This is a genomic window from Paraburkholderia edwinii, assembly GCF_019428685.1.
Classification (GTDB): Bacteria; Pseudomonadota; Gammaproteobacteria; order Burkholderiales; family Burkholderiaceae; genus Paraburkholderia; species Paraburkholderia edwinii.
Window position 1 is genome coordinate 692057 of the sequence record NZ_CP080095.1, and the last position, 228953, is coordinate 921009.

General features: G+C 62.5%; 208 protein-coding genes, 4 tRNA genes, 3 rRNA genes, 2 pseudogenes and 1 riboswitch (2 of these 218 running past the window's edge). Of the genes and pseudogenes, 150 read left to right on the forward strand and 67 right to left on the reverse strand.

Translation table 11 applies throughout. The annotated features are described in order from the left end of the window. From rplB to dsbD, 27 genes are all read left to right on the forward strand, one after another. Window positions 1-242: the end of a 50S ribosomal protein L2 gene (rplB, locus tag KZJ38_RS02975; protein WP_219798714.1), read on the forward strand. 586 nt of this gene lie to the left of the window's left edge; 242 of the gene's 828 nt are visible here — the last part of the coding sequence; the start codon falls outside the window, past its left edge; it ends in the stop codon at window positions 240-242. Between the two features lie 10 nt (window positions 243-252). Next, window positions 253-528, forward strand: a complete 276-nt coding sequence (gene rpsS / locus KZJ38_RS02980) for a 30S ribosomal protein S19 (RefSeq protein WP_006998484.1) — start codon at window positions 253-255, stop codon at window positions 526-528. 12 nt (window positions 529-540) lie between these two features. Then, window positions 541-870: a 50S ribosomal protein L22 gene (rplV, locus tag KZJ38_RS02985; protein WP_004199272.1), complete on the forward strand. Its 330-nt coding sequence runs from the start codon at window positions 541-543 to the stop codon at window positions 868-870. Between the two features lie 11 nt (window positions 871-881). Continuing rightward, window positions 882-1709, forward strand: a complete 828-nt coding sequence (gene rpsC / locus KZJ38_RS02990) for a 30S ribosomal protein S3 (RefSeq protein WP_219798715.1) — start codon at window positions 882-884, stop codon at window positions 1707-1709. A gap of 2 nt (window positions 1710-1711) precedes the next feature. After that, on the forward strand, window positions 1712-2128 hold the full coding sequence (gene rplP / locus KZJ38_RS02995; protein WP_219798716.1) for a 50S ribosomal protein L16: 417 nt from the start codon (window positions 1712-1714) through the stop codon (window positions 2126-2128). 9 nt (window positions 2129-2137) lie between these two features. After that, complete coding sequence (gene rpmC / locus KZJ38_RS03000) at window positions 2138-2332, forward strand: 50S ribosomal protein L29 (RefSeq protein ID WP_007180130.1); 195 nt, start codon at window positions 2138-2140, stop codon at window positions 2330-2332. Next, entirely contained in the window at window positions 2329-2601 is a 273-nt protein-coding gene (gene rpsQ / locus KZJ38_RS03005) for a 30S ribosomal protein S17 (protein WP_075158346.1), read from the forward strand. The genes rpmC and rpsQ overlap by 4 nt, the downstream gene beginning before the upstream one ends. 351 nt (window positions 2602-2952) lie before the next feature. Then, the gene (gene rplN, locus KZJ38_RS03010; protein ID WP_012402188.1) at window positions 2953-3321 is read left to right on the forward strand and encodes a 50S ribosomal protein L14; all 369 of its coding nucleotides are present in this window, start codon (window positions 2953-2955) and stop codon (window positions 3319-3321) included. A 9-nt stretch (window positions 3322-3330) separates the two neighbouring features. Beyond that, the gene (gene rplX, locus KZJ38_RS03015; RefSeq protein ID WP_219798717.1) at window positions 3331-3639 is read left to right on the forward strand and encodes a 50S ribosomal protein L24; all 309 of its coding nucleotides are present in this window, start codon (window positions 3331-3333) and stop codon (window positions 3637-3639) included. A gap of 16 nt (window positions 3640-3655) precedes the next feature. Next, a complete protein-coding gene (rplE, locus tag KZJ38_RS03020; RefSeq protein ID WP_006052214.1) occupies window positions 3656-4195 on the forward strand; it encodes a 50S ribosomal protein L5 in 540 nt (179 codons plus the stop codon). A gap of 7 nt (window positions 4196-4202) precedes the next feature. Then, window positions 4203-4508: a 30S ribosomal protein S14 gene (gene rpsN, locus KZJ38_RS03025; RefSeq protein ID WP_075158344.1), complete on the forward strand. Its 306-nt coding sequence runs from the start codon at window positions 4203-4205 to the stop codon at window positions 4506-4508. Window positions 4509-4523: 15 nt separating this feature from the next. Next, window positions 4524-4919 (forward strand): 30S ribosomal protein S8, encoded by a 396-nt coding sequence (gene rpsH, locus KZJ38_RS03030; protein ID WP_219798718.1) that lies wholly within the window; start codon window positions 4524-4526, stop codon window positions 4917-4919. Between the two features lie 20 nt (window positions 4920-4939). Continuing rightward, window positions 4940-5470 carry a 50S ribosomal protein L6 gene (rplF, locus tag KZJ38_RS03035; protein WP_219798719.1) on the forward strand — a complete coding sequence of 177 codons (531 nt, stop codon included), beginning with the start codon at window positions 4940-4942 and terminating at the stop codon, window positions 5468-5470. Between the two features lie 12 nt (window positions 5471-5482). Then, window positions 5483-5848, forward strand: a complete 366-nt coding sequence (gene rplR, locus KZJ38_RS03040) for a 50S ribosomal protein L18 (RefSeq protein ID WP_007730600.1) — start codon at window positions 5483-5485, stop codon at window positions 5846-5848. Window positions 5849-5862: 14 nt separating this feature from the next. Beyond that, window positions 5863-6381 (forward strand): 30S ribosomal protein S5, encoded by a 519-nt coding sequence (gene rpsE, locus KZJ38_RS03045; protein WP_134197254.1) that lies wholly within the window; start codon window positions 5863-5865, stop codon window positions 6379-6381. 11 nt (window positions 6382-6392) lie between these two features. Then, on the forward strand, window positions 6393-6575 hold the full coding sequence (gene rpmD, locus KZJ38_RS03050) for a 50S ribosomal protein L30 (protein WP_004202755.1): 183 nt from the start codon (window positions 6393-6395) through the stop codon (window positions 6573-6575). Between the two features lie 30 nt (window positions 6576-6605). Then, window positions 6606-7040 (forward strand): 50S ribosomal protein L15, encoded by a 435-nt coding sequence (gene rplO, locus KZJ38_RS03055; protein WP_075158341.1) that lies wholly within the window; start codon window positions 6606-6608, stop codon window positions 7038-7040. A gap of 46 nt (window positions 7041-7086) precedes the next feature. Beyond that, a complete protein-coding gene (gene secY / locus KZJ38_RS03060; protein WP_219798720.1) occupies window positions 7087-8436 on the forward strand; it encodes a preprotein translocase subunit SecY in 1350 nt (449 codons plus the stop codon). A 7-nt stretch (window positions 8437-8443) separates the two neighbouring features. Continuing rightward, window positions 8444-8662, forward strand: a complete 219-nt coding sequence (infA, locus tag KZJ38_RS03065) for a translation initiation factor IF-1 (RefSeq protein WP_004521905.1) — start codon at window positions 8444-8446, stop codon at window positions 8660-8662. Between the two features lie 20 nt (window positions 8663-8682). Beyond that, on the forward strand, window positions 8683-8799 hold the full coding sequence (rpmJ, locus tag KZJ38_RS03070) for a 50S ribosomal protein L36 (RefSeq protein ID WP_004199844.1): 117 nt from the start codon (window positions 8683-8685) through the stop codon (window positions 8797-8799). A 41-nt stretch (window positions 8800-8840) separates the two neighbouring features. Next, a complete protein-coding gene (rpsM, locus tag KZJ38_RS03075) occupies window positions 8841-9206 on the forward strand; it encodes a 30S ribosomal protein S13 (protein WP_219798721.1) in 366 nt (121 codons plus the stop codon). A gap of 27 nt (window positions 9207-9233) precedes the next feature. Beyond that, a complete protein-coding gene (gene rpsK / locus KZJ38_RS03080) occupies window positions 9234-9638 on the forward strand; it encodes a 30S ribosomal protein S11 (protein ID WP_017777173.1) in 405 nt (134 codons plus the stop codon). A gap of 155 nt (window positions 9639-9793) precedes the next feature. Continuing rightward, the gene (rpsD, locus tag KZJ38_RS03085) at window positions 9794-10417 is read left to right on the forward strand and encodes a 30S ribosomal protein S4 (protein ID WP_219798722.1); all 624 of its coding nucleotides are present in this window, start codon (window positions 9794-9796) and stop codon (window positions 10415-10417) included. A gap of 124 nt (window positions 10418-10541) precedes the next feature. Continuing rightward, the gene (locus tag KZJ38_RS03090; protein WP_027199071.1) at window positions 10542-11519 is read left to right on the forward strand and encodes a DNA-directed RNA polymerase subunit alpha; all 978 of its coding nucleotides are present in this window, start codon (window positions 10542-10544) and stop codon (window positions 11517-11519) included. A 209-nt stretch (window positions 11520-11728) separates the two neighbouring features. Beyond that, window positions 11729-12124, forward strand: a complete 396-nt coding sequence (gene rplQ / locus KZJ38_RS03095; protein WP_219798723.1) for a 50S ribosomal protein L17 — start codon at window positions 11729-11731, stop codon at window positions 12122-12124. A gap of 254 nt (window positions 12125-12378) precedes the next feature. After that, window positions 12379-12705 (forward strand): divalent-cation tolerance protein CutA, encoded by a 327-nt coding sequence (gene cutA / locus KZJ38_RS03100; RefSeq protein WP_219798724.1) that lies wholly within the window; start codon window positions 12379-12381, stop codon window positions 12703-12705. Then, complete coding sequence (gene dsbD / locus KZJ38_RS03105; protein ID WP_219798725.1) at window positions 12698-14611, forward strand: protein-disulfide reductase DsbD; 1914 nt, start codon at window positions 12698-12700, stop codon at window positions 14609-14611. Before cutA ends, dsbD begins: the two co-directional genes overlap by 8 nt. Window positions 14612-14851: 240 nt before the next feature. On the opposite strand, the gene hemB is transcribed toward dsbD, so the two are convergent. Together hemB and yihA are read right to left on the reverse strand one after the other, a co-directional pair. Next, a complete protein-coding gene (gene hemB, locus KZJ38_RS03110; RefSeq protein WP_219798726.1) occupies window positions 14852-15850 on the reverse strand; it encodes a porphobilinogen synthase in 999 nt (332 codons plus the stop codon). Between the two features lie 280 nt (window positions 15851-16130). Continuing rightward, complete coding sequence (gene yihA / locus KZJ38_RS03115) at window positions 16131-16796, reverse strand: ribosome biogenesis GTP-binding protein YihA/YsxC (RefSeq protein WP_219798727.1); 666 nt, start codon at window positions 16794-16796, stop codon at window positions 16131-16133. A 280-nt stretch (window positions 16797-17076) separates the two neighbouring features. Between yihA and KZJ38_RS03120 the strand changes: the two genes are divergently transcribed. The 5 genes from KZJ38_RS03120 to msrQ all read left to right on the forward strand — a co-directional run bounded on the left by KZJ38_RS03120 (window position 17077) and on the right by msrQ (window position 23490). Then, window positions 17077-17730, forward strand: coding sequence for a c-type cytochrome (locus tag KZJ38_RS03120; RefSeq protein ID WP_219798728.1), 654 nt, complete (start codon window positions 17077-17079; stop codon window positions 17728-17730). A 241-nt stretch (window positions 17731-17971) separates the two neighbouring features. Further along, window positions 17972-20236: a cytochrome c biogenesis protein ResB gene (locus KZJ38_RS03125; protein WP_219798729.1), complete on the forward strand. Its 2265-nt coding sequence runs from the start codon at window positions 17972-17974 to the stop codon at window positions 20234-20236. 31 nt (window positions 20237-20267) lie between these two features. Next, window positions 20268-21470 (forward strand): c-type cytochrome biogenesis protein CcsB, encoded by a 1203-nt coding sequence (gene ccsB / locus KZJ38_RS03130; RefSeq protein ID WP_219798730.1) that lies wholly within the window; start codon window positions 20268-20270, stop codon window positions 21468-21470. Between the two features lie 220 nt (window positions 21471-21690). Next, window positions 21691-22692 (forward strand): protein-methionine-sulfoxide reductase catalytic subunit MsrP, encoded by a 1002-nt coding sequence (msrP, locus tag KZJ38_RS03135; RefSeq protein WP_219798731.1) that lies wholly within the window; start codon window positions 21691-21693, stop codon window positions 22690-22692. A gap of 18 nt (window positions 22693-22710) precedes the next feature. After that, window positions 22711-23490, forward strand: coding sequence for a protein-methionine-sulfoxide reductase heme-binding subunit MsrQ (gene msrQ, locus KZJ38_RS03140; RefSeq protein WP_219798732.1), 780 nt, complete (start codon window positions 22711-22713; stop codon window positions 23488-23490). Between the two features lie 44 nt (window positions 23491-23534). On the opposite strand, the gene lysA is transcribed toward msrQ, so the two are convergent. Then, window positions 23535-24809 (reverse strand): diaminopimelate decarboxylase, encoded by a 1275-nt coding sequence (gene lysA, locus KZJ38_RS03145; RefSeq protein ID WP_219798733.1) that lies wholly within the window; start codon window positions 24807-24809, stop codon window positions 23535-23537. Between the two features lie 42 nt (window positions 24810-24851). Continuing rightward, window positions 24852-25169, reverse strand: a complete 318-nt coding sequence (lptM, locus tag KZJ38_RS03150; protein ID WP_219798734.1) for an LPS translocon maturation chaperone LptM — start codon at window positions 25167-25169, stop codon at window positions 24852-24854. 36 nt (window positions 25170-25205) lie between these two features. On the opposite strand from lptM, the gene cyaY reads away from it, so the two are divergent. Next, window positions 25206-25523, forward strand: coding sequence for an iron donor protein CyaY (gene cyaY / locus KZJ38_RS03155; RefSeq protein WP_219798735.1), 318 nt, complete (start codon window positions 25206-25208; stop codon window positions 25521-25523). Between the two features lie 111 nt (window positions 25524-25634). Here cyaY and KZJ38_RS03160 read toward each other — a convergent pair whose 3' ends face one another. After that, on the reverse strand, window positions 25635-28037 hold the full coding sequence (locus KZJ38_RS03160; RefSeq protein ID WP_219798736.1) for a penicillin-binding protein 1A: 2403 nt from the start codon (window positions 28035-28037) through the stop codon (window positions 25635-25637). A 303-nt stretch (window positions 28038-28340) separates the two neighbouring features. Between KZJ38_RS03160 and KZJ38_RS03165 the strand changes: the two genes are divergently transcribed. From KZJ38_RS03165 to KZJ38_RS03195, 7 genes and pseudogenes are all read left to right on the forward strand, one after another. Further along, window positions 28341-29354, forward strand: a complete 1014-nt coding sequence (locus tag KZJ38_RS03165) for a type IV pilus biogenesis protein PilM (protein ID WP_219798737.1) — start codon at window positions 28341-28343, stop codon at window positions 29352-29354. Next, complete coding sequence (locus KZJ38_RS03170) at window positions 29351-30052, forward strand: fimbrial assembly protein (RefSeq protein ID WP_246641629.1); 702 nt, start codon at window positions 29351-29353, stop codon at window positions 30050-30052. The genes KZJ38_RS03165 and KZJ38_RS03170 overlap by 4 nt, the downstream gene beginning before the upstream one ends. Next, window positions 30049-31008, forward strand: coding sequence for a hypothetical protein (locus KZJ38_RS03175; RefSeq protein WP_219798738.1), 960 nt, complete (start codon window positions 30049-30051; stop codon window positions 31006-31008). Before KZJ38_RS03170 ends, KZJ38_RS03175 begins: the two co-directional genes overlap by 4 nt. Beyond that, window positions 31005-32645: a type IV pilus secretin PilQ gene (locus KZJ38_RS03180; protein ID WP_219798739.1), complete on the forward strand. Its 1641-nt coding sequence runs from the start codon at window positions 31005-31007 to the stop codon at window positions 32643-32645. Before KZJ38_RS03175 ends, KZJ38_RS03180 begins: the two co-directional genes overlap by 4 nt. A gap of 97 nt (window positions 32646-32742) precedes the next feature. Further along, window positions 32743-33294: a shikimate kinase gene (locus KZJ38_RS03185; RefSeq protein ID WP_219800094.1), complete on the forward strand. Its 552-nt coding sequence runs from the start codon at window positions 32743-32745 to the stop codon at window positions 33292-33294. 20 nt (window positions 33295-33314) lie between these two features. After that, complete coding sequence (gene aroB / locus KZJ38_RS03190) at window positions 33315-34391, forward strand: 3-dehydroquinate synthase (protein WP_219800093.1); 1077 nt, start codon at window positions 33315-33317, stop codon at window positions 34389-34391. A 395-nt stretch (window positions 34392-34786) separates the two neighbouring features. Then, window positions 34787-35926 (forward strand): annotated as a pseudogene (locus KZJ38_RS03195) (deoxyguanosinetriphosphate triphosphohydrolase); the annotation flags it as partial. Between the two features lie 150 nt (window positions 35927-36076). On the opposite strand, the gene KZJ38_RS03200 reads toward KZJ38_RS03195, so the two are convergent. Both KZJ38_RS03200 and KZJ38_RS03205 read right to left on the reverse strand, forming a co-directional pair. Beyond that, window positions 36077-36454, reverse strand: coding sequence for an ElaB/YgaM/YqjD family protein (locus KZJ38_RS03200; protein WP_219798740.1), 378 nt, complete (start codon window positions 36452-36454; stop codon window positions 36077-36079). A gap of 397 nt (window positions 36455-36851) precedes the next feature. Then, window positions 36852-37586 carry an OmpW/AlkL family protein gene (locus KZJ38_RS03205; protein WP_219798741.1) on the reverse strand — a complete coding sequence of 245 codons (735 nt, stop codon included), beginning with the start codon at window positions 37584-37586 and terminating at the stop codon, window positions 36852-36854. 185 nt (window positions 37587-37771) lie between these two features. On the opposite strand from KZJ38_RS03205, the gene KZJ38_RS03210 reads away from it, so the two are divergent. The 4 genes from KZJ38_RS03210 to thpR all read left to right on the forward strand — a co-directional run bounded on the left by KZJ38_RS03210 (window position 37772) and on the right by thpR (window position 46113). Continuing rightward, entirely contained in the window at window positions 37772-38491 is a 720-nt protein-coding gene (locus tag KZJ38_RS03210; RefSeq protein WP_219798742.1) for a transposase, read from the forward strand. A gap of 391 nt (window positions 38492-38882) precedes the next feature. After that, entirely contained in the window at window positions 38883-43601 is a 4719-nt protein-coding gene (locus KZJ38_RS03215) for a glutamate synthase-related protein (protein ID WP_219798743.1), read from the forward strand. 139 nt (window positions 43602-43740) lie between these two features. Then, window positions 43741-45207, forward strand: a complete 1467-nt coding sequence (locus KZJ38_RS03220; protein WP_219798744.1) for a glutamate synthase subunit beta — start codon at window positions 43741-43743, stop codon at window positions 45205-45207. A 285-nt stretch (window positions 45208-45492) separates the two neighbouring features. Next, window positions 45493-46113: an RNA 2',3'-cyclic phosphodiesterase gene (gene thpR / locus KZJ38_RS03225; RefSeq protein WP_219798745.1), complete on the forward strand. Its 621-nt coding sequence runs from the start codon at window positions 45493-45495 to the stop codon at window positions 46111-46113. Window positions 46114-46141: 28 nt separating this feature from the next. Here thpR and KZJ38_RS03230 read toward each other — a convergent pair whose 3' ends face one another. Together KZJ38_RS03230 and KZJ38_RS03235 are read right to left on the reverse strand one after the other, a co-directional pair. Further along, a complete protein-coding gene (locus KZJ38_RS03230) occupies window positions 46142-47407 on the reverse strand; it encodes a D-amino acid dehydrogenase (protein WP_219798746.1) in 1266 nt (421 codons plus the stop codon). Between the two features lie 218 nt (window positions 47408-47625). After that, entirely contained in the window at window positions 47626-49359 is a 1734-nt protein-coding gene (locus KZJ38_RS03235; protein ID WP_219798747.1) for an ABC transporter ATP-binding protein/permease, read from the reverse strand. A gap of 476 nt (window positions 49360-49835) precedes the next feature. After that, a riboswitch (TPP riboswitch) is annotated at window positions 49836-49945 on the forward strand. Window positions 49946-50168: 223 nt separating this feature from the next. Here KZJ38_RS03235 and KZJ38_RS03240 point away from each other — a divergent pair. From KZJ38_RS03240 to tatC, 29 genes are all read left to right on the forward strand, one after another. Beyond that, window positions 50169-51377, forward strand: a complete 1209-nt coding sequence (locus KZJ38_RS03240) for an FAD-dependent oxidoreductase (RefSeq protein ID WP_219798748.1) — start codon at window positions 50169-50171, stop codon at window positions 51375-51377. Window positions 51378-51424: 47 nt separating this feature from the next. Continuing rightward, window positions 51425-51622 carry a sulfur carrier protein ThiS gene (gene thiS / locus KZJ38_RS03245; protein ID WP_219798749.1) on the forward strand — a complete coding sequence of 66 codons (198 nt, stop codon included), beginning with the start codon at window positions 51425-51427 and terminating at the stop codon, window positions 51620-51622. A 155-nt stretch (window positions 51623-51777) separates the two neighbouring features. Beyond that, complete coding sequence (locus KZJ38_RS03250; protein WP_219798750.1) at window positions 51778-52602, forward strand: thiazole synthase; 825 nt, start codon at window positions 51778-51780, stop codon at window positions 52600-52602. Further along, window positions 52599-53714 carry a thiamine phosphate synthase gene (gene thiE / locus KZJ38_RS03255; protein ID WP_219798751.1) on the forward strand — a complete coding sequence of 372 codons (1116 nt, stop codon included), beginning with the start codon at window positions 52599-52601 and terminating at the stop codon, window positions 53712-53714. The genes KZJ38_RS03250 and thiE overlap by 4 nt, the downstream gene beginning before the upstream one ends. 91 nt (window positions 53715-53805) lie before the next feature. Then, window positions 53806-54633 carry an ABC transporter ATP-binding protein gene (locus tag KZJ38_RS03260; RefSeq protein ID WP_219798752.1) on the forward strand — a complete coding sequence of 276 codons (828 nt, stop codon included), beginning with the start codon at window positions 53806-53808 and terminating at the stop codon, window positions 54631-54633. Then, the gene (gene mlaE / locus KZJ38_RS03265; protein WP_219798753.1) at window positions 54630-55397 is read left to right on the forward strand and encodes a lipid asymmetry maintenance ABC transporter permease subunit MlaE; all 768 of its coding nucleotides are present in this window, start codon (window positions 54630-54632) and stop codon (window positions 55395-55397) included. Before KZJ38_RS03260 ends, mlaE begins: the two co-directional genes overlap by 4 nt. An 80-nt stretch (window positions 55398-55477) precedes the next feature. Then, window positions 55478-56017: an outer membrane lipid asymmetry maintenance protein MlaD gene (gene mlaD, locus KZJ38_RS03270; RefSeq protein WP_219798754.1), complete on the forward strand. Its 540-nt coding sequence runs from the start codon at window positions 55478-55480 to the stop codon at window positions 56015-56017. 11 nt (window positions 56018-56028) lie between these two features. After that, the gene (locus tag KZJ38_RS03275; RefSeq protein WP_219798755.1) at window positions 56029-57000 is read left to right on the forward strand and encodes an MlaA family lipoprotein; all 972 of its coding nucleotides are present in this window, start codon (window positions 56029-56031) and stop codon (window positions 56998-57000) included. 124 nt (window positions 57001-57124) lie between these two features. Next, window positions 57125-57754, forward strand: coding sequence for an MlaC/ttg2D family ABC transporter substrate-binding protein (locus KZJ38_RS03280; RefSeq protein WP_219798756.1), 630 nt, complete (start codon window positions 57125-57127; stop codon window positions 57752-57754). Window positions 57755-57789: 35 nt separating this feature from the next. Next, window positions 57790-58128 (forward strand): STAS domain-containing protein, encoded by a 339-nt coding sequence (locus KZJ38_RS03285; protein ID WP_219800096.1) that lies wholly within the window; start codon window positions 57790-57792, stop codon window positions 58126-58128. Window positions 58129-58372: 244 nt separating this feature from the next. Then, on the forward strand, window positions 58373-59299 hold the full coding sequence (locus KZJ38_RS03290; protein ID WP_219798757.1) for an ABC transporter ATP-binding protein: 927 nt from the start codon (window positions 58373-58375) through the stop codon (window positions 59297-59299). Beyond that, window positions 59296-60051 carry an ABC transporter permease gene (locus KZJ38_RS03295; RefSeq protein WP_219798758.1) on the forward strand — a complete coding sequence of 252 codons (756 nt, stop codon included), beginning with the start codon at window positions 59296-59298 and terminating at the stop codon, window positions 60049-60051. The genes KZJ38_RS03290 and KZJ38_RS03295 overlap by 4 nt, the downstream gene beginning before the upstream one ends. A gap of 46 nt (window positions 60052-60097) precedes the next feature. After that, window positions 60098-60337 carry a BolA family protein gene (locus KZJ38_RS03300; RefSeq protein ID WP_219798759.1) on the forward strand — a complete coding sequence of 80 codons (240 nt, stop codon included), beginning with the start codon at window positions 60098-60100 and terminating at the stop codon, window positions 60335-60337. Window positions 60338-60448: 111 nt separating this feature from the next. Next, entirely contained in the window at window positions 60449-61717 is a 1269-nt protein-coding gene (murA, locus tag KZJ38_RS03305) for a UDP-N-acetylglucosamine 1-carboxyvinyltransferase (protein ID WP_219798760.1), read from the forward strand. Beyond that, a complete protein-coding gene (gene hisG, locus KZJ38_RS03310) occupies window positions 61714-62430 on the forward strand; it encodes an ATP phosphoribosyltransferase (protein ID WP_219798761.1) in 717 nt (238 codons plus the stop codon). Before murA ends, hisG begins: the two co-directional genes overlap by 4 nt. A 101-nt stretch (window positions 62431-62531) precedes the next feature. Beyond that, the gene (gene hisD, locus KZJ38_RS03315; RefSeq protein WP_219798762.1) at window positions 62532-63854 is read left to right on the forward strand and encodes a histidinol dehydrogenase; all 1323 of its coding nucleotides are present in this window, start codon (window positions 62532-62534) and stop codon (window positions 63852-63854) included. 48 nt (window positions 63855-63902) lie between these two features. After that, window positions 63903-64973 (forward strand): histidinol-phosphate transaminase, encoded by a 1071-nt coding sequence (gene hisC / locus KZJ38_RS03320; RefSeq protein ID WP_219798763.1) that lies wholly within the window; start codon window positions 63903-63905, stop codon window positions 64971-64973. Window positions 64974-65036: 63 nt separating this feature from the next. After that, on the forward strand, window positions 65037-65624 hold the full coding sequence (gene hisB, locus KZJ38_RS03325) for an imidazoleglycerol-phosphate dehydratase HisB (protein ID WP_219798764.1): 588 nt from the start codon (window positions 65037-65039) through the stop codon (window positions 65622-65624). A gap of 156 nt (window positions 65625-65780) precedes the next feature. After that, window positions 65781-66401 carry a YchE family NAAT transporter gene (locus KZJ38_RS03330; protein WP_219798765.1) on the forward strand — a complete coding sequence of 207 codons (621 nt, stop codon included), beginning with the start codon at window positions 65781-65783 and terminating at the stop codon, window positions 66399-66401. A 42-nt stretch (window positions 66402-66443) separates the two neighbouring features. Then, window positions 66444-67085, forward strand: a complete 642-nt coding sequence (gene hisH / locus KZJ38_RS03335) for an imidazole glycerol phosphate synthase subunit HisH (RefSeq protein WP_219798766.1) — start codon at window positions 66444-66446, stop codon at window positions 67083-67085. Between the two features lie 204 nt (window positions 67086-67289). After that, window positions 67290-68042 carry a 1-(5-phosphoribosyl)-5-[(5-phosphoribosylamino)methylideneamino]imidazole-4-carboxamide isomerase gene (hisA, locus tag KZJ38_RS03340; RefSeq protein WP_219798767.1) on the forward strand — a complete coding sequence of 251 codons (753 nt, stop codon included), beginning with the start codon at window positions 67290-67292 and terminating at the stop codon, window positions 68040-68042. A gap of 117 nt (window positions 68043-68159) precedes the next feature. Beyond that, complete coding sequence (hisF, locus tag KZJ38_RS03345; RefSeq protein WP_219798768.1) at window positions 68160-68933, forward strand: imidazole glycerol phosphate synthase subunit HisF; 774 nt, start codon at window positions 68160-68162, stop codon at window positions 68931-68933. Between the two features lies 1 nt (window position 68934). Then, window positions 68935-69345 carry a phosphoribosyl-AMP cyclohydrolase gene (gene hisI, locus KZJ38_RS03350; RefSeq protein WP_219798769.1) on the forward strand — a complete coding sequence of 137 codons (411 nt, stop codon included), beginning with the start codon at window positions 68935-68937 and terminating at the stop codon, window positions 69343-69345. Beyond that, complete coding sequence (locus KZJ38_RS03355) at window positions 69342-69710, forward strand: phosphoribosyl-ATP diphosphatase (RefSeq protein ID WP_219798770.1); 369 nt, start codon at window positions 69342-69344, stop codon at window positions 69708-69710. The genes hisI and KZJ38_RS03355 overlap by 4 nt, the downstream gene beginning before the upstream one ends. A gap of 136 nt (window positions 69711-69846) precedes the next feature. Then, window positions 69847-70242, forward strand: a complete 396-nt coding sequence (locus KZJ38_RS03360; RefSeq protein ID WP_075158294.1) for a DUF4870 family protein — start codon at window positions 69847-69849, stop codon at window positions 70240-70242. 81 nt (window positions 70243-70323) lie between these two features. After that, window positions 70324-70689 (forward strand): histidine triad nucleotide-binding protein, encoded by a 366-nt coding sequence (locus tag KZJ38_RS03365; RefSeq protein ID WP_219798771.1) that lies wholly within the window; start codon window positions 70324-70326, stop codon window positions 70687-70689. A 208-nt stretch (window positions 70690-70897) separates the two neighbouring features. Then, window positions 70898-71140, forward strand: a complete 243-nt coding sequence (tatA, locus tag KZJ38_RS03370; protein WP_219798772.1) for a Sec-independent protein translocase subunit TatA — start codon at window positions 70898-70900, stop codon at window positions 71138-71140. A 40-nt stretch (window positions 71141-71180) separates the two neighbouring features. Continuing rightward, entirely contained in the window at window positions 71181-71732 is a 552-nt protein-coding gene (tatB, locus tag KZJ38_RS03375) for a Sec-independent protein translocase protein TatB (protein ID WP_219798773.1), read from the forward strand. 31 nt (window positions 71733-71763) lie between these two features. Then, the gene (gene tatC / locus KZJ38_RS03380) at window positions 71764-72552 is read left to right on the forward strand and encodes a twin-arginine translocase subunit TatC (protein ID WP_219798774.1); all 789 of its coding nucleotides are present in this window, start codon (window positions 71764-71766) and stop codon (window positions 72550-72552) included. Between the two features lie 168 nt (window positions 72553-72720). On the opposite strand, the gene KZJ38_RS03385 is transcribed toward tatC, so the two are convergent. Next, window positions 72721-73929, reverse strand: coding sequence for a Do family serine endopeptidase (locus KZJ38_RS03385; RefSeq protein ID WP_219798775.1), 1209 nt, complete (start codon window positions 73927-73929; stop codon window positions 72721-72723). Window positions 73930-73949: 20 nt separating this feature from the next. Between KZJ38_RS03385 and KZJ38_RS03390 the strand changes: the two genes are divergently transcribed. The 7 genes from KZJ38_RS03390 (at window position 73950) to KZJ38_RS03420 (ending at window position 79165) form a co-directional block, all read left to right on the forward strand. Further along, a complete protein-coding gene (locus KZJ38_RS03390) occupies window positions 73950-74696 on the forward strand; it encodes a Nif3-like dinuclear metal center hexameric protein (RefSeq protein WP_219798776.1) in 747 nt (248 codons plus the stop codon). Window positions 74697-74950: 254 nt separating this feature from the next. Next, complete coding sequence (gene petA, locus KZJ38_RS03395; RefSeq protein ID WP_219800097.1) at window positions 74951-75568, forward strand: ubiquinol-cytochrome c reductase iron-sulfur subunit; 618 nt, start codon at window positions 74951-74953, stop codon at window positions 75566-75568. After that, on the forward strand, window positions 75568-76953 hold the full coding sequence (locus KZJ38_RS03400; RefSeq protein ID WP_219798777.1) for a cytochrome b: 1386 nt from the start codon (window positions 75568-75570) through the stop codon (window positions 76951-76953). The genes petA and KZJ38_RS03400 overlap by 1 nt, the downstream gene beginning before the upstream one ends. 24 nt (window positions 76954-76977) lie before the next feature. Beyond that, a complete protein-coding gene (locus tag KZJ38_RS03405; RefSeq protein WP_219798778.1) occupies window positions 76978-77733 on the forward strand; it encodes a cytochrome c1 in 756 nt (251 codons plus the stop codon). Window positions 77734-77841: 108 nt separating this feature from the next. Then, a complete protein-coding gene (locus tag KZJ38_RS03410; protein ID WP_006052302.1) occupies window positions 77842-78453 on the forward strand; it encodes a glutathione S-transferase N-terminal domain-containing protein in 612 nt (203 codons plus the stop codon). Window positions 78454-78554: 101 nt separating this feature from the next. Continuing rightward, on the forward strand, window positions 78555-79070 hold the full coding sequence (locus tag KZJ38_RS03415; protein ID WP_219798779.1) for a ClpXP protease specificity-enhancing factor: 516 nt from the start codon (window positions 78555-78557) through the stop codon (window positions 79068-79070). A gap of 19 nt (window positions 79071-79089) precedes the next feature. Next, window positions 79090-79165, forward strand: a tRNA-Thr gene (locus KZJ38_RS03420). Window positions 79166-79279: 114 nt separating this feature from the next. On the opposite strand, the gene tssM is transcribed toward KZJ38_RS03420, so the two are convergent. The 8 genes from tssM to tssH form a co-directional block, all read right to left on the reverse strand. Next, on the reverse strand, window positions 79280-83227 hold the full coding sequence (gene tssM / locus KZJ38_RS03425; protein WP_219798780.1) for a type VI secretion system membrane subunit TssM: 3948 nt from the start codon (window positions 83225-83227) through the stop codon (window positions 79280-79282). A gap of 24 nt (window positions 83228-83251) precedes the next feature. Continuing rightward, window positions 83252-84520 carry a type VI secretion system protein TssL, long form gene (tssL, locus tag KZJ38_RS03430; protein WP_425518312.1) on the reverse strand — a complete coding sequence of 423 codons (1269 nt, stop codon included), beginning with the start codon at window positions 84518-84520 and terminating at the stop codon, window positions 83252-83254. Window positions 84521-84633: 113 nt separating this feature from the next. Further along, entirely contained in the window at window positions 84634-85980 is a 1347-nt protein-coding gene (tssK, locus tag KZJ38_RS03435) for a type VI secretion system baseplate subunit TssK (protein ID WP_219798782.1), read from the reverse strand. After that, window positions 85949-86506 (reverse strand): type VI secretion system lipoprotein TssJ, encoded by a 558-nt coding sequence (gene tssJ, locus KZJ38_RS03440; protein ID WP_219798783.1) that lies wholly within the window; start codon window positions 86504-86506, stop codon window positions 85949-85951. Before tssJ ends, tssK begins: the two co-directional genes overlap by 32 nt. 78 nt (window positions 86507-86584) lie before the next feature. Then, window positions 86585-87067, reverse strand: a complete 483-nt coding sequence (locus KZJ38_RS03445; RefSeq protein WP_219798784.1) for an Hcp family type VI secretion system effector — start codon at window positions 87065-87067, stop codon at window positions 86585-86587. 125 nt (window positions 87068-87192) lie between these two features. After that, on the reverse strand, window positions 87193-88686 hold the full coding sequence (gene tssC / locus KZJ38_RS03450) for a type VI secretion system contractile sheath large subunit (RefSeq protein WP_219798785.1): 1494 nt from the start codon (window positions 88684-88686) through the stop codon (window positions 87193-87195). A 56-nt stretch (window positions 88687-88742) separates the two neighbouring features. Continuing rightward, entirely contained in the window at window positions 88743-89288 is a 546-nt protein-coding gene (gene tssB, locus KZJ38_RS03455; RefSeq protein WP_219798786.1) for a type VI secretion system contractile sheath small subunit, read from the reverse strand. A gap of 62 nt (window positions 89289-89350) precedes the next feature. Continuing rightward, window positions 89351-92053 carry a type VI secretion system ATPase TssH gene (tssH, locus tag KZJ38_RS03460; RefSeq protein WP_219798787.1) on the reverse strand — a complete coding sequence of 901 codons (2703 nt, stop codon included), beginning with the start codon at window positions 92051-92053 and terminating at the stop codon, window positions 89351-89353. A 699-nt stretch (window positions 92054-92752) separates the two neighbouring features. On the opposite strand from tssH, the gene KZJ38_RS03465 reads away from it, so the two are divergent. The 13 genes from KZJ38_RS03465 to KZJ38_RS03525 all read left to right on the forward strand — a co-directional run bounded on the left by KZJ38_RS03465 (window position 92753) and on the right by KZJ38_RS03525 (window position 110213). Beyond that, window positions 92753-93166 carry a TagK domain-containing protein gene (locus KZJ38_RS03465; RefSeq protein ID WP_219798788.1) on the forward strand — a complete coding sequence of 138 codons (414 nt, stop codon included), beginning with the start codon at window positions 92753-92755 and terminating at the stop codon, window positions 93164-93166. Window positions 93167-93180: 14 nt separating this feature from the next. Next, window positions 93181-94047: a type VI secretion system accessory protein TagJ gene (locus KZJ38_RS03470; protein WP_219798789.1), complete on the forward strand. Its 867-nt coding sequence runs from the start codon at window positions 93181-93183 to the stop codon at window positions 94045-94047. After that, the gene (gene tssE, locus KZJ38_RS03475) at window positions 94044-94595 is read left to right on the forward strand and encodes a type VI secretion system baseplate subunit TssE (protein WP_219798790.1); all 552 of its coding nucleotides are present in this window, start codon (window positions 94044-94046) and stop codon (window positions 94593-94595) included. The genes KZJ38_RS03470 and tssE overlap by 4 nt, the downstream gene beginning before the upstream one ends. A gap of 28 nt (window positions 94596-94623) precedes the next feature. After that, window positions 94624-96513, forward strand: coding sequence for a type VI secretion system baseplate subunit TssF (gene tssF / locus KZJ38_RS03480; protein WP_219798791.1), 1890 nt, complete (start codon window positions 94624-94626; stop codon window positions 96511-96513). 50 nt (window positions 96514-96563) lie between these two features. Then, window positions 96564-97604: a type VI secretion system baseplate subunit TssG gene (gene tssG, locus KZJ38_RS03485; protein ID WP_219800098.1), complete on the forward strand. Its 1041-nt coding sequence runs from the start codon at window positions 96564-96566 to the stop codon at window positions 97602-97604. After that, window positions 97601-98677: a type VI secretion system protein TssA gene (locus KZJ38_RS03490; RefSeq protein WP_246641631.1), complete on the forward strand. Its 1077-nt coding sequence runs from the start codon at window positions 97601-97603 to the stop codon at window positions 98675-98677. The genes tssG and KZJ38_RS03490 overlap by 4 nt, the downstream gene beginning before the upstream one ends. Beyond that, entirely contained in the window at window positions 98677-100569 is a 1893-nt protein-coding gene (gene tssF / locus KZJ38_RS03495) for a type VI secretion system baseplate subunit TssF (protein ID WP_219798792.1), read from the forward strand. Before KZJ38_RS03490 ends, tssF (KZJ38_RS03495) begins: the two co-directional genes overlap by 1 nt. Before the next feature lie 144 nt (window positions 100570-100713). After that, window positions 100714-102834, forward strand: coding sequence for a type VI secretion system Vgr family protein (locus KZJ38_RS03500; RefSeq protein WP_219798793.1), 2121 nt, complete (start codon window positions 100714-100716; stop codon window positions 102832-102834). 46 nt (window positions 102835-102880) lie between these two features. Then, window positions 102881-104215 (forward strand): DUF2169 family type VI secretion system accessory protein, encoded by a 1335-nt coding sequence (locus KZJ38_RS03505; protein WP_219798794.1) that lies wholly within the window; start codon window positions 102881-102883, stop codon window positions 104213-104215. Between the two features lie 33 nt (window positions 104216-104248). Next, entirely contained in the window at window positions 104249-104629 is a 381-nt protein-coding gene (locus KZJ38_RS03510) for a DUF4150 domain-containing protein (protein ID WP_219798795.1), read from the forward strand. 131 nt (window positions 104630-104760) lie between these two features. Then, the gene (locus KZJ38_RS03515) at window positions 104761-108516 is read left to right on the forward strand and encodes a DUF6531 domain-containing protein (RefSeq protein WP_219798796.1); all 3756 of its coding nucleotides are present in this window, start codon (window positions 104761-104763) and stop codon (window positions 108514-108516) included. Between the two features lie 60 nt (window positions 108517-108576). Beyond that, window positions 108577-108936, forward strand: a complete 360-nt coding sequence (locus KZJ38_RS03520) for a hypothetical protein (RefSeq protein WP_219798797.1) — start codon at window positions 108577-108579, stop codon at window positions 108934-108936. A gap of 122 nt (window positions 108937-109058) precedes the next feature. After that, window positions 109059-110213 (forward strand): methyltransferase, encoded by a 1155-nt coding sequence (locus tag KZJ38_RS03525; RefSeq protein ID WP_219798798.1) that lies wholly within the window; start codon window positions 109059-109061, stop codon window positions 110211-110213. A gap of 169 nt (window positions 110214-110382) precedes the next feature. Here KZJ38_RS03525 and KZJ38_RS03530 read toward each other — a convergent pair whose 3' ends face one another. Next, window positions 110383-111651: a TIGR03862 family flavoprotein gene (locus tag KZJ38_RS03530; RefSeq protein ID WP_219798799.1), complete on the reverse strand. Its 1269-nt coding sequence runs from the start codon at window positions 111649-111651 to the stop codon at window positions 110383-110385. A gap of 388 nt (window positions 111652-112039) precedes the next feature. On the opposite strand from KZJ38_RS03530, the gene KZJ38_RS03535 reads away from it, so the two are divergent. Then, the gene (locus KZJ38_RS03535) at window positions 112040-112252 is read left to right on the forward strand and encodes a DUF1059 domain-containing protein (protein ID WP_219798800.1); all 213 of its coding nucleotides are present in this window, start codon (window positions 112040-112042) and stop codon (window positions 112250-112252) included. A 114-nt stretch (window positions 112253-112366) separates the two neighbouring features. On the opposite strand, the gene KZJ38_RS03540 is transcribed toward KZJ38_RS03535, so the two are convergent. Together KZJ38_RS03540 and KZJ38_RS03545 are read right to left on the reverse strand one after the other, a co-directional pair. Further along, window positions 112367-113923, reverse strand: a complete 1557-nt coding sequence (locus KZJ38_RS03540; protein ID WP_219798801.1) for a UxaA family hydrolase — start codon at window positions 113921-113923, stop codon at window positions 112367-112369. Window positions 113924-114198: 275 nt separating this feature from the next. Continuing rightward, entirely contained in the window at window positions 114199-114519 is a 321-nt protein-coding gene (locus KZJ38_RS03545) for a type II toxin-antitoxin system HicA family toxin (RefSeq protein WP_219798802.1), read from the reverse strand. A 444-nt stretch (window positions 114520-114963) separates the two neighbouring features. On the opposite strand from KZJ38_RS03545, the gene KZJ38_RS03550 reads away from it, so the two are divergent. Beyond that, window positions 114964-115794 carry a class I SAM-dependent methyltransferase gene (locus tag KZJ38_RS03550; RefSeq protein WP_219798803.1) on the forward strand — a complete coding sequence of 277 codons (831 nt, stop codon included), beginning with the start codon at window positions 114964-114966 and terminating at the stop codon, window positions 115792-115794. 27 nt (window positions 115795-115821) lie between these two features. On the opposite strand, the gene KZJ38_RS03555 is transcribed toward KZJ38_RS03550, so the two are convergent. Both KZJ38_RS03555 and KZJ38_RS03560 read right to left on the reverse strand, forming a co-directional pair. Beyond that, entirely contained in the window at window positions 115822-116412 is a 591-nt protein-coding gene (locus KZJ38_RS03555) for a DUF1415 domain-containing protein (RefSeq protein WP_219798804.1), read from the reverse strand. A gap of 32 nt (window positions 116413-116444) precedes the next feature. After that, window positions 116445-117143, reverse strand: coding sequence for a TetR/AcrR family transcriptional regulator (locus KZJ38_RS03560; RefSeq protein ID WP_219798805.1), 699 nt, complete (start codon window positions 117141-117143; stop codon window positions 116445-116447). 212 nt (window positions 117144-117355) lie between these two features. On the opposite strand from KZJ38_RS03560, the gene KZJ38_RS03565 reads away from it, so the two are divergent. Together KZJ38_RS03565 and KZJ38_RS03570 are read left to right on the forward strand one after the other, a co-directional pair. Beyond that, window positions 117356-118639 carry an MFS transporter gene (locus KZJ38_RS03565; RefSeq protein WP_219798806.1) on the forward strand — a complete coding sequence of 428 codons (1284 nt, stop codon included), beginning with the start codon at window positions 117356-117358 and terminating at the stop codon, window positions 118637-118639. Window positions 118640-118794: 155 nt separating this feature from the next. Next, a complete protein-coding gene (locus KZJ38_RS03570) occupies window positions 118795-119388 on the forward strand; it encodes a nitroreductase family protein (protein WP_219798807.1) in 594 nt (197 codons plus the stop codon). 295 nt (window positions 119389-119683) lie between these two features. On the opposite strand, the gene KZJ38_RS03575 is transcribed toward KZJ38_RS03570, so the two are convergent. Continuing rightward, a complete protein-coding gene (locus KZJ38_RS03575; RefSeq protein WP_219798808.1) occupies window positions 119684-121162 on the reverse strand; it encodes an MFS transporter in 1479 nt (492 codons plus the stop codon). Between the two features lie 287 nt (window positions 121163-121449). Between KZJ38_RS03575 and KZJ38_RS03580 the strand changes: the two genes are divergently transcribed. Beyond that, window positions 121450-122700, forward strand: coding sequence for an Hsp70 family protein (locus KZJ38_RS03580; protein WP_219798809.1), 1251 nt, complete (start codon window positions 121450-121452; stop codon window positions 122698-122700). Between the two features lie 166 nt (window positions 122701-122866). Here the strand turns inward: KZJ38_RS03580 and KZJ38_RS03585 are convergent, their stop codons facing one another. Then, window positions 122867-123070 carry a cold-shock protein gene (locus tag KZJ38_RS03585; protein ID WP_075158275.1) on the reverse strand — a complete coding sequence of 68 codons (204 nt, stop codon included), beginning with the start codon at window positions 123068-123070 and terminating at the stop codon, window positions 122867-122869. Between the two features lie 513 nt (window positions 123071-123583). Between KZJ38_RS03585 and KZJ38_RS03590 the strand changes: the two genes are divergently transcribed. Next, window positions 123584-125176, forward strand: coding sequence for an APC family permease (locus KZJ38_RS03590; RefSeq protein WP_219798810.1), 1593 nt, complete (start codon window positions 123584-123586; stop codon window positions 125174-125176). Window positions 125177-125322: 146 nt separating this feature from the next. On the opposite strand, the gene KZJ38_RS03595 is transcribed toward KZJ38_RS03590, so the two are convergent. The 7 genes from KZJ38_RS03595 to KZJ38_RS03625 form a co-directional block, all read right to left on the reverse strand. Further along, window positions 125323-126108 (reverse strand): DODA-type extradiol aromatic ring-opening family dioxygenase, encoded by a 786-nt coding sequence (locus tag KZJ38_RS03595; protein ID WP_219798811.1) that lies wholly within the window; start codon window positions 126106-126108, stop codon window positions 125323-125325. A gap of 142 nt (window positions 126109-126250) precedes the next feature. After that, window positions 126251-126847 carry a UbiX family flavin prenyltransferase gene (locus tag KZJ38_RS03600; RefSeq protein WP_219798812.1) on the reverse strand — a complete coding sequence of 199 codons (597 nt, stop codon included), beginning with the start codon at window positions 126845-126847 and terminating at the stop codon, window positions 126251-126253. Window positions 126848-127048: 201 nt separating this feature from the next. Continuing rightward, window positions 127049-127360 carry a Grx4 family monothiol glutaredoxin gene (grxD, locus tag KZJ38_RS03605; RefSeq protein WP_219798813.1) on the reverse strand — a complete coding sequence of 104 codons (312 nt, stop codon included), beginning with the start codon at window positions 127358-127360 and terminating at the stop codon, window positions 127049-127051. 36 nt (window positions 127361-127396) lie between these two features. Beyond that, complete coding sequence (gene prmC / locus KZJ38_RS03610) at window positions 127397-128335, reverse strand: peptide chain release factor N(5)-glutamine methyltransferase (protein WP_246641632.1); 939 nt, start codon at window positions 128333-128335, stop codon at window positions 127397-127399. A gap of 8 nt (window positions 128336-128343) precedes the next feature. Continuing rightward, window positions 128344-129426 carry a peptide chain release factor 1 gene (gene prfA / locus KZJ38_RS03615; RefSeq protein WP_219798814.1) on the reverse strand — a complete coding sequence of 361 codons (1083 nt, stop codon included), beginning with the start codon at window positions 129424-129426 and terminating at the stop codon, window positions 128344-128346. Between the two features lie 200 nt (window positions 129427-129626). Further along, a complete protein-coding gene (gene hemA, locus KZJ38_RS03620) occupies window positions 129627-130913 on the reverse strand; it encodes a glutamyl-tRNA reductase (RefSeq protein WP_219798815.1) in 1287 nt (428 codons plus the stop codon). A gap of 44 nt (window positions 130914-130957) precedes the next feature. Then, complete coding sequence (locus KZJ38_RS03625; RefSeq protein ID WP_219798816.1) at window positions 130958-131704, reverse strand: response regulator transcription factor; 747 nt, start codon at window positions 131702-131704, stop codon at window positions 130958-130960. 279 nt (window positions 131705-131983) lie between these two features. Here KZJ38_RS03625 and KZJ38_RS03630 point away from each other — a divergent pair, with 279 nt between their 5' ends. Genes KZJ38_RS03630 through KZJ38_RS03640 form a run of 3 tightly spaced genes read left to right on the forward strand, consistent with a single transcriptional unit; the run spans window position 131984 to window position 134765 of the window. After that, the gene (locus tag KZJ38_RS03630; RefSeq protein WP_219798817.1) at window positions 131984-132238 is read left to right on the forward strand and encodes a hypothetical protein; all 255 of its coding nucleotides are present in this window, start codon (window positions 131984-131986) and stop codon (window positions 132236-132238) included. A gap of 30 nt (window positions 132239-132268) precedes the next feature. Then, complete coding sequence (locus KZJ38_RS03635; protein WP_219798818.1) at window positions 132269-134083, forward strand: aminopeptidase P family protein; 1815 nt, start codon at window positions 132269-132271, stop codon at window positions 134081-134083. A gap of 58 nt (window positions 134084-134141) precedes the next feature. Continuing rightward, a complete protein-coding gene (locus KZJ38_RS03640; RefSeq protein WP_219798819.1) occupies window positions 134142-134765 on the forward strand; it encodes an HAD family hydrolase in 624 nt (207 codons plus the stop codon). A gap of 99 nt (window positions 134766-134864) precedes the next feature. On the opposite strand, the gene KZJ38_RS03645 is transcribed toward KZJ38_RS03640, so the two are convergent. From KZJ38_RS03645 to KZJ38_RS03655, 3 genes are all read right to left on the reverse strand, one after another. Continuing rightward, window positions 134865-135995 carry a DUF748 domain-containing protein gene (locus KZJ38_RS03645; protein WP_219798820.1) on the reverse strand — a complete coding sequence of 377 codons (1131 nt, stop codon included), beginning with the start codon at window positions 135993-135995 and terminating at the stop codon, window positions 134865-134867. Window positions 135996-136225: 230 nt separating this feature from the next. Then, window positions 136226-137893: an energy-dependent translational throttle protein EttA gene (gene ettA / locus KZJ38_RS03650; protein WP_219798821.1), complete on the reverse strand. Its 1668-nt coding sequence runs from the start codon at window positions 137891-137893 to the stop codon at window positions 136226-136228. Window positions 137894-138275: 382 nt separating this feature from the next. Further along, entirely contained in the window at window positions 138276-138581 is a 306-nt protein-coding gene (locus tag KZJ38_RS03655; protein WP_219798822.1) for a DUF3761 domain-containing protein, read from the reverse strand. 120 nt (window positions 138582-138701) lie between these two features. On the opposite strand from KZJ38_RS03655, the gene KZJ38_RS03660 reads away from it, so the two are divergent. Beyond that, a complete protein-coding gene (locus tag KZJ38_RS03660; RefSeq protein WP_219798823.1) occupies window positions 138702-139688 on the forward strand; it encodes a glycerophosphodiester phosphodiesterase family protein in 987 nt (328 codons plus the stop codon). A gap of 91 nt (window positions 139689-139779) precedes the next feature. On the opposite strand, the gene KZJ38_RS03665 is transcribed toward KZJ38_RS03660, so the two are convergent. Together KZJ38_RS03665 and ychF are read right to left on the reverse strand one after the other, a co-directional pair. Beyond that, window positions 139780-140130, reverse strand: coding sequence for a nucleotide pyrophosphohydrolase (locus tag KZJ38_RS03665; protein WP_219798824.1), 351 nt, complete (start codon window positions 140128-140130; stop codon window positions 139780-139782). An 84-nt stretch (window positions 140131-140214) separates the two neighbouring features. Further along, entirely contained in the window at window positions 140215-141309 is a 1095-nt protein-coding gene (gene ychF / locus KZJ38_RS03670; RefSeq protein WP_219798825.1) for a redox-regulated ATPase YchF, read from the reverse strand. Between the two features lie 361 nt (window positions 141310-141670). Here ychF and KZJ38_RS03675 point away from each other — a divergent pair, with 361 nt between their 5' ends. The 4 genes and pseudogenes from KZJ38_RS03675 (at window position 141671) to KZJ38_RS03690 (ending at window position 146741) form a co-directional block, all read left to right on the forward strand. Then, window positions 141671-142843 (forward strand): UbiH/UbiF family hydroxylase, encoded by a 1173-nt coding sequence (locus tag KZJ38_RS03675; RefSeq protein ID WP_219798826.1) that lies wholly within the window; start codon window positions 141671-141673, stop codon window positions 142841-142843. A 193-nt stretch (window positions 142844-143036) separates the two neighbouring features. Continuing rightward, window positions 143037-143765, forward strand: coding sequence for a DsbC family protein (locus KZJ38_RS03680; protein ID WP_219800101.1), 729 nt, complete (start codon window positions 143037-143039; stop codon window positions 143763-143765). Window positions 143766-143938: 173 nt separating this feature from the next. Continuing rightward, window positions 143939-145705, forward strand: a pseudogene (locus KZJ38_RS03685) (M61 family metallopeptidase); the annotation flags it as partial. A 436-nt stretch (window positions 145706-146141) separates the two neighbouring features. Beyond that, window positions 146142-146741 carry an FMN-dependent NADH-azoreductase gene (locus KZJ38_RS03690; protein WP_219798828.1) on the forward strand — a complete coding sequence of 200 codons (600 nt, stop codon included), beginning with the start codon at window positions 146142-146144 and terminating at the stop codon, window positions 146739-146741. Window positions 146742-146920: 179 nt separating this feature from the next. Here the strand turns inward: KZJ38_RS03690 and KZJ38_RS03695 are convergent, their stop codons facing one another. The 8 genes from KZJ38_RS03695 to rpe all read right to left on the reverse strand — a co-directional run bounded on the left by KZJ38_RS03695 (window position 146921) and on the right by rpe (window position 154498). Then, on the reverse strand, window positions 146921-147781 hold the full coding sequence (locus tag KZJ38_RS03695; protein WP_219798829.1) for a uracil-DNA glycosylase: 861 nt from the start codon (window positions 147779-147781) through the stop codon (window positions 146921-146923). A gap of 107 nt (window positions 147782-147888) precedes the next feature. Next, window positions 147889-148530, reverse strand: coding sequence for a CYTH domain-containing protein (locus KZJ38_RS03700; RefSeq protein WP_219798830.1), 642 nt, complete (start codon window positions 148528-148530; stop codon window positions 147889-147891). 93 nt (window positions 148531-148623) lie between these two features. Next, on the reverse strand, window positions 148624-149409 hold the full coding sequence (trpC, locus tag KZJ38_RS03705; protein ID WP_219798831.1) for an indole-3-glycerol phosphate synthase TrpC: 786 nt from the start codon (window positions 149407-149409) through the stop codon (window positions 148624-148626). A gap of 44 nt (window positions 149410-149453) precedes the next feature. Next, window positions 149454-150494 carry an anthranilate phosphoribosyltransferase gene (gene trpD / locus KZJ38_RS03710; protein WP_219798832.1) on the reverse strand — a complete coding sequence of 347 codons (1041 nt, stop codon included), beginning with the start codon at window positions 150492-150494 and terminating at the stop codon, window positions 149454-149456. A 25-nt stretch (window positions 150495-150519) separates the two neighbouring features. Continuing rightward, entirely contained in the window at window positions 150520-151116 is a 597-nt protein-coding gene (locus KZJ38_RS03715; protein ID WP_219798833.1) for an aminodeoxychorismate/anthranilate synthase component II, read from the reverse strand. Between the two features lie 13 nt (window positions 151117-151129). Continuing rightward, window positions 151130-152623: an anthranilate synthase component I gene (trpE, locus tag KZJ38_RS03720; protein WP_219798834.1), complete on the reverse strand. Its 1494-nt coding sequence runs from the start codon at window positions 152621-152623 to the stop codon at window positions 151130-151132. 407 nt (window positions 152624-153030) lie between these two features. Further along, window positions 153031-153789: a phosphoglycolate phosphatase gene (locus KZJ38_RS03725; protein WP_219798835.1), complete on the reverse strand. Its 759-nt coding sequence runs from the start codon at window positions 153787-153789 to the stop codon at window positions 153031-153033. A gap of 25 nt (window positions 153790-153814) precedes the next feature. After that, a complete protein-coding gene (gene rpe / locus KZJ38_RS03730; protein ID WP_219798836.1) occupies window positions 153815-154498 on the reverse strand; it encodes a ribulose-phosphate 3-epimerase in 684 nt (227 codons plus the stop codon). A 190-nt stretch (window positions 154499-154688) separates the two neighbouring features. Between rpe and apaG the strand changes: the two genes are divergently transcribed. Further along, window positions 154689-155063, forward strand: coding sequence for a Co2+/Mg2+ efflux protein ApaG (apaG, locus tag KZJ38_RS03735; RefSeq protein WP_075158250.1), 375 nt, complete (start codon window positions 154689-154691; stop codon window positions 155061-155063). 144 nt (window positions 155064-155207) lie between these two features. On the opposite strand, the gene KZJ38_RS03740 is transcribed toward apaG, so the two are convergent. Then, window positions 155208-155426 carry a hypothetical protein gene (locus KZJ38_RS03740; protein ID WP_219798837.1) on the reverse strand — a complete coding sequence of 73 codons (219 nt, stop codon included), beginning with the start codon at window positions 155424-155426 and terminating at the stop codon, window positions 155208-155210. Here KZJ38_RS03740 and mltA point away from each other — a divergent pair. After that, on the forward strand, window positions 155347-156579 hold the full coding sequence (mltA, locus tag KZJ38_RS03745) for a murein transglycosylase A (protein ID WP_219798838.1): 1233 nt from the start codon (window positions 155347-155349) through the stop codon (window positions 156577-156579). The two genes, KZJ38_RS03740 and mltA, sit on opposite strands and share 80 nt — an antisense overlap. 134 nt (window positions 156580-156713) lie before the next feature. On the opposite strand, the gene paaK is transcribed toward mltA, so the two are convergent. From paaK to paaN, 4 genes are all read right to left on the reverse strand, one after another. Beyond that, a complete protein-coding gene (paaK, locus tag KZJ38_RS03750; RefSeq protein ID WP_219798839.1) occupies window positions 156714-158018 on the reverse strand; it encodes a phenylacetate--CoA ligase PaaK in 1305 nt (434 codons plus the stop codon). A 424-nt stretch (window positions 158019-158442) separates the two neighbouring features. Further along, entirely contained in the window at window positions 158443-158922 is a 480-nt protein-coding gene (paaI, locus tag KZJ38_RS03755; protein WP_219798840.1) for a hydroxyphenylacetyl-CoA thioesterase PaaI, read from the reverse strand. Window position 158923: 1 nt separating this feature from the next. Then, window positions 158924-159715 carry a 2-(1,2-epoxy-1,2-dihydrophenyl)acetyl-CoA isomerase PaaG gene (gene paaG, locus KZJ38_RS03760; RefSeq protein ID WP_219798841.1) on the reverse strand — a complete coding sequence of 264 codons (792 nt, stop codon included), beginning with the start codon at window positions 159713-159715 and terminating at the stop codon, window positions 158924-158926. Between the two features lie 263 nt (window positions 159716-159978). Next, on the reverse strand, window positions 159979-161670 hold the full coding sequence (paaN, locus tag KZJ38_RS03765; protein WP_219798842.1) for a phenylacetic acid degradation protein PaaN: 1692 nt from the start codon (window positions 161668-161670) through the stop codon (window positions 159979-159981). 134 nt (window positions 161671-161804) lie between these two features. Between paaN and KZJ38_RS03770 the strand changes: the two genes are divergently transcribed. From KZJ38_RS03770 to rrf, 6 genes are all read left to right on the forward strand, one after another. Further along, window positions 161805-162581 (forward strand): enoyl-CoA hydratase, encoded by a 777-nt coding sequence (locus KZJ38_RS03770; RefSeq protein ID WP_219798843.1) that lies wholly within the window; start codon window positions 161805-161807, stop codon window positions 162579-162581. 507 nt (window positions 162582-163088) lie between these two features. Beyond that, window positions 163089-164619 (forward strand): 16S ribosomal RNA (locus KZJ38_RS03775). 66 nt (window positions 164620-164685) lie between these two features. Further along, a tRNA-Ile gene (locus KZJ38_RS03780) sits at window positions 164686-164762 on the forward strand. Between the two features lie 92 nt (window positions 164763-164854). Then, a tRNA-Ala gene (locus KZJ38_RS03785) sits at window positions 164855-164930 on the forward strand. Window positions 164931-165272: 342 nt separating this feature from the next. After that, window positions 165273-168156 (forward strand): 23S ribosomal RNA (locus tag KZJ38_RS03790). 237 nt (window positions 168157-168393) lie between these two features. After that, window positions 168394-168507: ribosomal RNA gene (gene rrf / locus KZJ38_RS03795) — 5S ribosomal RNA — on the forward strand. Together the 16S, 23S and 5S rRNA genes with 2 tRNA genes alongside form the textbook arrangement of a ribosomal RNA operon. A 127-nt stretch (window positions 168508-168634) precedes the next feature. Here the strand turns inward: rrf and KZJ38_RS03800 are convergent. Both KZJ38_RS03800 and KZJ38_RS03805 read right to left on the reverse strand, forming a co-directional pair. Beyond that, complete coding sequence (locus KZJ38_RS03800) at window positions 168635-169825, reverse strand: M20 aminoacylase family protein (protein WP_219798844.1); 1191 nt, start codon at window positions 169823-169825, stop codon at window positions 168635-168637. A gap of 80 nt (window positions 169826-169905) precedes the next feature. Further along, on the reverse strand, window positions 169906-170307 hold the full coding sequence (locus tag KZJ38_RS03805; RefSeq protein WP_219798845.1) for a hypothetical protein: 402 nt from the start codon (window positions 170305-170307) through the stop codon (window positions 169906-169908). Window positions 170308-170440: 133 nt separating this feature from the next. Here KZJ38_RS03805 and KZJ38_RS03810 point away from each other — a divergent pair, with 133 nt between their 5' ends. From KZJ38_RS03810 to lpxC, 20 genes are all read left to right on the forward strand, one after another. After that, window positions 170441-172558, forward strand: coding sequence for a molybdopterin-containing oxidoreductase family protein (locus KZJ38_RS03810; protein WP_219798846.1), 2118 nt, complete (start codon window positions 170441-170443; stop codon window positions 172556-172558). 440 nt (window positions 172559-172998) lie between these two features. Beyond that, a complete protein-coding gene (locus KZJ38_RS03815) occupies window positions 172999-174672 on the forward strand; it encodes a long-chain fatty acid--CoA ligase (RefSeq protein ID WP_219798847.1) in 1674 nt (557 codons plus the stop codon). A gap of 308 nt (window positions 174673-174980) precedes the next feature. Beyond that, on the forward strand, window positions 174981-175664 hold the full coding sequence (gene coq7, locus KZJ38_RS03820; RefSeq protein ID WP_219798848.1) for a 2-polyprenyl-3-methyl-6-methoxy-1,4-benzoquinone monooxygenase: 684 nt from the start codon (window positions 174981-174983) through the stop codon (window positions 175662-175664). Window positions 175665-176105: 441 nt separating this feature from the next. Continuing rightward, window positions 176106-176534: a division/cell wall cluster transcriptional repressor MraZ gene (mraZ, locus tag KZJ38_RS03825; protein WP_075158241.1), complete on the forward strand. Its 429-nt coding sequence runs from the start codon at window positions 176106-176108 to the stop codon at window positions 176532-176534. Window positions 176535-176549: 15 nt separating this feature from the next. Continuing rightward, on the forward strand, window positions 176550-177503 hold the full coding sequence (gene rsmH, locus KZJ38_RS03830; protein ID WP_219798849.1) for a 16S rRNA (cytosine(1402)-N(4))-methyltransferase RsmH: 954 nt from the start codon (window positions 176550-176552) through the stop codon (window positions 177501-177503). After that, window positions 177500-177886: a cell division protein FtsL gene (gene ftsL, locus KZJ38_RS03835; RefSeq protein ID WP_219798850.1), complete on the forward strand. Its 387-nt coding sequence runs from the start codon at window positions 177500-177502 to the stop codon at window positions 177884-177886. Before rsmH ends, ftsL begins: the two co-directional genes overlap by 4 nt. Next, a complete protein-coding gene (locus KZJ38_RS03840) occupies window positions 177886-179850 on the forward strand; it encodes a peptidoglycan D,D-transpeptidase FtsI family protein (protein WP_219800102.1) in 1965 nt (654 codons plus the stop codon). The genes ftsL and KZJ38_RS03840 overlap by 1 nt, the downstream gene beginning before the upstream one ends. Then, the gene (locus KZJ38_RS03845) at window positions 179847-181406 is read left to right on the forward strand and encodes a UDP-N-acetylmuramoyl-L-alanyl-D-glutamate--2,6-diaminopimelate ligase (protein ID WP_219798851.1); all 1560 of its coding nucleotides are present in this window, start codon (window positions 179847-179849) and stop codon (window positions 181404-181406) included. Before KZJ38_RS03840 ends, KZJ38_RS03845 begins: the two co-directional genes overlap by 4 nt. Beyond that, complete coding sequence (locus tag KZJ38_RS03850; RefSeq protein WP_219798852.1) at window positions 181403-182830, forward strand: UDP-N-acetylmuramoyl-tripeptide--D-alanyl-D-alanine ligase; 1428 nt, start codon at window positions 181403-181405, stop codon at window positions 182828-182830. Before KZJ38_RS03845 ends, KZJ38_RS03850 begins: the two co-directional genes overlap by 4 nt. A gap of 19 nt (window positions 182831-182849) precedes the next feature. Continuing rightward, window positions 182850-184019 (forward strand): phospho-N-acetylmuramoyl-pentapeptide-transferase, encoded by a 1170-nt coding sequence (gene mraY, locus KZJ38_RS03855; RefSeq protein ID WP_219798853.1) that lies wholly within the window; start codon window positions 182850-182852, stop codon window positions 184017-184019. 22 nt (window positions 184020-184041) lie between these two features. Next, window positions 184042-185559: a UDP-N-acetylmuramoyl-L-alanine--D-glutamate ligase gene (gene murD / locus KZJ38_RS03860; RefSeq protein WP_219798854.1), complete on the forward strand. Its 1518-nt coding sequence runs from the start codon at window positions 184042-184044 to the stop codon at window positions 185557-185559. Further along, window positions 185556-186848 carry a putative lipid II flippase FtsW gene (gene ftsW, locus KZJ38_RS03865; protein WP_219798855.1) on the forward strand — a complete coding sequence of 431 codons (1293 nt, stop codon included), beginning with the start codon at window positions 185556-185558 and terminating at the stop codon, window positions 186846-186848. Before murD ends, ftsW begins: the two co-directional genes overlap by 4 nt. Then, a complete protein-coding gene (gene murG / locus KZJ38_RS03870; protein WP_219798856.1) occupies window positions 186845-187996 on the forward strand; it encodes an undecaprenyldiphospho-muramoylpentapeptide beta-N-acetylglucosaminyltransferase in 1152 nt (383 codons plus the stop codon). The genes ftsW and murG overlap by 4 nt, the downstream gene beginning before the upstream one ends. Then, window positions 187993-189390 (forward strand): UDP-N-acetylmuramate--L-alanine ligase, encoded by a 1398-nt coding sequence (gene murC / locus KZJ38_RS03875; RefSeq protein WP_219798857.1) that lies wholly within the window; start codon window positions 187993-187995, stop codon window positions 189388-189390. The genes murG and murC overlap by 4 nt, the downstream gene beginning before the upstream one ends. Next, window positions 189387-190331, forward strand: a complete 945-nt coding sequence (locus KZJ38_RS03880) for a D-alanine--D-alanine ligase (RefSeq protein WP_219798858.1) — start codon at window positions 189387-189389, stop codon at window positions 190329-190331. The genes murC and KZJ38_RS03880 overlap by 4 nt, the downstream gene beginning before the upstream one ends. A gap of 9 nt (window positions 190332-190340) precedes the next feature. Then, entirely contained in the window at window positions 190341-191093 is a 753-nt protein-coding gene (locus tag KZJ38_RS03885) for a cell division protein FtsQ/DivIB (RefSeq protein ID WP_219798859.1), read from the forward strand. Between the two features lie 27 nt (window positions 191094-191120). Further along, window positions 191121-192353: a cell division protein FtsA gene (ftsA, locus tag KZJ38_RS03890; protein ID WP_075158229.1), complete on the forward strand. Its 1233-nt coding sequence runs from the start codon at window positions 191121-191123 to the stop codon at window positions 192351-192353. A gap of 104 nt (window positions 192354-192457) precedes the next feature. Next, window positions 192458-193657, forward strand: coding sequence for a cell division protein FtsZ (gene ftsZ, locus KZJ38_RS03895; RefSeq protein WP_219798860.1), 1200 nt, complete (start codon window positions 192458-192460; stop codon window positions 193655-193657). A gap of 307 nt (window positions 193658-193964) precedes the next feature. Beyond that, window positions 193965-194465 carry a peroxiredoxin gene (locus KZJ38_RS03900; protein WP_219798861.1) on the forward strand — a complete coding sequence of 167 codons (501 nt, stop codon included), beginning with the start codon at window positions 193965-193967 and terminating at the stop codon, window positions 194463-194465. 360 nt (window positions 194466-194825) lie between these two features. Next, window positions 194826-195743 (forward strand): UDP-3-O-acyl-N-acetylglucosamine deacetylase, encoded by a 918-nt coding sequence (gene lpxC / locus KZJ38_RS03905; protein ID WP_219800103.1) that lies wholly within the window; start codon window positions 194826-194828, stop codon window positions 195741-195743. Window positions 195744-195842: 99 nt separating this feature from the next. Here the strand turns inward: lpxC and KZJ38_RS03910 are convergent, their stop codons facing one another. Then, window positions 195843-196361: a DciA family protein gene (locus KZJ38_RS03910; protein ID WP_219798862.1), complete on the reverse strand. Its 519-nt coding sequence runs from the start codon at window positions 196359-196361 to the stop codon at window positions 195843-195845. A 396-nt stretch (window positions 196362-196757) separates the two neighbouring features. Between KZJ38_RS03910 and secA the strand changes: the two genes are divergently transcribed. The 4 genes from secA (at window position 196758) to KZJ38_RS03930 (ending at window position 202451) form a co-directional block, all read left to right on the forward strand. Next, the gene (gene secA / locus KZJ38_RS03915) at window positions 196758-199601 is read left to right on the forward strand and encodes a preprotein translocase subunit SecA (protein WP_219798863.1); all 2844 of its coding nucleotides are present in this window, start codon (window positions 196758-196760) and stop codon (window positions 199599-199601) included. A 212-nt stretch (window positions 199602-199813) separates the two neighbouring features. Then, window positions 199814-201073 (forward strand): bifunctional glutamate N-acetyltransferase/amino-acid acetyltransferase ArgJ, encoded by a 1260-nt coding sequence (gene argJ, locus KZJ38_RS03920; protein ID WP_219798864.1) that lies wholly within the window; start codon window positions 199814-199816, stop codon window positions 201071-201073. A gap of 65 nt (window positions 201074-201138) precedes the next feature. After that, on the forward strand, window positions 201139-202008 hold the full coding sequence (locus KZJ38_RS03925) for an ATP-binding protein (protein WP_219798865.1): 870 nt from the start codon (window positions 201139-201141) through the stop codon (window positions 202006-202008). Next, complete coding sequence (locus KZJ38_RS03930) at window positions 202005-202451, forward strand: NUDIX domain-containing protein (protein ID WP_219800104.1); 447 nt, start codon at window positions 202005-202007, stop codon at window positions 202449-202451. The genes KZJ38_RS03925 and KZJ38_RS03930 overlap by 4 nt, the downstream gene beginning before the upstream one ends. 172 nt (window positions 202452-202623) lie before the next feature. On the opposite strand, the gene yacG is transcribed toward KZJ38_RS03930, so the two are convergent. From yacG to KZJ38_RS03975, 9 genes are all read right to left on the reverse strand, one after another. After that, window positions 202624-202818 carry a DNA gyrase inhibitor YacG gene (gene yacG / locus KZJ38_RS03935; protein WP_219798866.1) on the reverse strand — a complete coding sequence of 65 codons (195 nt, stop codon included), beginning with the start codon at window positions 202816-202818 and terminating at the stop codon, window positions 202624-202626. 251 nt (window positions 202819-203069) lie between these two features. After that, window positions 203070-203825, reverse strand: coding sequence for a cell division protein ZapD (gene zapD, locus KZJ38_RS03940; RefSeq protein WP_219798867.1), 756 nt, complete (start codon window positions 203823-203825; stop codon window positions 203070-203072). Between the two features lie 310 nt (window positions 203826-204135). Beyond that, window positions 204136-204750, reverse strand: coding sequence for a dephospho-CoA kinase (coaE, locus tag KZJ38_RS03945; protein WP_219798868.1), 615 nt, complete (start codon window positions 204748-204750; stop codon window positions 204136-204138). Window positions 204751-204753: 3 nt separating this feature from the next. Next, window positions 204754-205596 carry a prepilin peptidase gene (locus KZJ38_RS03950; RefSeq protein ID WP_246641723.1) on the reverse strand — a complete coding sequence of 281 codons (843 nt, stop codon included), beginning with the start codon at window positions 205594-205596 and terminating at the stop codon, window positions 204754-204756. Between the two features lie 206 nt (window positions 205597-205802). Further along, a complete protein-coding gene (locus tag KZJ38_RS03955) occupies window positions 205803-207032 on the reverse strand; it encodes a type II secretion system F family protein (protein ID WP_219800106.1) in 1230 nt (409 codons plus the stop codon). Window positions 207033-207049: 17 nt separating this feature from the next. Continuing rightward, on the reverse strand, window positions 207050-208417 hold the full coding sequence (locus KZJ38_RS03960) for a GspE/PulE family protein (RefSeq protein WP_219798869.1): 1368 nt from the start codon (window positions 208415-208417) through the stop codon (window positions 207050-207052). Window positions 208418-208629: 212 nt separating this feature from the next. Next, a complete protein-coding gene (locus KZJ38_RS03965) occupies window positions 208630-209934 on the reverse strand; it encodes an HlyC/CorC family transporter (protein ID WP_219798870.1) in 1305 nt (434 codons plus the stop codon). 230 nt (window positions 209935-210164) lie between these two features. After that, window positions 210165-210241 (reverse strand) — tRNA-Pro (locus tag KZJ38_RS03970). Between the two features lie 57 nt (window positions 210242-210298). Continuing rightward, window positions 210299-211291, reverse strand: a complete 993-nt coding sequence (locus KZJ38_RS03975) for a polyprenyl synthetase family protein (RefSeq protein WP_219798871.1) — start codon at window positions 211289-211291, stop codon at window positions 210299-210301. Between the two features lie 277 nt (window positions 211292-211568). Here KZJ38_RS03975 and rplU point away from each other — a divergent pair, with 277 nt between their 5' ends. The 4 genes from rplU (at window position 211569) to proB (ending at window position 214832) form a co-directional block, all read left to right on the forward strand. After that, window positions 211569-211880, forward strand: coding sequence for a 50S ribosomal protein L21 (gene rplU / locus KZJ38_RS03980; protein ID WP_007180329.1), 312 nt, complete (start codon window positions 211569-211571; stop codon window positions 211878-211880). Between the two features lie 24 nt (window positions 211881-211904). After that, entirely contained in the window at window positions 211905-212168 is a 264-nt protein-coding gene (gene rpmA / locus KZJ38_RS03985) for a 50S ribosomal protein L27 (RefSeq protein ID WP_219798872.1), read from the forward strand. A gap of 268 nt (window positions 212169-212436) precedes the next feature. After that, on the forward strand, window positions 212437-213555 hold the full coding sequence (gene cgtA, locus KZJ38_RS03990; RefSeq protein WP_219798873.1) for an Obg family GTPase CgtA: 1119 nt from the start codon (window positions 212437-212439) through the stop codon (window positions 213553-213555). A 158-nt stretch (window positions 213556-213713) separates the two neighbouring features. Beyond that, window positions 213714-214832 (forward strand): glutamate 5-kinase, encoded by a 1119-nt coding sequence (proB, locus tag KZJ38_RS03995; RefSeq protein ID WP_219798874.1) that lies wholly within the window; start codon window positions 213714-213716, stop codon window positions 214830-214832. A gap of 227 nt (window positions 214833-215059) precedes the next feature. Here the strand turns inward: proB and KZJ38_RS04000 are convergent, their stop codons facing one another. Further along, a complete protein-coding gene (locus KZJ38_RS04000; protein ID WP_219798875.1) occupies window positions 215060-215626 on the reverse strand; it encodes a CNP1-like family protein in 567 nt (188 codons plus the stop codon). 85 nt (window positions 215627-215711) lie between these two features. Continuing rightward, window positions 215712-216449: an RNA pyrophosphohydrolase gene (locus KZJ38_RS04005; RefSeq protein WP_219798876.1), complete on the reverse strand. Its 738-nt coding sequence runs from the start codon at window positions 216447-216449 to the stop codon at window positions 215712-215714. A gap of 614 nt (window positions 216450-217063) precedes the next feature. On the opposite strand from KZJ38_RS04005, the gene KZJ38_RS04010 reads away from it, so the two are divergent. Both KZJ38_RS04010 and KZJ38_RS04015 read left to right on the forward strand, forming a co-directional pair. Continuing rightward, the gene (locus KZJ38_RS04010) at window positions 217064-218800 is read left to right on the forward strand and encodes a proline--tRNA ligase (RefSeq protein WP_219798877.1); all 1737 of its coding nucleotides are present in this window, start codon (window positions 217064-217066) and stop codon (window positions 218798-218800) included. Window positions 218801-218811: 11 nt separating this feature from the next. Beyond that, complete coding sequence (locus KZJ38_RS04015) at window positions 218812-219408, forward strand: MarC family protein (protein WP_219798878.1); 597 nt, start codon at window positions 218812-218814, stop codon at window positions 219406-219408. A gap of 89 nt (window positions 219409-219497) precedes the next feature. Here the strand turns inward: KZJ38_RS04015 and KZJ38_RS04020 are convergent, their stop codons facing one another. Together KZJ38_RS04020 and ffh are read right to left on the reverse strand one after the other, a co-directional pair. After that, on the reverse strand, window positions 219498-220049 hold the full coding sequence (locus tag KZJ38_RS04020) for a hypoxanthine-guanine phosphoribosyltransferase (RefSeq protein WP_219798879.1): 552 nt from the start codon (window positions 220047-220049) through the stop codon (window positions 219498-219500). 173 nt (window positions 220050-220222) lie between these two features. After that, a complete protein-coding gene (gene ffh, locus KZJ38_RS04025; protein WP_219798880.1) occupies window positions 220223-221590 on the reverse strand; it encodes a signal recognition particle protein in 1368 nt (455 codons plus the stop codon). A gap of 259 nt (window positions 221591-221849) precedes the next feature. Here ffh and KZJ38_RS04030 point away from each other — a divergent pair, with 259 nt between their 5' ends. The 3 genes from KZJ38_RS04030 to ampD are packed head-to-tail and all read left to right on the forward strand — an operon-like array spanning window position 221850 to window position 223818. Beyond that, window positions 221850-222839, forward strand: a complete 990-nt coding sequence (locus tag KZJ38_RS04030) for a cytochrome C assembly family protein (protein ID WP_219798881.1) — start codon at window positions 221850-221852, stop codon at window positions 222837-222839. An 8-nt stretch (window positions 222840-222847) separates the two neighbouring features. Then, window positions 222848-223225, forward strand: a complete 378-nt coding sequence (locus KZJ38_RS04035) for a PP0621 family protein (protein WP_219798882.1) — start codon at window positions 222848-222850, stop codon at window positions 223223-223225. Further along, window positions 223222-223818, forward strand: coding sequence for a 1,6-anhydro-N-acetylmuramyl-L-alanine amidase AmpD (gene ampD, locus KZJ38_RS04040; protein WP_219798883.1), 597 nt, complete (start codon window positions 223222-223224; stop codon window positions 223816-223818). The genes KZJ38_RS04035 and ampD overlap by 4 nt, the downstream gene beginning before the upstream one ends. Before the next feature lie 365 nt (window positions 223819-224183). Here ampD and KZJ38_RS04045 read toward each other — a convergent pair whose 3' ends face one another. Beyond that, a complete protein-coding gene (locus tag KZJ38_RS04045; protein WP_219798884.1) occupies window positions 224184-224408 on the reverse strand; it encodes a hypothetical protein in 225 nt (74 codons plus the stop codon). Window positions 224409-224541: 133 nt separating this feature from the next. Between KZJ38_RS04045 and KZJ38_RS04050 the strand changes: the two genes are divergently transcribed. Next, the gene (locus KZJ38_RS04050) at window positions 224542-227580 is read left to right on the forward strand and encodes a ribonucleoside-diphosphate reductase subunit alpha (RefSeq protein ID WP_219798885.1); all 3039 of its coding nucleotides are present in this window, start codon (window positions 224542-224544) and stop codon (window positions 227578-227580) included. A 579-nt stretch (window positions 227581-228159) separates the two neighbouring features. After that, window positions 228160-228953, forward strand: the 5' portion of a protein-coding gene (locus KZJ38_RS04055) for a ribonucleotide-diphosphate reductase subunit beta (RefSeq protein WP_219798886.1). 478 nt of this gene lie beyond the right edge of the window; 794 of the gene's 1272 nt are visible here — the first part of the coding sequence; the start codon lies at window positions 228160-228162; its stop codon lies beyond the right edge, outside the window.

Consider the following 228953-nt stretch of genomic DNA (forward strand, 5'->3'; position numbering starts at 1 on the left):
GCAACGAAGAGCATAGCCTCCGTCAAATCGGCAAGGCTGGCGCGAACCGCTGGCGCGGTATCCGTCCGACGGTGCGCGGCGTCGCCATGAACCCGGTCGATCACCCGCACGGTGGTGGTGAGGGCAAGACGGCAGCAGGTCGCCATCCGGTGAGCCCGTGGGGCACGCCGACGAAGGGCTATCGCACCCGCAGCAACAAGCGCACGACGAGCATGATCGTCCAGCGCCGTCACAAGCGTTAAGGAGTAGGCAATGGCACGTTCAATCAAAAAAGGTCCGTTCTGCGACGCCCATTTGCTGAAGAAAGTTGAGGCGGCTGCAGCTTCGCGTGACAAGAAGCCGATCAAAACCTGGTCGCGTCGCTCGACGATTCTGCCGGACTTCATCGGTCTGACGATCGCTGTTCACAACGGCCGTCAACACGTTCCGGTGTATGTCACGGAAAACATGGTCGGCCACAAACTTGGCGAGTTCGCATTGACCCGTACGTTCAAGGGTCACGCGGCCGACAAGAAGGCCAAGAAATAAGGGGCAATCAAGATGGAAGTGAAAGCAATTCATCGCGGTGCCCGCATCTCGGCGCAGAAGACGCGCCTTGTGGCTGACCAGATCCGCGGTTTGCCGGTCGACAAGGCGCTGAACGTTCTGACGTTCTCGCCGAAGAAGGCGGCTGGCATCGTGAAGAAGGTCGTGCTGTCGGCGATCGCGAATGCGGAGCACAACGAAGGCGCCGATATCGACGAGCTCAAGATCAAGAGCATCTACGTCGACAAGGCTGCGTCGCTCAAGCGTTTCACCGCGCGCGCCAAAGGCCGCGGCAACCGCATTGAGAAGCAATCCTGTCACATCACTGTGACGGTCGGGAATTAAGGGGTCATACGATGGGACAGAAAATTCATCCGACTGGCTTCCGTTTGGCCGTCAGCCGCAATTGGGCGTCGCGTTGGTACGCGAACAACAACAATTTCGCGGCGATGTTGCAGGAAGACATCGGTGTTCGTGAGTACCTGAAGAAAAAGCTGAAGAACGCGTCCGTGGGCCGCGTCGTGATCGAGCGTCCTGCAAAGAACGCGCGCATCACGATTTACAGCTCGCGTCCGGGTGTCGTGATCGGCAAGAAGGGCGAAGACATCGAACTGTTGAAGTCGGAACTGCAGCGGCGTATGGGCGTTCCGGTTCACGTCAACATCGAAGAAATTCGCAAGCCGGAAACCGACGCGCAGCTGATCGCCGATTCGATCACGCAACAGCTCGAACGCCGGATCATGTTCCGCCGCGCGATGAAGCGTGCGATGCAAAACGCCATGCGTCTCGGTGCCCAGGGCATCAAGATCATGAGCGCGGGTCGTCTGAACGGCATCGAAATCGCTCGTACCGAGTGGTATCGCGAAGGCCGCGTGCCGCTGCATACCCTGCGTGCGGACATCGACTACGCAACGTCGGAAGCGAAGACGACGTACGGCATCATCGGCGTGAAGGTGTGGGTCTACAAGGGCGATACGCTCGGCCGCAACGACGCGCCGGTGGTGGAAGAAGTCGCCGAAGAAAAGCGTCCGCGCCGCAACGCACGTCCGGGTGGCGATCGCCGTCCGCGTCGTGACGGTGAAGGTGGCGGTCCGGCAGGTGCTCGCCGTGGCGGCCCGCGTCGTGGTGGCGCCGGCGGCGCTGGTGGCGGTGCTGCCGGCGGCGATGGCAAGACTGGAGAATAACCATGCTGCAACCGAAACGCAGGAAGTATCGCAAAGAGCAGAAAGGCCGTAACACCGGTGTGGCGACGCGCGGCAACGCAGTGTCGTTCGGTGAGTACGGTCTGAAGGCTGTCGGTCGCGGCCGCCTGACCGCGCGTCAAATTGAAGCGGCGCGTCGTGCAATGACGCGTCACATCAAGCGCGGCGGCCGCATCTGGATCCGCATTTTCCCGGACAAGCCGATCTCGCAAAAGCCGGCTGAAGTACGTATGGGTAACGGTAAGGGCAACCCGGAGTACTACGTCGCCGAGATTCAACCGGGCAAGATGCTGTATGAAATGGACGGCGTAACCGAAGAACTGGCACGTGAAGCGTTCCGTCTGGCTGCAGCGAAGCTGCCGCTGAAGACGGTCGTCATCGCTCGTCAGCTTGGCGCCTAAGGAGTGATGATGAAGGCTTCCGAACTTCACCAGAAAGATCAGGCCGCGCTCAACAAGGAGCTGTCGGACCTGTTGAAGGCGCAATTCGGCCTGCGCATGCAACTCGCGACCCAGCAGCTCACGAACACGAGCCAGCTGAAGAAGGTCCGTCGCGACATCGCACGTGTGCGGACCGTCCTGACTGAGAAGGCGAACCAGAAATGAACGATAGCGTAAAAACCTCGCTTAAGCGGACGCTGGTCGGCAAGGTCGTCAGCAACAAGATGGACAAGACGGTCACCGTGCTGGTCGAGCACCGCGTCAAGCACCCGATCTACGGCAAGTACGTCGTACGGTCGAAGAAGTATCACGCTCACGACGAAGCGAACAACTATAACGAGGGTGACCTCGTTGAGATCCAGGAAACCCGTCCGATTTCGAAGACGAAGGCCTGGACGGTGTCGCGTCTGGTTGAGGCTGCTCGCATCATCTAAAGCAGCTGGCGATTCGTCACAGAGTCGCTGAAGTAGCGAAATCGCAGTAGATTGCACTTGCGAGACCGGGATTATTTGATATAATCTCGGTCTTCCCTCTTCTGGGAGCCCAGCTGTTGCCTGCAGTTGGCAATTGCGATTGACAGATTGGCGGGCGAATCGTAGGTGGAAACCCTGGTGGGAAGATGGCTCGGGCAGCAGCCTGCGCTAAATGATTCACCGGATTTGCGATGGCGGGTTTCGTTTGCCGTCGCTGCCTGTTCTAACCCAAGCAGCCGCATGGCTGACGGGACCAAGACTGACCGGCTGTGCCATGGTGGTGCAATCGGATTAAGTTGGGAAAAGTAAATCATGATCCAGACCGAAACTCGGCTTGAAGTGGCCGACAACACGGGTGCGCGTGAAGTCATGTGCATCAAGGTGCTCGGCGGCTCGAAGCGTCGTTATGCCAACATCGGCGACATCATCAAGGTGAGCGTCAAAGAGGCAACGCCGCGCGGGCGCGTAAAGAAAGGCGAAATTTACAACGCCGTGGTGGTTCGCACCGCCAAGGGCGTTCGCCGTCAAGACGGCTCGCTGATCAAGTTCGACGGCAATGCCGCCGTGCTTTTGAATACCAAGCTCGAGCCTATCGGCACCCGCATTTTTGGGCCGGTCACGCGTGAGTTGCGTAGCGAACGTTTCATGAAGATCGTTTCGCTCGCGCCGGAAGTGCTGTAAGGAGCCGAGATGAACAAGATTCGCAAAGGCGACGAAGTCATCGTCACGACCGGTAAGGACAAGGGCAAGCGCGGTGTTGTGCTGGCTATTGGCGACGAGCGTGTGACGGTTGAAGGCATCAATATCGCCAAGAAGCATGTGAAGCCGAACCCGATGAAGGGTACGACGGGTGGTGTGGAAGCGAAGGCAATGCCGCTGCACATCTCGAACGTTGCTCTGGTCGACGCGAATGGTAAGCCGTCGCGTGTCGGCATCAAGGTCGAAGGGGACAAGAAAGTCCGTTTCCTGAAGACGACTGGTGCTGTGCTGGGCGCCTGACGCTGCGGAGTAAAAAATGGCACGTTTGCAAGAATTCTATAAAGAGAAGGTTGTCCCTGGCCTGATCGAGAAGTTCGGCTACAAGTCCGTCATGGAAGTGCCGCGCATCACGAAGATCACGCTGAACATGGGTCTTGGTGAAGCCGTCGCTGACAAGAAGATCATCGAGAACGCCGTCGGCGATCTGACGAAGATCGCGGGTCAGAAGCCGGTGATCACGAAAGCACGCAAGGCAATCGCGGGCTTCAAGATTCGCCAGGGTTATCCGATCGGCGCGATGGTCACGTTGCGTGGCCAGGCGATGTACGAGTTTCTCGACCGCTTCGTGACGGTTGCGCTCCCGCGTGTGCGCGACTTCCGTGGGGTGTCGGGCCGTGCATTTGACGGTCGTGGCAACTACAACATCGGTGTGAAAGAGCAGATCATTTTCCCCGAAATCGACTACGACAAGATCGACGCGCTGCGTGGGCTGAACATCAGCATCACCACCACTGCGAAGACTGACGACGAAGCGAAGGCACTGCTCGCCAGCTTCAAGTTCCCGTTCAGAAACTGAGGTTACCGTGGCTAAACTGGCACTGATCGAACGTGAAAAGAAGCGTGCTCGCCTCGTCGCAAAGTACGCGGCGAAGCGTGCAGAACTGAAGGCGATCATCGACGACGCGAGCAAGTCGGACGAAGAGCGTTATGCCGCTCGTCTGGATCTGCAACAACTGCCGCGCAACGCAAACCCGACGCGTCAACGCAACCGTTGCGCGATCACGGGTCGCCCGCGTGGCACGTTCCGTAAATTCGGGCTGGCTCGTAACAAGATTCGCGAAATCGCGTTCCGTGGCGAGATTCCTGGCCTGACCAAGGCGAGCTGGTAATAGGAGAAACATAAGATGAGCATGAGTGATCCTATCGCCGATATGCTGACTCGCATCCGCAATGCGCAGATGGTCGAGAAAGTTTCGGTGACGATGCCCTCGTCGAAGGTCAAGATTGCGATCGCGCAGGTCCTGAAGGACGAAGGCTATATCGAGGACTACGCAGTGAAGTCCGAAGGCGCGAAAACTGAGTTGAATATCGCGCTGAAGTACTACGCGGGTCGTCCGGTTATCGAACGCCTCGAGCGCGTGTCGAAGCCTGGTCTGCGCGTGTATCGCGGCCGCAATGAAATTCCGCAGGTCATGAACGGCCTCGGCGTTGCCATCGTGTCGACGCCGAAGGGTGTGATGACTGATCGCAAGGCGCGCGCTACGGGCGTGGGCGGCGAAGTCATCTGCTACGTCGCTTAAGGCCGAAAGGAGAGAGAAACATGTCTCGAGTAGGTAAAAGCCCGATCGTGCTGAAAGGCGCCGAAGTGGCTGTCAGCGACGAGCGGATCACCGTCAAGGGCCCGTTGGGCACGATCTCGCAAAATGCGAATCGCCTTGTGAAAGTGGTGAACGACAACGGCACGGTGAAGTTCGAGCCGGTTGACGAGAGCCGCGAAGCAAACGCGATGTCGGGCACGATGCGCGCACTGGTTGCGAACATGGTGAACGGCGTGACCAAGGGTTTCGAGCGCAAGCTGACGCTGGTTGGCGTTGGTTATCGTGCGCAAGCGCAAGGCGACAAGCTGAATCTGTCGCTGGGTTTCTCGCACCCGGTGGTGCACCAGATGCCGGAAGGCATCAAGGCTGAGACCCCGTCGCAAACGGAAATCGTGATCAAGGGGATCGACAAGCAGAAGGTCGGCCAGGTCGCCGCGGAAGTACGCGGTTACCGTCCGCCCGAGCCCTACAAGGGCAAGGGCGTGCGCTATGCCGACGAGGTCGTGATCCTCAAAGAAACGAAGAAGAAGTAAGGGTGCGCAATCATGGATAAGACTCAATCTCGCCTGCGCCGCGCTCGTCAGACGCGCGTCAAGATCGCTGAGCTGCAGGTCGCACGTCTGGCCGTGCATCGCACGAATACGCACATCTACGCGCAAGTGTTCTCGCCTTGTGGCACCAAAGTGCTCGCGAGCGCGTCGACGCTTGAAGCCGAAGTGCGTGCGCAACTGGCCGATCAGTCCGGCAAGGGCGGCAACGTCGCTGCTGCAACGCTGATCGGCAAGCGTATCGCTGAAAAGGCTAAGGCTGCCGGCATCGAATCCGTCGCCTTCGACCGCTCGGGTTTCCGCTACCACGGCCGCGTGAAAGCGCTGGCTGATGCGGCGCGCGAAGCCGGGCTCAAGTTCTAAGGGAAGAATTCGTCATGGCAAAGATGCAAGCGAAAGTTCAGGCTGACGAACGCGACGACGGCCTTCGCGAAAAGATGATCTCGGTCAATCGCGTGACCAAGGTGGTGAAAGGTGGCCGGATTCTCGGTTTCGCCGCACTGACCGTGGTTGGCGACGGCGATGGTCGCGTCGGTATGGGCAAGGGCAAGGCGAAGGAAGTGCCGGTCGCTGTCCAGAAGGCGATGGAACAGGCTCGCCGCAACATGTTCAAGGTGCCGCTGAAGAACGGTACGCTGCAACATGAAGTGCACGGTAAGCACGGCGCATCGATGGTCCTTCTCGCTCCGGCGAAGGACGGTACCGGCGTGATCGCCGGCGGCCCGATGCGCGCAGTGTTCGACGTGATGGGTGTGCAGAACGTGGTGGCGAAGAGCCACGGTTCGACGAACCCGTACAACCTCGTTCGTGCGACTCTCGACGGTCTGCGCAAGCAGTCCACGCCGGCTGATATCGCCGCGAAGCGTGGCAAGTCCGTCGAAGACATTCTGGGCTAAGGGTGGGCACCATGTCTGAAAAAACTGTGAAGGTTCAGCTCGTCAAGAGCCTGATCGGCACCCGCGAATCGCACCGTGCAACGGTGCGCGGCTTGGGCCTGCGCCGACTCAACTCGGTCAGCGAACTGCAAGACACGCCGGCTGTGCGCGGCATGATCAACAAGGTTTCGTACCTCGTTAAGGTCATCGGTTAAGCGGCTGATCGGGTACTCAAGGAGTTGATAATGGAATTGAATAACCTGAAGCCGGCAGAAGGCGCGAAGCACGCAAAGCGTCGCGTCGGCCGTGGCATCGGCTCCGGCCTCGGCAAGACCGCGGGTCGTGGTCACAAGGGTCAGAAATCGCGTTCGGGCGGCTTCCATAAGGTCGGTTTCGAAGGCGGTCAGATGCCTCTGCAGCGTCGTCTGCCGAAGCGCGGCTTCAAGTCGCTGACGAAGGAATTCGTCGGTGAAGTGCGGCTGGGCGATCTGGAAAAGCTGCCGGTTGACGAAATCGATCTGCTCGCATTGAAGCAAGCCGGTCTGGTTGGCGAGCTCATGAAGAGCGCGAAGATCATTGCGACGGGCGAACTGAAGCGCAAGATCGTCGTGAAAGGTCTGGGTGCGACAAAGGGTGCGCGTGCTGCGATTGAAGCAGCGGGCGGCTCTTTTGCCGAGTAACGAGCAAGCGGATTGCCGTCACTAGCATTTGCATCGGAGAAGGTACTTGGCTAACAGTCCGAGTCTCGCAAAACCCGGTCGCGGCGCGGCGAAGTTCGGCGACCTGCGTCGGCGTGCAGTGTTCCTGCTGCTTGCGCTGGTCGTCTATCGCATCGGCGCGCATATTCCGGTGCCGGGTATCGACCCGGATCAACTGGCGAAGCTGTTCCAGAGCCAGGCGGGCGGCATCCTGGGCATGTTCAACATGTTCTCGGGTGGCGCGTTGTCGCGATTCACAGTGTTTGCGCTGGGGATCATGCCGTACATCTCGGCGTCGATCATCATGCAGTTGCTGGCAATCGTGTCACCGCAACTGGAAGCGCTGAAGAAGGAAGGGCAGGCTGGGCAGCGGAAGATCACGCAGTACACGCGTGTCTTCACCGTTCTGCTCGCAACGTTCCAGGCCTTCGGCATTGCAGTTGCGCTCGAGAACCAGCCGGGCCTTGTGCTCGATCCGGGCATGGTGTTCCGTCTGACGACCGTTGTGACGCTGGTAACGGGCACGATGTTCCTGATGTGGCTCGGTGAGCAGATCACGGAGCGCGGTCTGGGTAACGGTATCTCGATCATCATTTTTGGTGGTATCGCGGCGGGTTTCCCGAATGCGATTGGTGGTCTCTTCGAGCTCGTGCGCACCGGCTCGATGTCGATCATCTCGGCGATCATCGTAGTCGCGCTGATTGCGGCAGTGACGTATCTGGTGGTGTTCATCGAACGCGGCCAGCGCAAGATTCTTGTGAATTACGCGAAGCGTCAAGTTGGCAACAAGATCTACGGTGGCCAGTCGTCGCATCTGCCGCTGAAGCTGAACATGTCGGGCGTGATTCCGCCGATCTTTGCATCGTCGATCATCCTGTTCCCGGCGACGATTCTGAGCTGGTTCAGCTCTGGCGCAAGCAACGGCGGCTGGTTTGCGGACACGCTCCACAACATCGCCGAAGCGTTGAAGCCTGGCCAGCCGGTGTATGTGTTGCTGTATGCGTTGGCGATCGTGTTCTTCTGCTTCTTCTACACCGCACTGGTGTTCAACAGCAGGGAGACGGCCGACAACCTGAAGAAGAGTGGCGCATTCGTCCCGGGTATCCGTCCGGGCGACCAGACGGCGCGTTACATCGACCGGATTCTCACGCGTCTGACGCTGGCCGGTGCGATCTATATCGTGTTTGTCTGCCTGCTGCCCGAATTTTTGGTGCTGCGCTGGAACGTGCCGTTTTATTTTGGTGGAACGTCGCTGCTGATTATCGTCGTCGTCACCATGGACTTCATGGCGCAGGTGCAGTCGTACGTAATGTCGCAACAGTATGAATCGCTGCTGAAGAAAGCCAATTTCAAAGGCGGCGGCGTCCCAATGCGCTAAAGGACTTATGGCCAAAGACGATGTCATCCAGATGCAGGGCGAAGTAATTGAGAACCTGCCCAATGCTACCTTCAGGGTAAAGCTGGAGAACGGCCATGTCGTATTGGGACATATCTCCGGAAAGATGCGGATGCACTACATCCGTATCCTGCCGGGCGACAAGGTGACGGTTGAGTTGACGCCTTACGATCTGTCGCGTGCGCGGATCGTGTTCCGGGCGAAGTGATTTGAAAAAAGGGTAATATCATGAAAGTGATGGCATCGGTTAAGCGCATCTGCCGCAATTGCAAGATCATCAAGCGCAAAGGCGTTGTGCGCGTGATTTGCAGCTCTGATCCGCGCCACAAACAGCGTCAAGGCTGAACGCCGCGCTTTTGCTTGCGCTTTTTGTTTGAGGAAAAACAATGGCTCGTATCGCAGGGGTGAATATCCCGAACCACCAGCATACCGAAATCGGCCTGACGGCCATTTACGGTGTCGGCCGCACGCGCTCGCGCATCATCTGCGAAGCCGCTGGTGTGGCATTTTCGAAGAAGGTCAAAGACCTGAACGACGCAGACCTCGAAAAGCTGCGTGAAGAAGTCGGCAAGTACATCGTCGAAGGCGATCTGCGTCGCGAAACGACGATGAACATCAAGCGCCTGATGGACCTCGGCTGCTACCGCGGCGTGCGCCATCGCAAGGGTCTTCCCCTGCGCGGTCAGCGTACGCGTACCAATGCGCGCACGCGTAAGGGTCCGCGTCGCGCAGCGCAATCGCTGAAGAAGTAAGCGAGACTGACAGTTACAGGAAAACGTATGGCTAAGGCTTCGAACAACACCGCGGCGCAACGCGTTCGCAAGAAGGTCAAGAAGAACGTCGCCGAGGGCGTGGTTCACGTTCACGCGTCGTTCAACAACACCATCATCACGATCACCGATCGTCAGGGCAATGCGCTTGCCTGGGCGACGTCGGGTGGCCAGGGCTTCAAGGGTTCGCGTAAGTCGACCCCGTTTGCAGCCCAGGTTGCTGCCGAATCGGCCGGCCGTGTGGCGATGGAATACGGCGTGAAGAACCTCGAAGTGCGAATCAAGGGCCCGGGCCCTGGCCGCGAGTCAGCTGTCCGCGCGCTGCATGGTCTTGGCATCAAGATCACGGCGATCTCGGACGTGACGCCGGTGCCGCACAACGGTTGCCGTCCGCCGAAGCGTCGTCGTATCTAAGACGTGCTTTTTGCTCGCGCCTGTTTCCGCCGGGTGTTGAATCGGCGGCGACGGGCGACTTGCATTATTGAATCGACTAAGCCCACCGTTCGACCCAAAGGGTTCGGACTAGCGTGAACACAAGTTCACGTGATTAAACATAGAAGGAACGCAAAGTGGCACGCTATATCGGCCCTAAGGCCAAGCTGTCTCGCCGTGAAGGCACCGACCTCTTCCTGAAAAGCGCCCGCCGGTCGCTCGCCGATAAGTGCAAGCTCGACAGCAAGCCGGGTCAGCATGGCCGCACGTCGGGTGCACGTACGTCCGACTACGGCACGCAGTTGCGCGAAAAGCAAAAAGTGAAGCGCATCTACGGTGTTCTCGAGCGCCAGTTCCGCCGCTACTTCGCGGAAGCCTCGCGTCGCAAGGGCAACACGGGCGAAAAGCTGCTGCAACTGCTCGAGTCGCGTCTGGATAACGTCGTGTACCGCATGGGCTACGCCTCGACGCGCGCTGAAGCGCGTCAACTGGTGAGCCACAAGGCGATCACGGTGAATGGTGTGGTCTCGAACATTCCGTCGCTGCAAGTGAAGGCAGGCGACGTCGTCGCGGTGCGCGAACAGGCGAAGAAGCAGGCGCGCATTCTCGAAGCGCTGTCGCTGGCTGAGCAGGGCGGCATGCCGAGCTGGGTCGCGGTCGACGCGAAGAAGTTCGAGGGCACCTTCAAGCAGATGCCGGAACGCAGCGACATCGCTGGCGATATCAACGAAAGCCTGATCGTCGAATTGTATTCGCGCTAATCGGATTAACGGCCGGGGTACCCTGATTGCGTTGTGCAAGGGGGTGTCTCGGCTGTTTATTTTCAGGTTGTTACCGGTCAGCCTTATCGGTGTAACGAGCCGAGGGTATTGAAAAGGAAAACCTATGCAAACCAGTTTGTTGAAACCCAAGATTATCGCTGTGGAATCGCTGGGCGAGAGCCATGCGAAGGTGGTCATGGAGCCGTTCGAACGCGGCTATGGTCACACCTTGGGTAACGCGCTTCGGCGCGTATTGCTGTCGTCGATGATCGGCTATGCGCCGACCGAAGTGACGATCGCAGGCGTCGTGCATGAGTATTCGACGCTCGACGGTGTGCAAGAGGATGTGGTCAACCTGTTGCTGAACCTGAAGGGCGTGGTGTTCAAGCTGCATAACCGTGACGAAGTGACGGTTACGCTGCGCAAGGAAGGCGAAGGCGTCGTTACCGCGGGCGATATCGAGCTTGCGCACGACTGTGAAGTGATCAACCCCGATCACGTGATCGCTCATCTGTCGAAGGGCGGCAAGCTCGACGTGCAGATCAAGGTCGAGAAGGGCCGCGGTTATGTGCCGGGCAACGTGCGCCGCTACGGCGAAGAGTCGGCGAAGATCATCGGCCGCATCGTGCTCGACGCGTCGTTCTCGCCGGTTCGCCGCGTGAGCTACGCAGTCGAAAGCGCGCGTGTCGAACAGCGTACCGACCTCGACAAGCTCGTGATGAACATCGAAACCAACGGTGTGATTTCGCCGGAAGAAGCGATCCGCCAGTCGGCGCGCATTCTGGTCGATCAACTGTCGGTGTTCGCTGCACTGGAAGGCACGGAAGCCGCGGCAGAAGCGCCGTCGCGTGCACCGCAGATCGATCCGATCCTGCTGCGTCCGGTCGACGACCTCGAGCTCACGGTTCGTTCGGCAAACTGCCTGAAGGCCGAGAACATCTACTACATCGGCGATCTGATCCAGCGCACCGAGAACGAACTGCTGAAGACGCCGAATCTGGGCCGCAAGTCGCTGAACGAGATCAAGGAAGTGCTCGCTTCGCGCGGTTTGACGCTCGGCATGAAGCTCGAAAACTGGCCGCCGGCGGGTCTCGACAAGTAAGTCGGCAAGCAAGTCGTCGCGCGCGGTGAAGCTGCACTAAAGCAGTACGGGCGACAGCAGTACCGCAACTGGCAAAGACGCGGATTTTCCTTTAAAATCCGCGTCTTGCCGTTTTTCTCTACCGGCCCGTGCAATCGTCATTCACATGAACATGAGAATGCGATGCGATAGAAGAGCTGGATTAAAACTTTGAATCAAGGAAACTGAAAATGCGTCACCGTCATGGTCTGCGGAAACTGAACCGCACGAGCAGCCACCGTCTGGCAATGCTCCGTAACATGTCCAACTCGCTGATCGAGCACGAAGTCATCAAGACCACGCTGCCGAAGGCGAAGGAACTCCGTAAAGTCGTCGAGCCGCTGATTACGCTCGGCAAGAAGCCGTCGCTGGCTAACCGCCGTCTGGCGTTCAACCGTCTGCGCGATCGTGACTCGGTCACGAAACTGTTCGACGTGCTCGGTCCGCGTTTCGCGAACCGTCCGGGCGGCTATCTGCGCATCCTGAAGTTCGGTTTCCGCGTCGGCGATAACGCACCGATGGCGCTCGTCGAGCTGCTCGATCGTCCGGAACCGGTTGAAGCGGAAAATGCGGTCGAAGCTGAATAAGCTCGCTGCCGTCGGCTGATACGAAGAACAAAAAACCAGGCCTTGTGCCTGGTTTTTTGCTTTCAGCGCGCTCAGGTCGTCGTTCCAGGCTATCCGCGCCAGGCTCGGGGCGTTAGTAGCCGACGGGTGATGCGCGAAATCGACAAGGTCCACCCGCAAAACCCGCTGCCGAAGCGCGATCGATCATGGTGATACGATATCGACAGCGAATTTTGTATCGCTGCTTTTGTCCGGTGAAGGAGGCGTCGGAAACCATGAACGTGATCCTGATGATGACCACGGTACCCGACACGACGATCGCCGAAAAGCTGTCGACCGAGATTCTCGCCGCGCGGCTCGCCGCTTGTGCAACGCAGCTAGGCGCTGTGCGCTCGAGCTTTCACTGGCAGGGCAAGATCGAATCGGCCGATGAAGTCCAGGTGCTGTTCAAGACGAGCGTCGCCCGGGCTCAGGAGCTCGAGCAGTTCATCCTGTCGCATCATCCTTACGACACCCCGGAAATCCTCTCGTGGCAAGCGATCGCGTCAGCCGCGTACGGGCAGTGGGTCAATGCAGAAACTCAACGTCCCATCCATGTTTAACGGTCTGAATTCGTCCCCGCTCGGTGTCATGCGCGTTGCCAAGCTGCTTTTCGCGTGTCTGCTGATCACGTTGCTCTCCGTTGGCGCGGCGCGTGCCGCCGACGATTTCCTCGACCCTGCCGTCGCGTTCAAATTCAGCGCGACCGAACAGCCCGGTGAGGTCGACGTCCATTACAAGATCGCGGACGGTTACTACATGTACCGCGAGCGCTTTTCGTTTGCGGTGCGCAACGGCGCCTCGACGATCGATCTTCCGCAGTTGCCGGCCGGGCACGTCAAGTTCGACGAGACTTTCCAGAAGAACGTCGAGACCTATCGCGGCGAGCTGACAATCCGTATCCCGATCAAGCAGTCGAACGGTCCATTCGATCTCGCGGTGACGTCGCAGGGTTGCGCCGACGCCGGCATCTGCTATCCGCCGATGGAGCGCGTGTACCACGTGAGTGGCACGGCGCTGCAACCCGCAAGCACAGGCACGACCTCGAACGCCACGCAGCAGGCCACATCGAAAACCGACGCATCCGCGTCGACCAGCTGGTACGAACGCGCGACCAGCGCGGACTACGCACAGTCGTTGCTGCAAGGCGGCGGTTTTTTCGCGATTGTCGGCTTGTACTTCGTCGCCGGCATGGTGCTGAGCCTGCTTCCCTGTTCGTACCCGATGATCCCGATTCTCTCCGCGATCATCATCGGTGAGGGTGCGCGCGTGACGCGCGCACGTGGCTTCGGACTATCGCTGTCGTACGTGATTGGCATGGCGCTCGTCTACACGGCGCTTGGCATCGCGGCGGCGCTTGTCGGGCAGAGCCTCGGCGCCTGGCTGCAAAACCCGTGGGTACTCGGTGCGTTCGCCATTCTCCTGACCGCGTTCTCGCTGACCTTGATCGCCGGCGTCGATATCGTGCTGCCGCAGCGTTGGCAAAGCGGCGTGTCGAAGGCGTCGGAGGGCCGTTCGGGCGGTAAATTTGCGGCGGTCGCTGCAATGGGCGCGCTGTCGGCGCTCGTCGTCGGCGCGTGCATGACAGCGCCGCTTTTTGCTGTGCTCGCGTTTATTGCGCACACGGGCAATGCGGCGCTTGGCGGCGCTGCGCTGTTCGCGATGGGAATTGGGCTCGGCGTGCCGCTGCTTATCATCGGCCTCGGCGCGGGTACGATCTTGCCGCGTGCGGGCGCGTGGATGGACAGCGTAAAGGTGTTCTTCGGCGTCATCCTGTTGGCGGCAGCGTTGTGGATCGTCTGGCCGGTGCTCGGCGGCACTGCGCAGATGCTGCTGAGCGTGTTGTGGCTGCTGGTTGCGGCCGCCGCATTGGGGCTTTTCTCGCCGCAGCCGCAGCAGCAGACCGGCAACAGCAAAGCGCTCTGGCGCGGACTCGGGCGCGGTATCGGCGCGGCGTGCGCAATCTGGGCGGCGGTGCTACTGGTCGGTGTCGCGGCCGGTTCGACCGATCCGTTGCGGCCGCTCGCGGTACTGGCCGATCGTGCGCCGGGAGGCGCGGGTGCGCAAGGCGCGGGCGCCGTCGCCAATGCCCAAAGCGATCTCGCGTTTGCGCCTGTCAGCTCGTCGGGCCAGCTCGATGAAGTGGTGAAAACGGCTGCGCAACCCGCGATGCTCGACTTCTACGCGGACTGGTGTGTCAGTTGCAAGGAAATGGAGAAGTTCACCTTCAGCGATCCGCGCGTCAATGCACGACTGAAGCAACTGAAGCTGCTGCGCGCGGATGTCACTGCGAACAACACCGACGATCAGGCGTTGCTGAAGCGTTTCAATCTCTTCGGACCGCCTGGAATCATCTTTTTCAATCAGGACGGGAAGGAAGTATTGCGCGTGGTCGGTTACGAATCGGCTGATACGTTCCTGCGGAGCCTGGACCGGATCGCAGCGGCAAAACAACCACCGCAGTCCTGACTACCGATGCACGCGGCTTACGGATGGTCTAACGGTCTGCGACTGCGTAAAACGGCGGTACAACAGCGGTACATCACAAAGCATCACAAAGAAAAAGGCGGAACATTCTCACGAATGCTCCGCCTTTCTTTATCGTCGATCTGAGGCAGCTCTGCCTGTCACGTTACGCGCATCACATCCACAGCACTGCATCGACAACAACCGCGCACGATTCGCGACACAACTGTCAACAATCCCCGTTTATTTCTGTGAACGAAGCAGCCGCGCAGCATCAAGCGCAAAGTATGTCAGCACACCGTTCGCACCCGCACGCTTGAACGCGAGCAGCGATTCCATCATCACCTTGTCGTGATCGAGCCAGCCGTTCTGCGCGGCTGCTTTCAACATCGCGTACTCGCCGCTCACCTGATACACGTAGGTCGGGAAGTGAAACTCGTCGCGTACGCGGCGCACGATATCGAGGTAAGGCATGCCAGGCTTGACCATCACCATGTCGGCGCCTTCGTCGATGTCGGCGCGGATCTCGCGCATCGCTTCGTCGGAGTTCGACGGATCGAGCTGATACGTCATCTTGTTGCTCTTGCCGAGATTCGCCGCGGAGCCGACTGCATCGCGAAACGGTCCATAAAACGCCGACGCGAATTTCGCCGAGTACGCCATGATCCGCGTATGAATATGCTCCTCGCTTTCGAGCATTTCGCGGATCGCGCCGATGCGGCCGTCCATCATGTCCGACGGCGCGACGATGTCGACGCCGGCTTCGGCCTGCGCCTTCGCCTGTTCGATAAGAATTTCGACCGTCGCGTCGTTGATCACATAACCCGATTCGTCGAGCACGCCGTCCTGGCCGTGGCTCGTATAAGGATCGAGTGCAACGTCCGTCAGCACGCCGAGCTCGGGGAAGCGCTTCTTCAGCTCGCGCACCGCACGCGGAACCAGACCGGCCGGATTGGTGGCCTCGTGGCCATCCGGCGTCTTCAGCGACGGTTCGATGACCGGGAACAGCGACAGCACCGGCACACCGAGCTCGACACACTGTTCGGCCACGCCCATCAGCAGATCGACGGATACGCGCTCGACGCCGGGCATCGACGGCACCGCTTGCCGCACATTCGTGCCCTCGACGACGAACACGGGATAAATCAGGTCATTAGTGGTGAGAACGTTTTCGCGCATCATGCGGCGCGAGAACTCGTCACGGCGCATGCGGCGCGGACGATGATGCGGGTAAAAACTCATATCGAAACTCGTGCGAATGTGAAACAGACGGCGTCTGTGGGCCAGAAACTTTTTGAGACAATGGTATATGATACCGATCGAGTAAGGCGCGCTGCGCCGAGCTCCCCGCTTCTCCTCCCTGAGCGGGTGCCTGTCGTTATTCGATTAGGCTGTTTAGCCCGCCGTCTACTTGCGGCGGGTTTTTTTATGGTCGACGGGGAAGTTGCGTGCGAGACCCAGGCACGCCGGCGGCATCCCAAAGTGTGTGAAGCGGTACGTGTGAAGCGATGCGCCGCAGCGACTACGCTTCGCTCGTCGAATCACCGGCCGAATCGTCGGCGACATCCTGCGCAATCCAGCTTTCAATCAACTCATGCGCCTCTTCGAGGCCCGTTCGCTTGAGCGCCGAAAAAAGCTGCGCGGTGAGTTCACCCTGATAGCCGGCTGCGCGATAGTCGGCGAATCCCTTCTTCGTCGTGCGCAACGCGTTGGTGCTTTCCTGACGCGTCAATTTGTCGCATTTCGTCAGCAACGTATGGATTGGCTTGCCCGTCGGCGCAAACCACTCGATCATCCGGCGGTCCAGTTCGGTCAGCGGGCGCCGCGAATCCATCATCAGGATCATCCCGCGCAATTGCGCGCGCGACTGCAAGTAACTGGACAGCAGCGCTTCCCAATGGGCCTTCGCCGCACCGGGCACTTCCGCGTAGCCATAGCCCGGCAGATCGACCAGATGCGCGACCGGCTCGTCGGCGGGCCCGACCGAGAAGTAATTGATGTGCTGCGTGCGTCCCGGTGTTTTACTCGCGAACGCCAGGCGCTTCTGATTGCACAGCACATTGATCGCCGTGGATTTACCCGCATTCGATCGACCGGCAAACGCGATTTCAGGCTGCGCGGTAGGCGGCAGATCGTGCAGATGATTGACAGTGGTGAAAAAGCGGGCCTGGTGGAGCAGAAAGGGCATGGGGGAGACCGGGAAGGAACACAGAAGCGGATCCAGAAGCGGACTCGCACGCATACGCGATAGCCGCCGGGGCAAGCCCGACTGGCGTCTTGGCGATTAGCGAGTTATTGTACAATATGATGGTTTACTGAAAACCTGTGGAATGTCGCGTGGACCAAGGCATCATCAACGCGCGCGCTCAATACGTAACTGGGGTTGCGAGGTAATTCAATCAGGTAATTCGGTCGCCGTCGTATTTTGCAGAACCTCTAATTCCCACAAGACGAAACAGGGTGTGCGAATGAATCGACTGGGCAGGATTCTGGTGGTGCTTCACACAGCAGTAGGTCTTTCAGGTTTGGCAGTACAGGCAAAAGCGGCGGATCAGTCAAAGCCGGATTTGAATCGGGGGCAGGCAATCGCGGCGCAAGTTTGCGCTTCGTGTCACGGTGCGGATGGCAATAGCGCAGGCGGCGCGTATCCGAAGCTCGCCGGCCAGCATCCCGAATACCTCGTCAAAGAGCTCAAGGATTTCAAAACGCAACCGGGCGCGAAGCAGCCCGCGCGTAACAATCCGATCATGGCCGGCATCTCAGGTGCGTTATCGGATCAGGACATGGTGAACGTCGCGGCATACTTCGCAACGCAAGCTCCGAAGCCCGGCTACGCGCACGACAAGAACACGGTGCCGCTCGGGCAGAAGATTTATCGTGCGGGCATTGCAGAGAAGGGCGTGCCGGCTTGCGCAAGCTGCCACGGGCCGACCGGCCAGGGCATTCCGTCGCAGTATCCGCGCGTGTCGTGGCAGTGGTCTGAGTACCTTGCTGCGCAGCTGGTTGCGTTCCAGCAAGGGCCGGGCGCTCGCAACAACAACGAGGCGATGCATCAGATCGCGCAGCGTTTGTCGGATAGCGAGATCAAGGCCGTCGCTGATTACATGGCCGGTTTGCATTAAGCTAGCGTCCGCGCGCAAGTCGAGCAGGCTTCGCGGCTACGGCGGTTGCGTGGCGCAGCATGATGTGCAACCGCTGTTGCATGAAGCTGCTGTGACCTGCCGCTATGGCATGCCGCTGTGACGTGGCGCTGTGACGTGGCGCTGTGACGTGGATTAACCGGCAAAAAAACAAGAAAAGGGTGAGGGCGTCGCCACGGTGCGATGGCCCTGCACCCTTTTTTGCTGTTCAGTTGGAGTTTGAATGAGCGTTACCACATCGGGTCTGCAGTCGAAATCGCGCCAGCGAGTCGCGCGTGAGGCCATCGAGTTGCTCAGCTCGATGCGCTTCGCGATCGCGATGCTGGTGATCCTCGCGATCGCGAGCATCATCGGCACGGTCCTCACGCAAGACGACCCGTATCCGAACTACGTCAATCAGTTCGGCCCGTTCTGGGCCGACATCTTCCGGTCACTGAGCCTCTACACCGTGTACAGCGCGTGGTGGTTCATGCTGATCCTCGGCTTTCTGATCGCGTCGGTATCGCTGTGCGTGATCCGCAACGCCCCGAAGATGCTGGCCGACACGAAGAGCTGGAAGGACAAGGTCCGCGAAGCGAGCCTGCGCGCGTTCCATCACAAGGGCGAGTTCGCCGTGCCGCAGACGCGCGCGCAAGCCACGACCACGCTCACGCAACTGTCCGCCAAGCTTGGCTACCGGTTCGTCACGCGCGAGTCCGAAGGCGCGACGCTGATTGCCGCCAAGCGCGGTGCGATGACGAAGCTCGGCTATATTTCCGCGCACCTGGCGATCGTGATCATCTGTATTGGCGGTTTGCTCGACAGCAATCTGCCGATCAGGCTGCAGATGTGGCTCTTCGACAAGTCGCCGATCAGCAGCAACACGGTGATCAACGAGATCCCGCCCGAGCACCGGCTGTCCCAATCGAACCCGACGTTCCGCGGCTATGCGTGGGTGCCCGAAGGGCAGCACGTATCGACCGCGATCCTGAACCAGCCCAATGGCTCGCTTATTCAGGACCTGCCGTTCTCGATCCAGCTGAACAAGTTCATCGTCGACTACTACTCGACGGGCATGCCGAAGCTCTTCGCGAGCGACATCGTCGTGATCGATCACAAGACCGGCAAGCAGGTTCCGGCGCGTGTCGAGGTGAACAAGCCGTTCGAGTACGACGGCGTGTCGATCTATCAGTCGAGCTTCCAGGACGGCGGCTCCGAGATGAAGATGAGCGCGTACCCGATGACGGGCACAAGCGCGAAGCCGGTCCCGTTCGACGGCACGATCGGCAATTCGACACCGCTGACGAACGCGATTCCGGGCTCGGACGGTCAGACGGTCGAATTCGCCGATTTCCGCGCGATCAACGTCGAAAACATCACGAACGGCAATGGCCAGACCGACGCGCGCGGTGTCGCGCAACACGAAACGCTGAAGCAGGCGTTCGACGAGCGCCTCGGTTCCGGCGCGAAGACGTCGAAGCCGCTCGATCTTCACAACGTCGGCCCGTCGGTGCAGTACAAGGTGCGCAACAAGGACGGCCAGGCGCGCGAGTACAACAACTACATGCTGCCCGTCGACGTCGGCGGCGAGCGTGTGTTCCTCGCCGGCATGCGCACCAATCCGGACGATCCGTTCCGCTATCTGCGTATCCCGGCCGACGAAGGGGGCACGGTCAAGGAGTGGATGGGCTTGCGCGCGGCGCTCGAAAATCCCGCGACGCGCGCCGAAGCCGCACACCGTTTCGCGCAGCGCTCGGTGCCGAATGCGGAACCGGAACTGCAGCAGCATCTCGAGGAAAGCGCGACGCGCGTTCTGACCCTCTTTGCAGGCGCCGACAGCAGTCTCGCCGCGCCGGCGAACGCCCAGCCGAACGCACAGCCGCATGGTCAAACGAACGCGCCCGGCGGCTTCCAGGCCATCGCGATGTTCATCGACCATTCGGTACCGAAAGCCGAGCAGGAAAAGGCGGCAGGATTGTTGCTGCGCATGCTGGAAGGCGCGATGTGGGACGTCTGGCAAATCTCGCGCACGCAGGCGGGCGAAGCGCCGGCGCAGCCCGGCGATGCGGCGACCCGTTTCGTGCAGAACTCGATCAACGCAATATCCGACAGCTTTTTGTATGGATCACCGGTTTTCCTGCAACTCGACTCCTTCAAGCAGGTGCAAGCTTCGGTATTTCAGTTGACGCGCGCGCCGGGCAAAAAAGTCGTGTATCTTGGCAGCCTGCTTCTCGTGCTAGGCATCTTCTCGATGTTCTACGTGCGTGAACGGCGCCTGTGGTTCTGGCTCAAAGACTCGGATCGCGGCGTCAATGTCGTGATGGCGATGTCGAGCGCTCGCAAGACGTTCGACTTCGACAAGGAGTTCAAAGAGACGCGTGACGCGATCGGTACGGCGCTTGGCGCCAGACTGATCGACGAATCGGTAGCGTCCGCTGCGTCCGGTGGTGGCAGCCAACCGGCTGACCCGGGGCCAGGTTCACAACCCGGCTCACCATCCGGCTCATAACACAGCCCACAAGATTCGACCCGGTAAGATCATGGACTTGACCCAAGTTTCTTCTTCCACACCCGAGCAACGGCGTGCTGGTGCGTCTTTACCGCGCCATTCCGGTTTGCTCGACGACCGCCCCTTCCTGAAGCGCCTGACGGCATTCGACTGGCTGTTCGCACTGGTGCTCGCCGGCGGCGCGGGGTTTGCGCTGTCGCGCTACCACGCGTTCATGAACTACTACGACAAACTCGTGCTCGTGTGCGCGGTGCCGGTGTTCGTCGTGCTCGGCTGGCGGTGGAAGCCCGTACGGCCGCTGATGATCGGCATCGCGGCGCTGTCGCTGTCGGCCATCGGGATCTATCACGGCGACCTGTCGCGCGCCGATAACGCGTTCTTCCTCAAGTATTTCCTGTCGAGCCAGTCCGCCATCCTGTGGATGAGCGCGCTCTTCGTGTTCGCCACGCTGTTCTACTGGATCGGCCTGTTGTCGCGTTCCGCAACGGGCGCCGCGATCGGCTCGAAAATGACGTGGGCCGCGGTGCTGATGGGCTTCACCGGCCTGATGGTGCGCTGGTACGAGTCGTATCTGATCGGCGCGGACGTCGGCCATATTCCGATCTCGAACCTCTATGAAGTGTTCGTGTTGTTCAGCCTGATTACGGCGCTCTTCTACCTGTATTACGAAACGCACTACAACACGCGCGCGCTCGGCGCGTTCGTGCTGCTCGTGATCAGCGCGGCGGTCGGCTTTCTCATGTGGTATTCGATCGCGCGCGATGCGCAGCAGATCCAGCCGCTCGTGCCCGCGCTGCAGAGCTGGTGGATGAAGATCCACGTGCCGGCGAACTTTATCGGTTACGGCAGCTTTGCGCTGTCGGCGATGGTCGGCGTCGCGTATCTGATGAAGGAGCGTGGCGTGCTGTCCGACCGCCTGCCCACGCTCGATGTGCTCGACGACGTGATGTACAAGTCGATCGCAGTCGGCTTCGCGTTCTTCACAGTCGCGACGATTCTCGGCGCGCTGTGGGCCGCGGAAGCGTGGGGCGGCTACTGGAGCTGGGATCCGAAGGAGACGTGGGCGCTGATCGTGTGGCTCAATTACGCCGCATGGCTGCATATGCGCCTGATGAAAGGCCTGCGCGGCGCGGTGGCGGCATGGTGGGCGCTCACTGGCCTGCTGGTCACCACGTTCGCGTTCCTCGGCGTGAATATGTTCCTTTCCGGGCTGCATAGCTACGGAAAGCTGTAATATCCGCCCTCGAAAACCGACAAATAACCGCCGCGTGCGATGCACCGGCGGTTTTTTTATGGTGGCGCGGGATGATTTCCGAATCCCTTTCGTTTGCTACAACAGGAGTAGTAGATAAGGAATTCCGGACGAATCTTCGGACGAAGGCGAAACTAGACCTTCCGACACACGCCGTACGATGAAATGAGCGGGCCCGACGAGGCGCGCGAGGAGCAGCAAAATGTGGATCAAGCGACCCGACGCGTCGCGCCTGGCTGGCGACGACATTCCGCGCAGCGAAATCACGCCGCAGCGGATCTTTGAAAACAGGCGGCGCGTGCTGCAGGCTGCGGGCGCCGCGGCTCTGGGCGGGCTGATCGGCGTGGGCGCCCCCGAAGAGGCGCATGCTGAGTTCTCGTCGCCGGACGCGAAAGCGCAGAAGCTGGTGGCGAAGACGAACCCGAAATTCGTCGTGGTCGACAAGCCGACGCCGTTCCAGGACGTCACGACCTACAACAACTTCTACGAGTTCGGCACCGACAAGTCGGACCCGGCACATCACGCCGGCACGCTGCGGCCGCGGCCGTGGAAGGTCAGCGTCGAAGGCGAGATCAAGAACCCGAAGGTCTACGATATCGACGAGCTGCTGAAGCTTGCGCCGCTCGAAGAGCGCGTATATCGCATGCGCTGCGTCGAAGGCTGGTCGATGGTGATTCCGTGGATCGGCGTGCCGCTGGCGGAGCTGATCAAGCGCGTGCAGCCGACCGGCAACGCGAAGTATGTGCAGTTCATCACGCTCGCCGATCCGTCGCAGATGCCGGGCCTGTCCGACCCGATTCTCGAGTGGCCCTACTCGGAAGGCCTGCGGATGGACGAAGCGATGAATCCGCTGACGCTGCTCACAATGGGCTTGTATGGCCAGGTGCTGCCGAACCAGAACGGCGCGCCGGTGCGCATCGTCGTGCCGTGGAAATACGGCTTCAAGAGCGCGAAATCGCTGGTGAAGATCCGCTTCGTCGACAAGCAACCGCCGACCAGCTGGAACACGTATGCGCCGAACGAGTACGGCTTCTATTCGAACGTGAACCCGAACGTCGACCATCCGCGCTGGAGTCAGGCGACCGAGCGGCGCATCGGCGAAGACGGCTTTTTCACGCCGAAGCGCAAGACGCTGATGTTCAACGGTTATGGCGATCTGGTCGCGTCGATGTACCAGGGCATGGACCTGAAAAAGAACTTCTGAGCGCGGAGGATGACGCAGATGGCCACCGAGACGCAAACGGTATCGTCCGGACGCAACGTGCCGCGTGCAGCGACGCCCACCGTGGGCGGTGTTGCCGCGACGCGCGATGTGAGCGCTGCCGGCGCGAAGAAGAAATCCGCGACGGCGGCAAACGCGCGCTGGATCGTGCCGGCGAAGATCGCGGTATTTATCGCGTGTCTTTATCCGCTCGGGCGGCTCGTGCTGTTCGGCTTCACCGGTCAGCTGGGCGCGAATCCGATTGAGTTCATCACGCGCTCGACCGGACTCTGGACGCTCGTCTTTCTCTGCATCACGCTCGCCGTCACGCCGTTGCGCAAGCTGACCGGCTTCAACGCGGTACTGCGGTTTCGGCGCATGCTCGGGCTCTACGCGTTCTTCTACGGTGCGCTGCACTTCACGACGTACTTCTGGTTCGACAAGTGGTTTGACGTCGCCGAGATTCTGAAGGACATCGGCAAGCGTCCGTTCATCACGGTCGGATTTGCCGCGTTCGTGCTGCTGATTCCGCTTGCGGTCACGTCGCCGAAAGCGATGGTGCGCAAGCTCGGGCGCCGCTGGCAGGTGCTGCATCGCGCGATCTATGTGATCGCGGCGCTCGCGATCCTGCACTTCTGGTGGATGAAGGCGGGCAAGCACGATCTGATCTTGCCGAAGATCTACGGCGCGATTGTGATTGCGCTGCTTGGATGGAGGTTGATCGTGTGGGCGCGCGACCGTGCGGTGCGGCGAAATGCGGCGCGGCGGGATGCGGCGGGGCAGGATACGGCGGAGCGCTGACCTTTTTTCCGGCTGCGGTCAGCGCCTTATCGAAGTGTGCCTACCTAGTCCGGCAGCAGCGATTCGCCCGCAAACAGCTGCCTGACTTCCTCGCGCGCGCGAACGACATAGACCTGATCGCCGTCCACCATGACTTCCGCGGCGCGCGGGCGCGTGTTGTAGTTCGAGCTCATCACGAAGCCGTACGCACCCGCTGAGCGGATCGCGAGCAGATCGCCGGGTTCCACAGCCAGTTCACGCTCGCGACCGAGCCAGTCGCCGCTTTCGCAGACAGGGCCCACGACGTCATAAACTTGCTTGGGCGCATTATTGGGCACATTACGCACGACCACCGGCTCGATCGCGTGGTACGCCTCATACATCGCCGGACGCGCGAGGTCGTTCATCGCGGCGTCGACGATCACGAAGTTCTTTTCGACGCCTGGCTTCAGAAACTCGACCTGCGTCAACAGGATGCCGGCGTTGCCGACCAGCGAACGCCCCGGCTCGAAGTACACCTCGCGATGCCCCTGTCCACGCGCTTCGATCCGATCGAGCACCGTGCGCACGAACACGCCGATATCAGGCGGCGTTTCATCGTCGTAGGTGATGCCGAGGCCGCCGCCGATATCGATATGGCGAATCTTCGAGCCATCGGCTTCGATCTGTCCGACGAGGTCGAGCAGCCGGTCGATCGCGTCGAGATACGGCGCGACCTCGGTGATCTGCGAACCGATATGGCAATCGATGCCGACCACCTCGAGGTGCGGCATCGCGGCGGCCGCGCGGTAGGTGGCGCGCGCGTCGTCGAATGCGACGCCGAACTTGTTCGCCTTCAGACCGGTCGAGATATACGGATGCGTTTTCGCATCGACATCGGGATTCACCCGCAGCGACACCGGCGCCCGCTTGCCCATCGCGCCCGCCGCTTCGTTCAGGCGATCGAGTTCGGGAATCGACTCGACGTTGAAGCACTTCACGCCCGCCGCCAGTGCCTCGCGCATTTCAGAAGCCGTCTTGCCGACACCCGAAAACACCGTGTTTTCCGCCTTGCCGCCGGCGGCAAGCACGCGTGCGAGTTCGCCGCCCGACACGATGTCGAAGCCCGCGTTCATACGCGCGAACACGTTGAGCACGGCGAGATTGCTGTTCGCTTTCACGGCGACATGCACGCTCGCCCGACGGCCCGCGCATGCGCCGGCATACGCTTGCCACGCGTCGGTCAACGCCGCGCGCGAGTAGACATAGAGCGGTGTGCCGAACCGCTCGGCAAGCGACACGGCCGACACGCCCTCGGCGTGCAGCACGCCGTCGACGTGGGCGAAGGCTGATCGAGTCATGCGAAGCTCTTGGTGAGGTCTTGAAGTCCCGGCAAGGGATGTCTATTGTGCCTGCGGCGCGCTCGAGGCAGGCCGCTGCGGCATCGGTGCCGTGGTGCCGCTAGCAGGCATCTGCATTGCATCGTCGGGTGATAGCGACAACGGTTCGCCGGTGGTGTCCGGAATGCTCGACGATGCCGTTTCCGGCGTCGGTTTCACTTCTTCGGGCGAAGGCGGTTGCGTCTGTTCCTGCGGTTTTGGCGGCAACGGCGGTACGGTAGGCAGATAGAGCGCGCCGCGTTGCCCGCAGCCTGTGAGTACGACGGCTGCGAGAATGGACAAAGCCGCTACAATCGCGCTCATCCGGAAAACGGCTCGCATGACTGTCCCTGTATAACGAATCCGCTGGAGTTTAGCATGTCCGATAGTGATTACCTGGCTCGTGCAGAAGCAGTGCTGGCGGCGGTCGAGCGCGCGCTCGACTACACCGACGCCGATATCGAATTCGAGCGCAGCGGCAATGTGCTGACGCTCGAGTTCGAGAACGGCACGAAGATCATCGTGAACCTGCAGCCGCCGATGCAGGAGATCTGGATCGCGGCGAAGTCGGGCGGTTACCACTTCCGCTTTGTCGACGGCAAATGGCGCGACACGCGCAACGGCACGGAATTCTTTACCGCGCTGTCTGACTATGCGACGCAGCAGGCCGGCGAGCCGGTGCAAATCACGCCCTGATCCCGGGTATTGCGCAGGGCCTGAAACGCGGTACACGAGGTCGCGCTCGCGGTACATGCGCCTGCTTTCGCCGGTACGCGTGCGCGCTCGAGCCTGCTGCTCGCCCGTGCCCTAGTGCCCGCGGAACAGGTTCATGATGTCCTGCTTCTCCTGCTCCCCGACCTGCTGCGGCGCGGCGCCCTCGGCCCCGCTTGCCATTTCATCGGCCGGTGCTTGCGGGACGCCGACCGACGCGATAAAGCCGTTGCCCGGTGTAAAGCCGTCGAGATACAACTCGTCGCCGATCGTTGTGACGCCGTCGGGCATCGGCATCTTGTACTCGGGCACGCCTTTGAGCGCGCGGGCCATGTATTCGATCCACACCGGCAGCGCGAGTCCGCCGCCGGTTTCCTTGTCGCCGAGGCTGCGCGGGTTGTCGTAGCCGATCCATGCGATGGCGGTCAGCGTGTGCTGGTAGCCCGCGAACCACGCGTCGCGTGAATCGTTGGTGGTGCCGGTCTTGCCGCCGAGGTCGGTGCGCTTCAACACGTTTGATTTCGCACCCGTGCCGCGTTGCGCAACGCTTTGCAGCAGGCTGTTCATGACATATGCGTTGCGCGGCTCGATCGCATGCGGTGCGCTCTGCCCGGCGACGAGCGGCTGCGCATGCGCAACCACGACGCCGCGCTGGTCGGTCACTTCCGCAATCAGATACGGATTGACGCGATAGCCGCCGTTGGCGAACACCGAGTACGCGGCCGCCATCTGCAGCGGCGTGACGAGGCCCGCCCCGAGCGCCATCGGCAGATACGCCGGGTGACGATCGGCGTCGAAGCCGAATTGCGTGATGTAGCGCTGCGCGTACTTCGTGCCGATCTGGTTCAGGATGCGGATCGACACGAGGTTTTTCGACTTCTGCAGCGCGGTGCGCATCGTCATCGGCCCGTCGAAGCCGCCGCCGTAGTTTTTCGGCTCCCACGCCTGGCCGCCCGTTTCGGCGGCGCTGAAAAAGAGCGGCGCGTCGTTAATGACCGTCGCGGGTCCAAGGCCTTTTTCGAGCGACGCCGAATAAATGAACGGCTTGAAGCTCGAGCCCGGCTGCCGCCACGCCTGTGTGACGTGGTTGAACTTGTTCTTGTTGAAGTCGAAGCCGCCGATCAGCGCGCGGATCGCGCCGTCCTGCGGCACGATCGAGATAAACGCGCCTTCCACCTGCGGCAACTGTGTGATTGACCAGTCGCCGTCGTCGTTCTTCACCACCCGCACGATCGCGCCGGGCCGGATCCGCTGGTTCGGCTGCGCGCGCGAGTTCAACGCGGAAGCCGCGTAACGAAGCCCGCCGTCGGTAATCGTCACCGCGTTGCCGCCGATCAGCGTGGCTTGCACCTGCTTCGGACTCGCCGAGGTGACGACCGCGGCATAAATTTCTCCGTTGTCCGGATGTTCGAGCAGCGCATCGTCGATGGCCTGTTCGCGATCGTCGGCGTCGGCCGGCAGATCGATAAACGCTTCGGGGCCGCGATAGCCATGCCGGCGTTCGTAGTCCATCAGCCCCTTGCGCAGCGCACGATAGGCGACGTCCTGATCGGCCGAGTCGATCGTCGTGACCACATTCAGCCCACGCGTGTACGCCTCTTCGCGATACTGCGCGTACATCATCTGCCGGACCATTTCGGCCACGTACTCCGCGTGCACGCTGAATTCCTTGCCCGCGCCCTTCACCACCAGCGGCTGACGCGCGGCATCGTCGAACTGCTGCTGGGTGATGTAGTGCAGTTCGAGCATGCGCTGCAGGATGTACTCCTGACGCACCTTCGCCCGTTTCGGGTTGACCACCGGGTTATAGGCGGAAGGCGCCTTCGGCAGTCCCGCAAGCATCGCGCATTCGGCGAGCGTGAGGTCTTTCAGATCCTTGCCGAAATACACGCGCGCGGCGCTCGCAAAGCCATACGCGCGCTGGCCGAGATAGATCTGATTCATATAGACCTCGAGAATCTGATCTTTCGACAGCTTCGATTCGATCTTGTACGCAAGCAGCATCTCGTACACCTTGCGCGTGTACGTTTTCTCGCTCGACAGAAAGAAGTTGCGCGCGACCTGCATCGTGATCGTGCTCGCGCCTTGCGTGGCATGGCCGTTCGTCAGCGCGACGATGCCCGCCCGCGCGATGCCGGTCAGATCGACGCCGCCGTGATCGTAGAAGCGTGCATCTTCAATGGCGAGCACCGCCTTCTTGAGGTTGTCCGGCACATCGCGGATATGCACGATGTCGCGCCGCTCCTCGCCGAACTCGCCGATCAGCACGTGATCGGCCGTATAGATGCGCAGCGGCACCTTCGGCTGATAGTCGGTGAGCGCCTCGAGCGAGGGCAGATTCGGCGTGGCGACGACGAGCGCATAGCCGAGCACGAGCGCGACACACAGAATGCCGGCAAAGATAAGGCCTACGAAACCGAAAATAAGCGTGAGCCACAACGGACGCTTGCGTTTGCGTGGCGCCGGCGGCGGAGAAGACGGATTCGAAGTTTGTTGCATATGACCACCAGAAACCAGTCCCGCGATTATAGCCGCGCGCACCATCAGCTTTCGATGCGCTTACATTGCGACACAGATCGGGGAGCACCACGAAGCAGCCGACGATGACAGCGCCACCGAAAAACGTCAGTGCGAACGGCATCACGGAATGACACCACTGTAGTCCCTCCGCGCACGCGCGGGCAGTCGTTGTGCACGCGTTAGCCATTCGGCCGAATTTCGCAGACGAAACAGTCTCGACACAATCCTTTCCGTTGTCCGCGTTCGAATGGGTTGTTCGCGGGTTGGTGAAAGGGAGGCAAGATGGCGTTGAAAACTTCGTTGGAAATGGCGGTGCGCCGGTTCGCGGCTGGCATCGACCTGGGTCCGCAAGCGGTGCGGCTCGTCGTGCTGAGCCGGGCCATGTGCAGCAATGGGCCGCTGCGCATCGATTGTGTCGCGTCGATGCCGGTGCGATCCGGCGCGATGGCAGGCGCGGACATCATCGACCGGCCCGCGGTCGCGCAGGCGCTCTACGACGTGTTCGAGTGCGTGCCGCCCGAACACATCCTGCTTTCGCTGCGCTGTGCGATGGCGATTCCGGGCTCGGCCACGCTAACGGCAAGCGTGCCGCTCAAGCAGCTTCAGCAGCTCATGCCGACCATGCGGCGCTCGCGCTCGCGCATACCGGCGGCCGAATACGCGGAGGGCGACATGCTCACCTCACTCGAGCCCGCCGTGCTGGTCGAGATCGAGCGCATCGCGGGAATCGAGCGTCACGCGCTCGCGGTCGATTGGTATATCGACAGGTCGGCATTCAATGGCGGCGAAGTGACGATTGCCGCCACCGCGCGGCAGCATCTCGAGGCGCGCATCGAATGCGCGGCGATTGCGGGCATCTCGCTGACGGCGATCGACGGAGAACCGCATGCGGCGCTACGCGCGATGCGCTATTCGGCGGCGCAGGAGCTGGAACCGGGCGACGAATACGCGGCGCTCTGGGTCGGCGGCGATGGCGTCTATGGCTGGCGCCTTGCCGATGAGACGGTCGTCGCATCGATGCACTATCCGGCGCCCGAGCACGGCAGCCTCGCCGATGCGTTGCGCGACCTTGGCGAAGGCGCTCCGCTTTCCGCGGTGTTCGTAGCGGGCGATGTCGATCTGCTCGATGGCGTCTCGATGTCGCTCGCCGACATCGGCGACGTGCTCGGCTGCATGGTGTTCCCGTTCGAATGCACGCTGCTTGGCAAGGTGGAGGTGCCGTACGAAACCGATCTGCTGCACGATCCGGCGTCTGCGGTTGCGTTCGGGCTCGCTGTGCGCGGCGTGTACGAATGAAGCGGCTCACGTTGCGTTTCGGCATGGCGCCGTCGCAGCGTGTGCGGCCGGTGCGGACAGGCGGATTCAATCTGCTGCCGTACCGGCAGTTCACGGCGCGCCGCGAACGGCGGCGCCGCATCGTCGAGGTGTTTGCGGCGCTTGTCGCGGGATGCATCGCCGTGCTGATGCTGGCCGCCTGGCAAGCCGTCGAACGCGTGCGACTTGATGCGCAGCGCACTTCGATCGAACGCTCGCTTGCGCAACTGTCGGCACCGCTAGCCGAGCACAAGCGGCTAGCGCGCGCCGCCGAGGAAGCACGCACGCGTGCGGCGCATGCCTCGACGCGCGCGGAACCGCTTGTGCATCTGTTAGCGCTGCTCGACGCGTTAAGCGGCGAGTCAGACGACAAAATCGTTTTGCAGCAGCTGCGCCAGCGTGAACACGAGACGGAGCTGCTCGCGAGCGCACGCGATCATGCGGCACCCGCGTCGTGGGTCAAGCGGCTTGCCGCGATACGCGGTGTGAAGGATGCCGAAGTCAAAGACCAGCGCCGCGCGACGGCTCCTGCGCGCGATGCCGTGCAAAACGCGAGTGGCGCAATTGAATTTTCGGCGCGCCTCGATTGGGACGGTGCGCGTGAACCGGCGGCGGCGCGCGGCGCTGCGCCTGCCGCAGCGCGTCCGGTACGAGGCGCCAACATGCGAGGTTTGAAATGAGTACGACGCTTACGGGCCGCCTCGGCCCGATCAATCGAGGCAACACACAGCGGCATGAAGCAGCGGACTCTCTCGCGCTGTTCGCATCGCTGCGTGCCTGGCACATGCGAAGTCCGTTGATGTTCCGGCTTCTCGTCGCGAGTCTGATCGCAATCGCGACGTTTGCGATCGCGGGGAACGCGTGGATCGCCGCGGACTTCATGGGCGCGCGCGCAACGAGGGCGCTGGTCGACGAGACGCAACGGCGCCTCGATAGCGCACAGCGTGCTGTCGGCGAACTGCCGGCGTTGCGTGCATTGGCCGGCGCAGAAAGTTTGACGGGCCCGGCCCGGGCGTCTGGCAGCGGTGCATCGACCGATGACGTGCGCATCGTGTCGCAACTGGCCGCGCGCGGCGGCATGACGTTGCTTGCGCTCGAACCGGGCGCGGTAACGGGCGCGGGCATCGATGCGATGCGCCCGTTGCGCATGACGGCGCTCGCGAGCTTCTCGCAATTGCTGGCCTTCATGCGCGCGTTGCCCAGCCTGCCGGTGTTGATCGTGCCGGGAGAGTTGCTTGTCAAGCAGACTGGCGAATCGGGAAGCCGCTTGTTGTCGGTCAGCGCGACGCTCAACGTATTCGATGCGCTTCGTCCGGCCGACCCGTTCGAAGGGTTGAACGACGGCCTGACGGCCGATGACGACGAAGATATCGTTTTTTACGACCCGTTCTCGCGTCCCTTGCAGCCTGATGCGCGCATACCCGAGTCGGACACGGTCGGGTTCCGCCTGGTCGGCCTTCTTTACGATCTTGCGCGTGGGCTAGGGCTCGTCGAAACGCCCGATGGCGAAGCAACGCTCGAGGCCGGGCAGCGTGTCGGTGCAGACAGCGTCGCGCGAGTCGATGGGTTCGGCATTACACTCGCTGCGCGCGATGGACGTGAGCACCGGTTGATGTTCGAGGAAGCGGTGCAATGAAGGCCGGTTATCGCGTGAAGTCGCTTTTGGTGTTGGCCGCGATGGCGAGTTCGGCCTCATATGCGTCGCTGCCGCCGCTGCCCGAGCCGATGCCGCTTGATGATGCGACTGCGGACGCAACCGCGCGGTATGGTGTGCCGCCGCTGCCGGGCCTTGCCTCCGAGCAGATGCACAATCCGTTCAATGACGCGGAATCTGCAGGTAGCGGTGAACTGGCGGAAGCCAATTCGTCCGGCACTGCATCGGCCGTGGCATATGACGACGAGCCTGCCCCGCGAAAAACCGCGTCAAACACCGAATCGTCGTCGCGCGCCGAGCTGCCGCGTACCGAAGACCAGCAGACCGCGCTCGAAGGGCCGCCCGTACCGCTCGCGCCGTTAACGAGGCTTACCCCCGCATCGACGCGTTCAACGGCCGACGGTCTGCCGCCCGACCGGCCCATCTCGCTGAACTTCCGGCAAGCGGAACTGGGTGCCGTATTGAATGCGTTCGCACAGTTCACCGGCCTCAATATCATTGCGAGCGGCAAGGCCCGCGCTACTGTTACGCTACATCTCGACAAAGTGCCGTGGCGCACCGCGTTCGATACGCTGCTCGACGTCAACGGGTTGGCGATGGAGCGGCGCGGCAACGTGATCTGGGTTGCGCCGCTTGCCGAACTCGCCGCGCGCGAGCGGCAGCGCTTCGAAGCACACGCGCGCGGCGCGGATCTCGAACCGCTCGCAAGCCGCACATTCGAACTGCACTATGCGCACGCGGAAGAAGTTCGCAAGATGCTGACCGGGTCGGGCAACCAGCGCGTGCTGTCGAAACGCGGCGCCGTGATCGCCGATCCGCGCACGAATCTGCTTTTCATCACCGATCTGCAGGCGCGTCTCGACGAGATCGCGCAGCTGGTCGAAGCGATCGATCAGCCGACGCGACAGGTGATGATCGAAGCGCGTATCGTCGAAGGCGAGCTTGGTTTTTCGCGCAATCTCGGCGTCAAGCTGTCAATGGCGGCCACAAGCGAGGACGGCTCGGCAATCGGCGTGACAGGCGGTAAGGAAGGGGCGATTCACGATCTGTCGGCGCGGCCGATTTCCGGCTTCGATGCGGCCACCGCGGGTTTGACGCTGTTCGCCGCGCGTGCCACGCGTCTGCTCAACGTCGAACTCAGTGCGCTCGAAGCGGAAGGGCGCGGGCAGATCGTGTCGAGTCCGCGAGTCGTCACCGCGGACCGAATGAAGGCGATCGTCGAACAGGGCACGGAACTGCCGTATCAGGCCAAGGTCGGCCAAGGCGTGTCGGGCGTGCAGTTTCGCCGTGCGAGCCTGAAACTCGAAGTCGAACCGCAAATCACGCCGGACGGCCGGGTCGTGCTCGACCTTGATGTCGCGAAAGACAGCGTCGGCGAGCAGACCGCATCGGGCCCGGCGATCAACACGAAACACGTGCAAACGCGGGTGCAGGTCGAGGATGGCGGAACGGTGTCGATCGGTGGCATCTACGAGACCGATGATCGCGACGATGTGACTCGCGTGCCGGTCCTGGGCAAAATACCGCTTTTAGGCGCGCTTTTTCGCCATCGCGCGCATCGGGACGCGCGTAGCGAACTGGTCGTTTTCATCACGCCGACCGTTGTGCAGATGAATTGACGCGCGAAAGGGCGCGTCGGGCCGCAGGCTCGACAAGCCAGCCGCTTTGCCAGTAAGCTGCGGCACGAACCCAACCGGATTGAATAAGAGGACACCGTTGCAAGCGCGGGACGCACACGCCAATGTATTTTTCGTAGGGCTCATGGGAGCGGGCAAGACGACCGTCGGCCGCGCCGTGGCGAGGCGGCTCGATCGTCCGTTTTTCGATTCCGATCACGAGATCGAGGAGCGCACGGGTGCCCGTATTCCGGTAATTTTCGAGCTCGAAGGCGAAGCCGGTTTTCGCGAACGCGAAGCACAGGCGATCGAAGAACTGACGAGCCGCGAGGGAATTGTCCTCGCGACCGGCGGCGGCGCGATTCTTCGGCCCGAAAATCGCGAGGCGCTGCGCAATCGCGGGCTGGTCGTGTATCTGCGCGCGAATCCGCACGATTTATGGCTGCGCACGCGGCGCGACAAGAACCGCCCGCTGTTGCAGACTGAAGACCCGAAAGCGAAGCTCGAAGCGCTTTTCGAGGTGCGCGACCCGCTTTACCGCGAATGCGCGCACTTCGTCATCGAGACCGGGCGGCCGTCGGTTAACGGCCTCGTCAATATGGTGCTGATGCAGCTCGAGATGGCGGGCGTCGGCAAACCACCTGCAGCATAATCGTGACCATGAGCACCTCGATGATTTCCGTCAATGTCGATCTGGGCGAACGCGCCTATCCGATTCATATCGGCGCCGATCTGATCGGCAAGACCGAACTGTTCGCGCCGCATATCGCGGGCTCGTCGGTCACGATCGTCACCAACACGACGGTCGAGCCGCTGTACGGCGAGGCGCTGCGCCGTGCGCTGGCGCCGCTTGGCAAGAATGTGTCGACCGTCGTGCTGCCGGACGGCGAGGCGCACAAGAACTGGGAAACGCTAAATCAGATTTTCGACGCACTGCTGGGCGCGCGCGCCGATCGCAAGACGACGTTGATCGCACTCGGCGGCGGCGTGATCGGCGATATGACCGGTTTTGCCGCGGCGTGCTACATGCGCGGCGTGCCGTTTATCCAGGTGCCGACAACGCTGCTGTCGCAGGTCGATTCGTCGGTGGGCGGCAAGACCGGCATCAATCATCCGCTCGGCAAGAACATGATCGGCGCGTTCTATCAGCCGCAGGCGGTGATCGCCGATATCGGCGCGCTGCGCACGCTGCCGGCCCGCGAGCTTGCCGCCGGCATCGCCGAAGTGATCAAGACCGGCGCCATCGCCGATGCCGCGTTCTTCGACTGGATCGAAGCGAATGTCGACGCGCTCAATCGCTGCGAGCCGCAGGCGCTGGCGGAAGCGGTGAAGCGGTCGTGCGAGATCAAGGCGTCGGTGGTGGCGGCTGATGAACGCGAAGGCGGCTTGCGCGCGATTCTCAATTTTGGCCATACGTTCGGCCATGCGATCGAAGCGGGCCTCGGCTACGGTGAGTGGCTGCACGGAGAGGCAGTCGGCTGCGGCATGGTGATGGCGGCGGATCTGTCGGTGAGGCTCGGCCATCTCGACGCCGCGGCGCGTGAGCGCCTCGTTGCGCTCGTGAAGGCGGCGCACCTGCCAACGCGCGCGCCGGCGCTCGGCGCCGCGCGCTATGTGGACCTGATGCGCGTCGACAAGAAGGCGGAAGCGGGCGAGATCAAGTTCATCCTGCTCAAGCGGTTCGGCGAGACGCTGATCACGCGCGCACCCGACGATGCGGTGAACGCGACGCTCGCGGCAACCGTCTAAGCGCCGAACGCGCCGAACGCGCCGAACGCGCCGAACGCGCCGAACGCGCCGAACGCGCCGAACGCGCCGAACGCGCCGAACGCGCCGAACGCGGCTCAGCGGCTCAGCGCGGCGAGTGCGTGCAATGTGGCAAATGCATCGCATGCGCCGCGGCCACGAGTGCGGCAAATGTGCCGAACACGCGCGACGCCCTTGGTTCGCGCTTGTGGTTCGCGTTTTTGTTCCGCGCTTTTGCTCCGGAGAAGCAGGTGATCGAAAGACTCAGCGACAATCCGCTCGAAGCGTCCGGCGCGCCGCGTGCGACAGACGCGTCTCAGCTGTCCAACGCGCCTGGAGGGGCCAACACGTTTGGAACGTCCAACGCGCCCGCCACGCCGCCGCTTTCATCATCGCTGCCATCCGTCGCCGCACTCGAGGCCCATCTCGCGCCATACGCCGCGCATTCCGCGCAGTCTCTGGGCCGCCGCCATCCGGAAGCGCCGCCGAGCGCGCGCACCGAATTCCAGCGCGACCGCGACCGCATCGTCCACTCGACTGCATTCCGGCGTCTCGAATACAAGACACAGGTCTTCGTCAATCACGAAGGCGATCTGTTTCGCACGCGGCTCACGCACAGCCTCGAAGTCGCGCAGATCGCGCGCTCGGTCGCGCGTAACCTGCGCGTCAACGAAGATCTCGTCGAAGCGATTTCGCTCGCGCACGACCTCGGTCATACGCCATTCGGCCACGCGGGACAGGATGCGCTGAACGACTGCATGCGCGAGCATGGCGGCTTCGAGCACAATCTGCAGAGCCTCGCGGTTGTCGACGAACTCGAGGAACACTACGGCGCGTTCAACGGGCTCAATCTGTGTTTCGAAACTCGCGAAGGCATTCTCAAGCATTGTTCGCGCGAAAACGCACGCCGCCTCGGCGCGCTCGGTGAGCGTTTCCTGCACGGGCGTCAGCCGTCGATCGAGGCGCAGATCGCCAATCTCGCCGATGAAATCGCGTACAACAATCATGACGTCGACGATGGCCTGCGCTCCGGCCTCATCACGATTGACCAGCTGGCGGAAGTCGAACTATGGCGCATGCACTACGATGCAGCGCGCCGCGACTATCCGGAGATCGAAGGACGCCGCCTCATTCACGAGATCGTGCGGCGCATCATCAACACGCTGATCGTCGACCTGATTGATACGACGACACGCAATCTGCAGCGTCATGCGCCGCAATCGCTCGATGACGTGCGTGCCGCGCCGCCGCTTGTCGCGCATAGCGAAACGGTGTCTGCGCAGGCGACGGTGCTCAAGCGCTTCCTGTACAAGAACCTCTATCGGCACTATCGCGTGATGCGCATGGCGAACAAGGCGAGACGCGTCGTCACCGGCCTGTTCGAGGCATTTAGCGACGACGCGCGCCTTCTGCCGCCGAACTACCAGTCGGCGGACGCGGGCGTGCAGGCGCGGCTGATCGCGCATTACATCGCGGGCATGACGGACCGCTATGCGCTCAAGGAGTATCGACGGCTTTTCGTCGTCGAAGACAATTGACGAAACTAGCGCACCCGAATGACGCGCGCGGCGCGCCGCTACGTTGCGCGTGCATCCGCAGCGCGCCTCATCGCACGCGAGCCGAACCGCTAAAGCACGAGCGAGCGCGCTAAAACTTCGACGCACGCGCCCACGCACCCAAACCCCGCCTCAACGTCCGCGCGACATCAACGCGCCCGCCACGAGCGCGATCGCGCCGACCATCGCGATGGTTCGCCACGGGTTCTCATGCACGTATTCGTCCGCACCGTTTAACGCAACCTGCGCGCGCTCGCGCATCGCCGAGCGCGTATCGTTCAGGCGCTCGCGTGCATCGTCGAGGCGCTTGCGCACCTGGCTACGCAACGCGGCAGCGTCGGCATGCGTGCCGTCGCCGAGCGTGCCTTCGAGTTCCGAGATCAATGTGCGCAGTTCGCTCGCGATGTCTTCCGCAGCGTGACGGCTGTGGCGCGCGATGCGGCGCGCACGGCGCCCCGTCGTTGCCCAGGATTCGCCAATCGCATCTCGCGTATTCGGTAGTGCAGTCATGGTCGCTCCGTCGATGATGGTTTGATGAAAAGTCCCCTCTGCCTGACCGTCAGGAAGCGCAGTAAAAAGCGCAGGAGAAAGCGCAGGAAAGCGCGGGTACAAGCGGTAAAACCCTCAGGACGCAACTTCGGTGCCTGCCCTCCGAAACGATGACGAGCGCGGCGAAGCGTCGCGCGCCGCATGCGCCTCTACGTGTGCGAACGCATCGGAAACGCCCGCCGCACGGTCCATGCAGCAGAATTTTCAGCAGCCATTCCGTGCAAGCGTCAAATTTACAATGCTTGCAGTATTGCCATTGCACGAACCTGATCGCGACGTGCGATTGCGTAAAAACGAAAGCGCCGCTGCGCATCGCGCAACGGCGTTATCCAAGCCGGGAAAACTCGTCTAACCTAGGTTAAAACCGGTAGCCGACGCTTAGCAGCGTGACGATCGGATTCAGTCGAATCTTGGTTTGCGACTGCACGTTTAGCGTTCCGACCGGCGTTTGCGCAGCGGTATTCAGCTTCGCCGTGGTGCTGATCGGCAGATACGAAATCGAGAAGGCCGCGAACCAGTGTTGGGTGAACGCGTACGTGAAGCCCGCATTAAACACCGGCACCCAAGAACTATCCGTGGTCACCGTGGTCGGACCATGCAGTACACCCTGTAGGAATGCACCGTTCGTAATGGTCTCGTCGGTGAACCAGACACGGCTCACGCCGATGCCGAGAAACGGACGAAAATTCGACTGGGGTGCAAGGAAGTAGTACTTGAGCAGCAGCGCAGGGCTCCACTGTTTCGCTTCACCGAGTTTGCCGAATTGCCCGAACTGTCCCGTGCCATCGATATCGAAGGTCGGTGGCACGCCGATGTCGAACTGGGCAGCGATATGGTCGGTGATGAAGTACCCCGCGGTGAAGCCAACGGTATCGGCACTGCTGATTTTGGCGCCCGTGTTGGGTATCGTGATGTCGACGGGTGTGCCCCCTACGTTTGTCTCCTTCAACGGATCACTACTCGACTGAGGCGCAAGATGGAACCAGCCTGTCGTGACGTAAAAGCTTCCGGCCGTTTGAGCGTGAGCTGCGGTCGACATGCATGCGAATGCGCATGCAGCAGCGGCCCCCGAGATGGCCTGTTTTAGTTTCATATGTGCTCCTCCTGAAAGGCCCGCACATTATGAACATTACGTTTGAAACAAACCATACGCACCGGCTAGAGCGTTCACTCTGGGCTGCGCACGGTTTCTGGCTCAGGCCCGCCACGCGGAACGCCGCACCGGTGGCGCCTGTCGGACCTTCGGGTATGTACCAACGCGAATTTGGATAATCCAGCATGGCACGGCTTGCACGTCTTTATGTTCCTGACCAGCCGCAACACGTGATCCTGCGCGGACTCGACCAGCAGCCCGCGTTTGTCGACGACCAGGACTACGAACTCTTTATCGATTGCCTGAGGGCGGCCTCACGCGATCATCACCTCGCGGTTCATGCGTACGCGCTGATGCCCGGCGCGGTGCAACTGCTCGTCACACCCACCGACGAATCGAGTTTGCCGAAGGCGATGCAGGCGGTCGGCCGGCGCTACGTCGCGCACTTCAACCGGCGTTACTCGCGACGCGGCACACTGTGGGAAGGCCGCTATCGCGCGACGGTGATCGAGGGCGAGCGTTACTTTCTGCTCGCGAGCCGCGTCGTCGAAATGTCGCCGGTGCGCAGCCAGCTCGTCGCGGTAGCCGAAGACTACCGGTGGTCGAGCTACCGGCATCACATCGGCCTCACGCTCGATAGCCTGATCACCGACCATCCGTTGTACTGGTCGCTCGGCAATACGCCGTTCGAGCGACAGCGCGCGTATCGCGATCTATGCGAGCAGCCGCTCGATGAACGCGAGGCAAGCCAGTTGCAGCAGGCGACGCTCAAGGGCTGGGTGCTCGGCAGCGATTCCTATCGCGAATGGGCGGCGCGGGCCGCGAACCGGCGCGTGTCACCGCTGCCGCGCGGCCGGCCGCGCAAAGTGCGCGAGGCTGCAGATCCGCCAGTGAAATCGCAATAAGTGCAACGGCGGCTGAAACGGTCAGCCGTCGGCAAGGCCGCAAACACCAAAAGAAAAGGCGTTCACCGTCAAGGGTTTGCAGCGAAAACGGCATCGTCGCATGCCGTTTTCTTTTGTTTGAATTTGATATGGCACTAATAAAAAATATACGCGATGCACCATTGTGATAAATGGGGTTCAATCACACGGTTTTGTTTGCTATTTCATTGATTCGTCGCGTATATTCCGAATTCCGGCGAGCCGGGGCGCGTAGCGCATACGAATGTCCCGAGAGCTCGTGCGGCAGCAGCGGCGCTCCCCACACCCGCTGCGGCAACGACGCAACACGCAACAACACAAACGGCAACACACGATTTAACGGCCGCCCGGCCCCTGACAGACGGTGTCCCCCATGAACGACCAACAGCAACCGATCCGCGCAGGCGCGCACGCCTCGGTTCCCGCGGCGCAAGGTCTGTACGACCCGCAAAACGAACACGACGCATGCGGCGTCGGTTTCGTCGCGCATATCAAGGGCAAGAAAAGCCACGAGATCATCGAGCAGGGCTTGAAGATTCTCGAAAATCTCGATCACCGGGGCGCGGTCGGCGCCGATCCGCTGATGGGCGATGGCGCGGGCATCCTGATCCAGATTCCGGACGGCTACTACCGCGAAGAGATGGCGAAGCAGGGCGTGACGCTGCCGCCCGCCGGCGAATACGGCGTCGGCATGATCTTCCTGCCGAAGGAACACGCGTCGCGCCTCGCCTGCGAACAGGAGCTCGAGCGAACGGTGAAGGCCGAAGGCCAGGTCGTGCTCGGCTGGCGCGACGTGCCGGTCGACCATTCGATGCCGATTTCGCCGACCGTGAAGGCGAGCGAGCCGCTGATCCGCCAGATCTTTATCGGTCGCGGCAAGGACATCATGGTGACCGACGCGCTCGAGCGGAAGCTGTACGTGATCCGCAAGACCGCGAGCCACCGCATCCAGGCGCTCAAGCTCAAGCACGGCAAGGAATACTTCGTGCCGTCGTGCTCGGCGCGCACGATCGTCTACAAGGGTCTGCTGCTCGCGGGCCAGGTGGGCGTTTACTATCGCGACCTGCAGGACGAGCGCGTCGTCTCCGCACTTGCGCTCGTACACCAACGCTTCTCGACGAACACGTTCCCGGCATGGGAACTCGCTCACCCGTATCGCCTCATCGCGCACAACGGCGAAATCAACACGGTGAAGGGCAACGTCAACTGGCTGAACGCCCGCACCGGCGCGATCGCGTCGCACGTGCTCGGCGACGATCTGCCGAAGCTGTGGCCGCTGATCTACCCGGGCCAGTCCGACACCGCATCGTTCGACAACTGCCTCGAACTGCTGCTGATGGCCGGCTACCCGCTCGTCCACGCGATGATGATGATGATCCCGGAAGCGTGGGAACAGCACACGCTGATGGACGACAACCGCCGCGCGTTCTACGAGTACCACGCCGCGATGATGGAGCCGTGGGACGGCCCCGCTGCGATCGCGTTCACCGACGGCCGGCAGATCGGTGCGACGCTCGACCGTAACGGCCTGCGTCCGGCGCGCTATCTGGTCACCGACGACGACCTCGTCATCATGGCGTCGGAAGCGGGCGTGCTGCCGATTCCCGAATCGAAGATCGTCAAGAAGTGGCGTCTGCAGCCGGGCAAGATGTTCCTGATCGACATGGAACACGGCCGCATCATCGACGACAAGGAACTGAAGGACAACCTCGCCAACGCAAAGCCGTACAAGAGCTGGATCGACGCCGTGCGCATCAAGCTCGACGAGATCGAAGCGAAGGCGGAAGACGTCGTCACGGAGCGCCGTGAGGCGGCGGCGCTGCTCGACCGCCAGCAGGCGTTCGGCTATACGCAGGAAGATCTCAAGTTCCTGATGGCGCCGATGGCGCAAGCAGGCGAGGAAGCGGTCGGCTCGATGGGCAACGACTCGCCGCTCGCCGTGATGTCGAACAAGAACAAGACGCTGTACCACTACTTCAAGCAGCTGTTCGCGCAAGTCACGAATCCGCCGATCGACCCGATCCGCGAAAACATGGTGATGTCGCTCGTGTCGTTCGTCGGCCCGAAGCCGAACCTGCTCGACACGAACAACATCAACCCGCCGATGCGTCTCGAAGTGTCGCAGCCGGTGCTCGACTTCAAGGACATCGCGAAGATCCGCGCGATCGATCAGTACACGGGCGGCAAGTTCAGCTCGTACGAACTGAATATCTGCTACCCGGTTGCGTGGGGCAAGGAAGGCATCGAAGCGCGTCTCGCGTCGCTGTGCGCGGAAGCCGTCGATGCGGTGAAGTCCGGCTACAACATGCTGATCGTGTCGGACCGCAAGACCGATCGCGACAACGTCGCGATTCCGGCGCTGCTTGCTACGTCCGCGATTCACACGCACCTCGTCACGCAAGGTTTGCGCACGAGCACGGGTCTCGTCGTCGAAACGGGCTCGGCGCGTGAAACGCACCACTTCGCGCTGCTCGCCGGTTACGGCGCGGAAGCGGTGCATCCGTACCTCGCGATGGAAACGCTCGCGCAGCTCGCGGCCGGCCTGAAGGGCGACCTGTCGCCGGAAAAGGCGATCTACAACTTCACGAAGGCAGTCGGCAAGGGCCTGCAGAAGGTCATGTCGAAGATGGGCATTTCGACGTACATGTCGTACACGGGCGCGCAGATTTTCGAAGCGGTCGGCCTCGCGGAAGACCTCGTGCTCAAGTACTTCAAGGGCACGTCGTCGAAGGTCGGCGGCATCGGCCTCTTTGAAGTGGCGGAAGAGGCGATTCGTCTGCATCGCGAAGCATTCGGCGACAACCCGGTGCTCGCAACGATGCTCGACGCCGGCGGCGAATACGCGTACCGCGTGCGCGGCGAAGAACATATGTGGACGCCTGACGCGATCGCGAAGCTGCAGCACTCGGCGCGCAGCAACTCGTACCAGACGTACAAGGAATACGCGCATCTGATCAACGACCAGACGAAGCGCCACATGACGTTCCGCGGCCTCTTCGAGTTCAAGGTCGACCCGATGCGCGCGATTCCGCTCGACGAAGTGGAGTCGGCGAAGGATATCGTCAAGCGTTTTGCAACCGGTGCGATGTCGCTCGGCTCGATCTCGACCGAAGCGCACGCTACGCTCGCGGTCGCGATGAACCGCATCGGCGGCAAGTCGAATACCGGTGAAGGCGGCGAGGACGAAAAGCGCTATCGCAACGAACTGCGCGGCATTCCGATCAAGAACGGCGACACGATGAAGTCGGTGATCGGCGATGAAGTGATCGTCGACATTCCGCTCAAGGACGGCGATTCGCTGCGCTCGAAGATCAAGCAGGTCGCGTCGGGCCGTTTCGGCGTGACGGCCGAGTATCTCGCGTCGGCCGACCAGATCCAGATCAAGATGGCGCAAGGCGCGAAGCCGGGCGAAGGCGGCCAGTTGCCGGGTCACAAGGTGTCGGAGTACATCGGCAAGCTGCGTTACTCGGTGCCGGGCGTCGGCCTGATTTCGCCGCCGCCGCACCACGACATCTATTCGATCGAAGACCTCGCGCAGCTGATTCACGATCTGAAGAACGTGAACCCGTCGTCGAGCGTGTCGGTGAAGCTCGTCTCGGAAAGCGGTGTCGGCACCGTTGCGGCGGGCGTGGCGAAGGCGAAGGCCGATCACGTCGTGATCGCGGGCCACGACGGCGGCACCGGCGCATCGCCGCTGTCGTCGATCAAGCACGCGGGCACGCCGTGGGAATTGGGCCTCGCCGAAACGCAGCAGACGCTGGTGCTGAACCGCCTGCGCGGCCGTATTCGCGTGCAGGCCGACGGCCAGATGAAGACGGGCCGCGACGTCGTGATCGGCGCGCTGCTTGGCGCCGACGAATTCGGCTTCGCGACGGCGCCGCTCGTCGTCGAAGGCTGCATCATGATGCGCAAGTGCCATCTGAACACGTGCCCGGTCGGCGTTGCGACGCAGGACCCGGTGCTGCGTGCGAAGTTCAAGGGTCAGCCCGAGCACGTCGTGAACTTCTTCTTCTTCGTCGCGGAAGAAGTGCGCGAAATCATGGCGCAACTCGGCTTGCGCCGGTTCGACGACCTGGTCGGCCGCGCGGATCTGCTCGACATGAAGAAGGGCGTCGAGCACTGGAAGGCGAAGGGTCTCGATTTTTCGCGCGTGTTCTATCAGCCGGAAGTGCCGGCCGACGTCGCGCGTCTGCATGTCGAATCGCAGGACCACGGCCTCGACCGCGCGCTCGATCACACGCTGATCGAGAAGGCGAAGGCCGCGATCGAGAAGGGCGAGCATGTGTCGTTTATCCAGCCGGTGCGCAACGTGAACCGCACGGTCGGCGCGATGCTGTCCGGCACGATCGCGAAGAAGTACGGCCACGACGGCTTGCCCGACGACACGGTGCATATCCAGCTGAAGGGCACCGCGGGCCAGAGCTTCGGCGCGTTCCTCGCGAAGGGCGTCACGCTCGACCTCGTCGGCGACGGTAACGACTACGTCGGCAAGGGCCTGTCGGGCGGCCGCATCATCATCCGTCCGACCAACGACTTCCGCGGCAAGTCCGAGGAAAACATTATCTGCGGCAACACGGTGATGTACGGCGCGCTCGAAGGCGAATCGTTCTTCCGCGGCGTCGCGGGCGAGCGCTTCTGCGTGCGTAACTCGGGCGCGACCGCGGTTGTCGAAGGCACGGGTGACCACGGCTGCGAATACATGACGGGCGGCACGGTTGTCGTGCTCGGCGAGACGGGCCGCAACTTCGCGGCCGGCATGTCGGGCGGCCTCGCCTACGTGTACGACCCGGACGGCACGTTTGCGGGCAAGTGCAACCGCTCGATGGTCGCGCTCGATCCGGTGCTGCAGCAGGCCGAGCAGGAACGCACGGTCGACAAGGCGCTGTGGCATGCGGGCCAGACCGATGAAGCGCTGCTGAAGGGCCTCGTCGAGCGTCACTTCCAGTTCACCGGCTCGCCGCGTGCGAAGGCGCTGCTCGAGAACTGGGACGCGGCGCGCCGTCAGTTCGTCAAGGTCTTCCCGACCGAGTACAAGCGTGCGCTTGGCGAACTGGGCGCGAAGAAGGCCGCGAAGGAAGTGCTTGCAGCCTGATTTGCAGCCTGACTTGCAAAAGCGCCGTGGGCCTCAAGGCCTGTAGCAAAAGCAAATAATCCGCGCACCCGCCGCTCGCATCATCGGAATGCGACGACGGGTGCCGATCCCCACCGAATTGGATAGACAAGAGAACCACATGGGCAAGGCAACCGGTTTTCTCGAGTTCGAACGCCGCCACGAGGCGTACGAAGCTCCGCTCACGCGTGTGAAGCACTACAAGGAATTCGTCGCGGCACTGACCGACGAAGACGCGAAGATTCAAGGCGCGCGCTGCATGGACTGCGGCATTCCGTTCTGCAACAACGGCTGCCCGGTCAACAACATCATTCCGGACTTCAACGATCTGGTGTTCCGCCAGGACTGGAAGAACGCGATCGAAGTGCTGCACTCGACCAACAACTTCCCCGAGTTCACGGGCCGCATCTGCCCGGCGCCGTGCGAAGCGGCGTGCACGCTCGGCATCAACGACGACCCGGTCGGCATCAAGTCGATCGAGCACGCGATCATCGACAAGGCGTGGGCCGAAGGTTGGGTCGCGCCGCAGCCGCCGACGCACAAGACCGGCAAGAAGGTCGCTGTGGTCGGTTCGGGCCCGGCGGGCCTCGCGGTTGCACAGCAACTCGCGCGTGCGGGTCACGATGTGACGGTGTTCGAGAAGAACGATCGCATCGGCGGCCTGCTGCGTTATGGCATTCCCGATTTCAAGCTCGAGAAGTGGCTGATCGATCGCCGCATGCGCCAGATGGAAGCAGAAGGCGTGACGTTCCGCGCCAATGTGTTCGTCGGCAAGGACGCGCTGCCTGCGTATATCGGCAATACGGCGAAGGAAACGGTCACGCCCGAAGAACTGAAAGACCAGTTCGACGCGATCGTGATCACGGGTGGTTCGGAAACGCCGCGCGACCTGCCGGTGCCGGGGCGCGAGCTCGCGGGCATTCACTACGCGATGGAGTTTCTGCCGCAGCAGAACAAGGTCAACGCGGGCGATAAGGTCGCGGACCAGCTCCTCGCGAAGGGCAAGCATGTGGTCGTGATCGGCGGCGGCGATACGGGCTCGGACTGTGTCGGCACGTCGAACCGTCACGGCGCGAAGGACGTCACGCAGTTCGAACTGCTGCCGCAGCCGCCGGAAGAAGAGAACAAGCCGCTCGTGTGGCCGTACTGGCCGGTCAAGCTGCGCACGTCGTCGTCGCATGAGGAAGGCTGCGAGCGCGATTGGGCGGTGGCGACAAAGCGCTTCGAAGGCAAGAACGGCAAGGTCGAGAAGCTGATCGCGGCGCGCGTCGAATGGAAGGACGGCAAGATGCAGGAAGTGCCGGGCTCGGAATTCGAAATGAAGGCCGACCTCGTGCTGCTCGCGATGGGCTTTACGCAGCCGGTGTCGCCGGTGCTCGAAGCGTTCGGCGTCGACAAGGATGCGCGCGGCAACGTGCGCGCCTCGACCGAAGGCGACAAGGCGTATTACACGTCGGTCGACAAGGTGTTCACGGCCGGCGATATGCGTCGCGGACAGTCGCTCGTGGTGTGGGCGATTCGCGAAGGACGTCAGTGCGCGCGGTCGGTCGACGCGTATCTGATGGGAAGCTCGGAGTTGCCGCGCTAATCGTGCACGACAGGTGAGCGTCTCCTCGAGTCGGGGCTGGCCGGTTTCATCCCGCCCCGGCTACAATGCGAACAATTTTGCAGGAAGAGGTGGAGACGACAAGTGCAGTACAGGGCTGTGATTCAAAGGCAATGACCTTTGAGCCATGCTCCGGAGGCCGGGCACCCGTAAGGGTGGCCCGGCTTTCTGTTTTCTGGATGGCATGGGGGCCGATTGGCCGATTCACTCGCCCACCGCCATAATGCGACGATGACTTCGCCGCGCCGCAAGCGCAAAGCCCCAGCGATGCATCATCAGCCCAATCGACGGACCGCAAACGGTAGCGATGCCGCGACGGAAGACCCGACCGACGACGCCCAGCGAAAATCTTTGCAAGGCTGGCAGCGCTGCTTTATCGCGCTAGAGCCCGACGCCGCGACGCGCGATGCGCTCGCGGCGGTGCCGGTTCCGGCTGCCGCGCGTCGCGTGCCGCACGAGCAATTGCATCTGACCGTCACATTTATCGGTGCCTTGACGCACGACCTCGGCGCCGCGCTGATCGACGCCCTCGCGCCACAGACAATTCCACTGAAGCCCGCGCCTGTTACGCGCATCGAGCACTGGCCGCGCGCATCGCATCCGCGGCTGACGGTCGCGCTACTCGCGATGTCCGACGAATTCGTTGCGCTCGACTGGCGCGTCCGCACGCTGATGATCGATCTCGGCTTGCCGGTCGACGCACGCGCGTTCCGTCCGCATGTGACGCTTGGGCGCTTCCGCCGCGATGCGCCGGCCGCGGGCCACGCGCCCGAGCTGAAAGACGATCTGCGCGCGCGTTTCGAATCGTTGACGCTTTATTCGAGCACGCTTGCGCGGACGGGCGCGCGTTATCGCGCGCTGGCAAGCGTGCCGGTTATCGATGCGTGAAATAGATGCGTGAAGGCGCAGGTCACCCTCACCCGCGATACCGCGCAATCGTCAGCCCTTCGAGATCGATCTCAGGCTGCTTCTGCGTAACGAGATCGGCCACCACGCGCCCAGACCCGAGCGACATCGCCCAGCCCGTCGACCCGTGTCCGATGTTGAGCCACAGATTGTCGATGCCCGCGGCCCCGAGCAGCGGCGCGCCATCGGGTGTCATCGGCCGGCGCCCGACCCAGAATTGCGCCGACGACGGCACGGTGGCATGAGGAAACCAGTCGTCGAGCACTTTCATCAGCGTGCGCAGCGACTGTTCGCGCAGCATCGCGCGACGGTCGCCGAGTTCCGCTGTGCCGGCGATACGAAGATTGGGCCCGAGCCGCGTGATCGCGGTCTTCAGCGCTTCATCCATCAGCGCGGCGCGCGGCGCTTTCTGGTCGTCGATAATCTGCAGCGTTGCTGAATAGCCCTTCACCGGATAAAGCGGCACCGGCACGCCAAGTGGCTCGAGCAGCGCGGCGCTGTCGACGCCCGCCGCCACGACGATCGCGTGTGCCGCCAGCGTCTCGCTGCCGTGCTCGCTTTCGACATGCACGCCGCGCGCCGCGCCGCCTCGCACGTCGAGCGCGGTCGCGCGTGTATCGAAACGAAAGCGCACGCCTTGGCGCTCGCAGATCGCGCGCAGTTCGCGCGTGAAGATGGCGCAGTCGCCGGCTTCGTCGTCCGGCAGGTAGAGGCCCGCGTGCGGCGGTTTACGCGCCCAGCGCAGCCCCGGCTCGACAGACGCGCACTGCGCGCCGCTCAGTTCGCGATGCGCGACACCCGAGTCGCGCAGCATCGCCAGCGCCGGCTGCGCGAGTTCGAGGTCGTATTCGCTGCGAAAGAGTTGCAGATAGCCGTGGCTGCGCCTGTATTCGAACGGATGCGCGGCGCGGAATTCATGCAGGCACGCCCGGCTGTAGTACGCGATGCGCTGCATGCGCTGCTTGTTCATACGGAACCGCTCGAGCTGGCATTCGCGCAGCCAGCGGCCAATCCAGCGCCATTGCGCGACGTCGAAGGCCGGACGGAAGATGAGCGGCGACGCGGGCCTGAACAGGTATTTGAGAATTTTCGCGGGCATGCCGGGCGCGGCCCACGGCATCACGTAGCCGGGTGCGATCACGCCCGCGTTGCCGAAACTCGTTTCGAGTGCGACGTCCGTTTCGCGTTCGACGACGGTCACATCGCATCCGCGCTCACGCAGATAAAAGGCTGTGGCAACGCCGATCACGCCGGCGCCGAGAACGATCGTCTTCATGCACGCGAAAGTACCATCAGACGGGCAAGGCCGCTTACGCGAGCGATTTAGCCTTGGTTTTCAGCAGAGTCCGCGCGGCGATTATCTTCGGATGACCTGTCCGTCGATAGGCCGCGCGTCGCCGGCAAGTAGAAATGTGATGCGCGCTCCGGCCTATGAGGCCTTACTGCGAGGCCTCACTGCGAGGCCTCAATACGCGGCTTCACTGCGTGGCCCCACTAAGCGGCCTCGCGTTCCACCGCGCGCTCGACGTAGAGCGTCTGGTCGTGGAACGCCTCGAGCGTCTTGCGATGCGCCACGCTGACGATCGCCGCATCAACCAGCCGCTCGTTCAGCGCCGTGTAGATCGCGGCTTCGTTGTCCGGATCGAGCGCGCTCGTCGCTTCGTCGAGGAACAGGAAGTCGGGCTTTTGCAACAACGCGCGCGCCGCGGCGACGCGCTGCTGTTCGCCCGGCGAAAGCGTGCGTTCCCAATGCGCGGACTCGGTAAGACGTGTCGCGAGTTCGGGCAGCCGGCAGGCGGTCAGCACTTCGCGGCACGCTTCGTCGCTGAACGCGTCGTCGAGCGACGGGTAGCAGAGCGCGCCCTTCAACGTGCCGATCGGCAGATAACTGCGCTGCGGAATAAACAGCAGCTTCGCCCCCGCCGGCGCTTCGATCGTGCCTTCGCCGAACGGCCACAGTCCGGCGAGTGCGCGCAGCAGCGTGCTCTTGCCGGCGCCCGACGGACCGCGCACGAGCCAGCGCGATTTCGGTGCGATCCGGAACGAGCCAATCGACGCGATCGGTTGCCCGTCCGGACGCTTCAGCATGAGGTCCTTCACGTCGAGCAACTGCGTGTCGGTCAGATGCGTGTTGATGCCGCCGTGTGCGGTGCCGCCCACCACCGACTCATGCAGATGCTGGTCTTTCATCACGCGATGGAATTCCCGCAGACGGTTGACGGTAGCGCGCCATTCGGCGAGCGAATCGTAATTGTTGATAAACCACGAGAACGAATCGCTGACTGTGCCGAACGCGCTCGTCACCTGCTGATAGACGCCGAACGTAATCGACTTCGTAAAATACTTCGGCGCGGCCGCGATATACGGAAACACGATCGCGAGCTGCGAATAGCTGATCACGACAATCGAGAGCCGCCGCGTGAAGCGCATGACGAGCCGCCAGTTGTCGCGAATGTGACCGAACACGCCCTGCAGCGATTTCTCTTCGGCCGCTTCACCCTGATAGAGCGCGATCTGATCGGCGTTTTCGCGAATGCGGATCAACGAAAAACGGAAGTCCGCTTCGACGCGCTGCTGCTGGTAGTTGATCGACACGAGCGGGTGGTTCACCTTGTGCGTGATCCACGAACCGATCGCCGCGTAGATCAGCGCGACCCACACCATGTATCCGGGAATCGAGATTTCAGTGCCGAACATGTGAAACGCGAGCGAACCGGACAGATTCCACAGGATCACGATGAACGAGAACAGCGTGACGGTGGTCGACAGCAGCCCGAGCGACAGGTTCAGCGTCGTGCTCGCGAGGCCTTGCAGGTCGGCGGAAACCCGCTGGTCGGGGTTGTCGGCGAGACGGTCGCGCTCGATGCGGTAGTACGCATCGTCGCCGAGCCATTCGTTCAGATACTTTGTGGTGAGCCACTGCCGCCAGCGGAATTCGAGCATCTGGCGAAAGTACGTGCGATAGGAACCGAGCAGAATCAGCGCGAGCGCGATGACCGTGAACTGCAGCAGCGAATGCTTGAAAACGGGGTAATTGTATTGCTGGATCGCATCGAAGAAGATGCCTTGCCAGCGGTTGAACCAGACGTTGGCGGCCACCATCGTCATATTCATCGCGATGACGATCACGAGCAGGCCCCATGCGCGCCATCGGTCCTCGGACACCCAGTAGGGCTTGATGAGACCCCACGCGGTGATGTCCGCGGAGCTGTTCGGGTTTTCGGCCATATCTGTCCTTTGAAACGGCGTTGGGTGAAGCAACTCGTCGCGATGCGCGGGGGCCGCACGGGTGGCGTAGAGCGACGCGTTCGCCGGTAGTCCATCGAGGCGCGATTGTCGCGGCCGCGGCTTAACCGGAGCTTAATGGGAATGCCCGGGGTGTGCCCGATAACGTGCATCGGTCCTCGGGCGGAGTAGTGGCCAGAACGGCCGGGCCCGGGTTTCGGTCCCGCTGTCCGCTCTCAATACCGACTGCGTGTCGCGCATTATGTCAGAGGCGCCAGGATGGCTCATATTGAATTTGCCGGGCCGCACTCAGCCTTGTCCATCGGCTCGCGCATGGTCTCGCGCGTCGAATCGCGGATGGGTTTTTTGCGCGCTGGCAGCGCGCCGGCGTGGTGCCGCATCGCATACGTCCGCTGCCCACGTAGACAGGCCCGTAATCCCTCGGGTTTTCGCGACGAGCCTTTTATGGTCTAATGACCTCGACGAAACAGGGGTGCTTTGGCGCGGATACACGTCGCGGCGAGGCTGAGAGAGACCCTTCGCACCCGATCCGGGTAATACCGGCGCGGGAAGTTTCGAAGTCTTTCGTTTCCTGCCGCGCTGCCTTTCATTCTGAAGGTTGCTGCCCGGCGGGTTCTCCTGCCTCTGCATCCGCAGCCGCCTCCGCGTGTTTCGTCCTTGGGTACGTGCGTTTTGTTGCCGTACGGAAAGGATCCGATGACCGCTCAATCTTCAGTTCTCTGTCCCGCTTGTCCGCATGGCGCTCGACGCGTCGCGTGGTGGTTTGCTGCGCCGCGCAAGGAGCAGGCGACATGACGGCGCGTGAGCAATCCGCTGCGCGGGTCGGTGCGCCCGTTCGGGCACAGGCTGGCGTCCAGCGTGGCGAGGTGCCCGATTTCGCTGTGATCGGCGGCGGTCTCTGCGGACGGCTCGTCGCCTGGCGACTTGCCGGCGCAGGGCGCCGCGTCGCGCTATACGAGCGCGGCGACGCGGCCGGCACGCAATCGGCCGCCTGGGTTGCGGCCGCGATGCTCGCGCCGCTTGCCGAAGCCGCAAGCGCGGAGTTGCTGATCACGCGCCTTGGCGCCGCGTCGCTCGACAGCTGGCCGCGCATCATCGCCGAACTGCCGGAGCCGGTGTTTTTTCAGCGTAACGGCACGCTCGTCGTGTGGCATCACGGCGATCGCAGCGAGGCGCCGCTGTTCGAGCGGCGGCTACGCGCGAATGCGCCGGCGGAACTGCTCGAAGGCGGTTTGTTCTCGCTGTCGGGTGCGCAGATCAATGCGGCCGAGCCGGCGCTTGCGGGCCGCTTTACGCAAGGCTGGCTGCTGCCGCACGAAGGACAGCTCGATAACCGGCAGGTGCTGGCCGCGCTGGCCGCGGGGCTCGCGGAGCGCGGCGTCGAGACGCACTGGAACACGGCGATCGACGACCGCGAACTGCCCGCCGCGCGCATCACGATCGATTGCCGCGGGCTCGGCGCGAAACCGGTGTTGCCGACGCTGCGCGGCATCCGCGGCGAAGTCGCGCGCGTGCACGCGCCGGGCATCGGACTTGCGCGTCCGGTACGGCTGCTGCATCCGCGCTACCCGCTGTATATCGCGCCGAAGCAGAACGATCTGTACGTGATCGGCGCGACCGAAGTGGAAGGCGAGGATATGTCGCCGGTCAGCGTGCGTTCGGCGCTCGAACTGCTCAGCGCTGCGTTTTCCGTGCATCCGGGCTTCGGCGAGGCGCGCATTCTGGAGCTGAACTCGCAGTGCCGGCCGACGCTGCCGGACCATCGTCCGGCCATCGTCTGGGACGGTGCGCAGACGCTGCGCGTGAACGGCCTCTACCGTCATGGTTACATGATCGCGCCGGAAGTCGCGGATGAGGCAGTCCGCTTCGCGCTCGCGCTTGCCGATGGCGCTATCGCCGACCTCGACGCATTCGCCGGCTGGCGTTTGCAGGCGCACTGGAACGAGCTGTTCCACGTCGATCATCCGAAGTCGCGCGACGCCGTGCGCGAGTCCGCGTGAACAGGCTCGAGAGACCGGCGCTTAAACAAACATTGAGACACACGATTATGGACATTCAAATCAACCAGAAGCCGCTGTCGTTGCCGGAAGGCGCGACCGTCGCCGATGCGCTCGCCGCGTTCGGCGCGCAGCCGCCGTTCGCGGTCGCGCTGAACGGCGACTTCGTCGCGCGCAAGCAGCATGCGGCGCGCGCTTTGCACACCGGCGACCGGCTCGACGTCGTGCACCCGGTGGCAGGCGGTTGAGTTTCGTCGTGCAACCCGAGGCAACCGCGCATTCGCTGCTGCTTCGCTAGCATCAACGGCATCGCATGCTGCGCAAGCTCAAGCTTCGCAAGCACAAGCACCACAAGAGACACAGGGCAACGACCCAGGCAACTGCCACAGGCAAGGACTGACCGATGACTTCTACTCAATCCGCGCCCGCCGACGCGCTGACGCTTTACGGCGAGACTTTCGCGAGCCGCGTGCTGCTCGGCACGTCGCGCTATCCGTCGCTGCAATCGCTATCCGATTCGATCGAAGCGGCGCGGCCCGGCATGGTCACCGTCGCATTGCGCCGGCAGATGAGCGAGGGCGGCGCGCAGGCGGGTTTCTTCGACCTGCTCAAGCGCCACGCCGTGCCGCTGCTGCCGAATACGGCCGGCTGCCAGACGGTCGGCGAAGTGATCACGACCGCGCAGATGGCGCGCGAAGTCTTCGAAACCGACTGGATCAAGCTCGAGCTGATCGGCGACGACTACACGCTGCAGCCCGATCCGGTCGGTCTCATTGAGGCGGCCGCGAAGCTCGTCAAGGACGGCTTCAAGGTGCTGCCGTACTGCACTGAAGACCTCGTGATCGGCCGGCGCCTGCTCGACGCGGGCTGCGAAGCGCTGATGCCGTGGGGCGCGCCGATCGGCACGGGCAAAGGCCTCATCAATCCGTATGGCTTACGCGTGCTGCGTGAGCGGCTCCCCGATGTGCCGCTGATCGTCGATGCGGGGCTCGGCGTGCCGTCGCATGCGAGCCAGGTGATGGAGTGGGGCTTCGATGGCGTGCTGCTGAACACGGCCGTGTCGCAGGCCACGCATCCTGAGACGATGGCGCGCGCGTTCGCGCTCGGCGTTGAAGCGGGGCGCACTGCGTATCTCGCGGGCCCGATGGCCGAACGTGAAGCCGCGCATGCGAGCACGCCGGTCGTCGGCATGCCCTTCTGGCACCAGGACGGGAGCGCCGCGGCATGACCGATACGCTGAAGCTGACCGGCCGCGACCTCTTCTGGCCGCCCGCCGATGAATTGACGGAAGCCGCTGAACGGATTCGCGCGCGTCTCGGCGACTGGCCGCCGACGCACGCGCCGTGGCGCATCTGCCTGACCGCGCCCGATGCGCCGAACGGCGGCGATCTGATCGTGGTCGCCGACGAGCAGCACCAGCATGAGCAACATGGCGAGCAGATCGCGCGCTGGCTCGTGCAAGGCGCGGGCGTGATCGAAGCGGGCAAAAACGGCGCGACGCTGCAACTCGGCGGCGAACGCTACCGGCTCGAAGGACAACTGGCCGAAGACTGGATCGCCGCACTCGCCGCGTTTCTCGACTGCGGCTTCGATCCGCACGACGCGCTCGTGCTCGCGCTCGCGTGGCGCGATGGCGATGAAAAGCGCGCCGACGACGCGTGGCCGTCCGATATCGCGCATTTCCCGCGCGTCGTGGGCTTGCCCGCCGCGCCGTCGCAGCCGTTCGCACCGTGTCCGCACGAGCTTGGCCTGTACCCGGTGTTGCCGACCGCGGAGTGGGTCGAGCGCGTCGCTGGCTTCGGCGTGAAGACAATCCAGCTGCGCCGCAAATCGGCCGAGCCCGCCGCCGAACTCAAGAGCGAGATCGCGCGCTCGGTTGCGGCCGGGCGCAAGCACGACGCGCGCGTGTTTATCAACGACCACTGGCAGGCCGCGCTCGAAGCCGGCGCCTACGGCGTCCACCTTGGCCAGGAAGACGTGCATACCGCCGATCTGCACGCGATCGCGGCAGCCGGCCTGCGCCTCGGCCTGTCGACGCACGGCTACTACGAGATGCTGACCGCGCTGCATTTCAGGCCGAGCTACATTGCGCTGGGTGCGGTATTTGCCACCACGACCAAGGTGATGCCGACCGCGCCGCAAGGCCTCTCCCGCCTCGCGCGCTACGTGCGTCTGCTCGACGGCGTGGTGCCGATCCTCGCGATCGGCGGCATCAGCGCCGACGTGTTGCCGGATGTGCTCTCGACGGGCGTGAAGAGCGCCGCCGTCGTGCGCGCGGTGACCGAAGCCGCCGACCCCGCAGCCGCTGTCGCATCATTGCAGCGAGATTTCGATAGGTAATCGTTAGATTAAGTAAAGGGACAGAATGCGACAAGGCAGCGATTCCACGATGGCCCTATAATTCGGCTTCCGTGTAAAAGGACTGTCAGAGTTGCCTTCTTCTCCCGAGACCCTCCTCGAGCTACGCGACGTCGATTTCGGTTACAACGACCGGCTCGTACTGTCGAACCTGAATTTGCGCTTCGGGCGCGGTCAGGTTGTGGCGGTGATGGGCGGCTCCGGGTGCGGCAAGACCACGGTGCTGCGCCTGATCGGCGGCCTCGAGCGCGCCCGGCGCGGCCAGGTGCTGTTCCATGGCGAAGACATCGGCGCGCAGACGCGTGACGGCCTCTACGCGCTGCGCCGTCGCATGGGCATGCTGTTCCAGTTCGGCGCGCTCTTCACCGATATGTCGGTGTTCGAGAATGTCGCGTTTGCGCTACGCGAGCACACCGATCTCCCCGAAGAATTGATCCGCGACCTCGTGCTGATGAAGCTCAACGCGGTCGGCCTGCGCGGCGCGCGCGATCTGGCGCCGTCGGAAATTTCGGGCGGCATGGCGCGGCGCGTGGCGCTCGCGCGCGCCATCGCGCTCGACCCCGAACTGATCATGTACGACGAGCCGTTCGCCGGCCTCGACCCGATCTCGCTCGGCATCACCGCGAATCTGATCCGCACGCTGAACCGCGCGCTCGGTGCGACGTCTATCCTCGTCACGCACGACGTGCCCGAATCGTTCGCGATTGCCGATTACGTGTACTTTCTCGCGAACGGCGGCGTGCACGCGCAAGGCACGCCGGACGAACTTCGCGCATCGGCGGACCCGGTCGTGCGGCAGTTTATCGACGGCGCGCCGGACGGTCCGTTCAAGTTCCACTACGCGGGCAGCACGTCGCTGGCGGCCGATTTCGGCCTTAACGGCAGCGGAGGCCGCTCATGATTTCCGCGATCGGACGTTCGGTGCTTGGCGGTCTCGGCACCGCGGGCTATGGGGCGCGTATGTTCGTGCGTCTCGTGCTCGAATTTTTTCCGCTGCTGCGCAGACCGCGGCTTGTCACAAAGCAGATTCATTTTGTCGGTAACTATTCGCTTGTCATCATCGCGGTGTCGGGGCTGTTCGTCGGCTTCGTGCTGGGGCTGCAGGGCTACTACACGCTGAACCGCTACGGCTCGGAACAGGCATTGGGTCTGCTCGTCGCGCTGTCGCTCGTGCGCGAACTCGGGCCGGTCGTGACCGCACTGCTGTTCGCCGGGCGCGCGGGCACGTCGCTGACGGCTGAAATCGGTCTGATGAAGGCTGGCGAGCAGCTCACCGCAATGGAAATGATGGCCGTCGATCCGTTGAAGGTGGTCGTCGCGCCGCGCATGTGGGCGGGCATTATCTCGATGCCGATCCTCGCCGCGATCTTCAGCGCGGTGGGCATCATCGGCGGTTATGTGGTGGGCGTGCTGCTGATCGGCGTCGATTCCGGCGCGTTCTGGTCGCAGATGCAGGGCGGCGTCGATGTCTGGCGCGACGTCGGCAACGGCGTGATCAAGAGCATAGTGTTTGGTTTTGCGGTGACGTTCATCGCGCTTTTCCAGGGCTACGAAGCGAAGCCGACACCCGAAGGCGTGTCGCGCGCAACGACGAAAACCGTCGTCTACGCATCGCTTGCGGTACTCGGCCTCGATTTCCTGCTGACCGCACTGATGTTCAGCTAGGTCCCGCGCGGGTGCGCCGGGAAGCGGCGTGTCGCGCGCGCCCTTCGGCTGCGCGCCGGCGCGTCAAGATTCACTTTGGGATGACGATGAAAAAGACTGCTCTCGACTTCTGGGTCGGCCTGTTCGTGGTGCTGGGCTTTATTGCGCTGCTGTTTCTCGCGCTGAAAGCCGGCAACATGAGCTCGCTGTCGTTCCAGGCAACCTACCCGGTCAAGCTCAAATTCGACAACATCGGCGGCCTGAAGCCGCGCGCGCCGGTAAAGAGCGCGGGCGTGACGGTCGGCCGCGTGGCGTCGATCGCTTTCGACAGCAATACGTACCAGGCGCTCGTCACGATCGATATCGACAAGCAATACGAGTTTCCGAAAGACAGCTCCGCGAAAATTCTGACGTCGGGGCTTCTCGGTGAGCAATACATCGGGCTCGAGCCGGGCGGCGACACGGACATGCTGAAGGCCGGCGACACGATTGCGATGACGCAATCGGCCATCGTGCTTGAAAACCTGATTGGACAATTCCTGTACAGCAAGGCCGCCGATGCGGGCGGAGCCAAGCCGGCGACGCCCGCCGCACCGGCGCCTGCCGCGCCGGCTCAACCCGCTTCGGGCGCGGCCCAATAAGGAGAACAAGATTGCAATTGCAGATCAAACCCCAGCGCGCTGCGGCGATCGCCGTTGCCGTAGCGGCTCTCGCCGGCTGCTCGACCGTTCAGACGCCGAGCAAGCAGGATCCCTGGGAAGGCTTGAACCGCACCGTATTCACGTTCAACGATAAGGTCGACCAGTACGCGCTGAAGCCGGTTGCGCAGGGCTACGTGAAGATCACGCCGCAACCGGTGCGCGACAGCGTGACGAACTTCTTCTCGAACATCGGCGATGTCTATATCGCGGCGAACAACCTGCTGCAGCTGAAGATTGCCGATGGCGTCGGCGACATCATGCGGATCGTGATCAACACGGTGTTCGGTGTCGGCGGTCTGTTCGACGTGGCGACCCTCGCAAAGCTGCCGAAGCACGACAACGACCTCGGCCTCACGCTCGGCTACTACGGCATTCCGTCGGGCCCCTATCTCGTGCTGCCGCTGTTCGGACCGAGCACGGTGCGCGACGCGGCCGGCTACGTCGGCAACTACTTCGCGAATCCGATCTCGTATATCGACTCGGACGCGATCAGCTGGAGCCTGTGGGGCGTGCAGCTCGTCAACACGCGGGCGAACCTGCTGAATGCGAGCGACGTGCTCGAAGGCGCCGCGCTCGACAAGTACTCGTTCGTGCGCAATGCCTATCTGCAGCGGCGCCAGTATCTGCTGACGGGCGGCGCGAATGGCGCGTTGCCGAACTACGGCGACGGCGCGGCGCTGCCGAATTACGATCAGGATGGCGCCGGGGCCGCTGGTGCCGCGGGCGCGATGCCGGGTGGCGGGGCGGTTCCTGCCGCGCCGGCGTCGTCGGCGGCGCCGGGCGCGCAGCCTGCGCCGCAAGGCACATCGGGCACGTCACCTGCTGAAGGTGCTTCTCCTGCCTCCGGCACGCCGTCGATCGATACGGTGCCGGGCGGTCAGGTCGTTCCGCCGGGGCGCTATCCGTCACTGCGGTTACGCTAAGCCGAAACCTTGCGAGCGCTCGTAACACCGGGATACAACTCTCGCAAGTTTCGGATGGTTTACGATAGAACTCGCGTGATATCGTGAGTTCGAAGTTAGCGTTCTTCTTTTTGCAGGGCTTGAAATGAAAAAATTCTTCTTGATCCCGTTTTTCGTAGCATTGTTTGCGTTCGGTAGTGCGGTGTCGGCGCAGACCGTCGACACGAACTCGCCGGACAGCATGGTGAAGACCGTCACGCAGCAGGTTATCGACACGATCCGTTCGGACAAGTCGATCCAGCAAGGCGATATCAACCGGATCACGCAGCTCGTCAACGACAAGATCCTGCCGTACATCGATTTCCGCCGCACCACGCAACTGGCGATGGGCCGCAGCTGGCGTACGGCTACGCCGCAGCAGCAGGAGCAGGTCGTCGAGCAGTTCAAGATGCTGCTGATCCGCACGTACGCGGGCGCACTCGCGCAGGTGCGCAACCAGGAAATCCAGTACAAGCCGTTCCGCGCGAACCCGGATGACACCGACGTTGTCGTGCGCTCGACGGTGATGAACAACGGCCAGCCGATCGAGCTCGACTATCGCCTGTACAAGACGCCGCAAGGCTGGCGCGTGTATGACATCAACGTGCTCGGCGCGTGGCTGATCCAGGCGTACCAGCAGCAGTTCCAGGAGCAGATCCAGCAGCACGGCGTCGACGGGCTGATCCAGTTCCTTACGCAGCGCAACCAGCAACTCGCGGCGGGCAAGCAGTCGTGAACGACACGCCACAACAAGCCGATGTCGCGGGTGGCATAGCCCGCGGCGTCAGCGGTGTCGCCGGCAACCCGGCTGATCAATTCGCGACCGGCCCGGCGCTGACCCACGCGAGCGCAACAGAAGCGCTCGCGGCCGGTCTTGCCCGCATCGCGGGCGGCGCGCGCGGCGTCGATTGCGCGCCGCTCAAGCAGTTCGATTCATCCGCGCTTGCGGTGCTGCTTGCGTGGCAGCGCGCCGCGAACGCGCGCGGCGCGGCACTCGAAATCGTCAATCTCCCCGCCGGGCTTGCGAGTCTTGCGCAGGCCTATGGCGTCGACACGCTGCTGTCGGCGCGACATTTACGCTCAGTCGATACCGAGCGCTCGCCTTCGTGACGCGCGGCTGAAACCGGCAGGCCGGACTTCAACGCAGCGCGATTCACCCAGCCTGGTGCAGGCTCTGCGCTACCAGGTTTTGCCCCCGCATTTCACCTGCGGATTGCTCGCGCGGTTTGCCCTATAATCAAACGTTTTTTGGGGCAAGCAACCGGCCCCAATTCCGCTCGTTGCATATTCAGTTGCATCCTTTCTCGTGCGCACTGCGCACTTTTCAGTCGCCGCGATCCGTCGGCGCATAGTCATGCCAGCCATAGAATTCCGTAACGTCAAGAAGCGCTACAAAAGTCTGCAAGCGCTCAAAGGCGTAAGTCTGACGGTTGAAGAAGGCGAGTTCTTCGGGCTGCTCGGCCCGAACGGCGCGGGCAAGACGACGCTCATCAGCATCCTCGCGGGTCTCGCGCGCGCCGACGAAGGCAGTGTCGCGGTGCGCGGCCATGACGTCGTCGCCGATTTCCGTGAGGCGCGCCGCGCGCTCGGCGTCGTGCCGCAAGAACTGGTGTTCGATCCGTTTTTCACCGTGCGCGAAACTTTGCGCATCCAGTCCGGCTACTTCGGTCTGCGTCACAACGACGACTGGATCGACGAAGTGATGGCCAATCTCGACCTCACCGAAAAAGCCGATGCGAATATGCGCGCGCTGTCGGGCGGCATGAAGCGCCGCGTGCTCGTCGCGCAGGCGCTCGTGCACCGGCCGCCCGTCATCGTGCTCGACGAGCCGACCGCGGGCGTCGACGTCGAATTGCGCCAGACGCTGTGGAAATTCATCTCGCGCCTGAACCGCGAAGGCCACACGATCGTGCTGACCACGCACTACCTCGAGGAAGCCGAATCGCTGTGCGACCGCATTGCGATGCTGCGGCGTGGCGAAGTCGTCGCGCTCGAGCGCACGAGCGAACTGCTGCAACGCTTCGCGGGCCTGCAGCTGTTCGTGCGCTTCGCGCAGGGCGTGCTGCCGGCCGAACTGCGCGCGCTCGAAATCGACTCGGGCGCGGTCGACGCGCGCGAACATTCGCTGCGCCTGTCGACCTACGACGACGTCGAGCGGATTCTTTCGCAGTGCCGCGCGGCGGGCTGTACATTCGATGAAATCGAGGTGCGCAAGGCGGACCTCGAAGACGTGTTCGTCCAGGTGATGAACGCACCCGAAGTGGTCGAGGGGCTTGCATGAGCGGGTTTCGTACGCTGTTCTACAAGGAGCTTTTGCGGTTCTGGAAGGTGTCGTTCCAGACGGTGCTCGCGCCGATCGTCACCGCGCTGCTTTATCTGATGATCTTCGGCCATGCGCTGCGCGATCATGTGCAGGTGTATAGCGGAGTCGGCTACACGAGCTTCCTGATCCCCGGTCTCGTGATGATGAGCGTGTTGCAGAATGCATTCGCGAACAGTTCGTCGTCGCTGATTCAATCGAAGATCACCGGCAATCTCGTGTTCGTGCTGTTGCCGCCGCTGTCGCACTGGGAAATGTACGGCGCTTATGTGCTTGCTTCGGTCACGCGCGGTCTCGCGGTCGGCTTCGGCGTATTTATCGTGACGATCTGGTTCATTCCGGTCAGCTTCACCGCGCCGCTCTTCATCATTCTGTTTGCCGTGCTCGGGTCCGCGATTCTCGGCACGCTCGGCGTGGTGGCCGGCATCTGGGCCGAGAAGTTCGACCAGCTCGCCGCGTTCCAGAACTTCATTATCGTGCCGCTCACGTTCCTGTCGGGCGTGTTCTATTCGACGCATACGCTGCCGCCGGGCTGGCGCGAGGTGTCGCGGCTCAATCCGTTCTTCTACATGATCGACGGCTTTCGCTACGGTTTTTTCGGCCAGTCGGATATCAATCCGCTCGTGAGCCTTGCGATCGTCGCCGCCTTTTTCGTGGTGCTGGCTGTGCTCGCGATGCGTCTGCTTGCAAGCGGCTACAAACTGCGTCACTAGCCGGCTCAGTTGCCAGCTCAGTTGCCAAGTTACCCAGGAGCGTCCCATGTTACCGACTCCCGAACAGATCAAAACCTACATCTCGGCAGGCCTGCCGTGCGAGCATCTCGAAGTCGAGGGCGACGGCCAGCATTTTTTCGCGACCATTGTTTCGCCGAGCTTCGAAGGCAAGCGGCTGATCCAGCGGCATCAGCTCGTCTATGCGGCGCTCGGCGATCGCATGCGCGAAGAAATCCACGCTCTCAGCATGAAAACATTGACGCCTGCCGAGTGGCAGAGCGCGTAATCTGGAACACTAGTGCGTATTACACAAGATAGTCAGGGCGCCGTAAGCGGCGCGTCCCACCTTTCCGCTCATGCGCAAAACGGCGCACGCAACGAACAGGAACCGACAGGCATGGACAAGCTCGTCATCGAAGGCGGTCGGCAGTTGGCAGGGGAGATCACGGTTTCCGGGGCGAAGAACGCGGCGCTGCCGATTCTGTGCGCCAGTTTGCTGAGCGCGGATCCGGTCCAGCTCGCGAACGTGCCGAATCTGCAGGACGTGCGCACGACGCTCAAGCTGTTGCGACAGATGGGCGTGCAGGCCGAAGCGGCGGACAACACCGGCAAGGTGATGCTCGATGCGTCGAAGGTCAACAACCTTGTCGCGCCGTACGAGCTCGTGAAAACGATGCGCGCGTCGATTCTCGTGCTCGGTCCGCTCGTGGCACGTTTCGGCGAGGCGAAAGTGTCGCTGCCAGGCGGTTGCGCAATCGGCGCGCGGCCGGTCGACCAGCACATCAAGGGCCTGCAGGCGATGGGCGCCGAGATCAACATCGAGCATGGCTTTATCGAAGCGCGTGCGAAGCGGCTCAAGGGCACGCGCATCATCACCGACATGATCACCGTGACGGGCACCGAGAACCTGCTGATGGCGGCCGTGCTCGCCGAAGGCGAGACGGTGCTCGAGAACGCGGCGCGCGAGCCGGAAGTCGCGGACCTTGCGCATCTGCTCGTGGCGATGGGCGCGAAGATCGAAGGAATCGGCACGGACCGGCTCGTGATCCAGGGCGTCGACCGGCTGCATGGCGCCGAGCACACGGTCGTGCCGGATCGCATCGAAGCGGGCACTTTCCTGTGCGCGGTCGCGGCTGCCGGCGGCGACGTCACCTTGCGCCACACGCGTCCGCAGACGCTCGAAGCCGTGATCGACAAGCTGCGCGAAGCGGGCGTCACGATCGACGAAGGCGACGACTGGCTGCGCGTGCGCATGAATCAGCGCGCGAAGGCCGTATCGTTCCGCACCTCCGAATACCCGGCGTTCCCGACCGACATGCAGGCGCAATTCATGGCGCTCAACTCGATTGCGGATGGCCCGTCGCGCGTCGTCGAGACGATCTTCGAGAACCGCTTCATGCACGTGCAGGAGCTCAATCGTCTCGGCGCGAACGTCACGATCGACGGCAATACGGCGCTCGTGACCGGCGTCGACAAACTCTCGGGCGCGAAGGTGATGGCAACCGATCTTCGCGCATCGGCCAGTCTTGTGATCGCGGGCTTGTGCGCCGAAGGCGAGACGCTGATCGACCGTATCTATCACCTCGACCGCGGCTACGACCGGATGGAAGTGAAACTCACCGCGGTCGGCGCCAATGTGCGGCGCATTTCGGGTAAGCAGGCATGAGCGCAGGGCAGTCAAAGGAAAATGCGTTGTCGTCCCGGCAAACGTCTTCTGCGCAGGCGGTTGCCGCGCCGTTAACGCTTGCGTTGTCGAAAGGGCGTATTTTCGAGGAAACGGTGCCGCTGCTCGCAGCAGCCGGCGTGCAGGTAGCTGAAGATCCGGAGTCGTCGCGCAAGCTGATTCTGCCGACCACCGATCCGAACCTGCGGGTCATCATTGTGCGCGCGACCGATGTGCCGACCTATGTCGAATACGGCGCGGCCGATTTCGGCGTGGCCGGAAAGGATGTGCTGATCGAGCACGGCGGCAGCGGCCTGTACCAGCCGACCGATCTCGATATCGCACGCTGCCGGATGTCGGTCGCGGTGAAGGCCGGTTTCGATTACGCGAACGCGGTGCGCCAGGGGGCGCGCTTGCGCGTCGCGACGAAGTACGTGGAAACCGCGCGCGAGCATTTCGCGGCGAAGGGCGTGCACGTCGATCTGATCAAGCTGTACGGCTCGATGGAACTCGCGCCGCTCGTCGGTCTGGCCGATGCGATCGTCGACCTCGTCAGTTCGGGCGGGACGTTGCGCGCGAATAATCTGGTCGAGGTCGAGGAGATCATGCAGATCTCGTCGCGCCTCGTCGTGAATCAGGCCGCGCTGAAGTTGAAGCGCGCCGCGCTGCGGCCTTTCCTCGACGCGTTCGAACGCGCATCGAGGCGCGCGGCGTGATATGAGGACGCTCGGGCGGCGCAGCGATGCCTCGCGAAGCGCATAGCCAGTTGCGAGGCAAAGCAAACCCGCCCGCGCGTATTACCGAAACGGATACCAGCATGTCTATCAAGATTCGCAAACTCGATTCCAGCGCTGACGGCTTCCAGAAGGCGCTGCACGCGGTGCTCGCGTTCGAAGCGAGCGAAGACGAGGCGATCGAGCGCGCGGTCGCGCAGATTCTCGCCGACGTGAAATCGCGCGGCGACGCGGCGGTGCTCGAGTACACGAACCGCTTCGACCGGCTCGACGCGAAGAAGGTCGCTGCGCTCGAACTGCCGATGTCCGAACTCGAGGCCGCGCTCGAAGGCCTCGAGCCGAAACGCCGCGCGGCGCTCGAAGCCGCGGCCGCGCGCGTGCGCGGGTACCACGAGAAGCAGAAGATCGAATGCGGCAGCCATAGCTGGCAATACGAGGAAACGGACGGCACGGTGCTGGGCCAGAAAGTGACGCCGCTCGATCGCGCCGGCATCTATGTGCCGGGCGGCAAGGCGGCGTATCCGTCGTCAGTGCTGATGAACGCGATTCCGGCTCGTGTGGCCGGCGTGCGCGAGATCGTGATGGTCGTGCCGACGCCCGATGGCGTGAAAAACCCGCTCGTGCTCGCGGCGGCGCTGATCGGCGGCGTCGATCGCGTGTTCACGATCGGCGGCGCGCAGGCGGTCGGCGCGCTCGCGTACGGCACGGAAACGGTGCCTGCCGTCGACAAGATTTGCGGCCCGGGCAATGCGTATGTCGCGTCCGCGAAGCGTCGCGTGTTCGGTACGGTCGGCATCGATATGATTGCCGGGCCTTCGGAAATTCTCGTGCTGTGCGACGGCACGACCGATCCGCGCTGGGTCGCGATGGACCTGTTCTCGCAGGCCGAACACGACGAACTCGCGCAGTCCATCCTGCTGTGTCCGGACGATGCGTTTATCGCGCGCGTCGAAGACGCCATCAACGAACTGTTGCCGGCGATGCCGCGCCGCGATGTGATCGCGGCGTCGCTGACGAGCCGCGGCGCGCTCGTGAAGGTGCGCGACATGACCGAAGCGTGCGCGATCGCGAACGATATCGCGCCCGAGCACCTCGAGATCTCGGCGCTCGAGCCGCAGCAATGGGCGCAGCAGATCCGTCACGCGGGCGCGATTTTCCTCGGCCGCTACACGAGCGAAAGTCTCGGCGACTATTGCGCGGGCCCGAACCACGTGTTGCCGACCTCGCGTACCGCGCGGTTCTCGTCGCCGCTCGGCGTCTACGATTTCTTCAAGCGCTCGAGCGTGATCGAAGTCAGCGCGGAAGGCGCGCAGACGCTCGGCGAGATCGCGGCGGAACTGGCGTACGGCGAAGGGCTGCCCGCGCATGCGCGCAGTGCCGAATACCGGATGAAGCAGAACGGCTGAACGAAACCGGCCTTACGAGAACGGCTGAAACGGCTGAAGCCGCGCGCCATGACCACACCACAAGACATCATCCGCCGCGACGTGCTTGCGATGACGAGCTATCCGGTGCCGGAGGCGACCGGCTACGTGAAGCTCGACGCGATGGAAAACCCGTTCGAGCTGCCGCCGACGCTTGCCGACCAACTTGCGGAGCGCCTGTCGGGCGTTGCGCTGAACCGCTATCCGGCGCCGCGTCCCGGTGCGCTGATCGACAAGCTCAAGCGCGTGATGCACATACCGGCTCATTGCGACGTGCTGCTCGGCAACGGTTCCGACGAGATCATCAGCATGATTTCGGTTGCGTGCGCGCAGCCCGGCGCGCAAGTGCTCGCGCCGGTGCCGGGTTTCGTGATGTACGAGGTGTCGGCGCGGCTCGCGAATCTCGAATTCGTCGGCGTGCCGCTGAACGCGGACTTCACGCTCGATACCGGCGCAATGCTCGCGGCCATCGAACGGCATCGGCCGGCCGTCGTCTATCTGGCCTACCCGAACAATCCGACCGGCAATCTGTTCGATGAAAACGACATCGAGCGGATCATCGCGGCCGCGAACCGCAGTCTTGTGGTGATCGACGAGGCGTACCAGCCGTTCGCCGGGCATAGCTGGATGCCGCGCGCGGGCGATTTCGACAATGTCGTCGTGATGCGCACCGTGTCGAAGCTCGGTCTGGCCGGCGTCCGCCTCGGTTATCTCGCGGGCCGGCCGGCGTGGCTCGCCGAATTCGACAAGGTGCGCCCGCCGTACAACGTCAACGTGCTCACGCAGGCAACCGTCGATTTCCTGCTCGATCACGTCGATGTGCTCGACGCGCAAGCCTCGCAACTGCGTGCCGAGCGCTTGAAATTGTCGCAGGCGGTCGCCGCTCTGCCCGGCGCCGAGGTTTTTCCGAGCGCCGGCAATTTTCTGCTCGTGCGCGTGCCCGATGCGTCCGCGACGTTCGAAACCCTGCTAAATGCGCGGGTTTTGATCAAAAACGTGAGTAAAATGCACCCATTGCTGGCGAATTGCGTACGTCTGACGGTCGGGTTGCCGGAAGAGAACACGCAATTGCTTGCCGCGCTGAAACTCGCGCTGCATTAGTGCGAGTGCCAGCACGGCGGCTCATCTCCCACCCTATCTTTCAAGAAGCTTCGAGGAATTGTCATGCGCCTTGCGGAAGTCGTTCGCAACACCAGCGAAACGCAGATCCGTGTGAAGATCAATCTGGACGGCACCGGTCAGCAGAAGCTGGCCACCGGCGTGCCGTTCCTCGATCACATGCTCGACCAGATCGCGCGGCACGGACTTGTCGATCTGGACATCGAGGCGCATGGCGACACGCATATCGACGACCACCATACGGTCGAAGACGTCGGCATCACGCTCGGCCAAGCCGTCGCGAAGGCGATCGGCGACAGGAAGGGCATCCGCCGTTATGGCCACGCGTACGTACCGCTCGATGAAGCACTCTCGCGCGTCGTGATCGATTTCTCCGGCCGCCCCGGGCTCGAATTCCACGTGCCGTTCACGCGCGCACGCATCGGCACCTTCGACGTCGACCTGTCCATCGAATTTTTCCGCGGGTTCGTGAACCACGCAGGCGTCACCCTGCATATCGACAATCTGCGCGGCCTCAACGCCCATCATCAGATGGAAACGGTCTTCAAGGCGTTCGGCCGTGCGTTGCGCATGGCGGTCGAACTGGACGAACGCGCGGCGGGGCAGATTCCGTCGACCAAGGGCAGCCTCTGACACGAATTCCGGGGCACATTCTCAGGATGGTCCTCAGGTGACTTCGGGTGGCTCTTTAGTTGGCTCCTCAGTTGGCTCTTCAGGCATCTGCCTGCCAACGCGGGCGCCTGAAGCGTCGCTCAACCGGACCGGTGCCGCGGACGCGCCTGGCTTGCGATGGATATCCTCAAGTCGTTTATTTCGCTGCTCGCGCTGATCAATCCGGTCGGCGTGGTGCCGTTTTTTCTGAGCCTGACCGCGCAGCAGTCGGAAGCGGAGCAGCGGCGCACGATCCGCATCGCATCGATTTCAGTGTTCTGCGTGATCGCGGTAACGTCGCTGTGCGGGCAGCAGATCATCAGCTTTTTCGGTATCTCGATCGGCTCGCTCGAAGTCGGCGGCGGCATCATCATGCTATTGATGGCGATCAGCATGCTCAACGCGCAGATCGGCAACGCGCGCGCGACGCCCGAGGAACGCTATGAAGCGGAATCGAAGGACAACATCGCCGTCGTGCCGCTCGCGATTCCGCTGCTGACGGGACCGGGATCGATCAGTACGGTCATCGTCTATTCGGCCAGCTTTCGCCATTGGTACGACCGCGTTAGTCTGATCGCTATCGGCGCCGTGCTCGCCGCGATCTGTTTCGTGGCGCTGCGTCTGGCCGAACCGATTGCGCGTTGGGTCGGTCGGACCGGTATCAATATCGGCACGCGGCTGATGGGACTGATGCTGTCGGCGCTCGCGGTGGAATTTATCGTCGACGGCTTGAAGGCGCTGTTGCCTGCCCTGAAGTGAAACGCATTGACATGCAAACTGAAGTGAAAACCCTGGTTTGAAATGAAGACTTCGATAGCGATTGTGGATTACGGAATGGGCAACCTGCGCTCAGTGGCGCAGGCGCTGAAAAAGGCGGCGCCCGAGGCGGACGTGGCGATTGTCGATCGCCCCGAGGCGATCCGCGCCGCCGACCGTGTCGTGCTGCCCGGCCAGGGCGCGATGCCCGACTGCATGCGTTCGCTCGGTGAATCGGGCCTGCAGGATGCGGTGCTCGAAGCGTCGCGCAGCAAGCCGCTGATGGGCGTGTGCGTCGGCGAGCAAATGCTGTTCGACTGGAGCGCAGAGGGCGATACGCGCGGGCTCGGGCTGATGGCGGGCAAGGTCGTGCGCTTCGAGCTCGAGGGCCAGCTGCAGGACGACGGCTCGCGCTTCAAGGTGCCGCAGATGGGCTGGAACCGCGTCCGTCAGGCGCAGCCGCACCCGCTGTGGGACGGCGTGCCCGACGAAAGTTTTTTCTATTTTGTGCACAGCTACTACGTGGTGCCTGACAATGCCGGGCACACGTCGGGCGAAACGATTTACGGCGTGCCGTTCACATCGGCGGTCGCCCGCGACAATATTTTCGCAACCCAATTCCACCCGGAAAAAAGTGCGGATGCGGGCTTGCGCATGTACCGTAATTTCGTGCACTGGAAACCATGAATCGCGCCGTCTTGCGCGACCGGGTTCGGGCGCTTGTACAGCGGTTAACATGGCTGTCCGGATGGACGCCCGGATCGACGTTCAGGCGGCCACTGCCGCGGCGCCCCGACATTAGCAAGGCGGCCGAAAGAGTTGTACTAAACTAGCGGAACGGCTTTGCGCCGGCCGGACATCAACCTTCTTCCCAGACATCACCCGATTGCTATGCTGCTGATCCCCGCCATCGACCTGAAAGACGGTCAATGTGTTCGCCTCAAACAGGGCGATATGGACCAGGCGACGATATTCTCCGAAGAGCCGGCGGCAATGGCCCGCCATTGGCTCGAACGCGGCGCGCGGCGCCTGCATCTCGTCGATCTGAATGGCGCATTCGCCGGCAAACCGCGTAACGAAGAGGCGATTCGCGCAATCATCGACGAAGTCGGTAGCGAGATTCCCGTGCAGCTGGGCGGCGGCATTCGCGATCTGAACACGATCGAGCGCTATCTCGACGACGGTCTCGAGTACGTGATCATCGGCACCGCGGCGGTGAAGAACCCCGGATTTCTGCTCGAAGCCTGCACGGCCTTCGGCGGCCACATCATCGTCGGCCTCGATGCGAAGGACGGCAAGGTCGCCACCGACGGCTGGAGCAAGCTGACCGGCCACGAAGTGGCCGATCTCGCGCGCAAATTCGAAGACTACGGGTGTGAGTCGATCATCTACACGGACATCGGCCGCGATGGCATGATGCAGGGCATCAATATCGAGGCGACCGTGCGTCTGGCGCGCGCGGTGAAGATTCCGGTCATCGCAAGCGGCGGCCTGTCGAACCTCGGGGATATCGAGGCGCTGTGCGAAGTCGAAGACGAGGGCGTCGAAGGCGTGATCTGCGGCCGGGCGATCTACTCGGGCGATCTCGACTTTGCAGCTGCGCAGACGCACGCGGACCGGTTGCGCGAATCGGATGACGCGTAAGCGTCGGCGCCGTGGAGCCGCGCGATTTGTCGATCGCCGTTGCCGTCATGCCGCGTCGCCGCGCGCGTCCCACATCATGCTGTACTGCACACCGCTCACGTAAGTATCCGCACCATCATGGCCTTAGCTAAACGCATCATCCCGTGTCTCGACGTGACTGCCGGGCGTGTCGTCAAGGGTGTCAACTTTGTCGAGCTGCGCGACGCGGGCGACCCCGTCGAAATCGCGCGCCGCTATGACGACCAGGGCGCCGACGAGCTCACCTTCCTCGACATCACCGCGACGTCCGATCAGCGCGATCTGATTCTGCCGATCATCGAAGCCGTGGCATCGCAGGTGTTCATTCCGTTGACCGTCGGCGGCGGCGTGCGCGCGGTCGAAGACGTGCGGCGGCTGCTCAATGCCGGCGCGGACAAGATCAGTATCAATTCGTCGGCGATCGCGAATCCGCAACTCGTGCGCGATGCGACGAGCAAATACGGCTCGCAGTGCATCGTCGTCGCGATCGACGCGAAGCGCGTGTCGGCCGACGGCGAAGCGTCGCGCTGGGAAGTGTTCACGCACGGCGGGCGCAAGGCGACCGGTCTCGATGCGATCGAATGGGCGCGCCAGATGGCCGAATTCGGCGCCGGCGAAATTCTGCTCACCAGCATGGATCGCGACGGCACCAAAAGCGGCTTCGATCTCACGTTGACGCGCGCGGTATCCGATGCGGTGCCGGTGCCGGTCATCGCATCGGGCGGCGTCGGCTCGCTGCAACATCTCGCGGACGGCATCCGGGACGGCCATGCGGACGCCGTGCTGGCCGCGAGCATCTTCCACTATGGCGAACATACGGTCGGCGAGGCCAAGCGCTTCATGGCCGATCAGGGCATTTCGGTGAGGTTGTGACGTGGTGAACGCTTCGGGTGTCGACTGGCTCGACAAGGTCAAATGGGACGCGAACGGCCTCGTGCCGGTCATCGCGCAGGAAGCCGCGACGAACGACGTGCTGATGTTCGCGTGGATGAACCGCGAGGCGCTCGCGAAGACGGTCGAGACCGGCCGTGCCGTGTATTTCTCGCGCTCGCGTCAGCGGCTGTGGTTCAAGGGCGAAGAGTCCGGCCACGTGCAGCACGTGCACGAAGTGCGGCTCGATTGCGACGAAGATGTCGTCCTGCTCAAGGTCGAGCAGGTCTCGGGCATCGCATGCCACACAGGCCGCCACTCGTGCTTCTTCCAGAAATTCGAAGGATCGGTCGACGATGGCGAGTGGGTTGCCGTCGATCCGGTACTGAAAGATCCCGAACACATCTACAAATGACGCAAGCACACACGCACGACACGCTGCTGCGCCTCGCGGCGATTATCGAAAGCCGCAAGGGCGGCGACCCCGAGACTTCGTATGTGTCGCGCCTTTTCCATAAGGGCGACGACGCGGTGCTAAAAAAGATCGGCGAGGAGGCGACCGAAGTCGCGCTCGCCGCGAAGGATGTGCGCCACGGCCGCGAGGCCAAAGCGCTCGTCTATGAGATGGCTGATCTGTGGTTTCATTGTCTGGTGGCGCTGTCGCACTTCGACCTGAGCCCGGCCGATGTGCTCGCCGAACTCGAGCGGCGCGAGGGGCTCTCTGGCATTGAGGAAAAGGCCTTGCGCAAGAGCCGCGACCGCGAGCAAAACGGCGACTGAAGCCGCACGGCGAGCCTTTGGTGGACCGCAATGCAAGCCGCGCGGCGAGCCGTACCGCAGACAACGTCGCACGTAGTGGCACACGCGGCATGATCGAATAAGCACGCTTTTGATCGCACCTGAAGGAGGACGCAACATGGAGCAGTCGCATGGCGGATATCCGCCGCCGACGTACCAGAGCGCGGTCGAAATCGACCGGCAACGCGGCCTGCGCACGCTGACGCACGTGCTGTACGCGCTCTACGCGGTGTACTGGCTGACGGGCGGGATATCGGTGCTGGTTGCCATCATCATCAACTATCTGAAGCGCGCGGAGACGGTCGGCACGCCGTACGAAGCGCACTTCGAGTGGCAGATCCGCACGTTCTGGATGGGCCTCATCGGCCATCTGATCGGCGTGGCGCTTTTCATCGTGCTGATCGGCGTGCCGATTCTATGGGCTGTCGCGATCTGGACGTTGTACCGTATTATCAAAGGCTGGCTGTATCTATACGACAACAAGCCGCTGCAGAATCCGCGCGCGTGGTTCTGAGCGGTATGCGATCGGCGGCGACGCATGTGTCGGCGCTGGGCCAGGCGAAATCGGGAACCACGCACAAGCATCGGGAAGACCATGAGCCACGATCCAAACTGCCTTTTCTGCAAGATCGCAGCGGGCGAAATCCCGTCGACTAAAGTTCATGAAGACGACGAGTTCGTCGCATTCCGCGATATCCGTCCGGCCGCCGATACGCACGTACTCGTGATTCCACGCAAACATATCGCCACGTTGACCGATTGCCACGAAGGCGACGCCCCGCTGCTTGGTAGAATGCTTGTACTGGTGGCGCGTCTGGCGGATAAGCTCGGTGTTGCCTATACGGGCGGTGAAACCGGCTTCCGGACGGTAATCAATACCGGTCCGGGCGGCGGTCAGGAGGTATATCACCTGCACGCGCATCTGCTGGCCGGTCCGCGGCCGTGGTTGCGCATGGGGTGACATATGTTCATCACCGAACGGCGGCGATACTGTCGATCCGCGATAGTTCAGCCGGTCGGTGATGAATCGGTGGTAAAGCGAGTACCGGTTTTATTCTAAAAAGCAGAGAGTGGACGGAGCGCCCTCGCTTCGTTTTGCTTCGGTAAGGGCCGTAGGGCTCAAGGGTTTTCTTCACGTCGGTGGGCGACGGGAGACAAGGAGAGTTTTCATGGGTTCGTTGAGTATCTGGCATTGGCTGATCGTTCTGCTGATCGTTGCTCTGGTGTTCGGCACGAAGAAGCTGCGCAATATCGGTGGCGACCTGGGTGGCGCCGTGAAGGGGTTTAAGGAAGGCATGAAGGACGCTGAAGCGCCCGCCGATACGCAGACGCAGCAACGCGATCTGCCGCGCGCGGGCACGATCGACGTCGACGCGAAAGAAAAGGCCACGCATTCGGGCGACTCGCGCTAAGCCGGCGGTTCGCTCGGCGCACTGACGGGAAGCTCATTCGATGCTGGACCTCGGTCTCACCAAAATGGCGTTGATCGGCGTGGTCGCGCTGGTCGTGCTCGGCCCTGAGCGGCTGCCGCGCGTCGCCCGCACCGCGGGCGCGCTATTCGGACGCGCGCAGCGCTATATCAACGACGTGAAGGCTGAAGTCACGCGTGAAATCGAGCTCGACGAGCTGCGGCGGATGAAAACCGAATTCGAATCGGCCGCGCAAAACGTCGAAACGACGATTCACGACAATCTGCGCAAGCACGAAACCGAGCTGAACGACGCGTGGAAAGCGGGAACGTCGGTGTCGCCAAGCGTCGCGGGCAGCGGTGCTGACGAGAGCACGTCTTCTGCTTCGAATAGCGCATCCACGTCTGCGTGGAACGGCTTTGGCACGACCACGCCGATGAGCGCGCCGAAGCGCAAGAACTGGCGCATCAAACAGGCAGCCACGCCTTCGTGGTACAAACGTGCGACCGCGCGCCGTACGCACGTGCAGTCGGGCGCGGCCCGCGTGGCGCGCCACAAGCCGGCCAGCATGCGGCGCACGACGCGCTTCTTCTGATTCGTGAATCCATCTCCTACCGAGGGCCGGCGTGAGCGACCCCCAGCACAAGCAGAACGAAGGTCCTGAAGAGACCTTCATCTCCCATCTCGTCGAACTGCGCAACCGCATCATGCGCGCCGGCATTGCGGTGATTGTCGTATTCGTGGGGCTCGTCTACTGGGCGCCGGACATCTTCAGGCTGCTCGCGCGGCCACTGATGATGAACCTGCCGAAGGACGGCAAGATGATCGTCACCGATGTGACCGGCTCGTTCTTCGTGCCGATGAAGGTGACGATGCTCGTCGCTTTCGTCATTGCCTTGCCGATCGTGCTGTATCAGATCTGGGCGTTCGTCGCGCCGGGGTTGTATCAGCACGAGAAAAAGCTCGTGATGCCGCTCGTCAGCAGCAGCTATCTGCTGTTTCTGTGCGGGATGGCGTTCGCGTACTTCGTCGTGTTTCCGACCATCTTCCGCGTGATGGCGCACTATAACGCGCCGCTTGGTGCGGAAATGACGACCGATATCGACAATTACCTGAGCTTCGTGCTGACGATGTTTCTTGCGTTCGGTGTGACGTTCGAGGTGCCGATCGTTGTCGTGCTGCTCGTGCGCATGGGCATTCTGACGGTGCCAAAGCTCAAGCAGATCCGTCCGTACGTGGTGGTGGGTGCGTTTGTCGTGTCGGCAGTGGTGACGCCGCCGGATGTGTTCTCGCAGCTGATTCTCGCGATTCCGTTGATCGTTCTATACGAGGCCGGCATTATCGCGGCGCGGCTTTTTGTCAGCAAGCCGGCGATTGCAGCGGAGGAAGAGAGCGAGGGTAACGCGGCGCCATGACGCGGAGTGGGAGTGGGCGGCTGCCCGCTTTCAGAGACCGCTTTGCGTCGCGCGCACTGCTTCGCTTAATGCTTCGATAGAGCAATAACCGCCCCGATTGGCGCGGATCGGCGCGGCAACAGCCAAAGTTGCGCGCCGCGCGCCCCGCCAGGTCACGAGTCAGGCGACTCAGCCGCCATCATCACCCTGATCATCGTCGTCCGATGAAGACTGCTTCGGCGGCGGCGGGCGCTTGCCGATCATCACCGTCAGATCCAGTTCCTTGTTCTTGCGCACCAGATGCACCTTTGCGTCGGTGCCCGGCTTGATCTGCGCGATCACGTTCAGAAGACGCGTGGTGTCCGTAATGTCCTGGCCGTTCACGCCGACCAGGATATCGCCCGGCTTGATGCCGGCCTTGTCGGCCGGCCCGCCCTTCAGCACGCCGGCGACGATCGCGCCGGTCTTCTGCTCGAGTCCGAACGATTCCGCGATTTCAGGCGTCACATCCTGCGGCTCGACGCCGATCCAGCCGCGCGTCACCGTGCCGGTGGTAATGATGCTCTCGAGCACGCTGCGCGCGGTCGACACGGGAATCGCAAAGCCGATGCCGAGCGAGCCGCCCGAACGCGAATAGATGGCCGTATTGATGCCGAGCAGATTGCCGTGGATATCGACGAGCGCGCCGCCCGAATTGCCGGGATTGATCGGCGCGTCGGTCTGGATGAAATTCTCGAAAGTATTGATGCCGAGGTGGTTGCGCCCGAGCGCGCTGACAATGCCCATCGTCACCGTCTGGCCGACGCCGAACGGGTTGCCGATCGCAAGCACGACGTCGCCGACGCGCGTCTGATCCATGCGGCCGAGCGTAATGGTCGGCAGATTGGTCATATTGACCTTCAGCACGGCGAGATCGGTCTCCGGGTCGACGCCGATGACCTTCGCTTCGCTGGTGCGGCCGTCGGCGAGGGCGATTTCGATCTGATCCGCGCCGTCCACGACGTGCTGGTTCGTTAGAATGTAGCCTTCCGAACTCACAATCACACCCGAGCCCAGATTCGCGGCCGGCTCCTGCTGGCGGCGGTTACGGTCGCCGAAGAAGTAGCGGAACAGCGGGTCTTTCGCGCGCGGGTCCGGTGGCAGCGATCCGTCCTTGCTGGAGAACACGTTGACGACTGCCGGCATCGCCTTTTGTGCCGCGTCGGCATAGGAGCTTTCCAGGGGGCCGTTGCCGATCCCCGGCGCCACTTCCCGCAGTGCGACGATCGGTTCGGCCAGTTGCTTGCCGAATTGCCCTTGTCGCTGCAGCCATTGGGGCTTGAGCGTCGCGATGATGAACATCAGCGCGAGCAGCACCGTCACCGCCTGGGCGAACAACAGCCAAAAGCGTCTGAGCATCTGAAAAATTAGAGGTTTATATGGATCGGATCGAACTGGAATTGTACTTGAACAACGTCCTCGAAGCCTCACGGTTCAAGGACTATTGCCCGAACGGACTGCAGGTCGAAGGGCGTCGCAAGGTCGAGAAAATCGCCACCGGCGTAACCGCTTCGCTGGCGTTTCTCGAGGCCGCGCTCGAGTGGGGCGCGGACGCGCTGCTCGTGCATCACGGCTACTTCTGGCGCAACGAGGCGCCGCAGATCACCGGGCGCAAGTACCAGCGCCTGAAGCTGCTGCTGGCGAACGACATTAACCTGTTCGCGTACCACCTGCCGCTCGACGACCATCCGGTCTACGGCAACAACGCGCAGCTCGGCGCAAAGCTCGGCCTGATCGGCGACGCGCGTTTCGGCGACAACGACATCGGCTGGATGACCACACTGCCGATGCCGATCACGCTCGCGCACTTCTCGGCGCAGATCGAGCATACGCTCTCCCGCACACCGCTCGTGCTCGGCGACCCGGATCAGGAGCTGCGGCGTGTCGCATGGTGCACGGGCGGCGCGCAAGGCTATTTCGACGCGGCGATCGACGCGGGTGCCGATGTCTACCTGACCGGCGAAATCTCGGAGCAGAACACGCATATGGCGGCCGAAAGCGGCGTCGCGTTCGTAGCGGCCGGGCATCATGCGACCGAGCGATTCGGCGTCCAGGCGCTCGGTTCGCACCTTTCGGAGGCATTCGATCTCGAGCACCTGTTTATCGATATTCATAATCCGGTCTAGTCGTGACAAAACTGGTCCAAAGCGGTCAAAAGGATGGGACTGAGACATGCGGACTGAGTGAATTAGAAAATGCAGGAAATACTTAAATCCGCATAAGCAAAATGCTTGCAAATCGTGCGGGAATACCCTGATTTATCAACAACTTCGCATTGTTTTTGGTTGTCGGCCCTTGTAAATGGCGACTCCATTCGAGCAAACTAGCGGCGGTAGAAAGCGACGGAAGGAAAAAATCCAACTTAGAAGTGGGGCGTGTGATGCGAGACAAGGAAGACGAACGCGTCGACGGCGGCCGCCGTACCTGGCTGATCGCGACGACCGTAACAGGTGGCATCGGAGGAGTCGCCACCGTAATACCCTTTGTTGGTTCATTTGCACCATCGGAAAAGGCCAAGGCCGCGGGCGCGCCCGTCCAGGTCGATATCAGCGGCTTGAAGCCGGGCGACATGATGACGGTCGCGTGGCGCGGCAAGCCGGTGTGGATTCTGAACCGCACCGACAAGATGCTCGCCGATGTTCAGAAAGCCGATAACGAAGTCGCAGACCCGCAATCCAAGAATCCGTTTTCGATGCCGATGCCGGAGTACTGCAAGAACGAATTCCGTTCGCGGCCCGATCACAAGAATGTTCTCGTTACCGTTGCGGTATGCACCCATCTGGGCTGCACGCCGACACCGCGCTTCCAGGAGGGCGCGCAGCCCAATCTTCCGGACGACTGGCCAGGCGGTTTCCTGTGCCCGTGCCATGGCTCGACCTATGATCTGGCCGGCCGCGTCTTCAAGAACAAACCTGCGCCGCAGAACCTCGACATCCCGCCTTATATGTTCGTGGGCGAAACGCTCGTGATCGGCAAGGACGAGAAAGGAGAAGCGTAATGGCGACGACCGAAAAAGATGTGGAGACAACATCGGGGCTCGTGGGGTGGATCGATCGGCGCTTTCCGATGACGTCCACGTGGAAGGCCCACCTTTCCGAGTACTACGCGCCGAAGAATTTCAACTTCTGGTACTTCTTCGGCTCGCTCGCGCTGCTCGTGCTGGTCAATCAGATCGTCACCGGCATCTTCCTCACGATGAACTACAAGCCCGATTCGATGCTCGCGTTCGCATCGGTCGAGTACATCATGCGCGAGGTGCCGTGGGGCTGGCTGATCCGGTATATGCACTCGACCGGCGCGTCGATGTTCTTCGTCGTCGTGTACCTGCATATGTTTCGCGGGCTCCTGTACGGCTCGTATCGCAAGCCGCGCGAGCTGGTGTGGATTTTCGGCTGTGCGATTTTCCTCTGCCTGATGGCTGAAGCGTTTTTCGGCTACCTGCTGCCGTGGGGGCAGATGTCGTACTGGGGCGCGCAGGTCATCGTGAACCTGTTTTCGGCGATTCCGTTTATCGGCCCGGACCTGTCGCTGTGGATTCGCGGCGATTACGTGGTGTCGGACGTCACGCTGAACCGCTTCTTCGCGTTCCACGTGATTGCGATTCCGCTTGTGCTGATCGGCCTCGTGATCGCGCACATCGTCGCGTTGCACGAAGTCGGGTCGAACAACCCCGACGGCATCGAGATCAAGGCGAAAAAGGACGCAAACGGCATCCCGCTCGACGGCATTCCGTTTCACCCGTACTACTCGGTGCACGACTTCATGGGCGTGTGCGTGTTCCTGATCGTGTTCGCGGCGATTATCTTCTTCGCGCCGGAAATGGGCGGCTACTTCCTCGAAGCGAACAACTTCGTGCCGGCCAATCCGCTGCAGACGCCGCCGGAAATTGCGCCGGTCTGGTACTTCACCGCGTTTTACGCGATGCTGCGCGCCACGACCGACCCGTTCAAGATCGTGCTGATGATCATCGTCCTGCTGCTCGGTCTGTTCGCGCTCGTGCGCGCGCGCGGCAAGTGGCGCATCGGCTTGCCGGTGCTCGCGGTGCTCGTCGTGCTGGCGATGTATTTCACCGAGTCGAAGTTCTGGGGCGTGGTGGTGATGGGCAGCGCGGTCGTCTCGCTGTTCTTCCTGCCGTGGCTCGACCGCTCGCCGGTCAAGTCGATCCGCTACCGGCCGTTCTTCCACAAGGTGTTCTACGCGATCTTCGTGCTTGCGTTCCTGACGCTCGCGTTTCTCGGCACGAAGCCGCCTTCGCCGGCGGGGACGGTCATCGCGCAGATCTGCGCACTGGTGTACTTCGCGTTCTTCCTCGGCATGCCGTTCTGGACGCCGCTTGGCAATTTCAAGCAGCCGCCCGAACGAGTGCGGTTCAAACCCCACTGAATGCCACGCGAGGAGAACCCGAACATGAAAAAACTGTTTTCGATGCTCGCGCTGTTAGGCGCGATGCTGTGCACGCTGACGGCTGCCCCGGTTTTTGCGGAGGAGAATGTACCGCTGGACCGGGCGCCCGATAACACGGACAATTTTGCTTCGCTGCAACATGGCGCCCAATTGTTTGTAAACTATTGCCTGAATTGCCACAGTGCGAACCTGATGCGGTACAGCCGGCTGCAGGATCTCGGCATCTCGCAGAAGGAAATCGAGCAAAACCTGATGTTCACGTCGGACAAGATCGGCAGCACGATGTCGATCGCGATGCATCCGGACGACGCGAAATCGTGGTTCGGCGCGACGCCGCCCGATCTGACGGTCGAGGCGCGTGCGCGCAGTGCGGCCTGGCTCTACACGTATCTGCGCAGCTTCTACCGCGACGATACGCGGCCCACGGGCTGGAACAATCTCGTCTACGAGAACGTGAGCATGCCGAATGTGCTGTGGCAGTTGCAGGGGCAGCGCACCGCGAAGTTCGAAGAGGAAACCGACGAACGGACGGGCGAAAAGATGCGCAAGTTCACGGGCTTCCAGCAGGCGAGCCCGGGGACGTTGTCGCCGGTAGATTATGATTCGGCTGTGGCCGATCTGGTCGCGTACCTGTCGTGGATGGCCGAGCCGACGCAGAAGATCCGCCAGCAGCTTGGCGTGTGGGTTCTGCTGTTCCTCGGTCTGTTGAGCTTTTTCGCCTGGCGACTGAACGCCGCGTACTGGAAAGATATCAAATAAACACACCGTAGCGGGTGTGGGGCCGGTGCAAGGAAAGACCGCACAGGAGAACCTGTGAGGCCGGTTTTTCCGCGTGCTGGCCCTTCAGCTTTTTGAGGAAACGCAAAAATGATGGTTCTGTATTCCGGCACTACGTGCCCGTTCTCCCAGCGTTGCCGGCTGGTGTTGTTCGAGAAGGGCATGGATTTCGAAATTCGCGACGTCGATCTGTTCAACAAGCCCGAAGACATCGCGGTGATGAATCCGTACGGTCAGGTACCGATTCTCGTCGAGCGTGACCTGATCCTGTACGAATCGAACATCATCAACGAGTACATCGACGAGCGCTTCCCGCACCCGCAACTGATGCCGGCCGACCCGGTGCAGCGCGCCCGGGCGCGCCTGTTCCTGCTGAACTTTGAGAAGGAACTGTTCGTGCACGTCGGCACGCTCGAGAACGAGAAGGGCAAGGCGGCCGAGAAGAATCACGAAAAGGCACGCCTCGCGATCCGCGACCGCCTCACGCAGCTCGCGCCGATTTTCCTGAAGAACAAGTACATGCTCGGCGAAGAATTTTCGATGCTCGACGTCGCGATCGCGCCGTTGCTGTGGCGCCTCGACCACTACGGCATTGAGCTGTCGAAGAACGCGGCGCCGCTGATGAAGTACGCCGAGCGTATCTTCAGCCGTCCGGCGTATATCGAAGCGCTGACGCCGTCGGAAAAGGTAATGCGTCGTTGAGTTTTTGCGTGTGTTGAGTTTGGCGCGCGGCGGCTGCCGCCGCCGTGGCCCCTTTGGCCGCCGAGGCCGCCGTGGCTGTCCGCCCGGCACGAGGACTGTTGATGCAAGAAATTTCCACGAAGCCGTACCTGCTGCGCGCGCTGTACGAATGGTGTACCGACAACGGCTACACGCCGCATATCGCGGTGCGGGTCGATAACCAGACACGCGTGCCGCGCCAGTTCGTGCGCGACAACGAGATCGTGCTGAACATCAGTTTCGAAGCAACGAGCCAGTTGCAGATGGGCAATGAGTGGATCGAGTTCAGCGCGCGGTTCTCCGGCAAGTCGCACAAGATCGAGGTGCCGGTGGCGAACGTGCTCGCGATCTACGCGCGGGAAAACGGACAGGGCATGGCGTTCCCGGTTGATTCGACCGGTGGCGAGGCGACCGATTCGGAAGCGGAAGGCGACGAGGTGCCTGCCGAAGAGGCCGGCGAGCCCGCGCCGGCCGCGGCCGCGCCCGATGCTGCGAGCAGCGAGCAGGGCGCGCCAAGCAGCGTTCAGAGCGATGACGGTCCACGTCCGGACGACGACGGCGGCAAAGGTGGAAGAGGTCACCTCAAGGTCGTGAAATGAAGTAGAATCGCGGTCTTACGCCGGCTTAGCTCATCTGGTAGAGCAGTTGATTTGTAATCATCAGGTGGCGGGTTCGAGTCCTGCAGCCGGCACCAAACGGGATGAGAGGGGTTGCGCGAAACTGGCGTAACCCCTTTTTATTTTTCCCGCTGTTCCTTCACTTTCCGGTGACGATAAACGCGATGCTCGCCGTAGCTGGCGCGTGCATGCTAAGGCGCCGGGGGTAATCCGGGCGGCGGTCCGCTATCCGGCAGGCTAATCACCGGGGCCGAACGCGGACAACGAAACGTCGTCAGCAGATTGCTCGTCAGCGGGTTGGCCAAACTTCCCGCGTTGGCGATGTCCAGCACCGCCTTGCGCCCGTCGAAGTCGTACACAACTCGCGTGCGTCCGGGTGTCGCCGTTTGAACGATTTCGCCGCGCCGCAGGAGCCGCATGAACGCCCATCCGCCGTCCGCGGCGACGGTCGACGTATCCGCGCGAATGCGCGGGCTGGCCGTCAGCTCGGCATGCACGCCGCCGCGCGGACCCGGCCACGTTACGTGAAGCGGCATCACCGGCCCGTGCTGGTACAGGGCGCCCTGTCCATCGATATCAATAGCAAGTCCGGTGATTGACGGGTCGAGCTCTGCCACGCGAATGTCGGTTTTCCAGACCACCTGCTTTTGCCCCTGGTCGCTGAAAAATACCTCCCGGATGGCCTTTGCATGCTGGAACGGTTCGAGGTCTGGTCCGCTCACCGGTTCGGTCGAGCCAGGCAGCGTCTTGTAACGCCATGGGCGCGCGGACGTATCGACGAACGGAGCCAGATTCTTCGTGAAGAAATTGTCGAGCACGCCGTCCTGCGCGAATAGTCGCGTAAAGTCTTCGATACTCACATCGCGCGCACTGCCAGGGGCGAACGGATAGTTCCCTTCAATGGTGAGCCGGCAAGTGTCGCCGATCACCGCCTGCATCTGACGTGACAGCAGTCGACCGACGCCTTGATTCACTTCAAGCGAGCCCTGCGACGACAGGCCTAGCAGCACTTCACGCAGCGGCGCGGGCATCGTGTTGGCTGCCATCCGGAGCTTTGATGCGGCGTCGCTCGCAGGCGGCAGACTGTTGTTCGCGATCGCGCTGTCGGCAACCATCAACGATGTGTAGTAGTCGTTGAGCAAAGTCGACATGCCATCTATTCCGGTCACGCCTCCCTTCGCCTTCGATGCGGCGTCGGCAGTGGGCCCGACCTCGGGACTGCCCGTCACCATTTCGCGCAGTGCCGCGAAGTGGCTGTCGACGATTTCCCGCTCCGCGCGTTCCTGAGCGCGAATTCCCGGTGTCTTATCCGCTTTGTCCGCAAGCCTCTCGGCGGTCTTTTGCAGCAGCGATGGTTCGTCGTTTGTGATTGAACGCGTCAGCGTCGTCTCATGGACGACCGCTGTAACAAGGCGAACGAGCGGAGAATCCGGTGCTGCGAAGCGGCGCAGCACTTGCAGATCGAACGCGAGGCTTGTGCCGCTGACGACGCGCAGGTCGGTCAAAAACATGTCCCAGTTTCGTGCGTATTCGATCAGGTACAGGCGCCGGACCGCTTCGACGAGCGGATCGTCCATGTCCGCAGGACCGCCTGCGATTTCAACCGTTTTTTTTTGAGCACCGCCGGGCTGCAAGCGTCCCATGACCCACGCGTCACCGTCGCGCGCAGCCTCGAGGAATTCGTGCAGGCGCTTGTCGAACAGTTTGCGGTAGCCATCGAACGTGAAAAGTCCCGGCACACCGCGTGCAAGCGGTGCGCCGCTTGCACGCGTGAATACCGTGCCCGTGTGCGGGCCGATTACGCGCAGCAATGAAAACTCATCCGGCGCATCTTTCTCCATGTCGGCCTTCGCTCGCTCGTATAGACGCTCGGTTGCCTCGATCGAGTCGAGGAACGCGCGTGCGCGTTGAATCAGCGCGTCGTTGCGCATCAGCGGCGATTGCACGTATCGCTCCCCTGAGAACAGGTGTTCGACGTGACCAATCATTGCCGCGCGGCCACCGAATGCCGCGGCACTGTCCGTTTTCGCCCAGTCGTCGAGAACCCATGCCTTGATATCGCCTGCGCTGAAATTTGCGCGGTCATAAAGCATCAGGTAGACACGCAGCGCGTCGTAAGTCGACTTCGCATCGCGATTGAAGATTGACTGCGAGATGGCATCTTCCATGCGTCGCACGATCTGAGGCAAAAGCAGGTTGTCTTCCAGCGCCTGATAGGTAAGGCGGCTTGCGTCGATGACGCCGGGGGCCGAGTAGAGACCATAGCGGAAGCGACTGTCGGGAGCGGAGAGATCAAGATGTGCGTAGGCGGGCAAAGTGCGCGCGTTGGTCAGCGCCTCGGGCACGGCTTCCTGCTTCGGTGCTTCGTACAATCGGCTCACGCGAGCCGCGAGCGCGCTTGTTTTGCGATGGATCGTGTCGAGGTAATCGCTGTTGTTATGGAAGCTCGTATAAAGCGAAACGGCAAGCCATGCGAAAAGCAGTAAGGCAAGCGCGTGTCCGGCGAGTTGCAGTGCGCGGGAGCGATATTCCCAATGCAGATTCGGGCGAACAAGGTGCGCTTCGGGCAAGATGACCTTGTCGAACAGGTCCTGAAGAAAGTAGCCGTGAGCGCTGTTGACCCGTGTGCGCTTGCGTTCGATACGCTGACCGAGCGCCGTTTCCAGACGTTGGACGACCGTGAGCGGCTCTGGCGTGATCGACTCGCCGCTTTGCACCGCGCTCGTGAAATACACGCCACGCAAGTTTGCGTTTGACTGCGTGACGTCGTAGCGAGAGTCGCCGAACAATCGCGACACGAGTTCCACAAGCGGCACACTTAATGCGCCAAAGGCTTCGGGCAGTGCGGCCAGATGCTGGCGGCGCGCCATATCGTATTCGTCATCGAGTCGCGAATTCAATCCGTTGGATATGCGTTCGGCAAGTTGCGTAAGCTCGGTCTGGCAATGCATGTCGACGCTTTCTGCATCGACAGGTAAAGTGAAGCCCCACATCTGTGCGCGGTGTTCTTTGGTGAGCGCGCCGAAATAGTCAGCGAATCCCGGTAGCCGATCCGCCTGCGTGATCAGCAGGTACACGGGAAAACGAACACCGAGGCCGCTTCGCAATTCCTCGAGCCGGCTGCGCAACGCGGTCGCTTCGGCGGCGAGCATTGAAGGGTCGGGCGAAGTTAGTACATCGAGCTTGACGACGAGCAGCGCACCGTTCACGGGCGCACGAGGCCGCCGACGGCGCAACAATGCGATAAAGCCGCGCCACTCGTCGGCGTCAACGAGCTGTTGCCGATGATTGGCGTCGTCAGCCGCGGGAATGCCATTGACGGGTGCGCGCGATATGTTCTGGTCGGCACCGACGGCTGATGCTTGAGCGGGAGCATGCGCATGCGCGCCCGAATTGCCGTGAGACGTGTAGCGCCCGGGCGTGTCGATGAGCACGACGTTGTTCGCGAGCCACCAGTCGATATCGCCGGTGCTCATCGGCGCACTCGCGAGCTGGTCGGCGTTCCCGACCGGGAACTGCAGGCCGGCATGCAAAAGCGCGCTGGTCTTGCCGGAGCCGTTTGATCCGAGCACGACATACCACGGCAACTCATACAGATACCGTGCGCCTTGAAACAGTTTTGTAAAGCCTGTTGCGCCTGTACGCATGCCTTTGAGACGGGCGAGCGCGCCGTTCATCCGGGCTTCGACTGTTCGCAACCGGTCCGCGGCGGGAGAGGGTTCCGTGCGGGTGCCGAAGCGCAGCGCCTTATCGAGAAAATCCTTGTCGGTTTGCATCCGCCGGAGAGCCCAGATCAGCCAGTAGAGTGCGAGACAAGCGAGGACGAGCCCGATCGCAACGATGCGCGACGACGTCGACGCGAACGGCTGATGCTGTCCAAAAGCAATGAGCGGTGCCGCATACCAGATCAGCAGGCACAGAAGCGCGACGAACACGGGGCTCGTCGACATGCCTCTGAGCCTCAATAGCGCGATCGTAAGCACCAGCGCGATGATGAGCATACGCACGCCAACGTCGGTAAATGGCTTAAGCGTGCCGAACGCGACGTATGGTCCGAGAAACCATATCGCGGCCGATAGACCGGCGAGCGCAACGAGTGCGAGGGACCAGCGGGATCCCAGAAATGACAACAGTTTCATGCTTTGTTACCGGATGCGGGGGAGCTAGGGCGTAACGGCGATTGCGACGCGACGGTTCTGCGCACGGCCTTGCACAGTGGAATTGTCACCGATGGGGTCGGCGTCGCCTTTGCCGACTACCTCGAGGCGCGACGCCTGCACGCCCGCGGCCTGCAGCATTCGTGCGACCTCCGACGCGCGCTCGTGCGAGAGTTCGAGGTTCGACGCAAATGGGCCGGTGTGGATTGGCCGGTTGTCGGTGTAACCAGTGATGACAACCTTTCCAGGAACCTTGTTGATCTCGTTGGAGAGCTTCGCCATCAACGAACCCATCGATGGGTTGACATTGACGCCGCCGGGCGTAAACATCGAATCGCCGCGGAATGTCACCGCGCTATGGCGCGTGTCCTCATCGACGCTTACCGTGCCTGCGGCAATCTCGTCGCGCAGCAGCTCCTTCAGGCGCGGCAGACGGGCGGGGCGCGGCAACATCTTGCCGATCTCGATAATCTGGTCTTCAACGATACCGACGCGCTGCAACAGCTGATACTTGAACCAGCAAAAGAGCGCGGCTAGCACGATGCATGCGACGGCGAACGAGCGCCAGACCGGGAAGTCGTGTATCGATATGCGCTTTCCTTGCGCGTCGGACTGCACGTGCGGCGATAGCGCAATCGCCACGGCTCCGCGGTGCATCTGGATCTCGTTGTAGATTCTCTTGCGCACAGCGTCGTGCTTGCGCGCACCGTCCACTTCATGCCGATAGCGCCCGATGAAGCCGAGGCTCAAGACGCGATAGATCAGCTCGAGCAGATCGATATGTTCGCGCGGGTCCGTCATGAGTCTGCCGATCAGCAGATAGATCTTGTCGCCGCCTTGACGGTCTTCGTGGAACTCGGTGGCGAGGCCCGTCGCGATCCAGCGTACGCCGGTCTCCCGCTTGCCCCACTGCGTCTGCGTCGCGGCATCGTCGAGCGCGGTACACAGGCAATAGCGCGCGCCGATCATATGATCCCGGCGAACGTTGGCCTCCTCGCACAGGCGTTGAAAGATGCGCACTTCATGCTTGAGCAGCAAATGCAGCTGGTCGATTCCTTGCAGCGCGAGATCTTCGGGCATATCGGCGAGCGCGCGCAACAGTGGACGCGCCGCTTCGAGCAGCGGATTGTGCGCTGTCTCAACGGCGTGAAGACGCGCGGCGTATGGCTCCCCGGGCGGTATGACGCCGGGCGGTGCGATGTTCGGATCGCGCGAGGCGGCGTGATGAACGGGTTCGTTCGGGCTGCCCAACGCGAAGCCGTCGCGAGAAGGCAATCCCGTTCCAAAAATAGGAAATCCCGCTTGCGAGTTCACTGTGATCCCCATGAAGTCATGATGTCCGGGCGCGACACCTTATGGTTGCGCGCCCTTTGATAGGTGCGAGGCGGCTAGCCGCGCACGCCCCACAACTCGAGCTTGAGTTGCGGAAAATCTCCGGCGACGTGCAACGCGATTCCGCCATGCTGCGCGACCGCTTCCCACAGTGGGCCGGAGCGGGACAGTTCGAAGTACACATATCCGGAGTTGAATGGAATCTGGCGTGGGGGCACCGGCAAGGCTTGTAGCGTGATGCCGGGCAAATGCGCGCGCACGAGATCGGGCAGATGCGCGGATGGCCCCATTTTGGCCTGCGTGGCGAACTGTGCGACGAGGACGTCGGGCGGCATCGCCGCGGAGACGGCCAGCACCACGGAAGTGAAGCTTCGCAGCTCGGCGGGATTGACGACCGCGTTGCGCATCCCGTATTTCGAGTCTTCGAGTGCAATGGCTTGTGCGCTGCGCACGAGTACGGCGTTCAGCAGCCAATGCGTGTCTTCGACGACAGGCCGCAGGCACGAATGCGGTTCGATGTGCTGATACGGCGGATGGCTCGCGAGCGGGCGACGCGTGCTGGAGCGCACATAAGTCGACAGTTCGCCGGCCATTGCCGTGAGTAGTGAGTAAAGTTCTACCGGGGACGTTGTCGGCACTCTGCGTAGATGTTGCAGAAGCGGTTCGTAACGGTTCAGCGTCTGCAAAAGCAGGTAGTCGGACACTTCGGCGACGGAGCCGGCCTTGCCGTCGTTGCCGGTCAGGCGCTTCGCGAGCGCGTCCGCGCGCAGGCGCGTGAGCTCATGAATCTGACCAAGCCACGATTCGAGTAGTGCGCTTGCTCCGTAGCCGCAAACGGGGGGCACGAGCGTTTCGTCGAGCTCAATGCTGCCGTCCGCCCTGATGATCTTTACCTTGGCAAGCGGTAGCCCGAGCCAGCCGTCCGTCAGTTCTTTCTCAGGCACGAGCCGTAGACGAAGCCTCGACAACTGTACGGATTTGGCGCCCTGGCCAATGGAGTTCGTATCGCGCAGTTCGGTGTCGAATACCGCGTAGCGGGCGAGGGAATCGGCGCCGGCATCGAAGGTGGTCTCCTCGCCGTTGGGCATGCGAATCGGCGCCGCCAGATGAATCACCTGTTCGAGATGCTCGGCGCGAATGGTGAGCGGCTCGGGAGGCGGGGCATCGCCGGGCGCGCTGAACGGCGTACCGTCGGCGAACACGCCGTCCACCGCTTTGACGATCACCTTGCCCAGCGCGAGCGCTTCCCTGTCGATCGCGAAATGATTGAAACCGAAGAAGAACGGTGAAAGCGGCGCGACGCGCTTGTGCGCGTACTGTTCGAGGTAGCGTTCCTGCTGCTGAAAGAGCTGGGGGCGAAGAAAGAGCCCTTCATTCCAGACGACCTTGTTGTACCAACTCATTCGTTAAATCCATTAACTGTCTGTTCTGTTGTTCATCGAAAATCACGATCGCGTTTGCGTCCAGATTGATCTTCAATTTGAGCGTCGGCGGTACGCGATACCAGGCGCTCGCAGGGGCCGGCGGCAGCGGCCACGACGCGCGCCACACGGAATGAGGCAGATCCCTGTAAGCCGCCACGATGCCGAGCACGGTCGTCGCCTGATTGGCGTCGCGCTGGATGGTCCTGCTTTCGCCGGGGCGAAGCTGGAACTGCTCGCGCGAGATGAGGTCGTCCGCGAGCACGGTCCTGTCCTTGTCCTGAAGCGAGAAGAAGTCGGTATCCTCGAAGGTCGCGGCGTACTTCAATTCGTACAGGCGCACAACGATCGGTGCCGCGCGGTTTTGTCCATCACGATTGACTTCCGGCGACGCGGTTACCGTCAGGTTCAATCTGACCGGTTCACGGGGCGGCGCGAGACGGCTGCTGACGCAGGCGGCGAGCCCGGTCGCACAGACCATTGCAAGTACGAAGATAAGCGGGCGCATCAAAGAAAGCGGGCAAGGTGTCGGGCATCAATGGGCCCTGTCTCGCGAGGCGCGGACAGAGCCCGGTAAGTCAGCGCGTTACGCTTCCTTGTTCAGCTTGATGTCGTAGCCGGCCGTCACCGCGCCGCCGCTGCCGCCTTGCGCGTTCTGGACCACGTACTCCTGCTTGACGCGTGAGAAGGACAGGCGCACGAGTTCGCGGATGCCGTTTTCGCTGTTGCTGCCCGACGGATGCACCCGGGTCACGAGCACATCGCTCATCGTGATCTTCAGATACTCGAGCGGATTGCCACCGGCCTTGCGCACGGTAAGCACGGCCTGGTCGATGTGTTTGCCGGTCAAGCAATACTTCATCAGGTTCGGACTCGCGCGGTCGACCAGATGTTCGAAGCTCAGGTCCTCGATGGTTGCCTTACCCGCGCCGCCGCCCGATCCCATGTGCATCATCGACTGCTGCGAGATCTCCCATGTCCAGTTTCTGACTTCGATTTCGTTCTTATGGCTGGCATCCTGGGATTCGCCATCGATGCCATTGATCTTGATGAAAATGTCTTGTGCCATCTAATACTCCCTTTTTTAAAAAGCGACTAACGTGTTCCACGGCTCGCGCCGCATTCGAGGAACTCTGACGGAGCCGTCCGCTTGCGCCGGATCAGGCTGGATTGGTCTGCTGGTCTCCCGATACTTCAGGCAGCCGCCTTGACCGACGGCAAACGTGCGACGAGCCGCAAGGACACAGTCAGCCCTTCGAGCTGGAAGTGCGGCCGCAAGAAGAACTTGGCCTGGTAGTAGCCGGGGTTGTCCTCGATCTCCTCGACGACCACTTCGGCCGCCGCGAGCGGGCGCCGGGCTTTCGTTTCCTGCGATGAATTCGCGGGGTCCGCGTCGACGTAATTCATGATCCATTCGTTCAACCAACGCTGCATGTCTTCGCGCTCGCGGAACGTGCCGATCTTGTCGCGTACGATGCACTTCAGGTAGTGCGCAAAGCGCGAGCATGCAAAGAGATAAGGCAAGCGCGCAGAGAGGTTGGCATTCGCGGACGCATCGGGGTCATGGTATTCAGTTGGCTTTTGCAGCGACTGCGCACCGATGAACGTGGCGTGATTCGTGTTCTTGCGATAGACGAGCGGGATAAAGCCATTTCTCGAAAGCTCCGCTTCGCGGCGATCGGAGATGGCGATCTCGGTCGGGCACTTCACATCGATCCCGCCGTCGTCAGTCGGGAATGCGTGGCACGGCAACCCCTCGACGGTGCCGCCGGATTCGACGCCCCGGATGAGCGAGCACCAGCCATACAGTTTGAACGACCGGTTGATGTTGACGCCCATCGCATAAGCGGCGTTCGACCACGTGTAGTTGCGATGATCGGGGCCGTTCGTGTCTTCCTCGAAATCGAACTCATCGACCGGATTGGTGCGCGCGCCATAAGGCAGCCGCGACAGAAAGCGCGGCATGGCAAGTCCGATGTATCGAGCGTCTTCAGTATTGCGCAACGAGTTCCATGGCGCGTATTCGAGGTTTTGGGCAAATATCCGCGTGAGGTCGCGCGGATTCGCGAGTTCTTGCCACGACTCCATTTGCAGGACCGACGGTGCGGCACCGGAGATGAACGGCGTATGCGAGGCCGCTGCGATTTTCGCGATGGAGCCGAGCAGATCGACATCCTGAGGCGTGTGATCGAAGTAGTAGTCGGCGACGAGGCAGCCATATGGCTCGCCGCCGAGCTGGCCGTACTCTTCTTCGTAGATCTGTTTGAAGAGCGGGCTTTGATCCCATGCAAGGCCCTTGTAGCGCTTCATCGAGCGGCGCAGCTCTTCCTTGGAGACGTCCATGAAGCGAATCTTCATGCGTTCGTCTGTTTCCGTGTTCGATACGAGGTGATGCAGGCCACGCCACGCGGACTCCAGCTTCTGGAAGTCTTCATGGTGAAGGATCAGATTGATCTGCTCGGAGAGCTTGTGATCGATTTGCGCGATGATTGCTTCGATGCTTTTGTAAGCATCGTCGCTGAGCGTGAGCGACTGCCGTAACGCCTGCTCGGCAAGCGTCTGCACCGCGAACTCCACCGACTTGCGTGCCTGCTCCGTTTTCGGACGGAATTCCTGTGCGAGCAGATGGTGGAATTCGTTCTGCGCGTGAGTCGTCGAAGCGGTGGCTTGTGTGGTTTGTTTTGCCATGGTCGATTACTTCTGGTTGGTCATGATCGGTGCTGACGTAGTTGGCGTGCGTGCGTCTAGATCTGAACCGGTTCCGCTGCCGGGGAGTCGGGCTCACGCCTGACCGGCGGCGTGGTGGCGAGGGTCTTGAGCAGTGCCGGGTCGGCGAGCAACTTATTGACAAGCGCCTCGGCTCCTGACTTGCCGTCCATATAGGTCTGCAAATTGGCCAATTGCGTGCGGGCATCGAGCAATTGACTCAGCGGTTCGACCTTGCGAGCGACCGCCGCGGGTGAGAAGTCCTCCATGCTCTCGAAGGTTACGTCCACCAGCACGTGTCCCTGTCCGGTGAGCGTGTTGGGTACCGTGAACTCGACGCGCGGCCTGATCGCCTTCATGCGCTCATCGAAATTATCGATATCGATATCAAGAAAGCGACGATCCGAAACGGCCGGAAGCGAGCCCACCGGCTTGCCGGAAAGGTCGGCGAGTACGCCCATGACGAATGGAAGTTCGACCTTCTTTTCCGAGCCATAGATCTCGACGTCATATTCGATCTGCACACGCGGCGCGCGGTTTTGTGCGATCAACTTCTGAGCGCTGTTCGAATGAACAAGGGTCATGCAGTACTCCGTAAAATTGTGAATGGCCTGATTACTCAGGCAGAAAAAACGGTGCTTCGGGGTCAGGCCGGCGGCGGCGCGCACTGCATGTCGGCGATTTCAAATACGATGGCGTCCCTGGGCGGGGCGTCCGGGTCGAGGATGCCGACGCGAACGGCTGCCGGCACGCGCTTTGCCGGAAACGCGTCGAGCCACAGTGCTGCGAGACCTGGCAATACATGTTGCTCGATGAAGCTGATCAGAACGCGCGCACCTGTTTCCTGAACAAGGCAATGCTTGACGATGTAATCGACGACTTCATCGTCGAAGCTCAGTGCGATACCGTGGCTGTCGGCCATTCTTCGGACGACGCGCTCCAGATTCAAAGCGACGATGCGCGCGAGGGAATCAGACGTGAGAGGACGGTAGGGCACTAGCGTCACCCGGCCAAGGAACGCGGCAGGAAACACCTTGAGCAATTCGGCTGTGAGCGCATGGCGCAATCCGTCCTGGTCGGGCGCAAGCGCGGAGTCGGCGCAAAGCGCCGAAATCAGTTCGGCGCCTGCGTTGCTTGTGAGCAGGATTGTCGTGTGGCGAAAGTCGATGTAACGACCGTCACCGTCCTCCATGTAGCCTTTGTCGAACACCTGAAAGAAGACTTCGTGCACGTCGCGATGCGCTTTCTCGATCTCGTCGAGCAGCACGACGGAATAAGGGCGTCGGCGCACGGCTTCGGTCAGCACGCCACCCTCGCCGTAACCCACATAGCCGGGAGGCGCACCCTTGAGGCCAGACACCGTGTGGGCTTCCTGATACTCGCTCATGTTGATCGTGATCAGGTTCTGTTCACCGCCATAGAGCGCCTCGGCAAGTGCAAGTGCTGTTTCGGTCTTGCCCGCCCCGGAGGGGCCGGCCAGCAGAAATACGCCGCGCGGTCTGGTCGGATCCATCAATCCGGCGCGTGCCGTCTGCACGCGTGCGCAGATCTGATGCAATGCGCTTTCCTGCCCGATCACACGTGAAGCGATCGTTTGCGGCAGCGTTTTCAACGCGGCTACCTCGTCCTTCACCATTTGGCCCACTGGAATACCAGTCCAGTCCGAGACGATCTCGGCAACGACGGCCTCGTCGACCTCGGCTCTGACGAAAGGCGTCTCGCCCTGGCATTCCTTGAGCGCGGCTTCGAGATTCTGTAGCTCGTCGACCGAGGTCAGTGCTTGCGGCACGGGTTCCATGCCGGCATCGCCCGCGGCGCATAGCGACGCACGTGCGTCGATCAATGTCTGGGCGGCGTGACGCTGCGTATCCCACCGGAGCGAGATCGCCGCATCCTCAGTAATGAGTCCGGCAATGCGGCCACGCGCGGTGACGATGGCCCGGGTCACGTCGAGCCCGACGCGCGCTTCCTGTTCCAGTAGCTGCAGTTCCACGTGCGCTGCCTGCAAGCGTTGCCGGACGTCCTGCAATTCGCGAGGCGCAGCATGCTGCGACAGCGCAACACGCGCGCAGGCGGTGTCGAGCAGGCTGATCGCCTTGTCCGGCAACTGGCGGGATGGAATGTATCGATGCGACAGGAAAACGGCTGCGCGCACGGCCTCGTCGCGCACAATGACACGATGATGGTCTGAAAAAGCGGCGACGAGGCCCCGAACCATGTCGACGGCCATCGGCTCTTCGGGCTCGGACACCTGCAGCATCTGGAAGCGTCGCGTAAGCGCGGGGTCTTTTTCGATGTGCCGTTTGTATTCGGACCACGTTGTCGCGCCGATCACACGTACTGCGCCTCGCGCGAGCGCCGGCTTCAGAAGATTGGCCGCGTCGCCGGTGCCGGTTTGCCCGCCAGCGCCCACAAGTGTGTGAATTTCATCGACAAATAGAATGACGGGCTTTTGGGACTTCGTCGCGGCCTCGAGGACGTGCTTGAGCCGCGCCTCGAACTCTCCCTTCATGCTTGCGCCGGCGAGCAGCGCTGCAACGTCGAGCGACAGCACACGTGCTTCGACCAGAGCGGGGGGGACATCGCGCTTGGCGATCGCAAGCGCGAGGCCCTCGATCACAGCTGTCTTGCCGACGCCGGCTTCACCCGTGAGCAGGGGGTTGTTCTGACGGCGCCGCAACAGCACGTCAATCATTGTCCGGATCTCACGCTGCCGTCCGACGATTGGGTCGATTGTGCCTGCACGCGCGTGGTCGGTGAGGTCGACACAGTATTGTTCGAGAGCAGCAAGCTTGCCCGTCGCTGCCGTCGCACCGGATGATTCGCCTGGCAAGGTGGGCAGAAGGTCGGTGTCGTCATAGGGCGCATCGTCGGCCTCCGGTGACCCGCTGACCCATGCCAGCCACGTGTCGCGTGGCACATCCGACGCTATCCGGCCGAACCCGGCAGAGATGGAAAGCAACAGGCGCCTCAATTCGGGCGTGCTGGTCAGCGCTGCCATCAGCGATGCGCCGCGCACGCGATGCTCGGAAAACTCGAGCGTGGCAAGCACCCATGCCCGCTCGATGGCGAGTTCGAGATGGTGCGAGAAGTCGCTGATCGAGCTCGCCCCAGCCGGCAATGCGGTTAGCGCGCGCGAAACATCGCGCTCCAGGGCATCACGCTCGATGCCGGCATGTCGAACGATCCGTTGTACGTCGCCATCGGGAAGCTGGAGTAACTGATGTAGCCAGTGCGTCAGCTCGACATAGGGATTGCCGCGCAGTTTGCATAGCGTCGTTGCCGACTCGATGCTGCGAAACAGTGTGACGCCGAGCTTGCCGAAAAGTGTTTGCCGGGAAATGGTCATTGTGTCATTGCGGATGTATCGATAATGCGCGCTTTATAAGCGCACTGGCGGTCGATCGAATTTTTCGCGGCGATTGTAGGTGAGTTCGAATAACTGGATGCTGATTGAATTTGTGAAATTACCCAATATTACAGATCAGCGAAATTAAATTGCCGAATCTGATGTGAAGGATGTCTCTCATAAATATAAATATTTATTAAGATCAATCGAGTGCGATTCGGTGTGAGCAAGTGTCTCGTATAGATGGAGCGCGCTGCGCGCGAGGATATCGAGCATCGGACATCGAATAAGAAAACGGTGCATTTACAAAAATCTACATTGCAATGTGGACTTTGCATTTGAACGCGTGGTTAAATCCGCCGCTTGAAGTGGCGAGGCGCAAAAGTGAGCGGAAGTGCATACGGAAGAAATGTTTCGCTGGTTATGCGGGTGCGAAGCCGCTCGCTTGCCGTATTGAACAATTTACTTGTGGCGCAGCCGGAAACCTTGGCAATGGGGCCGGGCAATCATGCCGAATGCCTTCATCCGTTCGAGAGCCTGTGTGGCTCGCTCGATCTGTTGAACGGGAGCGGGCAACAGACGTTGCGGGAGAGCGGAAGTCCGGTGTTCGATCTGCTCGGCAGGTCGGGGAAGTTCGCCGGGCAAAATCCTGTTGAGACCTTCGAGTCGGGGAACGCAGACGTTGACGGCGCTTCCTTCATGAACACGTTGCACGAGCGGTATTGCGATGCACTGCTATCTCCGCTCGAGGCGCCGCGCGACGGCTGGGTGGGTTCGACCACCGTGCAAAGCGAGACCGGCAGCGGCGCCGATGTGTGGGAAGGCGGTCCGGACACACCAATCGCCGCGTTTCTCGGCGACATCAACACGATGGAACAGGCATTCGGTGCGTTTCGCGACGTCGAGTCGCCGCATCTGAGAGAAGACATCCCCGAGGTCCTGTCGCTATTCGCGCCGCCTGAACAGCAGGCATTGGCGTCGTTACGCGACACCCATGCCCTGCCTCCCGAACTGGCGAGGCGTGAACATCACATGCTGTCGCTCGACAGCCCGATGCAGTCGATGGAGCACCTGCGCGGCGACGTGCTGTCTCAGGCGTTCGAACCATTTTGAAGAAGGCAGAAACGATGGGCCAGTCTGAGCATGGCGTACGCGCATTAGCCGGCGTTACGCCGCATGAATGGATGCTGGCGTGTGAGGCACGCGTGCGCGCGGAACCGGCAGAACGGACGCACCGCTGGACGCTAGCGCAGGCGCTTTGCGTGGCAGGCGAGTGGCAGCGCGCGCTGCAACAACTGCAGACGCTCGGCCTGCTCGATCGCACGAACGAACGCCTCGTGCAACTGTATCGGGATCTCATCCGGGCTGAGCGATGGAGAGAAAAGGCGATGGCCGGCATAGAGACGCCCGCATTCATCCGTGACGACGTGCCCGCGTGGATGCGTGGGCTGCTCGACGCCTTGGACCATCACGCGCGCGGCAATCTCGAAGGCGCCGATCGCGCGCGGGAGCATGCCCTGGATCTCGCGCCGCTCGAACCGGTTGTTGCCGATGCGACGCGCTTTGACTGGATTAGCGACAGCGACACGCGCTTCGGCCCGGTTTGCGAAATCATCGCGGCGGGCAGCTATCGATGGGTGGCGTTTGCGGACCTCCGCAGTTGGCGCATCGAACGTCCATCGGCGCCGATCGATTTCGTGTGGGCGCCTTGCGTGCTGACCCTGAAGGATGGCGCCGTGCTGCATGGATTCATGCCGGCGCGGTATCCGTTGGGCCTGGAGGTACCGCACGACGAGCGGGATGCGTTGCTGACCGGAAGCAGGACGATATGGCAGGACGTGGGGCGCACCGGTGTGATTGGCGCCGGTCTTAAGACATGGACGACGCCGGCCGGAGACTTCGGAGTTTTCGAACTGAACGAGTGCTCGTTTGAGGCCGATGCATGCGGCGAACCGATGCATGCAGGTGACGCCGGCGCGGAGATACAGGCATGAGCAATACGCCACAGCAAATTCGGGAGCGCGGCGGCCGCGCCGCAGTGCCGCGCCGTGCGGACACACATCTGTTGCCGACGCTGATCGATCGTCTGCGCGACGACGCGCCGCGGCGCACACACGAAGCGCCCGGCGAATATACGGTCTCGCGGACACAAATGCGCGAGATTATTCAGCGCGATCTCGCGTATTTGCTGAATTGCACGAATATCGAAGATCAGATCGATCGTCGCCGCTATCCCGCCGCTGCGGCATCGACTGTGAATTTCGGCGTGCCACCGCTTGCTGGCGGCTATGTGGCGTCTTGTCGTTGGGAAGATGTCGAGAAGGCGGTCAAACGCGCGATCCGGGATTTCGAGCCGCGCCTTATTGCCGACTCGCTGTCGGTTCTGCCGCTCGACAACAATGTCGGAACCAGCCTTTACAACAATCTCGCCTTTGAGATTCGCGGCATGATTCGCATGAATCCTTATCCGCTCGAGTTCATGGTGCAAAGCACGCTCGATCTCGAAACGAGCCGCATGCGCGCGGTTGCAGGCCGCGCATAGTACGGTCCGCGCGTCAGGAGACTTCAGCTTGGACTCGAGGCTGCTCGATTACTACAACGACGAACTCGCGACATTGCGGGAATCGGGTGCTGAATTTGCCAAAGCGCACCCGAAAATCGCGGGGCATCTAAGCATCACGCCCGGCGACCCGGTTGACCCCTATGTAGAGCGGATTGTCGAGTCGTTTTGCTATCTGACGGCGCGCACGCGCGTGAAACTCGACACCGAGTTTCCGCGCTTCGCGGCCCGGCTGCTTGAGGTCGTCCATCCGGGCCTGACCGAACCAATGCCCTCGATTGCCGTTGCGCGCTTTTTCCCGGACGTCCGGGACAGAAGACTCATTGAAGGTTTTCAGATTGCGCGCGGCTCACCGCTCACCGGGCGCGTCGCGCACGGCGAGCAAACGGCCTGCGAATTCCGCACGAGCCAGGATGTGGTGCTTTACCCCATCGAGATCGCGGGTGCGAGTCTCACTGACGTTCCACGCGATGTTGCATCTCTCGCGCGTTTTGTGCCCGCGAACACACAGGTGCGCGGCGCCCTCAGGTTCCGATTGCGTATCACGGGAGACGCGACTTTCGCGCAATTGCACACATTGGACCGGCTGCCCGTCTGCCTGACCGGAGAAGAACGCCCTGCATCGCATCTTTTCGAACTCGTGCATACGGGCAGTGCGGCTGTGCTTGTTGTGGAACCAGGCTCGGGCGATGTGGGCAATGTAGTTGCCGCACTCGGCCCGCATGCAGTCGCGCACGAAGGACTCGACGCGGATGAGGGACTTTTGCCGCTCACGCCGGTGAAGTTTCATGGGCATAACCTGATTCGGGAATACCTCGCTTGTCCTCGCCGATTTCATTTCTTCGCGCTCACGGGGCTTGCGGCCGCGTTCTCGCGCGTGCAGGGGCGGGAGGTCGAGATCATCGTCTTGCTCAATCGTCCGCCGGACCGGCTTGCTGGCCTCGTCGATGCGTCGCACTTTGCGCTCTTTTGCACGCCCGTCGTCAATCTGTTCCGGCAAAGTACGGACCGTGTCGAACTGTCATCGGCGGCGACCGAATTCCACCTTGTGCCGAGGCGGCGGACACCGCTCGACTATGAGGTATTCGCGGTCGAAGCGTTGCATGCCTACCCGGCTGACGCTACCTCGTCGCAGGTGTTCCGGCCGCTGTATCAGACATTGAACGGCGATGAAGGTAACTATGGCCGCTATTTTTCGGTGAGACGCGAGTCGCGCGTTGCGTCCGACTGGACGCGACGCCACGGTTCGCGCACGCCGTACACGGGCACCGAGGTCTATGTGTCGCTCGTCGACCAGCGTGCGGCGCCATACAGTGCGAATCTTCGCTTTCTGTCGGCGGACGCGTGGCTCACCAATCGCGACTTGCCGATGCTCGTTCCGCGTGACGGAGTGAACGATCTATTCGGAGACGACGCTGCGCCGGTGGCGAGCGTCGGACTTGCCTGCGCGCCCAGCGCTCCCGGATTGCCGTTTTCCGGGAGGGACATGGCGTGGCGCCTGATTCGTCAGCTCAACGTCAACTCGCTGTCGTTCGAAGAGATCGGCCATCGTCACGGTGGCCTCGGTCTGCGCGACCTTCTGCGACTCTTCGCGGCGAGCAGCGACGCGGTACAGCAGCGCCAGATCGAAAGTCTTGTTGGAATGAAGACACAGCGCGTATCCCGCAAGCTGGCGAACAAGGGACCGCTGGTGTTCGCCAATGGTATCGAGTGCCTGCTGACCGTCGACGAAGACGGTTTCTCGGGTATCAGCCCTTATCTGTTCGGACTGGTTCTCGAGCAATATCTGATGCGCCATGCCGCGATTAACACCTTCACGCAGACGGAGTTGCATTCGATGCAGCGCGGATGTCTGATGCGTTGGCCCGCGCGCGTCGCGACTCGCGGAGCTCACCGTTGACGCACGCCACGCCAGGTTCTGCCGGTCGTGAAGCGGGGCTTTCGCAAGACATGATCGAACGACTGCACGCACAGCCTTGGCGTCACGGGTTTTTCTCCCTGATGCGCCGCGTCGGGGCGGACCCGGACATCGATCCGATTGGGACTGCCCGACGTCCAAACGCCGAGCCTTTCCGCCTCGGACAGAAGCCGAGCCTGACATTCGCGCCGAGCGAAGTCGCCGGTGTGGGGCAAGCCGGCGCGCGTCTGCGCCTCCGGTTATATGGGCTCGGCATGCTGGGACCCAACGGCCCTCTGCCGATCCATGTGACGGAAATCGCGCGCGAACGGGAGGAAAACCGCGGCGATAGCACACTGGTCGATTTCCTCGACGTGTTCCACCACCGCTATCTGACACAGCTGTACCGCACCTGGGCCAGTGCGCAGTCTGCGGCGGCGGGACTTGATCGTGCGGGTTCGGAAGGCGAGCGGTTTTCGTTCTACGTCGGATGTCTGTCGGGACAGGACGCCGTGGAGATCGACAAACGGACGCTTCCTGCTCATGCCCGGCTTGCCGCGTCGACGCATCTGGCGCGCGAGGCGCGCGATCCCGACAGTCTGCGCATGACGATTGCGCGCTATTTCGGCGTGCCCGTGTCGATCGACGAGTACGTGTTTCATTGGATTAGTCTCGCCGACGAGGACCGTAGCCGCCTTGGCATGCCTGGCGCGACGTGCACGATGGGCGAGGGGGCGATTCTCGGCGATCAGGTGCCGGACTGCCAGTATCGCTTCCGGATCGTGATTGGCCCGGTGGGTATTGGCGAATATCTGCGATTTACGCCGCAAGGTGCGGATCTGTCGGCCCTTGTCGACTGGGTGCGTAGCTTCGTCGACCGCGAGTTCGATTGGGAACTCGAATTACGGATCCATCCGGACAATGCTCCTCCCGCCGTGATCGGCGGACCGCAGCAATTGGGCTGGTCAGGATGGCTCGGAACATCTCCAGGCGGCAAACCTATCACCGGCATGCGTTTCGATCCCGAAGCGTATATGAAGGACCGGAGATGGGCGGATGAAACACCTTTCGCCGATACAGGAAAGCAACGATGAGCAGAGGAAATCAAGCCGTCTTCGCGTCGTCCCATGACTGGATGATGCCGATCGAGCCGGACGCACCGTGCGGCGCCGACCTCGAATACGATCCGGAATTTGTCGTGTTGTCGGCGCATGTTGCCGCGCGCATGGACGCGCAGTATGGCGACTTCGTCGGCGTGCCGGAACCCGTCAACTGGGGCGACGTCGAGCGCGATTGCCGGCGCTTGATGATGCGCAGCAAGGATGTGCGCCTCGCTGTGATATTCACACGGTGTCGTACGAGGCTCGCGGGGCAGGTAGGGACGGCGGAAGGATTGAGTCTTCTCGCTGCGTGGCTCACCACTTTTGCTAGCGCCATTCACCCGCGACCCGACGTCGACGAAGACCCGGAAGCAGCGGGGCAAATCCGCGTAAACGCGTTGCTGGCGCTGACTGACGTGGATGGCTTGCTCGCGGATGTGCGCGATATCGCGCTTACGCGTTCCAGTGTCGCGCACCTGCGGGTGCGCGACGTGGAGCGCGCCTTCGCGCAGCCACGACCGAGCGATGCGCTTGCGCCGGAATCCGTGATTCGCCAGATCGAGGATTTGCGTGCGCAGAATCCCGACGCGCTCATGGGTTTCGACAGTGCGCTTGCCAACCTGCAGGTAATCGATGCGTGGGGCCGGGAATATCTCGGAGCACATTTTCCCGACCTTGCTCCGCTTGCGCGTCTGCTCGGGCACATCGCGAACGCGGGAACGAGGCTGGGCGGAGCCGATATCGAAGCGGCGGACATGCCTGCAAGCACGGCTGCGGAAACGTTTCTGTCGCCGGTTGCTCAGGATGTCGAAGAAGTCGTCGAATCGGTGATGATCGCCCGGACTCGTGTTGTCGATGGCGAAATGGGTGCTGTGCGTACAGCGCTCTGCGATCGCAGCGCGGCACTCGACCGGATCCGCGAGGCACGCGTCTGGTTCGAGCAGCATGAGCCGAGCAGTCCCATTCCGCTTCTACTGCGCCGTGCCGAGCGGCTTGCGGGCAAGCGCTATATCGAGGTTATCAGGGCGATTCCTGTTGAGCTCATCGAGCAGTGGGAACGAGAGTAATGGATTCTCTTCTGACGGAGTTCTATAACCAGGAGGCGCTCTACCTGCACGAGCTGATGGACGAGTTTTCGAGCGCGCACGCGAAGATTGGCCGTCGACTCGGCATGCAGGCCTCGGCAATCAATGATCCCTACGTGCAGCGATTGATACAGGCGTTCAGCTTCGTTTCGGCGCGCATGCAGATGAGGCTGGCAGCGGAGTTTCCGCAATTCACCGAGGATCTGCTGCAGACGATTTACCCGAACTATACGGCGCCGACGCCGGCCATCTCCGTTGCGCGGTTATTTCCTGACCACAGCGAAGGCGATCTGACTGCCGGCTTTCTGGTCAAGCGCGGCACGACCTTCAGAAGCAAAGTGCCGGAGGGCGAGAAGTCGGCGTGCCAGTATCAAAGCAGTCAGGACGTCGTACTGTATCCGCTCGAAGTCGTTAGCGCACACCTCACCGGCGTTCCACCGGATATACCTTCGCTTAACCGCCGGATTTCCTCGGCGGCGGGCGCAGTGAAGGGTGCTTTGCGCATCCGGTTGCGGACGACAAACGGTTGCAGGGTCGCGGATCTACAAGGTCTCGAACGGTTGCCCTTCTATCTCACGGGTGCCGAGTCAAGCTCGTCTCGCCTGTTCGAACTGCTGCATGTCGCGGCAATCGCAACCGTCACCGCGGAACCTGGACAATTTGGCGCCGCCGGCGCGCAACTTCATGTCGTCGATTGCGATGCGCTTGTGCACGAAGGCATGGATCCCGGTCATAGCGTGTTGCCTTTGCAGCGAGCCAGGTTTCATGGGCAAAACCTGTTGCATGAGTACTTTGCCTGTCCGTCGAGGTTTTACTTCTTCACGCTCGCCGGATTGCACGGCGCATTTGCCAATCTTGGTGGCTCCGAAGCTGAGATCGTCGTGCTCCTGAGCCAGTCGGCCATAGAACTCGCGGGGCATGTCGACGCGGGAAACTTCGCGCTTTTTTGTACGCCCGTCGTGAATCTCTTCCAACTCAGGATCGACTCCGCGGAACTGGTGGAAGGCAGCCTCGAGGTACCGTTGCGCCCCATGCCGTTGCATCCGTTGGATTACGAGGTATTTGCCGTGGAGCGCGTATTCGGGCACGTTGAGGCGAATTCGGAAAAGCTCGAATTTGTGCCGCGCCACCACGTGCTACACGACGACGAAGGAGACCACGGACGCTACTATGCGGTGCGGCGTGGCCCGAGGGTGCGCGGCAATATCGCTCGCCGTTACGGCACGCGCACGTCGCATAGAGCGAGCGAAATTTATGTTTCGCTTGTCGATCGCGATGGTCTTCCCTATCCCGAGCGCCTTGACTACCTTTCAGCAGACGTCCTGGCGACAAACGGAGACTTGCCTCAACTGCTTGACTACGACGGCTGTGACGATCTCGAGGCGATGCACTCGATGCCTGTCGCCCAGATCGGATTGGTCTGTCGCCCGAGCGCGCCCCGCTCATATCTCGCTCAGCGTGAGACCGCATGGAAGCTGATTTGCCAATTGAGCCTCGGACACGCGCTATTGAGGCCATCGCGCGCGGTTGCTTCGAGCGATTCGTTACAGGAAACACTGCGTCTTTTCGTGATGCCGGACGACACGGCGCGCCGAGCGCAGATCGATAGCATCGTATCGATGCACGTGGAGACCGTAACCAGAAAATTGCCTTGCAGTACGAACTTCGTGCTGGCACGCGGTGCGCGGGTGTGCCTCGGTGTCGACGAATCCGGTTTTCAGGGGACCAGCCCCTATCTGCTTGGACTCGTGCTCGAACATTATCTTTCGAGGCAGGTTTCGATTCACTCGTTCGTACAGATAGAAATGCATTCCGTTCAGCGTGGCTTGATCGCGCGTTGGCCGGTACGAAGGGGAATGCGCAGTGTCGCATAAATGCTGATATTCAATTCCATGAGTAATTTTCAATTCTTCACATATCCGGTCCGGAAATCGATTGAATGCTTTATATAATTCGTTTGCATGACGAATTAGCGTTGAATATTTAAAAAACACCGACGAAATTGAAAAATCGATTCCATGCCGAAATTCACAGCAACCCGAACGATTTCCGCACGCGGTGCCTCGCTTCCCACGTCGGTTTCAGGCGAGCCGCTGCTTAAGTTACGTTCTGTCAGAGGCACCGAGCGCTTATCCGAAATCTATGAGTATTCGCTCCACCTGTACACGCCGGCTGACCCGTCGCTGAGCGACGAGCTGACATCGAACCTCGACCTGAAGGCCATGATCGGCAAATCGCTGACCGTCACCATTGATCTCGATGGGGCCGGAGCCTCGTCGCGGAGCCCTGCGCCGCAAGCAAACACGGGCGCCGGCAAACGCGAGATCAGCGGACTCGTCTTCGCGGCGAAGTACCTCGGTCGAAATGCCCGTCAAAGCCACTATCAGATCACGATAAAGCCGTGGATAGAGCTGGCCCGGCAGCGCACCGACTACCGCATTTTCCAGCGGCAGTCGGTCGTCGAAATTATCGACAGCGTGCTGAAGGACCAATACATGTATTCCTATGTCAAACGCTTGAGCAATGACTATGCGAAGCTCGAGTATCAGGTTCAGTACGGGGAATCTGACTTCGCGTTCATACAGCGTCTGATGCAGGAACACGGCATCTACTGGTTTTTCGAGCATTCGAACGGTTTTCACCGCATGGTACTGGTCGATCAGATCAGCGCGCACAAATTCGCGGACAGTGAGGCCTATCGAACGCTTCTCTACAAGACATCGGACGGCCGCATCGACGAGGAGCACATTAGCGAGTTCGATATTACTCAGAGTCTTCGTCCGGGTGTATGGACCACCGACGACTACGACTTCACCAAACCGAAGGCCGTTATCACGGCGAGCAATGAGTTGCCGCAGCATACCGCGCACAATCAGCTCGAGCGCTATGAATGGCCAGGCGATTACGTCGACCCGGCGCAAGGCGATGCGTTTGCTCGAGTGCGTATGCAGCAGTTGCGCGCGGAGGGTGAAACCGGTCATGGCAAGGGCAACGTGCGCAATATCGCGTGCGGCACGGTGTTTGAGCTCGACCGCTATCCCGTCGGGAGCGCGAACCAGAAATACCTGGTGCTGGGCGCGACCTTTGACGGTCGGGAAATCGTCGATGCAACGCAGACCGGCGACTATGCGATCACGACCGAATTCGACGTACAGCCTGCCAATACGATGTATCGGCCGCGACGAACCATATCGAGGCCCCGCACGACCGGACCGCAAACCGCGATCGTCACGGGAGCGCCAGGTAGCGAGATATGGACCAACGAGTACGGGCAGGTCAAACTGAAATTTCACTGGGACCGTTCACCGGTGAAGGACCAGAACTCTTCCTGCTGGGTTCGGGTGTCCTATCCGTGGACAGGCACGAACTATGGGTCGATCAATATTCCCCGGGTCGGGACTGAAGTGATTGTCGATTTCGAGAACGGCGATCCGGATCGACCGATTGTGACGGGCCGGGTTTACAACGCGGCATCGATGCCGCCGTGGACGTTGCCCGATAACGCGACGCAAAGCGGAACATTGACACGTTCGTCAAAAAACGGCGCGTACGGGAACGCGAATGCGATCCGCTTCGAGGACAGGACAGGCGCGGAAGAACTCTGGATTCACGCAGAGAAAGATCAGCGCATCGAAGTGGAGCACGACGAGAGCCACTGGGTCGGGAATGACCGGAAGAAGAAAATCGACGGCAACGAGACAGTGCACGTCCAGAAGAATCGCACGGAAACGGTTGCGATGAACGAGACCATCGCGGTCGGAATGAACCGGACCGAGGCCGTTGGTATGAACGAGACCGTCGTCGTTGGACTCAACCGGATGATTTCGACCCTCGTCAGTCAGGAGGTATCGGTTGGCATGAACGGGATGTATTCGGTCGGAGTCATGCGGACGGATTCGGTTGGCGTCAATTATCAGTTGAGCGTCGGGCAGAACCTGCAGGCCAGCGCGGGGAAGGTGCTCAACGTCAGTTCCGGAGGGACGGCCGCTTACACCGCAAAAGACAAGCTCACGCTGCAATGCGGGCAGGCGGCTATATCGCTCGAGAGCAATGGAAACATTGTGATTAGCGGCAAGATCGTTGGCATCCAGGGCGCGCAACAGGTGGGAATCAATGGCGGTGTCGTGGACATCAACTGATCGGATCGCGCCTTGCTATTCCCAAAAACCAATGGAGGGTTTGTTCGTGGAGTTCGTTAACAGAACGCCGTTTTCTGCGCTTTGCTTTAGCGGGCTGGATCTGGAAGACGAAAAATTTCACGTGGCCGTGGTGAAAGTCGGTTACAGGCTGGAGCCGGCGGGCAAGGCGGGTCACTTCATCGCGAAGACTCTGGAAGAAGCGCCCGCTTTATGCATGAAGGACGAATACTATGGCGATGCGAATCACAGCAGTGTCCGGGAAGAAAGCGACCTTGCGCACTATAAGCCGCGCTGTGACGTGATTTTCCGTGGCAGCGCATACGCGCCGCAAGGCAAGCCGGCAGCCGGGTGGGACGTGCGAGTCAGGATCAGCGCGCCAGCCTCGTCATTCGACGTCGTCACGTCGCACCGGAACGTGACGTCTATGCTCCATCTCAATCCTGAGTTGGACGCGCGTTATGAGGAGCGCTGGCCTGTGCCGGCCGCGCAGTCCGTTGAGCCGGAACGGACGGCTTCGCAGACGGTCTTGCTCGAAAAGTCCTTACGTATAAGCGGTCAGCGTGAGTTTCAGCGTCATGGGGACGGGTGGCGGCTGAGCAACCCTCAAGCTGCGACGCACGTCCCCATGCGCTGGGAACATGCGTTCGGCGGCAGCAGCGTGGTGCGCAATCCTGCGCATGCGCATGATCCGAAGCAACCGGAATTCCTTCTGAACGAAGTCTGCTACAGCAATCCGCTGGGTTGCGGATGGATTGAGCAGCGCCATTTCGACGCGTTGCGTGACGCGCAGCAGGAACCGCTTGTGCGACTGCCGGCGCCTCAAATCGAGGCGCCGCAGCAGGGGGTTCAGCAGCCGGTTCAGACGCGCCATCCGGATCGGTTCGATGCAGCGAATCCGGATGAATTTATCCGTATCGTACAAGGCTACGGCCACCACCCCGCCGGCTTGGGTATCGTCGGGCGGTGCTGGGTTCCTAGACTGCAATTGGCGGGGACATTCAACGAGAAATGGAAAAGCGTGCGTTGGCCCTACCTGCCTCACGACTACGACTTCGGATACTGGAACTGCGCGCCGAGAGACCAGCAAATCGAGGCGCTTCCGCCGGATGCCCGTATCGAGTTGTGGAACCTTGCTGATCCGGCACACACGTCGGATGGGTATCTCCGGGTCGACTTGCCCGAAGACTGGCCTTTCGTGCACATCTATTTGCACGACGGTTTAGGGCTGCCTGTACCGATGATGACCGACACGCTCGTCATCGATACCGACGCGATGTCGTTGACGCTCACGCATCGCGTCCAGTTCGCCGAGAAGCCTGACATTGAACGCGTGGAAGCGTGGGTCCATCGGCAGCCGGAGCCGTTCCGCAAGCCCGTGTGAAAGCGCCTCTTTATTCGGTGGCAATCCGCCGCCGTGACCTTTGAAATATCTCTCGCGATGGCCACTGCACTTACTGCGCGCCGGGATGGCGCATGGTTGATTATCAGTCTCGTCCCGGACGTTTGCCTGACGCCGATGGGCAGCGTTCCGGTTCCAGTTCCTTATCAGGTCACCGCGACGCTTGGCTCGGCACAAGCGACGACAACCACCGTGAATGTGAGGGGTGACCCCGCGTTCGTCTATGCCGATAGCTTCGTACCGACCACACAAGGAGGGGAAGCCGGCACGCTAGGTGGCGTCAAGAGCGGGACGACGGCACAAAAGACGAGACCGCTATTGCACAGCAATACGGTGAAGTTTCAGGGCAAAGCCATCGTTCGCAGTAACGATCTCTTCTGGATGAATGGGCCCTGACAGCATGTGCGATTGACCGATGACGAGGGAGGCGGCGAGCTTCGCCATGTCGCGCGCCTATGATCGACGGCATTCTTGGGTCCAGTAACAGGTCGATAAAGTCGAATCGGGATGGTGAAGGTGTTAAAGCTATGGTAAGCGAACATTACGTCAAAGTTCAGTTGGGCATCGTTCCTGTGTCCCAATCGGGAAACACGGTTGGCAATCCGGCGCAGGGGGACGTCATTACGTCTGGCCCTTTCGGCCTGATCGGGAAACATAAGGGTAAAAACCTGAAAGAGACCGACCCGGACTGGCAGGCGCACCTCCATGACGTCCTGGATATGTTTGGGAATCTTCCGGTCATCGGCGTTCTGTTTAATGCGATCAACGCAGGCGTGTATATCGCTGAAGGCAACATCGCGGGTGCAACGGAAGCGCTCACCATGACGGTCATGGATCTTCTTCCCGGAGGGGGCCAGGTTGCTTCGGTGGGGAAGGCTGCTGAAGATATCGGGAAGCTAGCGGAAAAAGCCGGTGTCAAGCTTGCGGAGGGGGAGGCGGAAAAGGCAGCTAAGGCTGTCGTCGAGAAGCAGCTTGAGAAGCAGGCCGAAATAAAAGCTGAAAAGGAGGCCGCGGAAAAGGCCGAAAAGGATGCACAAAAAAAGGCCGAGGAAGAGGCTAAAAAGGAGGCGGATAAAAAGGCCAAAGAAGGTGGTCAGGTCGAGCAAGGCGAAAACAAAAAGTGCGAAGGCAGCGGTGGGGTGGGGCATCCGGTCAATCCGATAACGGGTGTCAAATACCTCACGGGCGACGAAGATCTGGATTTCGAACTACCCGCTGTGTTGCCATTACGCTGGCAGCGCACCTATTTTTCTGACATGACCGGCAACGGCTGGTTGGGACAAGGTTGGTCGCTTCCGTTTTCATCGTTCCTGAAGCGCACGAACGATACGCTACTGATGGTCGATTCTCAGGGCAATGAGATGCGTTTGCCCACTCTGCAGCCAGGCGATTGCAAGCCTCTGCGCAGCGTCAATTTCCATGTCAGCAGCGAGGCGAACGGGCGTTACCGGTTCACGTCTGCGGATGGCGGGACGCATTACCTTTTCGCGCCTCTGACCGTCAATGCCGACCCAGGTGACGCCGATCGTTCCCGCTGTATTCCGCTGGTAGGCATCGAAGACCGCCATGGAAACCACATCCGTGTGTTGTACGACGATGCCGGGTTTCCCGAACTCATTCACGATGCGGCCGGTCGTACGCTCAGGCTCGAGTACATCACATTGCGTCTTCACGACGCGCTGACGGTCCGGCGACTCAGCCGCGTCATGCTGGGCGCGGAGGTACTCGTCTCTTATGCGTATTCGGATGCGGGAGATCTGGCGCGGGTATGCAACGCGGAGCGGCACATCACGCGCGAATACCTGTATAGAAACCACGTCCTGATCGAACATAGCCTTCCCGGCGCACTGATCGCGCGGTACACCTATGACGAGTACACGTCGAACGGAAAAGTGCAGCGCATCGAAAACAATCTCGGACAATGCTGGCAATTTCGCTATCTGTCCGACAGGACGGAACTGACGAACCCGCTCGGCCAGACCGAATGGTTCTTCTTCGATGAGCGGAACATGCTGGTGGGCCGTACCGACGCAGCCGGAAACACCACGCGCTTCGATGTCGATGGCAGCGGCAATACGGTTCTGGTCACCGACCCTGCTCAGCGCGTGACGCTTGCGACCTACGACATGTGGGGAAATAGAACGTCGGTCATGGACCCGGCAGGCCAGCGCACGGAGATCCTGTATCACCCGCAGTGGCAGCGACCGACGCTCATGGTGGACGAAGCCGGCGCTGCCACACGCTACGAGTACGACGCAGCGGGCAACCTGCTGCAACGGACGAATGCGCTCGGACATAGTGTTGAGTTGGCTTACGACGAACGCGGACGCGTTGTTCAGGTTACTGACGAGCGCGGCGGAAGCCGGCAACTGCGATACGGCGAAACCGGACAGCTCATCAGCCAGACCGACTGCTCGCGACAGACGACGCATTTTGTCTGGGATGATTGGGGGCATATGCAGTCGGTGACCAATGCCGCCGGTGAAACAACACGATACTCGTGCGACCGACGGGGACGGGTGCTGAGGATCGAGCATGCCGACGGTAGCAGTGAGGCATTCGACTACGACGTACACGGCCGCCTGACTGCACATATCGACGCGCAAGGCGCACGTACGCAATGGGAGTTGAACCCGGACGGCCTGCCTTCAGCGCGGATCGATGCGCTGGGACACCGTTTGCAGTACGAATACGATGCGTTAAGGCGCCTGTGCGTGCTGACCAATGAGAACGGCGCGCAATATCGCTTTGCCTACGATGCTGCCGGCCATGTGAGCGAAGAACGCGGCTTCGATGGGCGCGTGATCCGTCACCGCTACGACGGGTCCGGACTGCTGATCGAACGGCTCGAACTGGGCACTCAGGCGGATACTGGAGTCGGTGCGCCGGACGACGGTCAGGCCGACATGCTATGTACTGCGTTCGAGCGCGATGAGGCCGGACGCGTGATCGCCACGACGACGACACGCACACGCGACCAGCGCGTCGAGCGCATCACCTGGAAGCACGACGCAGCCGGCAGGCTGATCGAGGCAGACAACCAGTGTTGTCGTCTGCAACGCAGTTACGACGCGCTCGGGCGGCTCGTCGCGGAGACGAGTCATGTCCTCGGCGAAGAACTGACGCTCACTTATGAATACGACGCGCTCGGTAATCGGACTGCAACGACGCTGCCGGATGCCCGGCAGATCAACTACCTGTTTTATGGTTCAGGCCATTTGCATCAGATCAATGTTGACGGCGACGTAATCTGCGACATTGAGCGGGATGTACTGCATCGGGAAGTGCGCCGCACGCAAGGCCGGCTCACCAGCCACTATCAGTATGATCGGATCGGGCGATTCATCGCGCAACAGGCGCTCGAAGAAGTGGCGTCCACGCGGCAGGTCACGCCGGTTATTTCGCGAACCTACGACTATGACCGCGTCGGTAACGTGCGGCACGTGGTCGACCAGAACGGGCGCGCGCGCCACTATCAACACGATGCTTTGGGGCAGTTGATTCAGGCTGACCAGGAAATTTTCTCGTTCGATCCCGCCCATAACATGTTCAACCGGTCCGGTTCTCCAGTGGTCGCGAATAACCGCGTAACAGAATTCGCGGACAGAACGTATATCTACGACCCATACGGGAATGTCGTCGAAAAGGCGACCGGTTTCGGCACACGAATACAGTTCGATTACTCACCAACGCACCTCGTCGAGCGCGTGCGTATCACGGGTGATGCCGGGGATACGAATGTCGAATATGGCTACGACGCGTTGGGCCGGCGCGTGTTCAAGAAAGACGCCTCAGGAACGACGCTATTCCTGTGGGAGTTCGGCCGTCTGCTCGGCGAGATGCGGCAGGGCCGCATGTTCGTTTATGTGTACGAGCACGAGAGCCAGGTTCCGCTCGCGCAGATCGAGGTGAGCAATGGCTTGGCCCACACCCAGGGACGTCAGTCGACAGTTCGTTATTACCACACGGATCAGTTCGGCGTTCCTCACGAATTGACTGACCGCGATGGAAAAGTGCAGTGGCGCGCCCGTTACCATGCGTGGGGCAATACGCGAAGTGTGATGTCCGATGATGTCGATCACTTGCGTGCGGGCGGTTCGCTTGTCCATCAGCCGTTGCGGTTAATGGGACATTACTTCGACCACGAGACCGGGCTCCATAACGATCAGTATCGATACTACGATCCCGATGCCGGGCGTTTCATGACACAGGCCTCGTCAGGTCTGGCTGACGGCGGCAATCCGTATCAATACCGTCCGCGCGAAGCGGGCGTTCCGATTTAACCACTCCGGGCTTTGGCCCTGTTGTGGGTCGATTACCGGAAAAAATGGAAGGACAGATTCATGCCTTATACCCAAACAATCTATTGCCACGGCGCACCGCTATTTAGCGAAGTCGGAGGCCAAGGCTCGGGGAATTATATGAGCGGTCAGCAGGCTGCCAAGCAAGTGTCGAATCAGGTCAATCCCGACACCAAGGTCATCGACTATCGTTCATGCTATGGCGCCAATGGCGGTCCAATCTCGAATGCCCAGATGCTCTCCAACGAGACAGGAAAGACGGTCATTGGGTATCAGGGCACCTATAGTGGCGTAAGCTCGCATCCTGTTACGTTTCATCCGCAATCTTCCGCGACTGCGTGCGTGACGGGTGCGTTGAACAACGCGTTTGGTTCGATAGGTGCAGTTGCCAAGAAGCTCTGACGAGTCCTGTGCGTGGCGTGTGCTTATGACGAAGACCGGGGGCGATGAGACCGTAGACAAGCGATGGCGGGCCTTGCCCGGTTGTGTTGCTGCATAATGTCCTGCGTCGCTCTCGTCCAATCATGACCACCACCGCCGATTCTTCCTCCGCTCCCCACGCTTTTGCTACGATCACGTGGCCCGAAGCCGATGGCCCGCAATCCGCCCGCTGGCGCTCCGAAGCAGGCGTGCCGCCACCCAAACGCGTCGTCCTCGCCGACGACCGCACGACAGCCGATGCCGCCTACCGTCTTGCATGCGAAGGCACGGCATTGCTTTGGCGCGGCGACTTCCAGAACGCGCGGCAACTGCTGCAGGCGATGACACGCAGGCTCGAGCGCAAGCCGCCCAAACGCGCATCCTCGCCGCTGGATGCGTTCAACCTGCACCGGCAAGCGCAATCGCAGCGGGCGCGCACGCTCGGCATGCTGCTGATTCCGCTCGACGCGGACTACACGATTCCGCTGCGTCGCGCACCCAATGTGCAGGACGCGTGCACGGAAGCGTACGGCGCGCCGGGCGGCGATGCGTCGGTGGTGTCGCTGCGTGAGCTGCTCGGGCTGATCGGCGCGCATGAATGGCGCAAGAAGGGCGTCGAGATTCCGGCGCTCGGTGAACGCATCCATCCGCATTACGGCGTGTTTTCGCCGGTGCGCGGGGAATACATCGATCTGGTCGCGCGCACGCCGCTGCCTTCGCTGGAGCTAGCGTTCGATATCGGCACCGGGACCGGCGTGCTGTCCGCCGTGCTCGCGAAGCGCGGCGTCAGCAAGGTTGTCGCCACTGATCAGGATGCGCGTGCGCTCGCCTGTGCCCGCGAAAACCTCGAGCGCCTCGGCTATGCGAGCCGTGTGGAAGTGGTCGAAGCGGATCTGTTTGCGCCGGGCCGCGCGCCGCTTATCGTGTGCAATCCGCCGTGGCTGCCCGCGCGGCCGGCGTCGCCGATCGAGCACGCAATCTACGATCACGAGAGCCGGATGCTGCTCGGCTTTCTCAATGGTCTCGCCGAACATCTCGAACCGAACGGCGAGGGCTGGCTGATTCTGTCGGACTTCGCGGAACACCTTGGCTTGCGCACGCGCGACGATCTGCTCTCAGCAATTGATCGCGCGAAGCTCGTGGTCGCGGGGCGCGAAGACATCCGGCCGCGTCATCCGAAGGCGACCGACCCGTCCGACCCGCTGCATGCGGCGCGGGCGGCGGAAGTGACGTCGCTGTGGCGTCTGAAGGCGCGGTAGGCACGGCAGGCGCAGCGAATGTGAGACTCGCGTAGCAAGCTGCCCGGTAGCTCAGCATCAAAGGCCTCCGGCTCTTAGGCGCTTGCGCGGTATTGGCGACCAGGTAATTGACCGCCGTTTGACCCACCGCCGTTCACCGCCCATCAGGCGCGAACATCCGGCGCGACGCTTACCGTCCCACGCTCGCCAGATAGCTCAACGCACCCATCCCCGCCGCCAGCCCGCTCGCAAAACAGGCGGTGAGCAGATACCCCCCCGTCGGCGCTTCCCAATCGAGCATCTCACCCGCGCAGAACACACCGGGCAGTTCGCGAATCATCAGATGGGAATCGAGCGCCTCGAACGGCACGCCGCCGGCGCTGCTGATCGCCTCTTCGATCGGCCGCGCGCGTACGAGCCGCAGCGGCAGCGCCTTGATCGAGCGCGCCACACGCTCGATATCGAAGTAGTCCTCTTTCGACAGGCACTCGTGCAGCAGGCCCAGCTTCACGCCCGCAATGCCGATCCGGCTCTGCAGATGGCTCGACATCGAACGCGAGCCGCGCGGCCGCACGACTTCGTCGATCACGCGTTCTCGCGAGAGTCCCGGCGCGAGATCAAGCTGGATGACCGCGGCGCCGTCCGCCTGCATGCGTTCGCGAATCGGGCCCGACAGCGCATAGACGAGACTGCCTTCGACGCCTGTCGTCGTGACGACGAACTCGCCTTGCCGGTGCTGGATCTGGTTGTCGACATCGGTCACCGAGATCGCGACCGCCTTCACCGGCTGGCCCGCAAAGCGTTCGCGAAACGGCTCGGTCCAGTCCGTGTCGAAGCCGCAGTTCGACGGCGCGAGCGGCGCGACCGGCACATCGCGCGCTTCGAGCAGCGGCACCCACGACGCGTCGGAGCCTAGCCGCGGCCAGCTGCCGCCGCCAAGCGCAAGGATCACCGCATCGGTGTGCAGGATTTGCTTGCCGGTCGGCGTCGCGAGGCGCAGCGCGTGCCGCGTGCGGGCGTCCGCGCCCGCTGCGTCCCAGCCGACCCACTTGTGCCGCATGTGAAAACGCACGCCCGATTCGCGCAGCCGATGCAGCCAGGCGCGCAGCAGCGGCGCCGCTTTCATGTCGGTCGGAAACACGCGCCCCGAACTGCCGACGAACGTATCGACACCGAGCTCGCTCGTCCACACGCGCAGTGCGTCAGGGCCGAAGCGGTCGAACAGCGGTCCGATCTGCGCGTGGCGCTTGCCATATCGCGCAATAAAGCGGTCGAGCGGTTCCGAATGCGTGATGTTCATGCCGCCCTTGCCGGCCATCAGAAACTTGCGGCCAACTGACGGCATCGCGTCATAGACGTCGACCTGCACGCCGTGCTGGACGAGCGCTTCGGCCGCCATCAATCCGGCGGGGCCGCCGCCGATAACGGCGACGCTATGACGGTCATGCAAAATCGACATGCGTGGCAAAGAAGCGAGAGTGGGGTGTCGGGCAAACGCGCCTGACAACGGTTACAGGAGAAAGCGGGCCGTCAGGTGGCATCCGCATTTTCCCATAGGCGCACGGTGCGGCCCAATGCGCATTGCGCGGCCGGGACAGACGTATTGTGCAATGCGCGCCTTTCGAAGCGCTTTGCGGTCTGACAAAACGGCACGCTGGCGGCCGGCTTATTTTTACCGCATCGCGACCTATACTTTTTGACAACCCTCCATTGGACGCGCTTCGCGTCATTTCCCCGCGCACACGCCACCTGCCAGCCGATCGAACCAGGCCAATCTGCCGCGCGGTTCATCGCATAGACCAAACGGCATGGACGCGCGCGCACTCATTGATGTGAGGAGTACTGCCATGAGCCGCGTATTTATCGATTGTCGTGAATTTCCAAGCGACATTGGGTGTTCGGTCGCGTTGTGCGCCGATTCGGAAAGCGAGCTGCTCGAAGCCGCCGTGCAGCACGCGGTCGCGGTGCACAAGCACGAGGACTCGCCCGAACTGCGCTCGCAGTTGAAGACGATGTTTCACAACGGCACGCCGCCGGCCGAAACGGCACGCAGTGCGTGAGCAAGAGCCGGCCCGCGGGCCGGCGTTGGGGCATGCATGCCGACCGGCATCCGCATTCGCGCTGCCGGTCAGAGATACCGCATCGGCGGAAAGCGCGCGCCGCTTGACCTGATGTCAGGTCACCACGCCCACTTGCCAGGGCACGAACTCATTCTGCCCATACCCGTGCACTTCGCTTTTCGAGCGCGTGCCTGACGCGCAGTCGAGCATCATCCGGAAGATCGCTTCGCCGAGTTCGTCGATCGATGCCGTGCCGTCGATGACGCCGCCGCAGTTGATGTCCATATCGTCCTGCTGACGCTCCCACAGCGCGGTGTTGGTCGCGAGCTTGAGCGACGGCGACGGCGCGCAGCCGTACGCGGAGCCGCGGCCGGTCGTGAAGCAGATCAGGTTCGCGCCCGACGCGACCTGGCCCGTCGCCGACATCGGGTCGTAGCCGGGCGAGTCCATAAACACGAAACCTTTCGCGGTGATCGGCTGCGCGTATTCGTAGACGTCGACGAGATTGGTCGTACCGCCCTTGGCGACGGCGCCGAGCGATTTTTCGAGGATCGTCGTGAGGCCGCCCACCTTGTTGCCGGCCGACGGATTGTTGTCGAGCGCGGCGTCGTTGCGCGCGCAGTAGTCCTGCCACCACGCGATGCGCGCGAGCAGCTTCTCGCCGACCTCGCGGCTCACCGCGCGACGCGTCAGTAGATGCTCGGCGCCGTAGACTTCCGGCGTCTCGGAGAGAATCGCGGTGCCGCCATGCCGCACGACCCGGTCGACGGCCGCGCCGAGCGCGGGGTTCGCCGAAATGCCCGAGTAGCCGTCGGAGCCGCCGCATTGCAGCCCGATGTTCAGATACGACGCCGGCACCGGCTCGCGCGTGGCGCGATTCGCGTCGGCGAGCATCTCGCGCACCATCGCGATGCCGCGCTCGATGGTCTTGCGCGTGCCGCCGCTATCCTGAATTGTGAAGCTGCGCAGCTTCGGCTGGTCGTCCTTGAGGCCGCCCGATTCGAGCACGCCGCCGATCTGATTCGCCTCGCAGCCGAGGCCGACAAACAGCACCGACGCGAAGTTTGGATGCACGGCATAGCCCGCCAATGTGCGGCGCAGAATCTTCATGCCTTCGCCGAGCGTATCGATGCCGCAGCCGAGACCATGCGTGAGCGCGATCACCCCGTCGACGTTCGGATAGTCGGCGAGCGCGTGCGGGTTCACGTCGCGCCGGAAATGATCGGCGATGGCGCGCGCCACGGTCGCGGAACAGTTGACGCTTGTCAGCACGCCGATGAAATTGCGCGTTGCAATGCGGCCGTCCGCGCGGCGGATGCCCATGAAATGCGCGGGTGGGTCGGCGAAATCCGTTGCATGCACATCGATGCCGAACTCGTGCTCGCGCGCGAATTCCGCCATACCGAGGTTGTGCACGTGCACGTGCTGGCCACGCGCGATCGCGTCGCGCGCGACGCCGATAATCTGGTTGTAGCGCTTGACCGGCTCACCCTTTGCAATCGCGCGTGTCGCAACCTTATGGCCCGGCGGAATCAGTCCTGCGACGACGAGGTCTTCCGCCTCGATGCGCATGCCCGGCACGAGCTGCCGCGTCGCGATGATGACGTCGTCGTTGGGATGAAGGCGGATGGTGGAATGAACGGATTGCGCTGCAACTGATTCAGTCGGCATGGGCTGGCCTCGAAACGGGGACGTTGGGCAGAAGCGGCTATCTTGGGCTATCGTGCGGCGCATCGATCGATATGCGCCGCGCGCGCTTTTCTTTTGCAAACGATCACAGAATAGCCGATTGCCGACAGGCCATGCGAGCGCGACGAAGATGCGTGCCGGAGGGGCGCGCGGTGCAGTCGGCCGCGCGCCATGCGATCGCGCCGCGACAGCGGCGCGCGAGCGTCTTAGCTTTTGCAGATGGTCCAGGTATCAGCCTGCGCGTTCAACCCGCGCATTTACCCCGGATACGCCTCATCAACTTTCAACCCCGCAAGCTTGAAGATCACCCGCAGCGTTTGCGGTTTGATATCGCGCCGTGAAGCGAGTGTCGACATCACAAAGTCGAGCACTTTGGCGTACTTGAGCATGATCAGAACCGTCTCGAGATCGACGCTGCCGTCGCGCATGACCTCGGCAAGACGCAGCATCTCGACCGAGATATCGCGCGCCATTTCGAGCTCGAGCTGCTGTTTCTCGGTCCATTCCGGAGTCGTCGTTAGTTTCGCGAGCAGTTCCTGAAACTTCTGCTCCGCGTTTCCGTTGGGTGTCGTATCCATTGCCGCCTCTTCTGGTCTGAGCGCGCTTACTGTGGGCAGTCGCGGCACGCTTCAGGTTAGGTTACGTTCGCCCCCGTCCTGTTACGCCTGGATGCATGCATGTTACGCGTGACGGGTACGACTTCCCCCGAAGTCACCGGTTCACCGCTTCGTTCGAGGCGGCCGGCAGCTTTGGTCGTTATTCGCGACAAGGCGTCGGGCTCGTCCGTCCGATCGACCTCGTGCGCGTTGTGGCGCGTGGCGCCACGTTGCGTTGCTCGTTTCATACAGCGCCCTTGATGGGGTCCAACGCTGCATAAAGCGTTCCTATCTGGTGTTCGTGCACCGTTTTTGAGCGCGGCGAACGACGAAGCCCGCCGCGCTTTTCGGTAAACTGACAGCAACTTCTTCTTTTTTCCGTCGCCTGACGCACGTTTTTCATGCAATCGGTGGCACGCAACCTCGATGTCCAGTAAAAATTACGAGATCCGGCCCAATCAATCCGTCGAACTGCTAAAGGAACTGCACATCCTGACGCGCGACGGCAAGATGAATCAGGACAGCCGCCGCAAACTCAAGCAGGTCTATCACCTGTTCCAGTTTATCGAGCCGCTGCTGCAAGATGTAAAGCAAACGAAAGGCTCGGTGTCGCTCGTCGATCACGGCGCGGGAAAATCCTATCTCGGCTTTATTCTGTATGACCTTTTCTTCAAGGATCTGCGCGATAACTCGCACATCTACGGCATCGAGACGCGCGAAGAACTCGTCGCGAAGTCGGAGGAACTGGCCGCACGGCTTGGCTTTGGCGGGATGTCTTTTCTGAATCTGTCAGTGGCCGAATCGATCGAGTCGGACCGGCTGCCGCCGACCATCGACATCGTGACTGCGCTGCACGCCTGCAACACCGCCACCGACGATGCGATCCGTTTCGCGCTGCAAAAGCGCGCGCAGTACGTCGTCGTGGTGCCGTGCTGTCAGGCGGAGGTGGCGGGTGTGCTCAAGCGCAACAAGAGCAAGTCGCTTGGCAATGCCCTAACCGAAATCTGGCGCCATCCACTGCATACACGAGAGTTCGGCAGCCAGATCACCAATGTGCTGCGTTGTCTGCAACTCGAGGCGCACGGCTATCAGGTGAACGTCACCGAGCTGGTCGGCTGGGAACACTCGATGAAGAACGAGCTGATCATCGCGCACTACAAGGATTTGCCGCGACGCAAACCGACCGAGCGGTTGCACGAAGTGATGGAGACGTTCGGTCTCGACGAATTGCGCGAGCGGTTTTTCGTCGACGCCTGAGCGCGGCGCGGCCGGCGCTCCCGGCCGTCAGTCGGTCCCGGTATCGGCCCGCGCCGCCATCCATTGCTGCCAGCCTTGCCGGCCGAGCCGCCGCAACGTTTCCTGATTGCGTTCGTAGATGTCGGCGGCATCGGGAAATGCATCGACTGCGCGCTCGATGCTCGCTTCGCGCAGCAGATGCAGGATCGGATACGGCGAGCGGTTCGTGTAGTTTTCGATGTCGTCGGGCTCGCTGCCTTCGAACTGGTAGTGCGGGTGAAAACTCGCGATCTGCAGCGTGCCTTCGAGACGCAGATCCTGCAGCATCCGGTCCGCGAAATACAGGCAGTCGTTGTAGTCGAGGAAATCGGCAAGCGCGCGCGGAAGAATCAGCAGCGTTGTATCGATGAGGGCGGGGTCTGCGTCCGCAAGCGTGCGCATTTCGCTTTCGAGGTCAGTCAGTACGCCTTCGGTGTTTGTCGCGTCGCTGACCGCATAGCGAATCTGGTCTTTCACATGCACCGCTTTGGCGAACGGACACAGATTGAGTCCGATCACCGCGCGCGTGAGCCAGTGGCGCGTCGCCGCAATGATGGCTTCGTGTGATTCGGTATCGGCGGGCAACGGAGAAAGCGGCATAGCGGGACTACAAGACGAAAGCGATAAGACCGCTATTTTACCGGCGCCTCTGTGCACGCAGCCGCGATCAGTTGCGCGGCAACGACCGGCGCTGCCGCAATCGGCCCGCAGCCGGGACCATAGGTCTGACTCGCCGCATAGATGCCTTCGATCAGCAACGCAAGCGCGTCCGCGAGCGCTGCGGGCTCGCGCGCGCCCGCTTGCGCAGCCAGTTCATTGAGCCGAGCGACGAGCTTTTCCTTATTGCGGTTCACGCATAGACGGGCAGGGTGCGATGCGTCGGGAAACTCCGCTGATACGTTGACGAACGGACAACCGCGGTAATCGGTTGCCGATGCACGCTGCGCGAGGTCCGAGAAATACCGGTTCAATCGTTCGACCGGCGTGCCGGAATGTTTTGTGATGTGGCGTTCGAAGCGCTCGAAGAACTCGCGGTCCGCCTGTTCGAGCCACGCGACGACCAGATCGTCCTTCGACGAAAACTGCCGATAGAGGCTCATTTTGTTCACGCCGGCGCGTTCGACGACCGCATCGACGCCGACCGCGCGCACGCCTTCGCGATAGAACAGTTCGTTGGCCGCGCGCAGCAGATGTTCCTGCGCTTCGAGCCCCGCTGTTTGCGGACGACGTGGCGTCGCTCGCGCGCCGGTTCGCGATGGCGCCTGCGCTTCGCCTTCAGCGTGTGCAGTGTGTGAGGTGGTCTGCGGTTTTCCGGCGCGGGAATCGTTCATGACAGTGTGCAAATACGGGTGAGTCGCCTTGACATGTTACTGACCGGTCACTACCATCGCAAGACCATTGTGACAGACCAGTCACAAGTGCTTTAGTCTGAAATATTCAAAGGGTCCATATCCATCCCACGGATCACCCCGGACCCTAACCCATCGCGACGACGCGTTTGCCCATCTCCCGCAGAGGTGTTCGTCGAAACGGAGAGCAACGGATGAACTGGGCTTCAAGACTCATTGGAGGGCGCTTTCACTACGGCTGGCTAGCGGTTGGCGTGGTGTTCCTCGTGCTGCTCGCGGCGGCCGGCACGCGCGCGACGCCGAGCGTGATGATGGTGCCGCTCGAACACGAATTTGGCTGGAGCCGCGCGACCATCTCGCTTGCGATTTCGGTGAATATCGCGCTGTACGGGCTGACCGGCCCGTTCGCCGCGGCGGCGATGCAGCGCTTCGGCGTGCGTCCCACGCTGCTCGCTGCACTTGCCATTATGGGCGCCGGCGTCGCGCTGTCGTCGATGATGACGGCGCCGTGGCAGATGGTGCTCGTGTGGGGCGTGATGGTCGGCGGCTCGACCGGCGTCGCGGCGCTGACGTTGTCGGCGACAGTCGTCAACCGGTGGTTTACGAAGCGGCGCGGGCTCGTGATGGGCATCCTGACCGCGAGCTCCGCGACCGGCCAGCTCGTGTTCCTGCCGATGCTGGCCGCCATCGCCGAGCATCACGGCTGGCGGCCGGTCGTGTGGGTGGTCGCCATCGCGGCCGCCGTCGTGCTGCCGCTCGTTGCGTTCCTGCTGCCCGAGCGTCCCGCCGATCTGACCTTGCGTCCTTACGGCGAACCGGCCGACGCGCCGTTGAGAACCGACCAGTCGAAGCAGAACCCGCTTGCGATCGCATTCGGCACACTCGCGTCCGCGAGCAAAACGCGTGATTTCTGGTTGCTGTTCTTCAGCTTCTTTATTTGCGGCGCGAGCACCAACGGCTATGTCGGCACGCACCTGATCGCGATGTGCGGCGACTACGGTCTCTCTGAGGTGCAGGGCGCTTCGCTGCTCGCGGCGATGGGCATCTTCGATCTGTTCGGCACGACGTTGTCGGGATGGCTGTCCGATCGCTTCAATTCGCGCGTGCTGCTGTTCTGGTACTACGGCCTGCGCGGGTTGTCGCTGATCTATCTGCCTCACGCGTTCGGTATCGACTTTTTCGGCTTGCCGCTGTTCGCCGTGTTCTACGGTCTCGACTGGATCGCTACGGTGCCGCCCACCGTGCGTCTTGCAACTGATGTGTACGGCAAAGAATCGGCGCCGGTCGTGTTCGGCTGGGTCGTGGCCGGACACCAGCTCGGCGCGGCGTTCGCTGCACTCGGCGCCGGCATGCTGCGCGCGAGTCTCGGCACGTACACGGTTGCGTCGATGATCTCGGGCGGCTTGTGCCTCGTTGCCGCGGTGATCGTGCTGCGCATCAACCGTCGTCCGCGCGGGGCCGCGGTTCAGGCGGTCTGAGGACGTCGCGCCATCGCGCATCCTGCACTGCATCGCAGTTGAAGTTGCGTGTGCATGAACCCATCGATCGCCGGTTTGGCGCTAGCGTTCCGGGTTATCCTATCCGGCCACTGCGCAATGATCGATCGTTCATGCACAACGACCGCGAGATGCACATGTCTAAAAAAGTCGCTGCGACCGAAGTTCCTATTCAAGATCTGTTGGCAAGCCGCTGGAGTCCGCGCGCATTTTCGAGCGAACCTGTGAGCCGCGAGCATCTGCAGGCTGTGCTCGAGGCGGCGCGCTGGGCGCCGTCGGCGTTCAACGGGCAGCCGTGGCGCTTTGTCGTGTTTGATCGCGGTGTCGATGAAGTCACGTTCAAGAAGGCATTCTCGACACTCGTGCCGTTCAACCAGGGGTGGAACGGCGCCGTGCCCGTGCTGATCGCCGTCACGACGCATACGTTGACCAGCAAGGGCGGCGTCAACCGTTGCGCGCCTTACGATGCGGGCGCTGCGGCCATGGCGCTCGTGTTGCAGGCCCATGCGCTTGGCCTCGCCGCGCACCAGATGAGCGGCTTCGACGTCAACGCGTTCCGTCGCGCCTTCGAAATTCCTGACGACGTCGAAGTCATTTCGATGATTGCGCTCGGGCACTTCGGCGAAGTCGAGAAGCTCGATCCGGTGCTGCGCGAACGCGAGAAGTCGGTACGCACGCGTTTGCCGCTTGCGGAGATTGCTTACGCGGGGGCGTGGAAGAAGGCGTTTTAGGCGTGGGAATCGGGCGTGCCGCGTAGGCCGGGGCGCGGAGGGCGAGTCGCTTAGGCCGGGCCGCGTAGGCGAGCTCGCGGAGGGCGAGTCGCTTAGGTTCGGCCGCGTAGGTCGGGCCGCGCGGCCCGAGCTGCGCAAGGCTGTGCCGTGCGAGCGCGCGCCGCGCCAAGCCGTGCCACGCCAGACCGTGCCACGCCAGACCGTGCCACGCCAGACCGTGCCGCGAAGCGATCTCGCGCGGACGGACGCAAGCTTCCGCTGCAGCGCCTGCGTCTGCCCGGCCGCACATCAAACGTCAGTCATCTTCAACCGCGGACAGCGGCGCGGCGACGCTCTCGAGCGAGCGCCGCTCCGCGTCGACGCCCCATATCGCCGCGATCACCGCCGCGGCCAGCATCAGCGCCGAGCCGACGAGGTAACCGTAAAACACCTCGCTGCGTTGTTGCGTATCGATCAGGCGTCCAAAGAACGCCGGCCCGACGATGCCACCGAGCGCGGTGCCGAACGCATAGAACACAGCGATCGCAAGCGCGCGGATTTCAAGCGGAAACGACTCGCTGACGGTCAGATAAGCAGAACTCGCCGCGGCCGAAGCGAAGAAGAAAATCACCATCCACGAGATCGTCTGCGTCGTAACGGTCAGCCAGTGCTGTTCGAACATATAGCCGCTGATGGTCAGCAGCACGCCGGAAAGCGCGTAGGTCGTCGTGATCATCTTGCGCCGGCCGATCACGTCGAAAAGCCGTCCGAGCACCAGAGGTCCGAGAAAGTTGCCGAGCGCGAACGGCAGCAGATACCAGCCGATATGATCGCCGGGCACGCCGTAGAAGTCGGTCAGCACGAGCGCATAGGTAAAGAAGATCGCGTTGTAGCAGAACGCCTGCGCGGTCATAAGCGACAGGCCGACAAACGCGCGTCGCCGATGCCGCACGAAAAGCGTGCTGAACACTTCGCGCAGGGTCGTGTGGTCACGCGCGCGCAGGCGGAGGCGCTTGAGCGTGTCGCCGCCGCCGAGCGTGTGCCCGTCGCGGCGAAAGCGCGCCTCGATTTCCTCGACCACCGCGCGCGCTTCGTGCGCTTCGCCGTGCGTGAGAAGCCAGCGCGGACTTTCGGGAATCCACCTGCGCATCGGCAGGATCGCGAGCGCGAGCACCGCGCCGATCAGAAAGCACGCGCGCCAGCCCCAGTCCGGCGGCATGAGCCCCGGGTCGAGCAGCACGAGCGAGCCCGCCGCGCCGAGCCCGGCGCCGACCCAGAAGGTGCCGTTGATGCCGAGATCGGTCCAGCCGCGCACGCGTGCCGGCGTGAACTCCTGGATCGTCGAGTTGATGGCCGTGTATTCGCCGCCGATGCCTGCGCCGGTCAGGAAGCGGAATAGCAGAAACGTCGCGAGATTCCACGAAAATGCGGTTGCCGCCGTCGCGGCCAGATAGAGCCCGAGCGTGATGAAGAACAGCTTGCGCCGGCCCAGACGGTCAGTCAGCCAGCCGAAACCGAGCGCGCCGAGTACGGCGCCGGCGATATACGCGCTGCCCGCGAGGCCGACTTCCGCATTGTTGAAATGCAGCGATGGGCTTGCTTTCAACGCACTCGCCACCGCGCCCGCGAGCGTCACCTCGAGCCCGTCCAGCAGCCACGTGATGCCGAGCGCGCCCACGATCAGCGTGTGAAAGCGGCCCCATGGCAGACGGTCGAGCCGCGAGGGCAGGTCCGTCTCGACGATCGAGGACGACGCGGACTCAGCGCGTGCCGTTGCGGCGGGCGGTTCGGACATGGCGGCGAGTCTCCTGTTTCGTTGTGGGGGCGGGCGGGCAATTCCGCGAAACCACGAGATTTCCGCAAATTTCGTTCCGCAACGTGCGCTCACTTACAGCCGCTTACCGCGGCTTGCATGCCAGCGGCGCCGCCGCCCCCGATCGACCCGCGCCAGGTTCGCACCGCTTGCACGCGAATCCGCATCACGGGTTGCCGCAGGTCGCGCTTTCGTGCTAAAAAGCCGGTCCCTTCTCTCGTTCGCGCGGGCGCGGGCGGCGCACCCCGCCGTCAGCCAGCGATGTGCTCATGACCTTTTGCGCGATTGACTTCGGTACGTCGAATTCGGCGGTCGCGGTGCCAGGCAATGGCGCGCTGCGGCTCGCGCCGGTCGAAGGCGCGTACACCACGCTGCCGACCGCCGTGTTCTTCAACACCGACGAAAACACCCGCGAGTACGGGCGCGCCGCGCTCGAGGCGTACATCGACGGCTTCGACGGCCGCCTGATGCGCTCGATGAAGAGCATTCTCGGCTCGGCGCTCGCCGACAGCACAACGGATCTCGGCGACGGCAGCGCGATCAAGTACACCGACGTGATCGCGATTTTCCTGACGCATCTGAAGCGCCACGCGGAAGCGGGCGCCGGCGTCACGCTCGAGCGCGCGGTGCTCGGCCGCCCGGTGTTCTTCGTCGACGACGATCCGCGTGCAGACCGTCTCGCGCAGCAACAGCTCGAAGCCGCCGCGCGCACGGTCGGCTTTCGCGACATCGAGTTCCAGTATGAGCCGATCGCGGCCGCCTTCGACTACGAATCACATCTGACGGAAGAGCAGCTCGTGCTGGTCGCCGATATCGGCGGCGGCACGTCGGACTTTTCGCTTGTGCGGGTCGGGCCGCAACGGATGGCGCGCATCGAGCGCAAGGACGACGTACTCGCGCATCACGGCGTACACGTCGCGGGCACCGATTTCGACCGGCGGGTCGAACTGACGACGATCCTGACGGAACTCGGCTACCGGTCGCTCGATCCGGAGGGGCGCGAGGTGCCGAACCGCGTCTATTTCGATCTCGCGACGTGGCATCTGATCAATACCGTCTATGCGCCGAAGCGCGTCGGCGAGCTTGCGCTGATACGGCATCTGTACACGGACACGAGTCATCACGACCGGCTGATGCGGGTCGTCGAGCGGCGTCTCGGGCACGCGCTGGCCGCATGCGCGGAAGAGGCGAAGATCGGCGTCGCAGCGGGCGGCGAGACGCTGATCGACCTGGAGATGGTCGAAGACGATCTGCGCGTCGCGTTCGACGAAGCGCAACTGATCGAAGCCGGGAAGGAAGAAACGCGACGCATCGTTCAGGCGGCGCGCGACACGGTGCAGTCCGCCGGCGTCGCCGACCGCGACGTCGGTGCGCTGTATTTCACGGGTGGCTCGACGGGGCTCGCGTTTCTCTCCGGCGCACTTTCCGCGGCATTTCCGGGTGCACGGCCCGTGTTCGGCGACCGGCTCGCCAGCGTGGCCACCGGCCTCGGCATTCACGCGCAACGTGTATTCAGCTAGTCGGATTCTCGAAGCCGCCGGCCTTTGCATAGACGCGGCATCGTGTAACCGGTATTGCGCCTACGCGTGAAACCGATCAACAGACAATAGAAGACGCCCAGATGCAAAAAACCCCGCCAAAGCGGGGTTTTTTTAGTGTCCTGGGGTAGTCCCCAGGAGATGCAGCTTAGGCCGGCTTGATGTTAGCGGCTTGCTTGCCCTTCGGGCCCGTCTTCACTTCAAACGTGACCTTCTGGTTTTCCTGGAGCGTCTTGAAGCCTTCGATGCGGATTTCCGAGAAATGCGCGAACAGATCTTCGCCGCCGCCGTCCGGGGTGATAAAGCCAAAGCCCTTAGCGTCATTGAACCACTTGACGGTACCGGTTTCCATATTACTTTTTCCTAAAAGAGGTAAATAAGGCCGAAGCCTGTAGGGGGTGCACGAAAATCAAGGAAGGGGTAATAGGACCAGCCGGAGTACCGCTGATGGGCGAACCAACCAAGAAAGACCAATTCACTCGCCACTTGAAATCCTGCCCGATATTTATACGGTCATTTCGAGAGAAGGTCAATAGTGTCCCCGTTTTCTTCACTGGCATTAACGCTTTATGCCAAAAGCCGGGTTTACAAAGCTTGCAAATCGCAGGGATTTTTTGTAGGAACAAGTCGATTTTTCGTGTTCAACGGCGGGTGCAACCGTTACACTACGCGCCTCGTTGGCGGTTGCACCCAAGGCATGACGTCATTGCTCAGTTGTGTATGCCCAGTTTGTGTACGCAGTCCTTGAAGTTGTTCTGACAGGGTGGCCCGAAGCGTGCGTATCGTGGCCGGCCGAAGGCGCACCCATCCGGAAAAGCGGGGAAATTGCGCGGCACCGATACGGCCTCAGAAACAAGGAGAAGACGTGACTAGTTCTATTCAACGAAAGATCGGACCGATCGCTCTGCTGTTGACGGGCCTGGGTTCGATCATCGGATCCGGGTGGCTGTTCGGCGCCTGGAAGGCCGCAAAAATTGCAGGGCCCGCAGCCATTTGTGCATGGGTCATCGGCGCTGTAGTGATTCTCGCGATCGCACTGACTTATGCGGAACTCGGTGCGATGTTGCCGGAGTCCGGTGGCATGGTGCGCTACGCGCGGTACTCGCATGGGGCGCTTGTGGGTTTCATCAGCGCGTGGGCGAACTGGATCGCGATTGTGTCGGTGATCCCGATCGAAGCCGAGGCGTCGATCCAGTACATGAGTACGTGGCCTTACCCCTGGGCGCATGCACTGTTCGTCAACGGATCACTGACAACCAACGGGCTATTGCTGTCCGCCGCGCTTGTCATTGTCTATTTCCTGCTGAACTACTGGGGCGTGAAACTGTTCGCGCACGCCAATTCGGCAATCACCATCTTCAAGTTCATCATCCCCGGCGCGACGATCCTCGGTCTCATGCTGACGGGTTTTCATCATGAGAACTTCGGCGAGGCGAGCACCTTCGCGCCGTACGGCTGGTCGGCCGTGCTGACTGCGGTGGCGACGAGCGGCATCGTCTTCGCGTTCAACGGATTTCAAAGCCCGGTCAATCTCGCGGGCGAAGCGCGTAACCCGGCGAAGAGCGTGCCGTTCGCGGTGATCGGATCGATCCTGCTTGCGCTCGTGATCTACGTACTGCTGCAGATCGCGTATATCGGCGCAGTCAATCCGGCCGATGTGATGAAAGGCTGGAGCCACTTCACGTTTGCGTCGCCATTCGCGGAACTCGCGATCGCGCTGAACCTGAACTGGCTCGCGATTCTTCTGTACGTCGATGCGTTCGTGAGCCCGAGCGGCACCGGCACGACGTATATGGCGACCACCACGCGGATGATCTACGCGATGGAGCGCAACAACACGCTGCCGAAAATGTTCGGCGTGGTGCATCCGCTCTATGGCGTGCCGCGTGCGGCGATGTGGTTCAACCTGCTCGTGTCGTTTATCTTCCTGTTCTTCTTCCGCGGCTGGAGTTCGCTCGCGGCGGTGATCTCGGTCGCAACGGTCATTTCGTATCTGACGGGGCCGATCAGTCTGATGGCGCTGCGCCGCACCGCGACCGACCTCGAGCGTCCGCTGCAGATCGCCGGCATGAAAGTGATCGCGCCGTTCGCGTTCGTCTGCGCGTCGCTCATTCTGTATTGGGCGAAGTGGCCGCTGACCGGCGAAATCATCCTGCTGATGATCGTCGCGCTGCCCGTGTACTTCTACTATCAGGCGAAGTCCGGTTTTGCCGGCTGGGGACGCGACCTGAAGGCGGCATGGTGGCTCGTGGCCTATCTGCCGACCATGGCGGTGCTGTCGCTGATCGGCAGCAAGCAGTTCGGCGGCATGAATGTGCTGCCGTATGGATGGGACATGATCGTCGTGATCGCGTGTGCGCTGGTGTTTTACTACTGGGGCGTGCATACCGGTTACCGCACCGAGTACCTCGCCGAGCGCGAATCGCATGATGAGATTCTTGAGGGGATTGGCGCTTAAAGTGCGGTTGCGATCCGCTTGAGGATGAGTGGCCGCGCGGGACTCGCGCGGGCAACGTAAAAAGCCCGTTCGATGATGTTTTGCATCGGACGGGCTTTTTGTTTTGTGATCTACGACGGCTTCACGCAGCTTCACGCGAGGTCACTTCAAGCGTCGGTGAACACGTAGTTCGTCATCGCCAGCACGCGCTGATACGTGCCGAGTGGCTGGATCTGCATCTGATAATCGTCGCTAGCCGCGCCCAGTGCCGCGAATACCGGCAGCAGGTGCTCGTCGGTCGGGTGCATCGACACCGCGTGCGGCGCGAGGCGTCGATAGTCGAGCAGCGCGTCGATGTCGCGCGCGGCGAGACGCGCTTCGAACCAGTCGGTGAACTCGGTCACGCGTGGATCCGCGTCTTCGACGCGGGCCGAAAAATCCGCTTCGCGCAGATTGTGGGTGATCTGCCCGGAGCCGATCACCATCACGCCCTCGTCGCGCAGCGAACGCAATGCGCGTCCGATGCGAAAGTGGTGAGCGGGATCGAGGCGCGGCTGGATCGACAACTGGGCGACCGGGATATCGGCGGCCGGGAACATCAGCAGCATCGGCACCCACGCGCCATGGTCGAGCCCGTGCGGTTCGCTCGACGAGGCAATGCCCGCGGCGTCGAGCAGTTCCGCCGCGCGGCGCGCGACTTCCGGCGCACCGGGCGCCGGATACTGGATTTCGTAAAGCTGGCGCGGGAAGCCGTAGAAGTCGTGGATTGTCTCCGGTTGGCTGGCGGTGCTCGCGACAGGCTTCGTCGTCATCCAGTGCGCGGACAGCATCAGGATCGCCTTCGGGCGCGGCAAGGTTGCCGACAGCGAGGCGAATTCGGCGGACGGCAGCGATGGGTCGATCGGCAGCGTCGGCGCGCCGTGGGAAAGAAAGAGCGTCGGTAAGCGGGTCATGGCGGCATCGGTCGCGTATCGGCGCGACGGAGGTTGGCTTCGATGTTGCGACTATATAGACGCACCGGCGCTTGATAAACGGGGCAAAGCGGATTTGATTGCGTCGTCAGCGTTGTGAATCGCGGTCGAGGCCGTTCCGAACCTATTCCGTTCCGCCCAAGCCTTCCCACGCCGGCGCAAGCGACGGCCCGAGCCCAAGCAGATCGACCACGCGCGACACCGAATGGTCGACCATCTCTTCGAGTGAAGCGGGCTTGCTGTAAAACGCAGGCACCGGCGGAAACACGATGCCGCCCATCTCGGTGACGGCCGTCATATTGCGCAGATGCGCGAGGTTCAGTGGCGTTTCGCGCACCATCAGCACGAGCCGGCGGCGTTCCTTCAACGTGACGTCGGCGGCGCGCGAAATGAGGTTGTCGGACAGTCCATGCGCGATGCTCGCGAGGGTCTTCATCGAACACGGCGCGACGATCATTCCGTGCGTCATAAACGAACCCGAGGCGACGCTCGCGCCGATGTCGCGCACCGAATGGACGGCATCCGCGAGCGGGTGCACGTCGTCTTTGGTCAGTTGAAGTTCGTGATGGATATTGAGCCATCCGGCGCTGGACACCAGCAGATGGCTTTCGACACCGCCGACCCGGCGCAGCGCGTGCAGCAGCCGGATGCCGTAAATCGCGCCCGATGCGCCCGTGATCGCAACGATCACGCGGCGCGGCGCCGTAAGGCGTGTGTCCATGGTTTGAGGCGCCTGATCGGTCACTGCGCGCCCCTTATCGATTACGTGAGCCGCCCCGGCCGGTTAACTGCGGGCCCCTGATCTGATGGCTTCGAGTGAGCGAGCCGCTCCAAAGCAATCGACCGGCAACCGGGCGGTCGCCTGGCAGCGCCAAGACAGCCGGTAGCCGCGACGGGCCCTTCTTCTGCTAACGGCGTTTCTTTAAGCCGCGGCGAACAACTGCTTAAGTTCGCCCGATTGGTACATTTCCATCATGATGTCCGACCCGCCGACGAATTCGCCCTTCACGTAAAGCTGCGGGATGGTCGGCCAGTTCGAGTATTCCTTGATGCCCTGGCGGACTTCGTCGTCTTCGAGCACGTTGACGGTCTTGAACTCGTCGACGCCGCATGCCTTCAGGATCTGCACCGCACGGCCCGAGAAGCCGCACATCGGAAACTGCGCGTTGCCCTTCATGAAGAGCACGACGTCGTTTTCGTCGACGATTTGCTTGATGCGTTGTTGCGTATCCATGACTGACCTTGCGATTCCGGAAATAAGTGGGATTGACTACAAATGATAGCGGATTTCGCCCGTGCGAGCCGACGGTGCCGAAGGCGGCAACTCGCCGCCGCTGATGCGCTCGATGCCGGCCAGATCGCATACGGACCGCACCCCATCAAACCCGCGCTCAGCAAGCAGCGCCCGCACGGCAACCGCCTGATCGTAGCCATGCTCGATCCATAGCATGCCGTGCGCGGCGAGCCATGCCGGTGCATTCGCCACGATCGAACGGATCGCGGACAAGCCGTCGGCTTCGTCGGTGAGCGCGCCGCGTGGCTCGAAGCGTAGATCGCCTTGCGCGAGATGCGGGTCGTCGCTGGCGATATACGGCGGGTTGCTGACGATCGCATCGAAACGCAGGTCGCTGGTGGCGTCGAGCGGCGCGTACCAGTCGCCTTGCAGCAAAGTCAGCGGGCCGCCGGGGCGCTGCGCGTCGAGCAGACGCGCAGCATTGCGTGCGGCGACTTGCAGCGCTTCGGCGGACCGGTCGACGGCCCACACCTGCGCATCTGGCCGCGCGGACGCGATCGCGACCACAATCGCGCCGGTCCCCGTGCCGAGATCGAGGACACGCGGCCGCGCGCGGCCGGCGATCGCGTCGAGCGTGGTTTCGACGAGCAGTTCGGTTTCCGGGCGCGGAATAAGCACGTGCGGCGTGACTTCGAACTCGAGCCCGTAGAACTCGCGCGCGCCGACCAGTTGCGCAATCGGCTCGCCCGCAAGTCGCCGCGCTTCGAGCTGATGCCAGAGCGCGACCTTCGCGGCAGCGAGCGGTTCGTCCGCACGCGTGATCAACTCGGTTCGACGCCAGCCCAGCAGATGTGCGAGCAGAATGCGCGCCTCGAGCGCCGGCAGCGCCGACGCGCGCAGCAACGCGGCAACCGTAGCCGATGCCGCTTCTGATGGCGATGCGCCGGCCCTTTCGTTGCCCATTCCGTCGCTCATTTCGCGCCTTACTCCGCGTCGCCGAGCGACGCAAGCAACTCGGCCTGATGCTCGCTGACCAGCGCCGCGATCAGCTCGTCGAGATCGCCTTCCATCAGCGCTTCGAGCCGGTACAGCGTCAGGTTGATCCGGTGATCGGTGAGCCGCCCTTGCGGGAAGTTGTACGTGCGGATGCGCTCCGAGCGGTCGCCTGAGCCGATCAGGCTCTTGCGCGTCGCGGCTTCCTTCGCGTGCTGCTCGTGGTATTGCTTGTCCTTGATGCGCGCGGCGAGCACCTTCAGCGCGCGGTCCTTATTCTTGTGCTGCGAGCGGTCGTCCTGACACTCGACGACGATACCGGTCGGCAAGTGCGTGACGCGCACCGCCGAGTCCGTCTTGTTGATGTGCTGGCCGCCGGCGCCCGACGCACGGAACGTATCGATGCGCAGGTCGGCGGGATTGATCTCGACTTCACCGATCTCATCGGCTTCCGGCATCACCGCCACCGTGCACGCGGACGTATGGATGCGGCCTTGCGTCTCGGTGGCCGGCACGCGCTGCACGCGATGGCCGCCCGACTCGAACTTGAGCTTCGAGTATGCGGCTTCGCCGGCAATACGCACGATCACTTCCTTATAACCGCCGAGGTCCGATTCGCTTGCCGACATCATTTCGACCTGCCAGCGGTTGCGCTCCGCATAGCGCAGATACATGCGCAGCAAGTCGCCCGCGAACAGCGCCGACTCGTCGCCGCCCGTGCCCGCGCGAATTTCGAGGAAGATATTGCGCTCGTCGTTCGGATCTTTCGGCAGCAGCATGCGCTGCAATTCGCCTTGAAGCTGCTCCATCCGCTCGCGCGCGGCGCGGATTTCTTCTTCGGCGAATTCCTTCATCGACGGATCGGACATCAGCTCCTGCGCGGTCGTCGCGTCATTGACCGCCTGGCGCCACAGCGCGTAGTGCTCGACCACAGGCCCCAGCTCCGCATGCTCACGCGTGAGCTTGCGGTATTGATCGAGATTCGCGGTGACGTCTTCGCGGCTCAACAGGTCGTTCAGTTCGGCCAGCCGTGTCGTGAGCTGGTCGAGCTTGCTTTGCATGCTCGTTTTCATCGGACTTTTGCAGTGCGGTCCGGAGTGGGCTCCGGAGCGGATAACCAGAATTCGGGAAGCGGGCGGCAGGTATCACGAAACTGCGCCGCGGAAACTGCCGCGAGGCTCGTGGGCCGCGGGCAGGGGCGCCGCGCACATTCCGGGAAGCAACTAGTGCTGCTGGCTGCCGGTGCGCCGACGCTCGAATCGCGTGAGCGCAGCTAACGCTCGGATGTGTGATTGTGTTTGTAGAAGCCGCTCATCAATTCGATGAGCGTGGCGCGGTTGTCGCTGTTCGCGCGGTTCAGCGCATGCGTCGGACCGTGGATCAACTTGTTCGTGATGGCCTGCGACAGCGCTTCGAGCACGACGGCCGGATCGTCGCCGCGCGCGAGCATCTTGAGCGCCTTATCGACTTCGGCGCGGCGCAGCGCATCCGCCTGCGTGTGCATATGGCGAATCACCGGCACGATGCTGCGCGCGTCGAGCCATTGCATGAAGTTCTGCACGCGCGTTTCGATGATCGCTTCGGCCTGCGCAACGGCCGCCTGGCGCGAAGCATTGCCTTCGCGGACGATCGCGCCAAGATCGTCGACGGTGTACAGGAACACGTCTTCGAGCATGCCGACTTCGGGTTCTATATCGCGCGGCACGGCGAGGTCGACCATGAAAATCGGGCGGTGGCGGCGCGCCTTGACCGCGCGCTCGACAGCGCCGAGACCGATGATAGGCAGCGTGGACGCCGTGCACGACACGATGATGTCGAATTCGTGCATGCGCTTGGGCAACTCGGCAAGCGGAATCGCGCGGCCGTTGAAACGTTCGGCGAGGCGCTCGCCGCGCTCGGCGGTGCGGTTCGCGATCACGAGCTCGCGCGGCTGTTGCGCGGCGAAGTGCGTCGCGCACAGCTCGATCATTTCGCCGGCGCCGATAAAGAGCACGCGCTGGTTCGACACCTTGTCGAAAATCCGCTGTGCGAGGCGCACGGCCGCGGCCGCCATCGATACGGACTGCGCGCCGATTTCGGTCTCGGTGCGCACTTCCTTTGCGACGGCGAACGTACGCTGGAACAGCTGGTTCAGATAGGTGCCAAGCGCACCGGCTTCGGATGCGGTGCGCACCGCATCCTTCATCTGACCGACGATCTGCGTTTCGCCGAGCACCATCGAATCGAGCCCCGACGCGACACGAAACGCATGGCGCACCGCTTCCGACTGCGGCAGCGCGTAGACGTGCGGCGCGAGTTCGTCGACGGGGAGGTTGTGGTACATCGACAGCCACCGGATCGCGGCTTCGCGGGCAGCGTGGTCGTCGGTGGCGCAGTAGAGTTCGGTGCGGTTGCAGGTAGACAGGATGGCCGCTTCGGGCGCGTTGGGCGCCGCACGGCCGAGCCACAGCTCCTTGAACGCATCGAGCGCGGGCTTGATCTGTTCGAGCGGAAACGCCACGCGTTCGCGCAGGGCGACTGGCGCTGTGTGGTGGTTGATTCCGATCGTTAAAAGCTGCATAAATGGGGACAGCCCGCCAATTGGGGCTATGGTTTAGCCCCATATTATAGCGTTTCCACGATTGTTTCAGTCCTGGGCGGCTCATCCCCATCGCCGCTGCCGTCTTCGGCGGAGACAGGGTCGAGCCGGTAGCCGAAGCCGTACAAGGGCGTCAACGCGTAGCCGCGCTCGGGCCGCAATTCCAGCTTCGCGCGGATGCGCGATGCATGCGTGTCGAGCGTGCGTGACTTGATGTCGCGGCGACCCCAGACGGTTTCAAGTATCTGGGCGCGTGAAACGGGCCGCGACATGTTCGAAAAGAGCAGGAGCGCGAAGCGCAGCTCCTTCGGTGTCAGCGCAATGACCTGACCCCGGCAGACCACGAGCGAGCGACCGCCGTCGAAGGCATATTCGCCGAAGGTTTCCCGCGCGCGGCTGCGCGGCCGGCGAAAGCCGGCGCGGCGAATCAGGGCATCGACGCGGGCGAGCATTTCGGGGCCGCGCACCGGCTTCGCGACGCAGTCGTCGGCGCCCGCGTGCAGCGCGGCCACGAGTTCGCTTTCGCGCGGCGCCTTCATCGTGACGATGACCGGCAAGCCGGGCAGCACGTCGCGCGCGAGTGCGATGACGTCTTCGGCGCAGCGGTCGCCGGCCCAGGCTTCGGTGACGAGAAGATCGAAGAAAAGCTGCTTCGCGCTGCAGAGGAACGGGTCGCTGGCGCTGAAGTGCTGGCACGCGTGTCCGGCGGCAAGCAGCAGGCGGGTGACGAGTTCCGCGTGGCGAAGGTCCGGCTCGATGAGGGCGATTCGCATGGGACGCGTTGCAGACCGGCGCCTTAATGATTGCGAGCGAGGTGGCGAGCGTGCAGGCAGGCGTTGCGGCTTGCCTAACGTTATTCCCGCCCCTAAACTCAACCGCTACCCATCGCCCGCGCGACTGCTGGCGAACCGCCGATGAACAGCGGCGCAGATAAGCGCCGTGCTGACCTTCTGGTTAATGAGAGAAAAAATGCTAACTATCGTCCGCATGCCGGCAAATGGGATAAATCCGAAACTTCGGACAATTCCGCTGCGGCACGAGGGGCGTCGCTGATGGGATGGTCCGGCATCGTCGTGGTCGGGGTCGCGGTGGGGCTGGCGGGCTGGTGGCTGCACCCGTTGCGGCGCAGAAGCGGCGCGCGGCTCTGGATGGCAATTCTGGCGGGCGTGCTTGGCGCGGCGCTCGCGCGCATGGCCGGCAATGTCACGACGCTTTTTCACGACGGCGATACGCTTGAATGGCCGGTCTGCACGGCGGTTGCGCTGGCCGCGGTCGCGGCGGTCGGCATGCTGTCACGGCGGCGCTGACATGCCGCTCAATCTCTTCTGGTGAACACGATGAACGTCCGACTCCCTGAAACCGCATCGATCCCTGAACGGATCGCGCAACTGCGCGGTGCGATGACGCGCGAAGGCCTTGCCGCTTATCTCGTGCCGTCGGCGGATCCGCACCTGTCCGAGTATTTGCCGGGCCGCTGGAAAGGGCGCGAGTGGCTGTCCGGCTTCACCGGTTCGGTCGGCACGCTCGTGGTGACGCAAAATTTCGCGGGCCTGTGGGTCGACAGCCGCTACTGGGTGCAGGCCGAAGCGCAACTGGCCGGCACCGGCATTGCACTCATGAAGATGATGGGCGGCCAGCAGACGCAGCCGCATATCGAATGGCTTGCGCAGAACGTGCCGGCGGGCGGCACGGTCGGCGTCGACGGCGCGGTGCTCGGCGTCGCGGCGGCGCGTGTGCTTGGCGACACGCTCACTGCGCGCGGCGTGAAGTTGCGCACCGACGTCGATCTGTTCGATGCGATCTGGCCGCAGCGTCCGTCGCTGCCGGCCGACGCGGTCTACGAACATGTGCCGCCGCAAGCGAGCGTGACGCGCGCGGAGAAGCTTGACCGGTTGCGCCGCGCGATGCAGGAGCAGGGCGCGCAGTGGCATTTCATCTCGACGCTCGACGACCTCGCGTGGCTGCTGAACCTGCGCGGCGCCGATGTGAACTACAACCCGGTGTTCGTTGCGCACGCGCTGATCGGGCTCGATCGCGCGTCGCTGTTCGTCGTCGACGGCAAGGTTCCGGCGACGCTCGCCGACGCGCTCGCGCGCGACGGCATCCGCGTCGAGCCGTATGCGCTCGCGGCCGGCGCACTGGCGGCGCTGCCCGCCGGCGCGACGCTGCTGGTGGATCCGCGGCGCGTCACGTTCGGCATGCTGCAGTCCGCGCCGGCGCACGTGAAGCTGGTCGAAGCGGTCAATCCGACCACGTTCTTCAAGTCGCGCAAGACCGAAGCCGAAGCCGAACATGTGCGCGCGACGATGGAGCAGGACGGCGCGGCGCTCGCCGAATTCTTCGCGTGGTTCGAAGGCGCGCTCGGCCGCGAGACGATCACCGAACTCACGGTCGACGAACGGCTGACGGCAGCCCGCGCACGCCGCCCCGGCTTCGTCACGCTGAGCTTTTCGACGATCGCCGCGTTCAACGCGAACGGCGCGATGCCGCACTATCGCGCGCTGCCGGAGTCTCACGCGATCATCGAAGGCAACGGCCTGCTGCTAATCGACTCGGGCGGCCAGTACCTGAGCGGCACCACCGACATCACGCGTGTCGTGCCGATCGGTACGATCATCGATGAACATCGGCGCGATTTCACCACGGTGCTCAAAGGCACGATTGCGCTGTCGCGTGCGCGTTTTCCGCGCGGCATCCGCTCGCCGATGCTCGATGCGATCGCGCGCGCGCCGATCTGGGAAGTCGGCGCCGACTACGGTCACGGCACGGGTCACGGCGTCGGCTACTTTCTGAATGTGCATGAAGGGCCGCAGGTCATCTCGCATTACGCGCCGGCCGAAGCGTGGACCGCGATGGAAGAAGGGATGATCACGTCGATCGAGCCGGGCATCTATCGGCCGGGCAAGTGGGGCATCCGCATCGAAAACCTCGTGCTGAACCGCGCGGCGGGCAAGACCGAATTCGGCGATTTCCTCGACTTCGAAACACTGACGCTGTGCCCCATCGACACGCGCTGCATCGCGTTGCCGCTGTTGCGCGACGACGAGCGCGCGTGGCTCAACGCGTATCACGAGACGGTGCGCGCGCGGCTCGCGCCGCATGTGTCGGGCGACGCGAAGGCATGGCTCGAGACGCGTACGAAGGCGATCTGAGCGGCGCGACGCTTTCAGCGCATCGTCCTTCCACCCTGTGACCAACAACGGAGCTTGCATGACCATCAAGGCAGTCGTGTTCGATTTCGGCGGCGTGCTGATCGACTGGAGTCCGCAGTACCTCTACCGCACGCTGATTCCGGACGAAGCCGAGCGTCAGTGGTTTCTCGCGAATGTGTGCACGATGGAGTGGGTGATTCGCCAGGACGGCGGCCAGCCGATTGCCGAGGGCACGGCCGAATTGATCGAGCAGTTTCCCGACCACGAGCCGCTGATTCGCGCGTTCTACGAGCGCTGGCACGAGATGGTCGCGGGCGTGCTGCACGACGGCGTTGCGACGGTCGACAAGCTCGACGCGGCCGGCGTGCCGATCTTCGGCCTGACGAACTGGTCGGCGGAGACATTCCCGTATGCGTGGGAGAACTACCCGGTACTGCGACGCTTTCGCGACATCATCGTGTCGGGACGCGTGAAGCTCGTGAAGCCGGACCCCGCGATCTTCAGCATGATGCGCGAGCGGATCGAAGCGCACGTGCCGGCCGTGGCGCCGCACGAACTCGTCTTTATCGACGACAACCTGATAAATGCCGAAGCGGCGAGCGCGCTCGGCTGGCATGGCGTGCATCACACGAGCGCGGCACAGACTGAAGCGAAGCTGCGAGAACTGGGTTTGCCGGTTTAATAGCGCAGCTTGTGGTTAGCACACGCATAAGGTGAGCGGCGACGCGCGATCGGCATCATCACCGCGTCGCTCATCCCTCTTCGCGCTTATTGCCCAGGCTCACTGCCCAAGCAGATTCTTCAGCGCGTTGCCGAGTCCCTTCACCGTCTCGCCCGCTCCCTTCGCGACACCTTCCGCGCTTACCCCGAGCGCCTTCGCGAAGTTCGCGCGCAGCTCGGTCATCAGGCTTTCGTTGAGCCTGAATTTCGGGTCGCGCAGATTGCCGTCGAGGACGAAATGCAGCGTGATCTCGTCACCGTGGTTCTTGAGTGCGGCGACCGCAGCGCGGGTCGGAATCGAGAGAAACGTGTCGAGCGGATTCTCCGATTCCTGCAGCCGCAAATGGTGCAGCGTCAGCATTCCCGGCGCGTGGATGTGATAGTCGCGCACGGTTGATTCGACGTTCAGGTCGAGCGTGCCGCCCGTCACGCGCGCTTTCGCGCCGGCCTTTTTCAGCAGATACGGGTCGAGCGTCACGATATCGACGCCGCGCAGCGTCGTCGTCAGCTGCGAGTCCTTGTTCGCGATTTTGATCCAGCCGTTAAATCCGACTGTGCCCGTGTGTTCGGGGCCCTTGATCGAACCCGTGACGGTCACCGAAGTCGGCTCCGTGAGTTCAGGCAGGTGAATATGCTCGACGGTCGCGTTCGCGTCGGTCACGCTGACCTTGTACGCCGGCTGACTGACCATTTGATCGTAGAAATCGAAGGTGCCGCGCTCGAAGCGGATCTGGTCGATCAACTTTTCCGCGGGCAGCGGCTCGCGCGCGCCAGGCGCGCTCGCAGCCGGCTGTGCGCTGCTCACCGACTGCCGGAGATTCGGCAGCAACTCGATCTTGCCGCTCGGCCTGCGAATGGCCGGCAGCGTGAAATCGCTGACCACGACCTCGCGGATATGCACGCGCCGCCGCGTGAGCGCATCATGCAGATCCGGCACCAGCGTGATCTGGGCGGCGCGCAAGGCATCGGGCGTCGGCCAGTCTTTCGGTGCGACCAGGCGCACGTTGGTGAGTGTGATCGACTTGAAGCCGACGTCGATGCTTTCCGCGCTGCCGAGCGGCCCAAGCGCTTCGGTGACGCGCGCTTTGACTTCGCGCTGCACGTAGTACAAACCGCCAAGCGCCACGACCGCGAGCACGATGATGACGGCGACCACGCCGACGATTACGCGCTTGCCCACCGACATCGTCATTCCGCCTCCCAATGGTTAGGTTTGCACGGCCGCGCAGCCGAGCGGGCGCGCATCCGCACGGCGGTCGCGCTCGCCCGGTCTATCTGCGACGGCTGCACAGCGTCGGGCAGCAAACGTCATGCCGAAATAAAAGCGAGGCGGCGCATGCGCACCGCCCCGTTCTTTATCAAACCGGCTTAGGCGGCCGGGTCCGACGTGACCGACGCGGCTGACCTGACCGCGCACCACGCTTACCGCGTAATCGGCTTATACCGCAGACGTTTCGGCTGCGCGGCTTCCTCGCCGAGACGAGCCCGCTTGTCCGCCTCGTATTCCTGATAGTTGCCGTCGAAGAACGTCGCTTGCGAGTCGCCTTCGAACGCAAGGATATGCGTCGCGATACGGTCGAGGAACCAGCGATCGTGCGAGATCACCATCACGGAGCCGGCGAACTCGAGCAGCGCATCTTCGAGCGCGCGCAGCGTTTCGACATCGAGGTCGTTTGACGGTTCGTCAAGCAGCAGCACGTTGCCGCCCGCGATCAGCGTCTTCGCGAGATGCAGCCGCCCACGCTCGCCGCCCGACAGCGAGCCGACGTTCTTCTGCTGGTCGCCGCCCTTGAAGTTGAAGCGGCCGATATACGCGCGCGACGGCGTCTCATACTTGCCGACCGTCAGCACGTCGGCGCCGCCCGAGATTTCCTCGAACACGGTCTTCGAACCGTCGAGCGCGTCGCGGCTCTGGTCGACATATGCGACCTTGACCGTCGGCCCGCGCACGATTTCGCCCGAATCCGGCTCTTCGCGGCCCGTCAGCATCCGGAACAGCGTCGACTTGCCCGCGCCGTTCGGCCCGATGATGCCGACGATCGCGCCGGCCGGAATCTTGAAGCTCAGGTTATCGATCAGCAGGCGATCGCCGTACGACTTGCTGACGTTCTTGAATTCGATCACTTCATTGCCGAGACGCTCGCCGGCCGGAATGAAGATTTCCTGCGTTTCGTTGCGCTTCTGATATTCCTGACTGTTCAGTTCCTCGAAACGCGCGATACGCGCCTTCGATTTCGCCTGACGGCCCTTCGGATTCTGACGCACCCATTCGAGCTCTTTCTTGATCGCTTTCTGGCGCGCCGATTCCGACGATTCTTCCTGCTTCAGGCGGTCTTCCTTCTGGTCGAGCCAGCTGCTGTAGTTGCCCTTCCACGGAATGCCGTGGCCGCGGTCGAGTTCCAGAATCCACTCGGCGGCATTGTCGAGGAAGTAGCGATCGTGCGTGACCGCCACGACGGTGCCCGGGAAGCGCGTGAGGAACTGCTCGAGCCATTCGACCGATTCGGCGTCGAGGTGGTTGGTCGGTTCGTCGAGCAGCAGCATGTCGGGCTTTTCGAGCAGCAGCTTGCATAGCGCGACGCGGCGCTTTTCGCCGCCCGACAGATGCTCGATCTTCGCGTCCCACGGCGGCAGACGCAGCGCATCGGCCGCGACTTCGAGCTGCTGCTCGGGACTGCCGCCATCGGAGGTGGCGAGGATCGCTTCGTACTTCGCCTGCTCGGCGGCGAGCTTGTCGAAGTCGGCATCGGGCTCCGCGTAGGCCGCGTAAATTTCGTCGAGCTTCTTTTGCGCGCTGAACACGTCGCCGAGACCTTCCTCGACGGCTTCGCGCACGGTTTTTTGCGGATCGAGCTGCGGTTCCTGCGGCAGGTAGCCGATGTTCAGGTTCGGCATCGGCGTCGCTTCGCCTTCGATATCCTTGTCGACGCCGGCCATGATCTTGATCAGCGTCGATTTGCCCGAGCCGTTCAGGCCGAGCACGCCGATCTTCGCACCGGGGAAGAACGACAGCGAAATGTCCTTCAGGATTTGACGCTTGGGCGGCACGATCTTGCCGACCCGGTTCATGGTGAAGACGTATTGGGCCATTTGCTTGCAATTGGGCGTTGATGCCGCCGGCCTGCATCGAGCCGGGCGGGCGGCGAGGGGTGGATGGCACAGCGTTCACGCGTGCACGAAATCATGCCCGACGATCCGGCAATGTGCACTGACCGGCTGTGACCGGCTCCCGCGCGCGGTGCGGCTGGCACGCGATGCTGCGGTTCGTACGATGGCGAAGCCGTGAGCGCAGCGGGAGGAGGTGCCATTGTACTTCGCGGCCGATGGCGTGGGCGTGGCGAAGGGCGATGCGAAGGTCAATGCAAGGGTCGACGCGGGGGCAACGCGGGGTCAACGTACGGGTCAACGCACGGGTCAACGCAACGGCCAGGCCGTCAGCGTGACGAAGTGTGAGCGTGCAAAGCTTGCAGGCTTAAAGCCATGCGTCGACGCCGCCGTGCCGCGAGCATGTGCCGCTATGGTGACGGCTAAAGCTATACGTGCCGTCGCGGCACCGTGCGCTCGCGCCTTCAGGCACTTTGCCCGAACGCGAGCGTGCCGGTGCGTGCACCGTTGCGCCGTCGCTATTGCGATAGGTGTTGTGGTTGCTTAGATCCGCTTCGTCGGGTGTGGAGGCCGGCGGCTGATACGCAGATGCCGCGGTGGCGAAGAGCAGTACGCCGGCCGCGATAAAGCATTGCAGCGAGCGCACAGCGTGGCGCGCAATTCTGATCGTCATTTTGTGTGGTTTCGTCGTTGTTTTTGTGTGGGACGGCGCCCGTAATGATATACAACGACCCGTCGACACTCGCGCCTCATAGACTCGTTCGCTGTTCCATCATTCGAAGCGGGTAACAACGTGTTCAGATCGGTCTGCGCGGCATCCGCGCTGTCAGCAGTCTTGCTTGTATCGGCTTGCGGCGCCGGGTCCGCGGCGCAACCGTCCGTGGAAGCGTCGGCTTCGACCTTGCCGCGCATCGTCGCGCATCGCGGCGGAACCGCCGACGCACCGGAAAACACGCTCGAAGCGATCCGGCTTGCGATTGCCAACCACGCCGATGCAATCTGGCTCACGGTTCAGCTGAGCATGGATGGTGTGCCGGTGCTCTATCGCCCTGCGGATCTGTCGGCGTTGACCGATGCGAAAGGGCCGGTTGCATCGCATACCGCGGCGCAGTTGGCGCATATCAACGCGGGCTGGACCTTCAAGGGTTCTGACGGCGGCAATCCGTATCCGTATCGTGCTCACCCCGCTTATATTCCGACGCTTAGCGAAGCGTTGCGCGCGATTCCCGCGCATATCCCGGTGATGCTCGATATGAAGGCGACGCCGGCCGAACCGCAGGCGCAGGCCGTTGCGCGCGTCCTCACCGAAGAGGATGCATGGTCGCGCGTGACGATCTATTCGACCGACGCTGCCTATCAACGCAGCTTTGCCGCGTACCCGCAGGCTCGCCTGTTCGAGTCGCGCGATGCCACGCGCCTGCGTCTTGTGCGCACGCTGCTATCGGGCAAGTGCGATGACGCGCCCGCGGCGCACACCTGGACCGCTTTTGAATTGCACCGCCTTCTGAAGATCAAGGAAGAGTTCACACTCGGTGAAGGTCTTTCAGAGGTGAACGCAACGTTGTGGACGCCGGCCACTGTCGCCTGCTTCCGTCAGCAGCCCGATGTGCGGATCGTCGCGATTGCGGTCAATAACGCTGATGACTATCGCGCGATGGCGTGTCTTGGTGTCGACGCGGTGCTATCGGATTCGCCGCGGCAGATGTCGGCGATTCGTGCCTCGCTGGCGGCGTCGAGTGGTGGGCAGCGCAAGCCGATCGAGTGCGGTGACGCCCAGTAAATGTGCGCTGGGGCCGCGAGCAACCGGGTGGGATATGACAGGTGGGTGACGCCGCTGCCCGATCCGATGCCCTGAATCTGGAGCGTTGAGCTTAAAGCGCCGAATACTTGGTGGACTTGCCCTTCGCCTTTTCCACCGGATAGCGCGATTCGTTGAGCTTCAGCTTTTCCGCGGCGACTTCCACGAGATCGAAGCCGGCCTTGTCCGCGATCAGCATCAGATACATCAGCACGTCCGCGCATTCGTGCTCGAGATGCTTGCGCTGCGTCGGGTCGGCGACGAGCGCGTCGATCTCGGCATCGGTTTTCCACTGCACGGTTTCGAGCAGTTCGCCCGCCTCGATGCTCGCCGAGACGATCAGGTTGCGCAGCGTATGGAATTGCTGCCAGTCGCGCGCGTCGCGGAAGGCAAGCAGTTGCTTTTGCAGGTCGTCGATCGTCATGGTGTGGTCCGGCGTCTCAAGGATGGAGGCAATTGTCCAACAGCCTGTTGGACAATTGCCGCGCCCAGCCGTTAAGAGAAATCGTCAAACGTTGAACAGGAAGTTCATCACATCCCCGTCGTGCACGACGTATTCCTTGCCTTCGGCGCGCATCTTGCCTGCTTCCTTCGCGCCCTGTTCGCCCTTGAACGTGATGTAGTCGTCAAAGCCGATCGTCTGCGCGCGAATAAAGCCGCGCTCGAAATCCGTGTGGATCGCGCCGGCCGCCTGCGGCGCCGTATCGCCGATATGAATCGTCCATGCGCGCACTTCCTTGACGCCTGCCGTGAAGTACGTCTGCAGGCCGAGCAGCTTGAAGCCCGCGCGAATCACGCGGTTCAGACCCGGTTCGTCCATGCCCATGTCGGCGAGGAACACTTCCTTGTCTTCGTCGGCGAGGTCGGCGATTTCGGCCTCGATCGCGGCGCACACCGCAACCACCGGCGACTTCTCGCTTTCCGCGTACTTGCGCACCGCGTCCAGATGCGGATTGTTTTCGAAGCCGTCTTCCTTGACGTTCGCGACATACATCGTCGGCTTCGCGGTGATCAGGCAGAACGGTTTGATCAGCGCCTGTTCTTCGTCGTTCAGATCGAGCCCGCGCACGGCTTTCGCCTGATCCAGTTGCGCGCGCACCTTTTCGAGCACTGCGGCGAGCTTGACCGCTTCCTTGTCATTACCCGACTTCGCGGCCTTTGAATAACGTGTGAGCGCTTTCTCGACCGTCGACAGATCGGCGAGCGCGAGTTCCGTGTTGATCACTTCGATGTCGGACAGCGGATCGACCTTGCCCGCGACGTGAATCACGTTCTCGTCTTCGAAGCAGCGCACGACGTGCGTGATCGCATCGGTTTCGCGGATGTTCGCGAGAAACTGGTTACCGAGACCTTCACCCTTGCTCGCGCCGGCCACGAGGCCCGCGATATCGACGAATTCGACGACGGCCGGCACGATGCGCTCGGGCTTCACAATCTCGGCGAGCGCCGTGAGCCGCTTGTCCGGCACTTCGACGACGCCGACGTTCGGCTCGATCGTGCAGAACGGGTAGTTTTCGGCGGCGATGCCCGCCTTGGTCAGCGCGTTGAACAGGGTGGACTTGCCGACGTTAGGCAAGCCGACGATGCCGCATTTGAGGCTCATGGAGTTTCTCTAAAAGACAGATGACGATGTGCTGCGCCGGGCAAGCGGACTCGCCGCTCGCGCGGCGTGCGCTCCACACCCTGCACAAAAGGCAAACCGGGCGGACCGAAGCAGCCTCACGATGACGCCAATGAAGACGTCAATAAAGACGCCAATGAGGGCGCCGATGCGCGCGGCTTCGAAAGGAAAACCGTCTTGCGAACTGGGGCGGGCACGGGAAACCGCAATTGTAACCCTGTCGGCGTGGACATTCCCGCCTTGCGGAGCGACGCTGCACCTGCCTCGCGATGCCGCGCCCCGCGGGCACTCGCCCCGTGCCCGCCGCCCCGATCCAGCAACCCCGCGCGGCTATAATGCCCGCATGAATGCACACCACCAGACCTTCGACGCCGCGGTGATCGGCGGCGGCCTCGTCGGCAAGACGGCGGCCCTCGCGCTGACGCAGACGGGCCTCCGTGTCGCGCTGCTCGCGCAGCACTGTGCGCCGCTCGCGCCGGACGCCGTATTCGACTCGCGCATCTATGCACTGTCGTCGAGTTCGCAAGCGTTGCTCGAGCGGCTGCGGGTCTGGCAGGCGCTCGATACCCGGCGCCTTTCGCCCGTCTACGACATGCGTGTCTACGGCGACGCGCATGCCGAACTGCATTTCTCCGCATTCCAGGCGGCGGTGCCGCAACTGGCGTGGATCGCCGAATCGTCGCTGATCGAGCAGGCGCTCGATTCCGCGCTGCGTTTCCAGCCGAACGTCACGTGGTTCGACGCGCGCGCCCAAGGGCTCGACGTGCAGACCAACGGCGCGACGATCGGGCTGGCGAACGGTAACGTGCTTGAAGCGGATCTCGTGGTCGGCGCGGACGGCGCGCATTCGTGGGTGCGCGCGCAGATCGGCTCGAAAGTCGACCGTCGCGATTACCGCCAAACCGGCGTGGTCGCCAACTTCAAGGCTGAGCGGCCGCACGGCGAAACCGCGTACCAGTGGTTCCGCGACGGCGAAATCATCGCGCTGCTGCCGCTGCCCGACGGCCACGTGTCACTCGTGTGGTCGGCGCACACCGAACATGCCGAACAATTGATGGCGCTTGCGCCGGCGCGTCTCGCCGCTGAAGTGGAGCGGGTGACGATGAGCGCGCTCGGCGCACTCGAATGCGTGACACCGGCCAAAGGCTTTCCGCTCGCGCTGCAGACAGTCGACCGGCTCGTCGCGCCGCGCGTCGCGCTGGTCGGCGACGCCGCGCATCTGATCCACCCGCTGGCCGGGCAAGGGATGAATCTGGGGCTGCGCGACGTGGCGTCGCTCGCCGATGTGATCGCGAAGAAAGAGGCGTTCCGCGATCTCGGCGATATGGTGCTGCTGCGCCGCTACGAGCGTTCGCGCAGCGAAGACATCCGCGCGCTGATGATCGCGACTGACGGTTTGCAAAGGCTTTTCGCCGTGCCCGGGTTTGTGGCACGCGCGGTGCGCAACGTGGGCATGTCGTTCGTCGGTGCGCAGCCGCTGGTCAAACGCTGGCTCGTGTCGTCGGCGCTCGGCTGAGGCGGAGCGGGCGATTGGGCGTTTGGCCGATTGCCAATGCCCGCCGCACGATATACGCACAGCGCGAGCAGAAATACAGGATGAACGGCGCCGGCCCGCGCCGGTCTTTACAGCTTGAACAGCGTGCGCGATCGCGCATGCAAGCGCCGCACATTTCGTGTGCAATGGCGGCATCGGACAAGGGAGTTCAATGATGAAAAAACGTATTCGCATAGCGGCGCTCGTGCTGACGGTCGCGGCTGTCGCGCTCGGGTGCTCCGCGCAGGCCGACCAGACCACCGATAAGCTGAAGTCGACGCTGCAATCGCGTCTAGGTAGCGATGTCGAGATCAAGGGCGTGTCGAAGTCGCCGATCGCCGGCCTCTACGAAGTCAACCTCGGCTCGCAGATTCTCTATAGCGACGCGAACGGCGACTATCTCCTGCTCGGCGATCTCGTCGATGCAAAGACGCGCAAGAACCTCACCGAAGCGCGTCTTTCCGAGCTGAACCGCATCGACTTTGCGAGCCTGCCGTTCGCGAATGCCGTAAAGGTCGTGAAAGGCGACGGCAGCCGCAAGATCGCGGTGTTCTCCGATCCGAACTGCCCGTATTGCCGCCAGCTTGAGAACACGCTGAAGTCGGTCGATAACATCACCGTCTACACGTTTCTTTATCCGGTGTTGTCGCCGGATTCGACGGCGAAGGCCAAGTCGATCTGGTGTTCGACCGATCGCGCGAAGGCATGGGAATCGTGGATGACGCAGCGCAACGCGCCGACCGCGGCCGGCACCTGCGACACCGCCGCGATCGACAAGAACCTGTCGCTGGGCCAGTCGATGAACGTCAGCGGCACACCGACCGTGTTCCTCGCCGACGGCACCCGTTTGCCGGGCGCTGTGCCGGCCGACCAGCTGAACAAGGCGCTGGCCGCCGTGCACTGAACGGCGCTGCGCGCAGCACCACGCTTCAGCGCATCGATAGACAGAGATGCCGGCCGACGGATGCACTGCTGCGTTCCACGGCCGGCTGTTTTTTGGGCGACCGTCGCGTTGCTAGCAGGCATCGCGAGGGTCCATAACGTCAGCCGTATTCCCGACCCCGAACCGTCCCGCCGATGAAGCCAATCCGCTACACCATCGTCCCGAAGCAACCCGCCGCGCATCTGTTCGAAGTTTCCGTGACCGTCGCGGCCCCCCATCCCGACGGTCAGCGCTTCATGCTGCCCGTGTGGATTCCGGGCAGCTACATGGTGCGCGAATTCGAACGCAATATCGTCACGCTGCGCGCGTTCAACGACGCTGGCCGCAAGGTGCGCATCGACAAGACCGACAAGCACACGTGGCAGGCGGCGCCGGTGAAGGGCGCGCTGACCCTGCGTTACGAGGTCTACGCATGGGATATGTCGGTGCGGGCCGCGCATCTCGACGACACGATCGGCTTCTTCAACGGCACGAGCGTGTTTCTCGCGGCGCTCGGGCATGAGGCCGCGCAATGCGTCGTCGATATCCGCAAGCCCGATGGTTCGGCGTATCGCGACTGGCGCGTCGCGACTGCGCTGCCGGAGGCGCGCGGGACGAAGCGCTATGGCTTCGGCGAGTATCAGGCGCAAAACTATGACGAACTCGTCGACCACCCGGTGACGCTCGGCGAATTCGAGCTCGCGACGTTCAAGGCGCATGGCGTGCCGCACGACATCGTGATTGCGGGCCGCGTGATCGGGCTCGACATGCCGCGGCTCGCGGCCGATTTGAAGCGCATCTGCGAAGCGCAGATTGCCTTGTTCGAGCCGCGCTCGAAGAAGGCGCCGGTCGACCGCTATGTGTTCATGACGCAAGCGGTCAGCGACGGTTACGGCGGTCTCGAGCATCGCGCGTCGACGGCGCTGATCTGCAATCGCACCGATCTGCCGGTGACGGGCCGCGAGGAAATGACCGACGGCTATCGCACCTATCTCGGCCTGTGCAGCCACGAATATTTCCATACGTGGAACGTGAAGCGCATCAAGCCGGCCGCCTTCGCGCCGTACGATCTGACGCGCGAGAACTACACGACGCTGCTGTGGCTTTTCGAAGGCTTCACGTCGTACTACGACGATCTGATTCTCGTGCGCAGCGGCGTGATCAGCGAAGACGACTACCTGACGATGGTCGGCAAGACGATCGGCAGCGTGCTGCGCGGCAGCGGGCGTCTGAAGCAGAGTGTCGCCGAAAGTTCGTACGACACGTGGGTCAAGTACTACCGGCAGGACGAGAACGCGTCGAATGCGATCGTCAGCTACTACACGAAGGGCTCGCTCGTTGCGCTCGCGTTCGATCTGACGATTCGCGCGCAGACCGGCCACCGCCGCTCGCTCGACGATGTCATGCGTTTGCTGTGGCAGCGTTATGGGCGCGACTTCTATCGCGGCAAGCCGGTCGGCATCGAGGAGGGTGATGTCGAGGCGTTGTTCGCCGAAGCGACGGGCGCCGATCTCGCGGACATCTTTGCGAACGGCGTGCACGGCACGCGCGATTTGCCGCTTGCGGAGCTGCTCGCGCCGGCCGGCATCGAGCTCGTGCCGGATGCGGGGAAGAACGGCAAGCCGTCGCTTGGCGCGCGCATGCGCGGTGGTGCGGAATGCGCGCTGGCCGCGGTGTTCGACGGCGGCGCGGCGCAGAAGGCCGGGCTGTCGGCTGGCGATGTGCTCGTCGCGCTCGACGGACTGCGTGTGACCGGCGCGAATCTCGATGCGCTGCTCGGGCGCTATGTGCCCGGCGCGAAGGTGGAAGTGCACGCGTTTCGCCGCGATGAGCTGCGTGTCGCGCAGTTGAAGCTCGATGAGCCGGAGGTGCTGCGGTACAAGCTGACGGTGCAGGGCGGCGAGGCGCAGGATGGCAAGTCGGCGGGCAAACCCGGGAAAGCAGGCAAGGCAGATAAATCGGTGAAATCCGCCGCGAAATCCGCTGGGAAATCCGCTGGGAAATCCGGCGGGAAATCCGGCGGGAAATCCGGCGGGAAATCGGCTGGCGGTCGTGGGGAATCTGCCGCTGCGCGTGGTTGGCGCGGGCGCTGGCTGGGGAACTGAGCGGGCGGTGGCGCGCCGCTAGCGCGCCCGTCCGCGCACCGGAACACGACAGTTTTTCCGGTGCGTCGTTTCTGTGTTGACTGCGGCTCCGGGGATCGTCGCCTTTGAGCCGCACTACCCACTATCTGGTGCGATTGTTCCACCATTGCAACAATCCTTCGCTGCGGCGCTACTTTTTCAAGCGTCGCTGAGAATTCAGAATGGCTCCCAATCGCGCAACACAAGGCGCGTCCCTTACTGGATGGAGTCAAAGATGACCACGATTCTTCAGATCAACTCGGCTGCCCGCTCGCAAGGCGCTCAATCGACGCTGCTGTCCAACGAACTGACCGAAAAATTGCAACAGTCGAATCCGGGCGCGCGTGTCGTCGTCCGCGACCTGTATAGCGATGCGCTGCCGCACCTCGACGATAACGTCCTCGGCGCGTTCTTCACGCCGGCCGACCAGCGCACCGCTGAACAGCAAGCGATTGCCGCACGCAGCGACGCATTGATCGACGAACTGCAGGCCGCCGATATCGTCGTGATCGGCGCGCCGCTGTACAACTTCGGCATCTCGACGCAGTTGAAGACGTACTTCGATTTCATCGCACGTGCCGGCGTCACGTTCAAGTACGGTCCGACCGGTCCGGAAGGCCTCGTGAAGGGCAAGAAGGTCTATGTCGTTTCGGCTCGCGGCGGCAAGTATCTGGGCACGCCGGGCGACTCGCAGACGCCGTATCTGCAGACGTTCCTCGGCTTCCTCGGTATGACGGACGTGTCGTTCATCTACGCGGAAGGCCTGAATATGGGCCAGGACGTGGCAGCGGCGGCACTCGCCGGTGCACGTGAGGCGATCGCGGCTGCGGCGTAATCAGCGAGCAGCGATCGCATGAGGTTCAGGACGCGGGCTACATCATCTGCCTCGCGTCAGAGCGCAAACGCCGCGGAACACGATTCCGCGGCGTTTTTTATTGGGCGGTGCGCTTGCACATGCGTGGCGATAGGAGCCCGCTTGAAACGCGGCACGCTTTCCGTCCCTCTGTCACTCTGTCAGGCCAGCACTTGCGCTTCGTCCGGCAGCCGCCAGTCGATCGGCTTGCGGCCGTGCGCTTCGAGATATTCGTTAGCGAGCGCGAAATGCCGGCAGCCGAGAAATCCGCGGTGCGCGGAGAGCGGTGACGGATGCGGCGCCTCGAGCACGCAATGCGCGCGATCCGTCTTGCCGTCGAGTAGCGCGCGCTTCGCCTGCGCGTGCGAACCCCACAGCATGAACACGAGCCCCTCATGGCGCATCGCCAGTTCGTGGATCAGCGTGTCCGTGCACTTTTCCCAGCCGCGCTTCGCGTGACTCGCGGCCTGATTGCGTTCCACCGTCAGCACCGTATTCAGCAGCAGCACACCCTGTTTCGCCCACGCGTCGAGACAGCCATGCGCGGGCGATGCGTAGCCGAGGCTCGCCGCGATTTCCTTGAAGATATTGCGCAGCGACGGCGGCGGCCGCACTGCCGGCGGCACTGAAAACGCGAGGCCGTGCGCCTGCGGCGTGCCGCGGTCTTCGCCGTGATACGGGTCTTGACCGAGGATTACGACTTTCACGTCGTCGGGGCTCGTCAGGCGCAGCGCGCGGAACACGTCGGCTGGGTAGACGGTCTTGCCGGCCGCCCGTTCGCCATCGACGAAACGGCATAGCGATGCGTAGGCGTCACTATCGATAAACGGCTTCAGATGAGCGCGCCAGGCGGGCGGAAGGGCTTCGAATTGCGCTTCGAGAGTCGGCGGGGCGGAAGGGATCGGCGCGTGCGGCGTTGAAGCCGACGTGTCCGTGTTCGACGCGGACGTTGCTTTGCTGTCTTCGCCGAAGAGCGAGCCTTGCGACGATGAACCGGAGCGGGAGCGGGTAGCGGAGGTCATGGCCGGAGAGTGTCGCAGCTAATGCGGTACGGCTCAAGGCTGCGCGCGTGAAAAATGGCGCGGTCGGGGTCGCGCGATGCGGCAGGCAGGCAACGCAAAGCCGTCGCTTACGTCGCGCCGCCTCCGCCTTCCCGCAGCTCGTACCCGCGCTGCGCCTTGCTCGCGTTTTCCGGCACAAGACCCGGCACGCTCGCCACCAGCTCCGCCGCAAACGCGTGCAACGCGGCCTCGTCGCCGCTTTTCAATTCCAGTTCGACTTCGCAGATCGGTGCGCGGCGCGTCGAGCCATCGACATCAGCGAGAATCTCGCCGCGATCGATGGCCGCTTCGACGTGCGCGCCCTGATGGACGACCAGCCACAGCGTGCGCGTGAAATTCGTGCGAAACAGTTCGATTACCTGCGGCGCGGCGTTGCGTAGTGCGGCCGCGGCATCCGCGTCGTCGCAGACTTTCAGCAGCGCGTCGATTTCGAGCGCGGGCCCGGCGACCGGCATCTCCCATTCGTGACGGCTATGCATGCCGGACTGCGCGGTGCCGACCGTCTTGAATGTCTGCAGCCAGCTATCGGGCGTGCGGCGCAGACGTAGTGCGCTTTTCGAACGGGCGAGCGTCAGCGACGGCGTGTCGAAGTAAAGATTGTCGAGCGCGAGTGGCTTGCCGGTTTCTCCCGTACGCGCGATAAACCATTGCGTGGCCGCGTCAGCCTGGTCGGCCGGCAGCGCAAGTTTGATTTCGCGTTCGATGCCCATCGATTACTCCGTTCCGTGCTTCGACTGCCATATTGCGTGCATCGCGCCGATCGTTTTGCGTGCCGCCGATTTGCGTTCTGCGCTTGCGGCGCATCAGAAAAACATCCGCGCGAGTTCGACGCCCGGTTCTTCGGCGCGCATAAACGCCTCGCCGACGAGGAACGTATTGACGTCGAGCGCACGCAACCGCTCGACGTCGACGCGCGACAGAATGCCCGATTCGGTGACGACGATCCGCTCGTCGGGGATCATCTCGAGCATGCCGATCGTCGTATCGAGCGATGTTTCGAACGTACGCAGATTGCGGTTGTTGATGCCGATCAGCGGCGTCTTCAAGGTGAGCGCTTCGACGAGTTCATTCTTGTCGTGCACCTCGACGAGCACCGCGAGCCCCAGCGAATGCGCGAACGCTTCGAGCTCCTGCATCTGGGAGGTTTCGAGCGCGGCGGCGATCAGCAGGATCGCGTCGGCGCCCATCGCACGTGCTTCGACGAGCTGATACGGGTCGATGATGAAGTCCTTGCGCAGCACCGGCAGATCGCACGCCGCGCGCGCCTCTTCCAGATACGCGGCGCTGCCCTTGAAGAACTGCACATCGGTGAGCACCGACAGACACGCCGCGCCATGCTGCGCATACGAGCGCGCAATCTCAGCCGGGACGAAATGCTCGCGAATCACGCCTTTCGACGGGCTCGCCTTTTTCACTTCGGCGATCACGGCCGGTTTGCCCGCCGCATGCTTCGCGCGCAATGCGCCGACGAAATCGCGCAGGTCGCGCGCCGACGCTTCGAGCCGCAGATCTTCGAGCGGCGCGCTTTGCATGGCCGCCCGCACTTCCGCGCGCTTGACGTCGATGATGCGTTCGAGAATATCGCTCATGGCCGCTCCGATACGAAAACCGATACAAAAGTCATTGCTTGCTTTTAACGCTTGAATGGCTGAGTGAACTGGCCTGTGAAGCGCACGAGTTCGTCGACTTTCGCACGCGCGCGGCCGCTTGCAATGGTTTCGCGCGCAAGCTCGATGCCGGATGCCACCGACGACGACACATTTGCCGCGTAAAGCGCGGTGCCCGCGTTGAGCACGACGATCTCGCGCGCGACGCCCGGCTTGTTGTCGAGCGCTTCGAGCAGCATCACCTTCGACGCAGCCGCGTCGGCCACTTTCAGCGTGCGGTTCGACACCATCTGCATGCCGAAGTCTTCCGGATGAATCTCGTACTCGTGCACTTCGCCGTCGCGCAACTCGCCGACGAGCGTCGCGGCGCCGAGCGACACCTCATCCATGCCGTCCTTGCCGTACACGACGAGCACGTGCTTCGCGCCGAGCCGCTGCATCACGCGCACCTGAATACCGACGAGATCCGGATGGAACACGCCCTGCAACTGGTTCGGCGCGCCCGCCGGATTGGTCAGCGGGCCAAGGATATTGAAGATGGTCCGCACGCCGAGCTCGCGGCGCACGGCCTGCACGTTCTTCATCGCCGGATGATGGTTCGGCGCGAACATGAAGCCCATGCCGGTTTCGGCGATCGACGCCGCGACCTGCTGCGGCTGCAAATCGATATTGACGCCGAGCGCCTCGAGCACATCCGCGCTGCCCGACTTGCTCGATACGCTGCGGTTGCCGTGCTTCGCGACTTTTCCGCCGGCGCCCGCGACGACGAACATCGTCGCGGTCGAAATGTTGAACGTATGCGCGCCGTCGCCGCCGGTGCCGACGATATCGACGAAATTCGAGCTGTCTTCGACTTCGACGTGATGCGCGAACTCGCGCATCACGGTGGCCGCCGCCGCGATTTCGCCGATCGTTTCCTTCTTGACGCGCAGGCCGGTCAGAATCGCCGCGGTCTGCGCCGTCGAAAGCTCGCCGCGCATGATGAGCCGCATCAGATGCAGCATTTCGTCGTGAAAGATCTCGCGGTGCTCGATCGTGCGCTGCAGCGCTTCCTGTGGCGTAATCATGGCGCCTCCCCTTGACCTTGTTGTTTTAGCTCGATGTCGCCGCCGCGTCCGTGCGTTTCGATTGCTTGATGAAGTTTTCGAGCAGCGCGTGACCCTGTTCGGACAGGATCGATTCCGGGTGAAACTGCACGCCTTCGACCGCGAGCGTCTTGTGTCGCACGCCCATGATCTCGCCGTCGGGTGTCCAGGCGGACACTTCGAGACAATCGGGCAGCGATTCGCGCTCGATGGCAAGCGAGTGATAGCGCGTGACCGTGAAGTGCTTCGGCAGGTCGGCGAACACGCCTTTGCAGTCGGTTTCGATCTGGCTCACCTTGCCGTGCATGATGGTCTGCGCGCGCACGACGCGGCCGCCGAACGCTTCGCCGATCGCCTGATGGCCGAGGCACACGCCGAAAATCGGAATCTTGCCGGAGAACTCGCGCAGCACATCGAGCGTGATGCCCGCGTGCTGCGGGTTGCTCGGACCCGGCGACAGGCAGATGCGCTCGGGGTTCAGCTTTGCGATTTCGTCGATCGTGATTTCGTCGTTGCGATAGGTCCGCACGTCTTCGCCGAGTTCGCCGAAGTACTGGACCAGGTTATAGGTGAACGAGTCGTAGTTGTCGATCATCAGCAGCATGGTCTTTCTCCGGTCAGAAGTCGCTATCGAGGCCGTCTTGCACCTGCTCGGCGGCACGCATTACCGCGCGTGCCTTGTTCTCGGTCTCCTGCCATTCGGATTCGGGTACCGAGTCGGCGACTACGCCGGCTGCCGCCTGCACATACAGATTGCCGTTGCAGATCACGCCGGTGCGAATGGCAATGGCCAGATCCATATCGCCGGTGAATGACAGGTAGCCGACCGCGCCGCCATACAAACCACGCTTGACGGGTTCGAGCTCGTCGATCAGTTCCAGCGCGCGCACCTTCGGCGCGCCGGACAGCGTGCCGGCCGGGAACGTCGCGCGCAGGACGTCGAAGTTTGTGATGCCCGGCTTCAGCTTGCCTTCGACCGAGCTCACGATGTGCTGCACGTGCGAGTACTTTTCGATCGCCATCTTGTCGGTGACGACCACCGAGCCGATTTGCGCGATGCGGCCGACGTCGTTGCGCGCGAGGTCGATCAGCATCACGTGCTCGGCGATTTCCTTCGGATCGTTCAGCAGTTCGTGGGCGAGTTCAGCGTCGCGCTCGGGCGTGTTGCCGCGCGGGCGCGTGCCCGCGAGCGGACGGATCGTGACCATGCGGTCTTCACCGCGCTTTTCCTGACGCACGAGAATTTCCGGCGATGCGCCGACTACATGGAAATCGCCGAAGTTGTAGTAGTACATATACGGCGACGGGTTCAGCGAACGCAGCGCGCGATACAGCGAAAGCGGATTGTCGCGATACGGCTTGGTCAGCCGCTGGCCGACCTGCACCTGCATCAGTTCGCCCGCGGCGATGTATTCCTTCGCCTTGCGCACGGCGGCGAGGTAATCGTCTTTCTTGAACTCGCGATAGATCTCGGTGCGCACACTGGCCGACGTGACCGGCGGCTGCACCGACACACGCAGCCGCTGGCGCAGTTCGCGCAGCCGATGCTTGGCGCGCGTGTACGCTTCGGGCGCGGCCGGGTCGACATAGACGACGAGGTAGAGCTTGCCCGCGAGATTGTCGATAACCGCGACTTCTTCGGTCAGCAGCAACTGGATGTCGGGCAGGTCCAGGTCATCCGGCGGCGCACTGTGCGCGAGCTTCTTCTCCATATAGCGCACCGCGTCGTAGCCGAAGTAACCGGCCAGACCGCCCGCGAAGCGCGGCAACCCCGGGCGCTGCGCGACCTTGAAGCGCTTCTGGAACTGCTGGATGAATTCGAGCGGATCGCCTTCGTTCGTCTCGACGACCTTGCCGTCCTTCACGACTTCCGACACGCCGTTGCGCGTGCGCACGAGCGTGCGTGCCGGCAGGCCGATAAACGAGTAGCGGCCGAAGCGCTCGCCGCCCACCACGGATTCGAGCAGAAACGAGTTCGCGCCGTTGCGCTCGGACTGCGCGAGCTTCAGGTACAGCGACAGCGGCGTTTCGAGGTCCGCGAGCGCTTCGGCGATCAACGGAATGCGGTTGTAGCCCTCGTTCGCGAGAGACTGGAATTCGAGTTCGGTCATGTTCCGATCCTGTTCGTACGTCCGGCCGCAGCGGGCGTCGGACAAAGCGGGGCGTTGCGCTGCCGGTCAGGCTCGCGATGCGGGGCTCGCGATTCGAAGCGATGAATTTGACCGGCGCGCGCTTTCCTGACAATGCGTATTTGCCTTCACCGTGGACCGCGAATGTACACCACGTACACGACGGCCCGCGTTAACTGACGCGTTGGCGACGCAATGAGAGAAACCTTGAAACAGGAAAGCGCACGGTGCGCAGCGAACTAAAAAACGTGGCTGAAGACAAGCTTCAGCGAACCTCGGTGAGAGGTTAGTGCGACCAGCGACGCCAGGGCCATGCTCCCCGGTCGATGCTGCTCAGACTCCGTTTTCTGTTCAGAAACATGAAGAAGGACTTTGGGTCGGTGAAGGTTTCAGGCGGCCGATGATGCTTCGGGTTTCGCCTCGTGTTTCGCCTGATTATGTGCCGCGATGGCTTTTGCAGCCTCGAGCAGAGAGGCCACTATACCATCCGATTTGATCGTTTGTACAGCTTGCCCATGGTTGTAGCCGTAGGGCAGCGTGAGCGTCGCCATGCCGGCTGCGCGGCCCGCGAGCGCGTCATTCTCGGAATCGCCGATCGCGACCGTCGCTTGCGGCGGCACCTGCATCGCGTCGCACGCGGCGAGCATCGGCAGCGGATCGGGCTTTTTCTTCGCGAGACTGTCGCCGCCGATCACCACGCTAAAGAGCGGAAAGAGCTTGTACTGCTTCAGCAGTTCGAGCGCGAAGCGGTGCGGCTTGTTGGTGACGCACGCGAGCTTGAGACCCGCGTCGCGCAGCGCGGCGAGGCCCGCTTCGACGTCCGGATAGAGCCGCGTATGCAACCCGTTGATTTTCGAGTACTCGGCCTGGTAGATGGCCAGCGCCTCGTCGAAACGGTCCTGCGCGTGGTCGGCCGGAAAGCGCGGCGCGAGTACGCTGCGGATCAGATGTTCCGAGCCCTTGCCGACGTAGCCGATCACTTCCTCGCGGGACGTTTCTTCCGCGTCGAGCTGCGCGAGCATGCCGTTCAGGCCGGCGGTGAAGTCGTCGGCCGTGTCGACCATCGTCCCGTCGAGGTCGATGATCGCCGCGACGAGGCGCGGGGCGGACAGCACGGGGGCGGCGTAGCGAGGAGGCGTCGTCGTCATGTCGATGTCGGTGGCTATGTCGGGGTTAGTGCTCGATGTGGGCGATGGCGGCGCGCATCTGGCTGATGATCGTCTTGTAGTCGGGGTGGCCGAAAATGGCCGAGCCGGCGACGAATGAGTCGGCCCCCGCGGCGGCGATTTCCGCGATATTGTCGATTTTCACGCCGCCGTCTACTTCCAGATGAATCTCGCGGCCGGTCTTTTCGCGGTATGCGTTGATGCGTTTGCGCGCTTCGCGCAGTTTGTTCAACGCTTCTGGAATGAATGACTGTCCGCCGAAGCCCGGATTCACCGACATGATCAGCACCAGATCGACGCGGTCCATCACGTGGTCGAGATAGCTGAGCGAGGTGGCGGGGTTGAACACGAGGCCGGCCTTGCAGCCATGATCGCGAATCAGCGTGAGCGTGCGGTCGATATGATCGGACGCTTCGGGGTGAAAGCTGATCACGTTCGCGCCGGCTTTCGCGAAGTCAGGCACGATGCGGTCGACGGGCTTCACCATCAGATGCACGTCGATCGGCACCTGCACGTGCGGACGGATTGCTTCGCACACGAGCGGGCCGATGGTGAGGTTCGGGACGTAATGATTGTCCATCACGTCGAAGTGGATCCAGTCGGCGCCGGCGGCGACCACGTTGCGGACTTCTTCACCGAGCCGCGAGAAATCAGCGGACAGAATGCTGGGGGCGATATGGAATTTCGTCATGACGTGAGGGCCCGGACAGTTGCGCGAGAAGCGTTATTTTAACGTCACATGCGCGCGACAGCCTTGTCTGCGCTTCGCCCCGCTTCTGTCCGGCTTGCCAACGCGGTTGCGGGCGCGCGTTTCGTCAAGCAAAATGCCAAGTCATCACGAACAGCGCCTGTCGCACTACTCTGGAATCAGGCAAAACAGGATGAGCCAGTACCAATTCAGCGTGTCATCGCAGGTGCGTTACCTGCCTGACGAGTCGGACCCGGAACGCCGGCAATATGCGTTCGCCTACACGCTGACGATCCGCAATACCGGTCAAGCGCCCGCACAACTGATCGCCCGTCATTGGGTGATTACAGATAGTGAAAACCACGTTCAGGAAGTGAAAGGATTGGGCGTGGTCGGACATCAGCCGCTTCTCAAACCAGGCGAGCAATTCGAATACACGAGCTGGGCCGTGATCGCGACCCCCGTCGGTACGATGCGCGGCGAGTATTTCTGCGTGGCGGAAGACGGCGAGCGTTTCGAAGCGCCGGTGCCCGAGTTCGTTTTGCGCATGCCGCGCACGCTGCATTGAAGCGGCGCGGTTCCATTTCCCGTTTTTTCTGGCCGGCTATCGGCGCGTCTGGCGGCGCGCCGGGTGGCGTGCCTGGTCGCGTCTTTCGTTGCGCGCCTGGTTGCCGGCTTGGTGGCGTGCTAGTTGGCGTTGTTCCTGGCGCGTTCAGCTGCGCGGCGGCTGTTGCGCGGGTGCTTGTGCTTGCGCGGGTTGCTGCTGCGCGTGTTGCGCCTGCTGCGCCTGTTCCCTCAGCTGTTGTTCCTTGCGTGCCAGTTTCTTTTTACCCGACGTGGTCCACACCACGATGAAGACGAGTAGAAACAGCGCCAGAAATGACTCCAGCGCAAAAATGAGCATCGGATATTCGTCGAGCAGATCAGACATGTCGGTTTCCATCAAGAACGAACATTGTATGCGGTTTGTCCGCGGCGCCGCGTGGTGGGCCGCGACGGTTTCGATGGCGGCGATCCTCGCCGCGTGCGGCGGACGCGAGGCGGTTCGGCCGCTAGCGAATGCGCCGACCGGGGCGGCGATCATCCCAGGGCAAATCGCCGCAGCGCGGCTCACGCCCGTCGCATGGCAACAGGTGCCGGGCTGGCAGGACGATTCGCTGATCGGCGCGACGGCCGCCTTGCGGCAGAACTGCGTGAGGCTCGCGCGGCAGGCGAACTGGCAGCGCGCGTGCGTGGCGGCCGAGCAGATCGACGATCTCGACGTCGCCGGCGCGCGGACCTTCTTCGAAAAGTACTTCACGCCTTATCAGTTCGCGAATACCGACGGCACGCTCGACGGTCTCGTGACTGGCTATTACGAGCCGCTGCTGCATGGATCGCGCGCGCGTCACGGCATTTACCAGACCGCTTTGTACAAATGGCCGTCCGGTTATCGCCCGGGCGCGGCGCTGCCGGCACGCGCGCAGCTCGAGCGCTCGGGCGTGCTCGACGGCAACGAGCTCGTCTGGGTCGACGATCCGATCGAAGCGTTTTTCCTGCAGGTGCAGGGGTCGGGGCGCGTCGTGATGGAAGATGGCAGCGTGATGCGGGTCGGCTTCGGCGGCACGAATAATCAGCCGTACCGGTCGATCGGCCGCTGGCTGCTCGACCAGCGCGAGATCACGCCTGCGCAGGCGACGATGCAAGGCATCAAGGCCTGGGCGCGCGCGAACCCATCGCGCGTCGATGCCTTGCTCGATACGAACCCGCGGTTCGTGTTTTTCCGCGAGATGGTGCCGGGCGAGACGGCGCCGGCCGGTGGCGCCGATGGCCCGATCGGCGCGCTCGGCGTGCCGCTGACGCCCGAGCGTTCGATCGCGGTGGACCCGTCGTCGATTCCGCTCGGCACGCCGGTCTTTCTGCAGACGACGCGGCCGCTGACCAACGCACCGATGAATCGCCTCGTTTTCGCGCAGGACACGGGATCGGCGATCAAAGGCGGGGTGCGCGCCGACTACTTCTGGGGGCTCGGCGACGAAGCGGGCGACCTCGCCGGCAAGATGAAGCAGACTGGGCGCATGTGGTTGTTGTTGCCGAATTCGTGAGTGTTGGGTTGGGTTTGAGTTGGGCCGGGTTGCGGAGTGCTCGCGAGAATGCGAGTTCATAAGCAAAAACGAGAGCGAAAGCGAGACCGAAGCCGCGCGCGACTTTGCCGTGGCCCGGTTTCGCGGTTGCCGGTTCACGCGCGCGCCTTACGCATGTCGATCACACGGCGTGCCTTGCCGACCGAGCGCTCAATGCCGTTCATCGCTAGCACGTTGACGACGGCCGTTACGCCGATCAGCGACTTGATGTCGTAGGCGAGCGCCTGTTGTGCCGCACGCAGCGTCGCGATGTCCGCCGCCGCCTGGGGGCGCGGCTCCACGTTGACCGTCATTATGTCGAGCGGCCCCTCCTTCGTTAGCACGATCTGATAGTGCGGTGCGAGCGCGTGCTGTTTGAGCAGCAATTCTTCAATCTGTGTCGGGAATACGTTGACGCCGCGCACGATCATCATGTCGTCGCAGCGGCCCGTGATTTTTTCCATCCGGCGCATCGTGCGCGCGCTGCCGGGCAACAGACGCGTCAGGTCCCGCGTCCGGTAGCGGACGATCGGTAGCGCTTCTTTCGTCAACGACGTGAACACGAGTTCGCCGAACTCGCCGTCGGGTAATGCTTCACCGGTCTCCGGGTCGACGATTTCGGGGTAGAAATGATCTTCCCAGATGGTCGGGCCATCTTTGGTTTCGACGCATTCCGACGCGACGCCCGGCCCGATCACTTCGGACAGGCCATAGATGTCGACCGCATCGATGCCCATGCGCGCTTCGATTGCGCGACGCATGTCGTTGGTCCACGGCTCGGCGCCGAAGATGCCGATTCGCAGCGAACAACGTGCCGGATCGATGCCTTGCCGCTCGAGTTCGTCGGCGATCGACAGCATGTAGCTGGGCGTCACCATGATGATGTCGGGCCGGAAGTCCTGAATCAGCTGGACCTGCTTTTCCGTCTGGCCGCCGCCGAACGGGATGACCGTGAGACCCGCGCGTTCCGCGCCGTAGTGCGCGCCGAGTCCGCCTGTGAAGAGGCCGTAGCCGTAGCTGACGTGGACCTTGTCGCCGGGCCGCGCGCCTGCTGCGCGGATCGAGCGTGCGACGAGCGTGGCCCATGTGTCGATGTCGCGCGCGGTGTAGCCGACCACGGTCGGCTTGCCCGTCGTGCCCGACGATGCGTGAATGCGTGCAATGCGATCTTGAGGCACGGCGAACAGCCCGAACGGGTAGTTGTCGCGCAAATCCTGCTTTGTGGTGAACGGGAAGCGGGATAAGTCCGCGAGCGTTTTCAGCTCGGACGGGTGAATGCCGGCTTCGCTGAATTTGCGTCGATAGACGGGCGAGTTTTCGTATGCGTGCGAGAGGGACCATTTGAGCCGGTCGAGCTGTAGCGAGGCGAGCTCGTCGCGGCTCGCTAATTCGATTGCGTCGAGCGGAAGCGAGGGGTTCATTGGATGGCTCTCCGTGTGGGTTGCGGGCGCTTAGGTGCGCTGGCTGTGCTAGCTGCGCTGATCGCGGGCGCTTGCGTTGTTGGCTGAATGCCGGGCCGGCCCGGGTTTGGCGTGGCGCCGGGCGGCAAGGCGTGATGCGATGTGGGGCGGCTTGGCGGTGGCGCGTTGCGGCGCGGAGGCATGGCGTCTATTACGTCACCGCGTGTCACCGAGTCACCGAGTCAAGGCGACACCGCGACACCGCGACACCGCGACACCGCGACACCGCGACACCGCGACACCGCGACACCGCGACACCGCGACACCGCGACACCGCGACACCGCGACACCGCGACACCGCGACACCGCGACACCGCGACACCGCGACATCGCGCGTCACTGCGTCACGAGGCGCCGCGACGCCCTGCATAGACGCTCTTCACCGTCATCCGTCTGCGGGGATCACCGTCCCTTTAATCTGCGCGGATTTGCCGCGGAACATCGCGACGATTTCGTTCGCGCGGTTGATGACGCGAATGTCGTAGATACCCGTGCGTCCCGTCAGCGATTGCTCAGCCGCTTCCGCGGTCAACAGATCGCCGCCGTGCACGGGACGCAAAAATTCGATCGAGCAGCCAGACGCGACGGTATTGATGTTGCGCGAGTTGCACGCGAACGCGAATGCGGAGTCGGCCAGCGTGAAAATGAGTCCGCGATGACAGATGCGGTGACCATTCAGGAAGTCCGCGCGGACGCGCATTTGCATCCGAGCGTAGCCTTCACGCACTTCGAGCAGCTCGATACCGAGGGCGCAGCTGCACGCGTCGGCTTCGACCATTGCAGCGGCCGTGGCGCGCGCGAGTTCGTCGGCCGACATCGGCGCGTCGCGTTCCGGTTGTCGTGGTTGCGTAGGATGTGCCGACATGTCAGCTGCCCTCGAAGCGCGGCGCGCGCTTTTCGATGAACGCGCGCACGCCTTCCGCGTAGTCGTGCGACGTGCCGAGTTCGCGCTGCAGATCGCGTTCGATATCGAGTTGCTGATCGAGCGTTTGCGTCATGCCGCTACGCATGGCGAGCCGGGTGGCGACGATCGCCTGGGTGGGCTGTTGCGCGAGTTGCGCGGCGAGTTCCGATGCGGTCGAAGTCAACTCGCCGTCGTCGACGGCTTGCCAGATGAGCCCCCAGCTTTCCGCTTTTTCAGCCGACAGCTTGTCGCCGGTGATCGCAAGGCCGAGTGCGCGCGCGAAACCGACGCGGCGCGGCAGAAACCATGTGCCGCCTGAATCGGGCACGAGGCCGATTTTGACGAACGCCTGAATAAAGCTCGCGGAGCGTGCTGCGAGCACGATGTCGCACGCGAATGCCAGATTCGCGCCCGCACCCGCGGCGGTGCCGTTGACTGCGGCGATGACCGGCATCGGCATCGCCTGAAGCCGGCGGATCAGCGGGTTGAATTGCCGGTCGATCACATCGCCGAGGTCAGTCATCGAGCCGGGTGTGAAGTCGAGGTCGGCCAGATCCTGGCCCGCGCAAAAGCCGCGGCCGGCGCCGGTAATGATGAGCGCCCGCGCGCCCGTGGCTTGCGCTTCGGCGAGCGCCGCCGCGACTTCCTCATGCATCACGCGCGTAAAGCTGTTGAGCCTGTCGGGACGGTTTAGCGTGATCGTCACGACACGGCGGGTCGAGTCGTTGACTACGCGGATTGCTTGATATGCCATCGGTCGTCTCCTTGCACGGCGAATGCGAAGTTGCGTCGCTGCTGTTGGGGCGCGGAGTGCGCGGTTCGATCGCTAGCGCATATCGAACCGCACATCTCTCAACGCACAACCCGTGGGCGTGCCAATTCATCCGAACCTGATTCGGATTCCTGCGGTTACCCTTGCAGCACTTCAGGGTCGACCAGAACGCGACCCTCGAAACATGTTAGAGCGCGGCGCCGATCTGCGACAGTCAGCCGAATGGCATATGCCGTTCGGCTGACTTACGCGGCGAGCGTTTTTGGTTCAACATGGGCGCGGCTTTGAACGATGCGGAATCGATTGGCAACGAACGCTGCGTCGCTCAATGTCGCGTTGGCGGCAGGGTTCGCGCCGGTGCCATGGAAATCGGAGAACGCAGCAGACTGATTGACGAAAACACCACCCGTCAGGTTGATCGATAGTGCAACGCCGCCGCGCAGCGACGCTTCATGCGCTGCTTCGATCACGCTGTCGTCGGTGCTGTAGACAGAGAGGGTCAATGCACCGTGTTCGGCGGCCGTACGCGCGGCAAGCTCGAGCGATTGACTGGTGGAATCGGTCGCGATGACGAACGAGATCGGCCCAAACCATTCTTTGATGAATTGGGCGGAATCGGCGGTGCCGTCCAGCTGCAGAATCAGCGGCGTGCGCACGCGCGCATCGGTGAATGCAGGATGCGCGAGCGCGCGGCTCTCGAGCAGCACGCGGCCGAGCCTGCGCGCTTCGTCGATCCGCTGCACGACGCCTTCGTTTTGCACGGCGCCGAGAAGTTCGACGGCTTTCGCCGGGTCGGCCAGCATCTTGTCGACAGCTGCGGCTAACGTCTGTGCGACAGCGTCGAAGGGCATGATGCCTTCCGCGGTTTCGATGCCCGTGCGCGGAACGTAGATGTTCTGCGGAGCGGTGCACATCTGGCCGGAGTACAACGCCAGCGAAAACGCGATATTGCGCGCGGCGGCCTTAATGTCGTCGACGGAGTCGATCACAATCTGGTTCACGCCGGCCTTCTCGGTGAACACGTGCGCTTGATGCGCATGGCGTTCGAGCCAGGTGCCGTTCTGCGTGCTGCCGGTGAAGTCGATCAGCTTGATCTGCGGGCGCAACGCGAGATCCTGAACGAGCTCGCCGTCATTCGGCCCGGTTGCAAGCAGAGTCACGACGTTCGGATCGAAACCGGCTTCGCGCAGAACATCGCGCGCGATGCGAACCGTTATGGCGAGCGGCAGGATCGCTCCCGGATGGGGCTTGACGATCACCGTGTTGCCGGTCGCGAGATCAGCGAACAGGCCCGGGTAGCTGTTCCATGTTGGAAACGTGCAGCAGCCGAGTACGAGGCCGGTGCCGCGCGGGACCACGGTGAAGCGCTTCTTCATCGCGAGCGGCGGGTTTTTGCCTTGCGGTTTTTCCCAGTGTGCGTCGGCGGGAATGCGGCGCAACTGGTCCCAGGCATAAGCGATTGCCTCGAGCGCGCGGTCCTGTGCATGCGGGCTGCCCGCCTGAAAGGCCATCATGAATGCCTGACCGGTGGTGTGCATGACCGCGTAGGCGATCTCGAAGCTCGCCCGATTGAGCCGCGCAAGAATTTCGAGGCTCACGCCGATCCATGCCGTCGGACCGGCATCTCGCCAGGCGCGCTGAGCGTGCGCTGCTGCGTCGATCAGCATGTCGGCGCTGGCAGACGGATAGCGGATGCCAAGCCGAAAACCGAACGGCGACAACTCCGAGCCGACCGTGTTGCCGCTGGTTGGCTGATCGATTTCGAACGTGCTGTTCAGGTGGGCGCGGAACGCGGCTTCGCCATCCGCGTTAGCGGTTTCCCCGTACACTTTGGGACTGGGCATTTCGGCGAACGGGCTCCAGTAGCCGCGTGTTTCGATCGCGGCAAGCGCCTTTTGCAGCGTCTCTTCGTGCTTGCTGAATAGCGTGTGGGTCATGGCGGAGGCGGTGCTAAACAGGTTAGGGAGGTCTCGTCAAATAATTGACCGACCGGTTGGTTGGCAAATGTTAGCATTGTTGGTGGCGTGCGCGAACACATTTCGCGTGCTTTCGGTACAACCTCGGAGGTTGCATGGCATACGAAAACATCCTGGTCGAAACAAGAGGCCGGGTCGGTCTCATCACGCTGAATCGACCGAAGGCGCTCAATGCGCTAAGCGACGCGTTGATCGATGAACTGGGCGAAGCGCTGCATGCGTTCGACGCGGACGACAACATCGGAGCGATGATCATCACCGGCAGCGAAAAGGCATTTGCCGCAGGGGCCGACATCGCGATGATGTCGAAGTACTCCTATATGGACGCGTACAAGAGCGACTACATCACGCGCAACTGGGAGGTGGTGCGCCGGATCCGCAAGCCGATCATTGCCGCGGTAGCAGGGTTTGCATTGGGCGGCGGCTGCGAACTGGCGATGCTGTGCGACATCATCATCGCGGCGGACACCGCGAAGTTCGGCCAACCTGAAATCAAGCTCGGCATCATGCCTGGCGCAGGTGGAACGCAGCGATTGCCGCGTGCCGTTTCCAAGGCGAAGGCAATGGACATGTGCCTGACCGCGCGCTTCATGGATGCGGATGAAGCTGAGCGCGCCGGGTTGGTGTCGCGCGTGGTACCGGCCGCGTCGTTGCTCGACGAGGCAATTTCAGCGGCCGCGACGATTGCTGAGTTTCCTTTGCCGGCGGTGATGATGGTGAAGGAATCGATCAACAGCGCGTATGAAACGACGCTGGCTGAAGGCGTGCGTTTCGAGCGTCGCCTGTTCCACTCGCTGTTCGCCACTGACGATCAGAAAGAGGGAATGGCTGCGTTCCTCGAGAAGCGCAAACCGGTGTTCAAGCATCAGTAGATGGGTGGTCTTCAAATACCGCTTGCGTCGTGTCATGCAAGTGTCTAGAATTCCGGTCTTTCGCGCTTTCGACGGTCTCTTTGTGAGGCGCAGTTGAAGTAGGTGCGAAAAATTGAAGCAAGCGGGATCGCCAGTAATGGCGGGGCTTTCGCGGGGTGCAGCAGGTTGGAAGAAGTTAAAAACCTGTTGACGATGTGAGTGATAGCCTGCATAATCTCGCTTCTCTGCTGCAGCGAGCGGCAGACACGAAAGGGCGGTAGCGGCTGGGTGGTTTCAGCCGGGTTTTAAAGCCCTTTGCGTGATGCGATCTTTAACAATTCACAGCCGATAAGTGTGGGTGCTTGATGGCGACGCACGATGACCTCTCGGGGTCATTGCATAGCGAAAGTATCAAGTGTCTCACACAGTATTGAAGGGTCTCTTTAGAGAGATCCAACTGTCAGTACGTTGAGTGAGCGACCGGTTCTTTAGCAGGAAACTGCGGAACCGAAAACAGTAACAGGCATTGAACTGAAGAGTTTGATCCTGGCTCAGATTGAACGCTGGCGGCATGCCTTACACATGCAAGTCGGACGGCAGCGCGGGGGCAACCCTGGCGGCGAGTGGCGAACGGGTGAGTAATACATCGGAACGTGTCCTGGAGTGGGGGATAGCCCGGCGAAAGCCGGATTAATACCGCATACGCTCTATGGAGGAAAGCGGGGGATCTTCGGACCTCGCGCTCAAGGAGCGGCCGATGGCGGATTAGCTAGTTGGTGGGGTAAAGGCCCACCAAGGCGACGATCCGTAGCTGGTCTGAGAGGACGACCAGCCACACTGGGACTGAGACACGGCCCAGACTCCTACGGGAGGCAGCAGTGGGGAATTTTGGACAATGGGGGCAACCCTGATCCAGCAATGCCGCGTGTGTGAAGAAGGCCTTCGGGTTGTAAAGCACTTTTGTCCGGAAAGAAAACTTCGTCCCTAATATGGATGGAGGATGACGGTACCGGAAGAATAAGCACCGGCTAACTACGTGCCAGCAGCCGCGGTAATACGTAGGGTGCGAGCGTTAATCGGAATTACTGGGCGTAAAGCGTGCGCAGGCGGTGATGTAAGACCGATGTGAAATCCCCGGGCTTAACCTGGGAACTGCATTGGTGACTGCATTGCTGGAGTATGGCAGAGGGGGGTGGAATTCCACGTGTAGCAGTGAAATGCGTAGAGATGTGGAGGAACACCGATGGCGAAGGCAGCCCCCTGGGCCAATACTGACGCTCATGCACGAAAGCGTGGGGAGCAAACAGGATTAGATACCCTGGTAGTCCACGCCCTAAACGATGTCAACTGGTTGTCGGGCCTTCATTGGCTTGGTAACGTAGCTAACGCGTGAAGTTGACCGCCTGGGGAGTACGGTCGCAAGATTAAAACTCAAAGGAATTGACGGGGACCCGCACAAGCGGTGGATGATGTGGATTAATTCGATGCAACGCGAAAAACCTTACCTACCCTTGACATGTACGGAACCCTGCTGAGAGGTGGGGGTGCCCGAAAGGGAGCCGTAACACAGGTGCTGCATGGCTGTCGTCAGCTCGTGTCGTGAGATGTTGGGTTAAGTCCCGCAACGAGCGCAACCCTTGTCCCTGGTTGCTACGCAAGAGCACTCCAGGGAGACTGCCGGTGACAAACCGGAGGAAGGTGGGGATGACGTCAAGTCCTCATGGCCCTTATGGGTAGGGCTTCACACGTCATACAATGGTCGGAACAGAGGGTTGCCAAGCCGCGAGGTGGAGCCAATCCCAGAAAACCGATCGTAGTCCGGATCGCAGTCTGCAACTCGACTGCGTGAAGCTGGAATCGCTAGTAATCGCGGATCAGCATGCCGCGGTGAATACGTTCCCGGGTCTTGTACACACCGCCCGTCACACCATGGGAGTGGGTTTTACCAGAAGTGGCTAGTCTAACCGCAAGGAGGACGGTCACCACGGTAGGATTCATGACTGGGGTGAAGTCGTAACAAGGTAGCCGTATCGGAAGGTGCGGCTGGATCACCTCCTTTCCAGAGCTTTGCGTCTTAAGTTGAGCACTCACACTTGTCGGCTGTGCATTGAAGGACAGGCTGAAGGGGTCTGTAGCTCAGTCGGTTAGAGCACCGTCTTGATAAGGCGGGGGTCGCTGGTTCGAATCCAGCCAGACCCACCATGTCGGCTGCCGTTAGCGCTTCAGCGCTTACGGAAGCCCCACCCCCGAAGGGGGCGGAAGGTGGAGAGCAGATCCCTTGAAAGTTGTCGTGCGGGGGATTAGCTCAGCTGGGAGAGCACCTGCTTTGCAAGCAGGGGGTCGTCGGTTCGATCCCGTCATCCTCCACCAATCCCCAATACAGAATCTGCTGGTCAGCTGACCGGAGATTGCGTATTGGCGATTGCGCCAGTCAGTATCGAGTGCGGTAGTAGCGCATATCGGCTGTCGTTCTTTAACAATCAGGAAGAAGCAGTAGTAAGAGATCAATGAAAGCGTCTCGAGATGGACGTGAGTAGATTGATCAGGGTTGTGATTGTATCGAAGTATTTTTTAGGGTCCTCGATAAGAGGGCGCTTGGAATACGGCACAACGCGAAAACTCAGCCTGTAGCGGAATGTGTACCCCCTTCGGGGGCGAGCCCAGTGTAAGCGCTAAAGCGCTAACGCTGGCCGCGAGACACACCCGTTATAGGGTCAAGCGAACAAGTGCATGTGGTGGATGCCTTGGCGATCACAGGCGATGAAGGACGCGGTAGCCTGCGAAAAGCGGTGGGGAGCTGGCAAACGAGCTTTGATCCACCGATATCCGAATGGGGAAACCCACTCCGAATGGAGTATCCGTAGCTGAATACATAGGCTATGTGAAGCGAACGCGGCGAACTGAAACATCTAAGTAGCCGCAGGAACAGAAATCAACCGAGATTCCCAAAGTAGTGGCGAGCGAAATGGGACCAGCCTGTACTCTTTATCTGCAGTGTTAGCCAAACGCTCTGGAAAGTGCGGCCATAGCGGGTGATAGCCCCGTAGGCGAAAACAGTGTGGAAGAACTAGGTGTACGACAAGTAGGGCGGGACACGTGAAATCCTGTCTGAAGATGGGGGGACCATCCTCCAAGGCTAAATACTCGTGATCGACCGATAGTGAACCAGTACCGTGAGGGAAAGGCGAAAAGAACCCCGGGAGGGGAGTGAAACAGATCCTGAAACCGCATGCATACAAACAGTCGGAGCCTCGCAAGGGGTGACGGCGTACCTTTTGTATAATGGGTCAGCGACTTACATTCAGTGGCGAGCTTAACCGATTAGGGCAGGCGTAGCGAAAGCGAGTCCGAACAGGGCGATTTTAGTCGCTGGGTGTAGACCCGAAACCAGATGATCTATCCATGGCCAGGATGAAGGCACGGTAACACGTGCTGGAGGTCCGAACCCACTAGTGTTGAAAAACTAGGGGATGAGCTGTGGATAGGGGTGAAAGGCTAAACAAATCTGGAAATAGCTGGTTCTCTCCGAAAACTATTTAGGTAGTGCCTCGTGTCTCACCTTCGGGGGTAGAGCACTGTCATGGTTGAAGGGTCCATTGCGGATTACTTCGCCATAGCAAACTCCGAATACCGAAGAGTGCAATCACGGGAGACAGACATCGGGTGCTAACGTCCGGTGTCAAGAGGGAAACAACCCAGACCGCCAGCTAAGGTCCCCAAATATGGCTAAGTGGGAAACGAAGTGGGAAGGCTAAAACAGTCAGGAGGTTGGCTTAGAAGCAGCCACCCTTTAAAGAAAGCGTAATAGCTCACTGATCGAGTCGTCCTGCGCGGAAGATGTAACGGGGCTAAGCCATATACCGAAGCTGCGGATGCGTGCTTTGCACGCATGGTAGGAGAGCGTTCCGTAAGCCTGCGAAGGTGCACTGGAAAGTGTGCTGGAGGTATCGGAAGTGCGAATGCTGACATGAGTAGCGATAAAGGGGGTGAAAGGCCCCCTCGCCGTAAGCCCAAGGTTTCCTACGCAACGTTCATCGGCGTAGGGTGAGTCGGCCCCTAAGGCGAGGCAGAAATGCGTAGCTGATGGGAAGCAGGTCAATATTCCTGCACCAGTGTGAAATGCGATGGGGGGACGGATCGCGGAAGGTTGTCCGGGTGTTGGAAGTCCCGGTCGCTGCGTTGGAGAAGGTGCTCTGGCAAATCCGGGCACAGGATTCAAGGGCGTGGCGCGAGCTCCTTAGGGAGCGAAGCAACTGGAAGGGGTTCCAGGAAAAGCCTCTAAGCTTCAGTTTCACATTGACCGTACCGCAAACCGACACAGGTGGGCGAGATGAGTATTCTAAGGCGCTTGAGAGAACTCGGGAGAAGGAACTCGGCAAATTGGTACCGTAACTTCGGGATAAGGTACGCCCTTGTAGCTTGACTGGCCTGCGCCAGGAGGGTGAAGGGGTTGCAATAAACTGGTGGCTGCGACTGTTTAATAAAAACACAGCACTCTGCAAACACGAAAGTGGACGTATAGGGTGTGACGCCTGCCCGGTGCCGGAAGATTAAATGATGGGGTGCAAGCTCTTGATTGAAGTCCCGGTAAACGGCGGCCGTAACTATAACGGTCCTAAGGTAGCGAAATTCCTTGTCGGGTAAGTTCCGACCTGCACGAATGGCGTAACGATGGCCACACTGTCTCCTCCCGAGACTCAGCGAAGTTGAAGTGTTTGTGATGATGCAATCTCCCCGCGGCTAGACGGAAAGACCCCATGAACCTTTACTGCAGCTTTGCATTGGACTTTGAACCGGTCTGTGTAGGATAGGTGGGAGGCTATGAAGCGTGAACGCCAGTTTGCGTGGAGCCGTCCTTGAAATACCACCCTGATCTGTTTGAGGTTCTAACCTTGGACCCTGAAGCGGGTTCGGGGACAGTGCATGGCAGGCAGTTTGACTGGGGCGGTCTCCTCCCAAAGTGTAACGGAGGAGTACGAAGGTACGCTAGGTACGGTCGGAAATCGTGCTGATAGTGCAATGGCATAAGCGTGCTTGACTGCGAGACTGACAAGTCGAGCAGGTGCGAAAGCAGGTCATAGTGATCCGGTGGTTCTGTATGGAAGGGCCATCGCTCAACGGATAAAAGGTACTCTGGGGATAACAGGCTGATACCGCCCAAGAGTTCATATCGACGGCGGTGTTTGGCACCTCGATGTCGGCTCATCTCATCCTGGGGCTGTAGCCGGTCCCAAGGGTATGGCTGTTCGCCATTTAAAGAGGTACGTGAGCTGGGTTTAAAACGTCGTGAGACAGTTTGGTCCCTATCTGCCGTGGGCGCTGGATATTTGAAGGGACCTGCTCCTAGTACGAGAGGACCGGAGTGGACGAACCTCTGGTGTACCGGTTGTCACGCCAGTGGCATCGCCGGGTAGCTATGTTCGGAAGAGATAACCGCTGAAAGCATCTAAGCGGGAAACTCGCCTTGAGATGAGATATCCCCGGGGCTTCGAGCCCCTTGAAGGGTCGTTCAAGACCAGGACGTTGATAGGTCAGGTGTGGAAGCGCAGTAATGCGTTAAGCTAACTGATACTAATTGCCCGTAAGGCTTGATCCTATAACCGGTGTGTTTTACGTGACGGCTTGGCGCTTTAGCGCCTGGCCCGGAACCACCCCCGCAAGGGGGCAAGGTGACCGTTAGTGCTTCAGCACTTACGGACATCCCGCCCCCGTAGGGGGTAGCGCAAACAGACGGTTGAGTGATCAGTGTTGTGCCAGACAACACAACCTCTTACCAAAGCTTCTTCCCGATTGGTTCTGCTGCCCCAAAAACGCAGCAGAACAACCCGTCATGCCTGATGACCATAGCGAGTCGGTCCCACCCCTTCCCATCCCGAACAGGACCGTGAAACGACTCCACGCCGATGATAGTGCGGATTGCCCGTGTGAAAGTAGGTAATCGTCAGGCTCCCCAAAGCAAACACAAACCCCGCCCACCAAAGGCGGGGTTTGTGCGTTTACGGCAATTAAAGACCGTCAGCGTCCTGGCACTCAGGTGCTCTCAAGCACTCACCGTCAAGCCATAGCGATTGCGCTTAGCGCGCCAGGAATCGCTGCGCCAACCTCACCCAGTACGTCGACCCGACCGGCAGCAACTCGTCGTTGAAGTCATAGCTCGCGTTGTGCAGCATGCATGGCCCGTCGCCGTGTCCCATCTCGCGATGATCGCCATCTCCATTGCCGAGGAACGCATAGCATCCCGGCTTCGCTTCCAGCATGAACGAGAAGTCTTCGGCGGTCATCGTCGGCTCGATCGGATCGATGACGTTTTCCTCCCCGACGATTTCCTTCATCACCATCGCCGCAAACTTTGTCTCTTCGCTGGTATTGACCGTCGGCGGGTAATTGCGTCGAAACGTCAGTTTGGCCGAACACTCATACGCTTCCGCGATACTCTCCACGATCTTGTGCATACGCGACTCGATCATGTCGAGCGTCTGCGTCGTGAACGTGCGCACGGTCCCGGCGAGCCACGCCTCGTTCGGCACCACGTTCACCGCATCGCCCGCATGAATCTGCGTAATCGACAGGACCCCGGTATCGATCGGCTTCTTGTTGCGCGTGATGATGCCCTGCAGACCATTCGCGATCTGCACAGCCGTGAAGACCGGGTCGCGCCCGTTATGCGGCAAGGCTGCGTGAGCGCCCACGCCCTTCACCTCGATCCGGAATTCATTACTCGACGCCATGATCGGCCCGTCGGTCACGCCGAAGTGTCCGGCGCCAAGACCCGGCCAGTTGTGGATGCCGAACACCGCATCGACAGGAAATCGCGTGAAGAGCCCATCGTCGATCATAGCCTTAGCGCCGGCGCCGCCTTCTTCGGCCGGCTGGAAGATAAACACGATCGTGCCGTCGAAGTCGCCATGCTTCGCGAGGTAGCGCGCGGCGCCGAGCAGCATCGCCGTGTGTCCATCGTGTCCGCACGCGTGCATCTTCCCGTCGTTGCGGGAACGGTGATCGAACGTATTGAGCTCGAGAATCGGCAACGCATCCATATCGGCGCGCAAGCCGATCGAGCGCGTGCCATTGCCACGCTTCAATACGCCGACGACGCCGGTTTTACCGAGTCCGCGATGGACTTCAATTCCCCAACCGGACAACGTCTTCGCCACCAGATCGGACGTGTGCGTCTCTTCATAACGCAGTTCAGGATGCGCGTGAATCGTTCGTCGAAGGGACTGAATTTCGCCATGCGCGGACTGGATTTCAGGGATAAGTTTCATGATGAAAGGTGCGCTAGCTGCCGGAAGTGATTTGAGCGAGCGACGACCGAGTCTCACCGGCGCCGGATAATCATTTGATTCTACGCCGATCGATATTTCTGACAGCGCGACAACCGACGCTCCGAACGTTGTGGCAGGCCGCCATATGGGCGGCGAACATAATAAAATCGATCTTTCACGTGCATTTCGCCGAAGCAAACTACCCACGCAAGCCGGACCGACCAGTAACCGGCGCCGACGATCGACACCGATAGAAGCGACACGGGCAAAAGCAACACCAGCAAAAGCAACACCAGCAAAAGCAACACCAGCAAAGCAACACCAGTAAAGCAACACCAGTAAAGCAACACCAGTAAAGCAACACCAGTAAAGCAACGCCAGTAAAGCAACGCCAGTAAAGCAACGCCCGTAAAGAACGCCGGTAAAGCAACGCCAGTAAAAGCCGCACCGGCAAATTGGAGCCAGCAAGCCGGTACCAGCAAGCCGTATCACCGAAGCAGCGCCAGCACGCCGCCGCAGCAGCCCGCGACCGGCCACCGGCATCAGCCAACTCCAGATCCAGCCGCACGCACGCACAAACCCACACGCATTCAGAAGAGAACAGGCCCCACTTCCATGAACGCTCCCACCGAATTCGCCCGCGCGGTCTGTCCGCACGATTGCCCGGATACTTGCGCGATGCGTGTGACCGTCGAAAACGGCCGCGCCATCAAGGTGACCGGCGATCCCGACCACCCGCCGACGCAGGGTGTGCTGTGCACCAAGGTCAGTCGCTATGCGGACCGCGTGCACCACACGAGCCGCCTGACCACGCCAATGAAACGTGTCGGCAAAAAAGGCGAAGGGCGTTTCGAGCCGGTTACATGGGACGAAGCATTTGCACTAGCAGCCACGAAGCTGTCCGAAATCGCAGCGCGCGCGCCCGAAGCAATCGTCCCCTACAGCTACGCCGGCACGATGGGCCTCGTGCAGGGCGACAGCATTGCGCAGCGGTTCTTCCACAAGCTCGGTGCGTCGCAGCTCGATCGCACGATTTGCGCGTCCGCAGGCGCGGCAGGTCTCAAATACACGTACGGCGCAGGTCTCGGCATGCTCACCGAGTTCTTCTCCGAAAGCGAATTGATCCTGATCTGGGGCGCCAATCCAATCGCGTCGAACCTGCATTTCTGGACGCGCGCGCAAGAAGCCAAGCGCAATGGCGCCCGCCTGATCGCCATCGACCCCTACCGGTCGCTCACGGCCGAAAAGTGCCATCAGCACATCGCACTCAGGCCCGGCACCGACGGCGCACTCGCGCTCGGGATCATGCATGTACTCATCACCGAAGACTTTCTCGATCACGCGTATATCGCCGACCACACGCTCGGTTTCGAGCAGTTGAAGGCGCGCGCGCTCACCTACACGCCGGAACGCGTCGCGGAGATTTGCGGTCTGGAACAAACGGAGATCGTGGAACTTGCGCGTCTTTACGGCAAAACCCGCAAATCCGCGATCCGTCTCAACTATGGCATGCAGCGTGTGCGCGGCGGCGGCAACGCGGTGCGCGCGATTGCCAGCCTGCCGTCGCTGACCGGCGCGTGGCGTGAGCGCGCGGGCGGCGCACTGTTGTCGTCATCGGGATGGGCGCCGGTCGATTCGTTCGCGCTGGCCCGGCCCGATCTGATGCCGGGCTGGCCATCCGCACCATCGCGCGTCATCAATATGAACGCGATCGGCGATGCGTTGCTTCACCCCGGCGACACCAGCAACGCCAGCAACGTCGGCAACACCAGCACGAACACCGGATTCGGCCCAAAGGTCGAGGCAATCATCGTCTACAACTCAAATCCGGTCGCCGTTGCGCCCGATTCCGAGCGCGTGGCCGCAGGCTTTGCTCGCGAAGATCTCTTCACGATCGTCCTCGAGCACTTCCAGACCGACACCGCCGACTACGCCGACCTGCTGCTCCCCGCCACCACGCAGCTCGAGCACCTCGACATCCACAAGTCGTACGGCCACACGTACGTGATGGCGAACCTGCCCGCGATTGCACCGATCGGCGACGCGAAGCCGAACACCGAGATTTTCCGGGGCATCGCGCGCGCCATGGGCCTCACCGAACCGGCGCTCTTCGAGACCGATGAAGACGTCGCCGCGGCGGCCTTCCGCTGGGACGACGCTGCGCTCGAGGGTGTCGACTGGCCGGCACTCAAGCACGCCGGCTGGGCAAAGCTGCATGTGCCGGACGCGCCGTTCGCGAACGGCGGCTTTCGCACGCCGTCGGGCAAATGCGAGTTCTATAGCGAACGGCTCGCGCAACAAGGCCTTGATCCGCTGCCCGACTATCTGCCGCCGTACGAGTCGGCCGAAAATGCGCCCGAACTCGCGTCCCGCTATCCGCTCGCAATGATCTCTCCGCCCGCGCGCAACTTCCTGAACAGCACTTTCGTCAACGTCGAAAGCCTGCGTTCGACTGAAGGCGAGCCGCATCTCGACATCCATCCCGCTGATGCTGAGCGCCGCGGCATCAGCGAAGGAAACCACGTGCGCATCTTCAACGACCGCGGTTCGATGCAGGCGCGGGCCCGCGTGACGGACAAAGCACGCGAAGGGCTCGTCGTCGGCCTGTCGATCTGGTGGAAGAAGCTCGCACCGGACGGCCGCAATGCGAACCAGGTGACGAGCCAGGCATTAACCGATCTCGGTGGTTCGGCGACGTTCTATGACTGTCTCGTCGAAGTCGAACGCGCTTAACGCGCAAGCAATGCATAAGTAACGCATAAACCCGGGCGTCATTCGCAAAGCAAAGTAACGCAATGCATCGCCAGCAATGACGCCCGGTCCAAAACATAAAAAGCACAAGACGAAACGCGGCCTTACCCATCCGCACGCAAGCCGCCGCCCCCACCACCCAAAGGCGAAGCAACCGAATCATCTGGCCAATCGCGCAACGAAATAACCCGCCCCCGCACCCACAGTTCTTTCCCTCGCCTATATATATGCATGCGTGGACAAGCCAAACGGAATGACCGCCGCGGGCAGGTGTTCTTCCGTTTCGAGGCCATCGTCTAAACCGGTGGTTACCCGAAATAAAGTGCGGAAAAACGCGTGCTACGATGCGCTGCCTTTCGCACGATCATTCGAAAACATAGCAGCAATATCAACCATCGCGCATGGGACCGGAGAAACACCGTATGCAGAAGATCTGGCTGAAATCGTACCCACCCGGCGTGCCGGCGGAGATTGATCCAACGCAGTACGCATCGGTGGCCGATCTACTTGAAGAAAGCTTCCGCGAATATCGCGACAAGCCCGCGTTCGCGTGCATGGGCAAATCAATTTCCTACCGCGAACTCGACGAATTCTCGCGCCGCCTGGGCGCGTGGTTCCAGTCGAAGGGACTCGAGCGCGGCGCGCGCATCGCGATCATGATGCCGAATGTGCTGCAGTACCCGATCGCGATCGCGGCGATTCTGCGCGCGGGCTATGTCGTCGTAAATGCGAATCCGCTCTACACCCCGCGCGAACTCGAATATCAGATGAAGGACAGCGGCGCACAGGCGATCATCGTGCTCGAGAACTTTGCGGCGACCGTGCAGGCGGTGATCGGCAACACGTCGATCAGGCATGTGATCGTCGCGTCGATGGGCGATCTGCTGGGGCTGAAAGGGCACATCGTCAATTTCGTTGTGCGGCGCGTGAAGAAGTTGGTGCCTGCGTGGAGCTTGCCCGGTCACGTGCGCTTCAACGACGCGCTCGCGCAGGGCGCGCGCGCGACCTTCAAGCCCGTCCAGCAAGGTCAGCAAGACATCGCGTTTCTGCAATATACGGGCGGCACGACCGGGGTATCGAAGGGCGCGACGCTCACCCATCGCAATCTGATCGCCAATGTGCTGCAGTCCGCGGCGTGGCACGAACCGGCTCGCGTCGCGCGGCCCGACGTCACGCAAACGGTCACGGTCGCCGCGCTGCCGCTCTATCACGTGTTCGCGCTGACGGTCTGCGGCTTGATGCCGATCCGCCAGGGCGGCCTCGTCGTGCTGATTCCGAACCCGCGCGACATCGGCGGCATGATCAAGTCGCTGCAGGGCTACCAGATCACGACGTTGCCGGCCGTCAACACGCTCTACAACGCAATGCTTAACCATCCGGATTTCGACAAGCTCGACTTCTCGAACCTGATGGTCGCGAACGCGGGCGGCATGGCTGTGCAGAAGGCCGTCGCCGAGCGCTGGTTCGCGCGCACGAAGACGCCGATCATCGAGGGTTATGGCTTGTCGGAGACCTCGCCGACGGTCAGCTGCAATCCGGTCACGGCCACCGAGTACAACGGCACGATCGGCCTGCCGGTGTCGTCGACGGAAATCTCGATTCGCGACGACGACGGCAACGAAGTGCCGCTCGGTCAGCCGGGCGAAGTCTGCATTCGCGGTCCGCAGGTGATGGCCGGCTACTGGAACCGACCCGATGAAACCGCGAAAGTGATGACCGCGGACGGCTTTTTGCGCTCCGGCGACATCGGGCTGATGGACGAGCGCGGCTACGTGAAGATCGTCGATCGCAAGAAGGACATGATTCTCGTGTCGGGCTTCAACGTTTATCCGAACGAAGTCGAGGATGTGGTCGCGAAGCATCCGGGCGTGTTCGAAGTGGCGGCGGTCGGCGTGCCTGACCCGCAGTGCGGCGAAGCGGTGAAGCTCTTTATCGTCAAGAAGGACGAAAAGCTGACCGATGCGGACATCATCGCGTTCTGCAAAGACCAGCTCACGCCTTATAAGCGGCCGCGCATCGTCGAGTTCCGCAAGGAATTGCCGAAGAGCAACGTGGGCAAGATTCTGCGCCGCGAGTTGCGCGACGGCCGCGCATAACGCGGCCCACGCGGCCCGGCCGAACAAGGAGGCGCCTTCGAAAAGGGCGCCTCTTTTTTTATTTCGCAGCGATCTCCAGGGAATCCGAAAGTTTTATGTGCAAAGGAACTGGACGATGCGCGCCGCGCCACGACGTGCCACAGCGCGCCGCGTCGGACGACGTCTCGTGGTCTCCCGCCGTTGCCGGATGTTTCCTTTCCGCAACATGGTCTAAAATTGATGTTTGGTTACCAAAATCCCCTATTTTGAGGGCTCGAATGCACGGAATCCGGTCGCATTCGAGAGATCGGTCTGACTGGAGGAGCAGGATGCTGCTTGACGACTTGATTACGGAGTTCGACCGCGGATTGCGATCGATGACAGGCGTGTCGCGCATGAGTCGCCCGATGCCGGTGCCGGCCCGACCGGCCGATCCCGCCGCTACGGCAGATGCAGCCGATGCGGCAGACGTCGGCGATTCCGCCGAACGCGTCGAAATGACCGCGCAGGAGCGCGCGCACGCGGCGGGGCTCATGCGTGTCAATCATGTCGGCGAAGTCTGCGCGCAGGCGCTCTATCAGGCGCAAAAGCTCGCCACACGTTCTCCATCCTTGAAGCAGGCCTTCGAAAACGCCGCGCGCGAAGAGGAAGATCACCTCGCGTGGACCGCGAAACGCCTCGAAGCGCTCGATTCGCGCCCCAGTCTCCTGAACCCGCTGTGGTACGCAGGCGCGCTCGCAATCGGCTTCGCCGCGGGGCGTTTCGGCGATCGCGTGAGCCTCGGCTTCATGGCCGAGACCGAGCGCCAGGTCGAGCATCATCTGAACGGCCATATGGAAGCACTGCCGGCCGCGGACCACGAATCGCGCGCCATCGTCGAGCAGATGCGCGCCGACGAAGCAGCGCACGGTAAAGCAGCGATGGACGCAGGCGGTGTCGAGCTGCCTTTTCCCGCGCGTGCGCTGATGCGCGCGGCGTCGAAAATCATGACGACCACCGCGTACCGTATCTAAAGCATCTAATCTTTTTACCTGAAAACGGCCTTTGGACGGCGATTACCACGCCGTCCTTTACCTTGCCTGAATCGCGCTCGACTCCCACCGCCGACATCCGCGTGTTTGTTCGCTTTGCACGCCGGATCCCGCCCCTCTGAAGCCCTGAAAACCGCGCTTTTTCGCCCGACTTCTCAAGTACTACCTTCACAAGTTCCACTATCTGATTCATTTATAACGATTTTCCCGTTTACGTCTGACTTGAAGGACTGTCGCTAAGTCCTTGTTCTATCAAACAAAATTCGTTAAAAATCGGCCCGCCTCCCTTGACCCGTGTATGGGGTTACTCTAAAGTGGGAGACAGTGTGAGAAAGTGTATTTTTGTGTGATCTACACGCGTATTTCAGGTAAGTTTTCAAGACTGGGCGGCGTCTTACAACGCCCTCACAAAGGGGAGTTGAAGTGTTCCAAGGGGCGTCAGCGCTGACACTCGATGCGAAAGGGAGAATGTCGATCCCGGCTCGCTATCGTGATGCGCTGCAAGGACAGGCAGAAGGCCGGGTGACGATTACCAAGCACCCGGACGGCTGCCTGTTGCTGTTTCCGCGCCCCGAGTGGGAGGTCTTTCGCACGAAAATCGCCGCGCTGCCGATGGAAGCGAAGTGGTGGCAGCGGATCTTTCTCGGCAATGCAGCCGACGTCGAACTCGATACGGCCGGGCGCGTGCTCGTGTCACCCGAATTGCGCATCGCCGGCTCGCTTGAAAAAGACGTGATGTTGTTAGGAATGGGAAGTCACTTCGAGTTGTGGGACGCACAGACCTACAACGCGAAGGAACAGGCGGCGATGGCGCAGGGCATGCCCGAAGCGCTGAAGAACTTCACATTCTGACCGCGGGTGATCGACATGGCGCCTGCGATGGGAAAGGAGTTGCAGCATCGCACGGTGCTGCTGGAGGAAGCGGTCGACGCGCTGGTGACGCGCACGGACGGCGTCTATGTGGACGGCACGTTCGGGCGCGGCGGCCACAGTCGGGCAGTGCTGGGCAAGCTGGGTGAGGCAGGCCGTCTGATCGCATTCGATAAAGATCCGCTTGCGATCGAAACGGCGCAAGGCATGGCCGATCCGCGTTTCGAAATCGTGCATCAGAGTTTTGCATCACTGCGCGACGCGCTGGCGTCGCGCGGGGTAGGGCGTGTGTCGGGTGTATTGCTGGATCTGGGCGTGTCGTCGCCGCAAGTCGACGATCCGGAGCGGGGTTTCAGTTTTCGCGCCGATGGCCCGCTCGACATGCGTATGGACCCGACGCGCGGCGAATCCGCCGCGGATTGGCTCGCGCGGGCCACGTTGCAGGAACTGACGGAGGTGATCAGAGATTATGGGGAAGAACGGTTTGCTGTTCAGATTGCAAAGGCGCTTGTTGCTCGCCGGGCAGAGTCCGAACGTCTTGGGCCTCTCGCAAGCACGGGCGAGCTTGCCCAAATCGTGGCTAACGCCGTCAAAACCCGTGAGAAGGGTAAGGACCCGGCAACCCGCACCTTTCAGGCTATACGGATTCACGTCAATCAAGAGCTTGCGGAGCTGCAAGTCGTACTAGAGGCGGCGTTGTCGCTGCTGGAGCAAGGGGGGCGGCTGGTCGTGATCAGCTTTCATTCGCTCGAAGACCGCATCGTCAAGCGATTCATGCAGGCGCAGTCCACTGCGCCTGTGGTGGACCGCCGTCTGCCGATTCGTGCAGTCGACCTGCCGAGCCCTCCATTCAAACTGCTAGGCCGTGTTTTCGCGAGCGACGCCGAAGTCGCCGCCAATCCTCGCGCCCGTTCCGCCGTGATGCGCGTCGCGGAGCGGATCGCGCCATGAACCGCCTCAATATCTTCCTGCTGATCGTCGTCATGGGCTGTGCCCTTTCCGTCGTGAACGCGACGAACCAGCAGCGCCAGTTCTTTATCCAGTTGCAGCGCGCGCAGTCGCAGGAGCGCCAGCTGCAGCAGGACTATTCGCAGCTTCAATATCAGCAGAGCGCGCTGTCGAAAACCTCGCGCATCGAGCAGCTCGCCACCGATTCCCTGAAGATGCAGCAGGCCACGACGGGCCGCACGCAATACGTCCAGCTCGAACCGGGCACCGCGACGGCCGAGGACGCGCCGATTCCGACGTCCGGGCCTGCATCGGCGCCGGCGAACGCGAAAGCGGGATCGCCGCAAGCGGTCCAGGCGGCAAGCTCCCGCGGAGGCGCGCGATGATGAAGAAATCGTCGAATCGCAAGAGCGTCGCGTTTTCCGCGAACCCCATTCTTTCGGTGCGCCTGCCGATGTGGCGCTCGAAGCTCGTCGTGTTCCTGCTGTTTATGGCGTTTGTCGCCCTGGCTGGGCGCGCGTTCTGGATTCAGGGTCCGGGCAACGCGTTCTATCAGAAGCAGGGCGAAAGCCGCTATCAGCGCACCATCGAGTTGCCGGCCACACGCGGCAAGATCCTCGATCGCAACGGCCTTGTGCTTGCGACGAGCCTGCCCGTGCGCGCAATCTGGGCGATTCCCGAGTCGGTGCCCGACGATCTCGGCGCCGACAAGCTGCACCAGCTCGGCAAACTGCTCGACATGTCCGATAAAGAGCTGCGCACGAAGCTGTCCGAAGACAAAACTTTTGTCTACGTGAAGCGCCAGGTGCCGGTCGATGTCGCCGCGCAAGTCGCGGCGCTCGATATTCCCGGCGTTTACCAGCGCAACGAATACAAGCGCTTCTATCCGGAAGGCGAGATCACGGCTCACCTGATCGGATTTACGAACGTCGAGGACGAAGGCCAGGAAGGCGTCGAACTCGGCGACCAGAAGATGCTCGCCGGCATGTCCGGCACGCGCCGCGTGATCAAGGACCGCATGGGCCACATCGTCGAAGACGTCGACGAGACGGTCGTGCCGCACAACGGCAAGGATGTCGAGCTGTCGATCGACAGCAAGATTCAGTACATCGCTTACACGAACCTTAAAGCCGCGGTGCAGAAGTTCAAGGCGAAGGCGGGCGCCGCGATGGTGGTCGACGTGCGCACCGGTGAAGTGCTCGCGCTCGTCAATTACCCGACGTACAACCCGAACGACCGCTCGCACCTGACGGGCGAGCAGCTGCGCAACCGTATTCTCACCGACGTGTTCGAGCCGGGCTCGATCATGAAGCCGTTCACGGTGTCGCTCGCGCTCGATCTGCACCGCGTCTCGCCGACTACACTGGTGGATACGGGGCCTGGACGCTTTGTCCTCGACGGCGCAACGATCACTGACGACAGCGCGTTTGGCGTGCTTACAGTTGGCGGCGTGATCCAGAAGTCGAGCAACATCGGCGCGACGAAGATCGCGATGCAGCTCAAGCCCGAAGAGATGTGGAATATGTATACCAGCATCGGTCTCGGCCAGGCGCCGAAGGTCGGTTTTCCTGGCGCGGCGGCGGGCCGCCTGCGTCCGTGGAAGAGCTGGCGCCGCATCGAGCAGGCGACCATGTCGTACGGCTACGGCCTGTCGGCGTCGCTGTTCCAGCTCGCACGCGCGTACACCGCGATCGCACACGACGGCCAGATCCTGCCGATCTCGATTTTCCACACGCCCGGCGACCAGCCGGCCACCGGCACGCAGGTGTTTTCGCCAGTTACCGCGCGCGAAGTGCGCGCGATGCTCGAAACCGTCGTCTCGCCAGGCGGCACGTCGCCCGATGCCGCGGTGCCCGGCTATCGCGTCGGCGGCAAGAGCGGCACCGCGTACAAGCACTCGGGCCGCGGCTACGACAAATCGAAATATCGCGCATCGTTTGTCGGCATGGCGCCGATGCCGAATCCGCGCGTCGTAATCGCGGTGTCGGTCGACGAGCCGACCGCGGGCAGCCACTTCGGCGGCCAGGTGTCGGGCCCCGTGTTCTCGGCGATCGCCGGCGACACGCTGCGCTCGCTGAACGTGCCGCCCGATATGCCGATCAAGCAGATGGTCGTGTCGGACGACACGAACCAGACCGAGGCCGTCGCGTCCGCCGGGAACAACGGCGATGCGGCGAGCGGCGGTACGAAGAACACAGCGAAGAGCGTTGTTGCGTCGAACCACGCGAACGGTGCGAACGGTGCAAACAACGCGAAGAAGTTCGCTGCGAAGATCGCGACCCATGGCGCGTCCGCGAAGAAGCTGACGATCTCGAGCAACGCGAAGGAACACCCGGGAGTTGTGCGATGAGCGCGCTGCGTTTCTCCCATCCGGCCCGTCCGCAAATCGACGACGCGCTCGCGTGGCTGCGCGAGCACGTGAAGCCCGATGCGCACCTGCATGCGGACACACGGTCACTGGCAGCAGGCGATGCGTTTCTCGCATATGCGGTCGAAGGCGCGGACAACCGGCCGTTTATCGACAATGCGATCGAACGCGGCGCCGCCGCAGTGCTGTATCAACCGGAAGGCCTCGCGACGACGCAACCGGTCGCGGCGACCGCCCACGCGGTGCCTGCGCTGAACGAACTCGCGGGCGCGATTGCCAGCGCCTGGTACCACGACCCGAGCGACGCCATGCGCGTGATCGGCGTGACGGGCACGAACGGCAAGACGTCGTGCACGCAATGGATTGCCACGGCGCTGTCGGCGCATAGCTTGCCGTGCGCGGTGATCGGCACGCTCGGCACCGGCATGCCCGGCCATCTCGTTCATACCGGCTTTACGACGCCCGATGCGCCGCAGCTGCAGCGCAGCCTCGCGCAATTGCGTCACGAGGGCGCGCAGGCGATCGCGATGGAAGTGTCGTCGCATGCCCTGCATCAGGGGCGTGTGAACGGCACCAAATTCGATATCGCGGTATTCACGAACCTGACGCAGGACCATCTCGACTATCACCACACGTTTGCCGCGTATGAAGCGGCGAAAACGCGCCTGTTCGAATGGCCCGAATTGCGTGTCGCCGTCATCAACGCCGACGACGAAGCGGGCCGCCGCCTCATTGCCAGCACGAAAGGGCATGCGCGCACGATCGCGTATTCGCTCGAAGGCGGCGTGGGCTCGTCCGACGTCAGCGCGTTACTCGCCGATCAGGCGCTGATCGCAAGCGACGTGCGCGCGACCGCGACGGGCACCGCGTTTCATCTGGTCTCCGACTGGGGCAGCGCAGATGTCGAAGTCGGCACGCTCGGCGCGTTCAATGTCAGCAATCTGCTCGGCGTGCTGGGCGCGCTGCTTGCGGCAAACGTGCCTTTCGACGCGGCGCTCGAGGAAATCTCGAAGCTCGAGCCGGTGAACGGCCGCATGCAGCGTCTCGGTGGCCGCTTGCAGAACGACGAGCCGCTCGTCGTGATCGATTACGCGCATACGCCGGACGCGCTCGAAAAGACGCTCGTCGCATTGCGCCCAATCGCAGAGGCGCGCGGCGGCGAACTCGTCTGCATGTTCGGCTGCGGCGGCGACCGCGATGCGACCAAGCGTCCGCTGATGGGCGCGATCGCCGAACGCGGCGCCGACGCGCTGGTCGTGACGAGCGACAACCCACGCAGCGAAGATCCGCAAGCGATCATCGATCAGATCGTCGCGGGCATGACGCAGCCGTCGAGGGCGCGCTGCATCGAAGACCGCGCGAGCGCGATCCTGCAGGCGATCCGCAGCGCGGCGCGCGAAGACGTGATCGTGCTCGCGGGCAAGGGCCACGAAGCCACACAGGAAATCATGGGCAAGAAGCGCGAGTTTTCGGATCAGGACCATGCACGGCTCGCACTGGCCGCGCGTGCGACGCAAGCGCGCGGAGGTGGCGAATGAGCGAGCGAGGTAAAGCGATGTTCTCGCTGAGCGAAGCCGCCGCGCTGATTCCCGGCGCAACGGTGCTCGGCGACGGTTCCGTCACGTTCGACCGCGTGTCGACCGACAGCCGCACTACGGGCCCCGGCGATCTGTTCGTCGCGCTCAAGGGCGAGCGCTTCGACGCGCACGACTTCCTGACCGATGTCGCGAGCCGTCACGTGAACGCGGCGCTCGTCACGCGCAGTCCCGGCGACTGGCGCGTGCCTGCATTGCGCGTGGCCGATACGCGCGTCGCGCTCGGCGCGCTTGCGCGCGGCTGGCGCCGCAAGTTCACGATGCCGCTCGTCGCGGTCACGGGCAGCAACGGCAAGACGACGGTCAAGGAAATGATTTCGTCGATCTTTGCGGCAGAAGTGGGCGAAGCATCGCGCCTTGCGACTGCCGGCAACTTCAACAACGACGTCGGGGTGCCGCTCACGCTGTTCCGCCTGAGCGAAGCGCACAGGCTCGCGGTCGTCGAGCTCGGCATGAATCACCCGGGCGAAACTCAGTTGCTCGCGAAGCTCGCGGAGCCGACCGTCGCAGTGGTGAACAACGCGCAGCGCGAGCATCAGGAATTTATGGCGACCGTCGAAGCGGTCGCGCTCGAACATGCGAGCGTGATTCACGCGCTTACGCCCGACGGCATCGCCGTGTTCCCGGCCGACGATGTCTATGCAGGCATCTGGCGCGTCGCCGCCACCGGCAACAACGTGATCGATTTCGCGCTGAATACGGACGAATGCATGACGGAAGCGGCCGTCACGGGCCGCTTCGACGGCCGCACGCTGCGCATCGACACGCCGCAAGGCCGCATCGATGCGACGCTGCAAGTGCTCGGTGCGCACAACGCGCGCAACGCGCTTGCCGCGACGGCGGCCGCGCTTGCCGCGGGTGTGTCGCTCGATGCGATCAAGCGCGGTCTCGAATCGTTCGGCGCGGTGAAGGGCCGCCTGCAGGTCAAGCGCGCGGTGCTCGGCGCGCTCGCGGGCGCCACCGTAATAGACGACACCTACAACGCGAATCCCGATTCGATGCGCGCCGCGATCGACGTGCTCGCGACGCGGCCGTCGCCGCGCGTGCTCGTGATGGGCGATATGGGCGAAACCGGCGACGAAGGTCCGGCGTTTCATCGCGAGATTGGCGCGTACGCGAAAGAGTGCGGCATCGATGCCCTGTACGCGATGGGCGATGCATCGCGCGATGCGTGCGCCGCGTACGGTCCGAAGGCGCAGCACGCGGCCGATCCGGCCGCGCTCGTCGCGCAATTGCAGCAGGCCGGTTTCACGGCGACGGCAACATTTCTGGTGAAAGGCTCGCGCTTCATGCAGATGGAGCGCGTGGTGGACGCCTTGACAAGTCCACAAACCAATGCGGCGGGCGACAGCCCCGCCGCACATTGAAAAGAGAAGGGAACCACGCATGCTACTGGCGCTGGCGCAATGGCTGCAGAATGACGCAAGCTTCTTGCGCGTGATCAGTTATCTGACTTTTCGCGCGGTCGCAGCGACGATTACCGCGCTGCTGATCGGGCTCGTGTGTGGTCCGTGGGTGATCCGCAAGCTGACTCAGATGAAGGTTGGCCAGGCGGTGCGCAAGGACGGCCCGCAATCGCACCTCGTCAAATCGGGCACGCCGACCATGGGCGGCGTGCTGATTCTGATCGGCATTGCCGTGTCGACGCTGCTGTGGGCGGATCTGACCAACCGCTTCATCTGGATCGTGATTCTGGTGACGTTCGGCTTCGGGCTGATCGGCTGGGTCGACGATTACCGCAAGGTGGTCTACAAGGATCCGCGCGGCATGTCGTCGCGCGAAAAGTATTTCTGGCAATCGGTGATCGGCCTGTTCGCGGCTGTTTATCTCGCGTTCAGCGTGTCTGAAGCGAGCAACGTGCGCGTGTTCGACCTGTTTATGGCGTGGGTGAGAAGCGGTCTGTCGATGGGCCTGCCCGCGCGCGCCGACCTGATGCTGCCGTTCCTGAAGTCGATCAGCTATCCGCTCGGCGTCTGGGGCTTTATCGCGCTCACCTACCTCGTGATTGTCGGCGCGAGCAATGCGGTGAACCTCACCGACGGTCTCGACGGCCTCGTGATCATGCCGGTCGTGCTGGTCGGCGCGTCGCTCGGCGTGTTCGCGTATGTGATGGGCAGTTCGGTCTATTCGAAGTATCTGCTGTTCCCGCATATACCGGGCGCTGGCGAATTGCTGATTTTCTGTTCCGCGATCGGCGGAGCGGGCCTTGCGTTTCTCTGGTTCAACACGCACCCCGCGCAGGTGTTTATGGGCGACGTCGGCGCGCTGGCGCTCGGTGGCGCGCTCGGCACCGTCGCGGTGATCGTGCGCCAGGAGATCGTGCTTTTCATCATGGGCGGCATCTTCGTCGCCGAAACGCTTTCCGTGATGCTGCAAGTCACGTGGTTCAAATATACGAAGCGCCGTTACGGCGAAGGCAGGCGCATCTTCAAGATGGCGCCGCTGCATCACCACTTCGAGTTATCGGGGTGGAAAGAAACACAGGTGGTCGTGCGTTTCTGGATCATCACGTTGATGTTGTGCCTGTTCGGTTTGTCCACGCTCAAGTTGCGCTAAGCACCACAAAGGAAAGCAAGCGATGTTCGGCGAGAAGTTTCGGGATCGGCAAAAGCCGATGGTGCTCGTGCTGGGGCTCGGTGAATCGGGCCTCGCGATGGCGCGCTGGTGCGCGCGGCATGGTTGCCGCCTGCGCATAGCCGACACGCGCGAAGTGCCGCCGAATCTGTCCGCGCTCGAGGCGCACCAGGTCGACGCCGATTTCGTCGGCGGCGCGTTTTCGACGGTGCTGCTCGAAGGCGTCGAGCTCGTCGCGATCAGCCCCGGGCTGTCGCCGCTTGCCGCCGATCTGCTGCCGCTGATTAGCGCCGCGCGCGAACGCGACATTCCCGTGTGGGGCGAACTCGAGTTCTTCGCGCAGGCGTTGAAGACGCTCGGCGAAAGCGGCTACGCGCCGAAGGTGATCGCGATCACCGGCACGAACGGCAAGACCACGACGACGAGCCTCACCGGTTTGCTCTGCGCGCGCGCCGGCAAGAAAGTCGCGGTGGCCGGCAATATCAGCCCTGCCGCGCTCGACAAGCTGAGCGAAGCGATCGACAACACCGCGCTGCCCGAGATCTGGGTGCTCGAACTGTCGAGCTTCCAGCTCGAAACCGCGCATACGTTCGCGCCGGACGCGGCCGTGGTGCTGAACATCACGCAGGACCATCTCGACTGGCACGGCGGGCTCGATGCGTATGCCGCCGCGAAAGGCCGCATTTTCGGCGCGAACACGGTGCGCGTGCTGAACCGCGACGACGCGCGCGTGATGGCGCTCGCGCCAGCCGCGGCAGACAGCGCCGCGCCCATCGTCACGTTCGGCCTGAACGAGCCGGCGAACGATGGCGACTACGGGCTACTGCGCGAGAACGGCATGGTGTGGCTCGTCGAAGGCGAAGACCGCGACGCCGCCGAAGAACTGAAGACGTCGCGCCGCCGCAAGGCCGAAAGCACGACGCCGCCGAACATCACGCTGAAGCGCCTGATGCCGGCCGACGCGCTGCGCATCCGCGGCTTGCATAACGCGGCAAACGCGCTGGCCGCCTTCGCGCTGGCGCGCGCGATCGGCCTGCCGGGCGCGCCGCTCCTGCATGGCCTGCGCGAATACCGCGGCGAGCCGCATCGCGTGGAGCTGATCGCGTCGGTGGACGGCGTCGATTACGTCGACGACAGCAAGGGCACGAATGTCGGCGCCACGGTGGCCGCGCTCGACGGTCTCGCGCAGCGCGTCGTGCTAATCGCAGGCGGCGACGGCAAGGGCCAGGAATTCGATCCGCTGGCGGCGCCGGTCACGCGCTGGTGTCGTGCCGTGATGCTGATCGGTCGCGACGCGCCGCGTATTCGCGAAGCGCTCGCCGACACCGGCATCGCACTGGCCGACCACGCGACGCTCGAAGAAGCGACGCGCGCGGCGGCCGCGCTCGCGCAACCGGGCGACGCGGTGCTGCTGTCGCCCGCGTGCGCGAGCTTCGACATGTTCAAGGGTTATGCGCACCGTGCCGAGGTGTTCCACAGCACGGTCGAAGAAATTGCCGCCGAACGGGGGACGATGATATGAGCTGGTCGGAACGCTTCGGATCACGCCTCTCGGGCCAACGCGGCTCGGTCACCGCCGGAAAGGTCGGGGGCGCAACGAGCGGCGCGGCTTCGGGCCGTGGCATCACGGGCGGCCTCGCTAGCGCGGTCAACGGCGTGCGGCCGCTGCGCTCACGCATGCTCGACTACGACCATTCGCTGCTGTGGGTGGTCGTCGCGCTGCTCGGTCTTGGCGTCGTGATGGTGTATTCGGCGTCGATCGCGATGCCCGATTCGCCGAAATACGCGTCGTACCGCGATTACGCGTTTCTCGTGCGGCAGATTCTGTACGTGTTTCTCGGCGGTGTGATCGGCATCGTCGCGTTCCGCATTCCGATTTCGACGTGGGACAAGTACGCGCCGAAGCTCTTCCTGATCGCGCTCGTGGCGCTCGTGATCGTGCTGATTCCGCACGTCGGCAAGGGCGTGAACGGCGCGCGCCGCTGGATTCCGCTCGGCATCACGAATATGCAGCCGTCGGAAGTCATGAAGCTCGCCGTGACGATTTACGCGGCGAACTACACGGTGCGCAAGCAGGAATACATGCACAGCTTCGCGAAGGGCTTCTTGCCGATGGGCTTCGCGGTCGGCGTGGTCGGCATGCTGTTGCTGCTCGAGCCGGACATGGGCGCGTTCATGGTGATCGCCGCGATCGCGATGGGCCTGCTGTTCCTCGGCGGCGTGAACGGCAAGATTTTCGGCGGGCTGGTGGCCACCGCGGTCGGCACCTTCACGCTGCTCGTGTGGGCATCGCCGTGGCGCCGCGAGCGGATCTTCGCGTATCTCGATCCGTGGGACGACCGTTACGCGCAGGGCAAGGCCTATCAGTTGACGCACTCGCTGATCGCGTTCGGCCGCGGCGAGTGGTTCGGCGTGGGCCTCGGCGGCAGCGTCGAAAAGCTCAACTATCTGCCGGAAGCGCACACCGACTTCATCCTCGCCGTGATCGGCGAGGAACTCGGCTTTGTCGGCGTGATGGTCGTGATCCTGCTGTTCTACTGGATCGTGCGCCGCGCGTTCGAGATCGGCCGCCAGGCGCTCGCGCTCGACCGCACGTTCGCGGGGCTCGTCGCGAAAGGCATCGGTATCTGGTTCGGCGCGCAGACGTTTATCAATATGGGCGTGAACCTCGGTCTGTTGCCGACCAAGGGTCTCACGTTGCCGCTCGTCAGCTACGGCGGCTCCGGCATTCTGCTCAACTGCCTCGCAATTGCCGTGCTGCTGCGTGTCGATTATGAAAACCGGGTGCTGATGCGCGGAGGGAAGGTATGACGCGACTCGCGACCGATCCGCGCACGCTGATGGTGATGGCCGGCGGCACCGGGGGACATGTGTTCCCGGGGCTCGCCGTCGCACACCAGATGCAGGCGTGGGGATGGCGTGTCGTGTGGCTCGGCAACCCGACCGGCATGGAAGCGACGCTCGTGCCGAAGCACGGCGTGCCGATCGAGTTCGTGCGCTTCGGCGGTGTGCGCGGCAAAGGCATCAAAACCAAGCTGATGTTGCCGGTGAACCTGTTGCGTGCGTGCTCGGAAAGTCTTTCGGTGCTGCGTCGCGTAAAGCCTGATGTGGTGCTCGGCATGGGCGGCTACATCACGTTTCCCGCGGGCGTGATGACGTGGCTGTCGGGTCGCTCGCTTGTGTTGCACGAACAGAATTCGATCGCGGGGCTCGCGAACAAGGTGCTCGCGAAGCTCGCGAAACGCGTGCTCGTCGCGTTTCCGAACGCGCTGCCGAATGCGGAATGGACCGGTAATCCGATTCGTGAGGAACTTGCGCGCGTCCCGGCACCCGAAGCACGGTATGCATTACGAAGCGGTCCTTTGAATGTGCTCGTGGTCGGCGGCAGTCTGGGCGCCGCGGGCCTCAACGACGTCGTGCCGAAAGCGCTTGCGCTGCTGGCGCCGAACGAAAGGCCGCGCATCGTGCATCAGGCGGGCGCAAAGCATATCGAAGCAGCGCGCGCGAACTACGCGGCAGCTGGTATTCACGCAGGTATCTCTAACGGAAGCGCAACCGGAGACGACGTGCAGCTGCTGCCGTTTATCGACGACATGACCAGCGCGTACGCGAACGCGGATCTCGTGATCTGCCGTTCGGGCGCGATGACGGTCGCCGAAATCGCGGCTGTCGGGGTCGCGGCGTTCTTCGTGCCGTTCCCGTTTGCCGTCGACGATCACCAGACGACGAACGCGGCGTTTCTCGCGAAGAACGGCGCGGCTGTCGTCGTGCAGCAGCGCGATCTGTCGGCACAGCAGCTGGCTGACTGGCTGCGCGGTCAGACGCGCGAAACACTCGTCGAAATGGCGAAGCATTCACGGTCGCTCGCGAAGCCCGATGCGACCGAACAGGTGGCGCAGATTTGCGCAACCGTAGCGGGATTCGCGCATAGCGCGGTCCCGGAAGGAAGTCAGCAATGAAACATATCGTCAAACATATTCACTTCGTCGGGATCGGCGGCGCCGGGATGAGCGGCATCGCCGAAGTGCTCGTCAATCTCGGCTACCAGGTGAGTGGCTCGGACCTCGCGCGCAATGCGGTCACCGAGCGCCTTGCCGCGCTCGGCGCGCGTATCGCGATCGGTCACGACGCGGAAAACATCGAAGGCGCGAATGCGGTCGTCGTGTCGACGGCCGTGCGCAGCGACAACCCCGAAGTGCTCGCGGCGCGCCATCGCCGTATTCCGATCGTGCCGCGCGCGGTGATGCTCGCGGAACTGATGCGCCTGAAGCAGGGCATCGCCATTGCCGGCACGCACGGCAAGACCACGACCACGTCGCTCGTCGCGAGCGTGCTCGCGGCCGGCGGGCTCGATCCGACCTTCGTGATCGGCGGGCGGCTGATCAGCGCCGGCGCGAATGCGCGTCTCGGCACCGGCGATTTCATCGTCGCCGAAGCGGACGAATCGGATGCGTCGTTCCTGAATCTGTTCCCGGTGATCGAAGTCATCACGAACATCGACGCCGATCACATGGACACCTACGGCCACGACTTCGCGCGGCTCAAGCAGGCGTTTATCGAATTCACGCACCGGCTGCCGTTTTACGGCATTGCGGTGCTGTGCGTCGACGATCCGAACGTGAAGGAGATTCTGCCGTTCGTATCGAAGCCGATCATCCGCTACGGTTTCGCGGCCGATGCGCAGGTGCGCGCAGTGAATGTGGTCGCGCGCGAAGGCCAGATGCATTTCACGGCGATGCGCGAAGACGCGGCGCCCATCGACATCGTGCTGAACCTGCCCGGCACGCACAACGTGCAGAACGCGCTCGCGGCAATCGCGATTGCGACTGAACTCGAAGTGAAAGATGCCGATATCCAGCGAGCGCTCGCGGAATTCAATGGCGTCGGCCGGCGTTTTCAACGGTATGGCGAGGTGCCCGCGGCCAACGGCGGCGCGTACACCCTGGTGGACGACTACGGGCATCACCCGGTCGAAATGGCCGCGACGATCGCGGCCGCGCGCGGTGCGTTTCCCGACAAGCGGCTCGTGCTCGCATTCCAGCCGCATCGCTTTACGCGCACGCGCGATTGCTTTGAAGACTTCGTGAAGGTGTTGTCGACCGTCGATGCGCTGGTGCTGACCGAAGTCTATGCGGCCGGCGAAGCGCCGATCGTCGCAGCGGACGGACGTTCGCTCACGCGCGCGATCCGGGTTGCAGGAAAGATCGAACCGGTGTTCGTCGAAACGGTCGATGAAGTGCCGGAAGCGCTCGCCGCGGTGGTGCGTGCGGGCGATGTGGTGATCACGATGGGTGCGGGATCGATCGGCGCGGTGCCGGGCCGGTTGGCCGCAGCAAATGAAGGTGTGAAATGAGCAGCAGTTTTAATCCGAAGGACTTCGGCAAGGTGGCAGTGCTGCTCGGCGGTGAGTCCGCCGAGCGCGAAGTGTCGCTGAATTCCGGCCGCCTCGTGTTGCAGGGCCTGCGCGAAGCCGGTATCGACGCGTATCCGTTCGACCCGTCCGAGCGGCCCCTCGCGGCACTGAAAGAGGAAGGCTTCGTGCGCGCATTCAATGCGCTGCACGGCGGCTATGGCGAGAACGGCCAGATTCAGGGCGCGCTCGATTTTTACGGCATCCGTTATACGGGCAGCGGCGTGCTCGGCTCGGCGCTCGGGCTCGACAAGTTCCGCACGAAGCTCGTCTGGCAGCAGCTCGGCGTGCCGACGCCGCCGTTCGAAGCGGTGCTGCGCGGCGACGACTATGCCGCGCGCGCGAAAGACATCGTCGCGAAGCTCGGCTTGCCGCTCTTCGTGAAGCCGGCGAGCGAAGGCTCGAGCGTCGCCGTGATCAAGGTGAAAGCGGCTGATGCGCTGGTCGCGGCGCTCGAGGAAGCGGCGAAGTACGACACGATCATCGTGGTCGAGAAGAGCATCGAAGGCGGCGGCGAGTACACGGCGTGCGTATGCGGCGATCTCGATCTGCCGGTCATCCGCATCGTGCCGGCCGGCGAGTTCTACGACTACCGCGCGAAGTACATCGCGAACGACACGCAGTATCTGATTCCGTGCGGTCTCGCGCCGGCCGTCGAAACGCATCTGAAGGCGCTGTCGCGCCGCGCGTTCGACGTGCTCGGCTGTACCGACTGGGGCCGTGCCGATTTCATGATGGACGCGGAAGGCAACCCGTATTTCCTGGAAGTGAACACGGCGCCGGGCATGACCGATCACTCGCTGCCGCCGAAAGCGGCGCGCGCGGTCGGCATCAGCTATTCGGAGCTGGTCGTGAAGATCCTGTCGCTGACGCTGAAAGACTAACGGGCAAACATGTGGAACAACGTTCGCCAGCTGAACCTCGCCGCCAACGCGCTGAACGCGTTGCTGGTGCTCGTGCTGCTGGCGGCGGGCGCGTACTGGCTGATCCAGCGCCCGAATTTCGCGCTGCGCGAGATCCGCATCGACGGCGATACCGAGCACATCAATTCGCCGACGGTGCGCGCAACGGTCGTCGGCCGGCTGAAGGGCAACTTCTTCACCGTCGATCTGGACGCGGCGCGACAGTCGTTCGAGCAGATGCCGTGGGTGCGTCATGCGAGCGTGCGGCGCGTGTGGCCAAACGCGCTCGCGGTGACGCTCGAGGAGTACAAGCCGCTCGGCACGTGGGGCAGCGATCAGCTCGTCAGTGTGGATGGCGATCTCTTCACCGCGAACCAGGGCGAGCTCGAACAGGAATTGCCCGCGTTCGATGGGCCGGACGGGTCAGCGAGGGAAGTCGTCGCGCGTTATCACGACTTCGAGAAGTGGTTTGCGTCGATCGGGGCGACGCCGGACGAAGTGACGCTGTCGCCGCGCTATGCGTGGACCGTCAAGCTGTCGAACGGCATGCAGGTCGAACTGGGCCGCGAACGCAATCAGGACACGCTGTACGACCGTTGCCGGCGTCTGACCGGGGCCTGGTCGGCGGTGACGCAGCGCTGGGGGAAGGATATCGAGTATGCGGACTTGCGTTATCCGAACGGTTTTGCGATTCGTGCGGCTGGCATGCGCTTCATTACGGAACCCGACAAGGGCAAGAAGTAACAGGACATCACTCGCAATGAGCACGCTATGAGTAAAGACTATAAAGATCTGCTAGTGGCCCTCGACATCGGGACGGCGAAAGTCGTGGCGATCGTCGCCGAGCTGAAAGGCGAAGGTCACTACGAAGTGATCGGCCTTGGCCAGAGCGAGTCGAAGGGGCTCAAGAAAGGCGTGGTGGTGAATATCGAAGCCACCGTGCAGTCGATCCAGCGCGCGCTCGAGGAAGCGGAGCTGATGGCCGACTGCAAGATCACGAATGTGTTCACCGGCATCGCGGGCAGCCATATCCGCAGCTTCAATTCGAGCGGGATGGTCGCGATCAAGGAGAAGGAAGTCACGCAAACCGATGTGGCGCGTGTGATCGAAACGGCGAAGGCGATCAACATTCCGACCGACCAGCAGGTGCTGCATATCCTCACGCAGGAATTCATCATCGACGGCCAGGAGGATGTGCGCGAGCCGATCGGCATGAGCGGCATCCGCCTCGAAGTGAAGGTGCATATCGTGACCGGCGCGGTCAGCGCGGCGCAGAACATCGTCAAGTGCGTGCGCCGCTGCGGGCTCGAAGTGAACGATCTGATCCTGCAGCCGCTCGCGTCGTCGCTTGCGGTGCTGACGGACGACGAGAAAGAACTGGGCGTGGTGCTCGTCGATATCGGCGGCGGCACGACCGATATCGCGATCTTCAGTGAAGGCGCGATCCGCCATACCGCGGTGATTCCGATCGCCGGCGATCAGGTGACGAGCGACATCGCAATGGCGCTGCGCACGCCGACGCCGGATGCGGAAGACATCAAGGTCGGCTATGGCATCGCGAAGCAGGCGCTGGCCGATCCGGACGAAATGATCGAAGTGCCGGGACTCGGCGAGCGCGGTCCGCGCACGCTGTCGCGCCAGGCGCTCGCGGCCGTGATCGAGCCGCGTGTCGAAGAACTGTTTTCGCTCGTGCAGCAGGTCGTGCGCGAGTCGGGTTACGAGGAACTGCTGAGCTCCGGCGTGGTGCTGACCGGCGGCGCGTCGATGATGCCCGGCATGGTCGAGCTCGGTGAAGACATTTTCCTGAAGCCGGTGCGGATTGGCGTGCCCGAGTACGCGGGCGGCCTCGCGGACGTGGTGCGCAACCCGCGCTACTCGACCGCGATGGGCCTGCTTGTCGAAGGGCGCTCGCAACGCATGCGCGGCCGCAAGGTGGCTGTGCAGTCCGGCTCGATGGGACAGGTGTTCACGCGCATGAAGGACTGGTTCCTCGGCAACTTTTAACGAATCGAATTCGCGCTGGTGCCGGCGGCCGGCGCGCGACAGGGGGTTGCCCGATCTCCTGCCGGATAACGGCCGATTGAGACTTTTTTCTTGACGGAGGCAATATGGAATTCCAGATGCTGGAAACGGAAACCAACGGCACTATCATCAAGGTGATAGGCGTCGGTGGGGCGGGCGGCAATGCAGTACAGCACATGATTAACCGCGGTGTGCAGGGCGTCGACTTCATCGTGATGAACACGGACGCGCAGGTGTTGTCGCGTTCGCGCGCGAGCACGGTGCTGCAGCTCGGCAAGACCGGTCTCGGCGCGGGCGCCAAGCCGGAAATGGGCCGCGCGGCCGCTGAAGAAGCACGCGAGCGGATCGCCGACTCGATGCGCGGCGCGCACATGGTGTTCATCACCGCAGGCATGGGTGGCGGCACCGGCACGGGCGCGGCACCGGTCGTCGCGCAGATTGCAAAGGAAATGGGGATTCTGACGGTCGGCGTGGTCAGCAAGCCGTTCGAATTCGAAGGCGGCAAGCGCATGCGCGTCGCCGAAGCAGGTTCGCAGCAACTGGAGGATCACGTCGACTCGCTGATCGTCGTTCTCAACGACAAGCTGTTCGAGGTGATGGGCGATGACGCCGAGATGGACAAGTGCTTCCAGTGCGCTGACGATGTGCTGAACAACGCGGTTGCCGGCATCGCGGAAATCATCAACGTCGACGGTCTGGTGAACGTCGACTTCGAAGACGTGAAGACGGTGATGGGCGAGCAGGGCAAGGCGATGATGGGCACGGCGACGGTGGCCGGCGTCGATCGCGCGCGTCTGGCGGCGGAACAGGCTGTTGCAAGCCCGCTGCTCGAAGGCGTCGATCTGTCGGGTGCGCGCGGCGTGCTCGTCAACATCACGTCGAGCCGTTCGCTGCGTCTGTCGGAAACGCGCGAAGTGATGAACACGATCAAGAGCTATGCTGCTGACGACGCAACGGTGATTTTCGGCGCCGTGTACGATGACGCGATGGGCGACGCGCTGCGCGTGACCGTCGTGGCGACGGGCTTGGGCCGGGCCGCGAAGAAGCAACAGTCGACGCCGATGACGCTGCTGCGCACCGGTACCGACAACGCTCCTGTTCAGGCGCACGCAATGCAGCATGGCTTCGCGACGCAGCCGGCACAGACGGCGGACTACGGTTCGCTCGATACGCCGGCCGTGTGGCGCACGTCGCGCGATACCGCGGCTTCGCACGTGCAGGCGCTGCAGGAAAAGGGCGTCGACACGTACGACATCCCGGCTTTCCTGCGCAAGCAGGCTGACTGACACGCGAGGAGCGGGCTTTCGTCGCGGCGCACTCTGCATGGCATTTGCTGCATATGCTGAATTTGCGTGTTTGCGCCCTTCGAATGCACGAGCGTGACAGGTGGAACGGCTCATAGACCGCGTCTCGCGAGACGCGCGGCAAGGACGGTTGCCCTCTTCGAATTTTCGAGGCGGCTGGACCGGTTTTGCCATGCTCATTTGATCAACTCATTGATCAACTCATTGATCAAATGAGGTCGGATGAAAGGCCGCTTTCCAGATGTTTACGTGCGAGCAAGCTCCCGCATCATCGAGTGAAGGAACGAGCATGATCAAGACTGGTGAAAAACTGCCCGACGCGACCGTTTTCGAGATGATCGACGAGGCGCGCGAGGGCTGCACGATCGGAGCGAACAGCTTCAGCGTGAGTCACGAAACGGCGGGCAAGCGCGTGGTGATCTTCGGATTGCCAGGCGCGTTCACGCCGACCTGTTCGGCCAAGCATGTGCCGGGTTACGTCGAAGCGGCCGAGAAGTTGCGTGCCGCGGGCATCGACGAAATCTGGTGCGTGTCCGTCAACGACGCGTTCGTGATGGGCGCGTGGGGACGCGATCAGCGCACCGCGGGCAAGGTGCGCATGATGGCGGACGGTAGTGCGGCTTTCACCAGAGCGCTCGGTCTGGATCAGGACATGTCGGCGCGTGGCATGGGCATCCGCTCGCAGCGCTACGCGATGGTGGTCGACGATGGCGTGGTCAAGACGCTCAACGTCGAGGCACCCGGCAAGTTCGAAGTGAGCGATGCGCAGAGCGTTCTCGCTACGTTGTAGTAGTCGGGTTGTTGCGTCGCGGCAACGGCGATGTGACGTCGTTGTGACAGGCCGTAACGTGTTCAACCTCTGGGCCGGTGACCGGAAACGCCTCCATTCCGGGCATCGGCCTCCCCTTCGTATAAATAGGCATCGCAGCCTTCGCGCCTGGCGTAATGTCGCGAAACAGATTGATACGACCAGACGGCGATGCCTCGAGGGTGGATGGAGTATAATCCGCTCTATGGGTTAAAAAGTCTCGATTGGCGAATTCAATCGCGATTTCAGTCAGGTTGAAATCGCTGGCCCTCAACCTTGTGCCTGTTTGGCAATGTTCGGGCGCAAGGCCAGTCGGGATGCTGAATGGAACAGAAGACCATCATGTTGAAGCAGCGCACTATCAAATCGATCGTCAAGACGGTCGGCATCGGCTTGCATTCGGGACGCAAGGTCGATCTGACGCTTCGTCCTGCGGCTCCCGATACCGGCATCGTGTTTTCGCGCGTGGATTTGCCCACGCCGGTGGACATTCCTGCATCGGCAATGGCGATCGGCGATACGCGGCTCGCATCGGTGTTGCAGAAGGACGGCGCGCGCGTGTCGACGGTCGAGCATCTGATGTCCGCCTGCGCGGGCCTCGGCATCGACAACCTCTATGTCGACGTCACCGCTGAAGAGATTCCGATCATGGACGGCAGCGCCGCCTCGTTCGTGTTTCTGATCCAGTCGGCCGGCATCGAGGAACAGAACGCCGCGAAGAAATTCATCAAGGTGAAGAAGCCGGTCGAGATTCGCGACGGCGACAAGTTCGCGCGCCTCGACCCGTTTTTCGGCTTCAAGCTCAAGTTCACGATCGATTTCCGCCATCCGGCCGTCGATAAGACGGGCCAGGCGCTCGAGGTCGATTTCGCGAACACGTCGTATGTACGCGAGATCGCGCGTGCGCGTACGTTCGGCTTCGCGCATGAAGTGGAAACGATGCGCGAGCTGGGCCTCGCACGCGGCGGCAGCATGGATAACGCGATCGTGCTCGACGAGTACCGCATCCTGAATAACGACGGGCTGCGTTACGACGACGAGTTCGTCAAGCACAAGATGCTCGACGCGATCGGCGATCTGTATGTGGTCGGCCATCCGCTGCTCGCGTCGTACGACGCGTACAAGTCGGGCCATGGTCTGAACAATGCGCTGCTGCGCGAACTGCTCGCTCATGAAGATGCGTACGAAATCGTCACGTTCGACGATCCGCAGAAGGCGCCGCGCGGCTTTGCGTACGACACGCAGACGGCGTTTGCGTAACCGGAAATACGCCGCCGCGCGTTAGATCCAAAGCAGTAAAACAAAAGCGACCCAAGCGGGTCGCTTTTGTTTTGGAGTGCACATCCAACGCGCGGCGCTTTACTTGCGATGCCGCGCCGCCATACGGGCGAGCGCCGCCTGCAGCGGCGAGGGCTCAAGGGACTCGCTCAGCTCATGCAGCGCATCCGCGCCCACGCGCGTCATGCGTGCCTGCTTGATCGGCGGCGGCGCTTCGACGGCCTTCGGCCGCACGCGGATTCTTAGCGATTCGACGGCCCAGCCGCGTTGCTGCAAATCGGTCACGAGCCGCGGCTCCAGATGCCGTAAGCGCGCGGCGAGCGCGTTGTGTGCAGCGAAGATCGCCAGTACGCCATCCTTGATAAAACCGGGCTCGACGCTCGTTGCGAGATAGTCGGGTAAGAGTTCAGCGAGATCGCGCTCCAGCGCGGCGATCTGCTCGACACCCGCGCGTAGCGCCGAAAAGGCATCGGTGCGAGCCAGCACATCGGCGAGCCGCTGCGGCCGGCGCGCGTCGAATGACGGTGAGAACGGTGCCGACGGCGACCGCGTGGGCGGCCTCGAAAACGGCGGCCTTGAATTCGACGAAGAGCGGCTCATGTTTGACAGTGTTGGCGCTGAAGAACCGCGCGCACGGGCGATTCTGCATAGACGGGCCATTGTACCGTGCGTCGTTTGCTTTCCACCATGCGGGATTGGACGGAGAGCAGACAAGCATCAAGCGGGGAACAAGCGGGGCTCAGATAAGGATCGAGCGGGCTCCATGCATGCGTCGTGACCGGCGCCCTGGCAGGCGCCACAACGGCCATTGGAAACAGCCGTCAGCGATCTTACGTTCGACACAGGCGCGCCTTGGGGCGCGTGCTAAAATCCCCGATTCGAATTCACTCCTTGACAAGCCGCCGAGGCACTTCCGACAACGGGTAAGCGAGGGCACCACCCTGCCGCGCTTTCTCGCTCTCCCCGCCGAAGCCGCGACGCAGAGACACCGACCCGATGAGCACCGGTTTTCTACAAAAGATTTTTGGCAGTCGCAACCAGCGCCTCGTCAAGCAATATCAAAAGACCGTCGCGTCGGTCAATGCGCTCGAGCCGCAGATCGAGAAACTGACGGACGATCAGTTGCGCGCCAAAACCGGCGAGTTCCGTCAGCGGGTTGCGGGCGGCGAGTCGCTCGACAAGCTGCTCCCGGAAGCATTCGCGGTCTGCCGCGAAGCGAGCAAGCGCGTGCTGAAGATGCGCCACTTCGACGTCCAGCTGATCGGCGGCATGGTGCTGCACTACGGCAAGATCGCGGAAATGCGCACCGGCGAGGGCAAGACGCTCGTCGCCACGCTCGCGGCGTATCTGAATGCGCTCTCGGGCCGCGGCGTGCACGTCGTGACCGTCAACGACTACCTCGCGCAGCGCGATGCCGAGTGGATGGGGCGGCTCTACAACTTCCTCGGGCTGTCGGTCGGCGTGAACCTGTCGCAGATGGACCACAGCTTCAAGCAGGAAGCCTACGCCGCTGACATCACGTACGGCACGAACAACGAGTTCGGCTTCGACTACCTGCGCGACAACATGGTCTACGAGACCGAGGCGCGCGTGCAGCGGGCGCTCAACTTTGCAATCGTCGATGAAGTGGACTCGATCCTGATCGACGAAGCGCGTACGCCGCTCATCATCTCGGGCCAGGCCGAAGACCACACCGAGCTTTATGTGCGTATGAACGCGCTGCCGCCGATGCTCGAGCGGCAGATCGGCGAAGAGAAGGCCGACGGCACCGGCGTCGAAAAGCCGGGCGATTACACGCTCGATGAAAAAGCGCGTCAGGTGTTCCTCACGGAATCGGGCCACGAGAAGGCCGAGCGGCTGCTCGCCGAGTGGGGCCTGATCGGCGACGGCGAGAGCCTCTACGCGCCGCAGAACATCACGCTGATGCACCACGTGTATGCGGCGCTGCGCGCGCATACGCTGTTCCACCGCGACCAGCACTATGTCGTGCAGAACGGCGAAGTCGTGATCGTCGACGAATTCACCGGGCGTCTGATGGCCGGCCGTCGCTGGTCCGACGGCCTGCATCAGGCAGTCGAGGCGAAAGAGCATGTGAAGATCCAGAGCGAAAACCAGACGCTCGCCTCGATCACGTTCCAGAACTACTTCCGTATGTACGGCAAGCTGTCCGGCATGACCGGTACGGCCGACACCGAAGCATACGAATTCAACGAGATCTACGGGCTCGAGACGGTCGTGATTCCGACCAACCGGCCGCCGAAGCGGCTCGACCGCCAGGATCAGATCTACAAGACCGCGCGCGAACGCTATGACGCGGTGACCCGCGATATCCGCGAGTGCTATGAGCGCGGGCAGCCGGTGCTGGTCGGCACGACGTCGATCGAAAACTCGGAGGTGCTCTCGCATCTGCTGACGAAAGCCGGCTTGCCGCACGAAGTGCTCAACGCGAAGCAGCACGAGCGCGAAGCGGCGATCGTCGCCGAGGCGGGACGGCCGCAGCGCATCACGATCGCAACCAACATGGCCGGCCGCGGTACCGACATCGTGCTCGGCGGCAATGCGGAAAAGCAGGCCGCTTTTGTCGAGGCGGACGAATCGATTCCCGCCGACGAAAAGCAGCGCCGCGTCGCGCAACTGCATGGCGAGTGGCAAGCGCTGCACGATCAGGTGAAGGCCGCGGGCGGCTTGCACATCATCGGCACCGAGCGCCACGAGTCGCGCCGGATCGACAACCAGCTGCGCGGCCGTGCGGGCCGCCAGGGCGATCCGGGTTCGTCGCGCTTCTTTCTGTCGCTCGAAGATCCGCTGTTGCGCATCTTTGCAGGCGACCGCGTGCGCGCAATCATGGACCGGCTCAAGATGCCCGAAGGCGAGGCGATCGAAGCGGGCATCGTCACGCGCTCGATCGAATCCGCGCAACGCAAGGTCGAGGCGCGCAACTTCGATATCCGCAAGCAGCTGCTCGAATACGACGACGTCGCGAACGATCAGCGCAAGGTGATCTACCAGCAGCGTAACGAACTGCTCGAAGCGCACGACATCGCCGAGACGATCGGCGCGATGCGCCATGGCGTGATCGGCGACATCGTGCACCAGTTTGTGCCGGCGGGCAGTATCGAAGAGCAGTGGGACGTGCCCGAGCTCGAGGAAGCGCTGCGCAACGACTGGCAGCTTGATCTCGCGATTCAGGAAATGATCAACGAATCGCAGTCGATCGACGCGGAAGAGATTCTCGAAGCCGTCACGGCCGCGGCGGACGAAGCGTACGACGCGAAGGTCACGATGGTTGGCCGAGAGTCGTTCAGCGCATTCGAGCGCTCGATCATGCTGCAGACGCTCGACCGCAGCTGGCGCGAGCACCTTGCCGCGCTCGATCACCTGCGTCAGGGCATTCACCTGCGCGGCTATGCGCAGAAGAACCCGAAGCAGGAATACAAGCGCGAGGCGTTCGAACTGTTCGCCGCGATGCTCGATGCGGTGAAGCTCGAAGTCACGCGTATCGTGATGAACGTGCAGATCCAGTCGCCGGAGCAGCTCGAGCAGGCGGCCGAGCAGTATGAAGAGCAGGGCAGCCATCTCGAGAATGTCGAGTTCCGGCATGCCGACTACTCTGATTCGAACGCGGCCACGGCCGTGGCCGCCGCGCCTGTGGCAGCCGATGCCGCCGCGACGATGATCGGCGACGCGATGAGCCATGCGCCGCGTGGCGGCGCAGCTTCGGCGGCCGCTGCAGCAGGTGCATCGCGCGCGAGCGACGGCATCCCGAAGGTCGGCCGCAACGATCCTTGCCCGTGCGGCAGCGGCAAGAAGTACAAGCACTGCCACGGCCAGATCGCGTAAGTGTTTGAAGACGGCGCGCTCGATGCGCGCCGTTTCGCTTGGGCATAGCTGTTTTACGCGCGGCTGTCCGCGCGTTTTATACGGTACAGTGCAAGCGATTTCGCGGCGGCCCGGCGCCTTGCCGAACCGCCAGTTACGATCTCCCGTGCCGGCACCGCCTGCTAGTGATGCGAGCGCGCGCCGGCATTTTCAGCTTTCGACAGGTCGCCACCATGGCTGTCAATTTCCCTTCGATCGAACCCGCTCAACTTCATCCGGTCCCCGGCGTCACGCTTGGCTGGGCCGAAGCGAATATCCGCAAACCGAATCGCAAGGACGTACTCGTGATTTCCGTCGACGAAGGTGCGACGGTCGCGGGCGTGTTCACGTCGAACCGTTTCTGTGCGGCGCCCGTTACCGTGTGCCGCGAACATCTCGAGCGTGTACGTCACAGCAGTAAGAGCGGCGACGGTGGCAAGGGCATCCGCGCGCTCGTCATCAACACCGGCAATGCGAACGCGGGCACCGGCGAGCCGGGTCTCGCGCACGCGCGCGAAACTTGCAATGAGCTTGCGCGCCTCGCGGGCGTTGCGCCCGAGCAGGTACTGCCGTTTTCGACCGGCGTGATTCTCGAACCGCTGCCCATCGACCGCCTGAAGGCCGGCTTGCCGGCAGCGCTCGCGAACCGCGCGGCGGCGCACTGGTACGACGCCGCACAGTCGATCATGACCACCGACACGCTGCCGAAAGCCGCGTCGCGCCAGGTCAAGATCGACGGTCACACGGTCACGCTGACCGGCATCAGCAAGGGCGCCGGCATGATCAAGCCGAACATGGCGACGATGCTCGGCTTCCTCGCGTTCGATGCGGCGGTTGCGCAGCCCGTGCTCGACGCGCTCGTCAAACATGTCGCGGACCGCTCGTTCAACTGCATCACGATCGACGGCGATACGTCGACCAACGATTCGTTCATCCTGATCGCGTCGGGCAAGTCGAGCCTGCCGGCGATCACGTCGACCGATTCGCCCGCCTACGCGGCGCTGCGCGACGCGGTGACCAACGTCGCGCAGACGCTCGCACAACTGATCGTGCGCGACGGTGAGGGCGCGACGAAGTTCATGACCGTGCAGGTGGAAGGCGGCACGAGCGTTGCGGAATGCCGGCAGATTGCTTACGCCATCGGCCATTCGCCGCTCGTGAAGACCGCGTTCTACGCGTCCGATCCGAACTTGGGCCGCATTCTGGCGGCGATCGGCTATGCGGGCGTCGACGACCTCGACGTCGGCAAGATCGATCTGTATCTCGACGATGTGCTCGTCGCCAAGGCAGGCGGGCGCAATCCGGCGTATCGTGAGGAAGACGGCCAGCGCGTGATGAAGAAAAGCGAGATCCTGATTCGCGTGCTGCTGGGCCGTGGCGACGCGCAAGCCACCATCTGGACTTGCGACCTGTCGCACGATTACGTGAGCATCAACGCCGATTACCGTTCCTGATCGGGCGCGGCGCCGCTTGAAGCAAGCCGGCGCTGCTTTAATCCCGAGCGCCTCTCAATTTAGCCATGGACAAACTCGAACTACTGTTGACCCGCGCCGAAGCGGTGCTGGGCCGTCTCGAAGCAATGCTGCCGCCCGCGGCGCCCGACGTCGACTGGTCGGCCGCGGTCGCCTTTCGCTGGCGTAAGCGCCAGGGGCGCGGCTTTCTGCAACCGGTGCCGTCCATTTCCCTGATTTCGCTTGCCGACCTGCAGAACATCGACCGCCAGAAGGAACTGATCGAGCAGAACACGCGGCAGTTCGTCCACAAGCAGCCGGCCAACAATGTGCTGCTGACGGGCGCGCGCGGCACCGGCAAGTCGTCGCTGATCAAGGCGTGCCTCAATGCGTATGCGAAGGATGGCTTGCGTCTGATCGAAGTCGACAAGGACGATCTGCACGATCTCGGCGATATCGTCGATCTGATCTCGGCGCGGCCTGAGCGATTTGTGGTGTTCTGCGACGATCTGTCGTTCGAGGAAGGCGAGTCGGGTTACAAGGCGCTGAAGGTCGCGCTCGACGGGTCGGTGGCCGCGCAATCGGACAACGTGCTGATTTATGCGACGTCGAACCGCCGTCATCTGTTGCCCGAGTACATGAGCGACAACGAGACGTACAAGCACACGGCCGACGGTGAGATTCATCCGGGCGAAGTGGTCGAGGAAAAGATCTCGCTGTCCGAGCGCTTCGGCCTGTGGGTCAGCTTCTATCCGTTCAAGCAGGACGATTACCTGACGATCGTCGCGCACTGGCTGCGCCATTTCGGCTGCGACGACGCGGGCGTCGAAGCCGCGCGCGGCGACGCGCTCGTGTGGGCGCTCGAGCGCGGCTCGCGTTCGGGACGCGTCGCGTGGCAGTTCGCACGCGACTGGTCGGGCCGCCGGGCACCGGCATGACGGCTCGCGCGGACAATGCCGCAGACAATGCGCCGCAAGGTGCACCGGCTGCGGCGCGGCCGGTGACCGAGGTGGCGGTCGGCGTGCTCGTGCAGCCGGACGGGCGCTACCTGCTTGCCCAGCGGCCGGCGGGCAAGCCGTATGAAGGTTACTGGGAGTTTCCGGGCGGCAAGCTCGAACCCGGTGAGACCGTCGAAGCGGCGCTTGCGCGCGAACTGCACGAGGAACTCGGCATCGACGTGAAGGCGTGCCACCGTTGGCATACGCTCGAACACGACTATCCGCACGCATATGTGCGGCTCTATTTCTGCAAGGTGACGGAGTGGACCGGCGAGCCGCACGGGCGTGAGGGCCAGGCTTTTGTCTGGCAGACGCTGCCCGCCGACGTCACACCGCTGTTGCCCGCGACCATACCGGTGCTCGAGTGGCTCGCCGCTGAGTGACTGTGCGTAACTGAGTGAGTGCGGGCTATCGTCGAAGGCCACGCGGGCTGCGGCCCGCGAGTGGTGGGCTGCGGCGCCAGACTCGTTGCGGTAGCGAGCCGGTGTTCGGCGCGCGATTCGCTATCGTGGTATTGAGACGGCGCGCAGCGTACCGCGGACTTCGCTGCCAACTTCAATGATGTGCGCTATCGCCGGGCGTTTCGTCTGACGGCGGCTCTTCATCGTTGCTGCCGATCCGGTATTTCTCGGCGGCCCAGGCGCCGAGGTCCATCTGTTTGCACCGTTCGGAACAGAACGGGCGGAAGCGGCTTTCCGGGGTCCAACGGACATCCTTGCCGCAAGTCGGGCATTTGACGACGGTGGTCATTCTGTCTGGTCTGTGACGATGGTTCGATCGAAATGTGACGAGCGTCGAATCTGGGGGCGCAGGCTGCAGGTTAAAGCAGGTTGAAGCGGTGGTGTTAAAGCGAAGTAAAAGGGACGTAAAGGGGCAGGTTAACGTGGCAGAGCGAAGCCGCAGATTAACGCGGCCGGTTAAAGCGTGCCGCGGTTCGCATGGCGCGTGCCCGGTCTACCGTCCTGCGCTGCCGATGCCAACCGACGATCGCTGATCAACGCCTATAGACTACACAGCGTGAGCTGAAATGGCACGTCGACGTCGACCGAGCGCGGACGAAGGTCGCCGTCCTGCACCGTGAAGCGGACCCACAGCATGTATTTGTTGGCGCTCGCTTCCGGGATCACGCGCAATTCCGGTGCCACGCGCACCTGCATCAACTGATACGTGCGGCCCGACAGCATCTGCTGGTAGCTGCCCTGCATCGCCATCACCTTCGACGCCTGGCCCGACTCGCGTGCAAGACGCAGCACGATGGCAGCCGCATCGCGCAGCGGCAGGAGCGGCATGACCCACTTCGCGATATCCTGGCGGCGCTGGTCCGGATGCGTCTGCTGCCATGCGTAGTACGACGGAAGATCGAACTTGCAGGTGCCGCCCGGAATGATCGCGCGGCTGCGGATGCTGGAAAGCCATTCGTTGTCGGCCAGATGCTGGCCCGTTTTGCCCTGCATTTGCGCCAGGCCGGCAAGCGTTTGCTCGATTTCTCCGAGCACGGCTTCGAGCGCATTCTGCTCGATGCCCGGATTGCCGCGGAACGGCGCGAGCGTTTGACGCTGCCGCTCGAGCTCCTTCATCAGGTCCGACTTCAGATCCGCGCGGCCGGCGACTTCCGCAATCTCGAACAGCGTGGTGAGCGCGACGTGATGTTCCCTCGGATCTTCCTGAGTCAAAAAGAACGTAAAGCGCTCGAACAGGTCTTCGAGGCGCAACAGCGTCCTGATTCGCTCGTTGAAGGGATACTCGTAAAGAATCAAGCGGGATCGCCTCGCGCGTGGTCGGTGACTGAATTGCAGGACATTCTAATGCCGTGACTCTACCCTAGCAATGAAACACTGGATCCGTCCAGTTCGCAATTTTTTCGCTTATGTTTCGCTCATGTTTCGCACCGGTTACTGCAAAATCGCGGCGCGCTGCCTGAGTTTCCACCGACTTTTAATTCATCGCGCGGGCGTGTGGGCCTGGTTGAGGGGCTGCTCGACTGCCTACTTGAGGGTCTGCTCGAGGGCCTTCTTCGCAGCGGGGACGCCTTGAGCGCCGTATCAGATACGCCCTTCCATACGGTGTTTATTGATCGTCGGCGGATGACTGGGACAGGTACTGGCGGTGCAGTTCGTCGACGCGTGCGTCGATGGTTTCGAACGGCGACAGGTCACTGTTGACGATCACATCGTCGGCCGCGTCGAGCCGCGCTTCACGCGTCGCCTGCCGGGCGATGATCGCGAGCACCTGCTCGCGCGTGAACGCGTTGCGGCGCATGACGCGCTCGATCTGCGTTTCGACGCTGCAGTCGACCACGAGCACACGATTCACACGCGTTTTCCAGCTGCCCGATTCCACCAGCAGCGGCACCACGATCACCACGTACGGACCGTTCGCTTCGCGCCGCTCACGTTCGGTCTCCGCACGGATCAACGGGTGAGTGATCGCTTCGAGGCGGCGCCGCGCGGTTTCGTCGCTGAAGACAAGCGCTCGCATCCGCGCGCGATCGAGCGAGCCGTCGGGCGCGACGAACGATGCGCCGAATTCGCTCGCGATGGCGGGCATCGCCAGGCCGTGCGGCGCCGTGATGCGATGCGCGATCGCATCCGTGTCGACGATCGGCACGCCGCGCGCCGCGAAGCGGTCGGCGACGAAGGACTTGCCGCTGCCGATGCCGCCCGTCAACCCAACAGCAAACATGCGTCAGCCTCCGAGTGCGAAATAAAGCGGCGTGCCGAGAAACAGCGTGAGCGCGCCGCCGGCCGCGAGAAACGGGCCGAACGGCAGCGGCTCTTCGAAGCGCATCCGGCCGCGCCACGTTGCCACGAGACCGACGAGCGCGCCGGCGACCGCGGCAATCAGGATGATCTGCGGCAGCGCCGCCCAGCCCAGCCATGCGCCGAGCGCGGCAAGCAGCTTGAAGTCGCCGTAGCCCATGCCTTCGATGCCGCGCACGAGTTTGAACACCCAGTGTACGCACCATAGGGCGAGATAGCCGGCGATCGCGCCGAGCACGGCGTCGGACAGGCTCGCGAAGAGGCCGCCGAAGTTGAGGATAAGGCCTGCCCACAGCAAAGGCAGCGTCAGCGAATCGGGCAGCAGGTGCGTGTCGATATCGATCGCGCTCATCGCGAGCAGCGTGGCGCAGAGACCGAACGCGGCGAGCGCGGTGCCGGTCGGACCGAACAGCACGAGCGACGCGACCGCGCAGAGCGCGCTTGCAATTTCGAGCAACGGATAACGCAGGCTCACGCGCGCCTTGCATTGCGAGCAGCGGCCGCGCAGCAGCAGATAGCTGAAGACGGGCACGTTCTCCCACGCGTGCAGCACGTGGCCGCAATGCGGGCATGCGCTGCGCGGCAGCCACAGGTTGTAGCGCGGCGGCAGGCCGTCGTCGTCGAAATGCTGACCGGTGGCGTCGGCGACCTCGGCACGCCACGCGCGTTCGAGCATGATCGGCAGCCGGTGCACGACGACGTTCAGAAAACTGCCGACCACAAGCCCGCATGCGACTGCGAAGACGATCTGCGCTGCGAGCGGCAGCATGGAAAACGCCGCGCCGACGGTAGCCGACAGGTTATCGAGCCAGGCAATGACCGACGCGAAAGGCGACCCGATAGCCGGCCCCGTGGGTGACCCGAAGGCCGCCGCTGAAGACAACCCCGAAGGCGACGGATACGACATGTTGTAGAGGTGGTCTGACACGGTTCTGAACGCGGCCGGCATGGTTAAGGTCTCGATTCGGCTGGATGCTACACCACGTTGCCCAATTGAATGATGGGAAGATACATCGCAATCACCAGCCCGCCGATGAGCAGTCCAAGCACCGCGATGACAAGCGGTTCGCACAGGCTCGCAAGCGTGCCGGTCTTTTCGTCTACCTGACGATCGCACAGCGAGGCGACATCGAGCAGCATCGTATCGAGCGCGCCCGATTCCTCCGCGACCGCGACCGGTTGCACCACTTCGGGCGGAAAGCATTGCGTGGCCCGCATCGCGGCTGCAAGCCGCTCGCCGTCGCGTAGCCGCGCGGCGATGCCGGCGGTCGCGTGATCGAAATACGCGTTGCCCGTGGCGTGATCGAGTGAGGAAAACGCATCGGCGAGCGGCGTGCCGGCCGAGAGCAGGGTGCCGAGCGCACGGCTCCAGCGTGCCGCGCAGAGTGTGGTCAGCAGCGGCCCGATGACGGGCGCGCGCAACGACAAGCGCGCGCATTCGCGGCGCGCGGCCTTCGACGTGCGCAGCAATTTCGCGAAGCCCATGCCCACGGCGATACCGAACACGCCGATCGGCAGGCTCCATTTCGCGGCGCCCGCGGAGAGTGCGAGCACCGCTTGCGTCGGCGCGGGCAGCGCGGCGCCGAAGCCGTCGAAGATCTGCCTGAAGGTCGGCACGACCCATATCAGCAGTGCTGCCGTAATCGCGACCGCGAGCACTAGGATTGCAGCCGGATACGTGAGTGCCGCGCGTACTTTCGCGCGCTGCGCGGCGGAACGCTCACGGTCGTCCGCGATGCGTGCGAGTACTTGAGCGAGCGAACCCGATGCTTCGCCGACGGCAACCAGTTGCGCGTACAACGGACCGAACTGGTCCGCGCGTGAGCGCAGCGCCTGCGAAAAGCTGACGCCTGCGACAATGTCGCGCGCGAGCGCGCCGACGATGCGCGACATGCCATGCGATTTGCCGGACGATGCCGGCGCATCGGCCAGCAATTCGAGCGAGGGCGCAAGCGGCAAGCCGGCGCGCAACAGGCTCGCGAGTTGCCGCGTAAAGCGTGTGACATCGGCAGGGCGCGCCAGCGCGCGGGGCGCTGGGCCTTGCGCGGCAAGCTCGACGATAAACAGGCCGTCGCGCCTCACTTTCGCGCGTGCCGCGGCGAGATCGGGCGCGATGACCGAGCCGCTTCGGTGCGTCCCGTCGGCCTCGATGCCGCGCCATCTGAAGCGCAATTCCTGCCGTAGTTCTTGCGATATCGAATCCATCAGCATCTCGCCGGCCCTCATGCGATCTCGGTGGCGCACAGCGCTTCGGCGAGGCTTGTCGTGCCGTCGATGACGCGCGCGAGCGCGGCGTCGCGCAGCGTGCCGACTGATTCGGCTCGGGCCTGCTGCGCGAGCGTCTGCGTGCTTGCGCGCGTGACGATCAGCTCACGCATCGCATCGGATACGGGCATGACCTGATGGACGCCGATGCGTCCACGATAGCCGATGCCGTGACATGCATTGCAGCCTGCCGCGACATACGGGAGCCTGCTTTCAAGACTGTCTTCGGAGGAGCCCGCGGCACGCAATGCAGCATGCAACGCGGCGGCGGATTGCGCGTCCGGCGTCTTGCACGACGGGCACAGTTTGCGCACGAGGCGCTGCGCGGTGACCATGCGCAGCGCGCCCGCGAGGTTGTACGGCTCGACGCCGATGTCGATCAGCCGCGCGATGGCGGCGGGAGCGTCGTTCGTGTGCAGCGTGGACAGCACCAGGTGGCCGGTTTGCGCGGCCTTCACTGCGACGTCCGCGGTTTCTTCGTCGCGGATTTCGCCGACCATGATCACGTCCGGATCCTGGCGCAGAAACGCGCGCAATGCGGCGGCGAAGGTGAGGCCAGCCTTTTCGCGCACGCTGACCTGGTTGATGCCCGCGAGCTGGATTTCCGCCGGGTCTTCGACCGAACACAGATTGCGCGAGACGGCGTTGAGCATTTGCAGGAAGCAGTACAGCGAAAGCGTCTTGCCGCTGCCGGTTGGCCCGGTTACGAGCATGAGGCCATGCGGCGCGCGGATCGCCTGTTCGACGCTCGCGCACTGTCCGGCCGTGAGCCCGAGCGCACCGAGCGAAAGATCGGCAGGCAGAGACTCGAGCCTGCGCAGCACGAGCTTTTCGCCGTACAGCGTGGGCAGCGAATTCACGCGATAGTCTTCGACGCGCCCCGCGCCGCTCGCGAGCCGCAGCCGCCCGTCCTGCGGCACGCGGCGCTCGGCGATATCCATACGCGCGAGCACCTTGATGCGCGTGATGAAAGCGTCACGTAGATGGGCCGGTGGTTGTGCGGCTTCGTGCAGCACGCCATCGATGCGCAAACGGATTCGCCAGCCGTGCTCTGAAGGTTCGATATGCAGATCCGACGCATTGCGGCGCGCCGCTTCCTGCAGCGTTTCCGTGAGCAGGCGAACCGCAGGCGCGGCGTCGGCTTCGTTTAGCGAACTCAGCGCGCCTGGTTGCGTGGCGCCAGCCAACGATGCGGCATGCAGCGGCGCGCGCTGCGATTGATCCGCGTCGTGCGCGGCGAGTCGAAAGACCGCGCCGGGCGTCGTTGCGTGCGGCGCGCCAGCGAGGTCTGATGCGCGTGGCGCAAATGAAGGAAGTGGGGTCATCGAATACCGGCCGTGAGCCGCCTGTGCAACTGGACGGCGTCATCATCCGGTATCGCGGCTGCAACCACCATTAGGCCGTTCGGCTAGCTGTGTGCCGCTTTCATTTGCAGTACGATGCGCGCTGCCCCGCGTGCTGTGCGCATCGTCGGCGAGCGTCACGGGGCGTTTATCGATACATCGGAGCGAGGCGCGCTACGCCCCGCATTCAAGGGTCAGCGCCCCAGCAATCTCGCGACCTTCGCGCCGGCTTTCTGCCCTGGGCGGAACAGCTTCACGGTGCGAATCGCCTGATCGTCGCTGCGCATCACCTCGAGCTTCACATCGGCGATCTGCACGCAGACATCGCCTTCGGGAATCTCTTCGAGAATCTCGAGTATCAGACCGTTGAGCGTCTTCGGGCCGTCGGTCGGCAGCCGCAGCTGCAGCCAGCGGTTCAGTTCGCGCAGCGGCATGCTGCCGGCCACGATGCACTCGCCGTTGTCGTCCCAGCCGCCGCGCGAACTCGCGCTGCGCGGCACTGAGGTCGTGAACTCGCCGATCAGCTCTTCGATGATGTCCTCGGGCGTGACGAGTCCCTGCAATTCGCCGTATTCGTTGACGACGAGGGCAGTGCGATGGCGGCTTTCCTGAAAGTACTGCAGTTGCTGGAAGACGGGCGTACCGGATGGTACGAAATAAGGCTCGGCGAGCAGTTCGCGCAGCGTTTCGCGTTCGAGCTCCTGGTTGTGCAGCGCTGCGAGCGTCTTGCGGACATGCAGCACACCGAGCACGCGATCGATATCGCCCTGATAGACGATCAGCTTGTTGTGGTAGCAGGTTTCGAGCTGATGCAGGATCTGATCGAACGGCGCATCAAAGTCGAGCGCTTCGATGCGGCGGCGCGGAATCATCACGTCGTCGACCGAAATATTCTCAAGGTCAAACAGATTGAGCAGGATGCTACGGTGCTTGGTGGGCATGAAGCTGCCCGATTCGAGCACGATGGTGCGCAACTCTTCGGTCGACAAACGCTGATCGCGTGCGCCGCCGGTATTGATGTGCAACAGGCGCAAAAAGCCGTTGGCGAACAGATTCACGAACCAGATGAGCGGCTTCCCGACGCGCATCAGCGGCGCAATCAAAAAGCTCGCAGGCAGCGCGATCTTTTCGGGATACGTCGCACCGACGATCTTCGGCGCAATTTCCGCGAACACGATAATCAGAAATGCGACGATGCCCGTCGACACCGACAGCACGAGGCTGTTACTGCCGAACGTGCGCAGCGCGATCGATGTCGTGAGTACCGGGATGATCGTATTGAAGAGGTTGTTGCCGATCAGGATCACGCTCAACAACTGGTCCGTGCGCGAAAGCAGGCCCTGAGTCGTTTTTGCGCCGAGCACGCCCTTGTTCGTGAGGTGCTTGAGCCGATGGCGGTTGAGCGCCATCATCGCCGTTTCGGAAATGGAGAAGAAACTCGAACAGACCAGCAGGACCAGGACGGCGCCTATCTGCGCCCATAAGGGAAGTTGTTCCACGCGTCGTGAAGTAAGGGGAAGGGGATGGGGAGAATATAGCAGAGGGGTTCGATGCGCCCCATCGGCCAAAAGACAGAGGCTTTCGTACGGCGACGGTGCGCGAGCGGGGATTTGCACACTCGGCCTGCAGAACGAACAGCAGCGCAGCCGAAGCGGGACACAAGCGTGGGATACGAGCAAGCGCGGGCGAAAAAAAACCGCGCTACGTGGCGCGGTTTTTCAAGAATTTCTGGTCGGGGTGAGAGGATTCGAACCTCCGGCCTCTACGTCCCGAACGTAGCGCTCTACCAGGCTAAGCTACACCCCGAATTATCCTGCAGTGTACTGCGTGTCTTGCTGGACTCGACCGGCAATTCGGTCTTGTTTAAGACTGCCTTGTCGTCGAGTAAGAACATAATTCTAGCAGGCTTTCCTTGTAAATGGAATCGGGAAACAAAGAAATCGCGGCCGCGGCGGCTTGCGCTTCCTGCTTCGCACATTGCAGCGTGTGGTCGAGTGCGCCCGAGCGCGTGATCGCTTCGAAGATGGTCTCGAAGCGGTCCGTGCCGCCCTGCACGATCGCATCGCGCGCGAGCGCAGCCTGCTCCGGCGTGCCGCGTTCGATCAGATAAATCAGCGGCAGCGTGGGCTTGCCTTCTCGCAAATCGTCGCCGGCATTCTTGCCCATCGATTCCGGTGTGCCGGTGTAGTCGAGCCAGTCGTCCATGATCTGAAACGCGGTGCCGATGCGCCGGCCGAATTCGGCGGCGGCGGCTTCCGTCGTTTCGTCCGCGTCGGACAGCACGGCGCCCAGTTGAGCCGCGGCTTCGAAGAGTTTCGCCGTCTTGTAGCGAATCACCTGCATATAGCGCGCTTCGTCGACGTCCGCATCGTGCATGTTCAGCAGTTGCAAGACCTCGCCTTCAGAAATGATGTTGGTGGCTTCCGACAGGATTTCCATCACGCGCATCTTGCCGACGCCGACCATCATCTGGAACGAGCGCGAATAGAGAAAGTCGCCGACCAGCACGCTGGCCGCATTGCCGAACAGCGCATTGGCAGTTTGCCGGCCGCGCCGCAGATCGGATTCGTCGACGACGTCGTCATGCAGCAGCGTGGCCGTGTGGATGAACTCGATCACCGCGGCCAGTTCATGACGCTGCCCGGTGGTATCGCCCAGCGCGCCCGCGACGAGCAGCAGCAGCGCCGGACGCAGGCGCTTGCCGCCGGCACTGATGATGTACTCGGAGATCTGATTGATCAGCATCACCTCGGACGCCAGACGGTGCCGGATGACACGATTGACCTGCTGCATGTCTTCGGCGATGGGTGCGAGCAGGCTAGCGGCGTTAGGGGCGGGGGTGGCGGTCGACGACATGGTGGCGATTTGGGGTAATGCCGCGAATTATAAGGCGAATCGTGCAATTTCCGCGCCGCCGGGTCGGGATGTGCGGCTTTTCTGGCCATTCGGCCTATGTTGGGCGTAACGGCCGCGCGCTGGGCGGGCGTCGGATGGTTGTCACAGATGCCCGGGCCGGCCGCGCGCGACGCGCTGTCGATTGACTTTGACCGGGCAGCTAACTCTATGTATAATCACGGGTTTCCGCGCGTGGTGCGTCGGAAAAATGAATCACGAATAAAGAGTGAGGTTCTCAATGTACGCGGTCATAAAAACCGGCGGCAAGCAGTACAAGGTTGCTGTCGGCGAAAAACTTAAAGTAGAACAGATACCGGCAGACATTGACGCAGAAATCACGCTCGACCAGGTTCTCGCAGTAGGCGAAGGCGAATCGATTAAGTTCGGTACGCCGCTGGTCAGTGGGGCTTCCGTCAAGGCTACCGTTGTCTCCCAAGGTCGTCACGCGAAAGTGACCATCTTCAAGATGCGTCGCCGGAAGCACTACCAGAAGCACGGCGGCCACCGCCAGAACTACACCGAACTGCGCATCGACGCGATCAACGCGTAAGCGCATCGGGCAAGGAGCTATCAGATGGCACACAAAAAGGCAGGCGGCTCATCACGGAACGGCCGCGACTCCGAGTCGAAACGCCTCGGCGTGAAGGTTTATGGCGGTCAGGCAATCCTCGCAGGCGGCATCATCGTCCGTCAGCGCGGCACGCGTCTGCATCCGGGCCTGAACGTCGGCATCGGCAAGGATCACACGTTGTTCGCGCTGACCGACGGTCACGTCAAGTTCACGACGAAGGGCGCTGACAAGAAGCACACGGTCAACGTCGTCCCGGCAGCGGCCTGAGGTCAGCCAGCGCGTCCGGAGTTAATCGGACGCTAATAGGCTCGGCTTTCAGCACCGGAAAAAGGCCCCGCGAAGTTAGCGGGGCTTTTTTTATTGGTTTGACTTTCAGGCGGGAAGCACGCTTCGCGGCGTGCACTGCAACTGGCCGATCGGCAGATTGTTGAACCCTTGCGGTGCGGGGCAAAATAGCGGCAGCGCGGTTGGTTCGCAACGCATCGAAAAGCATTAAACGGCAACAGCAACGGCAACAAATGGGACGGAGCAACTCATGAAGTTCATTGACGAAGCGAAAATCGAAGTCATCGCCGGCGACGGAGGGGATGGCAGCGCGTCGATGCGCCGCGAGAAGTTCGTCCCGTTCGGCGGGCCGGATGGCGGCGATGGTGGTCGCGGCGGCAGCGTGTATGCGGTCGCGGACCGCAATATCAACACGCTGATCGACTACCGTTACTCGAAAAAGCATCAGGCGCGCAATGGCGAGAACGGTCGCGGCTCGGACTGCTACGGCAAGGGCGGCGATGACATTACGCTGCGTATGCCGGTCGGCACCGTGATTACCGATCTCGATACCGGCGAACTGATCGCCGATCTGACTGAGCACGATCAGGTCGTTCAGGTCGCGAAAGGCGGTGCGGGAGGCCTCGGCAATCTGCACTTCAAGTCGAGCACGAATCGCGCGCCGCGTCAGAAGACGGACGGCAAGCCGGGCGAGCGCCGCATGGTGCGTCTCGAATTGAAAGTGCTCGCCGATGTCGGCCTGCTCGGCATGCCGAACGCGGGCAAGTCGACCTTCATTTCGTCGGTGTCGAATGCGCGGCCGAAGATCGCCGATTATCCGTTCACCACGCTTGCTCCGAACCTCGGTGTCGTGCGCGTGGGCCCGAGCCGCAGCTTCGTGATCGCCGACATTCCGGGCTTGATCGAAGGCGCGGCCGAAGGCGCAGGCCTCGGTCATCAGTTTCTGCGACATTTGCAGCGCACGGGCTTGCTGCTGCACATCGTCGACCTTGCGCCGTTCGACGAAGCGGTCGATCCGGTCGCTGAAGCCAAGGCAATCGTCAACGAACTGCGCAAATACGATGAGTTGCTGTACTCGAAGCCGCGCTGGCTCGTGCTGAACAAGCTCGACATGATTCCCGAAGAGGAACGCGAAGCGCGTGTCGCCGCGTTTCTAAAGGGATTCGACTGGGACGGGCCCGTGTATCAGATTTCCGCGTTGACGGGCCAAGGCTGCGAAAACCTGTGCTACGCCGTGTACGACTATCTTGCCGAACACTCGGATGCGCATCGCGCCGCCGAAGCGGAAGATCTCGCCGCCGACGTGCGTTTCCGTGGAGAGCCTGAGGGCGGGAGTACTGGCGCATCGGTGCCGCCGCCGCAAGACTGATCGCAGCAGCAAGTGCGGTTGCCCGCCGTTGCGCGGCGTGGCGTGCGGTTGACCGCGTTGTCCGCCGTCGCCCTTCAGCGGCACGCCTGCGTGCCAAGGCGCCGTTGGCCACCCCAGCCTGACGAATCACCCCTGAACCCTGTTGGAGATCGCGCACCATGCGTTCCGTCATCGCAGATTCCCGCCGGCTCGTTGTAAAAGTCGGATCGAGCCTCGTCACGAATGACGGGCGCGGTCTCGATCACACGGCAATCGGCCGTTGGGCTGCGCAGATCGCCGCGCTGCGCGAGCAAGGCAAGGAAGTCGTGCTCGTCAGTTCCGGTGCGATTGCCGAGGGCATGCAGCGCCTCGGCTGGACGAAACGGCCGCGCGAAATCGACGAATTGCAGGCGGCGGCCGCGGTCGGACAAATGGGGCTCGCGCAGGTCTATGAAAGCCGCTTCGCGGAACACTCGATTCGCACCGCGCAGATTCTCCTTACGCACGCGGACCTCGCGGACCGCGAACGTTACCTGAATGCGCGCTCGACGCTGCTGACATTGCTGCGCCTTGGCGTCGTGCCGATCATCAACGAGAACGACACGGTCGTTACCGACGAAATCAAGTTCGGCGACAACGATACGCTCGGCGCGCTGGTCGCGAATCTGATCGAAGGCGATGCACTGATCATCCTCACCGATCAACAAGGGCTTTTCACCGCCGATCCGCGCAAGGATCCGGCCGCGACGCTCGTACAGCAGGCCGACGCGGGCTCACCCGAGCTGGAGGCGATGGCAGGCGGCGCGGGCTCGAGCATCGGCCGCGGCGGCATGCTGACCAAGATTCTCGCGGCCAAGCGCGCGGCGCACAGCGGCGCGAACACGGTCATCGCCAGCGGCCGCGAGGCGGATGTACTCGCGCGGCTCGCGTCGGGCGAAGCGATCGGCACGCAGCTGATCGCGCGTACCGCGCGCATGGCGGCGCGCAAGCAATGGATGGCCGATCACCTGCAGGTGCGCGGCCACGTCGTGATCGATGATGGTGCGGTGGAGAAGCTCACCGGCGGCGGCAAGAGCCTGCTGCCGATCGGTGTCGTCGACGTGCAGGGTGCGTTTGCGCGCGGCGAGGTGATTGCGTGCGTGAACGCGGCGGGGCGCGAGGTCGCGCGCGGCCTCACAAATTACAGCAGTTCGGAGACGAAGCTGATTCAGCGCCGCCCGAGCGGCGAGATCGAATCGGTGCTCGGCTATATGCTCGAACCGGAGCTGATTCACCGCGACAATCTCGTACTCGTTTAGGGTTAGGCCGGCAGCGCGCGCACGTTTCGCGCCGCTCGCCTTGTGCCGCAACTGAGGGGGCGCAACGCGTGCCCGAAACCCACGCGCGGCTCACATTGGTTGGGTCGCAACACGCGCGTGTCTCGCGCCCCTCGCCTTGCGCCGCAACCAACGCGGCGCGACGCGCATCCATAACCACGCGCAGCCCACATTGAATCGACGCGTCGCGACAACGACGCGCCGATCAATCATCGGGTCATCAAATCGCCCTGCGTCCGGTTGTACCGCATATTGTTGACGATTGTCTTCGCCGAGCCCACCGGGATTCGGTTCGCGCAGAAGAAGTCCTGATACAGCGATGCGCGGTACGCGTTGAGGTCGCCGTTTTCAATGCGCGCCCAGTCGTTTGCGACGGTGCGATCCCAGCCGTCGTGGTCGTCGTTGAGGCCCGCATACAGACGCCACGTGTAGTTATCGCAGTGAATGCCTTCGTAATTGACGTTGCGCGCACCGCTCGGACTCGTCACGACGACCGTATAGCGCACCACGCCGTCCGACCCTACCGATACCGACTTCGAGTCGATAAAGAAACTGAGCGGCGTGTTTTGCGAGACTTCGAACGGCAGCAGGTCAGCCTGGTTGGGCAGCGGCGGCAGTGTCTCGACCTTGTTCTCGGTCCAGTTGCTCGGCATGTCCAGCAGGTAGTGGAAGTCCGCGTCCTTTTGCGGCGTCGGCTGCTTGTTACCGGAACTGGAGCAGCCGGCCAGCAAGGCACCGGTGGCAACGCATGCCACCGCGAGAGCAAACAATTTCAAGTGAAATTCCCCGAAACGCCGGCGCGGCGGCGAATGTGCCGCACCGGCAGACGCAGCGCCAGGCGCCGCAATGCGCTGCACGATATCAGTCTTGCGGCGCCTCGCGCAAACCCGGCACGCGATCGACCACGCTTTCGGCCGCCGAACAGTCGGACTCCATCGGAGCACGCAACGCGGCTTCAACGACAACAGCCGACGCGTTATCGGCCGATGCCGCACCGTTCGACGACGATGAGGCCGGCGCGGAAGCGACAGAATCCATGCCTGACCCCGGCGGCACATTCACCGACGACGCCATCCGGGGATAGCGCTGCCCATGATGTCCACCCGGTTTTTCCGCACGCGGCGCAGCGCGGCGCAGGAAACGGGAGAGCTCCGTTAGCGCCAGCTGATACACATCCCGCTTGAACTCGATCACACAGTCGAGCGGCACCCAGTAGTCATTCCAGCGCCATGCATCGAACTCCGGGTGATCGGTAGCGCGCAAGCAGATATCGCAATCGCGTCCGACCATCCGTAGCAGGAACCAGATTTGTTTCTGGCCTCGGTAATGCCCGCGTACTTCACGCTTGATGAACTTGTCCGGCACCTCATAACGCAACCAGTCGCGCGTGCGACCGACCACCTTGACGTGCTCGGGAAGCAGCCCGGTTTCTTCGTGTAACTCCCGATACATCGCTTGCACGGGGGTCTCACCATATTTGATGCCCCCTTGCGGAAACTGCCAGGAATGTTCACGGAGCCGCTTACCCCAAAACACCTCGTTGTGCGCGTTCAAGAGGATGATGCCGACGTTCGGGCGAAAGCCTTCACGATCCAGCATACAACCACCTTCGAATCCTTTAAAATTGCTTTGATTATAAACAGATAATGGTCTAAACGCACCCCGGCGGAACCCCGGCGATACCCCGGATGACCCGCAGATGGCACCCCGGGTTATGCCTCAGACTCATCTGAATGGCATCCGTACTGCGCCTGGTTTGCGCGGCCTTCGTGCCGGTTTGGACCACGATCGAGTCTGATACCGCGGCGTAAATGTCGCACCGCGATCGCGCTTCGCTTGCGGCTTGTTCGGATTGTTCGCGCGAAGGTCGCGCATTGTCGGATCAAGCCGTAAGGGCCATCGCACGCGAGCGGACATGTCGAAGGCGGCGGCGTAGTCACCGAACGCGCGCGGCGGCAGTTGTTACCCGCGATTCGATTCGATCGGCTCACCGATTCATCGACCGATCGCGGCAAGGATCGCTGCAAGGACCGTGGCAAACAGCGAATGCATTCTGTGATTGCATTCGGCGCGAGGTTCACGCACATTTCACGCTCGACCAGCGAGCTTTTCGTCCAGATCTGGCGCGGATTTGGCGAACCGGTCCGCAAATGCTACCGTTTCATCTCTTTGGGCGGGCCCGACCCGGTTCCGCCGCTTTTGGAAAACTCTGAATGAAAGCCTCCCGTTTCTTTATTGGCACGCTCAAGGAAGCGCCTGCCGACGCCGAAATTGTCAGCCACAAGCTTATGGTGCGCGCGGGCATGATCCGTCGCGTCGCCGGCGGCATCTATAACTATCTGCCAATCGGCCTGCGTTCGATCCGCAAAGTGGAAGCGATCGTGCGCGAGGAAATGAACCGGGCGGGCGCAATCGAACTGCTGATGCCGTCGGTGCAGCCGGCCGAACTGTGGCAGGAGTCGGGCCGCTGGATCAAATACGGCCCCGAGCTGTTGCGCTTCAAGGATCGCAAGCAGAGCGACTTCGTGCTCGGGCCGACGCACGAGGAAGTCGTCACCGATATCGCGCGCAACCAGATCAAGAGCTACCGGCAATTGCCGGTGAACTTCTATCAGGTGCAGACGAAGTTCCGCGATGAAATCCGTCCGCGCTTCGGCGTGATGCGCGGCCGCGAGTTCATCATGAAAGACGCGTACTCGTTCGATAAGGACGCGGAAGGCCTCAAGGAGTCGTATCGCAAGATGTACGACGCGTACGTGCGCATCTTCACGCGCCTCGGTCTGGAATTCCGCGCGGTGGCGGCCGACAACGGTGCGATCGGCGGCAGCGGTTCGCACGAATTCCATGTGATTGCCGATACCGGTGAAGATGCGATCGCCTACTGCCCGACGTCGGAGTTCGCGGCGAACGTCGAAGCGGCCGACGCACTGCCGCTGATCGCGCAGCGCGCCGCCCCCGCCGAGCCGCTCAAGAAGACCGCGACGCCCGGCAAGGCGAAGTGCGAGCAGGTCGCCGAGCATCTGAATATCCCGCTCGAGCGCACGATCAAGTCGATCGTGCTCGCCACCGAAAACGAAGGCGCCGCGCCGACCATCTGGCTGTTGCTGCTGCGCGGCGACCACGAATTGAACGAGATCAAGGCGAGCAAGCAGCCGGGTCTCGCCGATTTCCGTTTCGCGACGGAGGCCGAGATCGTCGAGTGGTTCGGTACGCCGCCCGGTTACCTCGGGCCGCTGAATACAAAGAAGCCGGTCAACGTGATCGCCGATCGCACGGTCGCGAACATGAGCGACTTCGTAGTCGGCTCGAACGAAGTCGACTTCCATACGACCGGCGTGAACTGGGGCCGCGATCTGCCGGAGCCGACCGTCGCCGACATCCGCAACGTCGTGAAGGGCGATCCGTCGCCCGACGGTAAGGGCGTGCTTGACATCTGCCGCGGCATCGAGGTCGGTCACGTGTTCCAGCTCGGCACGCGTTACTCGGTCGCGATGAATGCGACGTGCCTCGACGAAACCGGCAAGCCGCAGCCGATGGAGATGGGCTGCTACGGCATCGGCGTCACGCGCATTCTCGGCGCGGCGATCGAACAGAACTTCGACGATAAGGGCATCATCTGGCCGGAATCGATCGCGCCGTTCGAAGTCGTGCTGTGCCCGATGGGTTACGACCGCAGCGACGCCGTGCGCGAGCAGGCCGACAAGCTCTATGGCGAACTGATGGCGGCCGGCATCGACGTGATTCTCGACGATCGCGGCGAGCGCCCTGGCGTGATGTTCGCCGATTGGGAACTGATCGGCGTGCCGCATCGGCTCGTGATCGGCGATCGCGGCCTGAAGGACGGCAAGATCGAATATCAGGGCCGCCGCGATACTGAAGCGACCTTGCTGCCCGTCGAAGACGCCGCGCAAACGGTGATCGATAAAATCAAGGCATCACTCGCGCACTAATCGGAGCGGGCATGGAGTACAACTTCCTGTCCGCAACGATCCTCCTGATTCTGATTACGGATCCGCTCGGCAATATTCCGCTCTTCGTTAGCTGCTTGAGGGGCGTGACGCCACACCGCCGGGCGGTCGTGATTCTGCGCGAGGTTGCGATTGCGTTCGGCATCCTGCTGGCCTTCATGCTGGCAGGCGACCGCTTTTTGCGGATGATGCATCTCACCGATCTGTCGTTGCGCATCGGCGGCGGTATCGTGCTGTTTCTGATTGCGATCAGAATGATCTTCCCGCATCCGGACGGCCTGACTGGCGTGACGCGCGGCGGCGAGCCGCTGATCGTGCCGCTCGCGATTCCCGCGCTGGCGGGTCCATCGGCGCTCGCAACCGTCATGCTGCTGACCTCGCAAGCGCCGGGCAAGATGCTCGAATGGATCGCCGCGCTGTGCGTGACGATGGTGGTCTGCGCGATCGTGCTCGTGATGTCGGAGCGGATTCAGCAGTGGCTCGGCGAGCGCACCGTCACCGCATTCGAGCGGCTGATGGGGCTCGTGCTGGTCGCGATTTCAGTGGAAATGATTCTGGCCGGCATCCGCGCGTTCGTGCATCAACTCTGACGACGGATGCCGGGCGGCGATGCATGCCGGGCTGGCGCCGCGGTACGTGCGCTTGCGCGGCATCGGTGCCTGTGTTCAGGCATCTGAGTTCAGGCGTCCGCCGTCAGCGCGCGAATCGTCGGCAAATTGCGCCAGTAGCCCTTTGCGTCCATCCCGCAGCCGAACACATAACGGTCCGGCACCTGGAAACCGCAAAAGTCCGGGCGCAGCGGCTTGGACTTCTTGATGTCCTTCTCGCACAGCACCGCGCTCATAAAGCGCTTCGCGCCCATCGCGAGAATGCGATCGCGGATCGCGGCCATCGTCTCGCCTTCGTCGAGGATATCGTCGAGCACGAGCACGACGCGGTCTTTCACCGATTCCGCGGGCGCGACACGCCACTGCATGTCGTGGCTACCCTGTGTGGTGTTCCGGTAGCGCGTGAGGTGGATGTAATCGAACTCCAGCGGGAAGTCGAGGTGCGGCAGCAGCATGCCGGTGAACACCGCGGCGCCGCCCATCACCGACAGCACGAGCGGGAACACGTCGCTCATCTCGGCGCGGATTTCGCCGGCCATCCGCTCAATCGACGTATCGACTTCGGCGGCCGATACGATTTCCTCGGACTGGCTGAAAATCTGCAGGGCTTCTTCGCGGTTCATGACGTTAGGCGGGCGGGAACGGTATACATATTAGTGTGAAAGACAACGGCGCCGCGCGCCACAGAATAAACCCGGCATCGCGCTCAATGTTGCGTCGACGATGCACGGGGGCCGCGCCCAGTGTTGCGTCGGCGTTGCGCGAGTGGTGCGCGAGTGGTGCGCGAGTGTTGCGTTTAGCGCATGCCCGGCAGCATGCCCTTCATGCCGCGCATCATCTTCTGCAGGTTGCCGCCCTTCAGCTTCTTCATCATGGTGCGCATCTGGTCGTACTGATTGAGCATGCGGTTCACTTCCTGCACCTGCACGCCGGCGCCCGCCGCGATACGGCGTTTGCGCGTCGCCTTGATCAGGTCGGGTTTGGCGCGTTCCTGCGGCGTCATCGAGTTGATGATGCCCTCCATCCGGCGCATCTGCTTTTCGGCCTGGCCCATATCGGCGCCGGCCGCGGCCTGCTGGAATTGCGCGGGCAGCTTGTCCATCAGCGACGACAGGCCGCCCATGTTTTTCATTTGCGAAAGTTGCGCGCGGAAATCGTTGAGGTCGAAGTCGCCGCCTTTCTTGACCTTGTCCGCGAGCTTCTGCGCAGCCTGCACGTCGACGCCGCGTTGCGCCTCTTCGACGAGCGCGAGAATATCGCCCATGCCGAGGATCCGGTTCGCCATGCGATCCGGATAGAAGATTTCGAGGCCGTCGAGTTTTTCCGCGACGCCGACGAACTTGATCGGCTTGCCGGTCACATGCCGCACCGACAGCGCCGCGCCACCGCGCGAGTCGCCGTCGAGCTTGGTCAGCACGACACCGGTGAGCGGCAGCGCGTCGTTGAATGCCTTCGCGGTGTTGACCGCATCCTGGCCGAGCATCGCATCGACAACAAACAGCGTTTCGGCCGGATTCAACGTGCTGTGCAGCGCGGTGATTTCCTGCATCATCGCTTCGTCGATACCGAGACGGCCCGCCGTATCGACGATCAGCACGTCGTGATAGTGGCGCTTGGCCCAATCGACCGCGCCGCGCGCGATATCGACCGGCTTCTGATCGGGCTCGGACGGGAAGAAATCGGCGCCGACCTGCTCGGTCACCGTCTTCAACTGCGCAATTGCAGCGGGACGGTAGACGTCGCACGAGACGGTGAGCACCTTCTTTTTGTACTTTTCGCGCAGGAGCTTCGCGAGCTTGCCGACCGTCGTCGTTTTACCCGCGCCCTGCAGACCGGCCATCAGGATAATGGCGGGCGGCGTGACGGCGAGATTGAGTTCGACGGCCTTGCCTTCGTAGTCGCCGCCGATCACCGCGGTCAGCTCGCGCTGCACGACGCCGACGAGCGCCTGACCCGGCGACAGACTGGCGATCACGTCTTCGCCGAGCGCCTTTTCCTTCACTTTGCCGATGAAGTCGCGCACGACCGGCAGCGCAACGTCGGCTTCGAGGAGCGCGAGGCGAACTTCGCGTAGCATCTCCTGCGTATTGGCTTCGGTGAGCCGGGCTTCGCCGCGCAGCGTCTTGACGACGCGCGCCATCCGTTGAGTGAGATTGTCGAGCATGGGGAGCCGGTGGGTAACTGTGCGTAACGGTGGGTGCGTAAAAGCGCGCAGTAGGGTGGGTAGTGCGGCCCTCTATGCGCGCGACGATGGTGTGTGCGGCAGCGCGTGTGGTGCGCTGTGCGTGGCACACGCGGTGCGGCATGGAGCACCTCAGTGTGGAGCACCGCGGTGGAGCATCACATGAAGCGTCGCAGGAGCCCGCATCCGGCCCACATCTAGCCAGGCGTCGCGGCCAAAGGCCCTAGTGTAAACTTCGAACATGGATATTGTACTGTATGCCCTCACTGCGCTCCTCTACGGCGGACTTGCCGTAGCGGGCTGGCGTTCGCATCGGCAGGCGGCGCTCGAGCCGATGCTCGAGGGCACGCCGTCGCTGGCCGCGGGCGGTAACCTGAATTCGCCGGCAACGATGCCCCGGTCTGCGTCGATCGAAGGCGCGTCGTTGCGCGAGCCGGCACGGCGCACGGCCGTCGGCATGTCGCCGGCCGTGCGCGTTCTGCTGTTTGTCGCGCTGGTCGTGCACGGCGTCCTGCTGCACACCACCATCTTCCCGCACGACGCGATGGTGTTCGGTTTCGCGTTCGCGTTGTCCGCGATGTTCTGGCTCGGCGTCGGCATTTACTGGATCGAAAGCTTCTTCTTTCCGCTCGACGGCCTGCGGCTGCTCGCGCTGCCGCTTGCCTGCGTCGCCTCGTTGCTGCCGCTCGTCTTCGGCGGCGTGCATGTGCTGTCGTACGCGGCTGCGCCGCTTTTCAAGCTGCACTTCCTGATCGCGAACGTCGCGTACGGGCTTTTCGTGATTGCGGCGCTGCACGCGGTGCTGATGCTGCTCGTCGAGCGGCGTCTGCACGCAATGCGTGGCCGCGGCGGTGTGGTGCAGCGGCACAGTGCCGCAGCCGGCAACGGCTGGCTCTCGAGCTGGCTCGATACGCTGCCGCCGCTGCTCACGCTCGAAAAGCTGCTGTTCCGCCTGATCAGCGCGGGCTTCGTGCTGCTGACGCTCACGCTCGTGTCCGGCATGCTGTTCAACGAGCAGCTGGTGAACCGGCCGCTCAGCTTCGATCACAAGACGGTGTTCGCGATCCTGTCGTGGCTCATGTTCGGCGCGCTGCTGACTGCGCGTAAAGTATCGGGCTGGCGCGGCCGCGCCGCGTTGCGCTGGGTGCTCGCGGCCTTCGTTGCCTTGGTGCTTGCCTATATCGGCAGCCGTTTCGTGTTCCAGGTGCTGCTGCACCGTCCTGTCGTCTGAGTGTTCCCATGCGGCAAATCATTCTGCTGATTCTGCTTTTCTTCGTCGGCCAGTGGCTCGTCAAGGCGTTGCGGCGTCAGGACGCGCGCACCTCGACGCGCACCGGCGACGCCGCGCGCGACGCATCCGGAGCCAACGCTGCCAACAGCGGCGCGAACGGTGGTGCAAACAGTGGCGCAAGCGGCGCCGGTCAGTCTTCGAGTAACCGTGCTGCGGGCGCCGCGCGCCACCAGTTGCCGGAGCCGATGATCCGCTGCGTCGAGTGCGGCGTGCACGCGCCGAAGAGCGATTCGGTGACCGTCGGCAGCCAGACGTTCTGCGGCCATGAGCACGCGCAGCGCTATGCGACGCGCGTCGCGCAAACCAAAGGTCGCGAAGGCCGATGAAGCAACGCTTCACGGTCGGCGCCGACGGCTGGATTGCCGCGGCGCGCCAACTTCCGTCGCCGAATGTCGAAGCACGCCCGGCGGGCGCGGTGCCGACGCTGATCGTCGTGCACAACATCAGCCTGCCCCCGGGTGAATTCGGCGGCGGCGCCATCGCCGATCTTTTCCTCAATCGCCTCGACTGCGACGCGCATCCGTACTACGCGGCCAACCTGCGCGGCGTGCGCGTCTCCGCGCACTTCGTGATTCATCGCGACGGCACGCTCGAGCAGTTCGTGTCGTGCGACGAGCGCGCCTGGCACGCGGGCGCATCGAGCTTCTTCGGCCGCGAGCGCTGCAACGACTTCTCGATCGGCGTCGAACTCGAAGGCAGCGACGCGAGCGCATTCGAACCGGCGCAATACCGGACCCTCGCCGCACTCGCACAAGCATTGGCCGCGCACTATCCGATCGATGCGCTCGCCGGTCACTCGGACATCGCCCCGGGCCGCAAGACCGACCCAGGGCCGCATTTCGACTGGACGCGACTGCAACGCGAAACTTCATTTCCCGATCAGTATTTCCCCTATCGCTATCGTCCGGCGTCTCCTTGAGCGCCTGCGATGAAAACCCGCAAAGCGTCACTGGGCTTGCTCGTGCGAGAGCCTTGCCCGGTTGCGGCGAGGCGAAATGTCAACCCGCGCTGGCTAAATTTTTCAATTGCGAGAACGCTAAAGTCCACTATACTTGGTGCCGTTAAAGCAGTTTTCCACAAGATGTTGTGTTGTTCGGGGGCAGCACCCGCTTCGCGACCAAGGGTGCTAAAGCATTGCCGGCATTGAAAAATACTGAAGTAACGCGTTCTGAAGTGATGCCCGTCTTACTCGAAGCAGTGCGGCGTGCGGCTTCAGCATCGTGTTTTCAACTCCGTGTTTCCAGCTCGCACTTTGAGTTCACGCTCTTAGCTCGCGCTTTTAGCTCATGTTGAAGCTTCAGCCATTTCGAAAAAAGGGACCAGCCAGTGATCGCAACACGCATGATGAAGACGCTCGTCCGCGCGCATCTGATTCGTCATCAGTTGCGTGGTGGTTCCGAACCGGCCGTCGCGTCGCGCTGTTCCCGCCGCCGCAAAGAAGCTGAGCCCGGTGTCTTCGTAGAAGGTCCTGAAAGAAGGCCCGGAAGGCACCCCGAAGAAGCTCAACATCAGCGGCGACCCAGGCGGTCATCCCCTCCGCAGTTTTTATCGAATCCGTACCTCGCTCGCGTCCGCGCCGGCGCAGCGATTGTTTTAATCCGCGGTTAGGTCCGCACCACCCCAAGACCAGGAGCTTTTGCACATGCAAACGACCGACAACGTGACGACCCGGTACGAGGGCGCACCCACTGGCCTCCCACACGCCGGAGAGGCTCAGGGCGCGCAAGCGCTCGCGCCGTCGACTTTCGCCGACTACAAGGTGATCCGTCGTAACGGCAGCGTGGTGTCGTTCGAGCCTTCGAAAATCGCCATCGCGGCGACGAAGGCTTTTCTGGCCGTCAACGGCGGTCAAGGCGCAGCGTCGGCGCGCGTGCGCGAACTCGTGGAGCAGCTGACGCAAGGCGTCGTGCGCGCGCTGATGCGCAGCCGCCCGAACGGCGGCACGTTCCATATCGAAGACATTCAGGATCAGGTCGAACTCGCGCTGATGCGCGGCGGCGAGCACAACGTCGCGCGCGCTTACGTGCTGTATCGCGAGAAGCGTAGCCAGGAGCGCAGCCAGTCGGCAGAAGCGCAACCCGGCGAGGCCGGTCTCAACGTCACCGACAACGGCGTCACGCGTCCGCTCGATCTGCCCGCGCTGCGCGGACTGATCGAATCGGCCTGCGCGAACCTCGGCGACGCGGTGAGCGCGGAGCCGATCGTCGCTGAAACGGTGAAGAACCTGTACGACGGCGTGCCGATGAGCCAGGTCTACGACTCGGCCATCCTCGCCGCGCGCACGATGATCGAAAAAGACCCGGCGTATAGCCAGGTCACCGCCCGCATCCTGCTCCACACCATTCGCCGCGAGATCCTCGAAGAGGAAGTCACTCAGGCGCAAATGGACGAGCGCTACGCCGAATACTTCCCGCTCTTCATCAAGCGTGGCGTGCAGGCGGAACTGCTTGACGACAAACTGCTGCAGTTCGACCTCAAGCGCCTCGGCGCGGCGCTCGACGCAAGCCGCGACCTGCAATTCGGCTATCTCGGCCTGCAAACGTTGTACGACCGCTACTTCCTGCACGTCGACGGCACGCGCATCGAGATGCCGCAGGCATTCTTTATGCGTGTCGCGATGGGCCTGTCGCTGGGCGAGATCGACCGCGAAGCGCGCGCGATCGAGTTCTACAACGTGCTATCGAGCTTCGACTTCATGAGCTCGACGCCGACGCTGTTCAACTCGGGCACGCGCCGCTCGCAACTGTCGTCGTGCTACCTGACGACGGTCGACGACGACCTCGACGGCATCTACGAGGCGCTCAAGGAAAACGCGCTGCTCTCGAAGTTCGCCGGCGGCCTCGGCAACGACTGGACGCGCGTGCGCGCGCTCGGCTCGCACATCAAGGGCACCAACGGCAAGTCGCAAGGCGTGGTGCCGTTCCTGAAAGTGGTCAACGACACGGCTGTCGCCGTGAACCAGGGCGGCAAGCGCAAGGGCGCGGTGTGCGCGTACCTCGAGTCGTGGCACCTCGACATCGAGGAATTCCTCGAGCTGCGCAAGAACACCGGCGACGACCGCCGCCGCACGCACGACATGAACACCGCGAACTGGATTCCCGACCTGTTCATGAAGCGGGTGCACGAGGGCGGCGACTGGACGCTGTTCTCGCCGTCCACCTGCCCGGATCTGCACGACAAGTTCGGCGCCGAGTTCGAAGCCGCTTACACGGCTTACGAAGACAAGGTCGCGCGCGGCGAACTCAAGCTGTTCAAGAAGATTCCGGCGGCGAACCTGTGGCGCAAGATGCTCGGCATGCTGTTCGAAACCGGCCATCCGTGGATCACGTTCAAGGATCCGTGCAACATCCGCAGCCCGCAGCAGCACGTCGGCGTGGTCCATTCGTCGAATCTCTGCACCGAGATCACGCTGAACACGAGCGACACCGAAATCGCCGTCTGCAACCTCGGTTCCGTGAACCTCGTCGCGCACATGAAGCAGCAGGCCGACGGCACGCTCGCGCTCGACCACGAAAAGCTCAAGCGCACGGTGAGCGTTGCGATGCGGATGCTCGACAACGTGATCGACATCAATTACTACGCGGTCGCCAAGGCGCGTAACTCGAACCTGAAGCACCGCCCGGTCGGCATGGGCATCATGGGCTTCCAGGACTGCCTGCACCTGCTGCGCACGCCGTACGCGTCGATGGAAGCGGTCGAGTTCGCCGACCGGTCGATGGAAGCGGTCTGCTACTACGCGTACTGGGCGTCGACCGAACTCGCGCAGGAGCGCGGCCGCTACTCGACGTACCGCGGCTCGCTGTGGGATCGCGGCATCCTCCCGCAAGACACGCTAAAGCTGCTCGCCGACGCGCGCGGCGGCTATGTCGAAGTCGATTCGAGCGAGTCGATGGACTGGAGCGCGCTGCGCTCGCGGATCGCGGCACACGGCATGCGCAACTCGAACTGCATCGCGATCGCGCCGACGGCGACGATCTCGAACATCATCGGCGTGTCCGCGTGCATCGAGCCGACTTTCCAGAACCTGTACGTGAAGTCGAACCTGTCGGGCGAATTCACGGTGGTCAACGACTACCTCGTGCGCGACCTGAAGGCGCGCGGCCTGTGGGACGAGGTGATGGTCGCCGACCTGAAGTACTTCGACGGCTCGCTGTCGCGTATCGACCGGATTCCGGGCGACCTGCGCGCGATCTACGCGACCGCGTTCGAAGTCGACGCGACGTGGCTCGTCGAGGCGGCTTCGCGCCGTCAGAAGTGGATCGACCAGGCGCAGTCGCTCAATATCTATATGGCGGGCGCGTCGGGCAAGAAGCTCGACGAGGTCTACAAGCTCGCGTGGCTGCGCGGCCTGAAGACCACGTACTACCTGCGCACGATGGCGGCGACGCACGTCGAGAAGTCGACGGTCGCGCACGGCGCGCTGAACGCGGTGCCGAGCGGTGACGGTGGTGCGGGCGGCGCCGGCGGTGCTGCGGGTGGCTTCGGCGTGAATGGTGGCGTGGGTGGCCTTGGTGGCGGTGTGTCGGGTGGTATTCAGGCATCGGCTGCGGGAACGGCTGTTGCGTCTGCAGTTGCAGCGCCGGCTGTCGCCGCTGTCGAAGCGGCGCCCGAAGCGGACGGTCCTGTCTGCATGATGCGTCCGGGCGATCCTGGCTTCGAAGAGTGCGAGGCCTGCCAGTAACGAGTGGTAACACGCCGGCGGCGACACGATTCGCGCCGCCGCCGGCGCAGCAGAAGTAGTAGAAGAGCAACAGCAGAAGAGGCAACGGCCGAAGGAAGACGCGCGATACGCGTGACGAGCGCGGCACGCGTAACACCCGTAACAAGAGCAGCAAGCGCAGCAAGCGCAGCAAGCGTAACAGGCGCAACTCAAGCAACGCGCGCGGCTCATGCAACGGCTCATGCGACGCTTCAAGCAACGCTTCACGTCGACGATCCAGCTGTAGTGCAAGCGCACCTCGGGCAATGAAACGCAGCACATCGCACGCGCGCGCCGAAGTCTCTCTCGTGATGTCGAAGCCTCATCGAAGACATCATCGAAGCCGCTTCGAAACGACGCTCAACGATGAAGAGCAACACGTCGACACGTCTTCAACGACACGCATTTCAATCGCGTTCACTGCATCGACCTTCACAGTCTGTTGAACAAAGTGTTGTATGAAGGTCTCAACGTGAATCGAAAACACGAATTTTCATGAGCGAGCCCTTTTATCGCTCGTGAAAAGATGGTACAAACCGATCTAAATTGATGGTGACATTTATGCTCAACTGGGATGACGAGATCACTGCCGTAACTCCGTCGAGCGCTTCGCAACAAAACGTGTTGCGCAACGCTGCGGGAACGGTCGTCGGTTCGCAAGTCGAAACGCGTGCCGCTCATCAGGCTCCCTCCGCACAAGACATCTTCGCGGGCGACATCGCTGTCGCTCCCGCTGTCACCCGTCTTGCTGACCAGGCAGCAGCGTCGACCGCTGCGCCGGCTGCCACCGCTCATACCGCTGCCGCCTCCTCCGAAGCGCGCGTGAATGTCGCCGACAAGCGCATCATCAACGGCCAGACCGACGTCAACCAGCTCGTCCCGTTCAAGTACAAGTGGGCGTGGGAGAAGTATCTGTCGGGCTGCGCGAACCACTGGATGCCGCAGGAAATCAACATGTCCCGCGACATCGCCCTGTGGAAAGACCCGAACGGGCTGACCGAGGACGAGCGCCGCGTCGTCAAGCGCAACCTCGGCTTCTTCGTGACGGCTGACTCGCTCGCGGCGAACAATATCGTGCTCGGCACGTATCGCCACATCACGGCGCCCGAATGCCGGCAGTTCCTACTGCGCCAGGCGTTCGAAGAGGCGATCCACACGCACGCATACCAGTACATCGTCGAGTCGCTCGGGCTCGACGAAGGCGAGATCTTCAACGCGTACCACGAAGTCGCGTCGATCCGCGCCAAAGACGAATTCCTGATCCCGTTCATCCATACGCTGACCGACCCGGCCTTCAAGACCGGCACGCTCGAAGCAGACCAGAAGCTGCTCAAGTCGCTGATCGTGTTCGCCTG

What these genes read in the sequence shown, in the direction of transcription:
- rpsS (WP_006998484.1), top strand. Translation starts at nt 253, where the DNA reads ATGGCACGTTCAATCAAAAAAGGTCCGTTCTGCGACGCCCATTTGCTG.
- rplV (WP_004199272.1), top strand. Translation starts at nt 541, where the DNA reads ATGGAAGTGAAAGCAATTCATCGCGGTGCCCGCATCTCGGCGCAGAAG.
- rpsC (WP_219798715.1), top strand. Translation starts at nt 882, where the DNA reads ATGGGACAGAAAATTCATCCGACTGGCTTCCGTTTGGCCGTCAGCCGC.
- rplP (WP_219798716.1), top strand. Translation starts at nt 1,712, where the DNA reads ATGCTGCAACCGAAACGCAGGAAGTATCGCAAAGAGCAGAAAGGCCGT.
- rpmC (WP_007180130.1), top strand. Translation starts at nt 2,138, where the DNA reads ATGAAGGCTTCCGAACTTCACCAGAAAGATCAGGCCGCGCTCAACAAG.
- rpsQ (WP_075158346.1), top strand. Translation starts at nt 2,329, where the DNA reads ATGAACGATAGCGTAAAAACCTCGCTTAAGCGGACGCTGGTCGGCAAG.
- rplN (WP_012402188.1), top strand. Translation starts at nt 2,953, where the DNA reads ATGATCCAGACCGAAACTCGGCTTGAAGTGGCCGACAACACGGGTGCG.
- rplX (WP_219798717.1), top strand. Translation starts at nt 3,331, where the DNA reads ATGAACAAGATTCGCAAAGGCGACGAAGTCATCGTCACGACCGGTAAG.
- rplE (WP_006052214.1), top strand. Translation starts at nt 3,656, where the DNA reads ATGGCACGTTTGCAAGAATTCTATAAAGAGAAGGTTGTCCCTGGCCTG.
- rpsH (WP_219798718.1), top strand. Translation starts at nt 4,524, where the DNA reads ATGAGCATGAGTGATCCTATCGCCGATATGCTGACTCGCATCCGCAAT.
- rplF (WP_219798719.1), top strand. Translation starts at nt 4,940, where the DNA reads ATGTCTCGAGTAGGTAAAAGCCCGATCGTGCTGAAAGGCGCCGAAGTG.
- rplR (WP_007730600.1), top strand. Translation starts at nt 5,483, where the DNA reads ATGGATAAGACTCAATCTCGCCTGCGCCGCGCTCGTCAGACGCGCGTC.
- rpsE (WP_134197254.1), top strand. Translation starts at nt 5,863, where the DNA reads ATGGCAAAGATGCAAGCGAAAGTTCAGGCTGACGAACGCGACGACGGC.
- rpmD (WP_004202755.1), top strand. Translation starts at nt 6,393, where the DNA reads ATGTCTGAAAAAACTGTGAAGGTTCAGCTCGTCAAGAGCCTGATCGGC.
- rplO (WP_075158341.1), top strand. Translation starts at nt 6,606, where the DNA reads ATGGAATTGAATAACCTGAAGCCGGCAGAAGGCGCGAAGCACGCAAAG.
- infA (WP_004521905.1), top strand. Translation starts at nt 8,444, where the DNA reads ATGGCCAAAGACGATGTCATCCAGATGCAGGGCGAAGTAATTGAGAAC.
- rpmJ (WP_004199844.1), top strand. Translation starts at nt 8,683, where the DNA reads ATGAAAGTGATGGCATCGGTTAAGCGCATCTGCCGCAATTGCAAGATC.
- rpsM (WP_219798721.1), top strand. Translation starts at nt 8,841, where the DNA reads ATGGCTCGTATCGCAGGGGTGAATATCCCGAACCACCAGCATACCGAA.
- rpsK (WP_017777173.1), top strand. Translation starts at nt 9,234, where the DNA reads ATGGCTAAGGCTTCGAACAACACCGCGGCGCAACGCGTTCGCAAGAAG.
- KZJ38_RS03090 (WP_027199071.1), top strand. Translation starts at nt 10,542, where the DNA reads ATGCAAACCAGTTTGTTGAAACCCAAGATTATCGCTGTGGAATCGCTG.
- rplQ (WP_219798723.1), top strand. Translation starts at nt 11,729, where the DNA reads ATGCGTCACCGTCATGGTCTGCGGAAACTGAACCGCACGAGCAGCCAC.
- cutA (WP_219798724.1), top strand. Translation starts at nt 12,379, where the DNA reads ATGAACGTGATCCTGATGATGACCACGGTACCCGACACGACGATCGCC.
- dsbD (WP_219798725.1), top strand. Translation starts at nt 12,698, where the DNA reads ATGTTTAACGGTCTGAATTCGTCCCCGCTCGGTGTCATGCGCGTTGCC.
- hemB (WP_219798726.1), bottom strand. Translation starts at nt 15,850, where the DNA reads ATGAGTTTTTACCCGCATCATCGTCCGCGCCGCATGCGCCGTGACGAG.
- yihA (WP_219798727.1), bottom strand. Translation starts at nt 16,796, where the DNA reads ATGCCCTTTCTGCTCCACCAGGCCCGCTTTTTCACCACTGTCAATCAT.
- KZJ38_RS03120 (WP_219798728.1), top strand. Translation starts at nt 17,077, where the DNA reads ATGAATCGACTGGGCAGGATTCTGGTGGTGCTTCACACAGCAGTAGGT.
- KZJ38_RS03125 (WP_219798729.1), top strand. Translation starts at nt 17,972, where the DNA reads ATGAGCGTTACCACATCGGGTCTGCAGTCGAAATCGCGCCAGCGAGTC.
- ccsB (WP_219798730.1), top strand. Translation starts at nt 20,268, where the DNA reads ATGGACTTGACCCAAGTTTCTTCTTCCACACCCGAGCAACGGCGTGCT.
- msrP (WP_219798731.1), top strand. Translation starts at nt 21,691, where the DNA reads ATGTGGATCAAGCGACCCGACGCGTCGCGCCTGGCTGGCGACGACATT.
- msrQ (WP_219798732.1), top strand. Translation starts at nt 22,711, where the DNA reads ATGGCCACCGAGACGCAAACGGTATCGTCCGGACGCAACGTGCCGCGT.
- lysA (WP_219798733.1), bottom strand. Translation starts at nt 24,809, where the DNA reads ATGACTCGATCAGCCTTCGCCCACGTCGACGGCGTGCTGCACGCCGAG.
- lptM (WP_219798734.1), bottom strand. Translation starts at nt 25,169, where the DNA reads ATGCGAGCCGTTTTCCGGATGAGCGCGATTGTAGCGGCTTTGTCCATT.
- cyaY (WP_219798735.1), top strand. Translation starts at nt 25,206, where the DNA reads ATGTCCGATAGTGATTACCTGGCTCGTGCAGAAGCAGTGCTGGCGGCG.
- KZJ38_RS03160 (WP_219798736.1), bottom strand. Translation starts at nt 28,037, where the DNA reads ATGCAACAAACTTCGAATCCGTCTTCTCCGCCGCCGGCGCCACGCAAA.
- KZJ38_RS03165 (WP_219798737.1), top strand. Translation starts at nt 28,341, where the DNA reads ATGGCGTTGAAAACTTCGTTGGAAATGGCGGTGCGCCGGTTCGCGGCT.
- KZJ38_RS03170 (WP_246641629.1), top strand. Translation starts at nt 29,351, where the DNA reads ATGAAGCGGCTCACGTTGCGTTTCGGCATGGCGCCGTCGCAGCGTGTG.
- KZJ38_RS03175 (WP_219798738.1), top strand. Translation starts at nt 30,049, where the DNA reads ATGAGTACGACGCTTACGGGCCGCCTCGGCCCGATCAATCGAGGCAAC.
- KZJ38_RS03180 (WP_219798739.1), top strand. Translation starts at nt 31,005, where the DNA reads ATGAAGGCCGGTTATCGCGTGAAGTCGCTTTTGGTGTTGGCCGCGATG.
- aroB (WP_219800093.1), top strand. Translation starts at nt 33,315, where the DNA reads ATGATTTCCGTCAATGTCGATCTGGGCGAACGCGCCTATCCGATTCAT.
- KZJ38_RS03200 (WP_219798740.1), bottom strand. Translation starts at nt 36,454, where the DNA reads ATGACTGCACTACCGAATACGCGAGATGCGATTGGCGAATCCTGGGCA.
- KZJ38_RS03205 (WP_219798741.1), bottom strand. Translation starts at nt 37,586, where the DNA reads ATGAAACTAAAACAGGCCATCTCGGGGGCCGCTGCTGCATGCGCATTC.
- KZJ38_RS03210 (WP_219798742.1), top strand. Translation starts at nt 37,772, where the DNA reads ATGGCACGGCTTGCACGTCTTTATGTTCCTGACCAGCCGCAACACGTG.
- KZJ38_RS03215 (WP_219798743.1), top strand. Translation starts at nt 38,883, where the DNA reads ATGAACGACCAACAGCAACCGATCCGCGCAGGCGCGCACGCCTCGGTT.
- KZJ38_RS03220 (WP_219798744.1), top strand. Translation starts at nt 43,741, where the DNA reads ATGGGCAAGGCAACCGGTTTTCTCGAGTTCGAACGCCGCCACGAGGCG.
- thpR (WP_219798745.1), top strand. Translation starts at nt 45,493, where the DNA reads ATGCATCATCAGCCCAATCGACGGACCGCAAACGGTAGCGATGCCGCG.
- KZJ38_RS03230 (WP_219798746.1), bottom strand. Translation starts at nt 47,407, where the DNA reads ATGAAGACGATCGTTCTCGGCGCCGGCGTGATCGGCGTTGCCACAGCC.
- KZJ38_RS03235 (WP_219798747.1), bottom strand. Translation starts at nt 49,359, where the DNA reads ATGGCCGAAAACCCGAACAGCTCCGCGGACATCACCGCGTGGGGTCTC.
- KZJ38_RS03240 (WP_219798748.1), top strand. Translation starts at nt 50,169, where the DNA reads ATGACGGCGCGTGAGCAATCCGCTGCGCGGGTCGGTGCGCCCGTTCGG.
- thiS (WP_219798749.1), top strand. Translation starts at nt 51,425, where the DNA reads ATGGACATTCAAATCAACCAGAAGCCGCTGTCGTTGCCGGAAGGCGCG.
- KZJ38_RS03250 (WP_219798750.1), top strand. Translation starts at nt 51,778, where the DNA reads ATGACTTCTACTCAATCCGCGCCCGCCGACGCGCTGACGCTTTACGGC.
- thiE (WP_219798751.1), top strand. Translation starts at nt 52,599, where the DNA reads ATGACCGATACGCTGAAGCTGACCGGCCGCGACCTCTTCTGGCCGCCC.
- mlaE (WP_219798753.1), top strand. Translation starts at nt 54,630, where the DNA reads ATGATTTCCGCGATCGGACGTTCGGTGCTTGGCGGTCTCGGCACCGCG.
- mlaD (WP_219798754.1), top strand. Translation starts at nt 55,478, where the DNA reads ATGACGATGAAAAAGACTGCTCTCGACTTCTGGGTCGGCCTGTTCGTG.
- KZJ38_RS03280 (WP_219798756.1), top strand. Translation starts at nt 57,125, where the DNA reads ATGAAAAAATTCTTCTTGATCCCGTTTTTCGTAGCATTGTTTGCGTTC.
- KZJ38_RS03290 (WP_219798757.1), top strand. Translation starts at nt 58,373, where the DNA reads ATGCCAGCCATAGAATTCCGTAACGTCAAGAAGCGCTACAAAAGTCTG.
- KZJ38_RS03295 (WP_219798758.1), top strand. Translation starts at nt 59,296, where the DNA reads ATGAGCGGGTTTCGTACGCTGTTCTACAAGGAGCTTTTGCGGTTCTGG.
- KZJ38_RS03300 (WP_219798759.1), top strand. Translation starts at nt 60,098, where the DNA reads ATGTTACCGACTCCCGAACAGATCAAAACCTACATCTCGGCAGGCCTG.
- murA (WP_219798760.1), top strand. Translation starts at nt 60,449, where the DNA reads ATGGACAAGCTCGTCATCGAAGGCGGTCGGCAGTTGGCAGGGGAGATC.
- hisG (WP_219798761.1), top strand. Translation starts at nt 61,714, where the DNA reads ATGAGCGCAGGGCAGTCAAAGGAAAATGCGTTGTCGTCCCGGCAAACG.
- hisD (WP_219798762.1), top strand. Translation starts at nt 62,532, where the DNA reads ATGTCTATCAAGATTCGCAAACTCGATTCCAGCGCTGACGGCTTCCAG.
- hisC (WP_219798763.1), top strand. Translation starts at nt 63,903, where the DNA reads ATGACCACACCACAAGACATCATCCGCCGCGACGTGCTTGCGATGACG.
- hisB (WP_219798764.1), top strand. Translation starts at nt 65,037, where the DNA reads ATGCGCCTTGCGGAAGTCGTTCGCAACACCAGCGAAACGCAGATCCGT.
- KZJ38_RS03330 (WP_219798765.1), top strand. Translation starts at nt 65,781, where the DNA reads ATGGATATCCTCAAGTCGTTTATTTCGCTGCTCGCGCTGATCAATCCG.
- hisH (WP_219798766.1), top strand. Translation starts at nt 66,444, where the DNA reads ATGAAGACTTCGATAGCGATTGTGGATTACGGAATGGGCAACCTGCGC.
- hisA (WP_219798767.1), top strand. Translation starts at nt 67,290, where the DNA reads ATGCTGCTGATCCCCGCCATCGACCTGAAAGACGGTCAATGTGTTCGC.
- hisF (WP_219798768.1), top strand. Translation starts at nt 68,160, where the DNA reads ATGGCCTTAGCTAAACGCATCATCCCGTGTCTCGACGTGACTGCCGGG.
- KZJ38_RS03355 (WP_219798770.1), top strand. Translation starts at nt 69,342, where the DNA reads ATGACGCAAGCACACACGCACGACACGCTGCTGCGCCTCGCGGCGATT.
- KZJ38_RS03360 (WP_075158294.1), top strand. Translation starts at nt 69,847, where the DNA reads ATGGAGCAGTCGCATGGCGGATATCCGCCGCCGACGTACCAGAGCGCG.
- KZJ38_RS03365 (WP_219798771.1), top strand. Translation starts at nt 70,324, where the DNA reads ATGAGCCACGATCCAAACTGCCTTTTCTGCAAGATCGCAGCGGGCGAA.
- tatA (WP_219798772.1), top strand. Translation starts at nt 70,898, where the DNA reads ATGGGTTCGTTGAGTATCTGGCATTGGCTGATCGTTCTGCTGATCGTT.
- tatB (WP_219798773.1), top strand. Translation starts at nt 71,181, where the DNA reads ATGCTGGACCTCGGTCTCACCAAAATGGCGTTGATCGGCGTGGTCGCG.
- KZJ38_RS03385 (WP_219798775.1), bottom strand. Translation starts at nt 73,929, where the DNA reads ATGCTCAGACGCTTTTGGCTGTTGTTCGCCCAGGCGGTGACGGTGCTG.
- KZJ38_RS03390 (WP_219798776.1), top strand. Translation starts at nt 73,950, where the DNA reads ATGGATCGGATCGAACTGGAATTGTACTTGAACAACGTCCTCGAAGCC.
- petA (WP_219800097.1), top strand. Translation starts at nt 74,951, where the DNA reads ATGCGAGACAAGGAAGACGAACGCGTCGACGGCGGCCGCCGTACCTGG.
- KZJ38_RS03400 (WP_219798777.1), top strand. Translation starts at nt 75,568, where the DNA reads ATGGCGACGACCGAAAAAGATGTGGAGACAACATCGGGGCTCGTGGGG.
- KZJ38_RS03405 (WP_219798778.1), top strand. Translation starts at nt 76,978, where the DNA reads ATGAAAAAACTGTTTTCGATGCTCGCGCTGTTAGGCGCGATGCTGTGC.
- KZJ38_RS03410 (WP_006052302.1), top strand. Translation starts at nt 77,842, where the DNA reads ATGATGGTTCTGTATTCCGGCACTACGTGCCCGTTCTCCCAGCGTTGC.
- KZJ38_RS03415 (WP_219798779.1), top strand. Translation starts at nt 78,555, where the DNA reads ATGCAAGAAATTTCCACGAAGCCGTACCTGCTGCGCGCGCTGTACGAA.
- tssM (WP_219798780.1), bottom strand. Translation starts at nt 83,227, where the DNA reads ATGAAACTGTTGTCATTTCTGGGATCCCGCTGGTCCCTCGCACTCGTT.
- tssK (WP_219798782.1), bottom strand. Translation starts at nt 85,980, where the DNA reads ATGAGTTGGTACAACAAGGTCGTCTGGAATGAAGGGCTCTTTCTTCGC.
- tssJ (WP_219798783.1), bottom strand. Translation starts at nt 86,506, where the DNA reads ATGCGCCCGCTTATCTTCGTACTTGCAATGGTCTGTGCGACCGGGCTC.
- KZJ38_RS03445 (WP_219798784.1), bottom strand. Translation starts at nt 87,067, where the DNA reads ATGGCACAAGACATTTTCATCAAGATCAATGGCATCGATGGCGAATCC.
- tssC (WP_219798785.1), bottom strand. Translation starts at nt 88,686, where the DNA reads ATGGCAAAACAAACCACACAAGCCACCGCTTCGACGACTCACGCGCAG.
- tssB (WP_219798786.1), bottom strand. Translation starts at nt 89,288, where the DNA reads ATGACCCTTGTTCATTCGAACAGCGCTCAGAAGTTGATCGCACAAAAC.
- tssH (WP_219798787.1), bottom strand. Translation starts at nt 92,053, where the DNA reads ATGACCATTTCCCGGCAAACACTTTTCGGCAAGCTCGGCGTCACACTG.
- KZJ38_RS03465 (WP_219798788.1), top strand. Translation starts at nt 92,753, where the DNA reads ATGAACACGTTGCACGAGCGGTATTGCGATGCACTGCTATCTCCGCTC.
- KZJ38_RS03470 (WP_219798789.1), top strand. Translation starts at nt 93,181, where the DNA reads ATGGGCCAGTCTGAGCATGGCGTACGCGCATTAGCCGGCGTTACGCCG.
- tssE (WP_219798790.1), top strand. Translation starts at nt 94,044, where the DNA reads ATGAGCAATACGCCACAGCAAATTCGGGAGCGCGGCGGCCGCGCCGCA.
- tssG (WP_219800098.1), top strand. Translation starts at nt 96,564, where the DNA reads ATGATCGAACGACTGCACGCACAGCCTTGGCGTCACGGGTTTTTCTCC.
- KZJ38_RS03490 (WP_246641631.1), top strand. Translation starts at nt 97,601, where the DNA reads ATGAGCAGAGGAAATCAAGCCGTCTTCGCGTCGTCCCATGACTGGATG.
- tssF (WP_219798792.1), top strand. Translation starts at nt 98,677, where the DNA reads ATGGATTCTCTTCTGACGGAGTTCTATAACCAGGAGGCGCTCTACCTG.
- KZJ38_RS03500 (WP_219798793.1), top strand. Translation starts at nt 100,714, where the DNA reads ATGCCGAAATTCACAGCAACCCGAACGATTTCCGCACGCGGTGCCTCG.
- KZJ38_RS03515 (WP_219798796.1), top strand. Translation starts at nt 104,761, where the DNA reads ATGGTAAGCGAACATTACGTCAAAGTTCAGTTGGGCATCGTTCCTGTG.
- KZJ38_RS03520 (WP_219798797.1), top strand. Translation starts at nt 108,577, where the DNA reads ATGCCTTATACCCAAACAATCTATTGCCACGGCGCACCGCTATTTAGC.
- KZJ38_RS03525 (WP_219798798.1), top strand. Translation starts at nt 109,059, where the DNA reads ATGACCACCACCGCCGATTCTTCCTCCGCTCCCCACGCTTTTGCTACG.
- KZJ38_RS03530 (WP_219798799.1), bottom strand. Translation starts at nt 111,651, where the DNA reads ATGTCGATTTTGCATGACCGTCATAGCGTCGCCGTTATCGGCGGCGGC.
- KZJ38_RS03535 (WP_219798800.1), top strand. Translation starts at nt 112,040, where the DNA reads ATGAGCCGCGTATTTATCGATTGTCGTGAATTTCCAAGCGACATTGGG.
- KZJ38_RS03540 (WP_219798801.1), bottom strand. Translation starts at nt 113,923, where the DNA reads ATGCCGACTGAATCAGTTGCAGCGCAATCCGTTCATTCCACCATCCGC.
- KZJ38_RS03545 (WP_219798802.1), bottom strand. Translation starts at nt 114,519, where the DNA reads ATGGATACGACACCCAACGGAAACGCGGAGCAGAAGTTTCAGGAACTG.
- KZJ38_RS03550 (WP_219798803.1), top strand. Translation starts at nt 114,964, where the DNA reads ATGTCCAGTAAAAATTACGAGATCCGGCCCAATCAATCCGTCGAACTG.
- KZJ38_RS03555 (WP_219798804.1), bottom strand. Translation starts at nt 116,412, where the DNA reads ATGCCGCTTTCTCCGTTGCCCGCCGATACCGAATCACACGAAGCCATC.
- KZJ38_RS03560 (WP_219798805.1), bottom strand. Translation starts at nt 117,143, where the DNA reads ATGAACGATTCCCGCGCCGGAAAACCGCAGACCACCTCACACACTGCA.
- KZJ38_RS03565 (WP_219798806.1), top strand. Translation starts at nt 117,356, where the DNA reads ATGAACTGGGCTTCAAGACTCATTGGAGGGCGCTTTCACTACGGCTGG.
- KZJ38_RS03570 (WP_219798807.1), top strand. Translation starts at nt 118,795, where the DNA reads ATGTCTAAAAAAGTCGCTGCGACCGAAGTTCCTATTCAAGATCTGTTG.
- KZJ38_RS03575 (WP_219798808.1), bottom strand. Translation starts at nt 121,162, where the DNA reads ATGTCCGAACCGCCCGCCGCAACGGCACGCGCTGAGTCCGCGTCGTCC.
- KZJ38_RS03580 (WP_219798809.1), top strand. Translation starts at nt 121,450, where the DNA reads ATGACCTTTTGCGCGATTGACTTCGGTACGTCGAATTCGGCGGTCGCG.
- KZJ38_RS03585 (WP_075158275.1), bottom strand. Translation starts at nt 123,070, where the DNA reads ATGGAAACCGGTACCGTCAAGTGGTTCAATGACGCTAAGGGCTTTGGC.
- KZJ38_RS03595 (WP_219798811.1), bottom strand. Translation starts at nt 126,108, where the DNA reads ATGACCCGCTTACCGACGCTCTTTCTTTCCCACGGCGCGCCGACGCTG.
- KZJ38_RS03600 (WP_219798812.1), bottom strand. Translation starts at nt 126,847, where the DNA reads ATGGACACACGCCTTACGGCGCCGCGCCGCGTGATCGTTGCGATCACG.
- grxD (WP_219798813.1), bottom strand. Translation starts at nt 127,360, where the DNA reads ATGGATACGCAACAACGCATCAAGCAAATCGTCGACGAAAACGACGTC.
- prmC (WP_246641632.1), bottom strand. Translation starts at nt 128,335, where the DNA reads ATGAGCGACGGAATGGGCAACGAAAGGGCCGGCGCATCGCCATCAGAA.
- prfA (WP_219798814.1), bottom strand. Translation starts at nt 129,426, where the DNA reads ATGAAAACGAGCATGCAAAGCAAGCTCGACCAGCTCACGACACGGCTG.
- hemA (WP_219798815.1), bottom strand. Translation starts at nt 130,913, where the DNA reads ATGCAGCTTTTAACGATCGGAATCAACCACCACACAGCGCCAGTCGCC.
- KZJ38_RS03625 (WP_219798816.1), bottom strand. Translation starts at nt 131,704, where the DNA reads ATGCGAATCGCCCTCATCGAGCCGGACCTTCGCCACGCGGAACTCGTC.
- KZJ38_RS03630 (WP_219798817.1), top strand. Translation starts at nt 131,984, where the DNA reads ATGGGATGGTCCGGCATCGTCGTGGTCGGGGTCGCGGTGGGGCTGGCG.
- KZJ38_RS03635 (WP_219798818.1), top strand. Translation starts at nt 132,269, where the DNA reads ATGAACGTCCGACTCCCTGAAACCGCATCGATCCCTGAACGGATCGCG.
- KZJ38_RS03640 (WP_219798819.1), top strand. Translation starts at nt 134,142, where the DNA reads ATGACCATCAAGGCAGTCGTGTTCGATTTCGGCGGCGTGCTGATCGAC.
- KZJ38_RS03645 (WP_219798820.1), bottom strand. Translation starts at nt 135,995, where the DNA reads ATGACGATGTCGGTGGGCAAGCGCGTAATCGTCGGCGTGGTCGCCGTC.
- ettA (WP_219798821.1), bottom strand. Translation starts at nt 137,893, where the DNA reads ATGGCCCAATACGTCTTCACCATGAACCGGGTCGGCAAGATCGTGCCG.
- KZJ38_RS03655 (WP_219798822.1), bottom strand. Translation starts at nt 138,581, where the DNA reads ATGACGATCAGAATTGCGCGCCACGCTGTGCGCTCGCTGCAATGCTTT.
- KZJ38_RS03665 (WP_219798824.1), bottom strand. Translation starts at nt 140,130, where the DNA reads ATGACGATCGACGACCTGCAAAAGCAACTGCTTGCCTTCCGCGACGCG.
- ychF (WP_219798825.1), bottom strand. Translation starts at nt 141,309, where the DNA reads ATGAGCCTCAAATGCGGCATCGTCGGCTTGCCTAACGTCGGCAAGTCC.
- KZJ38_RS03675 (WP_219798826.1), top strand. Translation starts at nt 141,671, where the DNA reads ATGAATGCACACCACCAGACCTTCGACGCCGCGGTGATCGGCGGCGGC.
- KZJ38_RS03680 (WP_219800101.1), top strand. Translation starts at nt 143,037, where the DNA reads ATGAAAAAACGTATTCGCATAGCGGCGCTCGTGCTGACGGTCGCGGCT.
- KZJ38_RS03690 (WP_219798828.1), top strand. Translation starts at nt 146,142, where the DNA reads ATGACCACGATTCTTCAGATCAACTCGGCTGCCCGCTCGCAAGGCGCT.
- KZJ38_RS03695 (WP_219798829.1), bottom strand. Translation starts at nt 147,781, where the DNA reads ATGACCTCCGCTACCCGCTCCCGCTCCGGTTCATCGTCGCAAGGCTCG.
- KZJ38_RS03700 (WP_219798830.1), bottom strand. Translation starts at nt 148,530, where the DNA reads ATGGGCATCGAACGCGAAATCAAACTTGCGCTGCCGGCCGACCAGGCT.
- trpC (WP_219798831.1), bottom strand. Translation starts at nt 149,409, where the DNA reads ATGAGCGATATTCTCGAACGCATCATCGACGTCAAGCGCGCGGAAGTG.
- trpD (WP_219798832.1), bottom strand. Translation starts at nt 150,494, where the DNA reads ATGATTACGCCACAGGAAGCGCTGCAGCGCACGATCGAGCACCGCGAG.
- KZJ38_RS03715 (WP_219798833.1), bottom strand. Translation starts at nt 151,116, where the DNA reads ATGCTGCTGATGATCGACAACTACGACTCGTTCACCTATAACCTGGTC.
- trpE (WP_219798834.1), bottom strand. Translation starts at nt 152,623, where the DNA reads ATGACCGAACTCGAATTCCAGTCTCTCGCGAACGAGGGCTACAACCGC.
- KZJ38_RS03725 (WP_219798835.1), bottom strand. Translation starts at nt 153,789, where the DNA reads ATGACGACGACGCCTCCTCGCTACGCCGCCCCCGTGCTGTCCGCCCCG.
- rpe (WP_219798836.1), bottom strand. Translation starts at nt 154,498, where the DNA reads ATGACGAAATTCCATATCGCCCCCAGCATTCTGTCCGCTGATTTCTCG.
- apaG (WP_075158250.1), top strand. Translation starts at nt 154,689, where the DNA reads ATGAGCCAGTACCAATTCAGCGTGTCATCGCAGGTGCGTTACCTGCCT.
- mltA (WP_219798838.1), top strand. Translation starts at nt 155,347, where the DNA reads ATGAAGACGAGTAGAAACAGCGCCAGAAATGACTCCAGCGCAAAAATG.
- KZJ38_RS03740 (WP_219798837.1), bottom strand. Translation starts at nt 155,426, where the DNA reads ATGTCTGATCTGCTCGACGAATATCCGATGCTCATTTTTGCGCTGGAG.
- paaK (WP_219798839.1), bottom strand. Translation starts at nt 158,018, where the DNA reads ATGAACCCCTCGCTTCCGCTCGACGCAATCGAATTAGCGAGCCGCGAC.
- paaI (WP_219798840.1), bottom strand. Translation starts at nt 158,922, where the DNA reads ATGTCGGCACATCCTACGCAACCACGACAACCGGAACGCGACGCGCCG.
- paaG (WP_219798841.1), bottom strand. Translation starts at nt 159,715, where the DNA reads ATGGCATATCAAGCAATCCGCGTAGTCAACGACTCGACCCGCCGTGTC.
- paaN (WP_219798842.1), bottom strand. Translation starts at nt 161,670, where the DNA reads ATGACCCACACGCTATTCAGCAAGCACGAAGAGACGCTGCAAAAGGCG.
- KZJ38_RS03770 (WP_219798843.1), top strand. Translation starts at nt 161,805, where the DNA reads ATGGCATACGAAAACATCCTGGTCGAAACAAGAGGCCGGGTCGGTCTC.
- KZJ38_RS03800 (WP_219798844.1), bottom strand. Translation starts at nt 169,825, where the DNA reads ATGAAACTTATCCCTGAAATCCAGTCCGCGCATGGCGAAATTCAGTCC.
- KZJ38_RS03810 (WP_219798846.1), top strand. Translation starts at nt 170,441, where the DNA reads ATGAACGCTCCCACCGAATTCGCCCGCGCGGTCTGTCCGCACGATTGC.
- KZJ38_RS03815 (WP_219798847.1), top strand. Translation starts at nt 172,999, where the DNA reads ATGCAGAAGATCTGGCTGAAATCGTACCCACCCGGCGTGCCGGCGGAG.
- coq7 (WP_219798848.1), top strand. Translation starts at nt 174,981, where the DNA reads ATGCTGCTTGACGACTTGATTACGGAGTTCGACCGCGGATTGCGATCG.
- rsmH (WP_219798849.1), top strand. Translation starts at nt 176,550, where the DNA reads ATGGCGCCTGCGATGGGAAAGGAGTTGCAGCATCGCACGGTGCTGCTG.
- ftsL (WP_219798850.1), top strand. Translation starts at nt 177,500, where the DNA reads ATGAACCGCCTCAATATCTTCCTGCTGATCGTCGTCATGGGCTGTGCC.
- KZJ38_RS03840 (WP_219800102.1), top strand. Translation starts at nt 177,886, where the DNA reads ATGAAGAAATCGTCGAATCGCAAGAGCGTCGCGTTTTCCGCGAACCCC.
- KZJ38_RS03845 (WP_219798851.1), top strand. Translation starts at nt 179,847, where the DNA reads ATGAGCGCGCTGCGTTTCTCCCATCCGGCCCGTCCGCAAATCGACGAC.
- KZJ38_RS03850 (WP_219798852.1), top strand. Translation starts at nt 181,403, where the DNA reads ATGAGCGAGCGAGGTAAAGCGATGTTCTCGCTGAGCGAAGCCGCCGCG.
- mraY (WP_219798853.1), top strand. Translation starts at nt 182,850, where the DNA reads ATGCTACTGGCGCTGGCGCAATGGCTGCAGAATGACGCAAGCTTCTTG.
- murD (WP_219798854.1), top strand. Translation starts at nt 184,042, where the DNA reads ATGTTCGGCGAGAAGTTTCGGGATCGGCAAAAGCCGATGGTGCTCGTG.
- ftsW (WP_219798855.1), top strand. Translation starts at nt 185,556, where the DNA reads ATGAGCTGGTCGGAACGCTTCGGATCACGCCTCTCGGGCCAACGCGGC.
- murG (WP_219798856.1), top strand. Translation starts at nt 186,845, where the DNA reads ATGACGCGACTCGCGACCGATCCGCGCACGCTGATGGTGATGGCCGGC.
- murC (WP_219798857.1), top strand. Translation starts at nt 187,993, where the DNA reads ATGAAACATATCGTCAAACATATTCACTTCGTCGGGATCGGCGGCGCC.
- KZJ38_RS03880 (WP_219798858.1), top strand. Translation starts at nt 189,387, where the DNA reads ATGAGCAGCAGTTTTAATCCGAAGGACTTCGGCAAGGTGGCAGTGCTG.
- KZJ38_RS03885 (WP_219798859.1), top strand. Translation starts at nt 190,341, where the DNA reads ATGTGGAACAACGTTCGCCAGCTGAACCTCGCCGCCAACGCGCTGAAC.
- ftsA (WP_075158229.1), top strand. Translation starts at nt 191,121, where the DNA reads ATGAGTAAAGACTATAAAGATCTGCTAGTGGCCCTCGACATCGGGACG.
- ftsZ (WP_219798860.1), top strand. Translation starts at nt 192,458, where the DNA reads ATGGAATTCCAGATGCTGGAAACGGAAACCAACGGCACTATCATCAAG.
- KZJ38_RS03900 (WP_219798861.1), top strand. Translation starts at nt 193,965, where the DNA reads ATGATCAAGACTGGTGAAAAACTGCCCGACGCGACCGTTTTCGAGATG.
- lpxC (WP_219800103.1), top strand. Translation starts at nt 194,826, where the DNA reads ATGTTGAAGCAGCGCACTATCAAATCGATCGTCAAGACGGTCGGCATC.
- KZJ38_RS03910 (WP_219798862.1), bottom strand. Translation starts at nt 196,361, where the DNA reads ATGAGCCGCTCTTCGTCGAATTCAAGGCCGCCGTTTTCGAGGCCGCCC.
- secA (WP_219798863.1), top strand. Translation starts at nt 196,758, where the DNA reads ATGAGCACCGGTTTTCTACAAAAGATTTTTGGCAGTCGCAACCAGCGC.
- argJ (WP_219798864.1), top strand. Translation starts at nt 199,814, where the DNA reads ATGGCTGTCAATTTCCCTTCGATCGAACCCGCTCAACTTCATCCGGTC.
- KZJ38_RS03925 (WP_219798865.1), top strand. Translation starts at nt 201,139, where the DNA reads ATGGACAAACTCGAACTACTGTTGACCCGCGCCGAAGCGGTGCTGGGC.
- KZJ38_RS03930 (WP_219800104.1), top strand. Translation starts at nt 202,005, where the DNA reads ATGACGGCTCGCGCGGACAATGCCGCAGACAATGCGCCGCAAGGTGCA.
- yacG (WP_219798866.1), bottom strand. Translation starts at nt 202,818, where the DNA reads ATGACCACCGTCGTCAAATGCCCGACTTGCGGCAAGGATGTCCGTTGG.
- coaE (WP_219798868.1), bottom strand. Translation starts at nt 204,750, where the DNA reads ATGTTTGCTGTTGGGTTGACGGGCGGCATCGGCAGCGGCAAGTCCTTC.
- KZJ38_RS03950 (WP_246641723.1), bottom strand. Translation starts at nt 205,596, where the DNA reads ATGCTGCCGCTCGCAGCGCAGATCGTCTTCGCAGTCGCATGCGGGCTT.
- KZJ38_RS03955 (WP_219800106.1), bottom strand. Translation starts at nt 207,032, where the DNA reads ATGGATTCGATATCGCAAGAACTACGGCAGGAATTGCGCTTCAGATGG.
- KZJ38_RS03960 (WP_219798869.1), bottom strand. Translation starts at nt 208,417, where the DNA reads ATGACCCCACTTCCTTCATTTGCGCCACGCGCATCAGACCTCGCTGGC.
- KZJ38_RS03975 (WP_219798871.1), bottom strand. Translation starts at nt 211,291, where the DNA reads ATGTCGTCGACCGCCACCCCCGCCCCTAACGCCGCTAGCCTGCTCGCA.
- rplU (WP_007180329.1), top strand. Translation starts at nt 211,569, where the DNA reads ATGTACGCGGTCATAAAAACCGGCGGCAAGCAGTACAAGGTTGCTGTC.
- rpmA (WP_219798872.1), top strand. Translation starts at nt 211,905, where the DNA reads ATGGCACACAAAAAGGCAGGCGGCTCATCACGGAACGGCCGCGACTCC.
- cgtA (WP_219798873.1), top strand. Translation starts at nt 212,437, where the DNA reads ATGAAGTTCATTGACGAAGCGAAAATCGAAGTCATCGCCGGCGACGGA.
- proB (WP_219798874.1), top strand. Translation starts at nt 213,714, where the DNA reads ATGCGTTCCGTCATCGCAGATTCCCGCCGGCTCGTTGTAAAAGTCGGA.
- KZJ38_RS04005 (WP_219798876.1), bottom strand. Translation starts at nt 216,449, where the DNA reads ATGCTGGATCGTGAAGGCTTTCGCCCGAACGTCGGCATCATCCTCTTG.
- KZJ38_RS04010 (WP_219798877.1), top strand. Translation starts at nt 217,064, where the DNA reads ATGAAAGCCTCCCGTTTCTTTATTGGCACGCTCAAGGAAGCGCCTGCC.
- KZJ38_RS04015 (WP_219798878.1), top strand. Translation starts at nt 218,812, where the DNA reads ATGGAGTACAACTTCCTGTCCGCAACGATCCTCCTGATTCTGATTACG.
- KZJ38_RS04020 (WP_219798879.1), bottom strand. Translation starts at nt 220,049, where the DNA reads ATGAACCGCGAAGAAGCCCTGCAGATTTTCAGCCAGTCCGAGGAAATC.
- ffh (WP_219798880.1), bottom strand. Translation starts at nt 221,590, where the DNA reads ATGCTCGACAATCTCACTCAACGGATGGCGCGCGTCGTCAAGACGCTG.
- KZJ38_RS04030 (WP_219798881.1), top strand. Translation starts at nt 221,850, where the DNA reads ATGGATATTGTACTGTATGCCCTCACTGCGCTCCTCTACGGCGGACTT.
- KZJ38_RS04035 (WP_219798882.1), top strand. Translation starts at nt 222,848, where the DNA reads ATGCGGCAAATCATTCTGCTGATTCTGCTTTTCTTCGTCGGCCAGTGG.
- ampD (WP_219798883.1), top strand. Translation starts at nt 223,222, where the DNA reads ATGAAGCAACGCTTCACGGTCGGCGCCGACGGCTGGATTGCCGCGGCG.
- KZJ38_RS04045 (WP_219798884.1), bottom strand. Translation starts at nt 224,408, where the DNA reads ATGTTGAGCTTCTTCGGGGTGCCTTCCGGGCCTTCTTTCAGGACCTTC.
- KZJ38_RS04050 (WP_219798885.1), top strand. Translation starts at nt 224,542, where the DNA reads ATGCAAACGACCGACAACGTGACGACCCGGTACGAGGGCGCACCCACT.